The organism is Comamonas piscis (assembly GCF_014109725.1).
In the GTDB taxonomy this organism is placed as follows: domain Bacteria; phylum Pseudomonadota; class Gammaproteobacteria; order Burkholderiales; family Burkholderiaceae_C; genus Comamonas; species Comamonas piscis.
On record NZ_CP058554.1, the window covers coordinates 2,382,671 to 2,613,356 of the forward strand.

203 protein-coding genes, 2 tRNA genes and 2 rRNA genes (1 of these 207 only partly in view) are annotated in these 230,686 nt (G+C 61.8%); 115 read left to right on the forward strand and 92 right to left on the reverse strand.

Annotation, left to right across the window (positions count from 1 at the left end):
- Nucleotides 1–704 carry the 3' portion of an MFS transporter gene (locus HS961_RS10640; RefSeq protein ID WP_182327755.1) on the forward strand. 604 nt of this gene lie to the left of the window's left edge, so only the last 704 of its 1,308 coding nucleotides appear in the window; its start codon lies beyond the left edge, outside the window; its stop codon occupies nt 702–704.
- 198 nt (nt 705–902) lie between these two features.
- On the opposite strand, the gene HS961_RS10645 is transcribed toward HS961_RS10640, so the two are convergent.
- Nucleotides 903–1,901 carry a hypothetical protein gene (locus HS961_RS10645; RefSeq protein ID WP_182327756.1) on the reverse strand — a complete coding sequence of 333 codons (999 nt, stop codon included), beginning with the start codon at nt 1,899–1,901 and terminating at the stop codon, nt 903–905.
- Nucleotides 1,902–2,149: 248 nt separating this feature from the next.
- The gene (gene argC, locus HS961_RS10650; RefSeq protein ID WP_182327758.1) at nt 2,150–3,076 is read right to left on the reverse strand and encodes an N-acetyl-gamma-glutamyl-phosphate reductase; all 927 of its coding nucleotides are present in this window, start codon (nt 3,074–3,076) and stop codon (nt 2,150–2,152) included.
- Nucleotides 3,077–3,370: 294 nt separating this feature from the next.
- On the opposite strand from argC, the gene HS961_RS10655 reads away from it, so the two are divergent.
- The gene (locus tag HS961_RS10655) at nt 3,371–4,255 is read left to right on the forward strand and encodes a LysR family transcriptional regulator (RefSeq protein WP_182327760.1); all 885 of its coding nucleotides are present in this window, start codon (nt 3,371–3,373) and stop codon (nt 4,253–4,255) included.
- A gap of 160 nt (nt 4,256–4,415) precedes the next feature.
- Here the strand turns inward: HS961_RS10655 and HS961_RS10660 are convergent, their stop codons facing one another.
- The gene (locus HS961_RS10660) at nt 4,416–5,339 is read right to left on the reverse strand and encodes a LysR family transcriptional regulator (RefSeq protein WP_182327762.1); all 924 of its coding nucleotides are present in this window, start codon (nt 5,337–5,339) and stop codon (nt 4,416–4,418) included.
- Between the two features lie 416 nt (nt 5,340–5,755).
- On the opposite strand from HS961_RS10660, the gene HS961_RS10665 reads away from it, so the two are divergent.
- The 3 genes from HS961_RS10665 to HS961_RS10675 are packed head-to-tail and all read left to right on the forward strand — an operon-like array spanning nt 5,756 to nt 9,761.
- On the forward strand, nt 5,756–6,577 hold the full coding sequence (locus HS961_RS10665) for a 2Fe-2S iron-sulfur cluster-binding protein (RefSeq protein ID WP_182327763.1): 822 nt from the start codon (nt 5,756–5,758) through the stop codon (nt 6,575–6,577).
- Complete coding sequence (locus HS961_RS10670) at nt 6,564–7,556, forward strand: FAD binding domain-containing protein (RefSeq protein WP_182327764.1); 993 nt, start codon at nt 6,564–6,566, stop codon at nt 7,554–7,556. The genes HS961_RS10665 and HS961_RS10670 overlap by 14 nt, the downstream gene beginning before the upstream one ends.
- Nucleotides 7,557–7,574: 18 nt before the next feature.
- Complete coding sequence (locus HS961_RS10675; protein WP_182327765.1) at nt 7,575–9,761, forward strand: xanthine dehydrogenase family protein molybdopterin-binding subunit; 2,187 nt, start codon at nt 7,575–7,577, stop codon at nt 9,759–9,761.
- A gap of 57 nt (nt 9,762–9,818) precedes the next feature.
- Here the strand turns inward: HS961_RS10675 and HS961_RS10680 are convergent, their stop codons facing one another.
- The 3 genes from HS961_RS10680 to HS961_RS10690 all read right to left on the reverse strand — a co-directional run bounded on the left by HS961_RS10680 (nt 9,819) and on the right by HS961_RS10690 (nt 12,635).
- On the reverse strand, nt 9,819–10,790 hold the full coding sequence (locus HS961_RS10680; protein ID WP_182327766.1) for an XdhC family protein: 972 nt from the start codon (nt 10,788–10,790) through the stop codon (nt 9,819–9,821).
- Nucleotides 10,777–11,379 (reverse strand): nucleotidyltransferase family protein, encoded by a 603-nt coding sequence (locus HS961_RS10685; RefSeq protein ID WP_182327767.1) that lies wholly within the window; start codon nt 11,377–11,379, stop codon nt 10,777–10,779. The genes HS961_RS10680 and HS961_RS10685 overlap by 14 nt, the downstream gene beginning before the upstream one ends.
- Before the next feature lie 314 nt (nt 11,380–11,693).
- Nucleotides 11,694–12,635: a LysR family transcriptional regulator gene (locus HS961_RS10690; protein WP_238347889.1), complete on the reverse strand. Its 942-nt coding sequence runs from the start codon at nt 12,633–12,635 to the stop codon at nt 11,694–11,696.
- A gap of 104 nt (nt 12,636–12,739) precedes the next feature.
- Here HS961_RS10690 and HS961_RS10695 point away from each other — a divergent pair, with 104 nt between their 5' ends.
- The 3 genes from HS961_RS10695 to HS961_RS10705 all read left to right on the forward strand — a co-directional run bounded on the left by HS961_RS10695 (nt 12,740) and on the right by HS961_RS10705 (nt 17,037).
- Nucleotides 12,740–13,876, forward strand: a complete 1,137-nt coding sequence (locus tag HS961_RS10695; protein ID WP_182327768.1) for an iron-containing alcohol dehydrogenase — start codon at nt 12,740–12,742, stop codon at nt 13,874–13,876.
- 112 nt (nt 13,877–13,988) lie between these two features.
- Nucleotides 13,989–15,320 carry an MFS transporter gene (locus tag HS961_RS10700; RefSeq protein WP_182327769.1) on the forward strand — a complete coding sequence of 444 codons (1,332 nt, stop codon included), beginning with the start codon at nt 13,989–13,991 and terminating at the stop codon, nt 15,318–15,320.
- 124 nt (nt 15,321–15,444) lie between these two features.
- Nucleotides 15,445–17,037: an aldehyde dehydrogenase (NADP(+)) gene (locus tag HS961_RS10705; RefSeq protein ID WP_182327771.1), complete on the forward strand. Its 1,593-nt coding sequence runs from the start codon at nt 15,445–15,447 to the stop codon at nt 17,035–17,037.
- Nucleotides 17,038–17,278: 241 nt separating this feature from the next.
- Here HS961_RS10705 and HS961_RS10710 read toward each other — a convergent pair whose 3' ends face one another.
- Nucleotides 17,279–17,785: a hypothetical protein gene (locus HS961_RS10710; protein ID WP_182327773.1), complete on the reverse strand. Its 507-nt coding sequence runs from the start codon at nt 17,783–17,785 to the stop codon at nt 17,279–17,281.
- Between the two features lie 192 nt (nt 17,786–17,977).
- On the opposite strand from HS961_RS10710, the gene HS961_RS10715 reads away from it, so the two are divergent.
- Together HS961_RS10715 and HS961_RS10720 are read left to right on the forward strand one after the other, a co-directional pair.
- The gene (locus HS961_RS10715) at nt 17,978–19,708 is read left to right on the forward strand and encodes an Hsp70 family protein (RefSeq protein WP_182327775.1); all 1,731 of its coding nucleotides are present in this window, start codon (nt 17,978–17,980) and stop codon (nt 19,706–19,708) included.
- On the forward strand, nt 19,705–21,627 hold the full coding sequence (locus HS961_RS10720; protein ID WP_182327777.1) for a hypothetical protein: 1,923 nt from the start codon (nt 19,705–19,707) through the stop codon (nt 21,625–21,627). The genes HS961_RS10715 and HS961_RS10720 overlap by 4 nt, the downstream gene beginning before the upstream one ends.
- 243 nt (nt 21,628–21,870) lie before the next feature.
- Here HS961_RS10720 and HS961_RS10725 read toward each other — a convergent pair whose 3' ends face one another.
- Nucleotides 21,871–22,311: a hypothetical protein gene (locus tag HS961_RS10725; RefSeq protein WP_182327779.1), complete on the reverse strand. Its 441-nt coding sequence runs from the start codon at nt 22,309–22,311 to the stop codon at nt 21,871–21,873.
- Between the two features lie 566 nt (nt 22,312–22,877).
- On the opposite strand from HS961_RS10725, the gene HS961_RS10730 reads away from it, so the two are divergent.
- Nucleotides 22,878–23,363 (forward strand): ASCH domain-containing protein, encoded by a 486-nt coding sequence (locus HS961_RS10730; RefSeq protein WP_202883148.1) that lies wholly within the window; start codon nt 22,878–22,880, stop codon nt 23,361–23,363.
- A 63-nt stretch (nt 23,364–23,426) separates the two neighbouring features.
- Here the strand turns inward: HS961_RS10730 and HS961_RS10735 are convergent, their stop codons facing one another.
- Nucleotides 23,427–23,918 carry a hypothetical protein gene (locus HS961_RS10735; protein ID WP_182327781.1) on the reverse strand — a complete coding sequence of 164 codons (492 nt, stop codon included), beginning with the start codon at nt 23,916–23,918 and terminating at the stop codon, nt 23,427–23,429.
- A 289-nt stretch (nt 23,919–24,207) separates the two neighbouring features.
- Nucleotides 24,208–24,957 (reverse strand): SDR family oxidoreductase, encoded by a 750-nt coding sequence (locus HS961_RS10740; RefSeq protein WP_182327783.1) that lies wholly within the window; start codon nt 24,955–24,957, stop codon nt 24,208–24,210.
- 135 nt (nt 24,958–25,092) lie between these two features.
- On the opposite strand from HS961_RS10740, the gene HS961_RS10745 reads away from it, so the two are divergent.
- On the forward strand, nt 25,093–26,010 hold the full coding sequence (locus HS961_RS10745) for a LysR family transcriptional regulator (protein WP_182327785.1): 918 nt from the start codon (nt 25,093–25,095) through the stop codon (nt 26,008–26,010).
- A gap of 32 nt (nt 26,011–26,042) precedes the next feature.
- On the opposite strand, the gene HS961_RS10750 is transcribed toward HS961_RS10745, so the two are convergent.
- The 4 genes from HS961_RS10750 to HS961_RS10765 form a co-directional block, all read right to left on the reverse strand.
- Nucleotides 26,043–27,242: a PepSY-associated TM helix domain-containing protein gene (locus HS961_RS10750; RefSeq protein ID WP_182327787.1), complete on the reverse strand. Its 1,200-nt coding sequence runs from the start codon at nt 27,240–27,242 to the stop codon at nt 26,043–26,045.
- Nucleotides 27,242–29,698: a TonB-dependent siderophore receptor gene (locus tag HS961_RS10755; RefSeq protein ID WP_202883149.1), complete on the reverse strand. Its 2,457-nt coding sequence runs from the start codon at nt 29,696–29,698 to the stop codon at nt 27,242–27,244. The genes HS961_RS10750 and HS961_RS10755 overlap by 1 nt, the downstream gene beginning before the upstream one ends.
- Nucleotides 29,699–29,835: 137 nt before the next feature.
- Nucleotides 29,836–30,831: a FecR family protein gene (locus HS961_RS10760; protein WP_182327789.1), complete on the reverse strand. Its 996-nt coding sequence runs from the start codon at nt 30,829–30,831 to the stop codon at nt 29,836–29,838.
- Between the two features lie 21 nt (nt 30,832–30,852).
- Nucleotides 30,853–31,329 carry an RNA polymerase sigma factor gene (locus HS961_RS10765; RefSeq protein WP_182327791.1) on the reverse strand — a complete coding sequence of 159 codons (477 nt, stop codon included), beginning with the start codon at nt 31,327–31,329 and terminating at the stop codon, nt 30,853–30,855.
- Between the two features lie 145 nt (nt 31,330–31,474).
- Between HS961_RS10765 and HS961_RS10770 the strand changes: the two genes are divergently transcribed.
- Nucleotides 31,475–31,681 (forward strand): hypothetical protein, encoded by a 207-nt coding sequence (locus HS961_RS10770; protein ID WP_182327793.1) that lies wholly within the window; start codon nt 31,475–31,477, stop codon nt 31,679–31,681.
- Between the two features lie 876 nt (nt 31,682–32,557).
- On the opposite strand, the gene HS961_RS10775 is transcribed toward HS961_RS10770, so the two are convergent.
- The 3 genes from HS961_RS10775 to HS961_RS10785 form a co-directional block, all read right to left on the reverse strand.
- Complete coding sequence (locus HS961_RS10775) at nt 32,558–32,902, reverse strand: hypothetical protein (RefSeq protein ID WP_182327795.1); 345 nt, start codon at nt 32,900–32,902, stop codon at nt 32,558–32,560.
- An 8-nt stretch (nt 32,903–32,910) separates the two neighbouring features.
- Entirely contained in the window at nt 32,911–33,420 is a 510-nt protein-coding gene (locus HS961_RS10780; RefSeq protein WP_182327797.1) for a GNAT family N-acetyltransferase, read from the reverse strand.
- A 115-nt stretch (nt 33,421–33,535) separates the two neighbouring features.
- On the reverse strand, nt 33,536–34,528 hold the full coding sequence (locus tag HS961_RS10785) for a LysR family transcriptional regulator (RefSeq protein ID WP_182327799.1): 993 nt from the start codon (nt 34,526–34,528) through the stop codon (nt 33,536–33,538).
- A gap of 123 nt (nt 34,529–34,651) precedes the next feature.
- Here HS961_RS10785 and HS961_RS10790 point away from each other — a divergent pair, with 123 nt between their 5' ends.
- The 12 genes from HS961_RS10790 to HS961_RS10845 all read left to right on the forward strand — a co-directional run bounded on the left by HS961_RS10790 (nt 34,652) and on the right by HS961_RS10845 (nt 48,579).
- Complete coding sequence (locus tag HS961_RS10790; RefSeq protein WP_182327801.1) at nt 34,652–35,590, forward strand: dihydrodipicolinate synthase family protein; 939 nt, start codon at nt 34,652–34,654, stop codon at nt 35,588–35,590.
- Nucleotides 35,591–35,669: 79 nt separating this feature from the next.
- The gene (locus HS961_RS10795) at nt 35,670–36,644 is read left to right on the forward strand and encodes a Bug family tripartite tricarboxylate transporter substrate binding protein (protein ID WP_182327803.1); all 975 of its coding nucleotides are present in this window, start codon (nt 35,670–35,672) and stop codon (nt 36,642–36,644) included.
- The gene (locus tag HS961_RS10800) at nt 36,634–37,332 is read left to right on the forward strand and encodes an SDR family NAD(P)-dependent oxidoreductase (protein ID WP_182327805.1); all 699 of its coding nucleotides are present in this window, start codon (nt 36,634–36,636) and stop codon (nt 37,330–37,332) included. The genes HS961_RS10795 and HS961_RS10800 overlap by 11 nt, the downstream gene beginning before the upstream one ends.
- 35 nt (nt 37,333–37,367) lie before the next feature.
- Nucleotides 37,368–38,534, forward strand: a complete 1,167-nt coding sequence (locus HS961_RS10805; protein ID WP_182328223.1) for a mandelate racemase/muconate lactonizing enzyme family protein — start codon at nt 37,368–37,370, stop codon at nt 38,532–38,534.
- Nucleotides 38,535–38,983: 449 nt separating this feature from the next.
- Entirely contained in the window at nt 38,984–40,207 is a 1,224-nt protein-coding gene (locus tag HS961_RS10810; protein WP_238347890.1) for an ABC transporter substrate-binding protein, read from the forward strand.
- Nucleotides 40,207–41,037 (forward strand): SDR family NAD(P)-dependent oxidoreductase, encoded by an 831-nt coding sequence (locus HS961_RS10815; RefSeq protein WP_182327807.1) that lies wholly within the window; start codon nt 40,207–40,209, stop codon nt 41,035–41,037. Before HS961_RS10810 ends, HS961_RS10815 begins: the two co-directional genes overlap by 1 nt.
- A 52-nt stretch (nt 41,038–41,089) precedes the next feature.
- A complete protein-coding gene (locus HS961_RS10820; protein ID WP_182327809.1) occupies nt 41,090–42,073 on the forward strand; it encodes a Bug family tripartite tricarboxylate transporter substrate binding protein in 984 nt (327 codons plus the stop codon).
- Between the two features lie 63 nt (nt 42,074–42,136).
- Entirely contained in the window at nt 42,137–43,315 is a 1,179-nt protein-coding gene (locus HS961_RS10825) for an acyl-CoA dehydrogenase family protein (protein ID WP_182327811.1), read from the forward strand.
- 3 nt (nt 43,316–43,318) lie between these two features.
- Nucleotides 43,319–44,470 (forward strand): acyl-CoA dehydrogenase family protein, encoded by a 1,152-nt coding sequence (locus HS961_RS10830; protein WP_182327813.1) that lies wholly within the window; start codon nt 43,319–43,321, stop codon nt 44,468–44,470.
- Nucleotides 44,471–44,481: 11 nt separating this feature from the next.
- Nucleotides 44,482–46,608, forward strand: coding sequence for an acetate--CoA ligase family protein (locus tag HS961_RS10835; protein WP_182327814.1), 2,127 nt, complete (start codon nt 44,482–44,484; stop codon nt 46,606–46,608).
- On the forward strand, nt 46,605–47,180 hold the full coding sequence (locus tag HS961_RS10840; protein WP_182327816.1) for a nuclear transport factor 2 family protein: 576 nt from the start codon (nt 46,605–46,607) through the stop codon (nt 47,178–47,180). The genes HS961_RS10835 and HS961_RS10840 overlap by 4 nt, the downstream gene beginning before the upstream one ends.
- A 205-nt stretch (nt 47,181–47,385) precedes the next feature.
- On the forward strand, nt 47,386–48,579 hold the full coding sequence (locus HS961_RS10845) for a porin (protein WP_182327818.1): 1,194 nt from the start codon (nt 47,386–47,388) through the stop codon (nt 48,577–48,579).
- A 190-nt stretch (nt 48,580–48,769) separates the two neighbouring features.
- Here the strand turns inward: HS961_RS10845 and HS961_RS10850 are convergent, their stop codons facing one another.
- From HS961_RS10850 to HS961_RS10905, 12 genes are all read right to left on the reverse strand, one after another.
- Nucleotides 48,770–49,417 carry a TetR/AcrR family transcriptional regulator gene (locus HS961_RS10850; protein WP_182327820.1) on the reverse strand — a complete coding sequence of 216 codons (648 nt, stop codon included), beginning with the start codon at nt 49,415–49,417 and terminating at the stop codon, nt 48,770–48,772.
- Between the two features lie 355 nt (nt 49,418–49,772).
- On the reverse strand, nt 49,773–50,546 hold the full coding sequence (locus HS961_RS10855) for an enoyl-CoA hydratase/isomerase family protein (RefSeq protein WP_182327822.1): 774 nt from the start codon (nt 50,544–50,546) through the stop codon (nt 49,773–49,775).
- Nucleotides 50,547–51,557: 1,011 nt separating this feature from the next.
- A complete protein-coding gene (locus HS961_RS10860; RefSeq protein WP_182327824.1) occupies nt 51,558–52,544 on the reverse strand; it encodes a restriction endonuclease in 987 nt (328 codons plus the stop codon).
- 327 nt (nt 52,545–52,871) lie between these two features.
- Complete coding sequence (locus HS961_RS10865) at nt 52,872–55,526, reverse strand: ATP-binding protein (protein ID WP_182327825.1); 2,655 nt, start codon at nt 55,524–55,526, stop codon at nt 52,872–52,874.
- Between the two features lie 513 nt (nt 55,527–56,039).
- Nucleotides 56,040–56,864, reverse strand: coding sequence for an SDR family NAD(P)-dependent oxidoreductase (locus HS961_RS10870; RefSeq protein WP_182327826.1), 825 nt, complete (start codon nt 56,862–56,864; stop codon nt 56,040–56,042).
- 2 nt (nt 56,865–56,866) lie between these two features.
- On the reverse strand, nt 56,867–57,880 hold the full coding sequence (locus HS961_RS10875; RefSeq protein WP_182327827.1) for a branched-chain amino acid ABC transporter permease: 1,014 nt from the start codon (nt 57,878–57,880) through the stop codon (nt 56,867–56,869).
- Between the two features lie 64 nt (nt 57,881–57,944).
- Entirely contained in the window at nt 57,945–58,826 is an 882-nt protein-coding gene (locus HS961_RS10880) for a branched-chain amino acid ABC transporter permease (protein WP_021028133.1), read from the reverse strand.
- 17 nt (nt 58,827–58,843) lie between these two features.
- Nucleotides 58,844–59,584: an ABC transporter ATP-binding protein gene (locus HS961_RS10885; protein ID WP_182327828.1), complete on the reverse strand. Its 741-nt coding sequence runs from the start codon at nt 59,582–59,584 to the stop codon at nt 58,844–58,846.
- Nucleotides 59,577–60,350, reverse strand: coding sequence for an ABC transporter ATP-binding protein (locus tag HS961_RS10890; RefSeq protein ID WP_182327829.1), 774 nt, complete (start codon nt 60,348–60,350; stop codon nt 59,577–59,579). The genes HS961_RS10885 and HS961_RS10890 overlap by 8 nt, the downstream gene beginning before the upstream one ends.
- Nucleotides 60,351–60,364: 14 nt before the next feature.
- Nucleotides 60,365–61,117, reverse strand: a complete 753-nt coding sequence (locus HS961_RS10895) for an SDR family NAD(P)-dependent oxidoreductase (RefSeq protein WP_182327830.1) — start codon at nt 61,115–61,117, stop codon at nt 60,365–60,367.
- Between the two features lie 48 nt (nt 61,118–61,165).
- On the reverse strand, nt 61,166–62,086 hold the full coding sequence (locus HS961_RS10900; protein WP_182327831.1) for an SMP-30/gluconolactonase/LRE family protein: 921 nt from the start codon (nt 62,084–62,086) through the stop codon (nt 61,166–61,168).
- Between the two features lie 96 nt (nt 62,087–62,182).
- Nucleotides 62,183–63,835: a long-chain fatty acid--CoA ligase gene (locus HS961_RS10905; protein ID WP_182327833.1), complete on the reverse strand. Its 1,653-nt coding sequence runs from the start codon at nt 63,833–63,835 to the stop codon at nt 62,183–62,185.
- Nucleotides 63,836–64,089: 254 nt separating this feature from the next.
- Between HS961_RS10905 and HS961_RS10910 the strand changes: the two genes are divergently transcribed.
- The 5 genes from HS961_RS10910 to HS961_RS10930 all read left to right on the forward strand — a co-directional run bounded on the left by HS961_RS10910 (nt 64,090) and on the right by HS961_RS10930 (nt 73,236).
- Entirely contained in the window at nt 64,090–65,754 is a 1,665-nt protein-coding gene (locus HS961_RS10910; RefSeq protein WP_182327835.1) for a flavin-containing monooxygenase, read from the forward strand.
- 102 nt (nt 65,755–65,856) lie between these two features.
- The gene (locus HS961_RS10915) at nt 65,857–67,962 is read left to right on the forward strand and encodes a 3-hydroxyacyl-CoA dehydrogenase NAD-binding domain-containing protein (RefSeq protein ID WP_182327837.1); all 2,106 of its coding nucleotides are present in this window, start codon (nt 65,857–65,859) and stop codon (nt 67,960–67,962) included.
- 42 nt (nt 67,963–68,004) lie between these two features.
- Complete coding sequence (locus tag HS961_RS10920; protein WP_182327839.1) at nt 68,005–69,189, forward strand: acetyl-CoA C-acyltransferase; 1,185 nt, start codon at nt 68,005–68,007, stop codon at nt 69,187–69,189.
- Nucleotide 69,190: 1 nt separating this feature from the next.
- Entirely contained in the window at nt 69,191–71,038 is a 1,848-nt protein-coding gene (locus HS961_RS10925; RefSeq protein WP_182327840.1) for an acyl-CoA dehydrogenase, read from the forward strand.
- Between the two features lie 287 nt (nt 71,039–71,325).
- Nucleotides 71,326–73,236: a nuclease-related domain-containing DEAD/DEAH box helicase gene (locus HS961_RS10930; protein WP_182327841.1), complete on the forward strand. Its 1,911-nt coding sequence runs from the start codon at nt 71,326–71,328 to the stop codon at nt 73,234–73,236.
- Between the two features lie 284 nt (nt 73,237–73,520).
- Here HS961_RS10930 and HS961_RS10935 read toward each other — a convergent pair whose 3' ends face one another.
- The 13 genes from HS961_RS10935 to HS961_RS10995 all read right to left on the reverse strand — a co-directional run bounded on the left by HS961_RS10935 (nt 73,521) and on the right by HS961_RS10995 (nt 86,334).
- Entirely contained in the window at nt 73,521–74,210 is a 690-nt protein-coding gene (locus HS961_RS10935) for a hypothetical protein (protein ID WP_182327842.1), read from the reverse strand.
- A 57-nt stretch (nt 74,211–74,267) separates the two neighbouring features.
- Nucleotides 74,268–75,782, reverse strand: coding sequence for a dynamin family protein (locus tag HS961_RS10940; protein ID WP_182327843.1), 1,515 nt, complete (start codon nt 75,780–75,782; stop codon nt 74,268–74,270).
- On the reverse strand, nt 75,779–77,050 hold the full coding sequence (locus HS961_RS10945; RefSeq protein ID WP_182327844.1) for a GTPase: 1,272 nt from the start codon (nt 77,048–77,050) through the stop codon (nt 75,779–75,781). Before HS961_RS10945 ends, HS961_RS10940 begins: the two co-directional genes overlap by 4 nt.
- Nucleotides 77,051–77,087: 37 nt before the next feature.
- On the reverse strand, nt 77,088–78,068 hold the full coding sequence (locus HS961_RS10950) for a tripartite tricarboxylate transporter substrate binding protein (RefSeq protein WP_182327845.1): 981 nt from the start codon (nt 78,066–78,068) through the stop codon (nt 77,088–77,090).
- An 18-nt stretch (nt 78,069–78,086) separates the two neighbouring features.
- Complete coding sequence (catC, locus tag HS961_RS10955; RefSeq protein WP_133856502.1) at nt 78,087–78,365, reverse strand: muconolactone Delta-isomerase; 279 nt, start codon at nt 78,363–78,365, stop codon at nt 78,087–78,089.
- A gap of 20 nt (nt 78,366–78,385) precedes the next feature.
- Complete coding sequence (locus HS961_RS10960) at nt 78,386–79,735, reverse strand: MFS transporter (RefSeq protein WP_182327847.1); 1,350 nt, start codon at nt 79,733–79,735, stop codon at nt 78,386–78,388.
- Between the two features lie 30 nt (nt 79,736–79,765).
- Nucleotides 79,766–80,182 (reverse strand): RidA family protein, encoded by a 417-nt coding sequence (locus tag HS961_RS10965; protein ID WP_182327849.1) that lies wholly within the window; start codon nt 80,180–80,182, stop codon nt 79,766–79,768.
- Between the two features lie 98 nt (nt 80,183–80,280).
- Nucleotides 80,281–81,078 carry a benzoate diol dehydrogenase BenD gene (gene benD / locus HS961_RS10970; RefSeq protein WP_182327851.1) on the reverse strand — a complete coding sequence of 266 codons (798 nt, stop codon included), beginning with the start codon at nt 81,076–81,078 and terminating at the stop codon, nt 80,281–80,283.
- Nucleotides 81,075–82,112 (reverse strand): benzoate 1,2-dioxygenase electron transfer component BenC, encoded by a 1,038-nt coding sequence (gene benC, locus HS961_RS10975; RefSeq protein WP_182327853.1) that lies wholly within the window; start codon nt 82,110–82,112, stop codon nt 81,075–81,077. Before benC ends, benD begins: the two co-directional genes overlap by 4 nt.
- 17 nt (nt 82,113–82,129) lie before the next feature.
- Nucleotides 82,130–82,639, reverse strand: coding sequence for a benzoate 1,2-dioxygenase small subunit (gene benB / locus HS961_RS10980; RefSeq protein WP_182327855.1), 510 nt, complete (start codon nt 82,637–82,639; stop codon nt 82,130–82,132).
- Nucleotides 82,636–84,000 (reverse strand): Rieske 2Fe-2S domain-containing protein, encoded by a 1,365-nt coding sequence (locus HS961_RS10985; RefSeq protein ID WP_182327857.1) that lies wholly within the window; start codon nt 83,998–84,000, stop codon nt 82,636–82,638. The genes benB and HS961_RS10985 overlap by 4 nt, the downstream gene beginning before the upstream one ends.
- Before the next feature lie 132 nt (nt 84,001–84,132).
- A complete protein-coding gene (catA, locus tag HS961_RS10990; protein ID WP_182327859.1) occupies nt 84,133–85,068 on the reverse strand; it encodes a catechol 1,2-dioxygenase in 936 nt (311 codons plus the stop codon).
- 66 nt (nt 85,069–85,134) lie between these two features.
- Entirely contained in the window at nt 85,135–86,334 is a 1,200-nt protein-coding gene (locus HS961_RS10995; protein WP_187703244.1) for a muconate/chloromuconate family cycloisomerase, read from the reverse strand.
- Between the two features lie 143 nt (nt 86,335–86,477).
- Here HS961_RS10995 and HS961_RS11000 point away from each other — a divergent pair, with 143 nt between their 5' ends.
- On the forward strand, nt 86,478–87,431 hold the full coding sequence (locus HS961_RS11000; protein ID WP_182327860.1) for a LysR family transcriptional regulator: 954 nt from the start codon (nt 86,478–86,480) through the stop codon (nt 87,429–87,431).
- Nucleotides 87,432–87,630: 199 nt separating this feature from the next.
- Here HS961_RS11000 and HS961_RS11005 read toward each other — a convergent pair whose 3' ends face one another.
- Together HS961_RS11005 and HS961_RS11010 are read right to left on the reverse strand one after the other, a co-directional pair.
- The gene (locus tag HS961_RS11005) at nt 87,631–88,170 is read right to left on the reverse strand and encodes a GNAT family N-acetyltransferase (protein WP_182327862.1); all 540 of its coding nucleotides are present in this window, start codon (nt 88,168–88,170) and stop codon (nt 87,631–87,633) included.
- Nucleotides 88,171–88,431: 261 nt separating this feature from the next.
- A complete protein-coding gene (locus tag HS961_RS11010) occupies nt 88,432–89,052 on the reverse strand; it encodes a LysE family translocator (RefSeq protein ID WP_182327867.1) in 621 nt (206 codons plus the stop codon).
- Nucleotides 89,053–89,156: 104 nt separating this feature from the next.
- On the opposite strand from HS961_RS11010, the gene HS961_RS11015 reads away from it, so the two are divergent.
- The 4 genes from HS961_RS11015 (at nt 89,157) to HS961_RS11030 (ending at nt 93,907) form a co-directional block, all read left to right on the forward strand.
- On the forward strand, nt 89,157–89,612 hold the full coding sequence (locus tag HS961_RS11015; protein ID WP_182327868.1) for an Lrp/AsnC family transcriptional regulator: 456 nt from the start codon (nt 89,157–89,159) through the stop codon (nt 89,610–89,612).
- 116 nt (nt 89,613–89,728) lie between these two features.
- Nucleotides 89,729–90,247: a sigma-70 family RNA polymerase sigma factor gene (locus HS961_RS11020; RefSeq protein ID WP_182327869.1), complete on the forward strand. Its 519-nt coding sequence runs from the start codon at nt 89,729–89,731 to the stop codon at nt 90,245–90,247.
- Nucleotides 90,240–91,238, forward strand: a complete 999-nt coding sequence (locus HS961_RS11025; protein ID WP_182327871.1) for a FecR domain-containing protein — start codon at nt 90,240–90,242, stop codon at nt 91,236–91,238. The genes HS961_RS11020 and HS961_RS11025 overlap by 8 nt, the downstream gene beginning before the upstream one ends.
- A gap of 116 nt (nt 91,239–91,354) precedes the next feature.
- Nucleotides 91,355–93,907: a TonB-dependent siderophore receptor gene (locus HS961_RS11030; protein ID WP_182327873.1), complete on the forward strand. Its 2,553-nt coding sequence runs from the start codon at nt 91,355–91,357 to the stop codon at nt 93,905–93,907.
- A 44-nt stretch (nt 93,908–93,951) separates the two neighbouring features.
- On the opposite strand, the gene HS961_RS11035 is transcribed toward HS961_RS11030, so the two are convergent.
- Both HS961_RS11035 and HS961_RS11040 read right to left on the reverse strand, forming a co-directional pair.
- Entirely contained in the window at nt 93,952–94,272 is a 321-nt protein-coding gene (locus HS961_RS11035) for an excalibur calcium-binding domain-containing protein (RefSeq protein ID WP_182327875.1), read from the reverse strand.
- Between the two features lie 110 nt (nt 94,273–94,382).
- Nucleotides 94,383–96,413 (reverse strand): hypothetical protein, encoded by a 2,031-nt coding sequence (locus HS961_RS11040; protein WP_182327876.1) that lies wholly within the window; start codon nt 96,411–96,413, stop codon nt 94,383–94,385.
- Between the two features lie 518 nt (nt 96,414–96,931).
- Between HS961_RS11040 and HS961_RS11045 the strand changes: the two genes are divergently transcribed.
- The 3 genes from HS961_RS11045 to HS961_RS11055 all read left to right on the forward strand — a co-directional run bounded on the left by HS961_RS11045 (nt 96,932) and on the right by HS961_RS11055 (nt 101,487).
- Entirely contained in the window at nt 96,932–98,278 is a 1,347-nt protein-coding gene (locus HS961_RS11045; protein WP_182327877.1) for a hypothetical protein, read from the forward strand.
- 362 nt (nt 98,279–98,640) lie between these two features.
- On the forward strand, nt 98,641–99,153 hold the full coding sequence (locus HS961_RS11050; RefSeq protein WP_182327878.1) for a DUF11 domain-containing protein: 513 nt from the start codon (nt 98,641–98,643) through the stop codon (nt 99,151–99,153).
- 54 nt (nt 99,154–99,207) lie between these two features.
- Entirely contained in the window at nt 99,208–101,487 is a 2,280-nt protein-coding gene (locus HS961_RS11055) for a DUF5979 domain-containing protein (protein WP_182327879.1), read from the forward strand.
- A gap of 139 nt (nt 101,488–101,626) precedes the next feature.
- On the opposite strand, the gene HS961_RS11060 is transcribed toward HS961_RS11055, so the two are convergent.
- Nucleotides 101,627–102,655, reverse strand: a complete 1,029-nt coding sequence (locus tag HS961_RS11060) for a DNA topoisomerase IB (RefSeq protein WP_182327880.1) — start codon at nt 102,653–102,655, stop codon at nt 101,627–101,629.
- 840 nt (nt 102,656–103,495) lie between these two features.
- Here HS961_RS11060 and HS961_RS11065 point away from each other — a divergent pair.
- Nucleotides 103,496–104,269, forward strand: a complete 774-nt coding sequence (locus HS961_RS11065; protein WP_182327881.1) for a hypothetical protein — start codon at nt 103,496–103,498, stop codon at nt 104,267–104,269.
- Between the two features lie 950 nt (nt 104,270–105,219).
- Nucleotides 105,220–108,522, forward strand: coding sequence for an IPTL-CTERM sorting domain-containing protein (locus HS961_RS11070; RefSeq protein ID WP_182327883.1), 3,303 nt, complete (start codon nt 105,220–105,222; stop codon nt 108,520–108,522).
- A gap of 187 nt (nt 108,523–108,709) precedes the next feature.
- On the opposite strand, the gene HS961_RS11075 is transcribed toward HS961_RS11070, so the two are convergent.
- Nucleotides 108,710–109,177 (reverse strand): DUF1348 family protein, encoded by a 468-nt coding sequence (locus HS961_RS11075; RefSeq protein WP_182327885.1) that lies wholly within the window; start codon nt 109,175–109,177, stop codon nt 108,710–108,712.
- 88 nt (nt 109,178–109,265) lie between these two features.
- Here HS961_RS11075 and HS961_RS11080 point away from each other — a divergent pair, with 88 nt between their 5' ends.
- Entirely contained in the window at nt 109,266–109,835 is a 570-nt protein-coding gene (locus HS961_RS11080) for a TetR/AcrR family transcriptional regulator (RefSeq protein WP_182327887.1), read from the forward strand.
- 92 nt (nt 109,836–109,927) lie between these two features.
- Here the strand turns inward: HS961_RS11080 and HS961_RS11085 are convergent, their stop codons facing one another.
- The 8 genes from HS961_RS11085 to HS961_RS11120 all read right to left on the reverse strand — a co-directional run bounded on the left by HS961_RS11085 (nt 109,928) and on the right by HS961_RS11120 (nt 120,457).
- Nucleotides 109,928–111,646 carry an ATP-binding protein gene (locus tag HS961_RS11085; protein ID WP_238347891.1) on the reverse strand — a complete coding sequence of 573 codons (1,719 nt, stop codon included), beginning with the start codon at nt 111,644–111,646 and terminating at the stop codon, nt 109,928–109,930.
- Between the two features lie 125 nt (nt 111,647–111,771).
- Nucleotides 111,772–112,464 (reverse strand): response regulator transcription factor, encoded by a 693-nt coding sequence (locus tag HS961_RS11090; protein ID WP_182327889.1) that lies wholly within the window; start codon nt 112,462–112,464, stop codon nt 111,772–111,774.
- Nucleotides 112,465–112,547: 83 nt separating this feature from the next.
- Nucleotides 112,548–113,771, reverse strand: a complete 1,224-nt coding sequence (locus tag HS961_RS11095; protein ID WP_182327891.1) for a Bcr/CflA family efflux MFS transporter — start codon at nt 113,769–113,771, stop codon at nt 112,548–112,550.
- A 61-nt stretch (nt 113,772–113,832) separates the two neighbouring features.
- Complete coding sequence (locus HS961_RS11100) at nt 113,833–114,018, reverse strand: hypothetical protein (protein WP_182327893.1); 186 nt, start codon at nt 114,016–114,018, stop codon at nt 113,833–113,835.
- 333 nt (nt 114,019–114,351) lie between these two features.
- Nucleotides 114,352–116,232: a PepSY-associated TM helix domain-containing protein gene (locus HS961_RS11105; RefSeq protein ID WP_182327895.1), complete on the reverse strand. Its 1,881-nt coding sequence runs from the start codon at nt 116,230–116,232 to the stop codon at nt 114,352–114,354.
- A 16-nt stretch (nt 116,233–116,248) separates the two neighbouring features.
- Nucleotides 116,249–118,723, reverse strand: a complete 2,475-nt coding sequence (locus HS961_RS11110; RefSeq protein ID WP_238347892.1) for a TonB-dependent siderophore receptor — start codon at nt 118,721–118,723, stop codon at nt 116,249–116,251.
- A 157-nt stretch (nt 118,724–118,880) separates the two neighbouring features.
- The gene (locus HS961_RS11115) at nt 118,881–119,894 is read right to left on the reverse strand and encodes a FecR family protein (RefSeq protein ID WP_182327897.1); all 1,014 of its coding nucleotides are present in this window, start codon (nt 119,892–119,894) and stop codon (nt 118,881–118,883) included.
- On the reverse strand, nt 119,891–120,457 hold the full coding sequence (locus HS961_RS11120) for a sigma-70 family RNA polymerase sigma factor (RefSeq protein ID WP_182327899.1): 567 nt from the start codon (nt 120,455–120,457) through the stop codon (nt 119,891–119,893). Before HS961_RS11120 ends, HS961_RS11115 begins: the two co-directional genes overlap by 4 nt.
- A gap of 246 nt (nt 120,458–120,703) precedes the next feature.
- On the opposite strand from HS961_RS11120, the gene HS961_RS11125 reads away from it, so the two are divergent.
- Nucleotides 120,704–120,916 (forward strand): TOBE domain-containing protein, encoded by a 213-nt coding sequence (locus tag HS961_RS11125; RefSeq protein WP_182327900.1) that lies wholly within the window; start codon nt 120,704–120,706, stop codon nt 120,914–120,916.
- Nucleotides 120,917–121,108: 192 nt separating this feature from the next.
- Here the strand turns inward: HS961_RS11125 and HS961_RS11130 are convergent, their stop codons facing one another.
- Entirely contained in the window at nt 121,109–122,095 is a 987-nt protein-coding gene (locus HS961_RS11130) for a hypothetical protein (protein WP_182327902.1), read from the reverse strand.
- A 229-nt stretch (nt 122,096–122,324) separates the two neighbouring features.
- The gene (locus HS961_RS11135) at nt 122,325–122,696 is read right to left on the reverse strand and encodes a DUF6678 family protein (protein WP_182327904.1); all 372 of its coding nucleotides are present in this window, start codon (nt 122,694–122,696) and stop codon (nt 122,325–122,327) included.
- A gap of 455 nt (nt 122,697–123,151) precedes the next feature.
- Between HS961_RS11135 and HS961_RS23775 the strand changes: the two genes are divergently transcribed.
- The 5 genes from HS961_RS23775 (at nt 123,152) to HS961_RS11160 (ending at nt 126,962) form a co-directional block, all read left to right on the forward strand.
- Nucleotides 123,152–123,391 (forward strand): GNAT family N-acetyltransferase, encoded by a 240-nt coding sequence (locus HS961_RS23775; protein ID WP_182327906.1) that lies wholly within the window; start codon nt 123,152–123,154, stop codon nt 123,389–123,391.
- 366 nt (nt 123,392–123,757) lie between these two features.
- Nucleotides 123,758–124,087, forward strand: coding sequence for a hypothetical protein (locus tag HS961_RS11145; protein ID WP_182327908.1), 330 nt, complete (start codon nt 123,758–123,760; stop codon nt 124,085–124,087).
- 382 nt (nt 124,088–124,469) lie between these two features.
- Nucleotides 124,470–125,333, forward strand: a complete 864-nt coding sequence (locus tag HS961_RS11150; RefSeq protein WP_182327910.1) for a hypothetical protein — start codon at nt 124,470–124,472, stop codon at nt 125,331–125,333.
- A 372-nt stretch (nt 125,334–125,705) separates the two neighbouring features.
- Nucleotides 125,706–126,092: a hypothetical protein gene (locus HS961_RS11155; protein WP_182327912.1), complete on the forward strand. Its 387-nt coding sequence runs from the start codon at nt 125,706–125,708 to the stop codon at nt 126,090–126,092.
- A gap of 123 nt (nt 126,093–126,215) precedes the next feature.
- Nucleotides 126,216–126,962, forward strand: coding sequence for a sulfite exporter TauE/SafE family protein (locus tag HS961_RS11160; RefSeq protein WP_182327914.1), 747 nt, complete (start codon nt 126,216–126,218; stop codon nt 126,960–126,962).
- Nucleotides 126,963–126,986: 24 nt separating this feature from the next.
- Here the strand turns inward: HS961_RS11160 and tsaA are convergent, their stop codons facing one another.
- Nucleotides 126,987–127,469 (reverse strand): tRNA (N6-threonylcarbamoyladenosine(37)-N6)-methyltransferase TrmO, encoded by a 483-nt coding sequence (tsaA, locus tag HS961_RS11165; protein WP_182327916.1) that lies wholly within the window; start codon nt 127,467–127,469, stop codon nt 126,987–126,989.
- A 184-nt stretch (nt 127,470–127,653) separates the two neighbouring features.
- Between tsaA and HS961_RS11170 the strand changes: the two genes are divergently transcribed.
- Nucleotides 127,654–128,601, forward strand: a complete 948-nt coding sequence (locus HS961_RS11170; RefSeq protein ID WP_182327918.1) for a hypothetical protein — start codon at nt 127,654–127,656, stop codon at nt 128,599–128,601.
- Nucleotides 128,602–128,822: 221 nt separating this feature from the next.
- On the forward strand, nt 128,823–129,194 hold the full coding sequence (locus HS961_RS11175) for a response regulator (protein ID WP_238347894.1): 372 nt from the start codon (nt 128,823–128,825) through the stop codon (nt 129,192–129,194).
- Between the two features lie 6 nt (nt 129,195–129,200).
- Here the strand turns inward: HS961_RS11175 and HS961_RS11180 are convergent, their stop codons facing one another.
- The 15 genes from HS961_RS11180 to HS961_RS11250 all read right to left on the reverse strand — a co-directional run bounded on the left by HS961_RS11180 (nt 129,201) and on the right by HS961_RS11250 (nt 141,899).
- Nucleotides 129,201–131,189, reverse strand: coding sequence for a response regulator (locus HS961_RS11180; protein ID WP_182327919.1), 1,989 nt, complete (start codon nt 131,187–131,189; stop codon nt 129,201–129,203).
- A 5-nt stretch (nt 131,190–131,194) separates the two neighbouring features.
- Nucleotides 131,195–132,127 (reverse strand): sensor histidine kinase, encoded by a 933-nt coding sequence (locus HS961_RS11185; protein ID WP_182327920.1) that lies wholly within the window; start codon nt 132,125–132,127, stop codon nt 131,195–131,197.
- Between the two features lie 9 nt (nt 132,128–132,136).
- Entirely contained in the window at nt 132,137–133,153 is a 1,017-nt protein-coding gene (locus tag HS961_RS11190; protein ID WP_182327921.1) for an ATP-binding SpoIIE family protein phosphatase, read from the reverse strand.
- On the reverse strand, nt 133,144–133,548 hold the full coding sequence (locus HS961_RS11195; RefSeq protein WP_202883150.1) for an anti-sigma regulatory factor: 405 nt from the start codon (nt 133,546–133,548) through the stop codon (nt 133,144–133,146). Before HS961_RS11195 ends, HS961_RS11190 begins: the two co-directional genes overlap by 10 nt.
- Entirely contained in the window at nt 133,538–133,915 is a 378-nt protein-coding gene (locus tag HS961_RS11200; RefSeq protein WP_182327923.1) for an STAS domain-containing protein, read from the reverse strand. Before HS961_RS11200 ends, HS961_RS11195 begins: the two co-directional genes overlap by 11 nt.
- A 10-nt stretch (nt 133,916–133,925) precedes the next feature.
- Nucleotides 133,926–134,762 (reverse strand): STAS domain-containing protein, encoded by an 837-nt coding sequence (locus tag HS961_RS11205; protein ID WP_182327924.1) that lies wholly within the window; start codon nt 134,760–134,762, stop codon nt 133,926–133,928.
- 403 nt (nt 134,763–135,165) lie between these two features.
- A complete protein-coding gene (locus HS961_RS11210; RefSeq protein ID WP_182327925.1) occupies nt 135,166–135,339 on the reverse strand; it encodes a hypothetical protein in 174 nt (57 codons plus the stop codon).
- A 239-nt stretch (nt 135,340–135,578) separates the two neighbouring features.
- Nucleotides 135,579–135,824, reverse strand: a complete 246-nt coding sequence (locus HS961_RS11215; RefSeq protein ID WP_182327927.1) for a hypothetical protein — start codon at nt 135,822–135,824, stop codon at nt 135,579–135,581.
- Between the two features lie 501 nt (nt 135,825–136,325).
- On the reverse strand, nt 136,326–136,997 hold the full coding sequence (locus tag HS961_RS11220) for a glycosyltransferase (RefSeq protein ID WP_182327929.1): 672 nt from the start codon (nt 136,995–136,997) through the stop codon (nt 136,326–136,328).
- 7 nt (nt 136,998–137,004) lie between these two features.
- Entirely contained in the window at nt 137,005–137,583 is a 579-nt protein-coding gene (locus HS961_RS11225; RefSeq protein WP_182327931.1) for a class I SAM-dependent methyltransferase, read from the reverse strand.
- A complete protein-coding gene (locus tag HS961_RS11230; RefSeq protein WP_182327933.1) occupies nt 137,580–138,338 on the reverse strand; it encodes a PIG-L deacetylase family protein in 759 nt (252 codons plus the stop codon). Before HS961_RS11230 ends, HS961_RS11225 begins: the two co-directional genes overlap by 4 nt.
- Entirely contained in the window at nt 138,326–139,354 is a 1,029-nt protein-coding gene (locus HS961_RS11235) for an acyl-CoA dehydrogenase (RefSeq protein WP_182327935.1), read from the reverse strand. The genes HS961_RS11230 and HS961_RS11235 overlap by 13 nt, the downstream gene beginning before the upstream one ends.
- A 3-nt stretch (nt 139,355–139,357) precedes the next feature.
- Nucleotides 139,358–140,902 carry an alpha,alpha-trehalose-phosphate synthase (UDP-forming) gene (locus tag HS961_RS11240; RefSeq protein WP_182327937.1) on the reverse strand — a complete coding sequence of 515 codons (1,545 nt, stop codon included), beginning with the start codon at nt 140,900–140,902 and terminating at the stop codon, nt 139,358–139,360.
- Entirely contained in the window at nt 140,899–141,678 is a 780-nt protein-coding gene (gene otsB / locus HS961_RS11245) for a trehalose-phosphatase (protein ID WP_182327939.1), read from the reverse strand. The genes HS961_RS11240 and otsB overlap by 4 nt, the downstream gene beginning before the upstream one ends.
- Complete coding sequence (locus HS961_RS11250; protein WP_182327941.1) at nt 141,678–141,899, reverse strand: hypothetical protein; 222 nt, start codon at nt 141,897–141,899, stop codon at nt 141,678–141,680. The genes otsB and HS961_RS11250 overlap by 1 nt, the downstream gene beginning before the upstream one ends.
- Before the next feature lie 251 nt (nt 141,900–142,150).
- Here HS961_RS11250 and HS961_RS11255 point away from each other — a divergent pair, with 251 nt between their 5' ends.
- The 4 genes from HS961_RS11255 (at nt 142,151) to HS961_RS11270 (ending at nt 146,401) form a co-directional block, all read left to right on the forward strand.
- Nucleotides 142,151–143,173 (forward strand): Ku protein, encoded by a 1,023-nt coding sequence (locus HS961_RS11255; RefSeq protein WP_182327943.1) that lies wholly within the window; start codon nt 142,151–142,153, stop codon nt 143,171–143,173.
- Between the two features lie 24 nt (nt 143,174–143,197).
- Entirely contained in the window at nt 143,198–145,702 is a 2,505-nt protein-coding gene (gene ligD / locus HS961_RS11260) for a DNA ligase D (protein ID WP_182327945.1), read from the forward strand.
- Nucleotides 145,703–145,901: 199 nt separating this feature from the next.
- A complete protein-coding gene (locus HS961_RS11265; RefSeq protein ID WP_182327947.1) occupies nt 145,902–146,096 on the forward strand; it encodes a hypothetical protein in 195 nt (64 codons plus the stop codon).
- Nucleotides 146,097–146,230: 134 nt separating this feature from the next.
- On the forward strand, nt 146,231–146,401 hold the full coding sequence (locus HS961_RS11270) for a hypothetical protein (RefSeq protein ID WP_182327949.1): 171 nt from the start codon (nt 146,231–146,233) through the stop codon (nt 146,399–146,401).
- A gap of 89 nt (nt 146,402–146,490) precedes the next feature.
- Here HS961_RS11270 and HS961_RS11275 read toward each other — a convergent pair whose 3' ends face one another.
- Together HS961_RS11275 and HS961_RS11280 are read right to left on the reverse strand one after the other, a co-directional pair.
- Complete coding sequence (locus HS961_RS11275) at nt 146,491–146,640, reverse strand: hypothetical protein (RefSeq protein ID WP_182327951.1); 150 nt, start codon at nt 146,638–146,640, stop codon at nt 146,491–146,493.
- A gap of 176 nt (nt 146,641–146,816) precedes the next feature.
- Nucleotides 146,817–147,710 carry a LysR family transcriptional regulator gene (locus HS961_RS11280; protein ID WP_182327953.1) on the reverse strand — a complete coding sequence of 298 codons (894 nt, stop codon included), beginning with the start codon at nt 147,708–147,710 and terminating at the stop codon, nt 146,817–146,819.
- Between the two features lie 100 nt (nt 147,711–147,810).
- Here HS961_RS11280 and HS961_RS11285 point away from each other — a divergent pair, with 100 nt between their 5' ends.
- Nucleotides 147,811–148,947: an alpha/beta hydrolase gene (locus HS961_RS11285; protein WP_182327955.1), complete on the forward strand. Its 1,137-nt coding sequence runs from the start codon at nt 147,811–147,813 to the stop codon at nt 148,945–148,947.
- A 171-nt stretch (nt 148,948–149,118) separates the two neighbouring features.
- Nucleotides 149,119–150,312, forward strand: a complete 1,194-nt coding sequence (locus tag HS961_RS11290; protein ID WP_182328229.1) for an MFS transporter — start codon at nt 149,119–149,121, stop codon at nt 150,310–150,312.
- A gap of 74 nt (nt 150,313–150,386) precedes the next feature.
- On the opposite strand, the gene HS961_RS11295 is transcribed toward HS961_RS11290, so the two are convergent.
- Nucleotides 150,387–150,992: a TetR/AcrR family transcriptional regulator gene (locus HS961_RS11295; RefSeq protein WP_182327957.1), complete on the reverse strand. Its 606-nt coding sequence runs from the start codon at nt 150,990–150,992 to the stop codon at nt 150,387–150,389.
- 134 nt (nt 150,993–151,126) lie between these two features.
- Here HS961_RS11295 and HS961_RS11300 point away from each other — a divergent pair, with 134 nt between their 5' ends.
- The 4 genes from HS961_RS11300 to HS961_RS11315 all read left to right on the forward strand — a co-directional run bounded on the left by HS961_RS11300 (nt 151,127) and on the right by HS961_RS11315 (nt 155,249).
- Nucleotides 151,127–152,356 (forward strand): MFS transporter, encoded by a 1,230-nt coding sequence (locus tag HS961_RS11300; RefSeq protein WP_182327959.1) that lies wholly within the window; start codon nt 151,127–151,129, stop codon nt 152,354–152,356.
- A gap of 37 nt (nt 152,357–152,393) precedes the next feature.
- Nucleotides 152,394–153,623 carry an MFS transporter gene (locus HS961_RS11305; RefSeq protein ID WP_182327962.1) on the forward strand — a complete coding sequence of 410 codons (1,230 nt, stop codon included), beginning with the start codon at nt 152,394–152,396 and terminating at the stop codon, nt 153,621–153,623.
- Between the two features lie 247 nt (nt 153,624–153,870).
- Complete coding sequence (locus HS961_RS11310; RefSeq protein ID WP_182327964.1) at nt 153,871–154,569, forward strand: response regulator transcription factor; 699 nt, start codon at nt 153,871–153,873, stop codon at nt 154,567–154,569.
- A gap of 8 nt (nt 154,570–154,577) precedes the next feature.
- Complete coding sequence (locus HS961_RS11315; protein WP_182327966.1) at nt 154,578–155,249, forward strand: sensor histidine kinase; 672 nt, start codon at nt 154,578–154,580, stop codon at nt 155,247–155,249.
- Nucleotides 155,250–155,253: 4 nt separating this feature from the next.
- Here the strand turns inward: HS961_RS11315 and HS961_RS11320 are convergent, their stop codons facing one another.
- The 3 genes from HS961_RS11320 to HS961_RS11330 form a co-directional block, all read right to left on the reverse strand.
- Nucleotides 155,254–156,927, reverse strand: coding sequence for a phosphoethanolamine transferase (locus HS961_RS11320; protein ID WP_182327968.1), 1,674 nt, complete (start codon nt 156,925–156,927; stop codon nt 155,254–155,256).
- Between the two features lie 164 nt (nt 156,928–157,091).
- A complete protein-coding gene (locus tag HS961_RS11325) occupies nt 157,092–158,636 on the reverse strand; it encodes an MFS transporter (RefSeq protein WP_272956297.1) in 1,545 nt (514 codons plus the stop codon).
- 2 nt (nt 158,637–158,638) lie between these two features.
- Nucleotides 158,639–159,175, reverse strand: coding sequence for a GNAT family N-acetyltransferase (locus HS961_RS11330; protein ID WP_182327970.1), 537 nt, complete (start codon nt 159,173–159,175; stop codon nt 158,639–158,641).
- An 82-nt stretch (nt 159,176–159,257) separates the two neighbouring features.
- Between HS961_RS11330 and HS961_RS11335 the strand changes: the two genes are divergently transcribed.
- On the forward strand, nt 159,258–160,130 hold the full coding sequence (locus HS961_RS11335) for a LysR family transcriptional regulator (RefSeq protein WP_182327972.1): 873 nt from the start codon (nt 159,258–159,260) through the stop codon (nt 160,128–160,130).
- Between the two features lie 146 nt (nt 160,131–160,276).
- Here the strand turns inward: HS961_RS11335 and HS961_RS11340 are convergent, their stop codons facing one another.
- From HS961_RS11340 to HS961_RS11350, 3 genes are read right to left on the reverse strand one after another with little or no spacing between them, the layout of a single operon-like run.
- Nucleotides 160,277–160,996: a dihydrofolate reductase family protein gene (locus tag HS961_RS11340; RefSeq protein WP_182327973.1), complete on the reverse strand. Its 720-nt coding sequence runs from the start codon at nt 160,994–160,996 to the stop codon at nt 160,277–160,279.
- Between the two features lie 43 nt (nt 160,997–161,039).
- Complete coding sequence (locus HS961_RS11345; RefSeq protein ID WP_182327974.1) at nt 161,040–161,522, reverse strand: DUF6644 family protein; 483 nt, start codon at nt 161,520–161,522, stop codon at nt 161,040–161,042.
- A 5-nt stretch (nt 161,523–161,527) separates the two neighbouring features.
- Entirely contained in the window at nt 161,528–162,058 is a 531-nt protein-coding gene (locus tag HS961_RS11350) for a hypothetical protein (protein ID WP_182327975.1), read from the reverse strand.
- 562 nt (nt 162,059–162,620) lie between these two features.
- On the opposite strand from HS961_RS11350, the gene HS961_RS11355 reads away from it, so the two are divergent.
- The 6 genes from HS961_RS11355 (at nt 162,621) to HS961_RS11380 (ending at nt 167,607) form a co-directional block, all read left to right on the forward strand.
- Entirely contained in the window at nt 162,621–163,088 is a 468-nt protein-coding gene (locus tag HS961_RS11355; protein ID WP_182327976.1) for a cupin domain-containing protein, read from the forward strand.
- A gap of 31 nt (nt 163,089–163,119) precedes the next feature.
- The gene (locus HS961_RS11360; RefSeq protein ID WP_182327977.1) at nt 163,120–163,914 is read left to right on the forward strand and encodes a carboxymuconolactone decarboxylase family protein; all 795 of its coding nucleotides are present in this window, start codon (nt 163,120–163,122) and stop codon (nt 163,912–163,914) included.
- Nucleotides 163,911–164,540 carry a cytochrome P460 family protein gene (locus tag HS961_RS11365; RefSeq protein ID WP_182327978.1) on the forward strand — a complete coding sequence of 210 codons (630 nt, stop codon included), beginning with the start codon at nt 163,911–163,913 and terminating at the stop codon, nt 164,538–164,540. The genes HS961_RS11360 and HS961_RS11365 overlap by 4 nt, the downstream gene beginning before the upstream one ends.
- An 18-nt stretch (nt 164,541–164,558) precedes the next feature.
- Nucleotides 164,559–165,647, forward strand: coding sequence for an alpha/beta hydrolase (locus tag HS961_RS11370; protein ID WP_182327979.1), 1,089 nt, complete (start codon nt 164,559–164,561; stop codon nt 165,645–165,647).
- A gap of 95 nt (nt 165,648–165,742) precedes the next feature.
- Entirely contained in the window at nt 165,743–166,183 is a 441-nt protein-coding gene (locus tag HS961_RS11375; protein ID WP_202883152.1) for a cyclophilin-like fold protein, read from the forward strand.
- A gap of 230 nt (nt 166,184–166,413) precedes the next feature.
- A complete protein-coding gene (locus tag HS961_RS11380; RefSeq protein WP_182327981.1) occupies nt 166,414–167,607 on the forward strand; it encodes an arabinose transporter in 1,194 nt (397 codons plus the stop codon).
- 9 nt (nt 167,608–167,616) lie between these two features.
- Here the strand turns inward: HS961_RS11380 and HS961_RS11385 are convergent, their stop codons facing one another.
- Complete coding sequence (locus HS961_RS11385) at nt 167,617–168,513, reverse strand: LysR family transcriptional regulator (RefSeq protein WP_182327983.1); 897 nt, start codon at nt 168,511–168,513, stop codon at nt 167,617–167,619.
- Nucleotides 168,514–168,675: 162 nt separating this feature from the next.
- Entirely contained in the window at nt 168,676–170,100 is a 1,425-nt protein-coding gene (locus HS961_RS11390) for a short-chain fatty acyl-CoA regulator family protein (protein ID WP_182327984.1), read from the reverse strand.
- A gap of 160 nt (nt 170,101–170,260) precedes the next feature.
- Between HS961_RS11390 and HS961_RS11395 the strand changes: the two genes are divergently transcribed.
- The 12 genes from HS961_RS11395 to HS961_RS11450 all read left to right on the forward strand — a co-directional run bounded on the left by HS961_RS11395 (nt 170,261) and on the right by HS961_RS11450 (nt 185,977).
- Nucleotides 170,261–170,659 carry an acyl-CoA thioesterase gene (locus tag HS961_RS11395; RefSeq protein WP_182327985.1) on the forward strand — a complete coding sequence of 133 codons (399 nt, stop codon included), beginning with the start codon at nt 170,261–170,263 and terminating at the stop codon, nt 170,657–170,659.
- The gene (gene prpC / locus HS961_RS11400) at nt 170,656–171,831 is read left to right on the forward strand and encodes a bifunctional 2-methylcitrate synthase/citrate synthase (protein ID WP_182327986.1); all 1,176 of its coding nucleotides are present in this window, start codon (nt 170,656–170,658) and stop codon (nt 171,829–171,831) included. Before HS961_RS11395 ends, prpC begins: the two co-directional genes overlap by 4 nt.
- An 88-nt stretch (nt 171,832–171,919) precedes the next feature.
- Nucleotides 171,920–174,559, forward strand: coding sequence for a Fe/S-dependent 2-methylisocitrate dehydratase AcnD (acnD, locus tag HS961_RS11405; protein ID WP_182327987.1), 2,640 nt, complete (start codon nt 171,920–171,922; stop codon nt 174,557–174,559).
- Between the two features lie 26 nt (nt 174,560–174,585).
- A complete protein-coding gene (gene prpF, locus HS961_RS11410) occupies nt 174,586–175,782 on the forward strand; it encodes a 2-methylaconitate cis-trans isomerase PrpF (RefSeq protein ID WP_182327988.1) in 1,197 nt (398 codons plus the stop codon).
- Nucleotides 175,783–175,797: 15 nt separating this feature from the next.
- The gene (locus HS961_RS11415) at nt 175,798–176,658 is read left to right on the forward strand and encodes an isocitrate lyase/PEP mutase family protein (protein ID WP_182327990.1); all 861 of its coding nucleotides are present in this window, start codon (nt 175,798–175,800) and stop codon (nt 176,656–176,658) included.
- Nucleotides 176,659–176,785: 127 nt separating this feature from the next.
- Entirely contained in the window at nt 176,786–177,475 is a 690-nt protein-coding gene (locus HS961_RS11420) for a LuxR C-terminal-related transcriptional regulator (protein WP_182327992.1), read from the forward strand.
- 71 nt (nt 177,476–177,546) lie between these two features.
- Complete coding sequence (locus HS961_RS11425) at nt 177,547–178,413, forward strand: hypothetical protein (protein WP_182327994.1); 867 nt, start codon at nt 177,547–177,549, stop codon at nt 178,411–178,413.
- A gap of 8 nt (nt 178,414–178,421) precedes the next feature.
- Nucleotides 178,422–179,486 carry a PAS domain-containing protein gene (locus HS961_RS11430; protein ID WP_182327996.1) on the forward strand — a complete coding sequence of 355 codons (1,065 nt, stop codon included), beginning with the start codon at nt 178,422–178,424 and terminating at the stop codon, nt 179,484–179,486.
- 131 nt (nt 179,487–179,617) lie between these two features.
- Nucleotides 179,618–180,241 (forward strand): GbsR/MarR family transcriptional regulator, encoded by a 624-nt coding sequence (locus tag HS961_RS11435; protein WP_182327998.1) that lies wholly within the window; start codon nt 179,618–179,620, stop codon nt 180,239–180,241.
- Nucleotides 180,242–180,253: 12 nt separating this feature from the next.
- Complete coding sequence (locus HS961_RS11440) at nt 180,254–181,696, forward strand: efflux transporter outer membrane subunit (protein WP_182328000.1); 1,443 nt, start codon at nt 180,254–180,256, stop codon at nt 181,694–181,696.
- A gap of 10 nt (nt 181,697–181,706) precedes the next feature.
- Entirely contained in the window at nt 181,707–182,900 is a 1,194-nt protein-coding gene (locus HS961_RS11445) for an efflux RND transporter periplasmic adaptor subunit (protein WP_182328002.1), read from the forward strand.
- Complete coding sequence (locus tag HS961_RS11450) at nt 182,897–185,977, forward strand: efflux RND transporter permease subunit (protein WP_182328004.1); 3,081 nt, start codon at nt 182,897–182,899, stop codon at nt 185,975–185,977. Before HS961_RS11445 ends, HS961_RS11450 begins: the two co-directional genes overlap by 4 nt.
- A gap of 78 nt (nt 185,978–186,055) precedes the next feature.
- Here HS961_RS11450 and HS961_RS11455 read toward each other — a convergent pair whose 3' ends face one another.
- Both HS961_RS11455 and HS961_RS11460 read right to left on the reverse strand, forming a co-directional pair.
- Entirely contained in the window at nt 186,056–186,250 is a 195-nt protein-coding gene (locus HS961_RS11455; protein WP_182328006.1) for a hypothetical protein, read from the reverse strand.
- Nucleotides 186,251–186,414: 164 nt separating this feature from the next.
- The gene (locus HS961_RS11460; RefSeq protein ID WP_182328007.1) at nt 186,415–186,669 is read right to left on the reverse strand and encodes a hypothetical protein; all 255 of its coding nucleotides are present in this window, start codon (nt 186,667–186,669) and stop codon (nt 186,415–186,417) included.
- Nucleotides 186,670–186,894: 225 nt separating this feature from the next.
- On the opposite strand from HS961_RS11460, the gene HS961_RS11465 reads away from it, so the two are divergent.
- Nucleotides 186,895–187,197 carry a DUF883 family protein gene (locus tag HS961_RS11465; RefSeq protein WP_182328008.1) on the forward strand — a complete coding sequence of 101 codons (303 nt, stop codon included), beginning with the start codon at nt 186,895–186,897 and terminating at the stop codon, nt 187,195–187,197.
- A gap of 279 nt (nt 187,198–187,476) precedes the next feature.
- On the forward strand, nt 187,477–188,598 hold the full coding sequence (locus tag HS961_RS11470; protein WP_182328009.1) for a trypsin-like serine peptidase: 1,122 nt from the start codon (nt 187,477–187,479) through the stop codon (nt 188,596–188,598).
- 19 nt (nt 188,599–188,617) lie between these two features.
- Here HS961_RS11470 and HS961_RS11475 read toward each other — a convergent pair whose 3' ends face one another.
- Nucleotides 188,618–189,040, reverse strand: coding sequence for a hypothetical protein (locus HS961_RS11475; protein WP_182328010.1), 423 nt, complete (start codon nt 189,038–189,040; stop codon nt 188,618–188,620).
- Nucleotides 189,041–189,291: 251 nt separating this feature from the next.
- Here HS961_RS11475 and HS961_RS11480 point away from each other — a divergent pair, with 251 nt between their 5' ends.
- From HS961_RS11480 to HS961_RS11515, 8 genes are all read left to right on the forward strand, one after another.
- Entirely contained in the window at nt 189,292–190,494 is a 1,203-nt protein-coding gene (locus HS961_RS11480; RefSeq protein WP_182328011.1) for a 4-oxalomesaconate tautomerase, read from the forward strand.
- On the forward strand, nt 190,484–191,512 hold the full coding sequence (locus tag HS961_RS11485; RefSeq protein ID WP_182328012.1) for an amidohydrolase family protein: 1,029 nt from the start codon (nt 190,484–190,486) through the stop codon (nt 191,510–191,512). Before HS961_RS11480 ends, HS961_RS11485 begins: the two co-directional genes overlap by 11 nt.
- A 32-nt stretch (nt 191,513–191,544) precedes the next feature.
- The gene (gene ligK / locus HS961_RS11490) at nt 191,545–192,228 is read left to right on the forward strand and encodes a 4-carboxy-4-hydroxy-2-oxoadipate aldolase/oxaloacetate decarboxylase (RefSeq protein WP_182328013.1); all 684 of its coding nucleotides are present in this window, start codon (nt 191,545–191,547) and stop codon (nt 192,226–192,228) included.
- Nucleotides 192,229–192,241: 13 nt separating this feature from the next.
- Nucleotides 192,242–193,159, forward strand: coding sequence for an amidohydrolase family protein (locus tag HS961_RS11495; RefSeq protein ID WP_182328014.1), 918 nt, complete (start codon nt 192,242–192,244; stop codon nt 193,157–193,159).
- A gap of 324 nt (nt 193,160–193,483) precedes the next feature.
- The gene (gene ligA, locus HS961_RS11500; protein WP_182328016.1) at nt 193,484–193,921 is read left to right on the forward strand and encodes a protocatechuate 4,5-dioxygenase subunit alpha; all 438 of its coding nucleotides are present in this window, start codon (nt 193,484–193,486) and stop codon (nt 193,919–193,921) included.
- Nucleotide 193,922: 1 nt separating this feature from the next.
- Nucleotides 193,923–194,792 carry a class III extradiol dioxygenase subunit beta gene (locus HS961_RS11505; protein WP_182328018.1) on the forward strand — a complete coding sequence of 290 codons (870 nt, stop codon included), beginning with the start codon at nt 193,923–193,925 and terminating at the stop codon, nt 194,790–194,792.
- Nucleotides 194,793–194,869: 77 nt separating this feature from the next.
- Nucleotides 194,870–195,826: a Gfo/Idh/MocA family oxidoreductase gene (locus HS961_RS11510; protein WP_182328019.1), complete on the forward strand. Its 957-nt coding sequence runs from the start codon at nt 194,870–194,872 to the stop codon at nt 195,824–195,826.
- A 71-nt stretch (nt 195,827–195,897) separates the two neighbouring features.
- Entirely contained in the window at nt 195,898–196,914 is a 1,017-nt protein-coding gene (locus HS961_RS11515) for an aldo/keto reductase (RefSeq protein ID WP_182328020.1), read from the forward strand.
- 106 nt (nt 196,915–197,020) lie between these two features.
- Here HS961_RS11515 and HS961_RS11520 read toward each other — a convergent pair whose 3' ends face one another.
- Genes HS961_RS11520 through HS961_RS11535 form a run of 4 tightly spaced genes read right to left on the reverse strand, consistent with a single transcriptional unit; the run spans nt 197,021 to nt 200,657 of the window.
- On the reverse strand, nt 197,021–197,737 hold the full coding sequence (locus HS961_RS11520) for an SDR family NAD(P)-dependent oxidoreductase (protein ID WP_182328021.1): 717 nt from the start codon (nt 197,735–197,737) through the stop codon (nt 197,021–197,023).
- Nucleotides 197,734–198,858, reverse strand: a complete 1,125-nt coding sequence (locus HS961_RS11525; RefSeq protein WP_182328232.1) for a 2,3-butanediol dehydrogenase — start codon at nt 198,856–198,858, stop codon at nt 197,734–197,736. Before HS961_RS11525 ends, HS961_RS11520 begins: the two co-directional genes overlap by 4 nt.
- Nucleotides 198,858–200,099, reverse strand: a complete 1,242-nt coding sequence (locus HS961_RS11530; protein WP_182328022.1) for an MFS transporter — start codon at nt 200,097–200,099, stop codon at nt 198,858–198,860. The genes HS961_RS11525 and HS961_RS11530 overlap by 1 nt, the downstream gene beginning before the upstream one ends.
- Nucleotides 200,100–200,123: 24 nt before the next feature.
- The gene (locus HS961_RS11535; protein ID WP_182328023.1) at nt 200,124–200,657 is read right to left on the reverse strand and encodes a 2,4'-dihydroxyacetophenone dioxygenase family protein; all 534 of its coding nucleotides are present in this window, start codon (nt 200,655–200,657) and stop codon (nt 200,124–200,126) included.
- Nucleotides 200,658–201,023: 366 nt separating this feature from the next.
- On the opposite strand from HS961_RS11535, the gene HS961_RS11540 reads away from it, so the two are divergent.
- The 27 genes from HS961_RS11540 to HS961_RS11670 all read left to right on the forward strand — a co-directional run bounded on the left by HS961_RS11540 (nt 201,024) and on the right by HS961_RS11670 (nt 230,446).
- Nucleotides 201,024–201,923, forward strand: coding sequence for a LysR family transcriptional regulator (locus HS961_RS11540; RefSeq protein WP_182328024.1), 900 nt, complete (start codon nt 201,024–201,026; stop codon nt 201,921–201,923).
- Between the two features lie 326 nt (nt 201,924–202,249).
- Nucleotides 202,250–203,029 (forward strand): 5'/3'-nucleotidase SurE, encoded by a 780-nt coding sequence (gene surE / locus HS961_RS11545; protein ID WP_182328026.1) that lies wholly within the window; start codon nt 202,250–202,252, stop codon nt 203,027–203,029.
- The gene (locus HS961_RS11550; RefSeq protein WP_412101645.1) at nt 203,026–203,826 is read left to right on the forward strand and encodes a protein-L-isoaspartate(D-aspartate) O-methyltransferase; all 801 of its coding nucleotides are present in this window, start codon (nt 203,026–203,028) and stop codon (nt 203,824–203,826) included. The genes surE and HS961_RS11550 overlap by 4 nt, the downstream gene beginning before the upstream one ends.
- Before the next feature lie 11 nt (nt 203,827–203,837).
- Entirely contained in the window at nt 203,838–204,683 is an 846-nt protein-coding gene (locus tag HS961_RS11555) for a peptidoglycan DD-metalloendopeptidase family protein (RefSeq protein WP_182328027.1), read from the forward strand.
- A complete protein-coding gene (locus tag HS961_RS11560) occupies nt 204,683–205,750 on the forward strand; it encodes an RluA family pseudouridine synthase (protein WP_182328028.1) in 1,068 nt (355 codons plus the stop codon). The genes HS961_RS11555 and HS961_RS11560 overlap by 1 nt, the downstream gene beginning before the upstream one ends.
- A gap of 196 nt (nt 205,751–205,946) precedes the next feature.
- On the forward strand, nt 205,947–206,801 hold the full coding sequence (gene scpB / locus HS961_RS11565; protein WP_182328029.1) for an SMC-Scp complex subunit ScpB: 855 nt from the start codon (nt 205,947–205,949) through the stop codon (nt 206,799–206,801).
- A 10-nt stretch (nt 206,802–206,811) separates the two neighbouring features.
- Nucleotides 206,812–208,251 carry a pseudouridine synthase gene (locus HS961_RS11570; RefSeq protein ID WP_182328234.1) on the forward strand — a complete coding sequence of 480 codons (1,440 nt, stop codon included), beginning with the start codon at nt 206,812–206,814 and terminating at the stop codon, nt 208,249–208,251.
- Between the two features lie 78 nt (nt 208,252–208,329).
- Nucleotides 208,330–208,755, forward strand: a complete 426-nt coding sequence (gene ndk / locus HS961_RS11575) for a nucleoside-diphosphate kinase (protein ID WP_182328030.1) — start codon at nt 208,330–208,332, stop codon at nt 208,753–208,755.
- 60 nt (nt 208,756–208,815) lie between these two features.
- Nucleotides 208,816–209,937: a 23S rRNA (adenine(2503)-C(2))-methyltransferase RlmN gene (gene rlmN, locus HS961_RS11580; RefSeq protein WP_182328031.1), complete on the forward strand. Its 1,122-nt coding sequence runs from the start codon at nt 208,816–208,818 to the stop codon at nt 209,935–209,937.
- Between the two features lie 31 nt (nt 209,938–209,968).
- Nucleotides 209,969–210,796: a type IV pilus biogenesis/stability protein PilW gene (gene pilW / locus HS961_RS11585; protein WP_182328032.1), complete on the forward strand. Its 828-nt coding sequence runs from the start codon at nt 209,969–209,971 to the stop codon at nt 210,794–210,796.
- The gene (locus HS961_RS11590; RefSeq protein ID WP_182328034.1) at nt 210,793–211,722 is read left to right on the forward strand and encodes a helix-turn-helix domain-containing protein; all 930 of its coding nucleotides are present in this window, start codon (nt 210,793–210,795) and stop codon (nt 211,720–211,722) included. Before pilW ends, HS961_RS11590 begins: the two co-directional genes overlap by 4 nt.
- Nucleotides 211,723–211,737: 15 nt before the next feature.
- A complete protein-coding gene (gene ispG / locus HS961_RS11595) occupies nt 211,738–213,000 on the forward strand; it encodes a flavodoxin-dependent (E)-4-hydroxy-3-methylbut-2-enyl-diphosphate synthase (RefSeq protein ID WP_182328235.1) in 1,263 nt (420 codons plus the stop codon).
- A gap of 60 nt (nt 213,001–213,060) precedes the next feature.
- Nucleotides 213,061–214,365: a histidine--tRNA ligase gene (hisS, locus tag HS961_RS11600; protein ID WP_182328036.1), complete on the forward strand. Its 1,305-nt coding sequence runs from the start codon at nt 213,061–213,063 to the stop codon at nt 214,363–214,365.
- 50 nt (nt 214,366–214,415) lie between these two features.
- Nucleotides 214,416–215,060 (forward strand): YfgM family protein, encoded by a 645-nt coding sequence (locus HS961_RS11605; RefSeq protein ID WP_182328037.1) that lies wholly within the window; start codon nt 214,416–214,418, stop codon nt 215,058–215,060.
- 22 nt (nt 215,061–215,082) lie between these two features.
- Nucleotides 215,083–216,234, forward strand: a complete 1,152-nt coding sequence (gene bamB / locus HS961_RS11610) for an outer membrane protein assembly factor BamB (RefSeq protein ID WP_182328038.1) — start codon at nt 215,083–215,085, stop codon at nt 216,232–216,234.
- 21 nt (nt 216,235–216,255) lie between these two features.
- Nucleotides 216,256–217,596 (forward strand): ribosome biogenesis GTPase Der, encoded by a 1,341-nt coding sequence (der, locus tag HS961_RS11615; RefSeq protein ID WP_182328039.1) that lies wholly within the window; start codon nt 216,256–216,258, stop codon nt 217,594–217,596.
- Nucleotides 217,597–217,725: 129 nt separating this feature from the next.
- On the forward strand, nt 217,726–217,977 hold the full coding sequence (hfq, locus tag HS961_RS11620) for an RNA chaperone Hfq (RefSeq protein ID WP_369460124.1): 252 nt from the start codon (nt 217,726–217,728) through the stop codon (nt 217,975–217,977).
- 98 nt (nt 217,978–218,075) lie between these two features.
- A complete protein-coding gene (hflX, locus tag HS961_RS11625) occupies nt 218,076–219,233 on the forward strand; it encodes a GTPase HflX (RefSeq protein WP_182328237.1) in 1,158 nt (385 codons plus the stop codon).
- A 58-nt stretch (nt 219,234–219,291) separates the two neighbouring features.
- Nucleotides 219,292–220,656, forward strand: coding sequence for an FtsH protease activity modulator HflK (gene hflK, locus HS961_RS11630; RefSeq protein WP_182322119.1), 1,365 nt, complete (start codon nt 219,292–219,294; stop codon nt 220,654–220,656).
- Nucleotides 220,657–220,665: 9 nt separating this feature from the next.
- Nucleotides 220,666–221,550, forward strand: a complete 885-nt coding sequence (gene hflC / locus HS961_RS11635; protein ID WP_182322121.1) for a protease modulator HflC — start codon at nt 220,666–220,668, stop codon at nt 221,548–221,550.
- Between the two features lie 188 nt (nt 221,551–221,738).
- Nucleotides 221,739–222,887 carry an ATP phosphoribosyltransferase regulatory subunit gene (locus tag HS961_RS11640; protein WP_182322123.1) on the forward strand — a complete coding sequence of 383 codons (1,149 nt, stop codon included), beginning with the start codon at nt 221,739–221,741 and terminating at the stop codon, nt 222,885–222,887.
- Nucleotides 222,888–222,916: 29 nt separating this feature from the next.
- The gene (locus HS961_RS11645; protein WP_182322125.1) at nt 222,917–224,290 is read left to right on the forward strand and encodes an adenylosuccinate synthase; all 1,374 of its coding nucleotides are present in this window, start codon (nt 222,917–222,919) and stop codon (nt 224,288–224,290) included.
- 34 nt (nt 224,291–224,324) lie between these two features.
- On the forward strand, nt 224,325–224,849 hold the full coding sequence (locus HS961_RS11650) for a phosphoribosyltransferase (protein WP_182322127.1): 525 nt from the start codon (nt 224,325–224,327) through the stop codon (nt 224,847–224,849).
- Nucleotides 224,850–225,276: 427 nt separating this feature from the next.
- Nucleotides 225,277–226,809 (forward strand): 16S ribosomal RNA (locus HS961_RS11655).
- A gap of 114 nt (nt 226,810–226,923) precedes the next feature.
- Nucleotides 226,924–227,000: transfer RNA gene (locus tag HS961_RS11660), tRNA-Ile, on the forward strand.
- Nucleotides 227,001–227,089: 89 nt separating this feature from the next.
- A tRNA-Ala gene (locus tag HS961_RS11665) sits at nt 227,090–227,165 on the forward strand.
- Between the two features lie 403 nt (nt 227,166–227,568).
- Nucleotides 227,569–230,446, forward strand: a 23S ribosomal RNA gene (locus HS961_RS11670).
- The 16S and 23S rRNA genes sit together here with 2 tRNA genes alongside, the layout of an rRNA operon.
- Nucleotides 230,447–230,686: the final 240 nt, after the last annotated feature.

A 230,686-nucleotide genomic window follows, 5' to 3' on the forward strand; every position in this document is an offset into this window, starting at 1 on the left:
GCATTCCCTTTTTGCTGGCGCTGCCGTTGACCCTGCTGTGCATCTGGGCCCGTACCCGCGTGCGCGAAACCTATGAGGGCAAGCCCGAGAAGAAAGAGCATTCGCCCATTGGCGCCGTCTTCCGCCTGCAGACCAAGGCCTTGCTGCAATCGACCGCCATCAGCGCCGCCACCAATGGCACGGCCTACATCGGCCTGACCTACATGAGCATCCACCTGGTCAAGCAACTGGGCTACCCCGCCGGCAATGTGTACTGGGTCGCCACCTTGGCCATTGGCCTGTCTGCGCTGCTGATGCCGCTGGGCGGCTATATCGGTGACCGCATCGGCCTGCGCCGCCTGATGCTCGTCGGCCTGATCGGCTACATCATCCTGACTTACCCGATGATGGGCCTGATGGAGCGCAGCCTGACGGTTGCCGCCTGGGCCTATGTAGTGCTGATGCTCAACACTGTCGCCACCCAGGTCAGCGCCTACACCTTGCTGCCCTTGCTGTTCCAGCCCCAATACCGCTACACCGGCGTAGCCACGGGTTGGAATTTCGGCGTGATCATCGCCGGTGGCACCGCCCCCTATGTGGCCGTCAAGCTGGTGCAGATGACCGAGAACCGCCAATCGCCCGCGTATTTTGTGATTGCTGCGGCCATCATTGGACTGATTGGTGTGATGTCGATCCGCCGTGATGCGGCGCGTTCTGTGACCTGAGGACGGGCGGGGATATTCGGATGGCCTGGTTTTGGCAGGCGCCTGAATTTGACCAGGTGCGCTGCATGGGTGGGGCGATTTTTGAGGCCAAGCCGATCGCCGCGCAATGACTGACGCCACCCCATCTCGGCCCCCGCAAGCGTTTTAGCAAGCAGCAGCACCTGGCGCAGCGCGGCAGCTGCAAGCTTTAACCCACCATCAATCCGCTTGGGCAGTGGGCGCTGCAGCCGCAGCTGCAGTCGCCGCTGCCGCTTGCAGCTTGGCCAGGTGGCGTTTTCTCAGGCTGTCGCTGGTCTGTTCGCACAGCTGCTGGGTGGCGGCTTGCAAAGTGGGCAACAGCACGCAGGTGCCAGGCGAGCTGCGGAAGGCCGATTCCTGTGTGTGGTGGACATAGTCCAGCTCGCCATCGCCTTTCTTGACGGTGTAGCGGAACTGGAATTGCGTGACGGCAGGCTTGTCCGCCAGCGAGCCGAGCACGGCCCCCAATATCCCGACCGCCAGGTTGACCCCGACGGAATAACTGTGTCCACCCCGAATGGCGCGGTCAATGTAGGCGGCGCTGGCGACGGCGCTGCCAATGGCCGCGCCCGCGTGGGTGCCCGGCGTGGATTCATCCACCCCTTGCACATCAATGATGGTGCCGAACTCTGCGGCTGCGAAGTAGTCGATGCTGTAGTTCGCTTCCAGCAACTGGCGCTCAGGGGCAGCCAGGTCATCCCATACCAGGCGCGACAGTTGCAGGGTAGGGCGCGGTGCCAGCAGGTACTTGTCCGATGAGCCCAGCGAGACATCTTTGGACTGGTAGGCGCTGGGCGCCAATTCGCCATTGAGGTAAGCCCGGTACTCGCCCAGCGCCATCGTGCGCGAGCCACTGTGGATGCGCTCCACGGTCAGGTTGTCCCGGTTGATGGAACAGACCAGCGGATCGCCATCAGAGACCATGGCCACATTCACCGCCCATTGGTCGGACAGATGCTGGTTGCCATCGTTCTTGGCGTCGGTGGCATTCGGAAACTCTGCCAGGCAAATAGCTGCGTATTTCTCAAAATCCCGGGCGGCTTCGCGCCTTGAGGCTTCCACATCTTGGCGGATCTTCAGTTGCTCATCCAGGGACATACGTCCCTGGTAGGCATAAGGCGTGCATCCCCCCAGCATGGCAAGGCTGGCCGCTGCGATCGCAATCTGCTTGGTGTTCATGTGCTATTTGTTATTTGGTGGTGTTCATCCATTCAGGAACTTAAAATTCAGCCATGGCGGTGTCTGTATCCGCACCAGCGCACCAGTGCGGTGATAAATGCCTTTGAATGGGAACGAGTTTGACCCTGAGATGCCTGGGTGTTAGGCCCGATCCTAGCAGTATTTTTATTACATTAACTTACGATGCTGGCAAGGCAATCTTTGTAACCTAGGGTCAGCCAACGCTGGGTAGTCAACCCCCGTGTGCGTCACTGCCCCAGCATCAAATCCAGGTTCTGCACCGCCGCGCCGGATGCGCCCTTGCCGAGGTTGTCGAAAACCGCTGACAGCAGAATTTGGCCGTGCTCCGCATTCTCAAAAACACCCAGCTGCATGTGGTTGGTGCCGTTCAGCACCTGGGGGTCCAGGTGTTGCAGCGCCTGGGTTTCCTGCAACGGCAAGACGCTGACCTGCGATGCCTCCGCATAGTGGCGTGCTAGGCATTTATGCAGCGTTGCGCCGGTTGTACCGGGCGCCAGCAGCCGCGACAGCAGCGGTACGGTCAGCACAATGCCCTGGCGGAAGGCGCCGTAGGCAGGCACAAAAATGGGGCGCTGGCCGAGCCTGGCCTGTTGCTGGATCTCCGGCACATGCTTGTGCGCCAGTGCCAAGCCATACACCTGGTAGGCAGGGGCCTGGCGGGCACCGTCCCCTTCATGTTCCTCCACACCGGCTCGCCCCCGTCCGGAATAGCCGGACACCGCATGGATGCTGATGGGGTAGTCCGCAGGAAGGAGGCCGTCCCGAACCAGCGGATGCAGCAGGCCGATGGCACCCGTCGGGTAGCAACCGGGGTTGCTGACCCGGCTTGCGCTGGCAATGCGCGCTGCCTGGCCGGGTGCCATCTCGGGGAAGCCATAGGTCCAATCCGGATGGCTGCGGTGGGCGGAGCTGGCGTCGATCACCCGGACAGCGGGGTTGACGATGGTGGCCACCGCATCGCGCGCTGCGGCATCTGGCAGGCAGAGGATGGCGATGTCGCAGGCGTTGATGGCCTGCGCGCGGCGCTGGGGATCCTTGCGGTCCGCTGCGGCCAGTGTGTGCAGGCGGATATCGGTCCGGCCGTGCAGGCGCTCGTGGATTTGCAGGCCCGTGGTGCCTTGGTCGCCATCGATAAAAACAACAGGTGCGCGCATACGCTGGGTACTTTCTTCGGTGTGGATCATGTTCCTGGGAACGGGCCTAGGGACCCTCTGCAAAACTCCCTGCCGTGGTCTGAACGCGGGCTCGGGCGATCCGCTGCGTTGTCTTCCTTGTCAATAGCTACGGCTATTGACTGCAAAAGACGCCTTGCGGCTCATCCCGATCCGCGTCCATCCCGCTTGGCGAGGGTTTTGCAGAGCATCCCTAGATGTTCCTGCAATGTCCAAAATAATGAAAGTTGAATTTCACAACGCTAACATTCAGATTTTCTTCATTTGGATGTGGGTATGCGAGAAATCAGCCTGGACCGTTTGCGGACCTTGGTCGCCATTGCCGACCGGGGCTCGTTTGTTGAGGCAGCGCGCGCTTTGAACCTGGCGGCGCCTACCGTCAGCCTCCACATCACGGAACTGGAAGACCGCATTGGAGCGCCGCTGCTGTCACGCAAGCGTGGCCACATCAAACCGACCGTCATTGGGGAGGCGCTGGTAGAGCGCGCACGCCGCTTGCTGGACGATGCCGAACAGGCCTTGGACGATGTTCAGCGCCAGGTGCAGGGCCTTGAAGGGCGTGCTCGGCTGGGTGCGTCGACCGGCGTGATCGCGCATCTGCTGCCGCAAGCGCTTGAGGTGCTGCGCCAGCAACACCCAGGCATCGACACCCAGATTGCGGTGCTTGCGTCGGAAGAGACGCTGTCCCGGTTGGTCGATGGGACCTTGGACATTGGCATCGTCGCATTGCCTCAGCCAGCGGTGGCCGGGCTGGTCATCAAGCCATGGCGGCGCGACCCGGTGATGGCCTTTGTGCCCACGCACTGGAAAAGCCCCGCCCGCATCACGCCGGAATGGCTGGCAGCACAGCCGCTCATCCTCAATGACAGCAGCACGCGGCTTTCGCGCCAGACCACGGAGTGGTTTGCGGCTGGCGGCCAGCATCCGGTGGCGCGGATCCAGCTCAACTACAACGACGCCATCAAAAGCCTTGTCGCCGCTGGCTATGGCGCCGCCTTATTGCCCCATGAGGCCAGTGCGCCATCGCAAGACCAGCGCATCGCCATGCGCCCCTTGCGTCCGGCCTTGTGGCGGCGGCTTGGAATGGCCTACCGCGCAGGGCATGTGGAGCGATCCACGCAGCATGTGCTGGATGTGCTCTGGGCTTTGCGACTGGCGTAAAGGCCCGCCAGCCCGGAGCAGCGTTGTCACGCCCACCCGCAGCCATGGCTTCTGCATAAAAGGCGCCCACTTCATCCCGGCTCTGGGCAGTGATGGCGATGTGCAGAGCCTGCGGCTGCTCCGCTGACTCTGCCAGCCCATGTGCAGTCGTCTGCCTGCCTTATGCGGCTCCCTGGCCGATGGCAAGGGGCAGCGGTGTGGCCCGAAGCGCATTGAGCACCAGCGAAAAAGCGAGGGAGGGCTGCCTGCGGCTGGGGTAGTACAGGTAATAGCCTGGGAAGGGGGGGCACCAGTCGTCCAGCACCCGCACCAAGCGGCCTTGCTCCAGGTGGGGCGCAAACTCGTCTTCGGGCAGGTGCGCGATGCCCATGCCTGCCAGCGCTGCATCAACGATGCTGGGGGAGGTGTTGAAGATGACCTGCCCATCTACCCGAACGCTCAGCTGCTTGCCCCGGCGCTCAAAATCCCAGGTCCACAAGCCTCCAGCGGTCTGCATACGCATGTTGATGCAGTTGTGCTGGATCAGGTCGCCCGGCGTCTTGGGCAGCGGGTGGCGTTGGAAGTAAGCGGGCGATGCGGCAGCCGCCATGCGCAACTTGGGTCCGATGGGGACGGCGATCATGTCCTTGTCGATGGTGTCGCCAAAACGCACCCCGGCATCGAAGCGGTCTGCCACGATGTCCCGCAAAGCGTAGTTGACATCGAACTCGACCTTGATGTCCGGGTACTCCAGCAGCAAGGGCGCGAGCTTGGGCACCAAGATGGCGCGCGCCGCATGCTCGCCACAGGTGATGCGCACCAGGCCGCTGGGCTTGTCGCGCATTTCGGTCAGTTGGTGCAGCTCGGCGTCGATTTCGTCAAAGCGATGGCCGATGGCGCTGAGCAGCCGCTCGCCGGCCGCCGTGGGCGACACGCTGCGCGTGGTGCGCGTGAGCAGCCGAATGTGCAGCCTCGCCTCCAGACCGCTGACGGCCTGGCTGAGTGCCGATTGGGTGACCCCGAGCACCGAGGCCGCGCGTGTGAAGCTTCCCTCACGGGCGACGGTCACAAAGTACAGAAGGTCGTTGAGGTTGCGTTTGACCATCGCGAAAGTGTCGCACAGGCCATTGATTAGCTGAAGTAATAAGGTCTAGAAGAATTCATTAGCTAGTCAACGAAGCCAAGGCATCTCAAGATAGGCCTTTGAGCAAAGCGGGATACATGGGCGCCTGCGTACGACCAAACAGCCGCACAAGCAGGGTTGCTGTCCGACTTAGGCGGGCAGCCTGAAGCACTAGGATGGAGAAGCTTGCGCTGCAATCGGTCCAGGGTTTGGGCGGTGGAACCGCTCTCGCCCTGATCGCCGCGGGCAGTTTGGAAACAGGAGACCGCAGCTACCCCCTCTGACACCCATTTCCCCGCTGCACACCAAACCCGCATGCGTCGCCTAGAACGCAGCCGCTTGGTTCTCCGTATCCCCTCGCATGCGCCTTCCCCCGGCGCGTAAACAAGGAACCCACGATGAAACATCTCAACGACGCCGATCTACCGGTCGAGCTCAGTGCCGACGAAGCGGCCTTGCTCCAGCAAATGCCCCAACTCCAAGGCGTAGGCAAAGCTAGGCGCAGCTTTATGATCAACTCCGCCGCAGGCAGTGTGGGCCTGTTTGCCGCCGACCTGCTGGCGCAAGAAGCCGCGCTGGCGCAGATGCCGCTGGCAGATGGCGCGGCGGTAGCGCCCATCAAGGCGCAGAACGTGGTCAAAGTGGCGTTCCAAGTCAATGGCGCAGCGCAAACGCTGGAGCTTGATTCGCGGGTGGTACTGCTCGATGCGCTGCGCGAGCACCTGGCGTTGACGGGCTCCAAGAAAGGCTGCGACCAAGGGCAATGCGGCGCCTGCACTGTGCTGGTAGATGGCCAACGCGTGCTGTCCTGCCTGACCTTGGCGGCGACCCTGGGAGGGCGCGAGGTGACCACCATCGAGGGCCTGGCTAAGGGCGACCAGCTGCACCCGGTGCAGGCCGCCTTTATCAAGCATGACGGCTTCCAGTGCGGCTACTGCACCCCGGGCCAGATCTGCTCGGCCGTCGGTGTGTTGGCGGAGGCACAGCGTGGCCATGTCAGCCATGTCACTGGCGACGTGCGCAAAACGACAACCCGCCTGACGGATGACGAGATCAAGGAGCGCATGAGCGGCAACATCTGCCGCTGCGGTGCCTACCCGGGCATCGTTGCGGCTGTGCAAGAGGTCCATTCTGGCCGCCAAGCGGCCCAGACCTGGGGCTATGCCACCGATACGCAAACCGCGTCCGCACACAAGGAGGATGGCCATGCGACCGTTTGAATACCTGCGGGTAGCGGATGCTGCCGCTGTCTCGTCCGCCATGGTCGGTGTGCCGGGCGCCAAGTTTCTCGCTGGCGGATCGAACCTCGTCGATCTGATGAAGGAAGATGTGGAGCGGCCCACGCGCCTGGTCGACATTCGCCAACTGCCTTTGCGGCAGATTCAGCGCAGCCGCGCGGGGCTATCTCTGGGTGCGCTGGCCACCAATACCGAGACGGCCAACCACCCACTGGTGCGCGAGAACTACCCGCTGCTGACCCAGGCCATCGTGGCCGGCGCCTCGGGGCAATTGCGCAATATGGCGACCAATGGTGGCAATCTGCTGCAGCGCACGCGCTGCAATTACTTTTACGACACCGCGACGCCTTGCAACAAGCGCGAGCCCGGCAGCGGTTGCGGTGCCCGCGAAGGGCTGAACAAGATCCATGCCGTGCTGGGCTGGAGCGAAGCCTGTGTGGCCACCTATCCGGGCGATATGGCGAACGCGCTGTATGCGCTCGATGCCAGCGTCCGCGTGCGGGCGACGGATGGGCGCGAGCGGCTGATCCCGGTCATCGATTTCCACCGTCTGCCGGGCGATACGCCGCAGCGGGACAACAACCTGGAACACGGCGATCTGATCCTGGCCATTGAGTTGCCGGTTGCGGCAGCGGAGTTTGCCAAACATTCGCACTATCTCAAAGTGCGGGACCGCAGCTCCTACGCTTTCGCGATGGTGTCGGTGGCGGCTGCCCTGCAGCTGGAGGGTGGCACCATCCGCCAGGCGCGTGTGGTGCTGGGCAGCGTTGCCCACAAGCCCTGGCGCAGTGCGGAGGCCGAGGCGGCCTTGGTGGGCCAGCGCCCCAGCGAAGCAATCTTTGCCAAGGCAGCCCAAGTGGCGCTGACCGGTGCCAAGCCGCTGGCGCACAACGGCTACAAGGTGGAGCTGGGTCAACGTTCCGTGGTGCGTGCGCTGATGCGTGCCGCCCAACTGGGTTAAGGGCGAAGGAGAATCACCATGGCACGTTATTTAGGTAAAGAGACGACCCGCGTGGACGGGATCGCCAAAGTCACCGGCAAGGCCAAGTACGCGGCCGAGTTCCAGGTTCCGCATGTCGCCTATGGCTTTGTGGTGCTCAGCACCGTAGCCAAGGGGCGCATCACCGCCATTGACACCCGCGAGGCCGAGCAGGCCGCTGGTGTGGTGCGCGTGTTTACGCACCGCAATGCCGGGCGGCTGGGCAAGGCGCCCGCTGCCGACGCAGCCCCGCAATGGGCCTGGCCGCTGCAATCGGACCGGGTGTTTTTCAACGGCCAGCCGATTGCGCTGGTAGTGGCTGAGAGCTATGAGCAGGCGCGCTATGCGGCGCGGTTGGTGAAGGCCAGCTACCAGGCCGAGCCCCATGCCACCGAATTGGAATCGGTGCTGGACAACGCCAAGCCCGCCTCCGATAACACGCCGCCAAGGGGCGATCCGGCCAAGGCGCTGCAGGTGGCGGCGGTCAAGGTCAATGCCGAGTACCACATCCCCATCAACCACCACAACCCCATCGAGCCCCATGCGGCCATTGCGTTTTGGGAAGGCAACAAGCTGACAGTCTTTGACAAGACCCAGAACGTATACGGCGTGCAAAAGCACCTGGCCGAAGGGCTGGGCGTGCCCGCAGAGGACATCCGCGTGGTGTCGCCCTTTGTGGGCGGCGCCTTTGGCTCATCGCTCAAGCCCAACTACTACCCGTCACTGACGGCGATGGCCGCCCGCGAACTCAAGCGGCCGGTCAAGCTGGTGCTGACCCGCACGCAGATGTTTACCGGCCATGGCTACCGGCCACAAACGATCCAGAAGGTCAGGCTGGGTGCGGACGCCAATGGCAAGCTGCAGGCCATCATCCAGGAGGCCTTCCACAACACCTCGTCGTTCGAAACCTTCTCGGACAACACGACCGGATTCCTCAAACAGGTCTATGCCTGCGAGAACCTGGACATGCCGCTGAAGGTCGCCGCCACCGACCTGGCCACTCCAACCTGGATGCGGGCGCCCGGTGCCGTCAGCGGCATGTTTGCGCTGGAGAGTGCCATGGACGAGCTGGCCTATGCGCTGAAGATGGACCCGATGGAGCTGCGCCTGGTCAACTACGCAGAGGTGGACCCGGTCAGCGGCAAGCCGTTTTCCAGCAAGGCGCTGCGCGAATGCTACCGCCTGGGCGCCGAAAAATTTGGCTGGAAAAACCGCAAGCCGGAACCACGATCGATGCGTGACGGCAAGCTGCTGGTCGGCTGGGGCATGGCATCGAGCGTCTGGGGCGCCATGCAGATGCCTGCGAGCGCCAAGATCACATTCCGCCCCGATGGGACGGCCACTGTCTCCAGCGCAACCAGCGATATCGGCCCGGGCACCTACACGGTGATGACGATGATTGCGGCGGAGTTCTTGGGCCTCAAGCTGGACCAGGTGACCTTTGAGCTGGGCGACACGCGCCAGCCCCAGGCGCCGGCGCAAGGCGGCTCCTGGACGACCTCCAGCGTCGGCTCGGCCGTGCGCGGCGCGGCGCTGACGATCACCGCCAAGCTGCTGGATCTGGCGAATCGGGATGCCGGATCGCCATTGCGGGGCGTTAGCGCGGACGATGTGGAGATGCTCGACGGCCGCTTGCGCCTGAAAAGCGATACCAGCCGCGGGGTCGATATCGCCGAGCTGATGCGCAGCACAGGCACCAGCGAGATCACCGAGGTCTACAAATCCACCCCGTCGCCGGAGCGTGACAAGTACGCATCGCTCGCCCATGGCGCGCAGTTTGTCGAGGTAAAGGTGGATCCGGAACTGGGAACTGTCAAGGTCACCCGAGTGATCGAGATCACTGCCTGCGGCAAGATCCTCAACCCCCTCGCTTCGCACAGCCAGGAAATTGGCGGCGTGGTTTGGGGCATTGGCATGGCACTGGAAGAGGCGACCGAGGTAGACCACCGCACCGGCCGCGTGATGACCGCCAATTTGCAGCACTACCATGTGCCGGTTAATGCGGATATCCATGCCATCGAAACCGTGTTTGTGGAGGAGGACGACACCATCGTCAACCCGCTGGGCGTCAAAGGCATGGGCGAGCTCGGCATGGTCGGCATCCCGGCGGCCATTGCCAATGCCGTCTACCATGCCACCGGCAAGCGCATCCGCAGTCTTCCGATCACCCCGGAAAAACTGCTCTAAGCGCAGCGGGCCGCGCACCGGCCCGCTGCTGCCTACCCAAGGGCCGTTAGGGTTCCATCAAGTGCGGGGCTGCAAGATGCCGTTCTTCGCAGCCAATACCTCGGCCATCGCACTCACCGCGATCTCGGCCGGGGTTTTGCTGCCAATGTGCAAGCCCACGGGAGAATGCAGCCGCTGCAGAGATTGATGCGTCTCGTCAAAGTGCTCGATAAAGCGCTGCTTGCGGCTGTCGGCATTGCGCCGCGATCCTATGGCACCGACATAGAAAGCGGGGCTGTGCAGCGCTTCCAGCAGCGCTAGGTCATCAAGCTTGGGGTCATGGCTCAGCGCCAGGATGCAGCTGCGGGTATCGGGCTTCATGCTGCGCACGGCGTCATCCGGCATCTCGGTGCTGAGCTTGGCACCTGCCACCGACCAGGTCTCGCGGTGCTCAATGCGCGGATCACATACCGTAACCTCAAAGTGGTTAAACAGCGCCATCACCGCCACATATTCGGCCAGCGCACCCGCACCGATTAGCAGCATGCGGTACTGGGGGCCCAGGGTGATCGAAAGAGTCGTGCCATCAAATTGCACTGCCTCTGGCGCTAAGGCATCTGCCAGGCGGACCGCGCCAGAGTCGCAATCCACAGTGCGCTGCACCAGTTGCCCCGCCTCCAGGCGCTGCACCAGGTCGTCCATCACGCCCAGCGCAGGCGAAAACTCCAGCAGCAGTTCCAAGGTGCCGCCGCAGGGCAGGCCAAAGCGATGGGCCTCGTCCGCTGTGATGCCATAACGTACCAGCTCAGTGCCGGACTGCGACATGCTGCTGGCGCCATAGGCGCTGGTGTAGCGGTGCACCAGATCGTCCTCAATGCAACCGCCAGACACCGAGCCGACACAGGGGCCATCTGCGCGCAGGGCCATCATCGAGCCGACCGGCCTGGGCGACGATCCCCATGTTTTGACGACGGTGACGAGCATCACCCGGTGTCCGCTGGCCAGCCAGTCACGGGCAGTGCGCAATACCCGTGCATCAACGTTTTCCATCGCTAGCCTCCTGCGCAAAATATCCGCTGGCCAGCAGCGCTTGTACCCGTGCCAGGTCCTCGCAGGTGTCGATATCAATGGCGATGCCGGGATCATCGAGCTGCAAGCTGTGGGCCGTTCCGGCTTGCCGATGGCCACGCACAATGGCACTGGCCCCTGTGTCGCCCTGCAGCTGCAGCAATGCCTCAAGGCAAGTCCTGTCAAAACCCACCGGGTGCCCCTGCTGATCTCCGCATTGCGGCACCACCACCGCGTGGTTGGTCAGGCTATGCGCCACCGCCATTAGGCTCTGTGGGCGAACCAAAGGCAGATCGCCGGGCAGGATAAGCCAGCCATCGGCGTCTGCCGTGGCTGCCACGCCCCGGGCGATGGAGTGGCCCATGCCATCCATCTCGGGCGACAGGGCTGAGAGCGGGCGCACGACATGGTAGGGCAGCCCCGATGCAACAACGCTACGGAGTACGCGGTCCAGCACTGCCACGTCGCCGAGCAACGCGTCGAGCTTGTGCGTTGTACCACCCGATTGCGCAAAGCGCCGCCCGTAGCCGGCGGCCAGAACAAGGACGGTGGGGTTGAAGGGGTGCAACATCCGGCTAGATCTCGGCATGGTTGCGTTGCACAGGCAGCAGGCTGACCGGCTGCCAGCCGGTCCAGGGCTGGGCGTTTAACTGAGGCTGAGGCACAGGCAACTCTTTCGTGGGGTGGGCGCGATGCAGGCTACGCCCATGGTTCTCTCGCTCGATTCTCAGCGATGTCTTCGCGGGAACTCATTAGTGAAGCTAATAAGTGTATTAAGTGCCCATCCCCCCGCCACCTCCTGAACGCAAGCAATGTCTGTAAGACCAGATGGACACCAGTGTCGTCGCCCGGCGCTATTGCTTTGCCAATACGCTGCTGCGTCCGTCACCCCTCAGCCGTGTCACCGCACAGCGCATCCACTAACAACCCCAGCGCAGCGCTTCGCGGCGCGCCCTTGCGCAGCACCAGCTCATAGGGTTCGCTGCGCGATTGCAGGGTCAGATCGATGATGCCGACCAGGCCATTGCGCGAGAAGTAGTTCGCGATGTCGTCAGAGACCAGGGCCACCAGGTCGCTGTTGCGGCCGAGCATGGTGACGGTGGCCAGGGCAGAGGTGGTTTCGATCAGGTGCGAGGGGAAGTGAAGTCCTGCTTCGTGGAACTCGCGCTCCAGCAAGCGGCGCATAGGCATGCGGGCGCGGTACACCAGCCAGCGGCTGTCCTGCAGGTCCTGCAGCTGCACAGCCTTGGCGCCCATGGCAGGGTGGCGCACGCTGGCAATCACCGACAGCGACTCCTGCTTGATGAACAGCGACTCATAGACCTCGGGCGTGCGGCTGACGGACGAGCGGCAGATGGCCGCATGGATCTGGCCGCGCTCGATCATGCCCAGCAGGGTCTCGCTGGTGTCTTCGATGATCTCCACCGACATATGCGGCTGGCGCGCCAGCACGTTCGACAGCGCATCGGACAGCAGCGGCACCGCGCCCATGATGGTGCCGATGGCCAGGTGGCCGCCCACGCCGCTGGCGATGGCATCGAGCTCAAAGCGCAGCTGGTTGATGTCCGACTGGATCAGGCGGGCAAAACGCAGTGCGCAGTGCCCGGCCTCCGTCGGTATTAACCCTCGGTTTGTGCGCTCGAACAGGTCCACCTGCAAGGTCGTCTCCAGCTCACGCAGCGCCTTGCTGGCGCCCGGCTGCGTGAGGCCGACTTTGTCCGCAGCGCCAAGCAGGGAGCCGCTTTCCTCGATGGCGATGAGCAGGCGCAGCTGCTTGGCATGCAGGCGCGACATGACGGAATTGAGGCTGGGGATGCCGATGGACATGAATAAAAGTTATATCGGTATGGAAAGCCGTCAGTGTACCGAATGGGCCGTGCTGCCTAGACTTCGGGCCTTCTGATAGCAATGGATATAACTGGTAAAACGTTATGGCTCTGATCAACTATGTGACCGAAGTGCGCTTTGGCGCCGGTGTGCTGGCGGAACTGAAGGAAGTGTGCGAGAAGCTGGGTATTACCAATCCTTTGATCGTGACCGACAAGGGAGTGGAGGCGGCCGGCATCATCGACCAGGTCAAGCAGGCGCTGGGTGCTGCCCGGTTTGGCGTGTTCAACGGCACTCCGCCCAACCCGTCAGAGACGGCCGTGCGCGCTGGTGTCGAGGCACTCCATAGCAGCGCCTGCGACGGCATCATCGCCGTGGGCGGTGGCTCGTCGATTGACCTGGCCAAGGCGGTGGCGGTATCGGCCCGCCATGAAGGGCCGCTGCGCCAGTTTGCGCTTATCGAGGGCGGCGCGCTCAAGATCACCGCAGCCACCTTGCCCATCATTGCCGTGCCCACCACGGCGGGCACCGGCAGCGAAGTAGGGCGTGGCGCCATCATCATCCTGGACGATGGCCGCAAGGTCGGCATCCTCTCGCCCCATGTGATTCCCAAGGTCGCCATCTGCGACCCCAACCTGACCCTGGGCCTGCCCGCAGGCCTGACGGCCGCCACCGGCATGGATGCGATTGCACACTGCATCGAAACCTTTCTGGCGTCGTCCTTCAACCCCCCGGCTGATGGCATTGCGCTCGATGGCCTCTGGCGCGCTTGGCGCCATATCGAAGTGGCCTTCCACGATCCCGCCGATGTGGAGGCGCGCACCAACATGATGAGTGCATCGCTGCAAGGCGCGCTGGCCTTCCAGAAGGGCCTGGGCTGCGTGCACAGCCTCAGCCATTCGCTGGGCGGCATCAACCCCAAGCTGCACCACGGCACCCTCAACGCCATCCTGCTGCCAGCGGTGATCCGCTTCAACCGGGGCGCGGAGTCGGTGGTGCGCGAGGACAAGATCGCGCGCCTGGCGCAGGCCATGGGCCTGCCCGACGGTGTGTCGGTGGAAGAGGCCCTGGTCACCAAATCCCGCGCACTGCAGCTGCCCACTGGCCTGGCCGAGCTGGGTGTGACTGAGGACATGTTCGACCGCATCGTGAAGGGCGCGCTGGCCGACCACAGCCACCGCACCAACCCGCGCGAGGCCAGCGCAGACGACTACGTCGAGATGCTGCGCCAGTCGATGTAAACCGGCGCTTCTACAAAACAGACGCAGCCCCGGCCCGCCGCCGCAATGGTCGGCCGGCCGGAGGCTTGCGCACAGGCAGACATTGATAAATCAACAAACAGAAGGTGGAGACATGAGCAGCAGCTCTCTGAATCACTCGGCCACGATGGCCGACAAGGAAACCATGGTGCCCGATGCGGAACGCCGGCGCGCGCTGATAGGCAGCGCGGTGGGCAGCACCATCGAGTGGTACGACTACTTCCTCTACGGAACCATGTCGTCCATCATTTTTGCCAAGCAGTTTTTCCCCAGTGACAACGCGCTGGTCAGCCAGATGCTGTCGCTGGCAACCTTTGCGCTGGCCTTCCTGATCCGCCCGATTGGCGGCGTGATCTTCTCCCACATCGGCGACCGCATTGGCCGCAAGAAGACCTTGGCGATGACCTTGTCGATGATGGGCTTGTCGACCGTGCTGATGGGCCTGCTGCCCAACTATGCGCAGATTGGGATCTTGGCGCCGATCCTGTTGACGGTTTTGCGTTTGATGCAGGGCTTGGCGCTGGGCGGCGAGTGGGGCGGTGGCGTGCTGCTGGCGGTGGAGTACTCACCCCGCAAAAAGCGCGGCTTCTACGGCGCCGTGCCGCAGACCGGCGCAGTGCTGGGCCTGGCGCTGGGCAATATCATCACCTCGCTGCTGAGCGCGAGCATGAGCGAAGAGGCCTTCCTGTCCTGGGGTTGGCGCATTCCGTTTGTGGGCTCCATCGTGCTGGTGATGGTGGGCATGTGGATCCGCAACGCCGTGGGCGAGACACCATCGTTCAAGAAAATCCAGGCCAGCCGCAGCAGCGCGCCCATCCCCATCAAGCAGACCTTGCAGTTCCACTGGCGCCAAGTGCTGATCGCCATCGGCGCCAAGGTGGTGGAGACCTCGACCTTCTTCCTCTATGCCACCTTCACCATCTCGTACATGATGGACCATGGCTTTGCCCGCTCGACCATTCTCAATATCGTGCTGGTCTGCGCGCTGATCGCCTTCCCCTGCATGCTGTTCTTCGGGCACCTGTCGGACAAGATCGGCCGCAAGAAGGTCTTTATCGGCGGCAGCATCGCCTTCATGCTCTGGATCTTCCCGTACTTCTGGCTGCTCGATCAGAAATCCGTGTTGGCTGCGTCGCTGGCCGTCGGTGTGGGCCTGGGCATCATCTGGTCCAGCTATGGCGCGATGATCGGCACCTTGCTGGCCGAGGCCTTCCCGCCAGACATCCGCTACACCGGCATGTCGCTGGGCTACCAGATTGGTGCGGCCCTGGTAGGCGGACCCATGCCGCTGATCGCCACCGCGCTGATCGCCTACTACAGCGGCAGCTATGTGCCGGTGGTCATCTTCCTGGTGCTCTGTGCGCTGGTCTCCATCGTCGCCGTGGGCGTTGCCCGCGACCGCAGCGGCCTGCCGCTGGACGAGTGATGGCCTAAATGCTGGCCAGACCTGCCGCAGCGCTGCTGGCCTGCGGTGGGTCTTGCCATGCTGGGCGCGCTTCGCGCATCCCCTTCATCTTTCCCCCCAAAACAACTTCTTGAGGAAACCCTCCATGCAGATCACTGGAGACATGGTCATTGGCTATCGCACGGTGCACGGCTCCACTGGCAGCCAACGCGCCTTCAACCCCACACTGAACGCCCCCATCGCCGAGCCCGAGTTTGGCCTGGGTGGCAAAAACGAAGTCGAACTGGCGGCCAGCCTGGCCGCTGCCGCATTCGATCCCTACCGCAATCTGCCCTTGGCGCAGCGTGCTGCCTTTTTGGAGGCGATTGCCGAAGAAATCCTGCAGCTGGGCGATGCACTGATCGAGCGCGCCCATGCGGAAAGCGGCCTGCCCATCGCCCGCTTGACGGGTGAGCGCGGCCGCACCGTGGGCCAGCTGCACCTATTTGCCCAGGTGGTGCGTGACGGCCACTTTTTGAGCGCCACCATCGACACCGCCCAGCCCGATCGCCAACCGCTGGCCCGTGCCGATCTGCGCCTGGCCAAGATCCCGCTGGGCCCGGTAGCAGTGTTTGGTGCCAGCAATTTTCCGCTGGCGTTTTCGGTAGCGGGTGGCGATACCGCATCGGCACTGGCCGCTGGCGCACCGGTGATCGTGAAGGCGCATAGCGCGCATCTGGGTACCTCCGAAATGGTGGCGCGGGCGGTGCAAAAGGCCGCGCAGCGCCAGGGCATGCCCGAAGGCGTTTTCTCGCTGCTGGTGGGTGCAGGCCGTGAGCTGGGCGAGGCCCTGGTGGCCCACCCCGAGATCAAAGCCGTTGGCTTTACCGGATCGCGCCAAGGCGGCCTGGCGCTCTTGCGCATCGCCAACAACCGCGCGGAGCCCATCCCCGTCTATGCCGAGATGAGCAGCATCAACCCCGTCTTTCTGCTGCCCCAGGCGCTGGCTGCGCGGCCCGAGGCCCTGGCCCAGGGCTTTGCCGATTCGCTGGCGATGGGGGCCGGGCAGTTCTGCACCAACCCCGGCCTGGTGCTGGCCATCGACAGCCCCGCGCTCACGACCTTTATCAGCGCGGCAGCCACGGCCATCCGCGCCAAAGGCGCACAAACCATGCTGACCGCCGGCATCCACCAGGCCTATGAGGCCGGCCGTGCGCAGGTGCAAGCCGCCGCTGGTGTGGAGCAGCTGGCCGCTGGCGTAACTGCAGACCATGCCAACGCAGCCCAGGCTGCGCTGTATGTGACCAGCGCCCAGACCTTGTTGGCGAACGAAGCCTTGCAGTCAGAGATGTTTGGCCCCGCCTCCATCGTCGTCAAGGCCAGCAGTGTGGACGAGTTGCTGCAGGTCGCCCAGCACCTGGAAGGCCAGCTCACCGCCACCTTGCACCTGGAGCAGGGCGACCATGACAGCGCTCGCGCCCTGCTGCCGGTGCTGGAGCGCAAGTGCGGTCGCATCCTCGTCAATGGCTTCCCCACCGGTGTGGAAGTGAGCCACGCCATGGTCCACGGCGGCCCCTTCCCCGCCACCTCCAACGCGATGTACACCTCCGTCGGCGCCAGCGCAATCGACCGCTTCCTGCGCCCGGTCTGCTACCAGGACCTGCCCGATGCGCTGCGGCCCGAGGCCTTGCAGAATGGGAATGCGCTGGGGCTGTGGCGGTTGGTGGATGGGGCGCCTAGCCAGGGGGCCGTTGGCTGAGGGCTGGGTTTTATAGGGAGCTGTAAGGGCTCTCTTTAGTAGCAAGCCAGGCGTTCCATGTGCATGGGGCGCCTGGCTTTTTTTCTGGTTGGGGAAGCCGCGCTGGCAGCGATACAGTCCTGTGGACGGGCGGGGTCTGGAGCTAAACAGTACGTGGTACTAGAAAGATAAGGCAGTTGAATAATTGCCGTTGATGGTCTTTTTTGACAATCACATTTGCATTTGCATTTGCATTTGAAAGTTATACCGATGAACTATTCAGGAAAATATTTTGCTGAGGGTCAAAAACTATCAAATCAGGCCTGGATTCCAAATATTCGTGCATCCAAATGATGTGACTGGTATACGCTTGCTTGTCATCATTGCCAAACAGAACTCTGACGCGCCTATTGATGGATGAAATTGCCAGCGCATCCTCGGTCTTTGCAAATTTGGAAATTTCTCGGGAATCATCTTGCACCATGCTTCCGGTTTCGAAAAAAACCCGTATCCACCATGAGTCCCAAGTCAGTAAAATATTCTGCTTGGTGGGGTCGAAAGGATGTTCTTCATATGAGAGATCAAATTCGCTGGTTCTGGAGAAATACTCGCGCAGCTCGTTTTCTAGCAAAGATATATTCAGGTTTGATTCTTGGCTGCTGATGAGGCAATGCAGTGAAAATGCCATGTTGTACCAACTATCCTTAAAGACGCCAAAGAAGAGAATTCTTGAAATATACAAGATCCAGTCGCTGGGCGGTTCATTCATCAGTCCTTAGGCCTTCGCATTAAGAGCGCTGAAGTGTCGGCCCGCATGGCAGGCAGTACATTCTTAACCCGCAGATCGTCAAACAGTGGGGCAGGAGGCGTGACTGCAACTGCTGCAATGGTTTGGGTGAAAGTTGTGCTTTCTGTGCCCCTTCTAATCGATAGAATCCAGGCATTCGAGGAGATGGGACAAATGGATACATCTGCACAGCCCGCCGCTTTGGGCCAATCGCGCCGCACCGATGGCAAACATATCCTGGGAATAGACCTGGGTACCACAAACAGCCTGGCAGCGGCCTGGGTGAACGGCGAAACCGTCCTCATCCCAAATGCGATAGGTGATTCGCTGACGCCTTCTGCTGTCAGTGAGCTGCCTGATGGCAGCTTGATGACGGGCTTGGCGGCACGTGAGCGCCTGAGCACACACCCTAGCTATACGGCTACCGCGTTCAAGCGTTGGATGGGAACCGCCAAGACACTGGATATGGGCAGCCACAGCTTCAGGGCAGAAGTGCTGTCGGCTCAGATGCTGAGTGCGCTTCGTGCGGACGCGCAGGTTTATCTGGGGGGCTCTGTGACCCAGGTCGTGGTGACCGTGCCGGCCTATTTCAATGCCGATCAGCGCCATGCCACCAAGGCGGCCGCGCAGATGGCTGGCTTCGAACACGTGCATCTGCTCAACGAGCCCACAGCTGCTGGCTTAGCCTACGGCTTGCAGACTCGGCAGGAATTGAACACTTTCCTGGTATTCGATCTGGGAGGTGGCACCTTCGACGTGTCTATCCTTGAGTACTTTGAAGGTGTGATTCAGGTGCGCGCGAGTGCTGGTGATACTCGGTTGGGTGGCGAAGACTTTGTAAACGCAATGGCAGCGCTAGTGAGCGATAAAGCCGGACTGACATCGGCGGGGGAAGTGTTGCCGGTGCCTGAGCAACTGTGGTATGTATTTGAATCGGCTAAGCGGGCCCTATCGTCGCAGGACAGTGTGGAGGTACCACTTGGCAAAGGCAAGGCAGTTTGTATAACCCGCAGCGAGTTTGAAGCTGCTTGTGAGCCTTTGCTAAAGCGGCTATATGCCCCCATGGAGCGAGCACTGCGCGACGCGCAGATATCGCCCGATGAGCTGGATGAGGTGGTGTTGGTTGGTGGTGCCACGCGCATGCCCATGATCCGTCACCTGCTGGCACGGCTTTTTCAGAAGCTGCCACTGCGCACCATCAACCCTGATGAGACCGTTGCACGAGGGGCAGCTGTCTACGCCGGGCTGCTTGCGAATGACGAGGCGCTGCAGGACGTGGTGCTGACGGATGTGATGCCGTATACCCTGGGCATCGTCACCACAAGAGATCGAGTCGGTGATGTATTTACGCCCATCATCGAGCGCAATACGCCAGTGCCGGTATCAGCACAGAAAAGGTTTCGCGCACAGACCGTAACCCAGACCCAGGTGGAAATCGACATCCGGCAAGGAGAGTCGCCATTTGGTTCGGACAATTTGGCTGTTGGCAAGTTGACAGTGCCATTGGGTATGGCGTACGAAGCAGGGCGTGAATTTGACGTGCGCTTTAGCTACGATATCAATGGTTTGCTGGAGGTGGAGGTAATGGTTGAGGCGACTGGCCGGACGCTCAACCACGTCTTCCAACTGGGGGCTAATCAACTGACCGCTGCTGAGGTGGTGTCCATTCGCGAAAATCTCGCCCGCATCAAGCGCGCGCCGCGCCAGAGTGAAGAGTCGGCCTATTTGTTGGCACGAGGAAAGCGAGTGTTTGAAGAAACCCTGGGCTCGGATCGTGACCTCATCGGCGAAGCCTTGCTGCGCTTGGACCGTGCGGTGACCCAGCTGGACTTGCGTGAAACAGCACGTGCACAAACTATGTTGCGCCAGGTGCTGGATTACCTGGATAAGGGATTCCGCCTATGAGCGACGCCTGGCAGGTATTGAACATTGCGCCTACAGAGGACATCCATGTCATCAAAAAGGCCTACGCCGCCAAGCTCAAGCACACCAAACCTCAGAACGATGCGTTGGGCTACCAACGCCTGCGTGAGGCCTATGACGCCGCGATAGTCCTTGCGCGTAGTGGCTCTTCCAATGTTTCCCTGGGTGTCCAATCCGCACTAACCACGGTGGAGGAGAGTCCTGAGCATCCGCAGGACCAGCAAGCGGCCGTCGAGATCCAGGTTGCAAGGCCTTTAACGGACGATGTGTCCCCGAGTCATGCAGAGCATAAGCCTGACCCATACAAGTTGGCGGAGCCTCGCCATAAACCGCGAGCACCTCTTGCAGCTATTCAGCGCTATGCCGAAGCCGAAGATAACGGCTCCGAGCCTAAAGCTGATCCTTTCAGCCCGGGTCTTGAGTATGCACAAGGCAAAGCACTCACGCTTGAGGCGTTGATAGCAGAGCTCGGTGTCCTGTTGCTCAGTGAAGCCAGTGCCCAACAACACGGTGCCGAGTGGCTGTCGAGGGCCCAGCGCGTGCCTTTGGCTGATCAGGGACGACTGGCTGAATTGACCCTGAAGCACTTGCTCTCACATCGACGCATCATCCCAATGGACTGGATGGACCTGCTGGACCAAAAATTCGGTTGGTCGCGCGACGCACGTTGGATCCTGTCTGTTGACGTGACACAGCAGGAGCGCTTGATGCTGGCATTGGACGAGCTTCGTCGCGCGCGCCAAGCTGAGAGACGCGATGGGCAGCTGCAAACAGCATCGATGACCCGCTTGCCTGATCGGCAAGAGCCGGTAGCCTTGCACGACGGCCGCAAACAGGCACCATGGCCACCTGGCTGGGAGCATCTCGCTGCCTGGATGCGATTGAGCAATTGGCGTGTTTCGCGGGCCATGACAGTACAGATGTGGATGGTATTTGCGCTCGCCCTTCCACAGCTGGCGCGAACCTTGCACAAGCGCAACGAGCGTAGCTTTCGACGCTTGATCTGGCCTGCCTGGATCTTGCATCTGCTGATGTGGTGGGGTGTGATGACGGGGACGGGCATCCTGTTGGGCCTGACTTGGGATGATGCGCTGACCGTGAGTGGCTGCGGCCTGTTATATGCAGGTGCTCTGTGCGGCGTTATCGGTTTGGTCGCGCGGAGGTGGACGCGGCCCGCAGAAACTACCATGCTCGTGAGGTGGTGTTCCGCTCCGTGGCGCGCCTGGGCCCTGACGTTGACACCTCCGGTGCTGGCGATATTGGCTCTGTATGCCGAAAGTCCACTGGCCGCCTTGGCCTTGGTGGTGCTGACCTTTGTCGTGGTCAACTTTGCTCGAGACACCGTGGGGTGGATGGCCCGTCCGGGCCTCAATGGACGCTTCCTCCTATTTGGGGCTGGTCTGCTGCTGGTTGTCTTGATGGACCCGCTGCCAGCGGACACTGGTTCAGGCATATCGCCGGGTTTGATATTGCTGCCCTTTGCCCTCAGCTTGGTGGCGCTGTCGGTAGCTTCGGCAAGGCCTCAAGTTTCACGGGGTTTGCGGAACGTGTATGCCCATTTGGCTGCTTCGGCAGCGCTTGGCCTTGCGATCGTGAATCTGGAAGCGGCCCGGTGGGGTATGGGGTTCCAAGCCGTGTGGCATGTCAACGCTGTAGCGGTGTCTTCAGTGCTGCTGGCATGGCTGCTTTGGCGCAACAGTGCTCGGTACAGCAACGTGTTCTGGCTCATCGGCTTGGTGATGGCGGGCTTGTGGGGACATGCACTAACCTCGGTTCACACCAGCATTCAGCTTCCTTTGGTGACCGTGGTCGTGCTGGCTTTTCTGTTGGTGAGTGGCCTACAAGGCTTGGCAGACCGCGTTGCCTTGGGCATAGTGCGACGAGGTTTGAGCCCGTCTTGATGAGAGGTCACATGAAGCTGGCCTTGCCAACACCACTTTCGTCGATTGCCATCCTGTGTGCTCTTGGGTAGAGGATTGCGACCTGCCGCAATGCGGCCAGGTGCCCACGTTGAATTATGGGTGACCAAAATTCTGCCAACGCGGTGCGGAATCAAGAGGTGCCTCTTTCTTGGCACCATCGCGTCACCTGATGGCACGCTTCGGCCGCTTGAGCCCGCGAGTCGGATTTCTGTGTGGGCGCGTTTATACCTTGGCGAGGAAGGCCGCCGCATCACCCGCTTCACACTTCCAATCTGCGAAGACCCCCACCAGATTGCATTCCACGCAGTGGCAAGCGATGTAGTACCAACGCACATCATGTGTGCCCTTGTACACGGAGACGCCGGACACCAGCTCGAACACCTCGTTCTCGCACACGCAGGCGTGCCCCTCGGGGGTAGCGTCTTCCAGGTAGTCCTCGCTGTCGCCCATCAGGTGTTCCTGCCCGCAGTCGGAGCAGGTGCGGATGGCCACGCCGGCCTCTTCATCGCTCTGCAGCGCAAAGGTCCGGCTCCCGCAATCGCATTTGGACGAGGCAAACCGGGTGGCCTCATGGCCATTCGCAACGCTGTAGCTGCGCAGCTCGGCTTGGGTGTCGCCGGACGTCGTCCCGTACATGAAATCGCCCTTTTTCGTCAGTGCCATTGGTGTTGTTCCATTCTTCAAAGTGGGCTTACCGGCAGACCTGACCCCAGGCTGCCTCGATCGGCTGGATTTTGCCTGAATGCAGGGTGAATCGGAGTGAAGTGGCAGGGGGTAGTGCCAAAGCGGCCCAGCGGAATCTGCGGTCACTCTATCTGGCGAGGGTTTGCAGAGGATCCCGAATCGCAGTCGGAGGCCTGCTGCTGGAGAGCCTGGTATTTCGCTGCTCGCAGGCCATAGGGCTCAGCGTTGAGGACTGCCGAGCTCAGCCTGAATACTTATACTTCGACGTTCACTCCGTCGCCCCTTTCCAAACCTGGCGACTTTCAGGCGTCATCAGCGACCAGAATACGCCCTAGGGCCCCTCTGCAAAACTCCCTGCCGTGGTCTGAACGCGGTCTCGGGCGATCCGCTGCGTTGTCTTCCTTGTCAATAGCTACGGCTATTGACTGCAAAAGACGCCTTGCGGCTCATCCTGATCCGCGTCCATCCCGCTTGGCGAGGGTTTTGCAGAGCATCCCTAGGCTATTGCGGTCTACATAACGCGGCAGCGCTCTACAACCAGCACCATGGCTATCCCATCTCACGTTATGACTATGTGGTCCGCATTCTCTTTGGAGCAAGGCGGGATCCAGGATGAGAGATTCTATGAAGCCTTTGGCTTTGGCGACTCTCCGACATTGGCCGATGAACTAGGGCAGCTCGTGCTGTCCGGCATCAAGCGCGCCACTGCCGGATCCGTCTGGTCCTACGAGTCATCTGGCAAAGGTGTGCCCAAGCCCGGTGACTTGAGCGTCGTAACCGACTCCAATGACATCCCGCTGTGCATCATCGAGACGGTTCAAGTCGATATCGTGCCGTTTAGCGCTGTCACTGAGGAATTTGCAGCAACGGAGGGAGAGGGGGATGGCTCTCTGGCCTACTGGCGTAAAGTGCACTTCGAGTACTTCAGCAGAGAATGCGAAAGCACAGGTCGCTCGTTCGATGAAGACATGCTGCTGGCCTGCGAGCGATTCCGCGTGGTCTATCCTAAAGTGGGGCGCAGCAAGGGCTGATCCTTCCCTCAAAAATAGGTGCTGCCGACCCAAGCATCCGCGCAAGCTGGCGCGGCCTGAAGCTCAGTCCTCGCCGGGACGCGGATAGCCTGCATCGGCCCAACGTTGTGCAGACGCTCGGCTGAGGCTATGGTCCGGCCTGACGCGAACCTTGGCCAACTCACTGCCATCCTCTGTGGTGGCGGTGAGGGTCGCGGAGGGATTGTCCTCGTCGGGCTCAATATCGAGAGAGACGGTCACGCGCGATCCATTCACCAAGATCTGGATGTCCTTGTGCAGCTGGGCCGCCAGGTGCTGCTCATGCCGCCGCATGACTTCGTGGGCAGTCTTGACGAGGGTGTTGAAGGCAGAAACGTCAAGCGGCTTGGGGTTTTTCTTGTCACGGCCCATCGTCCATGGGCCCACCAGGCTTGGCTCGGCCTGGCCGTCCTGGGTCATGGCAACGGCCCAGCCATCGTCGTCTTCATTCTTGATGACGCGGGCTTCCCAGCCGTTGTGGTGCCAAAGGCGGTCCTCGAAGACGGAGGCAGCTTCTTGTTCGAGCTCTTCGGACATTTCTGGACCTTTGTGAAAACTATCAAGGCCGAAATTTTACTGTTTATTCATACAGTTTCGTTTGGATGGGTCTTTTCTGAAGTGTCTCGGCTTCAGAAGAGTGTCCAGCGAGGCCGGTGTTCAGGGTGGCTGGCACCAACGGTCCACGAAGCGCGGTTGTGTCGATCGCTTGCATTCACAGCCAGAAGCTGCCACTCGCAGCAAAGGACTTCAACTGCAGCATCTGGCGCAAGGCAGTAGGTGCAATGCAGCGACTCCAGCCCATGCCGCTAGCACCCGCTGCCCCAACTCACATCTGGCTCATGCCGCCATCCACAATAATTTCCGTTCCCACGATAAACCCAGACTCCTTGGACACCAGGTGCAGCACCGTCGCAGCGATTTCTTCTGGCGTTCCAAAGCGGCCCAGCGGAATTTGCGACTGGATGCCGGCAGCCATGGCCCGCACTTGGTCAGGGGCCAAGCCCAGCTTGCCGTAGAGCGGGGTGCTGACGGGGCCGGGGCTCACGACATTCACGCGCACGCCTTGGGGCAGCAGCTCGGCCGACAAGGTCTTGGCCAGTGAGATCAGCGCGGCCTTGCTGGCGGCGTAGACGCTGGAGTTGGGCATGCCGATGTGGGCGTTGATCGAGCCGTTCAGCACGATCGATCCGCCGCGCGTCATCAGTGCCGCCAGGCGTTGGATCAGGAAGTAGGGGCCTTTGACATTGGTGTCAAAGCTGCTGTCCCACAGCGCTTCGTCGATCTGCGACAGCGGGCCGAACTTGGCCACGCCGGCGTTGATGAACACGCCATCGATCACGCCCATCTGCGCTTGCAACTCGGCCACCAGTGCAGCTTGGGCGGAGACATCACCGGCTTCACTGACCAGGGCCAGCGCGTTGGGGCCCAGCTCGGCCTTGATGCGGGCCAGGCTCTCGGCATCGCGGCCGGTGATCGCTACTCGGGCGCCTTCACGGGCAAAGGCGATGGCGGCTGCGGCGCCAATGCCACTGCTGCCACCGGTGACCAAAATATTCTTACCTTCAAAGCGGTTCATGATGTTTCCTTCAGTTGTTTCGTTGATGTCTTACTTGGTTATCAGCCCAGTTCTAGAGCCGATGAATGAAGTATCTGGCGATTGGCCGCTCTACAGACACCAGAATTTCGATGAACTTGTGCAAAAATATCGAACATGTTGAGTCTTGAAGATTTACAGCTATTAGAAGCGGTGCGTGCCACCGGCAGCCTGTCGCGCGCGGCTGAGCGGTTGGGCAAGGCTGCGTCCACTGTGTCCTACGCGGCGCGCCAGCTGGAGGAGCGGCTGGACGCGCTGCTGTTTGACCGTGCGGGCTACCGCATCGCGCTCACGCCTGCTGGCTTGCTGCTGGTGGAGCAGGGCGCGCAGTTGCATGCCCAGGCGCGGCGGTTGACGGAGCGGGTCAAGCAGGTGGCGCGGGGCTGGGAGTCGGAGCTGCGCATCGTGACCGACGAGTTGGCCAATATCGAGGCGCTGCTGCCGCTGATAGCAGACTTTGATGCGCTGAACAGTGGCGTGCGCCTGCGCATTGCCCATGAGGTACTGGGCGGCACCTGGGAGGCTTTGCTGGACCAGCGTGCCGACTTGGTGGTGGCCGCCACCAACGAGCCGCCGGCGATGGCGCATTTGCAATGGTTTGAGCTGGCGCAGCTGGAATGGGTGTTTGCGGTGTCGCCACGCCACCCCTTGGCGCGTGAGGTACAAGACGGGCAGCCTCTGTCGGTGGAGGCGATTGCTGCGCACCGCTCGGTCGTCGTGGCCGATACATCGCGCCTGGCTGTCGCCCGCAGCTACGGCGTGCAGACGCACCAGGAGCGCTTGGCCATGCCGAGCATGCGCGCCAAGATCGCTGCCCAGGCCGCTGGCCTGGGCGTCGGCTGGCTACCGCTGGAGAAGGTGCGTGATCACCTGGCCGACGGCAGCCTGGTTGCGCTGGCCACACAAGACCCGCGCGAACCCAACCTGCTGTTTGTCGGATGGCATTCGCACCGCGCGGGCCCTGCGCTGCAGTGGTGGGTGGAGAAGCTGCGTGATCCGCGTCTGGTGCCACCACTGCTGCATTCGAATTACTGAAGGCATTCGTTGATCAGCGTTCCAAGCAGAACTCAGGCCTTTTTACGAGCGGCGCGTTTGCGCTGCCAGATCAACACCCCCGTTACGCTGAGCATTGCCACCCCAATTCCCGTCACCGTAATCAACAGCTTGTAGGCCAGGCCGCCCACGCTGGCCTTATGTAGGTTGCTGATCCAGGTGATGACGGTGTCAGCTCCTGCCGTGCCGGTCGGGAACCAGGTGGCGACCAAGGCGCCGCTGTCGCCATCCATAAACAAACGGGTGCTGCCGCCTTCGTCCTTGATGTCCAGGCTGCTGCGCACGTCATAGCGGTACAGACCTAGCCTAGGGTCATAGGCCAAGGAGCTTTCTGCCAGTACCTCGAACTGCTGTTGCAGCGCCAGTTGCTGCATGAGGCTGTTGGCCTGCGCGTGCGCGGCCTGCCAATCCAGCGCAGGTTGCCATAACGGCGTTTTGCGGCGGGGCAGATCGGCGGTGCTGGGCTGTTGCGTGCTGAAGGCCCGCAGCATCGGGTCGTGCCACTGCGGCAGGTTGAGTGCAAAGCTGCTCCAGGCCAGCACGAACAGTAGCGGCCACAGCCACAGGCCGCCCGCGCGGTGCAGGTCAAAGGTGGTACGCCAGCGGCTTTGCATATCCAGCTTCCAGGCGCGTGCCCAGCGTCCCAGCCAGGGGCGCTGTGTGCTCTTGGCGTTCACCGGCAAGGTCAACCAAAAGCCGATGACGCTATCGAGCATCCACAGCAGCGACACCAGACCCAGCACCCAGGTCCCCACCGCACCGAGCGCCAACGAGTAGTGCAGGCGGTACAGAAAAGGCATCAGGTTGCGCCAGGTCTGGGTGATGTCTCCCCAGCGCCGCTCGCCCAGGATCTGTCCGCTGCTGGGATCGACAAAGACCTGGTCGTTCTCCAGCGGCCCTTTGCCTGGCCGCGGGCGCAGCAAAAACACCAGCGCATGGCCGGGCTCCTGTGCCATCGGTACGCGCAGGGCCAGGGCATGGGGGTGCTGCGCCTGCACCATGTCGCGCAGCGCCAGTGCGTCGATGGGTCGGGCGCTGGCATCTGAGGTGGCGGTCCGAAACCAGTGCGGGTTCAGCGCCGCATCCAGCTCGCTGTTCCACACCAGCAGGCTGCCGGTCAGTCCGGCCATGACCAGGAAGGCCGCCAGGCTCAGGCCGGCAATCCGGTGGGCCAGGACCAGCCAGCCTCGTAGCGAGGCTTTGCGCCGAGACATTACCAGCGGTAGGTCAGGTTGGCGCTGGCCTGGCGGTCGTCACCGTAGCGGCAGATGGCGAACTCGCAGTAGGTGAACTTCTTGTCCATGACATTGCTCACGTTGACGCTGAGATCCCAATGGGCGTCAAAACGGTAGCCCAGCATGGCATCAAACACGGTGTAGGCCGGCATGCCGGTGGCAATGCCCGATGCGCGGGTGCTGCCCTTGTAGCGTGCGCCTGCAGCCATGCGCAGCTGTGGCAAGCCCCAGGATGCGAAGTGGTAGTCGGCCCAAAGGGCGGCCTGGTGGTAGGGCGTGTCTTCGCTGCGCTGGCCGATCTCGCTGGCGATGGTGCTGCGCGTGATCTTGGCGTCGGTATAGGCATAGGAGGCGATGACGCTGAGTGCCCGCGATACCTCAGTCTTGGCTTCGAGCTCAAAGCCGCGTGAGCGGACCTGTCCCGTCTGGCGGTAGCTGTTCTGCCCCGCGTCGAACTTCAGCACATTGTCTTGCACCAGCTGGTAGACGGCTGCGCTCAGCAAGGTGCGGCTGCCTTCGGGTTGGTAGCGCAGGCCGGCTTCATACTGCTTGCCTGTGGTGGGCCGGAAGCTCAGACCCGAAACCTCGGACACCGACACCGGGAAGAAGGATTCGCTGTAGCTCAGGTACGGCGCCAGCCCGTTGGGCGCTTTGTAGACGACTCCCAGCCGCCAGGTGTTGGCCTCATCACTCTGCCGGGCATTGCTGCTGTCACGGTGTGCAGTTTGGTCCTGCTGTGCCCAGTCGCGGCGCAGGCCGGCCAGCACGGTCCAGCGGTCTCCCAGGCTGATCTGGTCTTGCAGGTAGAGGCCCGCTTGCGTGGTCTTCAGGCGCGAGCCACGGTCCAGCGCCGGATCGCGGTTGACGTTGACCGGCTGGCCGTAGTTGTAGCTGCCTAGGTTGAGGGACGAGGTATTGGCGCGGAAGTTCTCCGAGTCATAGTCCATGCGGTACAAGTCCAGGCCGACCAGCAGCTTGTGGTCGGCACCCAGCAGTGGGCGGTTGAACTCCATGCGCGTGTCCGAGACCAAGCCTTTGGAATGCTCGCGCCGGTCACTGTACTGGCGGCGCAGCACACCGGTGGAGGCCGCCTCGGCAATGGCCGCCGCACTGGTCTGGGCCTGCAGGTAGTTCCAGGTGACCTTGGATTCGAAGTAGCGCAGGCTGTGGTGCAGGCGGGTGTCCGCGTTCAACGCATGGTTCAGCTCGTAGCCCAAGGTGAACATCTCACCCTTCATCTTGTCGTAGTCGGGTTCACCAATGAAATTGCCCCGGCCAATGAAATGGGGGCCCTTGCCCACGCCCTCCACCAGTTGGTAGGGCAAGGGGGCGGAGAAGCGCGTGTTGGTCTTTTGGTAGAACGACAGCAAGGTCAGCGTGGTGTCCGCGCTCGGCCGCCAGGTGAGGGCGGGCGCAATGTAGAGCTTGTCGTCCGGAATGTAGCGCTCTGCGGTGTTGCTGTCGCGGCCCAGCATGGTCAGCCGGTAGTCCAAGGTGTCACTGCCGGCCACGGGGCCGCTGAAGTCGGCCGTCAACTGGCGGCGGTTGTGGTTGCCCAGCTGCAAGCCCAGCTCCCGGATAGGCTCGGACGTGGGGCGCTTGCTGACGGCGTTGACCACACCCCCGGGTGACAGCTGCCCATAGAGCACCGACGCGGCTCCGCGCAGCACTTCCACCCGTTCCATGCCATAGGGCTCCTGGATGCCGTCGTAGGAGTTGCTTTGCAGCCGCAGGCCATCGCGCATCGAGCCACTGTTGGCGGATTCCACATCGATACCCCGGATGCGGAAGCGGTCGGCCGTACGGTTGAAGCTGGTGGGCTGGCTGGTGAAGCCTGGGGTGTAGTTCAGCGCCTGGGACAAGGTCTCGGCCTGGCGGCTGCGCAGTTCGTCATGGGTGACGACCGACACCGACTGCGGCGTATCGATGATGGCCGTATCCGTCTTGCTGCCTGCCGTGGCGCGCCGCGCTACATAACCCGACACGGGGCCGTTCGCACGTTCCGTATCCATCGCAGCGGTGACGGTCACTGCCGGCAAGGTGACGGAGTCCTGCGCCACCGGCGGTTGGGGGCGGATGGAGATGGTGCCCGGCCCACTGCGCACGGACACCAGGCCGCTGCCCGCCAGTGCGCGGTCAATGGCCTGCTGCAAGCTAAGGCCGCTGGGCACGGCGGGTGCGGTTTTGCCCTGCAGCAGCGCGGCATCGGCACCAATGGCGATGCCCGTTTGCCGAGAGATAGCATTGAGCGTCAGCGCTAAAGCTTGCGCCGGCACAGCGGTCTGCAGGCTTTGCTCGCTACTCTGCGCCTGGGCCCAGGCGGCGGGCGCCATGCCAAACACGGTCAAGCTTGCGGCAGCCGTCAGCGCGGCAAAGGCCAACGGGGAGAGAACAAAGGAACGCGCGCTGCGCGCTGCCAGAGAGGGTCGGGTCATGAGAAGGTGCTTCCAGTGGAGGGTTTCCAGCAGAAGACCAACGAAGGGCTTCAACCCTGACAAAATTTCCAAAAAATATTTGTAACGGTGCCAACCGGCCCCAACCGGCGTTAAACAGGCGCTGCGCGAGGGTGCCGTCAGCGCAGCTCCACGCTCACATCACCAGCGCCATTGCGCAGCACGCGCACCGGCAGCATGTCCGGCAGGCCCGTCAAAAAGGCCTGGGGCTGGCGCAATGGGAAGCTCCCCGACAGCCGCAATTGCCGCAGATGCGGATGGCTGCCCAGCCGCAGCGGGCGTGCCAGGTAGTCGTTCCATTGGTCCAGCACCTGGTCCAGCGGCGTGTTGTGGAACACCAGCCAGCCGCTGCGCCAAGCGCCCACGCTGTCGGCAGGCACCTGCAAGCGCGGCCCCAGGCCGCGCTGGTCGGCGGCAATCGCGTCGCCTGCCGTCAGCGTGACGGGAGGCGCTGCGCTCATGTCAACCGAAGTGCCGGGGTGCTCGGCAGGCCACACCGCAACCCGGCCTTCTGCCACGGCCACGCGCATTTGCTGCTCTCGCACGCTGACGCTGAACACGGTGCCCAGCACGCGCACGGCCCCCCATTCGGTGGTCACGCTGAAGGGGCGGTCGGAGTCCGGTGCCACGCGGAAGCGCATTTCACCGCGCAGCAGCTGTACCTCGCGGCGATCGCGGTAGATGGCGATGCGCGTGTGGGTGTTCGGCGCGAGGCTGAGTTCCGAGCCATCAGGCAGGCTGAGGTCGCGCTGCTGCGCATGCGTGGTCTGCAACTCTTGTTCAAAAACTGGCTGCTGCCAGGCCCAGCGGCCACCGCCCCAAAGCACCGCCGTCAAGCCGCCCAGGCCCAGCAGCCCCAAGGTATTGCGCCGCGCGCGCCGTGGGTCCTGGCGCGAAGGGGGCGGCACATTGGCTTGCAGATGGCTGCCATCAGTGCTGGCCCACAGCCGCTCGGCGGTCTCCAGCGCGGCCTGGCATTCGGGCGAACCTGTGCGCCAGTGCGCCGCCAGTTCCTGCTCGGCCGCCAGCGCTGCATCGCTATTGCCCTTGTGGACGCGGCCCACCAGCAGCAAGGCTGCTTCTACGAGTTTGCGAGGGGGTTCAGAAGATGCCATGGTCTTGCCGTGCTTGCGTGCTCAGGCGCACGACGGCGCATACGCTGCGCAATCCAGAATGCCGCGCATGACATGCCTTTCAATATTGGTTTCGGTCATGCCCAGGTACTCGCCGGCTTCCCGGTAGCTGTAGCCGTAGATGCGTACAAGGATGAACACATCGCGGCGTTTGCGCGGCATGGCTTCGAGCCGCTGCAAAAACAGGTTCAGCTGCTCACGGGCCATGGCCGTGCTTTCTGCCGAGGGCGCGCTGGTCGGTGCGACCAGGCTCAGCGCATCCAGCACGCGCTGTTCGGCCAGCCTGCGCGTTGCACCGCTGGCTGCCAGATTGCGCGCCGACTTGTAGAGCAGGGCGCGCGCATCCAGCACCGTTCCACCAGAACGCTGCATCGCATAGATACGGGTATAGGCGCTTTGCACCAAGTCGGCGGCGACGTCGCGGTCACCTGCGCTGCGTGTGAAATACCGCAGCAGTTCTCTGTAGTAGCGCTCGGGCACGGACACACCTCAGCCGGAAGACAAGAAGAGAACTCCTGGCTTGGCTGAGACCGCCAGGGCGGATCTGTTGCTGGGGAGGAGAGAGCCGCGATTGTAACGGCTTCGTAAACGCTTGCTGTCGGAGCAGACTTTCCACTATGGCTGGATGGACGGCTTTGATCCTGGCGTTTTCGCCAAAAGTGCGGCCAGCGGCCACGCCAACATCACTGACACCCACCCGAGCGGAGAGAACACCAGCGTCCTCCCAAATACGGTGACATCATGTATTCCCAGTGAGCGGCTTATCCAGGCTGGCGCAAAGATGAATGCTGCAGTGGCAATCGATAGCGTGAACAGCAAAAACGCAATTTGAAGCCATATTCCTGATTTGACGCGCCATAACAATGTGGCTCCCACTAGCCACGGTGGTGCCAATATCCAAACAACAATAGTCAAAAACTCGGAGGCTGTCATCAACTTAGTGCTGATCGCTTAGATTGGAAATTTTGTTATTTGCCTAGTGCGCTCAGTTCATGTTCTTTTGATCATGTTTTTGTGGCTTTTCGCTGTAGTTGCATCTCGGGCAGTTTTGAATATTAAGAAGCCAATTCACCCATTTGTTGATTGGCTTATTGGCTACGCCATGCCAGACCAAGCTGAGGCGGCATGCTGGGCATCGAAGCATTAGACATGCTGCTACCAAGAGTGAGAGGCTGGCAACCGCTACCCCGATTTCGAAAACTATTTCACTGATGTTCAGTAGATTGGATAGAACGCTTGGTATCAAGAGGCAAGGGGTCAGCGCAACTATTGCCACATTAAAGAATTTTATTTTTCGTTTGTACGGGGTGACAAGTGGTGGAATGATTTCTTTGCTCAATCAAAAATCCTATCTGATGATTTAATAATGCTTTTGTCAATGCCGATTGATAAATTTTGATTTATTTTCCAAGTATTGAGATGGATAACCCAGGCTAGGTTTTAAGCAAGCATCATACATCATGTTCAAGCTTATTTGATTGGCGTTGCTATGGCTTAAGTCGACTGGCAATGTTGCAAAAATAAATATTATTATTTTAAACATATTTTCTTAATATGCATATTTGATCACTGTCAAAAGCAACGTAGGCATGGCAATCACAACGGAGACAGCAAGAAACTGGCGCAGCGTCGACGGAACCCAAAAGTCAGAAGCCTAATGGTGGGTTGCTGCGCGGTCTACAGTGCTTGCAAGCGCTGGGCTGCAGACCTAACCCATGGGACATCCGGCTTTGTCCCGGGGATAAATAACGAGATAGTCGGAGGCAATTTCTGCATCTTCAGTTGTAGACAGCCCCAGAGTGCTTGCGCCGGCCAAGCAGTTTCCTAAAATTTCCTCATGTTCCAGCACATGGACAACCAGATGAGACGCTGTGGGAAGGCCGCCTGTGCACAGAAAAATGAGCATGGCATCAGTGTCGTCTTCATAGTCATAACCGTCCTCAGTGATGTATCCGTTTGATCGTTCACTAAGTCTGTCGACGAGTTGAGTGCGGAGGTCGAGATCAGGGTTCTTCAGAAGCCTGGGGTCAATGCGAAGGAGAAGCGACGACATCGACATCTCTACCGTGTAGCGGCATACACACAACCATTCTTCAACTGCCCCGACGGGGTGATGCGTTCATTCCTCATCACCCCCTCCAACAGCATCCCCGCGCTGGCGCAGGTCGCACGGCTGCCAGCGTTATCTTCATCGGTGCGCGCAAACACTCTCCGCGCTTTCAATTGCGCAAATGCCAAATGCAGAACGGCCGTAACCGCCTCCTTCGCAAATCCATTTTTGTGCGCACCACTGCGCATCCAAAAGCCAATTTCCATGCTGGGAATGTCCCAGCGGATCGTGTGCAGTCCCACGCTGCCGATTAATCGCTGCTCGTGGTCCCACACCAGAAATGCCAGGCCCGTGCCTTGTTCGCGATCACGCATGCTGGCCAGGCAGAAGTCTTCGGAGGCGGATGCGGACGGCTCATACAGCGCCCAGGGGAGCGAGGTGGGCCAGGCGCGCAGGCTGTCCAGGCTTTCTACCACCGCTGCATAAACGGCTTGGCCATCGCCGGGGCCGGCAAGGCGCAAGCTCAGGCGGGGCGTTTGGATGGGGGTGTCGACAATCTCAGGAAACATATGCGCTCGCTATGAATTGCAAAAAGTTTGGCCAGGCGGTTGCGATGGTCCGCGCACGTAGCCTAGCTCACTGATCTGGCACATTGCCGGCACTTCCCACCTGCTGCCCCTGCACCAGCGCCCACAAAGCTTCCGCCGCCGGCGCCATCTCCGACCGCTGTCGGTACAGGCGGATCTCCACCGGCACGTTCCAGCTGTCGTCGCCAGCGGGTACCAGGCTGCCGCTGCGCAACTCTTCGGTGATGAGGCTGTGGGGCAGCCAGGCGACGCCTCGGCCTTCCAGGGCCATGGTTTTGAGTAAGGCAGCGTGGTGGGCGGTAAATACGACGGCGACGCCATGTTCCATGCCGGGCTGGGGGGCGTGCACGGCGTCGCCACCGTCGGCAAACATGCCGCGCATGCGCGATCGCATGATGCGGCCCAGGCCGGAGGCTTCGCTGTAGGCAAGGACCGGGACAGGGCTGTACTGGCCGATGCGGTGCAGCGGCTGGCCGGGTGCATCGGGTGCGGCGGCGCTGACTGGCCGCAGCAGGTCATCGGACAGGCGCAGCACGGGGTACTGGCCTTCGTCCAGGCGGCCGGGCACGGCGGCGTGGCCGTGGCACAGCACAAACTGCACGCGCCGCTGCAGCATCAGGTCTTCGCAGGCGAGTGAGCTGTCGCTCATCGTCTGGATCGGGCCCATGCGCAGCTGCGCTTCCATGCCCACCAGCCAGCGCGGAAAGAAAGTGAGCGACAGCACATGGGTGGCGGCAAAGCGCAGGCTGGCGGCCGCTGTGTCGTGCGCGGCACGGGCCTTGATGCGGGCGGCCTCCAGGTTGGCCAGCACGTTTTGCAGCAGTGGCAGAAAGCGCTGGCCGGCGGGGGTGAGCGCGGCTGGGTGGGCGCTGCGGTCAAACAGCTCCACGCCGACCCAGTCTTCCAGCGAACGGATATGGCGGCTGAAGGCCGGCTGGGCAATCGCGCGGGCCTCGGCTGCGCGCGAGAAGTTGCCGGTATCGGCCAGTGCCATGAAGTCTTCGAGCCACTCCAGATCGAGCGGGCGGTTGCCGGGTCCCATGGGTCTCCTTGGAGCCTGCCTGGCTCGTAGATAGTTGTATGCGTTTCGGGTATTGGACAGCAGGGACCCGGTAGGAAATGATGAACACCGTTGACCACCAGCACCCCTAACGGAGACAAAAACATGCCTGCCATCGCGAATTATCGTGGAATTATTCCTGCCATCTCTTGCCCTTTCACCCCGGACCACCGCATTGACGAACCCGCACTGCGCAAGCTCGCATCCTGGCTAGCCGGCCACGATGGCGTGGTCGCGATCATGACCAATGGCCATACTGGCGAGGTGTTCTCGCTGACGCCAGCCGAGCGCGTTGAGGTGACGCGCATTGTGGCTGACGAGCTCAAGGGCCGCATGCCGGTGATCTCGTCCATCGTTTGCGAAGGCCTGGCCGATGCGGCCGAACATGCCCGCGCTGCGGTGGAAGCCGGTGCCGTGGCGCTGGATGTCATGCCCCCACACCACTGGCTGCGCTTTGGTTTCACCTCCGGCCATGCGCTGCAGTACTTCGATGCCATCCACCAAGCTGCCCCGAATGCTGACTTGGTCTGCCACGTCTACCCGGCTTGGACGCGTGCTTCCTACTCGTCGCAACTGCTGGCCGATCTGGCCAAGTTGCCTTATCTGCAGGCCTTCAAGGTGGGCCAGCGCGACATGAACAAATACGCCCGCGACATCCAGGCGATCCGCGAGGCCGATGCCTCCAAGGCCATCCTGACCTGCCACGACGAGTACCTGCTGGCCTCGATGGTGCAGGGCGTGGACGGCGCGTTAGTGGGCTTTGCGACGTTTATTCCGCAACTCATCATCGACCTGTGGAACGCCGTGAAGGCCGGCGACCTGAAAAAAGCCATGGAGGTGCAGGCCATCATCACCCCGCTCAAGGATGCCGTGTACGGCGGCGGCGAACCCACCGGCGAGGCCCATGCCCGCATGAAGGGTGGCATGTACCTGGCTGGCGTGATTGACGACGCGACGGTGCGCCCACCGACCGAAGCGCCGAATGCGAAGGAAGTGGAGGCACTGCGCGCTGCCGTCAAGCAAGCAGGGCTGCTCAAGCGCTAGGCAAGCGTTGAACTGGGGCAGCGCACTAACAGTTCTCTGCCCCTGGGGTCCCAAAAAAATCGACAGGAGACAAGACACCATGCAACGCCAACAATTCATCCGCACCGCGCTACGCACCGCCATTGGCGCGGCCGCGTTGGCCCTGGCCACCAGCGGCTTTGCGCAAACCTACCCGAACAAGGCGATCCGTGTAGTGATCCCCTTCCCACCAGGCGGCACCCTGGATGTGGTGGGCCGCATGCTGGGGCAAAAGCTGTCCGAGCAGATGGGCCAGCCGGTAGTGATCGAGAACAAGCCCGGCGCCAGCGGCGTGATCGGCGGCGAGACAGTGGCACGGGCCCCCGCCGACGGCTACACCTTGCTGTTCAGCGCGTCCACCCACGTCACAGCGCCGATGACGCTCAAGTCCGTGCCCTATAACGTCACGCAGGATTTTGCGCCGATTGCGCTGGTGGCCAAGGCCCCGCTGTCGGTGGCCATCAACAAGAACCTGCCGGTGACCGATATCAAGTCGCTCATCGCCTACGGCAAGGCCAACCCCGGCAAGATGACCTTTGCGGTGGGCTCCATTGGCTCGGCCGGCCATCTGTCTACCGAGCTGCTCAAGCGCGCGGGTGGGCTGGATTACCTGATCGTTCCGTACAAGGGCACGGCGCCGGCATTCCAGGATCTGATCGGCGGGCAGATCGACGGCTTTATTGACCCGATCCTTGGCTCGCTCCAGTACCACAAGGGCGGCATGCTGCGTGTGGTGGCCGTTACCTCGGCCCAGCGTGTACCCAATTTGCCGGATGTACCCACCGTGGCCGAGACCATTCCAGGCTATGAGTTCTACAGCTGGTATGGCTTGTGGGCACCGGCCAAGACGCCACCTGCACTGGTGCAGCGCCTGAACGCCGAGGTCAACAAGGCCCTGGCCGAGATGGGCCCCAAGCTCAAGGAGCAGGGCCTGCTGACGACCCCCGGCAGCGTGGACGACTTTGCCAAGTTCCAGCGCAGCGAGATGGACCGCGCGCAGAAGATCGTGACCGAAGGCGGCATCCGTGCGGAATGATGCCGGCCATGTGGTCGTGACCGGTGCCAGCAGTGGCATCGGCTGCGCCATTGCCCAGGCGCTGCTGGCGGCGGGCTGGCGCGTCACGGGGCTCGATGTGGCGCAGGCATCCATCGTGCATGGCAGCTTTGCGCATGTGCCGGTGGATCTGGCCGATGGTGCCGCCATTGCCCGCGCTGCTGCCGACCTGCCTGCGGTGGATGCGCTGGTGCATGCCGCTGGCGTGCTGCGCGTGGGCGCGCTGGGCCAGCTTGACCATGACGGCGGCGCGCTGATGTGGCGCCTGCATGTGGATGCCGCTACGCGCCTGGCCGATGCCATCGTGCCCGGCATGGCGCAGCGCGGCCAGGGCCGGGTGGTGTTTATTGGCAGCCGGGTGGCGCAGGGCATGGCAGGGCGCGGCCAGTACGCGGCCACCAAGGCGGCCTTGATTGCACTGGCGCGCAGCTGGGCGGCCGAGGTGGCTGGGCTGGGCGTGACGGTGAATGTCGTCTCGCCCGCAGCCACGGCGACTGGCATGTTGAACGACCCCGCCCGCGCTGGCAGTGCGCCGCGCCTGCCACCCATTGGCCGCTTGATCGAGCCGGCCGAGATTGCCGCCCTGGTGGGCTTTCTTTTGTCTCCGGCGGCTGCCGCCATTACCGGGCAGGACATCGCCATCTGTGGTGGCTCGTCCCTGGCCCGCTGATATTTCATCCACCATTTTCACAACCGATGACCACCATGAAGATCGTCAACATCCTCGAATCCACCCGTCCCATCAAGTCGGACATCCGCAACGCCTACATCGACTTCTCCAAGATGACCTTGAGCCTGGTGGCCGTGGTTACCGATGTGATCCGCGATGGCAAGCCTGTCATTGGCTACGGCTTCAACTCCAACGGCCGCTACGGGCAGGGCGCGCTGATGCGCGACCGCTTTATCCCCCGCGTGCTGGAGGCCGAGCCTGGCAGCCTGCTGGACGAGACCGGCGAAAACCTGGACCCGCACAAAGTCTGGGCGCGCATGATGATCAATGAAAAGCCCGGCGGCCATGGCGAGCGCTCGGTGGCCGTCGGCACCATCGACATGGCTGTCTGGGATGCTACGGCCAAGATCGCCGGCAAGCCCTTGTTCCAGCTGCTGGCCGAACGCTATGGCAATGGCACGCCCAACCCGCGCGTGTTTGTCTATGCCGCCGGTGGCTACTACTACCCCGGCAAGGGCCTGGATGGTTTGAAGAAGGAAATGGAAAGCTACTTGGCGCGTGGATACTCGGTGGTCAAGATGAAGATTGGCGGCGCCACCCTGGCCGAGGACTGCGAGCGCATTGAATCGGTGCTGAAAATCCTGGGCCCTGGCCAGCAATTGGCGGTGGATGCCAATGGCCGCTTTGACCTGCAGACCGCCATCGACTATGGCAAGGCGCTGTCGCAGTACCCGCTGTTCTGGTACGAAGAGGCCGGTGACCCGCTGGACTATGAACTGCAGGCCAAGCTCGGCGAGGTCTACAAGGGCCCCATGGCCACGGGAGAGAACCTGTTCTCCATGCAGGATGCCCGCAACCTGATCCGCCACGGCGGCATGCACAAGGACCGCGACTGGCTGCAGTTTGACTGCGCGCTGAGCTACGGCCTGGTGGAATACCTGCGCACCTTGGACATGCTCAAGGAATACGGCTGGTCCCCCAGCCGCTGCATTCCCCACGGCGGCCACCAGATGTCGCTGGCCATCGCTGCCGGCCTGGGCCTGGGTGGCAACGAGAGCTACCCGGACCTGTTCCAGCCCTATGGCGGCTTCCCCGATGGCGTAAAGGTCGACAACGGCTATGTCACCCTGCCAGCGCTGCCGGGCATTGGCTTTGAAGGCAAGTCCGATCTGATCGCGGAGATGCGAGCCCTGGCGTCTTGATTGCGTCCTGCCACAAGCGCTAAGTAATGGGGCGCTTGCGGCAATTATTTTGAGAATCGGCAAGCCGTCGCGCCAGGCGATGCTTGCCACTGCCTCCCCCAACGGCGCCTAATAAGCGCGTTTGCGCCTCTGCTTGTCCAAAGCCGAGGCGTTTTCTTTTTGGCCCATGCCTGCTTGGGCATGCGCAATGGACGTCTGGAGCAGGGCGCCTTCTGCAGTTGCTCAGGCCTTTGACGCCAGCCAGCACCGCCTGTGCATCGGCCTCCCAAGCCCCATCCACCAGGGGCAAAAACACACAGCTCCCAGCGACCAAGGGTTAGCACTGAAAGCTATTCAGGCTTTTGTTTGTACTATTTACCTGTCGGCAGGTATGTAATCCAACACCAAGATCTGGACGACCGGCCAAAGACAGGGTTCATCGCAAAAAAAGAGCTGATCAAGGAGACAACGTGAAATCTTTTCGCCCGCATGCATTGCTTTTGTCGTTATTGGCGGCCATGGCCGCACCGTCCGCTTCCTGGGCCCAGGTCAGTGATGACGTGGTCCGCATCGGTGTGATGGGGGACCAGACGGGCCCTTACTCGGGCAACGGCGGTCCCGGCCATGCGCTGGCCGTCAAGATGGCGGTCGAGGACTTTGGTGGCAAGGTGCTGGGCAAGCCCATCGAGGTGGTGGTAGCGGATGACCAGAACAAGCCCGACATCGGCTTGAGCATCACCCGCCGCTGGCTGGATGTGGAGAAGTTCGACACGATCGTCGGCAACTCCGCCTCGTCGATCGCGCTGACGGTGGCCCAGCTGATGAAGGAGCGCAGCAAGCCCTACCTGATCGCAGGCACCACAACGGCCGACCTGACCAACAAGGCCTGCTCGCCGATGAATTTCAACTTTGTCGCCGACTCCTACGCCATGCCCAAGGCAGGGGTGAAGGCGCTGATGAAGCAGGGCGTCAAGAGCTTCTACTTCATCGCGGTGGACTATGCCTTTGGCCAGGCCTACCTGGACGAGGCCACGCGCTTTATCAAAGAGGGCGGCGGCAAGGTGACCGGGGTCACGCGCCATCCGCTGGGTACGGCCGATTTCTCGTCGTACCTGCTGCAGGCGCAGGCCAGCGGTGCCGAGGCGATTGTCATCATCAACGCCGGGCTGGACCTGTCCAACGCCCTCAAGCAAGCGGCCGAGTACCGCATTGCGCGGGGTGGGCAGAAGGTCGCCGTGTTTGGCATGACGATCAACAGCGTCTCCGCCATGGGCCTGGATGTGGCCCAGGGCCTGCAGCTGGCGCTGCCCTTCTACTGGGACCAAAACGACGAGACCCGGGCCTGGTCCAAGCGCTTCATGGCGCGCTACAGCAATGGTGCACCCACTTACCTGATGGCCGGTGCTTACAGCGCCACCATGCACTACCTGCAGGCGGTGCAGGCCGCTGGCACCGACGAGGGCAAGGCCGTGGCGGCCAAGATCCGCGATCTGCCGGTCAACGACTTCTTCTCCAAGCAGGTCAAGGTGCGGGCCGATGGCCAGGTGCTGCGCCCGCTCTATGCGGTGCAGGTCAAGACGCCGGCAGAGTCCAAGGCCAAGTTCGACTACTACAAGATCATTGGCACCATCGCGCCTGAAGACGCCTGGCGCCCGGCCTCCGAAAGCGTCTGCGACCTGCTCAAGGGGCAGTGATGGGCGGCATTCTCGTCACCGGTGCCGCACGCGGCATTGGCCGCGCCATTGCGCTGCGCCTGGCCCAAGACGCCCAGGACCAGGGCGGTAGGGCGCAGCTGACCCTGCTGGACCAGCATGCCGCCGAGCTGGATGTGCTGGCCGCTGAGCTGCAAGACTTGGGCGCCCAGGTCCAGGTGCTGGCGGGTGATCTGTCGGGGCTGGACTTTGCCGCCCAGGCGGTGGCCGCTGCCGTGCAGCACTGGGGCGGGCTCGATGGCCTGGTCAGCAATGCGGGCGCGGCCTTTCCCGGCGCCTTGAGCGATTACCCGGTGGCCGACTGGGACCGGACCTTTGCGCTCAATGCGCGGGCGCCCTTGCTGCTGGCCCAGGCGGCCCTGGCACCGCTGCGCGCCAGTGGCGGCAGCATCGTGGTCATCACCTCGGTATCGGCCAGCCATGCCACGCCGCCGCTGGGCGCCTACAGCGCCAGCAAGGCAGCCGCGCTGATGCTGGTGCGCCAGTTGGCGACCGAGTGGGGGCCGCTGGGTGTGCGCATCAATGCGCTCTCGCCCGGCTTGATCGCCACGCCCGGTACCGCGCTGGCCTATGCCGATCCGGCCGCCAAGGCCCACCGCGAGCAGCGCGTGCCGCTGCGCCGCATTGGTGAGCCGGGTGATATAGCGGGCGCCGTCAGCTTTTTGCTGAGCGATGCGGCCGCCTACATCAACGGCGCTGAGCTGGTGGTGGATGGCGGACTGGCGCACACCATGATGGCCTCGCTGCCCCAACAGGCCTGGCAGGACCAGGCGGCGCAGCGCCGCTTGCCCCAGGCCACTGCCGCAGGCTAGGCCGCAACGGGCCAGCCCCTAGCAACAACGTATTTTGTGATGGAGACCTGCCGTGTCTATCTCTCAAAAATTCAAGCGGGCCGCCAGCTGGGGCGTGCTCATCGGCGCCTGGGCCGGGGCCGTGGTGCAGGCGGCGGAGTTCCCTGACAAGCAGGTCACCATCGTCGTGCCCTATGCGGCCGGCGGTTTTACCGACCAGGTGGCCCGCGCCATTGCACCGGTGCTGGCCGAGAAATGGGGCAAGCCCGTGGTGATCGACAACCGCCCCGGCGGCGGCACCACCATTGGAACCGCCTTGGTTGCCCGGGCCCCCGCCGATGGCCACACCCTGCTGCTGAGCAGCCTGGGCTACTTGACCAACCCGCTGATGATGCCCCGCCTGCCCTATGACCCGCAGGACCTCAAGCCGCTGATGATGGTGTCCGAGTCGCCCAGCGTGCTCTATGTCGGCAAGCAAGTGCCCGCCAACAACCTGGCCGAGTTCGCCAGCTATATGCGCGCCAACGATGGCAAGGTGGCCTTTGCCTCGTCGGGCGTGGGCTCCAGCCCGCATATCTGTGCCGAGATGCTGGCCTCGGCCGTTGGCGCGCACATTATCCACGCGCCGTACCGGGGCAATGCCCCGGCCTTGAATGCCTTGATGGGCGGCGAGGTGGCGGCCTTGCTGGATGCGCCCAGCTCGGTCAGCTATGTACAGGCCGGCCGCATGAAGGTGCTGGGCGTTGCCAGTGACAAACCCGTGCGCAGCGCACTGCCGCTGACCCCGTTCTCCCAGTCTTCCGCGCCCGAGCTCAAGCCCTATAGCTGCAGCAGCTTCTTTGGCTTCTTCATGCCGGCCAAGGTGCCCGCCGCACTGCAGCAGCGCATCTACCGCGATCTGCGCGCGGTGGTGGAAGTGCCCAGCGTGGCCGATGGCGTCACCCGCCCCGGCGGCGAGCTGCATCTGCTGGGCCCCGAAGACTTCACGGCCTACCTGGATGCACAGCGCCCGCGCTGGGCCGCCGTGATCCGAGAAAAGCACATTACCCAGGAATGAGGGCAGAGGGCGACCAGCCCTTGCCCGCCCTTTGTCGTTTGATTTGACCTTGAACCCGGAAACATGACAGCAACCACCGATCCCTATGCCGACTTTCGACAAACCCTGCGCGACTTTGCGCAGCAGCACTGCCCGCCCGCGCTGAAAGCCAAGGTCCGCGCCAACGAGAAGCTGGGCCGCGCCGAGATGAGCGAGTGGGCCAAGATCCTGCAGCGCAAGGGCTGGAGCGCCCCCAACTGGCCGATCGAGTGGGGCGGCACCGGCTGGGACATGCAGCAGCGCTACCTGTTTGAAGAAGTGATGGCGCAGGAAGACTGCCCGCCGCTCTACCACCATGGCATCGGCCATATCGGCCCGGTGATCATGCACTTTGGCACGCCCGCGCAAAAGGAGCGCTACCTGCCGCGCATTGTGGACGGCAGCGAATGGTGGTGCCAGGGCTACTCCGAGCCCGGCGCCGGCTCCGACCTGGCCTCGCTGCGCACGGCAGCGGTGCGCGATGGCGACGACTATGTCATCAACGGCCAGAAGATCTGGACCTCCCATGCGCAGGAGGCGGACATGATGTACACCCTCGTGCGCACCTCCAAAGAGGGCAAGAAGCAGGCCGGCATCTCCCTGCTGTTGGTGCCGATGGATGCGCCCGGCATCGAGGTGCGCCCCATCCCGACGATTGACCACTGGCACCATGTCAACGAGGTGTTCTTGCGCGATGTGCGCGTGCCCGTTGCCAACCTGATTGGCGAGGAGGGTGGCGGCTGGGCCTGCGCCAAGTTCCTGCTTGACCGTGAGCGCCTGTCGCCCGCCACCGTGCCGCGCCTGGTGCGCCTGCTGGAGCAGATCGAGCAGCCGCTGCGCGAGCGCGGCCGTACGCAACAAGGCGCCAGCCAGCACATGCTGCTGGAGCGCTTGTTCCTGGCGCAGGCGGCCGTGGCTGGCGCCAAGGAGATGCTGATCAGCGCCATCGACGAAGAGATGCAGGGCACCCTGGCCTCGTCCAAATCCTCGGCGCTCAAGCTGTTCTGCTCCGACCTGGCCCAGCAGATCATCGGCATCGCCTTTGACATGAGCCCCGACTACGCGGCGCGCCTGATTCCGAGCCTGCCCGAGGACAGCCCCGCCGATGTGGAGCTCAAGCGCGAGCTGATCCACACCTACCTTTTCTACCGCTCACGCACCCTGGCCGGTGGTACCAGCGAAGTACAAAAAAACGTGATTGCACGCGATATCTTTGGAGCCTGACCCATGCCTTTTCAAGCCTCTCCCATGTTTCCGGGCGACCTGTACGACACGACGATGCGGGTGGCAGCCGATGCCGCGGCGGTCAATGCCACGCTGACCGAGGCCCAGCCCTCCGACCAAGCCAGTGACAGCTGGCAGCAGTTTCTGGAGCTCGGCTGGCAAGCCGTGCTGGTGCCCGAGGCCAGTGGCGGCGCGGGCTCCTCCTTTGTCGATGTGGCCTCCATCGCAGAGGCCGCTGGCCGTTATGGCCTGACTACGCCGCTGGTTGCACGCTGCGCCGTGGTGCCCGCGGTGCTGGGCGCCATCCCCGGCCGCGACGATGTGGCCCAGATGCTGGGGCTGCTAGCGGCCGGCGAAGTCTCCATCGCCCCGGTGTTTGCGCATGACGGCAGCTGCAGCCTGACGGCGATGGTGGATGCCGAAGGCGTGCAACTGCAGGGCAGCCTGCGCGGCATCGACCTGAGCGAGCCGGCCAGCCATCTGCTCTTCCTGGCCCGCAGCGCGGCCGGCGAAGCCTTGCTGCTGCTGGCCAGCCGCGATCAGCTGGGCGGCAGCCTGCAAAGCTGGGCTGGCCATGATGGCCGGCTGACCGCCGACCTGGCCCTGAAGGCCACACGCCTGCCCGCCAGTGCCGTGCTGCAACGGGGCCGGGCGGCCGTTGCCGCTGCTGAGCGCGCCAATACCGTGGGCGCGCTGGTTTGCTGCGCGCAGATCGTCGGCGCCATTGGCGCGATGGTGGAGCAGACCATCGAGTACCTGAACACGCGTCAGCAGTTTGGCGTGCAGCTCTCCACCTTCCAGGCGCTGCGCCACCGCACGGTGGACATGTATGTGGCCTATGAAAGCGTGCGCGGCATGGTGCGCGAGCGCGTCGTGGCCTTTGATCTGGGGGATGGCGATGCGCATGCAGTGGCACTGCTCAAGCACTACCTGTCGATCGCGGCCCGCCAGGTGGGCGAGTCGGCCATCCAGCTGCATGGCGGCATTGGCATGTCGCGCGAGCTGCCTGCAGCGCGCCTGGCCATGCATGCGATTGGCTGCAGCCTGCAGTGGGGCGACCGCTACGAGCAGCTCGACAGCCTGGCAGCCGACATGGCCGCCGATATAGCGGCTGAAGTGGCTGCTGAATCGGCACCCACCGCCGCCCGCGCCTGAGAGGACCCGCCATGAGCCACGCATCTTCGTCCCTCGACGCCTTGTTCCACCCCCGTTCGGTGGCGCTGGTGGGCGCCTCGTCCGATCCCGAGCGCATTGGCGGCCGCCCGCTGCGCTTCATGCTCGAAGCCGGCTTTGCCGCGCCCATCTACCCGGTCAACCGCAGCGGTGCGCTGATCCAGGGCCTGCAGTCCTACCAAAAGGTGTCGGATATCCCTTTCCCGGTCGACCAGGCCATCATCTGCGTGCCGGTGGCCGGGGTGGAAGAGGCCGTGCGCGATGCCATTGCCAAGGGCGTCAAGGCCATCCAGGTGATGACGGCCGGCTTTGCCGAAATTGATGCGGCCGGCCGCGCGCTGCAGGACCGCATTGTCGGCCTGTGCCGCGCTGCAGGTGTGCGCATGCTGGGCCCCAACTCGCTGGGCCTGCTCAATGTTCCGGCGCGCTTTTTCTCGACCTTCTCCACCTTTCTCAACGGCGCCCAGCCCCAGCCAGGCTCCATCTCGCTGGCTACGCAGAGCGGGGCCTTTGGCTCGGCCGCCTATGGCCTGGCCACCTTGCGCGGACTGGGTTTCAGCAAGATCATCGCCACCGGCAATGAGGCCGATGTCGATGTGGCCGAAAGCATCGACTACCTGGCCGACGACCCGGACACGCGCATCATCTGCGCGGCGGTCGAATCCTGCCGCGATGGCAACCGGCTGCGCCGCGCCTTGCTCAAGGCGGCCCGCGCCGGCAAGCCGGTGCTGATCATGAAGGTAGGGCGCACCGAGCTGGGTGCCGCTGCTGCCTCCACCCACACCGGCTCGCTGGCCGGCAATGACAAGGTCTACGACACGGTGTTCCGCGAATGCGGCGCCCTGCGGCCCGAGTCCATCGAGGAGATGCTGGACATCGCCTACCTCTACACCGTCAGCGGCGTGCTGCCGGCCAATGACGAGTTGGGTGTCTTCACCGGCTCGGGTGGCATCGGTGTGCTGATGGCCGACGAGGCGGGCGCGCAGGGCATGGAGCTGCCACCCTTGCCCGCCACCGCGCGGGAGGCCACCTTGGCGCTGCTGCCCTTTGCGGTGGCCGCCAACCCGTTGGACATGACGGCCCAGGTCACCTCGGTGGCCAGTGGCACCTCGCGCACGCTGGGTGTGATGCTGGAGCACACGCGCTACGGCGCAGTGTTGGGCTACCTGGCCCATGTGGGCCTGTCGCCCGAGCGCTTTGCCAGCACCCAGCAAGAGATTGCGGAACTGGCCGCGCAGCACCGCGAGCGCCTCACCATTCTGGTGATGCTGGCCTTGCCCCAGGTGCGCAGCGCGCTGGAGAAGCAGGGCGTAGCCGTGTTTGAGGACCCGACCCGCGCCGTGCGCGCCGTTGCGGGCCTGGCCAAGATCCGCCAGCGCTGGCAGGCGCTGTACCAGCTGCCAGGCAGCGCGCAGCCTGCCGCGCCCGCCTTGGCGCTGGACGATGTGCATACCGAAAGCGGCGCCAAGCGTGCGCTGGCGGCCGCCGGCCTGCCGGTGCCGCCCGAGCACCTGTGCAGCAGTGCCGCGCAGGCTGCCGCTGCCGCAGCGCAGGTAGGCTTCCCGGTCGTGGCCAAGATTGTCTCGCCCGACATCGCGCACAAGACCGAGGTCGGCGGCGTCATGCTCAACCTGCAAGATGCCACTGCCGTCGACCGCGCCTTTGGCACCTTGATGGACCGCGCCCGTACCGCGCGGCCCGATGCCCGCCTGGAGGGCGTGTTGATTGCCCCGATGCTGCGTGGCGGCGTGGAGGTGATCCTGGGCCTGCACCGCGACCCGACCTTTGGCCAGATGGTGATGTATGGCAGCGGCGGCACGGCGGTGGAGCTGTTCCAGGATGTGGCGCTGGCATCGGCACCGCTCACAGCAGCCCGCGCCCAGGCGCTGGTCGATGCCGTGCGCTCCAGCCAGCTACTGCGCGGTTGGCGCGGCGGCCCACAGTATGACGAGGCTGCGCTGGTGCAGGCGCTGTGCCGGCTGTCGGAGTTTGCGATGCAGCATGCCGACCGGGTGCAGAGCGTGGACATCAACCCGCTGATGGTGCGCACCCAGGGCGCCATGTGCCTGGATGCGGTGATCGAGCTGCGCGCGCAGACGCAGCAGGAGGCACAGCCATGAGCAGCGAAGCCAGGCTGGCCCAGCTGGAGGCGCGGCTCCAGGCACTGAGCGACCGCGAGGCGATCCGCGAAGCCCTCTATTCGTACTGCCGTGGCATTGACCGGGGCGACGAAGCGGCCCTGCGTGCTGCCTACTGGCCCGATGCCACCGACCGCCATGGCGCCTACCAAGGCAGTGCGGAAGGCTTTATCCAGGCAGCGCTGCCCCAGCTGGCCAAGGGGCGCTACATCCACAACATTGCCAACCTGTCCATCCACCTGAACGGCGATGCCGCCGCAGTGGAGGCGTATTTCTTGGCTTACCAAACCGACACCGATGCCGCTGGCGCGCCGCGCGCCACCTTCTTGTGCGGCCGCTATGTGGATCTGTTCACCTGCCGCGCCACGGCTACGGCTGCGCGCGAATGGCGGGTGGCCAAGCGCGTGGTGGTTTATGACTGGCAGGACATCTGGGCCGCGCCCACGCAGGACGAAGCCACGCGCTTTGGCCGGCGGCTGCCTATTGGCGCCAGGGCGCCTGACGACCCCTGGTACGCGTTGATGCGCGAGGTGGCCATGCCCGCTAGCCCGTAGCCGCGCCGCCAACCGCGCTCCATCTGGCGGATCGCGTCCGCCCCCTCTGCCCCTGCATCTGACTGCAGGGACTCCCTTTCTCACTGCGCCGTTTAGCACGGTGGGGATCTGCTCGGTCTAAAAAAACAGCAAAGCGTTTTCACCGTGGTCGTGCATGGGGCCAGGCCCGACCACGTCTTTCCAAAAGTACTACAGGAGACAAACCATGAAAGCCAACAAGCCCAGACTTCATCCGCTGCTCGCAGCACTCATCGCCACCACGGCGGCCGGGGGGGCGGCGGCGCAAACCGCGCAGACCCAGGAGCTCAAGCAGATCACCTCGCCGGCCGGCGGGCTGGCATCAGGCGGCAGCAGCTCGGTACAGGTCTATGGCCTGATCGACAGCAGCGTGGCCAGCGTATCCATGCAAGGCCAGCGCGCCACCAAGCTGGAGAGCGGCCACATGATGGGCTCGCGCCTGGGCTTCAAGGGCAGCGAGGACCTGGGCGGCGGCCTGCGGGCCAACTTTCAGCTGGAGATGGGCATCAACACCTCCAACGGCGCGCAGCAGCAAAACCAGGGCTTTGGCGCCAAGGCCTTTGGCCGGGGCTCGCTGATCAGCCTGACCGGCAACTTTGGCGAGCTGCGCATGGGCCGTACCCTGGCATCGCTGCCGACCGAAGTGCAGGCCGTGGGGGACCCCTTTGGCCTGGGCGGCGGCGGCAACCTGCAAGGCATCCAACCATCGCCCGGCCGGCAGAACAACAACATCCTCTACCAAAGCCCCTCGTTTGGCGGCTTTATCGGCAAGGCGGCCTACACCATCAGCGAGTACACGCGCCAGAACATCGACATCGAGCACCGGGCCCACCAGTACACCCTGGCGCTGTTCTACAAGAACGATGCCTGGAGCGCAGCCGTATCGGCCACGCGCATGACCAACCCCACCGATGGATCGGCGACGCGCTATTTCAACTCGGCGCTGGCCTATGACTTCAAGGCCTTCAAGCTGTTTGGCTCGTTCGCCACCTTCAAGAACCCCGGCGCGGCCATCACGCCCACCGTGAACACGGGCCTGGACAACAGCGGCCAGCTCGCCGGCTTCCCCTCCGTGGGCTACTACGAAGGCCAGGACGACCGCAGCTTCTCGATCGGCGCCTCGGTCAAGCTCGGCCCCGGCACCTTGCTGCTCAATGCCATCGACCTGAACGACACCGGCCCGCTGAACCGCGATGCGCGCCAGTACGGCGTGGCCTACCTGTACCCCATGTCCAAGCGCACCACCTTGTACACGGACTATGGCTATGTGAAGAACAAGAACGGCGCCGGCTACACCTTGACCGGCGCGGTAACCGCGGCAGGCTTTACTAACAACGGCAACAGCAATGCCTACCGGGTGGGCATCATCCACAGCTTCTAATAGCTGACCAAAGCAACAAGGCCCAGGCGTTTGCAGCGCCTGGGCCTTGTTTAGAGCCGCTAACACAACCCTTGATACGTCGTTGCCCTGCCTTGTCGTACTACTGTACTGCCTGCGGCAGGACGCCTAGTCTCAACCGCAAACCTTCGGTTTGCTGGGCCGTGTTAGCGGCTCTTGATGGGGAGTAGCTTTAGCGTGTTGGATTGCTAGCCAGCAGCCCCTGGAAAATCATGTCAATGTACTGCTGCACCACCTGGCGGGTGCTCAAGCGCCCGGTGGGCGAGTGCCAGCGGGGCAGCTGGTTGAGCACGGCCAGCAGCATGCGGCTGGCAATGGTGGGGTCCACCTTCTGGAACACCTGGCTGTCAATGGCCTGTTTGACCGCGTCGCGCAGCAGTTTTTCATACTCGTCACGCAGGGCCAGGTTCTCGGGGCGGGGCTTGGCGTTGTCGCCAAACCAGAACATGTTGGAGCCGGCAATCCAGGAGTCGCGGTTGCGCTCCATATAGTCGGCCGAGGACAGCATGAACTCGCGCACCTTGCCTTCGGGGCTGGCCACCTTGCCCATGGCTGCAGACACGTAGTTGACGAGGGTGCGCATGCCATCGACCAGGATGCTCTCGTAGAGCGCATCCTTGTTGGGGAAGTGGTAGTAGAGCGCGGCCTTGGTGATCTGGGCCTCTTCGGCAATGTCGCGCAGCGAGGTGCCGTCAAAGCCCTTGGTGGCAAACAGCCGCATCGCTATTTCTATCAGTTGCTCTTTCCGGTCTTCCACACGCATGCGCGTGCTGCTGCCTTCTTCGGGGGCGTCGGAGGGTTTCGTCGTGTTTTTTTGCATAGTCACCAAAATTTATTTGCCCTGATATCGCCCGGGAGACGGTCGATCCGCACCCTGCAGCTTGTGGCTTCTGGGCGGTGGCACCATCATAGTTCAACGAAAATCATCCATCCATCGGGCCCAGCCCGACGCGGTCAGGGGGCCGCAAAGGCTGCGCTGCCCGGGTGTTGTAGCCTTGGGCCAGCGGCAGTGATCGATGATTCTCGGCATGTGGGATTGGGGGCCGCTAACAGGGCCCCAGCAAACCGGAGGTTTGCGGTTGAGGCTCGCCGCCCCGCACAAGACAGGGCGCAGCCAGCGAGGCAACAACGTATCAAGGCCTGTGTCAGCGGCGCTTAGCGGTACCCCGCTGGTCTCAGCGGCCCTTGTAGACCGGCTCGCGCTTTTCCAAAAATGCCTGCTGCGCCTCGCGCGTGTCTTCGGTCTTGGACAGCGCCACGGTGTTGCCTTGCTCATAGCGGTAGGCATCACGCGTGGGCATCAGCAAGGTCATGCGCGCGGCTTCCTTGGCCAGGCGCAAGGCGATGGGGCTCTTGGATGCGATGTCACGCGCCATCTCCATGGCATAGGGCATCAGCTCATCAGCGGGCAGACAGGCCTCGATCAGGCCCAGGCGGTACATCTCTTGCGCCGACACCTTCATGCCGGTAAAGAACATGCGGCGTGCGCGCGATTGGCTGAAATAGCGCTGCAAGAAGGTCACACCCCCCGCCAGGCCCACATTGATTTCAGGCATCGAGAAATAGGCGTCTTCCGAGGCCACCCAGATGTCCGAAGCCATCACCAGCCCAAAGCCAGCCCCCAGCGCTGGGCCGTTGATGGCCGCAATGATGGGCTTGGAGCATTCCATGATCGCGTTGTTCGACTCGCGCACCAGGCGGTTGTGGCGGCCATAGGCACCGGGTTCACCCGCCAGGTTGGGGCGTTCACGAATGTCGGCACCGGCCGAGAACACCTTGCCCGTGCCCGTGAGCACGATGCAGGCCACATCGTCGCGGTCAGACAGCTCGTCAAACAGCTCCATGATCTCGTTGCGGAACTCCTTGTTCTGCGCGTTGACGGGCGGGCGGTTGAGGGTGACAACGGCAATCTTGTCCTTGATATCGACGATGAGCGTGTTGTAGGCCATGCAGGGTCTCCTGGTTGAATACTAGTAATTTACCGGTCGGCAAGTAAATATTAGCGAATAACGGCGGAGGACTCAAGGGGGTTGATGCGGGGGAGGGGGGGTGTCGCTCAGGTGATTGGGGGAAGGGCTGAGCCGGAGTGGCCGATTCGGGGCTCAGCCTGGGTCGTCAAGTGTCAGTGCCTGGAGATAGTTAATTTCATTGCGACAGGGCTTGAATTTTTGGCATGCGCTTTTAGAAGCCTTGAGGAACTCGCATTTCTCCTTTGCACGCTTGTGTAAGCGGCTAGTTTGCGGTGTTCTCAGTACCTTCGCGCCGCCATACGCAGCCTTGTAAGTCGTGGCTGCTGCTGATGCAGTCGGTCAACTCAATGATGTTGATGAATGTTGCAACAACAAACAACCCCTGCACTGAATCTTTCTTTAGATTCGCTCTACACCTAAAAGTACTCACAGGAATTGGCAATCCCCTTGATTGATGCTTGAAAGTCACTTCTAGTCAGCAACGAACTTCCGCCAACATTTCATGCACTCCTCCGCAAGCTGAAAGGCGTCTATGAAACCCTTTGAAGTGACGATCAAGAACTTCCCCCTGAGAACTTCACTTCCACTGAGGCCAGTGCCCCAGGTTGACGCCTCACAGGTCTTAATAGAGACATGAGATTGACTTCCGCTTCTGGCTGCTTTGTCGAGTTTTCAGTGCTTTGATCAATTTCACAGATCTGCCCCGAGTTAAAGACATCGATTCGAGTTTATGAAGCTATCAACATGCTTGACATTACGCTAAATTTATTTTTAAGAATGATCCAGCCTCGTATGTGATAGCAGTGCATAAAGAACGAAAACAAATCTTCCTCATAGATGTCTCGATTATTAAAATGAGCGAAGGTACTTGGATGGACTGCATGAATCTTTGCGAATTTTCTTTCGGTGCATTCCATATGAAATGGCGCCTCGCGTTTGAATTCGGCAGATGTGGAGCCGATCCACAAGGATGATGGATAGGCGTCGTGTTCACGGAGCTAGTCTGAGAAAGAATTCACCCAGCTGTGCGTCTAAAACATCTGTAGGATTCTCGCCATAGGACTTTGCGCGAACAAGATCCTTGAGTTCATCGTCAGAAAGCAGAAGTATGAGTTTGTTACTCTCAACCCATGCGCGCCGCCGCGCTAGGAGCGCCGAATCATTGGGTTGATTCCGGCTGCACAATACTCCAAACATACGCATAGCCTTCGAATAAAGATACTGCTGAATAGATTCTACTTCACGCTGCCCAATGCTTTTCGTATAGTTCTTGAACTCGGCTACCATGAAGCGGGTAAAACAAGTTCTCCGGATTTCTTGCCAAAAGGGATGCTCGCCTGTAATTGGAAAGACGGCATCTCTAATATCTAAGGTATCCTCGGTCCTGCTTTGCACGGATGGAACACCTAAGTGTGGAAAGAATGCATAATTCAGAATCTCCACGCAGAGGTCCTCAAATTCACGAAATGTCTCTTTTCCTGGCGGAAGTGCCTCTAGCTTACCAATCAGTTCTTGTGCACGTGGATCAAGTGGTGAGGGTTCATCCAAACCACGACGTGCGACAGCTTGGGCATCCATGAGCATTAGAAAGTCTTGCTCAATTTCTAGATTATTAGCCAGGAGTTTATTTATATGGCGAGAGTCCCAAATCCTGATGCCCTCACGTGCTTCGATATCGTTTTTGAGGTTCTGCGGTAGCGGCATTGAGATGATCAGCAGACCCTTGGTTGCACCAGTCAACTGCTTTGCAGAATTGAGTTGAACAGCTGCTTGCCTGAGTATGGTAGTCCCTGTTCTAGGTCGAGTGAAGTGTTTCACTTCGACAACCCATGATTCATCCGATGAATCAGTGAACGTGAAGTCGACTCCTATGTCCCGATTGCGTGCCACTTGTCGCTCGAGTGTATATCCTGAAGCCCGTAAAAGCCGGGCGCAGAGCAACTCGAATTCCTGCCAGCTAAATTTCGAATAGTCCATGATTGGCTATCTCCGTCCTTTTTTAATTTTCAACTAGAAAATTGAGAATTAGAGTTTGGATATTATTCTATGAATTTTAGTTTAGTAGGTAAATTTTCTGCTGCAGATTTTACATGATACTGAATTTCTTAATCCCAATTTTTAATAGTAAACACAAAAGATGATTGATAGAGTGGCTGCTTGTTGTAGTTACTTGCAACAGTCTAAGTCGCACTGTAACATGATCATGCAATTTTAGAGTGTCAAACTAAGCAAAAAAATTGGTACCAGAAAGCGACTGGATTAGCAAATTTTACCAAGTAATGAGTATAAATCCGTTTCTGGAATCTAGATATTAGTCGCTTGTTTGTCGGGCTTAGCTGCCTTCTGAAGTGATGTGTCTAGAGTGCTCAAACAGGCAACAATAGTTCTGACGGTCGCGATATCGAAATCATGGGCTCGAGTTGAATCATGGGTTCCAGCATTTAGGTAATACCATTCTATTGACTGTCCACTAATGCCCAGTAGTCCGGATAGACCGATAATCATTTCTTCTGCTGCTGTGTGCGTTGCCGCAAGTTGCTGCTTTTTCAAAGCAGCGACGAGCTTTGTGCATTTGTTGTAAAGCTCGATCGGAGCACCTGGTCTGTTCATTTTTAAATCAATCGAACCATCTCCAGCTTTACCAAGCCATTTCCAAATTCGGTCGGTCAGGCTTTCAAGTGCAGCTCTCGCGTCGCGAAGTGCATCTCGCTTTTGATGATTAACTACAGCGTCCTGCGCAACCAGTAAATAGTTCTTGCTGGGAGGAGTCGTGTCGACTCGAAGCTGATACTCGCCTAAATGAGGAAGGAAGTGATAGCGGCTTATCTCAGAAGCCATTTTTGCACCCAGCTCCTGCTGGATTCGCATCAGGAATTCTTCGGCATGAGAAGTTAGGATTACTTGCTTGCCGTCTAGGCGCCCCTCCCCAAGAAATGTGCGCCAAATCCCATCGCGGTGTTCGTCGTCAATTGCGTTTACTACGTCATCAAATATTACGACCTGACAACCTTGCTCAAGGTTTTTGGCCAACAGTATAGCTAAGCCCAAGCAGCGGATATGCCCTTCGCTGAAGATGTGTAGCGCATCAAACCTTTGGCCTGGAGAGCCTGCGAGTTCAACAAGGATCTTGTCGTTCTCCGTCAGGGGCAGAGTCAATGTCACCAGCTGGTCGTTGGGGTGGTCTCCACGGTTAAATGCGTTGTAGAGCTCCGTCGTCTTTGCTCCTAGCCCCATCACGAGCTGTGCAGGTAGTTCGCCTAAATAATCTTTGAGTTTGGTGAGATACTCGTCATAAGCAGCCTTAACATCCCAGTGGTGCTTAACCTCTAGATTTTCAGTCTCGACCTCTTCGATGAGTTTTTTGTTCTGCTCATCAAAGCTGGATATCACACCTTGGGCTGTTTCGAATTCCTTTTTCAACGCCTCAAAGCTCCACTCTAGTCTGGCGATCGATGTTTCCAAGTCCTGCAAGCGCTCTCTCTCTTGAACTAAAAGTATCCGCTTCGCTTCTTCATCTCTTGCAGCTTGGTTAGAGGTTTCAACGAGCCCAAGCAGCTTAAGAAGTTCATTGAAGGCACGGTTATCATCATCAGTCCAAACTGTCATCCACTTTCCGGTACTTTCGACCGGCAACTCTGGTAGAGCAGCGGCGGCAAAATCCTTAGGTGCCACTTCCTTGGCAGCAATGGCTGCTGAATGCATTGCATGCAATAACCTATGGGCTTGATCAGCAAGCTGTTCTTTTAGCTCTGCCGCTTTATCTTGCAGGTCACTCAGCTCCTTAAGCTGTGCCATGCCGTGCTCGGCACGCTCAAACGGATTGACGGTCACTCGGTCAAGCGGAGTGCGACAAGCTGGACATTCAACGGCACTATTAGCTAGTTCGCTCACGGCTTTGTAGAGATGACTAAACGAGACTTCTCCTGCGCGTTGTTGCAACGTAGTGCGAATCTGACCTAACTGAACTCCTGTGCTTTTGACAGTGCCAAAAAAGGCTTGCAAGGCAGCTGCGGTGATATTAGAAATTTTCACTCTAGGCTTGTCTAAAGCCTTCGTTACCTCAGCAAGCCGACCAGGCAGTTCCACAGTCCCGCGAAGCCAAACACGGAGCTCTGCGAAGGTTTTTGTTTTATCGAAGAGTGCGGCCACTTGAATGGCCTCCTCATTCAGTGCAGCCTTTCTTAACTCGAACTGCTCAATGGCTTGACTCGATGCAGTGAGCGCGAGCTTTTTCTGAGCAAGCTCTTGAGCCTTTGGACCCAAGAGCATTAGATTTCCATCCAGTTCTGTGTTGAAGCCCTTAACAAAGCTTGCGAATTGCTCAACCCCGAACAGCGTGGCGATAAGAAGCTTTTGGTCACCAGGCGTCTTCGCCGCAATTCGAGCAAAGTCATCCAGACGATTTTTCTCGATAAAGCAGAATCGAAAATCAGCTTCGTTGGGCTGAATCCGAAACGTCCCTCCCTCGGGCAACGTACCGGTCAACTGTGGGGGGGCGTGATTTTTGACGTGAGCGTTGTTGCAGTAGGTCTTTTGGTCTATTCTTTTTGCTTTAGCTTCGCCAACGCTGCCCAGCATGGCGAACTCAAGCGCTTCGCAAAAACTGGTCTTACCGCTTCCGTTGGGACCATAGACGAGTGTAATGTCTCGACTAAGATCAAACGTTTCTTGTGCCATGAATCCGCGAAATGGCCCCACTTTAAGTCCCGTGAGCTTAAAAGCCTGCAGGACCGCTTGTCCTATGGGGCGAACTACCGGTTTGACTTGCAGCGGAAGCCGCATGCCGTCAATAACGATCGGAGCGAGTTTGACAGACCTAGCTCTGCGAGCTATGCCAACATCAGCCAATGCATCTAAGTTTTGGTGAACCAACTCGGCAAACCGCTGCACATTAGCTGGTGAGCTAGTTGCAGCAAGATGTTCTATAAAGCGCTGATGCTCTGCTTCTACAGTTGCCATGTAGCCCCTCTTGATCCAGCCATAGAAAAAACTGGATCAAATATAACAGTGTTAGCAACTGTATTTTTTTCTAAAGACTGGCATAGTGAATTACCACCGCAAAAAACTTTCGCATGCTCGGGTATGTCCAAGTGCATTCTGGAGATCCGACTTCCACTCGGCGGAAACCTGCCATACACGGAGCAACAGTCTTGATGTTCGGAATGTCTGCTGTTTCGCCGCAATAAGTAGGTTGTCCTACGGAACCGAGCAGCAGCGATCGTTGCATAGCGGCCCTCTGCCGTCTTGAGTCGGACAACTATTGGGGCTAAAGGCGCCAACTCCCAGTCAGTCCCTAAACTTAGAAAATGGCGACGAAGACTGCACGAAGTGCAGGACTGAGCGACACATGATTTCGAGCCTTAACGACCTAACATCAGCTACGAGCGTGTCTTAACTCATTGCCAAATTCGCCGTCCGTTGCCGATCGCCACCAGCCAAACCCTTTTCCGCCCCCGACTTCCCACTTCCTCCCTAAACCGCCACCGTCCCCCCATCCACCGGCAACGTCACCCCATTCACATAACTAGCCAGCCCCGACACCAAAAACACCGCCGGCCCCGCCAGCTCCTGCGGCACACCAATCCGCCCGGCGGGCGTCCGCTGGATAAAGCCTTGCAGGCGCTGCGGGTTGTTGCGGGTGGCTTCGGTCATGGGGGTGTGGATGACGCCGGGGGCCAGGGCGTTGACGCGGATGCCGTCGCGGCCCAGGTCGAGGGCTAAGGTCTGGGTGGCCATTTTTACGGCGCCTTTGGAGGCGGAGTAGCCCATGGCGTTGCCCTGGGCGATAAAGGCTGCGCCGGAGGCGATGTTGAGGATGCAGCCGCGTGTGGCGCGCAGGGCGAGTAGCCAGGACTGCACCATGTTGTAGAGGCCGAAGACGTTCACATCGATGACCTGGCGCAGGTGGCGCGATGCCTGGGGGTGGTCGATGCCTTCGCGGATCAGCAGGCCGGCGTTGTTGACGAGGGTGTCCACCGGGCCGATGTCGCTGCCGATGCGGGCGGCCAGCGCCTGGCAGGCCTCCAGATCGGTGACGTCGAGTGCAAAGGCCCAGCCGTCTACGCCAGCGGCTTTTACCTGGGCCAGGGTGTCGGCGCAGCGTGCAGTGTCCAGATCCGTCACTATTACTCGGGCGCCGGCCTTGGCAAAGCTGATGGCGATGGCCTGGCCGATGCCGCTGGCCGCGCCGGTGATGAGGGCCAGGCGGCCTTGCAGCAAGCCGGGCGTTTCGGGGAAATGGCTGGGGGCCTGGGCTTGGGCAGGGGCTTGTGCGGGTACGGATGTTGGTTCGCTCATGCTCATGCTCCTTGTCCAGTTTGGCTGCGGCTCTGGCGCTCGGCCTGGTTTTGGGCCTCCAGTTGCGGTGCGGCCTGGCGTGCCTGGCGGGTTTCCAGCCAGGCGTAGAGCTGGCCGATGATGCCCTTGCGGAACAGCATCACGACGACGACAAAGACAAGGCCCTGGATGATCAGCACCCACTCGGCCATGGCGACCAGGTAGTTCTGCATGCTGACAATAATGGCCGCGCCAATGACGGGGCCCAGCAAGGTCTGCAGGCCGCCGACGATGCAGATGAGCAGTGCCTCGCCCGAGGTGGTCCAGTTCACATCGTTGAGCGTAGCGAGCTGGAAGGTGATGACCTTGAGCGCGCCAGCCAGGCCGGCGAGTGCGGCGGACAGCACAAAGATCACCAGCTTGTAGCGCAGCACCTGGTAGCCCAGCGACTGGGCACGTGCCTCGCTGTCGCGGATGGCGCGCAGCACCTGGCCAAAGGGCGAGTAGACGATGCGGTAGATGAGCCAGAAGGCGGCGGCGACCAGGGTGGCGGCAAAGTAGTACAGGGTGGTGTTGTCGGCAAGCGAGATAAAGCCAAACACCTCCGGCCGGGGTACGTTCTGGATGCCGTCCTCACCGCCGGTAAAGGGCAAGCGCAGCGCAAAGAAGTAGATGACCTGGGAGAAGGCCAAGGTGATCATCGAGAAGTAGATGCCATGGCGGCGGATGGCCAGCAGGCCGGTGACCACGGCCACGGCCATGGCGCAGAGCATGGCCAGCAGGATGGCGGCCGAGCCGTCCCAACCCCAGACCTTGATCGCATGCGCGGCGGCATAGCCGGCCGTGCCAAAGAACATGGCATGGCCGAAGGACAGCAGGCCGGCGTAACCCATCAGCAGGTTGACCGATGCGGCCAGCAGTGCGTAGCACATCAGCTTGATCAGAAAGACCGGGTAGGCCACCAGCGGCGCCAGCAGCAGGGCCACCAGCGCCAACACCAGCAAGATGGTGTTGGTGCGTTGTGAGAAGAAATGCATGTTCAATCCTTGGGAAAGACAAGAGCTTGGGTGGAGACCCAGGGGGCAGGGCGGTGCGGGTGCATCAGTGCGCTCTGCCAAACAGGCCGTTGGGGCGCACGGCCAGCACGATGATCATCACGATGAAGATGACCACGCCGGCGCCTTCGGGGTAGATGACGCGGGTCAGGCCCTCGATGGCGCCCAGCGCAAAGCCGGTGATGATCGATCCCATGATCGAGCCCATGCCGCCGATGACGACCACGGCAAAGACGATGATCATCAGGTTCGAGCCCATCAGCGGGCTGACCTGGTAGATGGGCGCGGCCATGACGCCGCTGAAGCCGGCCAGACCCACGCCCAGTGCATAGGTCAGGGTCAGCATGCGCGGCACATTGATGCCGAAGGTGCGCACCAGGGGCGTGTTCTCGTTGGCGGCACGCAGGTAGGCGCCCAGCTTGGTTTTTTCGATGAAGTACCAGGTCACCAGGCAGACAGCCAGGCCCGCTAGGATCACCCAGACACGGTACATCGGCAAAAAGCTCAGGCCCACATCGATGCCGCCTTGCAACGGGTTGGGGTAGGGCTGGCCGCTGACGCCAAACCACAGCCGGAAGGCGCCCTCCATCAAGATGGAGATGCCAAAGGTGAGCAGCAGCGCATAGACATGGTCCACCGCATAGAGGTGGCGCAGCATGGTGCGCTCCAGCAGGATGCCAAAGGCGGCCACCACCAGTGGCGCCAGGATCAGCGCCCACCAGTAGCTCAGCCCCAGGTAGTGCAGCAGGCCCCAGGCCACAAAGGCGCCCAGCATGTACTGCGCGCCGTGGGCAAAGTTCACCACATGCAGCAGGCCGAAGATGATCGACAGGCCCAGGCTCATCAGCGCGTAGAACGAGCCATTGATGAGGCCCACCACGAGCTGGCCGATCAGCGCGGCTGTCGGGATTCCGAAAAGAGTATCCATAGTGTTGTCTCCGACTGTCACAGTCCCAGCAGCGCTTCGATCTCGTCGCGCCGCGTTTCCAGCTCGGCGCGGTGGAAGTGGCTGGCCACGCGCCCTTCCTCGATTACGTAGAAGCGGTCGGCCACCGATGCGGCAAAGCGGAAGTTCTGCTCCACCATCAGCACCGTGTAGCCGCGCGCGCGGATCATCTCCAGCGTCTGCCCGATCTTCTGCACGATGACCGGTGCCAGCCCTTCGGTGGCCTCATCGAGCAGCAGCAGGCGTGCGCCGGTGCGCAGGATGCGCGCAATGGCCAACATTTGCTGCTCACCACCCGACAGGCGGGTGCCCGGGCTTTTGCGGCGCGCCTGCAGGTTGGGGAAGACCTGGTAGATCTCCTCCACCGTCAGCCCGCCGGGGTGCAGCACGGGCGGCAGCATCAGGTTCTCTTCGGTGCTGAGGCTGGCAAAAATGCCGCGCTCCTCCGGGCAATAGGCGACGCCCAGGTGGGCAATGGCCTCGGGCGGCAGGCCTTCGGTGGGCTTGCCCTGGATGCTGATCTGGCCTTCGCGCTTTTTGAGCAGGCCCATGATGGCGCGCAAGGTGGTTGTCTTGCCGGCACCATTGCGGCCGAGCAGGCAGACGACCTCGCCTTCGCCGACATGCAGGTCGATGCCGTCGAGCGCCAGGGTTTCGCCGTACCAGGCGCGCAGGTTCTGCACCTGCAGCATCTGGCGCGGTGCGGTGTTGTTGTTGGCGTTTTGGTTGTTCTCAGGCATGGGCGGCCCCTCCGACATAGGCTTCAATGACCCTCGGGTCGCGCGATACCTCGTCATAGCTGCCTTCGGCCAGCACCTGGCCGGCCTGCAGCACGGTGACGGTCTCGCACAAGTGCGATATCACCTTCATGTTGTGCTCCACCATCAGCACGGTGCGCCCTTGCGCCACCTTGCGGATCAATTCCACCACCGGCCAGATGTCCTCATGGCCCAGGCCCGCCATGGGCTCGTCCAGCAGGATCATCTCGGGCTCCATCGCGATGGTGGTGACCAGCTCCAGCACGCGTTTGCGGCCATAGGGCAGGTCGCAGGCCTTGACGTTTTTCCAGCGCGTCAGGCCCACGCTGTCGAGCAGGTCCATCGCACGCTCGTCCAGCGCGCTCAGCACCTTAACCGAGCGCCAGAAGGTGAAGGTGCCGCCGGTCTTGCGCTGCAGCGCGATGCGCACGTTCTCCAGCACCGTCATGTGGCTGAAGACGGCCGCAATCTGGAACGAGCGCACCAGACCCAGCGCCGACACGCTGGCCGGGTCGCTGCGCGAGATATCACGCCCGTTGAACAGCACCTGGCCCGAGCTGGGGCGCAAAAAGGTGGTCAGCAGGTTGAAGCAGGTGGTCTTGCCGGCGCCATTGGGGCCGATCAGCGCATGCACCGAGTGGCGCTTGACCTTGAGGTTCACGTCCTTGACGGCATAGAAGCCGCTGAACTGGCGGCAGAGCTGGCGCGCTTCCAGAATGGGGGCATCGGCCTCGGGGGGAGCAGTCATCGCGGCGCCTCCGATCAGATGAAGGACTGGGTGGCGCCGCCGTCGACCAGCATCGATTCGCCGGTGACAAAGCGGCTGTCGTCAGACGCGAAAAAGCAGGCGGCGCGGGCAATGTCCTGCACCGTGCCCAGGCGGCCCATCGGCGTCTTGGCGATGCGCAGCCGCACTTTTTCTGCATCGACATTGATGCCCACGCCTTCGGTCGGGATGGAGCCAGGGCAGACCGAGTTGACGCGGATGCCGCGTGGCCCTAGCTCTGCCGCTGCTGCACGCGACAGGCCCAGCGCACCGGCCTTGACGCCGCAGTACACCATGCCCTGGGGCATGCCAATAAAGGCGGCCGCCGAGGCGATGTTGACGATGCTGCCGCCGTCGTCCATGGCCTCCGCTGCCGTCTGGATGCCCCAGACGATGGAGTTGAAGCCGGTGCCCACCATGCGCTGCAAGGCCTCGGGCGTGATGTCGGCAATCGGGCCGTAGCGCACCCAGATGGCGTTGTTGACCATGATGTCGAAGCGGCCGTAGCGCTGCTTCAGATCGGCAATCGCGCTGCTGAAGCTGTCGCGGTCGGCCACATTGCCGCCATAGGCGTGGGCGCGTCCGCCCTGGGCCACGATGGCTGCTGCCACCTCGGCGGCCTTGTCCTCGGCACGGTCCAGAATGCCGACGCTGCCGCCCTCGTCAGCGATGGCCTGGACGATGGCGCGGCCGATGCCCTGTGCGCCGCCGGTCACGAGTGCGACCTTGCCTGCAAAGCGTTGTGTCATGGTGTTTGTCTCCTGGTCTCAATAAAAATGGGGTTCGCCGCGCCGGTCTCAGCGGGGGCTCTGGCTGTCGTCAAAACGCGCTTCTTCCAGCCCCGTCAGGGCCAGGCCGTCGATGACGAAGACGGCCCCCGCATCCGGGTGGCTGGAGCGCAGCAGGTTGCCGCTGTTGCTGATCGAGGTGAGGTAGATGGTCTGCAGCGCCGGGCCACCAAAGGCCGGGCAGGTGATGAAGGCATCGGCGGGAAAATCCACTGTGGCCGCCAGCTCGCCACTGGGCGTAAAGCGGGCCAACTGGCCGTTCAGCACCATGGCCACCCAGAGATAGCCCTGGGCATCGACGGTGGCGCCATCGGGCGCCAGGCCCAGCGCAGCGGTGTCGATAAAGGCCTCGCGGGCACCGCAGGCGCCAGTGGCGGGGTCATAGGCATAGCGCCAGATCTGGCGCGCCGGGCTGTCGGCAAAGTAAAGCCAGCGGCCGTTGGGGCTGAAGCAGGTGGCGTTCGCCACTTGAAAGCCCTGGTCCAGCTCGCGCAGGCGGCCATCACCGCTCAGCTGGTAGAGCTTGCCGGTGGGCGACTGCGGCGTCATGCTCATCGAGCCGACCACAAAGCGGCCACCCCGGTCGCAGCGCCCGTCGTTCAGACGCATGCGCTCAGCGCTGTGCTGCACCTGCACGCCCATTGGCGTGATCTGGCCGCTGTCCGGGTCCAGAAAATGGAAGTCATCCTCCAGCGCCAGCAGCAGGCGCCCGCTGCGGCACAGCGCGATGGAGCCGATATGGGCATGCAGTGCCCACTGCTGCTGCCGGTCATCTGCCGGCCAGTAGCGGTGTACCCACTGGGCGCGGCCATCAATCCAGTACAGCGATTGCGTGGCCACATCCCACAGCGGGCATTCGCCCAGCAGATCGCGCTGGGGCAGCAAAGGATGGATGCGCGCGGCCAACGCCGGCGCGGTGAGGGCGTTCATGTCTTGTCTCCTGGTGCGGGCAGCCAAGGGGGCCTGGCTGCTGCGGCTGCGCCGGCCTTTTCTGCTGGGGCCGTGCGCGTACCGGGCGGGTGTTTTTTAGTTAGCGACGGGTGCCGTCGGCAGTTGGTAGCCTTTGAACTGCTCGCGCAGCCGGATCTTGAGCAGCTTGCCGGTAGCGGTGTGGGGCAATTCTTCGACAAACTCCACCGCATCGGGCAGCCACCAGCGCGCCAGCCGGTCCTTCATAAAGTCCAGCACTTCCTGGCCGCTGACATTGGTGCCGGGCTTGCGCACGATGACCAGCAGCGGGCGCTCTTGCCAGCGCTCGTGGTGCACGCCGATGACGGCGGCTTCCTTGACGGCGGGGTGGGCCAGCGCCAGGTTCTCGATGTCGATCGACGAGATCCATTCGCCGCCGGACTTGATGACATCCTTGGCGCGGTCGGTGATCTGCACAAAGCCCTCTTCATCGATCCTGGCCACATCGCCGGTGTTTAACCAGCCTTGCGCATCCAGTGCCGAGCCGGCCTCTTGCCCGTAATAGGCGGAGATGACCCAGGGCCCGCGCACGCGCAGTTCGCCAGGGGCCGGATCGCCGGGCGGCAGCTGCTGCCCCTCGTCATTGAAGATGGCCACATCCACGCCATACATGGGCCGGCCCTGGCGGGCGCGCACATCGATGCGCTCGTCGCGGGCCAGTGCCTCGTGTTGGGGCAGCAGGGTGCTGACGGTGGCCACCGGGCTGGTCTCGGTCATGCCCCAGGCCTGGTTGGCGGTCACGCCCAGCAGGCTGTCGAACTGGTCAATCATTGCGCGGGGCGCGGCAGAGCCGCCCATCATGATGCGTTCGAGCTTCAGGGCATCCTTGTCGCCGGCGGGCAGGCTTTCCACATACTGCAAAAAGCCCATCCAGACGGTGGGAACGCCGAGCGAGAAGGTACAGCCCTCGTCGCGCATCAGCTGGTACAGCGCCTTGCCACTCAAATCCGGCCCGGGCAGCACCAGCTTGGCGCCGCACATGGCGCTGGCATAGGGCAGGCCCCAGGCGTTGACATGGAACATCGGCACGGTGAGCAGCACGCAATCACGGGCGCGCAAGGCCAGGCCATCAGCCGCGCAGACCACCCAGGAATGCAGCACGGTAGAGCGGTGGCTATAGAGCACGCCCTTGGGGTTGCCCGTGGTGCCCGAGGTGTAGCACAGCGATGAGGCACTGTCTTCGGCCAGCTCGGGCCAGTCAAAATCGCCCGCGTCTTCGGCCACCAGGTCTTCGTAGCACAGCAGTGGGGCGGGCAGGTCCATGGTCGGCATCTGGTCGGGCTTGCACAGCGCCACAAAGGCCTTCACGGTTTTGAGGCTGGGCGCCAGCTCGGCCACCAGGCCGGCAAAGCTCAGGTCAAAGAACACATAATCATCGGCCGCATGGTTGATGATGTAGCGGATCTGGTCGGCAAACAGGCGCGGGTTGACGGTGTGCAGCACCGCGCCTGCGCCCGATACGGCGTAGTACAGCTCCAGATGGCGGTGCGTGTTCCAGGCCAGGGTAGCCACGCGTGTACCGCTGGCCATGCCCTGGCGCAGCAGGGCGGCGGCCAGGCGCCGCGAGCGCCGGGACACGGTCAGCCAGTTCGAACGCGTGAGCTCGCCATCCGGCGTGCGAGAGACGACTTCCACCTGGGGATGAAAGCGTGCTGCATGTTCCAGCAAGCCGGAAATCCGCAGCGCGCGCTGCTGCATTAGCCCTTGCATGTTGCTCCTTGTTTTGTTTTATATACCTGTCGGCAGGTAAAAAGTTTAGCAGCCGCAGCAGCGCTGCAAGCTCGGGATTACCCTGGACTTGTCCCCTCCAAAACGCTTGCGGGGAAACCCTGTTGTTTACCGGTCGGCAAGTAGGCATGATGCAGCGAGAACAAGGTGGAGGCGGCCTGCCATCCCCTATCGAGCCGGTGCCCCGCTGCGGTGTGGCGGGGCGGCCGGCACCAGCCAGCAGGAGACAAAGAGCAATGGACAATCACACAATCCACCAGGTGGATGCGGTCATCGTGGGCGCCGGTTTTGGCGGTCTGTGCGCAGTGCACAAGTTCCGGGAGATGGGGCTGAAGATCCAGGCCTTCGAGGCCGGCGGCGATGTGGGCGGCGTCTGGTACTGGAACCGCTACCCCGGCGCGCGGGTGGACCTGCCCAGCATCGACTACAGCTTCTCCTTCTCGCCCGAGATAGAGCAGGAATGGACCTGGTCCGAGCAGTTTGCCGCACAGCCCGAGCTGATGCGCTACTTCAACTTTGTCGCCGAGCGGCTGGACCTGCGCAAGCACTACCAGTTCAACACCCGCGTGGAGAGCGCCCGCTGGGATGAGGCACGCCAGCTGTGGGTGGTGCGTACCAACCGGGGCGAATGCTATGAGGCGCGTTACTGCATCATGGCGACCGGCCCGCTGTCGGTACCGAAGGAGCCCGAGATTGAAGGTATTGAGCGCTTTGGCGGGCAGATCCTGCGCGCGGCGCGCTGGCCGCATGAGCCGGTGGATTTCAGTGGCAAGCGTGTGGGCGTGATCGGCACCGGATCGACCGGCATCCAGATCGTGCAGGAAGTGGGCAAGCAGGCCTGCGAGCTGTTTGTCTTCCAGCGCACGCCAAGCTTTACGATGCCGATGCGCAATGTGCCGCTGGAGGCGGACTATGTGGCCCAGGTCAAGCGCCACTATGCCGGCATCCGCGAGCTGGCGCGCAATAGCAATGTGGGTGGTGTGCGGCCGCAATCGAGCCGCCCCTTCTTCAGCGTGACGCCGGCGCAGCGCCAGGCGCTGCTGGAAGATGCCTGGCTGCAAGGCGGCCTGGCCATGCTGGGCACCTTTGCCGACCTGATGCAGAACGAGCAGGCCAATGAGGAAGTGGCCGAGTTTGTGCGCGGCAAGATTGGCGAGGCGGTAGATGACCCGGCCACCGCCGAGGCGCTCAAGCCACGTGGCTACCCCATCTTTGCCCGCCGCCCCTGCCTGGACACCGGCTACTACGAAACCTACAACCAGCCCCATGTGCATCTGCGCGACTGCATCAGCGACCCGATCGTGTCCATCACCGAGAAGGGCCTGCGCACGCAGTCGGGCGAGGTGGAGCTGGATGTGCTGATCTTTGCCACCGGCTACGACGGCCTGACCGGCGCGCTGCTGGCCTTTGAGGTGGAAGGGCGCGACGGCCTGACGGTGCAGCAGAAGTGGAAGGAGGGCGCGACCTCCTGCCTGGGCATCATGATGCATGGCTTCCCCAACCTGTTCATGACCACCGGGCCCAATGGCCCATCGGCCCTGGCCAATGTGGTGCGCACCAGCGAGAACGATGTGGACTGGACGGCCGCTGCCATCCGCCACATGCAGGCCCAAGGTTTGGGCAGCATTGAGCCCAGCGCGCAAGAGGAGCAGGCCTGGATGGACATCGTCCATTCGCTGGCGCCGCGCACCTTGCTGTCCAAGGCCAAGACCTGGTATGTGGGCGCCAACGTGCAGGGCAAGGCCCCCGGCCTGACCATGTTTACCGGCGGCTTCCAGAAGTACCGCGAGCACTGCAACGCTGCCATCCAGAAGGGCTTTAGCGGCTACCTCTTTGCGCAGAAGCGCGAACGCGAGCGCGCGGCAGACGCCAGCGCAACAGTGGAAAACGCCACGCACTGATACCCTGGTTTTCCAAGCCCTGGAAGGTCGTTAGGCCTCGGGGCTGTGCCTGCCTGCGCCCTGCAGCTGGGCATTTTTATCTTCCACCAAGAGCTGCCAGCCATGAGCAACGTCACCTTTCACAGCGCAGACGGGATAGGCCGTATCTGCATCTCCCACCCGCCATTGAACCTGTTCTCGCACAGCCTGCTGACGGGGCTGAGCGCCGCGCTGGCGCAGTTTGAGGCCGATGCCTCGTTGCCGCTGCTGCTGATCTACTGCGAGGGCCAGTCCTTTGTCGCGGGGGCGGAGATTGCCGAGTTCAACAACCCGGCCTTTTCTGCCGAGGCCATCAATGTGCTGCTGAACCGCATTGAGGCGCAGACGCGCCCGGTTGTGGTGGCCTTGCATGGCACGGTGCTGGGCGCCGGCATGGAGCTGGCCTTGGCCTGCCACTACCGCGTGGCACAAAAGGGAAGCAAGCTGGGCCTGCCCGAGGTGAAGCTGGGCATTTTGCCCGGCGCCGGTGGCACCCAGCGCCTGCCGCGCCTGGTGGGCGCAAGCTTGGCGCTGGACATGATGCTGAGCGGCCGCCCGGTGCCCGCGCAAGAGGCGCTGGCCAGCGGCATCGTCGATGCGGTGGAAGAGGGCGAACCGCTGGCGTTGGGCCTTGCCTTTGGCCGCCAGCTGCTGGCCAGTGGCGGCCAGCCACGCCGCCTGAGCGCGCAAACTGCCCCGCCCGGCGAGCACAGCCAGGCCATCGCATCAGCGCTGGAGGCTGCGCGCAAGAGCCCGCAGTACCCCGCCAAGGAGGCCATTGTGCACTGCGTGCAGCAGGCGCTGACGGCTGACTTTGCCAGCGGCGCCCGCGCCGAGGCCGAGGCCTTCAACCGCTTGCTGCCATCGGCGCAATCGCGCGCACTGCGCCATTTGTTTTTTGCACAGCGCCGCAGCCGGAAGATTCCGGGCCTGGAGCGGCAGGTGCCGGCCGGCAAGATCGAGCAGGTCGGTATTCTGGGAGCCGGCACCATGGGCAGCGGCATTGCGATGTGCTTTTTGAATGCTGGCATCCGCACCGTGCTGGCGGATGCCGCGCCTGCCGGCCTGGAGCGTGGGCTGCAGTTAATCCGATCGACCTACGAGGCCCAGGTGGCCAAGGGCCGCATGGGCGCCGAGCAGGCCAGCGCGCGTTTGGCCTTGCTGACTACGTCACTGGACGACCAGGCGCTGGCGCCCTGCGACCTGGTGATCGAAGCGGTGTTTGAGGACATGTCCCTGAAGCTGCAGGTCTGCCGCCGCTTGGGCGAGGTCTGCAAACCCGGCGCCATCATCGCCAGCAATACCTCGACCCTGGATGTGGATGCACTGGCCCAGGCCACCGGGCGGCCTGCCGATGTGGTGGGCATGCACTTCTTCAGCCCGGCCAACATCATGCGTTTGCTGGAGGTGGTGCGCGGCGCGCAAACCGCCCCGCAGGTACTCAAGACCGTCATCGACCTGGCCGGCAAGATCGGCAAGACGCCGGTGGTATCGGGCGTCTGCTTTGGCTTTATCGGCAACCGCATGGCCGAGGTCTACCTGCGCGAGGCCGAGTTCTTGCTGATGGAAGGCGCCACCCCCGCACAGATTGATGAGGCCGTGCAGGCGCTGGGTCTGGCCATGGGCCCTTGCCGCATGCTGGATATGGCCGGGCTGGATGTGGGCGCCAAGACCGTTATCGAATGCGAGAAGGCCGGCGGCCTGCCGCCCGATGCCAGCTACCGCGCGGTGGTGCGCAAGATGTTTGAGCTGGGCCGCTTTGGCCAGAAAACCAGCCTGGGCTACTACCGCTACGAGGGCCGCCAGGCGCTGCCTGACCCTGAGGCCGGCCGCATTGCAGCCGAGCTGGCGCAGGCGCATGGCATTGCCCAGCGCAGCGATATTGCGGCGCAGGAGATTGTGGAGCGGCTGTTGTACAGCATGGTCAACGAGGGCTGCAAGATTCTGGACGAGGGCATCGCCTACCGCGCCAGCGATATCGATGTGGTCTGGGCGGCCGGCTATGGCTTTCCGGATTTTCGGGGTGGGCCCATGTTCATGGCTGAGGAGATTGGCCTGGCGCAGATCGTGGAGCGGCTGGAGCACCAGGCCACAACGCGCGGCAACCGCTACGGCTACTGGACGGTATCGCCGCTGCTTCAGCGGCTGGCCGCACAGCGCCAGGGCTTTGACAGCCTGCAAGCCGCCTGAGGGCCAGAAGACCGAAACCCATCAATATTGAAGAGCACCGCCATGAAAGACGCCGTCATTGTTTCCACCGCCCGCACGGGCATTGGCCGGGCCTACAAGGGCTCGCTCAACCACACGCGTTCGCCCCACATGATGGGCCACACCATCCAGCATGCGGTGGCGCGCGCGGGAGTGGACCCGGCCGAGGTGGACGATGTCGTGGTCGGCTGCGTGCTGACGGCCGGCACGGCCGGCATGAACCTGGCACGCAATGCCTTGCTGGCCGCAGGCCTGCCGATGAGCGTGGCCGGGCAGACGATAGACCGGCAATGCGCCTCCGGCCTGATGGCGATTGCCACGGCGGCCAAGCAGGTGCTGGTCGATGGCATGCAGGTGGTGGTGGCGGGCGGCTGCGACAACATCACGGCTGTGCAGACCCCTTATATGGAATGGGCCAGCCGCGAGCGCGATCCAGCCGTCATCGCCCATGCGGCCCATGCCTATATGCCGATGCTGCAAACGGCCGAGCATGTGGCGCGCCAGTACCGCATCAGCCGCGAGGCCCAGGATGCCTATGCGCTGGAGTCGCAGTTGCGCACCGCGCGCGCCCAGGCCGCTGGCCTGTTCGACAGGGAGATCGTGCCCTTCAGCACCCAGATGGCGGTGACCGACAAGCTCACCAAGGAAGTCAGCCTGCAAGACGTGACCCTGGCCCGCGACGAAGGCAACCGCCCCGACACCAGCCTGGAAGGGCTGGCCGCGCTCAAGCCGGTGATCGACGGCGGCGTCATCACCGCCGGCAATGCCAGCCAGCTCTCGGATGGTGCCTCGGCCTGCGTGGTCATGGATTCGGTGCTGGCCGAGCGCCGGGGCCTGGAGGTGCTGGGCATTTACCGGGGCATGGCCGTTGCAGGATGCGCGCCGGAAGAGATGGGCATCGGCCCCATCTATGCGATCCCCAAGCTCCTGGCCCAGCACGGGCTGGGCGTGCAGGACATCGGCCTGTGGGAGCTGAACGAGGCCTTTGCCTGCCAGGCGCTGTACTGCCGCGACCAGCTGGGCATCGATCCCGAGCGCTTCAATGTCAACGGCGGCGGCATCTCCATCGGCCACCCCTATGGCATGACGGGCGCCCGCATCGCCAGCCACGCCTTGCTGGAAGGCCAGCGCCGGGGTGTGCGCTATGTCGTGGCCACCATGTGCGTGGGCGGTGGGATGGGGGCTGCTGCGTTGTTTGAGGTTGCGTAAGATGCAACTCGATTACGCCAGCATCCGCCAGACCCTGGATTTCTTGCTCTACGACTGGCTGGAGGTAGAAGCGCTCAGCCGCCATGCGCGCTATGCCGGCCACGACCGCCAGACCTATGGCGCTGTGCTGGACATGTGCGAGCGCCTGGCCGCCGACAAGTTTGAGCCCTTCAACCGCTTGGTCGACCAGCAGGAGCCGCATTTTGACGGCCAGCAGCTGCACCTGCCCGACTGCACACCGGCGGCATGCGCTGCCTATGCTGAATCGGGCATGCTGGCGGCATCGCATGACTACGAGGTAGGCGGCATGCAGCTGCCCTGCGTGGTCGATATGGCGGCCAACAGCATGGTCTCGGCCGCCAGCATCGCCCTCAAGGCCTATTCGATGCTCACGGCAGCCAATGCCGGCCTGCTGATGGCCCATGGCACACCGGCACAGCAAAAGGCCTTTGCGCTGCCCCAACTGCAAGGCCGCTTTTTTGGCACGATGAACCTCAGCGAACCGCAGGCCGGCTCCAGCCTGTCGGACATCACCACACGTGCCGTGCCCGATGGCGCCGACCATGCCGACGACCCGCTGGGCCCGCGCTACCGGCTGAGGGGCCGCAAGATGTGGATCTCTGGCGGCGAACATGCGATGGGCGAGGACATCGTCCACCTTGTGCTGGCCAAGGTGCCCGACGACAGCGGCCAACTGCCCGCCGGCGTGGGCGGCATCTCGCTGTTCATCGTGCCCAAAATCTTGGTGGATACCGAAGGCCGGGTCACCGGCGAGCGCAACGACATCGCGCTGGCCGGGCTGAACCACAAGCTCGGCTACCGGGGCACCGTCAACACCTTGCTGCACTACGGCGAGCAGGGCGGGGCCATTGGCTACCGCGTGGGCGCGCTGGGTGCGGGCCTGCAGTGCATGTTCCATATGATGAACGAGGCCCGTATCCAGGTGGGGCTGGGCGCCACCATGCTGGGCTACGCCGGCTACCTGCAATCGCGCGACTATGCCCGCCAGCGCCCCCAGGGCCGCCCGGTGGCTGCCGGCCAGAAGGTGGTGAAGAACGCGCAGCAGCCCCAGGTGCCGATTGCCGAGCATGCCGACGTCAAACGCATGCTGCTGGCGCAAAAATGCTATGCCGAAGGCGCGCTGGCGCTGCAGCTGTACTGCGCCAAGCTTGTCGACACCAAGCGTGCCGGTGAGCCGCAGCAGGCCGATGCCGCCCAGTTACTGCTGCAGGTGCTCACCCCCATCGCCAAAAGCTGGCCCAGCCAGTGGTGCCAGGAGGGCAACAGCCTCGCCATCCAGGTGCTGGGTGGCTATGGCTACACCCGCGATTACGCCGTGGAGCAGCACTGGCGCGACAACCGGCTCAACATGATCCACGAAGGCACCCACGGCATCCAGGCCCTCGACCTGCTGGGCCGCAAGCTGCGCATGGACGGCGGCGCGGCCTGGGCCTTGCTGCAGGCCGAGATCGCACAAACCGTCGCCGCTGCCAGAACGGTCTCCGCATGCGCCCCATGGGCCGACCGCCTGGCCACCGCCACCCAAGCCCTACAAGCCGCCACCGACGCCGCCTGGTCCAGCGGCAACGCCCAACTGGCCCTCGCCAACGCCACCGCCTACATGACCGCCTTCGGCCATGTCACGCTGGCCTGGCTGTGGCTGGATGTCGCCGTCAAAGCGCATGCGGGCATGGCGGCAGCCGATGCGGGGCAGCAGGCCTTTTTGCAGGGCAAGCTGGATTGCGCGCGCTATTTTTATGCGTATGAGTTGCCGTTGGTGCAGGCCTGGCTGGCGCCGGTGATGGCGGGGGAGGGGTTGTTTTTGGAGGTGGAGGGGAGGGGGTTTTGAGGGGTGTTGTTGGCAACGATCTGTCTTGGTGCCGGATGTGTTGCGTTGCATTTCAGTGCTTGCAGTAACTGCTGGCGGGTGGGTTAGGCTCCATTCGTATGGTGGAAGTGAGGATTGCTGGTTATAGCGATTTGCGAACACGTGGATTACATTAGCAGCACAACAAATGTTGGCAGTTTAAGTCGTACAACTGAACATGGCGAACAGCTAATGACAACCAAAGCCGTCATTGCGATGAATCGTTTTGGCAGTTATGCTATGTAACAAGAAGTGATGACTCAAAACCAATGGCAAAATTTTTTCCCGATCTTGAAAACATAGACAGGCTCACCGTGCCACCCACTGATGGCGAACGGCACCTACTCATGCTTCTGAGTAGCACACTCGATGAAACGTACGAGGTCTATTTCAATCCATATCTTGACGGAGACCGACCCGATGTAATTGTGATTAAACCTGGTTGCGGAGCTCTGATTATTGAAGTCAAGGATTGGAATCTGGTTCACTACAAAGTTGATAGCAAAAATCAGTGGTGCTACAGGACTAGTCTGATCCGTTCACCTCAGCAACAGGCTTTCCGCTACAAAGAAAATCTCTTCAACCTACACCTTCCTGTTCTTGGGCTTCAACATCTCACGAATCCAAATTTCTACAATCTAATTTCGGTCGGCGTTTACTTTCACTGCGCAAGTCGGCAGCAGTTAAATGCATTCTACAGAAATGCGCTTGACGATGTGCGTGAGCGTGCTCTGTCTCTGAACAGAGATCGACAGCGGATCGGTCTGATCAACTACGAAAAACAAATGGATAGGTGTGATCGCGCTCGTTTCAAGCTGGAGCGGGATCTAGGAATGTCGTGGGGATACGACAATGTTACTAAGAAGCTCCAGCTGTTTGACAAGCGTGGAAAGCATCCACTTTTCACATCGGAAATCTACGAGGATTTCACTCGTAGATTGCGCCCCCCTGTACACACTCAGCAACAAGGGGTCATGGTCGCCTTCGATGCGAAACAGCAGGCCTTAACTGTGAGCAATCCTGGGTTTGCGAAAGTAAAGGGAGTCGCGGGTTGTGGAAAGACAACAATCCTCGCGCAGCGTGCGATCAATGCTCATGCGCGTCACCAGAGCCAAGTATTAATTCTAACTTTCAATATTACTTTGCGGCATTATATCCGCGACACGGTTAGCCGACTACAGGGTGGCAGCGGAGAATATTACGAAGTCATCCACTATCACGCTTTCATCAACTCCCAATTGAACAATTACGGCATTAGTCTGAAATCTAAGTTAGATGAACTCTCTTCAGCCCAACGCCCCAACCTCGACAAAATTTTCGGTATGAAGAGTCTGTTTGAAGGCGTAAACACTGAGAGGTATCAGACGATCCTTATTGACGAAGTCCAAGACTACGATCCCGAGTGGATCAAACTCGTCCGTGACTGTTTCTTGGCCGAAAACGGTGAGATGATTTTGTTCGGGGATCAGTCGCAGAACATCTACGACCGGCCGAGTGATGGCCGCGAATCTGCCGTCGTTTTGGGCTTCGGTAGTTGGGTCCGACTAACGAAGTCGTATAGATCTGCGGCGGACGCTTCACTGCTCGAACTGTTCAGGAACTTCCAAATGAAGCACCTGATCCGAAAGTACGTTGATTCTGAGATCTTTGATTTCAAAGTTACCCAGGCCAGCATGCGCTATGACCTTCTAAACTATGAGGCATACGGGAAAGCTTACGACCCAGTTTTCATTTTCGAAAAAATCCAGAGTTATATCCGAGAATACCAACTGCACCCCAATGACATTGCGATAGTCAGTTCGAAAGTGGAATGGCTGATACCCCTGAATGAGGCATTTAAAAAATTTGAGAAGACAAAGGTTATGTTTGAGGAGGAGGCCGAGATAAAAGCAATTGCTGTCTACATAAACGTAGAATCGGAGCCATTTAAGGAAGAAATTGACAAGATTAGGCGTCGCAAGAAGTGCTTTTTCATGCAGAACTCTGGTTTGATCAAGCTCTCTACAATTCACAGTTTCAAGGGTCTAGAAGCGAAAACCGTATTCTGTATCATCGCGCCAGAGGATGAGGCTGAAATGGTGTATACCGGGGTAACCCGCGCGCAGAAAAATTTAGTGGTATTCGACTCCTCGGAAAGTAGGTTTCGCACCTTTTTTCATGCGCATATGACCGTAGTCTAGAAAGTGCGGGGCTTTTGCTGGTGTCGAGGCGTGGACAGAAATTTACACTATTTTTATACCGTAAGTCCAAGGCACACCCGTTATTCTTAAACGCTGAATGCGCCAGCGAGGACGTGACTCAAGGACCGCTGTCGCTTGAGGATTCAATTGACCAATTCAACACAATTGCCAGATTTCTAGCGGGCAGCAAGTTAATAGTGTCCCTCAATTGATGACAACAAAGATCGAGAGAAATCTACCGATTTTTTAATTGGCCTGCTGCCCGAGGCAAGCATTCAGCAAAATCAATCCGCACTCAGCAAACGAGGCCGCACTGCCGAGGCCCCCTCAACTTTTAAGTACGCGATCCTGATCTTGAAACGCTCTTTCAGCGATTGAAGTGCAGCTTCAAATTCTTCAGTGTCATCGGTCAAAGTTCTTACGACGAAGCGATCACCTGCGGGATCGTAATACCCGCTGTGTAAGGATATGACCAGCCTTGCATCCTTGGCCAGCGTCTCGCCAATGGTCTGGTTGATCTGCTCTGCCTCGGTTTTGTTGAGCTGGCTGTTGACCAGCTTCACTAGTGCATATTGCGGCTGGGAGTCGATGTACTTTTGGTCCTGGGGGCGGAGGTTCTTGACATATACCTTCAGCGATGGATAGCCCGCCCGGGTATTGTCCATCTCGGATTGCAAGTGGCGGTCAGAAAAGTAGTCCACCAGCTCCTTGTTGAGTTGGGCGATAACGGCAGATGCCCGGATGTGCTGGTTGACGGTCCCGGGGCTCAGATCCTTGTTGCCGTTTTGAAGAAGGTTCTCCTTGACGGCTTCATAGAGGGGGCTGCCGGGCGGGAAGGTCGAGACCGTTTGCGCAGTGGCCATGCCGTTGAGAAATACGACCAGAAAACACCGAACCATACAGCTCTTGAGCATCGTCCACACCTTGGAAAAAACATGGGCATGTTGTTGCCCGAAACCCGAATGGGATTCCAAGCGATGACTCTAAGTACCTGGTCAGGAGACATGTGGGAGATTTGAGGTCGTTCGCAGTCAGGCCCGCAATGCCGTGCCTAAATCCTGCAAATCTTGCGCGCACTGCCGCAAGTGTGCCTGCATCTTCTCGGTTTGCACCAGCACCGGCTCCAGCGCATGGCTGCAAGCATCCACCGCAGCAGAAAACGCTGCCTCTATCTGCACGCGCACAGCATTTTGCAAAGCCGCGTAGAGCGCATCAGGACCAGCGATAGCCGCTGGCAGCACCACAGCAGCGGCTTCCGTTGGCAGCTCAGACAACACATAGCCGCCCAAATGCCCTTGCAACTGCTCACTGATCTCAGCTCGCACCAGCGCAGCAACCTCAGCAGACAGCACAGGCAACCGGTCCGCATACCGCTCCAGCACCCCAGGCAGCGCAGGAATGGTCCGGCGCCATGCAGCGCGCAGCATCGCCGCCTTGCTTTGCTGCAGCCGCTCTTGCTCCTGGGCCAAGGCCCGTTGCAGGTCTTGCAGCTCGGGCAGCAACTCTGCCTCGATGGCGCCTTGAACGTTTTCTTCCAGGTGGTGCAGCAGCACCTCGGCCGGTTTGCGCTGTTTATAGGCCTGGGCGGGGGCCAGTACCTCGGTGATGGCGGTGTAGAGGCGCAGCAGGCCGGCGTCGGCCAGCGCGTTGGGGCCTGGCTGGCTGCGTGCGGCGTGGACGGAGATGGAGACGGGGTGCTTCAGCACCGCCGCATCAATGGCCAGCTGGCGCAGCTTGTCCTGGGCGCGTGTCTGCACGTCGGCCTCTTGCAGCGCGCGGTTGGCTGGGGTTTTGTTGCGCAGGCATTTCTGGATCTCGCCGTCCACTTCGTCTTCTTCGATCAGGTCACTGCGGGTGATGACCGGTAGCAAGGGCTTGTTGCGGCGCAGTTCGCGGGCGAGTTCGTCCAGCTCTTGCACCTGGCCGGGGGAGGTGGAGCTGCTGAGCCAGAGCAGGCCGTCGGCGCTTTCGGTAAAGCGCTGGGTGAGTGCGGCGTTCTCGGGGGTGACGGAGTGCAGGCCGGGGGTGTCCAGCAAGACCAGGCCCGTGCCCAGGCACAGGCCTTGCAGCCGTGCTGTGGTCTCGGTGGCGCCTTCGCGCAGGGGCTCGTCGCTTTCCACCACCGCCCCATCTGCCAGGTGAAAAAAGCGCACGGGCTGGCCCTGCGCGGCAAAGCGTTCAGCCAGAAAATTGCAGAGCGAGCTTTTGCCGGCATTGAACTTGCCAAACACCAGCAGGATTACGCGCTGCTCAAAGTCCTGGGCCAGGCTACGTGCGGGTTGCAGCGCAGACCATTGCTGCGCCCAGCGCGCCTGCAGATCCTGGCATTGCTGGTGCAGGGCCTGGGTTTGCTGGGCCAGCGGGTGGCTGGCTTGCAGGCCGGGTGTTGGTGCCAGGGCGCTGCCCAGGCCTTGTTGCAGCTGGGTTTGCCAGGCTTGAAGCTGCTGCAGCTGGGAATGCAGTTGCGCCATCCCTGCTCGGTCCGGCCCGGCTGAGCCACCACCCGCATGGGCCAGAAACTGCTGCTCGCCGGCCATGGCATTCATGCGGTGGTCTCCAGTGCTTCGAGTGCGCTAAAGGCGGCCAGGGCCTGGGCGCTGGCTTGTACCTGGGCTTCTTGGTGGCCAATGCGCTGCACCAAGGCCTGGCGGTCGGCGGACAGCTCAAAGTAGCGGGTAAAGGCCTGCGCCAGTGCGCCGCGCCCGGCGGTTTCGCAAAACAGGCGGCGCAGGTCCTGGCGGTATTTCACCGAGACGCCCATGACGGCGACCATCACGCTGTCCAGGCTCTTGACCTGGGTCTGTTGCTCCAGCGGTAGCTCCACCACGCCATGCTTGGTCAGGATGGCGCTGATGCTGATGCAGGCCTTGGAGTAGGCGACCTGCAGGCGGTTGCGCTCCAGCTTGCCGGGTGTCATCTTGAACTGGTCGGCAAAACTGTCGGGCGTGAGCGAATGGTCCGGCCCCTGCACATCGAGCACGGCCTGGATGTCCTGGCAGGTCTTGTCTTGCACGGCAGCCAGGTCGTGTGCAAAGCGCTGGCCTTGCTCTGCCTGCAGCTGGCGCAGTTGGGCCAGGCCCAGCTGGCGCTCGGCATGCAGGGCCTGGAGCTGGCTGCGAATCTCTTGCAGCAGCAGGGCTTTCTCATGGCTGCGCGCCTGGGGCACCTGGGCGAGCGCGTGCTTGAGGGACTGCTGCAGCGCCGGGATGCCGCTTTTTTCCAGCAGCAGTTTTTTGGCGCCATCCACGCCCTGGCGGTAGCGGGTGGACGAGACGGCCAGCCACATCTGGCCGGCGGCTTGCGCGGCGATGGCGCCGTTCACCTGCTGTTGGGCGGCGTCGTCGTCCAGCTGGTCGATCTGGGTCAGCACGCAGAGCGTTTGGCGCCGGGTGCGCTCGGCATCGGCGTGCAGCGCCTGCAGCAGGCTGCGCTCGCGGGCATCAAGTTCGCCTTCCTTGGCGGCATGCACAAACAGGCGGATATCGGACTCCAGCCAGGTGGCGCGGTGCGCATGGTCGTCATCGGCCTGGTCCACATCGGCGTCCAGCCCCGGCGCGTCGAGCCAGCGCACCTGGTCATGCACATGTCCGGACAGCGCCACGGTTTCGCGCCGGTCGGCCACGGCAAAGGTGGGGCTGCCGATCAGCTCATTGAGCAGGCGGCTCTTGCCATGGTTGTACTTGCCCACCACGGTGACGACGGGCTGCAGGCCGCGCTCGGCCAGCACGCGCAGCCGCGCCAGATCCTGCCTGCGCTGGGGCAGCACGGCGCCAATGGCCTGCTCGGCGTGGCTGCGGGTGTCGTTGAGGTTCATGGGGTTGGCCCTTGTTATCCGTTGCCAGGCTGCAGCATCAATCCAGGCGAATGCCGCGCTCTTTGATCAGCTTGCCCCAGCGCGCCAGCTCCTGCTGCAGGTGCGTGGCCAGTGCCTGGGGCGTGCTGCCAATGGGCTCGGCGCCCACGCTTTCGAGCTTTTTGAGGGTATCGGGCTGCTGCATCGCCCCATTGAGCACCTGGTTGAGCCGGGCCACCACCTGGGGCGGCGTGCCGGCGGGCGCAAACACCGCAAACCAGGGCGATACCTCGTAGCCGGGCAGGCCGGCTTCGGCAATCGTGGGCACATCGGGCAGCGCAGAGGAGCGCTTGGCGGTGGTTACGCCCAGCGCGCGCAGCTTGCCCGACTGGATATGGGGCCGTGCCGAGGTGATGCTGTCAAACATCAGATCGACCTGGCCGCCCAGCATGTCGGTAATGGCTGGGCCGCTGCCTTTGTAGGGCACATGCATCAGCTCCACCCCGGCGGTGGAGGCAAACACCTCGCCGGCCAGGTGGATGGAGGTGCCGTTGCCAGCGGATGCATAGCTGAGCTTGCCGGGGTTGCGGCGTGCATGGGCCAGCACGTCTTGCACCGACTTGTCGGGGCTGCGCGCGGCATTGACCACCAGCACATTGGGCACCACCGCCAGCAGGCTTATGGGCGCAAAGTCCTTGACCGGGTCGTAGGCCAGCTTGGCGTACAGCGCCGGGTTGGTGGCCATGCCGATCGAAGTGATCATGATGGTGTAGCCATCAGCGGGCTGCTTGGCGACATAGTCGGCGCCAATATTGCCGCCGGCGCCGGGCCGGTTCTCGATCACAAAGGGCTGGCCCAGCTCGCGCGCGGCCCTATCCCCCAAGGTGCGGGCAATGACATCCATCGCGCCACCGGGCGGAAAGGGCACCACCCATTTGATGGGCTTGGCCGGCCAGGCGGCATCGGGTTGCGCCATGGCGGCGCCTGGCAGCGCCAGGGCAGCCAGCAGCAGGGCTAGGGTTCGCCGTTGCATCGTCATCTGCGTTTGCCTGTCTGCTTATCGGATGGAGGAGGGGTGCTTGGCCAGTGGCGTCACTGTTATCTGCATGTAGGGGAACAGCGGCAACTGGCTCAGCGTGTTGTGCAGCTCGTCATTGCTGGCCACATCGAAGACGCTGTAGTTGGCGTACTCGCCCACCACACGCCACAGGTGCGGCCATTGTCCGGATTCCTGCAGTTGCTGCGAATAGGCTTTTTCCGCAGCCTTGATGCGCGCGGCCTCTTCGGCGGGCACGCTGGCGGGGATGTTGACGACCATATGGACAAGATAGAGCATGGTTTTTTCCTAAAGCGGGATCAGACGGCGGGACGAACGGCAGCCACGGAGACGCTGGGCGCCTCTTGCTTGCCACGGTAGTAAAGGATGAAGAAGCCAATGGCGAGCGCAGCGACCAGGCCGGGCAAGGCAAACACCAGGAAGTTCATCTGCAGCGGCATGGCCGCAGCCATCAGCCAGCCACCCAGCAGCGGGCCCACAATGGCGCCGGTGCGCCCCACACCTGAGGCCCAGCCCAGCCCGGTGGAGCGGATGGCCTGTGGGTAGAACTGGGCGGTGTTGGCATACAGCAGGATCTGCGTGCCGATGGTGGTGGCGCCGGCAATGGCGATCAGCAGGTAAAGCACCGGCATGGGGCTGTTGAAGCCCAGCAGCGCGATGGCCACGGTGCCCAGCGCAAAGAAGGCCAGCACCACCTTGGGCAGGCTGAAGCGGTCGCCCAGCCAGCCGCCGGCAATGGCGCCGACCACGCCGCCAAAGTTCAGCATCAGCAGGAACGACAGGCTCGACCCCAGGCTGTAGCCGGCCGTGGCCATCAGCTTGGGCAGCCAGGAGCCCAGCGCATACACCATCAGCAGGCAGCAGAAGAAGGACAGCCAGATCATGAAGGTGCCCATGGCGCGGCCTTTCAGGAAAAGATCCAGCATCGGCACGCCGGCGCCCTTGGCCTCGGTCTGCAGCAGCTGCACATCGCTGCCCATGGCCACATCGGGTGCGACCTGCGACAGCATCTGGCGCGCTTTGGCCTGCTGGCCCTGGCGCAGCAAAAAGCCTACCGACTCGGGCAGCTTCCACAAGATCAGCGGCAGCAGCACCAGCGGCAGGGCTGCGGCAAAGAACATGGACTGCCAGCCAAAGCGCGGCAGCATGTAGATGCCCAGGCCCGCGCAGAGCACGCCGCCCAAGGAGTAGCCGCTGAACATCAGCGCCACCAGGGTGCTGCGAGCGCGCTTGGGCGCGTACTCGTTGATGAGGGCCACGGCATTGGGCATCAGGCCGCCGCAGCCCAGGCCGGCAATAAAGCGGAAGATGCCAAACTCGGTGGGCGAGGTGGCAAAGCCGCTCATGAAGGTGGCGATGCTGAACAGCACAAAGCTGATGGCCACGCCCTTTTTGCGGCCGATGCGGTCGGCCAGCGGGCCAAAGATGAAGGCGCCAAACATCATGCCGAACAGCGCATAGCTGCCCAAGGCGCCGGCCTGCACGGGCGAGAGGCTCCACTCCTTCATCAGCACGGGCAGCACGGCGCCGTAGATGAACAGGTCATAGCCATCAAACACCAGCAGCAAGCCGCATAGCAGGGTGACCATCCAGTGGAAGCGCGTAAAGCGGGCGTTGTCTATGACCTGGTTGACGTCCAAGGTTTTCATCTCTGTCTCCTTTTATAAGGGCTGGGTTGTTCAGCCCGGTTTGGCTTCATGGGCCGGTATCACTGCAATGGCCTTGATCTCCACGATGTAGCCGGGCGCGCCGCCCAGCATGTGTGCGCCCACCGCCGTCCAGGCGGGAAGCGGATGGCTGTGCAAAAAGCGGTTGCGCACCTGCATGAACAAGGGCAGGTCGCGCATATCGGTGTGAAAGCTGGTCAGATCAACCACATCGGCCAGGCTGACGCCTGCGGCCTCCAGCACCAGCTGCAGGTTGGCAAAGGCCTGCGTGATCTGGGCTTCGCGGTCCTCGACCAGCTGCAGGTCGGGCTTGCGGCCGATCTGGCCGGATACATAGACGGTGTTACCGACCCGGATGGCCGGGGCGTAGCCGATCTGCTCGTACACCGCCTCCATGCCGGGCGGAACAATCGCTTGGCGATCAGTCATGGTGTCTCCTGGGCCCGCGCATTGCTGCAGCTTTGCAGTGCTGCGCGGGCACGGTTTTTCTTTTTTGAATGAGTAGGGCGGTTGGCGGCGGGCTGCGCTCAGCCGTTGTCGCCACCGGCTACGGGCAGCACCGCACCGGTGATGTAGGCCGCCTCGTCGGAGGCCAGAAACAGGATTGGGCCGACCTGGTCATCGAGGCTGCCGTAGCGCTTGAAGTAGTTGGACTCGGTCACCTGCTGCACGGCTTCGCGCATCCAGGTCTGCTCCTGCGGGCTGTCGCCTGCGGCATTGCGCGGCACCCGCCGGGGCGGCGCATTGGTACCGCCGGGGGCCGAGGCGACGACGCGGATGTTCTGCGGTGCGTATTCCATCGCCAGCGACTGCGTCAAGGCATTGACGCCGCCTTTGGCGGCCGAGTACGGCACCCGGCGAATGCCGCGCGTGGCGTTGGATGACACATTGACGATGGTGCCGCCGCCGCGTGCCAGCAGATGCGGCAGCACGGCATGGCAGGCATAGAGGGTGGGCATCAGCGAGCGGCGGATTTCTGCATCGATCTGCGCGGGCTCGAACTCGGCAAAGGGGCGCATGCGGATCGCGCCGCCCACGCCGTTGACGAGAATGTCGATGCCGCCAAACAGCTGCGCGGCCTGGGTCATGGCGGCCTGCGCGCCTTCGTAGGTTTCCAGGTCGGCCACCAGGCCGGCCGCATTGGCGCTGCCAGCCTCGGCCGCCACCTCGGCAATAAAGTCGGCCCGGTCGACCAGCAGCACCTTGGCGCCTTCAGCCACGGCGCGCAGCGCCACGCCCCGGCCAATGCCCTGGGCCGCGCCGGTGACCACCATCACCTTGCCGGCAAAGCGCTGGTAGCTTGCGGGTTGCAGCGGCGCGTTCATGCCAGGGCCTCCGCCACGGCGGCCACCGGAGGGGTGGGCGTGAACTTTTCGTAATGGAAGTTGGCGGGCACTATGCCTTCGGCCTTAAAGTGCTTTTGCACCGCATCCACCATGGGCGGCGGGCCGCAGAGGTAGACATCCACATTGCCGCCATGCAGTGCCTGGGCAGGCAGGTGGTGGGTGACATAGCCCTGGCGCTCATGCCCGGTTTGCGGATCGGCCACGCAGGTGCTGAAGGTAAAGCCCGGGATCTGCAGCGCATAGGCCTGCAGGCGCTCGACCAGCACCAGGTCCGCATCGCGGGTGACGCCATAAACCATATGGATGGGCTGGGTTGCTCCGTTGCGGGCCAGCACCTCCAGCATCGACAGGAAGGGCGCCAGGCCCGTGCCGCCCGCCAAGAACAGCAGCGGCCGCGTGACTGCGCGCAGGTAAAAGCTGCCCAGTGGCCCGGTCATCTGCAGCGGCTCGCCCTGGCTGGCGCCTTGGAGCCAGCTGCTCATCAGGCCGCCGGGCACCTGCTTGATCAGAAACGTCATACGGCCATCGCCAGGCGCCGAGCTGAACGAGTAGGAGCGGTGCTGGCTGCTGCCCGGCACGCCGATATTGACGTACTGCCCGGGCAAAAATGCCGGTGCGGCCTCTGCCACATCCAGCGCCAGTTCATAGGCGGCATCGCCAAAGGGCTGCACGGCGCTCACTGCGGCGTTGAACTGGCTGGTGCCGGTCTTGCAGGCGGTGGAGGGTACCGGCACGGCGATCACGCAGTCGGACTGCGGCACCATCTGGCAGGTCAGCACCAGGCCCTGGCCGGCCTCGTCCTTGGTCAGTGCGTCGTCGATGTAGTCGTCACCCAGGTCGTAGGTGCCGCTTTCGGCCTTGCACTTGCAGGTCCCGCAGACGCCGTCCGAGCAGTCCATCGGCAGGTTGATGCGGTTGCGGAAGGCGGCATCCAGCACTTTTTCGTGGGCGCCGCAGTCCACAAAGCGGGTGACCCCGTCCTCAAAGTTCAGGGCAATGCGATAGCTGTTCATGGTGGTCTCCTGGCGTGTCAGATGTGGTAGACATCAATGACCTGGCGGATGTAGTCGTTCTTGAGGACGATCTTCTTGCGGGCGATGAGGAAGCTGTCAGCCGCTTTGCGCAGGGTCAGAAAGACCGTGCCAAAGAAGTGATCGGTCTGCTTGTAGCGGTGGCTGAGCGTGTGAAAGTTGTAGCGGACCTCCACCGTATCGGCCTGCTCGGCCAGCACTTCCACATTGGTAATCATGTGGTTGGTGCGCGGCTCGGGCATGGATGCGCTGGAGCGCTCGGTCTTGATGCGGAAGACCCGGTCTTCCAGCCCATTGCGATTGGGGTAGTAGATCAGCGAGATCTGGCTGTGCGGGTCGTCGGTGAGCTGGTCATCGTCGTCCCAGGCGGGCATCCAGTACTCCGCGTCGGGCGCGTAGAGCGCCAGCCAGGGCTCCCATTCGCGGTCGTCCAGGTAGCGGGCCTCGCGGTACAGAAAGGCGCAGATGGCGCGGTGGTCGACTGCGTTGCTGTGGCTGTCGGTGCTCATGGCTGGGCTCCTGCGCGCTCTTGCTGCACGGCCTTGCGCATGGTCTTGGCCCAGTAGTCGTGCTGGCAGACGAACAGGCCTTCGTCCTCGCTGCGCTCACCGCTGAGCAAGGGGCTCATGCCCATCTTCTTCGCGTTCTCGTCGGGGCCCTCGATCCACAGCGGTGCGCCACGGCTCATGTCGTTCCAGCGCACTGCGCTGCCGGCATAGCCTGCCTGGCAGGCGCGGAACTCTTCCAGGTCATCGGCCGTGCCCATGCCTGAGACGTTGAAGAAATCCTCGTACTGGCGGATGCGGGTGGCGCGGTCTTGTGCGCTTTCGCCCTTGGGGCCAAAGCAGAAGATGCTGATCTCCGTCTGGTTCACGTTCAAGGGGCGGGCCACGCGGATCTGGGTGCCGAACTGGTCCATCAGGAACACATTGGGGTAGAGGCAGAGGTTGCGGGTTTGGCGCACGATGAAATCTGCGCGCTCCTGGCCCACGCGCTGGGCCAGCTCTTCACGCTGGTTCCAGATCGGGCGCACCTCGGGGTTCAGGGTGTTGGTCCACAGCAGGATGTGGCCGTTCTCAAAACCATAGACGCCGGCGACCGACTTGCTCCAGTTGTTGGCATCGGTGGCCTTGGTGCCTTCGGCATTGCGGCGGCTCATCGTGGCGGCATAGTTCCAGTGCACGGAGCTGACGTGGTAGCCGTCGCAGCCGTTTTCCATCTGCATCTTCCAGTTGCCGTCATAGATGTAGCTGGAGTTGCCGCGCAGCACTTCCAGGCCCTCGGGCGCCTGGTCCACGATCTGGTCGATGATGACCCGGGTCTCGCCCAGGTAGTCTTCCAGCGGCTGCACATCGGCGTTCAGGCTACCAAACAGAAAGCCCCGGTAGTTCTGGAAGCGCGCGACCTTGGTCAGGTCGTGCGAGCCGTTCTTGTTGAAGGTGATCGGGTACTCGGTGGTTTTCTCATCCTTGACCTTGAGCAGCTTGCCGGCGTTGCTGAAGGTCCAGCCATGGAAGGGGCAGGTGAAGCTGCCCTTGTTGCCATGCTTTTTGCGGCACAGCATGGCGCCCTTGTGCGCGCAGGCATTGATCACTGCATGCAGCTCGCCTTGCTTATCGCGGGTGATGATGATGGGCTGGCGGCCGATCGACGTGGTGTAGTAGTCGTTGTTGTCGGCGATCTGGCTCTCGTGCGCCAGGTAGACCCAGTTCGATTCGAACAGGTACTTCATCTCCAGCTCGAACAGCTCGGGGTTGGTGAAGATGTCGCGGCGGCAGCGGTAGATGCCGGCTTCCTTGTCGTCGTGCAGGGCTGTCTCCAGCAGTTGTTCGACGGCGCCGAAGGTGTCGGTAGAGGCAATCGTGGTCATGGTGAGGTCTCCTGGGGTACAGCTCCGCCTCGCAACGCTGATCGCGGCGCGAATGGCTAGGGGAGGGAGGATGGGTCTGGGGGCGGGGGCACTGCCTGCTAGGCGGCACCCCGGCCGTGGGGCGTCAGGCGATCAGGCCGCCAGGCGTGGGCGTTCCACGATCTGGTTGTCGACACCGCCGACCAGCGCGCTGAGCGTGATGTCGAAAACGATCTCGGCAAAGGGGCCGCTCAGGCCCTGGGCGCGGATGCTGGCCTCGTCGCTGTGCTCGGTCAGCGGGGGCACCAGGCCTTCGCGGGTGGCGTAGGCAAAGTCGTCATACACCAGAGGGTCGCCATCGATGTTGATCTGCGTGGTGAGCTTGCGGTGACCATCGGCCGTGACGAAGAAGTGGATGTGCGCGGGGCGGTTGCCATGGCGGCCCAGCTGGTTGAGCAGGGCCTGGGTGGGGCCATCGGGCGGGCAGCCATAGCCCATGGGCACGATGCTCTGGAATTTGTAGCGGCCTTGCGCATCGGCAATGATAGTGCGGCGCATGTTGAACGGCTTTTGCTCGCCGGTGGGGTCAAAGTGCGAGTAGAAGCCCTTGGTGTTGGCATGCCAGACCTCGACCTGCGCACCAGGCACTGGCTGGCCGTCAGCACCGTAGACGGTGCCGTGCATGATGAGGGTGTGGCCGGCGGTGTCGCTGCCGTCATCAAGGCGGCCATGGCCTTGCACTACGGGGGCGCCTGCCACGTAGAGCGGGCCTTCAATCGTGCGTGGTGTGCCATTGGCCACGCCCAACGCGGCGTCTTCGGCATCCATGCGCATGTCAAAGTAGCGGTCCAGCCCCAGGCCGGGCGACAGCAGGCCGGCCTCGCCGCGCGCACCGAGCTGGTTCAGGTAGGCAACGCCGGCCCAGTATTCGTCGGACGTGATGTCCAGGTCTTCAATGGCCTTGAACAGGTCGGACAGGATGCGGTGGATGATCTGCTTGGTGCGCGGGTTGCCACCGTCCTGGTTGAGGCCGCTGGCCAGACGCAGAAAATCCTGCACGTCGGGGGTGTTGAAGATAGGGGCGCTCATCGTAGTCTCCTTGTCGTAAATTCTTGGGGTCAATCTATCTGTCTATCCGGCGATACGTCTGTCGCATCAGGCGGCCACCGGCACGCTCACACAACTGCGGTCCCTGCGGAAATGCCGCACGCGGTCTTCATCCAGTGTGATGCCCAGGCCCGGTGCCGTGGGCACCGTCAGGTGGAAATCCTTGTACTCCAGCGGCGTGGCCAGAATCTCTTCGGTCAGCAGCAGCGAGCCAAACAGCTCGGTGCCCCATTGCAGCTCGCGGAAGGTAGAGAACGCATGGGCCGAGGCGATGGTGCCCACGCCGCCTTCGAGCATGGTGCCGCCATACAGTTCGATGCCGGCCGCATCGGCAATGGCAGCCACTTGCTGCGCAGCCTGCAGCCCGCCCGATTGCTCGGTCTTGATCGCAAACACATCGGCGCCGGCGACCCGAGCCAGTGCCAGTGCCGAGGCCGGGCCGGTCAGCGATTCATCGGCCATGATGGCAATGGCGTAGCGGCCTTTGAGGCGGGCCAGCACATCGGCGCTGGCCACCGGCTGCTCGGCCAACTCGCAGCCCGCATCCACCAGGCCAGCCAGGCCGTGGTGCGCTTCCAGCTCGCTCCAGGCCATGTTCACATCAACCCGCACCGAGGCCAGATCGCCCAGCGCCTTCTTGATGGCCGCCACGTGGGCCACGTCATCGCGCACGGCCTTGCGGCCGATCTTGAGCTTGAAGATCTGGTGGCGGCGCATTTCCAGCATGCGCTGCGCTTCTTCGATGTCGCGGCCGGTGTCGCCTGAGGCCAGGGTCCAGGCCACAGGCAGTCGGTCACGCAGGCGGCCGCCGAGCAGCTCGGACACGGGCAGGCCGGTGCGCTGGCCCAGCGCATCGAACAGCGCCGTCTCGACCGCGCACTTGGCAAAGCGGTTGTCGCGGATGGCCTGGCTCAGCCGCGCCATCAGCGCGGGCACGCGGTTGGCGTTGGCGCCCAGCATCTGCGGCACAAAATAGGTATCGATGGCCAGCTTCATGCCCTCGGGCGATTCGGCGCCATAGGCCAGGCCGCCAATGGTGGTGCCCTCACCAATGCCCACCGTGCCATCGGAGCAGCGCACGCGCACCAGCATCAGGGTCTGGCCGTTCATCGTGGCCATCGACAGCTTGTGGGGGCGAATGGTGGGCAGATCGACCAGCAAGGTCTCCACCTGTTCGACGACAACGGTGCCTGCTGCCGTATATGCCGCAGGTCGGGCGCTGTCTTGGGGTGGCTGTGTGTTTTGCATGGATGCTATTGAACGACGCAGCGCGCCACTTGATCCAACACCGAATTTGTCTTGTTTTATACCTTGCAGGTATGGTGTGTAGTTTGAATATTAAAAAACAATGACTTAAAATCGCTGCATTCCCATATCTATGGTTTTCCCTGATGGATCTGCGCCATATCCGGTATTTTGTGGCCGTGGCCACTACCCGCAACTTCACCCGCGCGGCTGAGCAAATGCATATTGCGCAGCCACCGTTCAGCCGCCAGATCCAGCAGCTGGAGGACGAGCTGGGTGTGCAACTGATCCAGCGCAACAGCCGCCCGGTGCGCCTGACCGAGGCCGGGCGCCTCTTCTATGAGCAATCGCTGCAGGTGCTGCAGCGGGTGGACCAGATGAAAAGCGCGGCCCGCCAGGTGGGGTTGAACCAGCGGCAGTCGATCTCGATCGCCTATGTGGCCTCCACCCTGTATGGCGGCCTGCCGATGCTGGTGCGCATGTTCCGCAAGCGCTACCCGGATACCGATGTGCACCTGGTGGACATGGGCTCGATCCAGCAGATCCAGGAGCTGCGCTCGGGCCGCATCGACCTGGGTTTTGGCCGCATCCGCACCAATGACACCTCGGTGGCGCGCACCGTGCTGCGCGAAGAAAAGCTGGTGCTGGCCATTGCGCCAGGCACCCCTTTGGCCGCCGACACCGGCCGCATCCGCCTGCCCGAGCTGGCAGGCCAGCGCCTCATCGTCTACCCTAAGGACCCGCGCCCCAGCTTTGCCGACCATGTGCTGGGCCTCCTGCATGACCAGGGCATACAACCCGCCGAGGTGCATGAGGTACGTGAACTGCAAGCCGGCCTGGGCCTGGTCGCCGCCGAGATGGGCGTCTGCATCGTGCCCGCAGCGGCACGCCTGCGCTCGGACCTGGTCTACCGCCTGATCGACGACGAGCGCGCCACCTCACCGATCATCCTGAGCCACCGTGTCAATGATGACTCCTGGTATATCGCTGCGATCAAGGAGCTGACGGCCGAGATGTATGCGCAGAACCCGCCTTGGTTGGATTTTGAGACGAATGCGTTTCCGGCGGGGGAGATGTATGGGCTTGTGGGAAAGAGGTGAGGGGGCTTGCTGCGCTGTGGAGTCTCAGTTGCGGATTGCGTGCGAGTGAGAGCGTTGTCTGTTCTCAGGTTATTGCGATGACCGTAGAGAAGGGCCTTGATGAATTTCATGGCGGTTAACGACTCTCTGCTGCCGCTCAGCTTATTCCGTAGCTGGAATTCGACTTATCCCGAAATAGGATTGTGGAAATGGCATTGATTTAAGGACGCTTGAAAAGAACAGTCATTTCAGCCCGCGGAACTTTGTAGCCGCAAGCTTTAAAAAAGTGTTTCGCCCCACCCATGGCCTTGATGTAAATTGGCACGCCCGGCCATTGCTTTTCGACCACCTCAAGCATCGCGCGCCCCACTCCACGACCCTGAAACTCGTTGTGTACGATCAATTCACCGAGCATGGTGCTAAAAGCTGCGTCGCTGAAAGCAGACAAGTATCCGATGAGCAGTCCTGAAGCGCCACGAGCATGAACAACCAAGGGATATGCAGCATTGGAGGCAACGAACAATTTGCTGTCCTCTTCGCTTCCCCAACCAACAGAGCGAGCGAGTTGCGCATACTCTTCAGCGGTGACGTCTTTATTTGTTGAGACACGAAAATCAAAAGAATCATTCATATCTTGAATGCAAGCTGCGTGGATAGGCAAATACCAACACACCCCGATGAGCATGATCTCCAGCGGAAAACGCTTGCTTCTGATCACTGGTTTGAGGGTTTCTGGCGTGGGCTGTGCGCAGGATTTCATCACATCATCCGACCAGTCGTGGCTTATTGCGATAGAACCATGAGGCCTTCCTAGTTAGAGGTCGTTATTGAGGAAGTAACCACATGATTGAACGGCAGCAACTGGCCGATACCGGACGATCAGTGAGTTGCGTCATTCGATCCAAGATTTCAGAATAACTGCCCTCAGCGGCACCAGAGTTCAATTAGTCGGCTATTTGTTGATCAGGGAGCGCCGCAAACCGAGTGTGGCGTTGCTGCTCATCAGCACCCACAGCCTCCCTCAATGCATCGCCCGTTCAGCCAGCAGCAGCAATGCGATGCCGACCATCAGAGCCCCTGACACACGGGATACCACCAGTGCCGCGCCTGGGCGCGTACCCAGCACGCGCTGCGCTGTGAAGCCCACGGCCAGATACACGCCGCAGCAGCTCAGCGCATGCACGGCACCCAGCACCATGATCTGCAGCGCGACAGGCCATGCACTCTCCGCGTGTACAAACTGCGGCAGCAACGCCAGGAGCAAGAGAATCAGCTTGGGATTGAAGCCGCTGATACCTGCGCCCTTGCATGCCCATTTCCATCCTCCACCCACCAGCTCGGATTGGGCACTGACGGTGGCCGCAGGGCTGCGCAACATGGCCACGCCCATCCACAGAAGATAGGCAGAGCCAGCGACTGTAAGCACCGTCAATACCATGGGGTGGCTGGCAACCAGCGCGCCAACGCCTGCGGCCACAGCCGCAGTGGCCAACAAGGCGCCGCAAGCTAGGCCGACGACTGCAGCGCAAGCCAGGCGGCGCCCCCGCAAGCCTGCAGAAATGACATAGGCCCAATCGGCCCCCGGTGTGATCACCAACGCAAACGACACCGCCCAGAAGGCGGCTACAGCGGTCAAAGGCACAGTACTTCTCTCGTCAAACAAAGGAGAGAAGAATAGGCAGGATGTAGCAGAATGTGCTTCCCATAAATTCCGATAAACATGAGAAAACTGGAAGCTATTAAAGAATGAATGCACTGGATCGGAAAATTCTTGCAGCGCTGGAGCTGGATGGGCGCTTGAGCCTCACCGACCTGGCTGCGCAGGTGGGGCTGAGTTTGTCCTCCTGCCATCGGCGTGTGCGCACCTTGGAGGAGGCGGGTGCCATCCGCGGCTACCGTGCCGATCTGGCACCTGCGGCACTGGGTTTGGAATTTGCCGCCATCGTGTTCGTTACGCTCAACAGCAGCAAGGTCGTGCGCGATTTTGAAAAAGCGGTCGCCGAACTGGACAACGTGATCCAGGCCCAGCGACTCTTTGGTGACCCCGACTATCTGCTGCAGATCGTCGTCAAGGACTTGCCTGCGTTTCAGAAGCTCTACGACGAGAAGCTGACGGCCTTGCCTGGGATGCAGCGCATGACCTCGACCTTGGTTATGAAGGATGTAGTGTTCAACCGCCCGCTGACCTCGGCATTGGGCTGATCGGCACAGGCAAGCGCCGACATCCAAAGCCCGATCAAACTGCAGATTACAAATTCAAATAGAATACGAATCATTTGCAATACACAAGGGAGCACCTGCGCGGGGCTCCCCTTTTTATGTCCCAAGATGCCAGTGCGCACCCTGGCGTGCGACAGGAAGTCAGCACGCTCTACCGCGACCACCACAGCTGGCTGCGTGCCTGGCTGCGCCGCAAACTGGGTGATGCGCACCATGCGGCCGACCTGGCGCATGATATTTTTCTGCGCCTGCTGTTGCGCGATGAGCCGGTGGCGGCGCAGGAGCCGCGAGCATTTTTGACCACCGCTGCCAAGCATGCGCTGCTGAACCACTACCGCCGCCAGCGCCTGGAGCAGGCCTACCTGGAGGCCTTGGCGCAAGCGCCTGCGGTGATGGCAATGTCGCCCGAGGAGCGGGCGCTGTTGCTGGAGGCGCTGGACGAGATCGACCGCATGCTGGACCAATTGCCAGCCCCTGTGCGCCAGGCGTTTTTGATGGCGCAGCTGGAGGGCATGCCCCAGCTGGAGATTGCGGCGGCACTGGGCGTGTCGCTGTCTACCGTGAAGCGCTACATCGTGCAAGCGGGCATGCAGTGCTATTTCGCCGTCCATGGCTGAGGCGACAATCCCTCGGGCTATTGCCCAGCAGGCGGTGGAATGGATGGTGGAGCTGCAATCGCCGGATGCCAGCCCTGATCTGAAACAACAGTGGCAGCAATGGCTTGCGGCAGACCCGGTGCATGAACAGGCCTGGCAGCGCATTGAGGCCGTCAACGGCAGGCTGGGTGCGATGGCCGGGCCCGATACCTTGGACTTTGCCAAAGCCGCCTTGGCGCCGCAGGGCTCGGCGCGGCGCAGGCATATGGTCAAGTCGCTGGTGGTGCTGGTTGTTGCCGGCGGCGCGGCCTGGACGGGTTACCGCCAGACCAGCTGGCGCGAGGTGCTGGCCGACCAGCGCACCGGCGTGGGCGAGCGGCGCACGATCGATCTGGAAGATGGCACGCGGCTGGTGATGAATGCGTCCACCATGCTTGATGTCCGCTTTGGCAGCAGCGAGCGCAGGCTGCGCCTGATTGCCGGTGAGATTCTGGTGCAGAGCGGCAACGCGGGCGGCGGCCGGCCCTTGCTGGTGGAGACGCCCCACGGGCTGGCGACCGCGCTGGGCACCCGTTTTTCGGTAAGGCTGGATGCGGACGGGCCGACCCAGGTGGGCGTTTACGACGGCGCGGTGCGCCTGGCGCCGGTGGACGGCCAGCGCAGCCTGGTGTTGCAGGCCGGCCAAAAGAGCAGCTTTGATAGCCAGCACATCGGCGATGCCCAGCCCGCCCGCGAGGACAGCGATGCGGCCTGGGTCGATGGGGTGCTGGTCGCAAGGGATATGCGGCTGGATCACTTTTTGCAGGAGCTGGGGCGCTACAGCGTCCATCCGCTGTCCTGCGATGACAACGTGGCGGGCCTGCGCCTGTCGGGTGCTTACCCGCTGGGCGATATTGCCAAGGTACTGGACAATGTGGCTGGCCTGCTGTCCTTGCAGGTGCACAGCGTCAGCCGGCTGTGGGGCTTGCGCGCAGCATCGTACCGCTTGGTGCGGGCAGCGCCGAAAAAATAATGGGGATGGGCTGAGCTGTTTGGCGGAGCAGCGTTTCAAGAAGAGGAGATCGCATTGTTGATCCGAGATTCCTCTTGACCGCCGTCGCCTCTTGGCGAACAGAAAGTACTGCATCCATGGCCCATCACCGCACACCCGCGCGCCGCTTTGGCGGCCACTCCTCCGTTCTAATCCATAGCGCATTGGCACTGGCGCTGTCCGCCATCTTGCCGCCTGCCGCCCACGCCCAGACCCCTGTAGCGGGGCAGAGCGCCCAGGCTTATGCCATCCCCGCCGGCCCGCTGGATGCAGCCTTGACGCGCTTTGCCAAGGAGAGCGGCGTGCTGCTGTCCTTCACCCCCGATACCACCGAGGGCCTGCGCAGCCCCGGCTTGCAAGGCAGGCATACGGTGCCAGATGGCTTGGCTGCCTTGGTGGCAGGCACGGGGCTGCAGGCGGTGCAACAGGCCAGCGGCAGCTACCTGGTCGTCAAAAAACCTGCCAGCACCACGCCCGCGCCGGCCGCACCGGTCGCTGCAGTTGCGGCGCTGGCGCCCGAGCGCTCCTTGGCCGAGATCCGCGTGACCGCGCGGCGCTCGGCCAATGGCACGACCGAAGGCACGGGCTCGTACACCAACCAGGTGACCAGCATTGCCTCCAAGACCGACCAGTCCTTCCGCGAGATTCCGCAATCGGTGTCGGTGGTGACGCGACAGCTGATGGATGACAAGCGGGTGGTGGATGTGGAGCAGGCCCTGACCTTGACGCCTGGCGTCATCGTGGCCGACAACTCTGGCCGCTACTTCTCGCGCGGTTTTCAGATCACCAGCATGCAGATCGATGGCGGCGCGCCGATGGCCTTGGGCGCCTACACTTACCAGCCCCAGCAGGACATGGGCTCCTATGACCGGGTGGAGGTGATGCGTGGTGCATCCGGCCTGTTGGGCGGGGTGGGCGACCCGGGCGGCATCATCAACCTGGTGCGCAAAAAGCCTTTGGCGCAGCGGCAGGTGGAGGTGTCGCAATCGCTGGGCAGCTGGGGCAACCAGCGTACCGAGGTCGATGCCACCGGCTCCCTGACGCAGGATGGCCGCATCCGGGGCCGCACGGTGCTGAGCTACCAAAAGGGCGACTCCTACTTTGACTACATCAGCCAGGAAAAGCCCTCGCTCTACGGCGTGCTGGAGGCCGACCTGACGGCCGACACCTTGCTGACCGTTGGTGGCTCCTACGGCAAAGTGCGGCAGAAGGGCGACTATGCCGGCCTGCCACGCTTTGCCGATGGCCGCAGCCTGGGCTTGCCGCGCAGCACGGCCTTCTCCAACCCCTGGGCCTACTTCCACTACCAGAACGAGGAGGTGTTTGCCCAGCTGGAGCACCGCTTTGACAACCACTGGAAGTTCAAGCTCAACGCCACCCATGCGCGCACCGAGCAGCAGCGCCGCTGGAGCACCTTATCCGGCGCGGTCAACCCGCAAACCCTGGCCGGGCCGGTGTGGCGCGGCGGTGTGCTGGACTCGTCCAACACCCAGGACATGGTGGATCTGAACCTGAGTGGCCCCTTCTCGCTGCTGGGCCGCAGCCATGAGCTGCTGATCGGAGCCGATTGGCAGCGGGTGCGCAGCCATTGGCAGAACATGAGCTTTGCCGACAGCGGCACGGTGGGCGGCAATGTGTTTGACATCCAGCCCTGGAACCCGGCGTTTGACCAGTTCAACCTGAACCTCAGCGAGCGCTACGGCCCCTGGGGCCAGGAGCAACTGGGCGCCTATGGCGTTGTACGGCTGCACCCGACCAACAAGCTGCATGTGATTGCTGGCGCCCGCGTGGCGCGTTATGAGTTCACGCAGACCATGTCCGACATCATCGACACCGCTGGCAACACCAGCCCTTGGTCAGCCAAATCGTTCAAGGAGAGCGCCAAGCTCACGCCCTATGGCGGTGTGATCTATGACCTGGACCCGCATTGGTCGGCCTATGTCAGCTACTCGTCGATCTTCAAACCCCAGGCGCTCAACCTGGCGGGCCCGCAGCCGGGCACGCCACTGAACCCCATCAAGGGCAAGAGCTATGAGGCGGGGCTCAAAGGCGAGCTGATGGATGGGCGCATGAACGCGACCTTCAGCGTCTTCAACGTGGAGCGCACCGGCACCGCGGTGCTGGATGAGCGCTATGCGGAGAACTACAGCCTCTGGGGTGCCAGCTGCTGCTACCTGCCCCAGGGCAAGGTCACCAGCCGGGGCTTTGATGTGGAAGTGGGGGGTGAGGTCTCCAGCGGCTGGCAGCTGGCCGCGGGCTATACCTTCAACCAGACGCGGGACAAGACCGAAGGCACGGTCTTCAGCAGCATCACGCCCAAGCATTTGTTCAAGCTGTCCACCGTCTATACCTTGCCGGGTGAGTTGTCTAAATGGCGCGTGGGCGGCAGTGGCCGCATCCAGAGCACGCAGTATGTGAGCGGCTCTGTCACCAGCAGCAGCGGCGAGAGCCAGCCCTACCAGTTCACGCAGGGCGGTTATGCGACCTGGGATTTGATGCTGCAGTACCGCTTTGACCCGACCTGGACCTTGAGCTTGAACCTGAACAATGTCTTCGATAAGAGCTACTACCAGACCGTCAGCTCGGTCTACAACGGCAATATGCAGGCGCTGCCACGCAATGCGATGCTGACCTTGAACGGAAAGTTCTAAGCCATCGCGACGACGAAAAAGAGCCTGCAGCGCAGGCTCTTGGTTCAGGGTCTTTTGTTGACGTTGCAGAGCTGCCGCTCACAGGGGATGCCGTCGTTGTCGCCGTCCATCTTGGTGTCGGGACAGTTCTTCAGAAAGAACTTGGCCTCTTTGCACGAGGTCATCTGAGAGCAGTGGGTGCGGCCATCGCATTTGAAAAGCGGGTTTGGCGCACTCGGCGCGGTTGCCTCGTGGGCTTCGGGTGGCTCTGGCTCGGAGAGAACAGGCTCGGAATCCCGCAGCGATGCGGCCTGCTGCTGCTCATAGCGGCTGTACACCGTCCACGCGGCTAATGCGATCAGCAGATAGATGACGGGCCTGAACACGGTCTCCCTTTCTTTGGTTGTGAGTGAGTGTAACGACTTCAACCAAAGCTGAGTCAAGCCAGGGGAGGGGGAAAGCACTTAGAGACGGTGCTATCCCCGCCACCCAAGCTTTACTGCTTGGCCGCCTGCATGCCGCGCGGGCCGTACTGCTTGGGTGCTGCGCCGGCCTCAAAGGCTCCAATGTCGGGTGCCTTGCCCTGGTAGCCATCGTTGATAGTGGGCAGCAGCTTGCCAGCATCGATCAGCGCCGAGCCGGGGGCAGGGCTGAAGTCATAGTCCTCTGGCTTGTAGAGGCGCTGCACATCTTCACGCACGGGCGACGATGCACGGACCAGGTCCTGATAGTCCACCTGGATGCTACCGCGCTCCTGGCCCACAGCGGCCTGCACCTCCGCCAAGGATTTGAACTTGCGCTTCTCGGTCGGCTTTGTCCAATCCATGCCGATGTCCAGTGCGGGCGTGTCCCACTCATAGGCATGCGGCGCTTCGGGGTTGAAGCGGTAGGCATTGTGCTCCGCCACCGAGTAGTTGCTGTAGCTGTTGATGCGCATCAGCGGGGCCTTGCGGTTGACGCCCAGCACGAGGTTGTTGATGACGGTCTGGTTGGGCGCGTCCATGCGCACTTCGCCAACAAAGGTGTTCTGCAGCACCAGCACATTGGCGGCGGTGCCGACCTTCATCACGCCTTCGGTGGTGGTGTTGTAGACCAGGTTGCGGAAAAAGTAGACCGGGCCGCCCAGCAAAGGCGTGGCGCTCAAAGCGCCGCTGATGCTATTGAAGCAGCGGTTGTCGAACACGCGGATGTTGTGCGCGCCGCCATCGGCCTCGATGCAGTTGTCCCCCATGTTGTAGATGTCGTTGCCGTAGAAGTCGATGGACACGGGCACGCGGTCGCGCTTTTCCAGGCCGTTGGCATCGGCGTCGGGGTCGCCGTAGGTGGCGATATCGATGCCATCGTGCCAATGGGCCACATAGTTGTGCGCCACCACATGGCCCTGGCCATAGAGCTTGATGGCGTATTCAGAGCCGTCGGGGCCGCCGAGCTTTTCCGGGAAGCCGGGCAGCTTTTCCCACTCGGCACCGCGCCAGCCCATCATCTTTTGCTGGTCATGGCGGCCGATGAAGACGTTGTCGGCAATGTAGAAGTTCTTGGAGCCCGACCAGTCATCCTGCACGCCCCGGCCGATGTTCTCCAGCCGCGAATGCTTGAGGGTGAAGCCGCTGGCGCCGGCAATGTTCTTGAGCCCCAGCAGGAACACCAGGTTGGCATTGCGGAAGGTGATGCCCTCAAAGTAGTTGTAGTTGGCGGCCATCAGGTTGAAGAAGGTCTGGGCGCCGGCGCCGTCAAAGATGACCTCACCATCGCCTGCCGCCTTGATGACGATGGGGCGCTCGGCCGTGCCGCTGGCCGTCAGGTAATAGGTACCGTCAAACAAGGTGCTGAGCGCCTTGTAACCGGGCTTGGGCAGGCCGTTCAGGTAGTTCACCCGGTCCGATTCGTATACGCCGGCATGCACCATCAGCACATCGCCGGGTTGGACGCGAGCCGGGTAGGTGCCCTGAAAGTCGGAGCTGGCCGAGCCTTCGTAATAGGCGTCCATCAGGCCGGTAAAGGCGGGCTCTTCCTTGGGGCCGGTCCAGTCGATGGGGTAGACATGGTAGACCTTGCCACCGGCTGCGGGCATGGGCTCGGGGCGGGTGCGCACCTCCACCGTGCGGGTAGCAGTGCCGCGTACGCCATCCGGGTCCGTCAGGCGCAGGCGGACCTGGTAGGCCGTATCCGGTTCCAGATCAAAGATGCTGCCCGCAAACATATTGGGGTTGGTGTAGCGGTTGGGATCGGGGTGGAAGTTGGCGCGCGGCGGCACCAGGTTACCCACGCGCTCGCCCTGCGAGCGCACCAGTGGCAGCGCAGGGCGCCAGCCGCTTTGGCCCTTGGCGCGGTATTGCACCTCAACCTTGGCATTGCGGTTGCTGTCTCCGTCGATGCGCCATTCAACGCCAATCGATTTGAGGGTGGGGGGCTCTACCCACAAATCCCGTGCAGAGACCGCGTTGGCAGAAGTGGTGGGGGCCGCAGACAAAGGAAATGCTGCGGCCATCGCCAGTGCGGCGATGGTGAAACCAAGGTTGTTATGCATTGACAGCTGGCTGGGCCAGACGCTTATGGGATGGGAGGCCGTAGTGTACGAATGGATGGGCGGCCCAGGCAGAAAGCAGGCGACATGGCCTGCCTGAATGAAGGGCGCTGGGGCAGCGGGGGTGGCGATGGGCGGAGGAGTTGGGACGCCAGCGGCCGGTTCAGCGTTGCGACATGCGCAATGCCTTGGGTAATGGAAAAACGGCGCCAGGAATCATGACAGCCATGGCTGCAATTAATTTGCAATGAGACTGTGTTAATGAATATACTTTCGTAATATTTAATATGCAGTGGTTTTCTTGGATGTATTGGGTTGTCAGCGGTTTTGGCTGTCTGTCAATCACGTAAATAAGTGATGAGGTTAACCCGGTCTTTGCTTATTCAGATTTGCTGCAGAATATTTTGGAAATGTTTGAGACTGGGGCACATGCGTGCCAGTCTTTAATATCCAGTGGCGCTCCATTTGACCGCTTTTGCGTTGAGGGCGCGTTGATTTATTCTGTATTTGAGGTTTGCTGAATGAAGATATCTCCCATCCAACAATTGGCCGCATGCACCCTGGTATCGGCGCTCATGGCGGCACCGATGGCCCATGCGGACATCCGTGAGTCGTTCACTGGTACGACAGCCTCCGGCTGGATTTTGGCTGACGACTCCAGTTTGACCGCGCCTAGCGTAGATGCTGACGGGCAACGCTGGCTGCGCTTGAATGGGCTGCAGAATGGCCAGGTGGGGCGGGCGCTGTGGACGGGTATTTCACAGCCCATTGTGGCCAATACTCCGCTGTATTTTGAGTTTGAGTATGTCTCCTGGGGCGGTACGGGTGCCGACGGCCTGGCTGCCTTTTTCTACGATGCCAGCCAAGATATGGCTGGAGCGCTTTCTGGTGGCTCTCTGGGATATTGCGCGGGAGCCGGTGCGTATATCGGCATTGGTTTGGACGAGTATGGTAATTTCTCGGGGCCTGCGAGCCCCGTCAACAGTGCCTGCGATAATGGTGCGAATGGGGTTGGCGCGACGTCGCAAAGTGTGGTCATTCGCGGGCCGGAGGATGCGCAATATCCCATGGTGGCCACGACACAGTACGGCTCAAGAATCGATCAGTTCGCTGGCTCCGAACGTCCGCCTTCGACGATGGTGCAGGTCAAGCTGGAGCCGGCGGGTGTGGGGTACAACGTGACGGTCACGCTGATCCGTTCAGGGGTGTCGACTGTTTTGCACAATGCCGTACCGTTTCCTTATGCGCCTCCCACCGATGTGCGCCTGGGATTCGCATCATCAACCGGCGATCGCGACAACATCCATGAAGTGCGCAACGCCGTATTGGCCATCCTGGCAGAACTGGACCTCAGCAAGACCTTGCTCACCCCCGCCAGTGCGGCACCTAATTCCAGCATCTCTTACACGCTCAGCTATTTCAACCGCTCTGCGTTTGATCTTCCCAGCGGGACGGTGAATTTTGAAGACGCGGTGCCTGCCCAGATCACCAACCCGACCTGGACCTGTGTCGGCACGGCATGCCCCAGCGCAAACGGCAGCGGCAGCATTCAGGCGGTGAATGCAGGCGTCTTCCCTGCCAATGGCCAAGCCGTGTTCACGGTGACGGGCACCTTGTCCAGTGCCGTTGTGAACGGGCAGGTGATTGCGGGCCTGGCCAAGGCGAGCTTTGTAGCCGATTCCATCTATGCCGGCCCTGCCAAGGAAGCCAGTGCGTCGATTACCGTCGTGGGTGCCGTAGCTCCACAAGCGGTTGCGACACCGGTTCCAGTACTGGAGGGAATGGGCCTGGTTCTGCTTTCAGCCGGCGCAGCAGGGCTGGGCATTTATGCGAAGCGCCGCCGCCCATCTGGCAACAAGCGCTCTTGATTGAACGGATCTATCTAAGCCTATGAGGCCTTGCGGTCGCCACAGGGCCCCGCAGGTTTTTTGGGTGGCAAACCATCGCCTTTGCGACGATAGGCAGTAACCACTTGTCAGGCTTTGCCAGAACGGCTCACGTGCAGCGGCCGTATCTGGCTTTGTGCATCGCAGCTTGCCTGCAGGTGGGCTTGTATAGACACACGATAAGCCCGTCGGCTTGTATGCACGGCAAAGCCAGGGTCTTCTTTGGCGCTGATTCATGGCATCGACCGCTTGTACGCGCTCTAAATCCGGTGATTGCCGACGTCTACGCGACCAGATACCGCCAGGGATGCTCTGCAAAACCCTCGCCAAGCGGGATGGGCCGGGTGATCATTGAGATCACCGGCAATTTTCCCAGCTCTGATCCCGCCAGCATCACGAACTCTGCCCGGGTAGATACTCCCGCCGGTGTGACCGATCCGGACATGGCTACTAATATCAGCGTGGTGAGTACCGCCATGTCCTATAAAACCGATTTGGCGGTGACCAAGACACAGAGCAGCAATGTGTTTGCATCGGGGGTTCCGGTGACCTACACGATGACCGTGCAGAACAATGGCCCCGCCAGCGCTGATGGCGCCAATATTCGAGACAACCTGACGAATTTTGCCAATTACATGTCGGGCTCGCCTTATGACTACCTGACCATTACCAATACCTTTGTCAGCTGCACGGCATCGGGTGGAGCCATTTGCCCCGCCAGTTCCAACTTCAATAGCCAATCTGCCACCGGGATTGACTATGCGTTATTCAATACCTCCGTGCCCACCTTGCCGTCGGGAGGTTTGATCATCGTTGTCTACACGATGACGCCGACCATTACCGGTGCACAGCGCTGAAGTACCGGCACCGGGTATTTGCAAAACAGGTTTGAGGCATCGGTACCTGCCGGTATGACCGATTCCGATTACAACAACAATGCGGCGCAGGTCAGCCTCTCCACACCGCCGTCGCCCAACTGCCCGCAGGCAGATCTGGCAGTGACCAAAACGCAGAGTACGGATGTATTTGCCGCTGGTGCTCCGGTGACTTACACGATGACCTTGCTGAACAGCGGCCCCAGTGCCGCCGATGGCACGAATATCCGCGATGCCATTACGAGCTTTGCCAACTACAACGCAGGCGCTCCCTACGATTACATCAGCATCGAAGCCAGCTTTGTTGGCTGCTCCGCTTCTGGCGGCGCGGTGTGCCCGGCGGATGCCAATTTCAACACGGTATCGGCGACCGGTATTGATTACACCTTGTTCGATACGACGGTCCCCAGCCTGCCTGTCGGTGGTGCACTCACGGTTGTCTACACGATGACGCCAACCATTGTGGGCACGCAGCGCTGCAGCACGGGGGCTGGGTACATCCAGAATGAGTTCCGAGCGAACTTGCCCAGCGGCCTGACCGACAGCAACTACAACAACAATGCGTCGCAGGTCACCATCCAAACGCCTCGCGCGCCTGATTGCCCGCAAACCGACCTGGAAGTCACCAAGACGCAAAGCAGCAACGTGTGTGTCGCCGGGCAGCCCATCACCTACACGATGACCTTGCTCAACCATGGTCCCAATGCGGTGGACCAGGTGCAGATCACCGATTCGATCACCAACTTTGCCAATTACACCTACGGCGCGCCTTACCAGTACATCAATACCAGCACGGCCTTTGTCGGCTGTACGGCTGCAGGAGGCGCGGTCTGCCCCGACGCATCGAATTTTGGCAGCCCATCGCAAGCGGGGATTGACGTGATGCTGTTCAGCACCTCGGTCCCCAAGCTGCCGGTGGGCGGAACGGTGACCGTGGTGTATACGATGACGCCGACGGCGCTGCCGGTTCCTTCCTGCGGCAACAGCGCTTCGAGCTATATCCAGAACACCTTCTCTGCCTCCGTGCCCGCTGGCTACACCGATGTGGGCCCGGCCGCTAATTCGGCCAGCGTGTCACTGCCAGTCAGCTGCGCGGATATTTCGGTGAACAAGAAGGTGGACCCGGTGACCACCAGCGTGAGCGGATCTGCCGTGGTGTACACCATCGATGTGGCCAATGCCGCTGGCTCGGCAGCTGCCAGCAATGTAGCTTTCTCGGACCCTCTGCCCAGTGGCTTTGTCTACAGCAACGCCGTCTGTACCGCCCAAACCCCCAATGCCATCTGCGGTGCCGTGGCCTATGACGCCGCCAGCCGCACAGTGAGCAGTACCATTTCGACGCTTCCAGAAGGCGGCATCGTGCGCTTTGTCATCACCGGATCGGCCGGCAACACAGCTGGCACCTTTGCCAATACCGCCTCCGCCGCCGTGGCGCCTGGCTGGCTGGACCCGGTGCCCGCATCCAACAGCAGCACGGTGAACTTCCAGATCTTCAACACCAGCTCGCTAATCACCGTCACCAAGAAAGTCGCAGGCTTGCCAGCTGCAGGCATGCCCGCAGCGATGACGTTTACCGGCACCATCACCTGCGGTGCGCAGGCACCGCAAAAGTGGTCGGCAACCGTGGCCGCTGGCGCGCTGAGCGGCGACAGCGCGGCCTTGACCTTCTACGACAAGGATGCCTGCACCGTGACGGAGGATACGCCGCCCGCAGCGCCCAATGGCTATACCTGGGTGGGCTCGGCAACCATTGCTCCCAACCCAACCAATGTGCTGGGCCCGACCACGCCCTTGTCGGAGGTGGTGACCAATACCTTGTCTGCGCTGCCGCCCTGCAAGCTGACGATCATCAAGATCGCGCTGACCGCGACGGGTAGCCCTGCCACCGGCACTGCCAGCTTCAGCTTTGCTGGCTCCGGCGCCGGTGTGCCAGCAACCACGGTGGTAGTGACCAATGCTGGCGCTGGTAGCCAGGCCATCGACGACCTGGCAGCCGGCCAAACCTACACCTGGACGGAAACGGCTCTCGCCGGCTGGAAGCTTGACAGCATCCAGTGCACCGACCAGAACGGGGCCGCCCCGACAAGCACCATCACCACCGATGTGGCGAAGCGGCAGCTGGGCATTGCCCTGGCGAGTGGCGAAGCCCTGGTCTGCACCTTCACCAACCGCCAGACGGACACCACGGTTCCACCCGATGAACCTAGCGGCAAACTCAAGGCCGTGCCTGTGATGGATGCATGGAAGCTGTTGCTGATGGCCTTGGCCGTAGCGGCTCTGGGCATGGCCGGGCTGCGCCGCGCAGAGCGCCGTTAAACACAGCATTGGCTGCGCAAGCGCCGATACCCTGCGATGGGTATCGGCGTTTTTTTGTGCGCTTATCTGTGGGGCTGCAAGGCAGGGCCGGGCCCGCCCGTATACGGCTTGTGTGCACGGCTGCCGGGTTGGCGCTCTTTCAGATTTTGCGTTTGCGCTTGGCTTGCCCGCTGCTCAAAAACGCCATCAGCGTGCGCTCGGCCGCATGCAGGCCGGAGCTGCCCCGCAGCTTTCCCGCATAGGCATCACATCGCGCCCCGCCTTCGGGGCCTTCGCAGACTTCCATCACCAGTGGGTGGATATAGAACTTGCGGCACACCGCGACGGTATTGCCCAGGTGCTGGGCGACCTGCTTGACGATATCGGGGCCCGTCAGCGGTGTATCGCTACTGCGCGACTGCAGCGCCAGTGACAGGGCCAGCACGCTGCCATGCCAGGTGCGAAAGTCCTTGGCGCTGAAATCCTCACCCGCAATCTCATGCAGATAGGCGTTGACATGTTCTGAGCGAAGTTGCTTGCGCTCGCCCTCGTCATCCAGATACTGGAACAGCCGCTGACCCGGCAGATCCTGGCAGCGCCGCACAATGCGCGCCACGCGCGGGTCTTCCAGCTCGACTTGCTGCTCCACACCGCTCTTGCCTTTGAATGCCAGCTGGATGCGCGAGGCGCGCATCTTCAGATGGCGGTTGCGAAGGGTCGTTAGGCCAAATGATCCGTTCTCGCGCGCATAGCTGTCATTGCCAATGCGTAGCGCCGTGGTGTCGAGCAGGCGCACCACCGCAGCGGCTACCGACGTCTGCGAGGTACCACCCGCCTTCAGGTCGCGCTGGATGCGGCGGCGAATCAAGCCCAGCTTGGCCGCAAAGGCCGCCATGCGGTCGAACTTGGTTTGTTTGCGCTGCTCTTGCCACAGCGGGTGGTAGCGGTACTGCTTGCGTCCTCGGGCATCGCGGCCGGTGGCCTGCAGGTGGCCCTGCGGATCGGGGCATATCCACACATCGGTGTAGGCCGGGGGGATCACCAACAGGCGAATGCGCTCTAGCTCGCGCGGATTTTTGATGGTTTGCCCGCGCTGGTTTTGGTAGACAAAGCCATCGCCGCGTTGGACGCGTTGCCACCCGGGCGAGGCATCTGTGACATAAGCCAGCGGCTTCTGGGGTCTGACCATGTTTGCGGCCTTTGTGCATTGGACGAACGGATGGCCTGATCGTAGGCCTGTGCTTGGCGGCTGGCTGTCAGCGCCCAGCTTGCATGCCGCTGCTGTTTTGGCGCATCCCGGCCTCAGACAGGCGGAGTGGCCTTGGGTTGCTCTATGCAGAAGGCGGACGAGGGGTGTGGAGAGATCTCGCAAAGTTCAACGCGCTTACACGATCTGCTTGTAAGCTCAAATCGCTTCATTTTGTAGTTTCTGTAATCTTGGATAGATTTCATCAAATAAATATGTAAAGTCAATTTTCCAAACAAAATTGCAAAAAACCAAATGCAAAAGCCTGATGGTGACCACCAGGATGTCGTCCAAAGACTGGCGCGCTGAGAGAAGAGGGTGCCGAGCTGCTCGCCCGCAGGCCAGCGCAGGGTACCGGCGACCATAGGCGTTTGTCGTTGATTGGCGGCAAGCTTGACGAGCTGACACAGCGTTTATCGCAGCGGACTGGGCCAACGACCGATGGCATGTTGTCAACTAATGACGATTGCGACTGATGGTCTGATGGTTTTGGGCGCTTCGGAGGCCAAACCTTCCGAAGGCTTCATTGCGTTGCTCGCCACCATGAATGCTTTGCCCGGGTGCCAGGGGCGGCTTTGTCGTGATGACTTACGACCGGGCATCGAGGTGAACTGTGCTGCAATTTCGCAACAAATGTAGTTGAAGGTAAGAAATTCAGGCAAACTGCTGCCGGCTTTTCGACTGCCAGGCCATCTAAGAGGTGTGACCTGTCGGTAAAAATCTTTCCCATAAGTCCGAGTCTTGCCTTTTGCTGCATCGCCTTGAATAGCAGTTAAGTTTTATATGAATCAGAAAAAATTACATCTAACAGTGATTGCCAGTGTTTTGGGGTCAGCACTTCTAAGTGCCTGTGGCGGCGGAGGTGGCGGCGACGAGACGAACCCTTCTGTACCCGCACCCGTGCAAGCTGATTCTGAAGCATGCGTGAACAAGGCTCTCTATACCGCGGGGACCTTCGTCGAGTATGTGAATGTGGGTAGCGCTGGCGAAAGTGAAGAGGTGATCATCACCGTACAGCCCTACACCTCGACGCGCAGTTCAGTGCCTATGGTGCAGTACTGGACAGGTCTGTTGTTCGACCGTAACCCCGCAGTCTTGTACAGCGTAGAGCAAGACTTTGTTGTGGAGCACGGCGCCACCTTCGGAGATGTTGCAACGCAATGGATTACTCCTCCTGTGCGTCGTCCAATCCGAATGCAAACCGGTGACGTCTTCCGCTCAGACACCATTTCCAACATGTATGACAGTATCGCGCCTGATACGCCCTACGGAAAAACTCGCTCCCAGGCTGAAAAAACCTATGTGGGGCGTGAAATAGTGGAGACTGCGCTGGGCCGCTTTGAAGCCTGTCGTTTCCAGATCAATCGAAAATCCACCTTTGGGCTAGACGAGCCGACGCAGACGGTTATTTCAAGCCGCCTAACGCAGTGGGTCGCAGCAACCGCTCCCTACCGTGGCCTCATCCTGAAATATGACCTTACGTCCCAGCGTGAAGGTGAGCCAGAGACCCACACACAACGGGAGATCTCCAAGGTCACTACCTTTGATTTGAAGTAAGCCTGAGTCGGGCGAGCAAGGATGTGCAGACCCGACGACATCTCGGCGCCGTGACCGTCAAGCCTTCCGGATTCAATGCCATCCCCCTGAATTCAGCCATCCGCAGTCGAATCACTAATTTACGGGATGGCAAAACCGGCCGGCCCCTTTAGTCTGCCCTCCATACAAGACCGGGGGTAACTATGGTTAGATTTGGCAACGCTGGTAAGGCCGACCGGCGGGATCGATGCAGCGGGGTCGGGCTGAGGACGGGAAGCGAACACGCTGACCAGCACAGGTCGACTGGCAGTGGCTTGCGTCGGCTGGTCTTGCTGGGTGGCTTGGTCGTGGCTTCGGTACTGCCGTTGGCGGCGCAGGCTAAAACTTATTTAGTTAATTCCTTTGATAGCACGCTCGTCAATGCGTCGGGCTGCGATGTGGGCAATAGCGGCACCTGTACGCTGGGTAATGCCATTTTGGCGCTCAATTTCGACAGAGATACCACTGGAACAGCACGCATAGAGTTCGATACCACCGTGTTTTCGGTACCGCGAACTATTAGCGGCTCGCAGTTGACGCCGTACTACAACGTGGACATTGTCGGCCCAGGCGCGCATCTGCTAAGCATTAGCGCTCCATCTTCGCCAGCTGTTTTTCGCTTCAATGCCAAACAAGGCTCTAGCAGCACAGGCAATCCGCTGGTGATTGGGCTTTCAGGCCTGCGTATCAGTAACTCAACGCTGGGTATCAACAGCGCTGCCACGCTAACTGTTGATAAATCCTGGATCGAAGGCAACAGCAACTCGAGCACAGCCAGCGGCGGCGGCATCCGAAACACAGGGAACCTGACTTTGCGAAGCAGCACGGTGGCCAACAACAGGACCACCAATGCTTCTACTGGTTACGGAGGCGGTATCTTCAACGATTCATCCGCAACGCTGGTTATTCACAACAGCACTATTGCTGCCAACGTGGCTCGTCAAGGTGGCGGCATCTACAACAACTCAGGCGCCTTGGCCATCCACAATTCCACCATCAGCGCAAACCAGGCTACTGACTGGGGCGGGGGTATCTTCAAGACCGGTGCGGCACCCTTAGTAGCCAACTCCATCATTCGCGGCAATAGCGCGCCAACCAACCCGGATGTGGTGGGTGCCATCACCAGTCAGAATAGCTCGGTTTACCTTGCCAACACAGCCGACCCAGGCCAACCTGCGATCAGTCTTTATGCTCTAGGCTCCTACGGCGGCACCATGCCCACGATGCCTCCATTGGCGGGTTCGCCAGCACTGGCCTTGGGCCGCTTTGTGGCAGGCGAGTTGGACCTTGACCAGGTCGGTGCACCGCGCCCATCAACCGTGGGTGCGGTCATTGATGCAGGTGCCGTGCAAGGCCAGGGCTATACCGTGACCATTGCCAGCCCTTCGCCTTTCCCCAGCCCAGTGGCACCAGGCGCAGCATTGCCGGTGACGGTGAGTGTGCAAAGTGGGGAGCAGCCACTGGCGGGTGTCACCCCCGCATTGCGCGCCAGCGTACATGCGGGCCTGGGCTCTACCGCCAGCTGCGCGCCCAGCAATGCCAGCGGTCAGGCGGCTTGCACAGTCACATTTACCTTGACGGGATCAGCACCGGTAGAGGGAGTCAGCTTGAGCGGCTTGCTGGGTGCGGCATCTGCGACTAGCTCGGCTTTTACCGTGGCCGCTCAGCAGTTGGGCAGCTTTGGTATCACGCTGCCAGCACAGGTCGCGGCGGGTCAAGGGTTCAGCTTCACCGTCAATGCACTGGATACCGGTGGGAATCCGATGCCCAGCTACAGCGGTACGCTGAAATTCAGCAGCAGTGATGCTGACGGGCTGTTGCCCGCAGATTCCACGCTGACCGCCGGAGAAGGCAGCTTTAATGCCACGTTGAGCGCGACCGGCAGCCAGCAGATCACCGTGGCGGATAGCGTGGCCAACCCTGCCATTGAAGGTTCGGCCAGCACCCAGGTCCTGCTATTGCAACCCACCGTCACAGGCCTGACGCCCGGGTTTGCCGATGCCGCCGGCGGCACGGTGGTGACGGTGACCGGCAGCAACTTCGATGTGACGGCCCGCGTGCAATTCGCTGGGTTTACCTATATCGATCCTTTCAACGTGACGCCCACCTCGCTCAGTTTTGAGGCGCCCCCCGGTACGGCTGGCAACGATGCAGCGGTGCAGGTCTTTACCCAGGGCTGCTATGTGGCACCGCCGGCGACCAACTGCATGAGCCCCATCACGCCGGCCAGCGTGCTGCACTTCTTTGCCGCCAGCTATGTCGTCAACAACCCCGGCGACAGCGATGGCAGCAACCCGCAGGCCTGCGCCCTAGGCAATGCCCAGACCTGCACCCTGCGCGATGCGGTGCTGCAGGCCAATATGCTGGGCGGCGCGCCAGTGATTCAGTTTGATCCGAGTGTATTCAGCGCTGCTGCGCCGCAGACCATTAACTTGACCAACGGCCAGATCAGCCTGGCCAAAAGCATGACCATTCAGGGGCCGGGCGCGGATGCAGTCACCATCAGTGGTGGCGGCATCAGCCGTGTCTTGCAGATCGAAGCCGCTGCCCAGCCGGTGCGGGTGGCGGGCCTGACCCTGGCGCAAGGCAGCTCCAACGGCGGCAGCGCGGTGCTTAACCATTCCACCGGCTTGGTGCAGCTGCAAAACCTGGTGCTGGCCAACAATGCTGCCACGCCCGCAGGCTACAGCGGTGGCAATGCCGCATTGGTCCAGGCTGGCTCGGGCGGCGCCGTGTACTCGGATGGCACGGGCGTGTTGGAGATTGAAGGATCCACCTTCGACAGCAACAGCACTGCGCAGCTGGGTGGCGGCCTGTTGCTGGCATCGGGCAGCACCGCAACCCTGCGCAGCAGCACCTGGGTGTCCAACCAGGGCGACCTGGGCGGCAGTGCCTTGGCCAACCTGGGCAGCGTGGCACAGATCGAGAACAGCAGCTTCAGCGCCAATGCCAGCCCGAACGCGGCCGGCCAAGGGGGCACCCTGTTCAGCCAGGGCCTGAGCCGTTTGGTGCTGCTGAACAGCACGGTGGCAGGCAATAGCAGCGGGAATGTCGGTGGTATCAGCGGCGCGGCCGACGGCAGCAACACCCCCAGCCTGAGCTTGGTGAACAGCATCGTGGCTGGCAACAGCGGCAGCGCTGGGCAAGCGGCTGACATCCGCAGCGCGGGCCTGACTGTCAGCGATGGCGGTGGCAATGTCTTTACCCAGGACACACCTACGACCATCGACCCTGGCCTGGCACCGCTGGGCAACTACGGCGGCAATACCCAAACCCTGTTGGCGCTGCCGGGCTCGCGCAGCATTTGCGCAGGCGTGGCCAGCGCGGCAGAGGTGACAGTGCCAACGCAGGACCAGCGCGGCGCCGCGCGCCCCTATGTGGCCGACGGCCTGGTGCCCGCATCCTGTGTGGACGCGGGTGCCGTGCAAAGCCATTACGCCATGCAGTTCAGCGTTCAGCCTTCGGCCGTGGCGCTGAACACCCCCATGCTGCCAGCGCCGCAAGTGAGCTTGCAGGAAAATGGCCGCGCCTTTAACAGCAGCAGCTACCCAGCCCTGGCCACACTCGCCTCGCTGGGCAGCGTGCAGCTGGCCCAGGGCCCGGGCACGGGCCGCCTGGCCAAGTTGGTGTTGGCCGAAACGCCGGTATCGGTAGACCTAGCCACTGCGACCGGCACCGCCGTGTTTGACGACCTGGAGTTTGCCCAAGCCGGCAGCCACAGCCTGGTCGCCAGCCTGGCGCTCAACCCCAGCCTGGCCGAGCCGGCCGTGCTGCAAAACAGCAGTGCCAGCTTTGCAGTCGGCCAGTCCGCCGCACAGATCAGCCTGGAGGCCAGCCCGCAGCAAGTGCAGCAGGGCCAAGCGGTGACCTTGACCGCCACGGTCACCGGCAGCGCCCCTGGCGGCACCGTCACCTTCAGCGATGGCGCCAACGTGCTCTGCGGCGGCCCTGTGGCCCTGGTGACCGTGGGCGATACGGCCACTGCCAGTTGCACCACCACCGCGCTGGCCCAGGGCGAGCGTTCCATCACCGTCAGCTACAGCGGCGATACCAACAACGCTGGCGCTGTGAGCTTGACCCCGTCGCAGGTGGTGGTCACCGCGCCTCCGGGCAACGGCGGTACCAACCCGATAGCGGTCCCTGCGCTGTCAGGCTGGGCGCTGGCCTTGTTGGCGGCGCTGATGAGTGGGATGGGTTTGCTGGGGCGCCGCGTGGTGGCGCGCAAGGCGGATTGAGTGCGGTGGGGATTCGGGCCAGCCTCCCGGTCTCCATCAAGCGCTCGACCTATCCGGGCTCAGCTCCGCGACGTTCCACCTTGCGTTGCAAGAGTTGGGCCCCGCATTGGGGAACTGGTTTGCATGTAGGACCAGTGCGAGCTCGGCACCCGCGCTAAGCCTCTACCCGTCTGTCCCTGGTTCTCTCTTACAGCCCTAGCTCCGACAGCCCAGGATGGTCATCCGGCCGACGGCCGAGTGGCCAATGGAACTTGCGCTCGGACTCTTTGATCGGCATGTCGTTGATGCAGGCGTAGCGACGGCGCATCAGGCCGTCGGCTTCGAACTCCCAGTTCTCGTTGCCGTACGAGCGGAACCAATGGCCTGCGTCGTCATGCCACTCATACGCATACCGGACGGCGATGCGGTTGCCTTCATGCAACCACAGCTCTTTGATGAGCCGGTAGTCCAGCTCCTTGTTCCACTTTCTTTCCAGGAAGGCCTGGGCCTCTGCTCTGCTGTGTGCGAATTCGGCGCGGTTGCGCCACTGGGTGTCCAGCGTGTAAGCCATTGCGACTTTGGCGGCATCTCGGGTGTTCCAGCCGTCTTCGGCCAAGCGCACCTTTTGAATGGCGGTTTCGCGGGTGAAGGGGGGCAGGGGTGGGCGCGTTTCCATGGGGAGACCTCTTTCAAAATGAATGTAGAACGATCTGTCTACAAACCTAATGCTAGCGCATGTGGAACGATCTGTCTACAATGCCCACATGCCTTCTGCAAAATCCTCTTCAGACGCCCTGCCTCCACGGGAGCGCATCCTTGTCGCCGCGCACGCGCTTTTCTACCAAGAAGGCATCCGAGCCACCGGCGTAGATAGGATCATTGACCAGGCTTCCGTTAGCAAAGTCACGTTCTACCGCCAATACCCGAGCAAAGACGAGCTGATCCGGGCCTACCTGGACTACCGCCATGGCCTGTGGATGTCCTGGTTCGAGACGAGTTTGACGCAAGCTCTCCATGCAGGAGCGCCTGCCGCGCAAGCGCTCAGCACCAGCTTGCGGGCCTGGTTCAGCCGAGCTGATTTTCGGGGCTGTGCTTTTCTCAATGCAGCGGCAGAGCTGGGCTCGTCGGACCCGGAGATTTTGAAGGTGGTGCGCCAACACAAGCAGGAGATGGCCGCGGTGCTAGACAGCCTGATGGCCAGCGATGGGGTGCCTGTGGGGCCTGCGTTATCGCTGCTGATCGATGGCGCCATCGTCCATGCGCAAATGGGCCAGCCTTTGGATGACGTGATGGACGCGTTCGACGCGACGGCTGCGGCGATTCTTCAGCGCTGAGCGGCGAGGAAGCAGGCTGTGCAAGCTTGCAGTAAGAATGGGGATGGTTGCTTCAGCTGAAGCGCACCCTCAACGGAGGTGCTCGGCGAACCTCAGGCCTTTGGTGTTTCAGCATCTTCTGCATCCTTGGGCAGCGGCACCCGCAGCACCACCGTCGTCAGCCCGCCTTGCGAGCCCACCGACAACTGCGCGCCCAGCCGCTGCGCCCGGGCCTGCATGCTGCGCAGGCCGGTGCCGTGCGTGGGGCTGTTGGCCGCTTTGGCCGCAGGCAGGCCCACGCCGTTGTCTTGTACCTGCAGCAGCAGCTGGCCGGCCTCGCGGGCCAGCACCACGTCCACCCGTTTGGCGTGGCTGTGCTTGAAGGCATTGGTCAGGGCCTCCTGCAGAATCCGCAGGACATCTAGGCTGGCGCTGGTGGGCAGGTGCAGCTGGTCGATATGGCTCAGCTGCCAATGCACCTCGATGTCATGCACCTCGAAGAGCTGGCTCATGCGGTAGCGCATGGGGGCGAGCAGCTCGCCCAGCGACAGCTCGCCATAGTGCTGGGCGGAGGCCAGGTCGATGATCAGCCGCAGGTCATCGCGCATGCCTCGGAGCATGCCCAGTACCTGGTCGGGCGGCAGCGAGCCGCGTGTGCGCTCCAAGGTGGTGATATTGCCGATCAGCATGCCGCCCAGGCCGTCATGCAGGTCGTGGGCAATATTGACGCGCTCGCCCAGGCGGGCCTGCAGCAGCTCCAGCTCATGGCGGCCGGCCAGCGACTCGGTCAGCTCGGCGCGGGCCTCGGCCACATGGTGCTGCATCTCGTCGTTGAAGCTCTCGACGCGCCGGGTGTTCTGCACAAAGGTCCAGGCCAGGGTCAGCGCAATGCCCACGGTGGCCAGCGGCTCGGTGTAGGTGGCCAGGTAGAAGTTGTCGTCCACGATGCGGGTGAAGACCAGCAGGTCATGCGCCATTGCCAGGACGCTGGCCAGCGCCGTGAGCGACAGCAGGCGCTGGGCCTGGTTGCCATTGCGCCAGGCCAGGCCGACAAACACGCCAGCGGTGGTGAACAGCAGGGCCGACGAGGCCCAGGCCATCACGTTGCGCATGGTTCTGAGCTGGTCATCGGGCGCCAGCAAGGTGGCGGCCGACAGCAGGGCAATGACCAGCCACATGGCCGCTTCGCGCCTGGGCCAGCGGCGCCCCATGAAGCGCAGCACAAACATGGCATTGCAGCCGTGGTAGAGCACATAGGCGATCGACACCACGGCCGAGTAGGTGTGGATGTGGCTGAAAGGCCAGGGGGTGGCGCTGACAAAGTTGACGGTGAAGCCCACCCAGGCGGCCTGGCGTGCGGCGTACCAGCCGTAGGCGGACTCTTGGCGGCGCATCAGCCACAGCACCAGGAAGAAGCAGCCCAAGGTCGCCCCCACGCCCAGGTGCAGCCAGTTGAGGTTTTGCCGCACCAGGTAGCTGTCCTGCTGCGCGGTGCGCAGCAGCTCGGGTGGGCCGATCTCGATAGGGCCCAGCGCAGGCTGGTAGGCGTAGTAGCCACTCACGCGGATCAGCAGCTCGTTGCTGCCGCTGTGCAGCAGCGGCGCGGGCAGCACCAGGTAGCGCGGCGTGTTCCAGCTGCGCGTCATGGGTTCAGTCAGATACGGGTCGCGCTGCAGCTCCACGCCGTTGACCGAGATGACGCCGGCATGGATCAGGTAATGGATGTAGAGGCCCTGGGTCTGCGGCTCGCCGCTGATGTCCCAGCGCAGCCGGTACCAGACGACGCCGCTATAGCCGGGCCATTGCTGGTTCCAGTCGTTGGGCACCTTCACTGGAACCCAGCCGGTGTTGGGCGGCTGCTGGGCATCCCAATCCGAACGTACGGCCTCGGCCGTGCCCGGCCAGGGCTGGCCTTGGGCTTGCGCGGTCAGCGCCAGGCACAGCGCTGCCAGGCAGATCAGCGCAGCAAGCCATGCTCGCGTGCACGCCGCAAGGCCTGTGTGCGCGAGCTCACGGCCAATTTGTCGTAGATATGCCGGATATGGGTGTCTATGGTCCATCGGGATAGGTGCAGGCATTCGGCGATTTCGCGGTTGCTCATGCCCTCGGCCACATGGTCGAGGATCTGCCGCTCGCGTTCGGTCAGGGCTTCGCGCAGTGCCGGGTCGGGCGGCTGCACGGGTGTGGGCTGGCGCCCAGGCGTGCGGCCCACCAGGTCCAGAATGCGCCGGGCAATGAAGGGATCGATGGGCGCGCCGCCCTTGAGCACATTGCGCACCGACAGTGCAATCTCCAGGTCGTCGCGCTCCTTGAGCACATAGCCATTGGCGCCGGCGCGCAGTGCACCCAGGATCATCTCCTCGGTGCTCCAGGCCGACACCACCAGGATTGGTAGCACGGGATTGCGCGCGCGCAGCCAGTCAATCAGGTCAATGCCATTGCCATCGGGCAGGCCCAAATCCACCAGCGCCATCACCATGGGCTGCAGGCCGCCTTCGGGCGCGGTCACCAATTGCTGGCACTCGGCCAGCGAGCCGGCCTGGCACAGCTGCTCGGGCGTCACGCCCACCGAGCCCAGCACTTCGCCCAGGCGGGCGAGCATGTCGGGGTCGTCATCAACCAGCAGTACGGGGAGGGGCGCAGGGGTCATCGCTACATTTTGACGCAAACATGGCAGGCTGCCATCCCGCATTTACGGTAAATGCAGCAGCCTTGCCATGCGCCGCCCTTGCTTCAGTGGCCCGCTAACGCATTGAGCGAGGCGGGAGCCTGCTTGGCGCTGAGCCTTGTGAGCAGCAACAGCAGCGCAGAGGCCAGCAGCATAAAGCCGAGCCAGGGCGTGGTGCCTAGTACCACCACCTTGCCGGCCAGCGGTGTGGCGGCTGATGAGATGCTGAGCTGGAAGGCACCCAGCAGCGCGGCGGTGGAGCCCAGCGCGCTGTGCTGCGAGCCCATGGCCATCGACATCAACGTGGCCTCGGCCATGCCCAGCCCCCACATGGCGATGAACATGCCCAGCACGATGCCGGGCAGGCCCAGCTGCGCCGCAGCGGCGGCCAGTGCCAGGCCAGAGCCCGCCAGCATCAGCATGGCGCCGATGACGGCCAGCCGGGCGACCCCTGCGCGCTGCACCAGTTTGACGCTGGTCACTGCGCCCATCAGCACGGCCACGCCCGTGGCGCCAAACACCAGGCCAAAGCGGTCCGGACTGAGCCCAAAGCGCTGCTGGTAGACCAGGGAGGCACCTGCGATGTAGATAAACAGCACAAAGAAAGCGCTGGACAGGGCCAGTGCGGGCAGCAAGAACGAGCGGTCGCTGGCAATGCGGGCGTAGGTGCTGGCAACCGCCCGCAGCCGCAGCGGCAAGCGGGCTGCGCGTGGCAGGGTTTCAGGCAGCGCGACGGCGCTGTTCAGCAGCACCAGCAGGCCCATGGCAGCCAGCACGAGCATGACGCCGCGCCAGCCGTAGTGCACATCGACATAGCCGCCCACGGCAGGCGCCAGCACGGGCGCCAGGCCCTCAATGGTCATCAGCAAGGCAAACAGCTGGGCGGCGCGCGCACCCTTGGCCACATCGCGCACCGAGCTCATCACCACCACCAGGGTGAGCGCGCCTGCCAGCCCTTGCACAAAGCGGCTGGTGAGCAGGATGCCGATGGAGGGCGCCTGGCTGGCCCAGAGCGAGGCCAGCGCAAAGGCCAGCAGCCCTGCCAGCAGTGGGCGCCGGCGGCCAAAGGCATCGACGATGGGGCCTAACAGCAGCTGGCCCAGGCCCATGGCGAGCAGGAAAACGGTCAAGGTCAGCTGCACCTGGGCATAGGGCACCGCCAGCTCGGCGGCGATCTCGGGCATCGAGGCCAGGTACATGTCGGTGGCCGAGGGGCCGAGCACGGCAATCAGCGCAAGGGAGGCAGCAAAGCGCAGGCCGCTGCCGGGTGGGTTGGAATCTTGAGTCATGGAAGGGTGTGCTGTAGCAGCATGGAAATGGGGAGGATGCGGTGGAGTGCAGCGGCGGGCATCAGGGCTCGGCACTAGCAGACACGAGCGCGATCAGCGCCAGCGCTGCCGCGCTGAGGCCGGCGATACCCGCCACGGTGAGCAGCGCCCGGTAATCCCGGCGCTCGATGCGCCCGGCGCGGCCTTGCCAGGCGGCTATCAGCAGCGATGCGGTCCACAGCGCAAGGGCGATGGAGGCGTGCTTCATGGCGCGGCCCTCGGGTTGGGGCGCGGAAAAGCGCGCAGGCCCAACGCTCTGCGAGAGAGGGCAGAAGCGGCGGCTGAAAAATAGGGAGAGGGAGGAGACACCACAGGGACCTTTCTGGGAAAAATGCCGCAGGAAGGCCCTTGAAAATACAAATGCCGCCCGTGCGGCGGCATCGTTTCAAATGGGAATAGGAAATCGTGCCGCGCTTAGGAAGCGAGGCGGTACAGCACTGCGAAGGCGTACGAGATGATGACCATAGGGGGCGGATTATAGCGAGGGTTCTGCGAGATGCAAGCCGTTGTGCGCATGCGCCTGGCGGTGCCGGCCAAGCCGCTACAGCAGCACCAGCGCTGAGCCCAAGGCCACGGCCGCCAGGCCCAGCCAGGCATGGCTGGCGCTGCGCAGGCTGAACACCCATAGCGCCGCGACGGCATAGAACACAAAGCCCAGCAAGCTGGCGGCCAGCACCCCTTCTGCCGCCGACAGACCACTGATGCGGGGCAAGAGCACCGCTACGGCGGCAGCAAGCAAGCTGGCGACGCCATAGCCGCCCAGGCAGGCGGCCAGCACGCGGCTGCTGACTTGCAGGCGGTAGCGCAGGCCAACCGTGGGTGCCTTGGCACCCTTTGCCGGCTTTGTGGTGGTGGCTTGGGCTTGCCAGGCCCGCTGCAGCTTCCAGGCCATGCCGACCAGCACCAGCCCGAACGCGATGGCGACCAGCTCCACACTGGCGCTTTGCCAGTCGCCCACCCGAGCATACTGCCAAACGCTCAGGCCCGTGCTGGCCAGGTTCAGCAGCGGCAGCAGCAGGCACAGCGCGCCTGCCAGTGCCAGCTGCTCCACCCAGGCACGCGCCGGGGGCCGGCAGGCGGCATACAGCCCGCTGGCCGCCCAGATCAGCAGAAAGCCGCGAATCTCCCACAGCTCGCGCCCCGGCATGGCGGCCGGCAGCAGGCGGTTGAGCCAGAAGTAGCCAATGCTGGCCAGCGCGATGCCGGCCAAGGCGGCCACGTTCAGGCTCTCGACCACGCGGTAGATGCTGGCCGTGGCGGCGCCAAACTCCATCGCTGACTTTTTGCGGCGCTTGACCATGAAGAGCACGGTGCCAGTGGCCATCATCGCGGTGCCCATCAGTCCGAAGACAAAGTACATCCAGCGCAGGGTCCAGCCGCCAAAGCTGGCCACATGCAGCGCTTCCAGCACCGGGTGGATCTGGCCGCTGTGGGTGGGGGCCTGGGGATCGGGGTTGCGCAGCTGCAGCACGGCGCCCGTCACGCCGTCAAAGCTGACCTGACCGGCCTGGTTGAGGATGGTCTGGCTGTCCTCCGGCGCCTGGTTGAAGACGCGCACGGTCATCGAGGCATCGCCAGGCCGCTCGATAAACAGCATGCGCGGGCTGCGTCCGGTCAGCTGGCGCGCTTGGTCCAGCAGCTGTGCCAGATCCTGCATCGCTGCGGGCTGGCCCTGCAGGCTGCGGCGTGGCGCTGCGGCCTCGGACGAGAGCTCCCCCTGGTAGCGCGCCTGGGCCTGGGGGCTGTCGCCATACACCGCGCGCAGCGGCCAGGGTATGTAGCTGCTGTAGAAGTAGGCCAGGCCGGTGTAGGCAATCATGAACAAAAAGGGCAGCGCCAGCACGCCGGTCGCGTTGTGCGCATCCAGCCAGGAGCGCTGGCCCTTGCCCAGGCGCAGGGTAAAAAAGTCGGCAAAGATGCGGCGGTGCACGACCACGCCGGAAACCAGTGCGACCAGCATGCACATGGCCATAAAGCCCACCACCCAAAAGCCGATGGTGCCCGCATGCAGGCTGTAGTGAAAGCTCATGAAATGGCGGCCGCCCTCCGTCTTGCGGCCCCAGGGCTGGGGCAGCAGGGCGCCGGTGGCCGGGTCCATCGCGGCGGTTTGCAGGCCGCCGCGCTGGGCGCCTGCCGGTTGCCAGGCGAGCAGCAAGGCATCGCCCGCTTGCTGGGGCAGCTCGATACGCCAGAAGCGCGCGCCTGCGGCCTTGCTGGCCAGGTAAGTGGCCGCAGCATCCAGCGCCAGCTGGCTCTGGGCTGCGGCGGCCTGCACCGGCGGCTGGGCCTGCATCCAGCGCGTGATGGGCGCGCGGAACACGCTCAAGGTGCCGGTCAGAAAGATCGCGCACAGCAGCCAGCCGCTGACCAGGCCGCACCAGGTGTGCAGCCAGGCCATGCGCTTGCGAAACTCGCCTTCCATGTGCAGCGCTGGGCGCTTAGAAGGAGCCGCGCAGGGTCAGCATCGCATTGCGCGGTTCGCCATAGTGGCTGCTGTTGACCAGGTTGCCGATGGATGAGTAGTAGCGCTTGTTGAACATGTTGTTGAAGTTCAGGCTCAGCTGCCAATGCGGGTCGATCTGGTAGCGCACATAGCTGCTCCAGACGGCGCGACCCGGCGCATTGAGGCTGATCGCACCGATCTTGCGGTAGGAGGCGCTTTGGGTGTTGACGCCGCCGCCAATGGTGAGCGCGTTCCAGTCGCCGGGCAGGCGGTAGGTGGTCCACAGGCGCAGCAGGTGCTTGGGCGTGTAGCTGTTGAAGTCCAGCCCTTCGTTGTTCACGTCGCGCTTGTAGGCATTGCGGTTGAAGGTGTAGCCGGCAAACAGGTTCCAGCCCCGGGTCAGCTCGCCGCTGATCTCGGCATCAAAGCCTTGGCTGCGTACGCGGCCTTGGTCGGTGTAGCAGTAGTAGCCGTCGCGGCAATCGGGGCCGGAGGCAATGTCTTCGGTGGCTCGGTTCTTCTGGTCGACGCGGTACAGCGCGAACGAGGTATTGGCCCGGCCGCCCAGGATTTCTCCTTTGAGGCCCAGCTCATAGGTTGCACCCTGGATGGGTTTGAGGTTCTCGCCCGCTGCATTTAGCGACCACTGAGGGTTGAAGATATCGGCATAGCTGGCGTAGGCCGACCATTGCGGGTTGAGGGCATAGATCAGGCCGGCAAACGGCATAAATTTGGTGTTGGCCTGGTGCGTGGATGAGGCGACCACGTCGCCGGCAGTGCTGGTGATCGTGTCGAAATCCGTCTTGTAATTGCCCAGGCGGCCACCCAGCACCAGCTTGAGCGGGTCGGTCACTTGCAGGCGCAGGGCACCGTAGGCGCCAATCTGGCGCGTCTTGCCCAAGGTGCGCTCGGTGTTCGCGTAGCGCAATGTGTCATTGCTCGGCTCGGGGCGGAACGGGTCTGGGTCAAACACGTTGATCGGTGTGGGCGGGTTCATCGAGCTGTAGTCGCTGGTGACCCGGCCCTGGCTGTAGCTGCTGCCCAGCACCAGTTGGTGCTCCCGCCCGAACGCGTTGAAGTCGCCGACCAGGCTGGCATCCAGGCCCGACGCACGCTGGTTGGCCTGGGTCAGGTTGGCAACGGTGCCGCCCAGGCCCGTGGCCGCAGCCACCGCGCGCTGGGACGAGGCGTACTTCATGTCCAGCGCTTCCTTCACATGCAGAGCCGATACCTTGGCGCGCCATTGGCTGTTGAACTCGTGGTTCAGGTCGGCGTACAGCGTTTGGGTGTTGTTGTCCTGGTGGTTCCAGCTGGCGCCCAGGAAGGTGGAGCGGGGCAGCGCGATATCGCGGCCATCGCTGTAGTGCGGCAGGCCCGAGATAAAGGGCCGGCCTTTGAAGGATTCGTAGCTGGCACCTACGCTGACCTGGGTCTGGGGCGAGATGTCGTATTCCAGGGTGCCGTACAAGGTGCCATTGCGCTGGTTGGTGTAGTCGATGAAGGAGTGCTGGTCTTCCACATCGATCACCGCGCGTCCGCGCAAGGTCCCTTCGGCATTCAGCGCGCCGCTGCCATCGATTTGCGCGCCATAGCGGTCCCAGGAACCGGCCTTGGCGGTGACGGTGACACCGCCTTCCTTGAGCGGGCGCTTGCGCACCAGGTTGACGGCGCCGCTCGGGTCGCCCCCGCCTTGCAGCAGGCCGGCCGAGCCGCGCAGTACTTCGGCGCGGTCATAAATGGCCGTGCCGCCCTGGTAGTTGCTGGCGCGGCCGTAGAGGCGTTGCACATTGACCCCGTCGTACTGGATGGTGGCCATGCTGAAGCCGCGCGAGTAGATGTACTTGCCGCCCTGCGGGCTTTGCAGCAGGGTGATGCCGGTGGTGCTGCCCAGCGCCTCGTAGACCGAGGTGGCGTTTTGCTCATCCATCAGCTGGCGGGTGACTACGCTGATGGACTGGGGGATGTCCTTGAGGGCCTGCTCACCTTTGCCGATGGTGACGGCACGCGGCGTGTAGGCACCGGTCTGCTCGGTGGTGGCGCTGCGGATGGCCGGCGCGGTCACGCGGATCTCGTTGAGGGTCAGGCCAGCGGCGGCGGCTTCGCTGCTGACCGGCGTGGCGCCGGCCTTGGGCGCGGCGCGCAGTGCCCAGGTGCTGCCGTCGATCTTGACCAACTCCAGCCCGCTGCCAGCCAGCGCGGCGCGCGCGGCGTCTTCAGGGGCATAGCTGCCGCGCAGTGCAGGCGCCGTGAGGCCTTGCACCAGGCTGGCATCCATGCTGATCTGCTGGCCGCTTTGCGAGGCAATGCGGGCCAGCGTGCTGCCCAGCGGCTGGGCGGGCAGGTCATAACTTTGGACGGCGGCCGGGTTGCTGGTTTGGGCCTGGGCAGGCAAGCTGCAGGCGATGGCGGCGGCTAGTGCGAGTGCGCCCATATGCGCAGTGGGCAGGGCGGGCGAGCGGCGGAGTGGCATAGGATCCTTGGAAGGGCAGATAGAAAAATCGAGGTTTCCAAGGTATGTAGAGCGAGCACCAAAAAGTGTTCATTTATTTTTGCGAGGCGGGGGCTAATGTGGGGCCGATGCGCTGCTGCGCGGTGCCAGAAGGGCTGCCGGGACGAGGCCGGGCGTCTCAGGCGGCTTCGATCACGACCAGCCAGCCGCGCTGGTAAACGCGCACTGTGATGGGCAAGGTTGCCGCCAGCGCATCAAAGGCGCGGTCGCTGTCGTCCAGCGCATAGTTGCCATACACCCGCAGCGCAGCGGCCTGGGGGCTGATGCGGATAAAACCCCGGCGGTAGGCGCGCAGCGCCTGCACCACCTCGCCCAGCGGCTGGTTGTGCACCTCCAGCATGCCGCGCTGCCAGGCGGCCTCTGCCTGGGGTTGGATGTCTTCGGCTTCGATGGACAAGGTATCAAAGCGCGCGCTGCGGCCTTCTTCCAGCACCTGGCTGGCACCGGCCACGGTGGTCAGGCGTGTGGCGTGCTCCAGCATGCCGACGCGGGTGTAGCGGGTGGTAGCGTCTTCCAGCCGCACAGAAAAGCGGGTGCCCAGCGCCTGGATGCTGCCATGCGGGCTCAGCACCTCAAACGGCGGCAGGCCGTTGCTGGCGGTCTTGGCCTGCACCAGCAGCGCACCCTGGCGCAGCTTGACCCGGCGGCGGTCTGGGCCAAAGTCCAGGTCCACGGCCGATCGGGCATCCAACAGCAACTCACTGCCATCGGGCAGGGTAAAGCTCTGGCGCTCCCCAGTGCCGGTGCGCAGGTCGGCCGTCATCTGGCGCCAGGGCATCTGGCGGTCGGCCAGCAGCAGGGCACCGGTGGCGACACCTCCCACAGCCAATGCGCCGCCCAGCAAGCGCCGCCGGTCATGGCCCCGGCGCTGGGCATGCGCGAGCGCCTGGCCCATCACATCGCCCATCGGGGCAGTGGGCTTGGGTGTAACCACGGCGCGGGCAGCACCAAACTGCGCATGCAGGCTGCCGCTCAGCCGCTGCCAAACTGCCTGGTGCTGGGGATGCGCGGCAAGCCAGGCCCGGTGGCGGGCCTGGTCGGCCTCAGTCATCTCGCCAGAGTGGAACTGCACCAGCCAGTCTACGGCGGCTTCGCTGATGGGATCCAGCGCGGGTTCGGGGCGGGCGCTCATCCTGCGTTTAGGCTTTCCGCCAAGGCGGGTGCTGCGCTGCGCACCGGGGCAGCAATGCCGGCATCCTGCCGGGCCAAGGCCAGTGCAATGCGCCGAAAGCCTTCGGCCATATGGCGGCGCACGGTGCTGTGCGAGATGCCCAGGCGTTCTGCAATCGCTTCATAGCCCAGGCCATCGAGCTGGCTCAGCAAAAAGGCCTGCTGGGCCGGTAGCGGCAGGCCGTCGAGCGCATTGGCCACATGGGCCAGGGTTTCCTGCAATACCGCCAGCTCTTCGGGCGATGGCATCAGCGGCTCGGGCTGGGCGCCCAGCGCTTCGAGGTAGCTGCGCTCCAGATCACGGCGGCGCCAGTGGTTGATCAGCAGCCGCTTGGCAATTGTCGTCAAAAACGCCCGGGGCTCACGGATCGCATCGGGCGGTGTCGCACTGCTCAGCACGCAGACAAAGGTATCGGCCGCCATGTCCTGCGCATCGGCTGCATTGCCAAGCCGGTGCTGCAAGCGCTGCTGCAGCCATTGGTGGTGGCCGGTATAGAGAAGCTGAACGTCGGGAATGGCAGGCATGGGAGGCGAAACAAAACGGGCGGCAGGCCGATGCATTTGAGAATTATTCGCATTTTATGACTGTTTCCAGATGTTTAAAGCGCCGCCCTTGCAACTGTGGCGTTATTGCGCCATGGCCTGGTTTTGCCGATCACCGTAGCGGCTTTGATCTGCTTGTTGGGTGGTGCGCTAAAAGCAGCCAGAATAGAGCACTTGTTTCTCTCGCGGCTCCCGAGCCGAGTTCCCCACCCTTATCCAGGATCCCCCATGAAAATCAGCGCACGCAATGTCTTGAGCGGCACCGTCATCTCCCTCACCCGTGGCCCCGTCTCGACCGAAGTCGTTTTGGAAATCGCACCCGGCGTGCAGATCGCCTCCAGCATCACCACCAACTCGGCCGATTCGCTCAATTTAAAAGAGGGCGCCAAGGCCTATGGCGTTATCAAAGCTTCGTCGGTGATGATTGGCGTGGATGAGTGATAGGTTTTTGACTGGGGTCCAAGGACGCTGTGCGTTGGCGCTTTCTACAGCCTGCTGGCCATAGCGAACGGGACTCTCTTGGCGATGCCCCGAAGAAATCGGTGCAGCCGTGGCCGACTGGGTACGCCAACTAAAGCAGTCCTTGGGTGCGATATGAGCGCAGTTTTGTCCACTGGACTGCTTGGCTCGGGATTACTCGTTGAACGTCCGCGAGCTGCCGTCTTGGTAGAGGATGCTGTTGACGCGAAACTTCAGCTTCATGTTGTCCTTGTCCGTGTTTCTCGCCCATTGGTGGGATTCAATAAATTGGTTGAATCGGAATCCGTATCCCTTCTCGACGTGCTCGGTTCCTGGAATGACGGGTTTTTCAATCGTCCAGTTGACCGCGAATTTCTGCTCGCCAAATAGATCGGTCAAGATCAGAACACCTTTGATGGCTCTCGCAGGCTTATCAAGGCCGTTCGGGTTGAACACAACATCGAAAAACACGTAATCCTGGTAGTCCTGCTTGGCGTATTTCTTCTGCAGAAGCTTGGCTTCCAGGATTTGCTCAGACAAGTCCTTATCGGCGAGGATGGGTGCTGTTTCGGGCAATCCAGCTCTGGACGCTGTTTCTGAGCTTGGGCTGCTGACGTTGGTGCTTGATGCCGCTGGCTGTGGCGATGCCAGCCCATATTTAGCCACCAGGTATTGTTGGCGCAGCAGCGCAAGGCTGTTGCGCTCTGTAGCCGCACCTATGACGGCCATGGTTCCTGCAAGGCCACCCGAGTTGAGCCTTGCTTTGGCCTCCGCCTCTGACACCTTGAGATCCTGCTTGGTCATCTCCTCTTGCAGCATTTTTGCGCGATCGGGATCCGCCTTGGTAGCAAAGGTCTCAACGGTCACCTTAGCTCCCGATTCAATCGCGTGGATACGTTGCTGAAGCAGGGCTTCGTTGGTTTTGAGCGTTTCCAGGCGCAGTGCCATCTGTGCCTTTACCAGCCCACCGCTGTACTTGGCATTTTGCAATTCTGTCGCCGAGACTTCCTTCTGGGTTGTATCAAGCTCAGTACGCAGCGCCAGTACCTGAGCCTGCTCTTCCGAACTGAGACTTTTCTTGCAGCCCACCAATGCCAGACAGATGCAAAGCACGCACACGGATAGCCTAGATTTCATGTCACCCCTCACTTTTAACTTCATTGACTAATAACCTGCCGGTGCGCCTTAAGCGTTTACCTGGCGTCAGATGACAAACAACAAGCGGTTGTCGATCCTATAAAAATGAATCTATCTGTAAAAATGTAAGTAAACAATCGCAAGGCTATTTTTGGACTTTTAAAGATTTCAGCAATTCAGTCTGCATTGACCTCATAAGGCGATGATTGAATGGCCGCTGCTGGCTGATCCGGTGCTGGATTCTCGTCGCTAGTTAGACCCATTGAGGTTGCAGTCCTGGGCGCGTATAGCCCCAGACCCGCACAATGCCTTCTTCCACCGAGAAAGGGATGCTATTGCGCCGCAATGCCTCATGCAGCCAGGCAGGAGATGCGGTTTTCAGCTCCAGCCACTCCAGTTCTTCCACCGGATGGATGTGGTAATAAAACTCGCTGTCCCAGTCGCTGCAAAAGCCAGGCGGTGCAAACACGCTGCGCGCCCGAAAGCGGGGGTGCTCCACCCTCGGAGCTGCGAGCATCTCGCTGCGCAGCTCTGCCCATTTGCTGTGGTTGAGCACTGGGTGCAGATCTCCGCGTTTGACCATGGCCGCTAGGCGCTTTTTGTCTGCCTCATCGAGGCGGGGCATGTTTTTGGGCCCCCATCCATATATATGTTCAACGGTCACGGCAGCTCCTTGTTTTCAACGTTGATGACGGGCTATTTGCCGCTTTGCTTGGGGAATGTAGCTTCAATAACGGCATGGGGGTGGAAGTCATGGGCGGGGGGGATGATGCCAAGCCAGATCTCGCTCAGCGCAGCGCTGGTGCAAGATGCAGGGAGCAGGCATCATCGCTTGGATATTTGCAAAGTCTTCAACCGCACATGCTAGCCGCCCCCGACATCCTGTTTCGCACCGCTTTAGTAGCCGATCTGCCGCAACTCTATGCCTGTGACCCCTACGCACAGGCGCATGAGAGCCGCAGGGTGGAGCTGCAACGCATGGTCCAGCAAGCTGTGTGCAGGGGGGCGGTGGCGGATGGCCATGTGCTTGGGTTTGCCGTGTTGGACTAGCACTTCTTTGGCCACGGCTTTGTATCTCTGGTGTGCGTTGCGGCAGCCCACCGTGGCCAAGGCCTGGCCCTGTCTTTGCTCATGGAGCTTGCGCAGCGATGCACGACGCAGAAGTTGTTCAGCAGTACCAATGTCTCCAATGCCCCAGCGCAGCGCCTCTTTGCACGCGCTGGCTTTGTGCCAAGCGGCATCGTGGAAAACCTCGATCCGGGCGACCCGGAACTTATCTTCTTCAAAGCATTGCAAAAAGACGAGCCGCAGCATCGGTAGGTCTCATTGATCTTGCAAATTTTCTCACTACATGCAAATTGAGAACCGACACTCACCCTGCCTAGGAGTGCGAGCTGGCTGTCGGTTCTCCGTGAGTTTTAAATTTTTCTCATTGAAGTTTGAACTCGGGGCGCATTGAGCTCAGCCCGAGGGGGTGCCGGGGCGGCTTCCAGCCTGTCGCCGACCAGTGAGGCTGCTGTTGCGCCTGGTCAATTCGAAGTTAGGATGGCGGCCATCGGCTGTGGATTCAACTGATCGTTAGGCTACGACCCACATTGACGGCTTTGGGCTTGAGACTTTTGGGTTGGCCTAAAAAATTATCTTTAATAAGGTATCAGAGAGAGAGCGTCTATGCCAGGATTTATGATGAAAGAAGGACGTCACTATGTGTCCTATATAACAGGGCCTTCCCATGTCCTGCTAGGAATCAAGTTCACTTCGGCCCCAACAGAGCCGTTAATTATAAAAACTGCCAACACGAGCGGCTGTTCTCATGGTCACTTAGACGAGGCTAGAATTAAGGCTGCCGTCACTAATGGATTATCCAGCTTCAGAGAAGAGTTTGGAATCGATCTACATGCAGAAGAGATTGTGTATGTTGAAAATGACTCGCCTAGATATAATTTATTCACAGGCGTGGCATATCTACTTGCAAAACATTTGTCTGATGGTGGCGATTTTGATTCCATCAGTTAACACGCCGACTATGCCGGCCCGATAACGCGGATGCTTAACGTCAGCCATGCGCAGCTGGTGGAAGTGTGTAAAGCGTACTGGTGACGGTTCATCGTGAGATTTTAATCTCCGTACTAAAGTTTGAAGTCGGAGAAGTTTTGGAGGCTGCAAGAGGTAATGAAGCGAATGTTAGCTTGACGCCCGTCCGCGTAGCTGTAGATATGACCTTTGCAGCCCTGATCATTTCGAAGTTAGGATGACGAGTCAGGGCCACTACCGGTAGTTGAGCTCCAAAAATTTGGAGCCTCCACTTTGACTGCTAAATATCACCTCCTGAACATGTTGCAGGCCACCTATACTACTCCAGCGACCCAACGAAAACTAAGTGAATTGAGGAGTCAAAATGAAATTTGCGTTCCACGCTTTGATTGCCACGGTTATTGCAAACTCAGCCATGCCAGCCTTCGCGGCTTTGCCTGAACAAGGCTACTGGTCATTTGACAGTGAGCTCAACGGAAAACCAGGGCGCGGTCTCCAGATCGAACGCCAAGGCGGAGAGACCATCATTTTGTCGTACTACGGATATCGCCAAGATGGGTCGGCAACGTTTTACCAAGCCTCGGGGCAGCTTGCTAAGCAAGCGACATTCACTGCGGATCTTTACGAATACAAGAATGGGCCTGCTCTGGGTGGCCCTGTACAGAGTGGAGAAATATCTCAAAAGGTTGGCGTAGTTAATATAAAGTTTGACACAAGCCAATCGGGAACTATCCAGTTACCAGGTGAGTCAGAGTTATCCATTTCACGCTTCGTTTATGCAGATACGGAACGTCGGCTAAGCAATCAATTCTCTGTCTCATTTTTCGGGAAAGACAACTACTGGGGGCACCCCTTCAGTGCGAAATTGACCTTAAGGAGTACAGGGAAGAGGTTGGATGCGGCTTTAGCTTCTCCAGGCGGAGTTTTCTGTGAGTACAGCGGAAGTCTAGAGCGAGAGGGTTCCGCGTTTAATTCTGTGGGGCAAATCACCCCGTGCAACGAGTTTTTCGGAACGCCTGATCCCCTTACATATGGTCGATTTATGAACTTGAAAGTAAGCGATGACGGCATGCTTTCTGGAGTCTATCGATCTGGTCCTGATCAAAATGGTCCTTTTCGTGACTATCATGTATTGGGACTGTGCTACGGGCTTGAAGGAGCTGTAATAACGGGATCGCGTCCCCGCCCATGCACTTCTAAGTTCCTTGACCTTCAAGCTAGTGAATAAATTTTTCAATGAGCCTGGCCTTGTAGTGAACCGTCTGAGAGAGTTTCTGAACTCAGTTGAATCCGCAGTCGCAAGCCGCCATCGGAACGATCCCGGCCAACTGGCCAGGTGCGTAGGATCTTTGCAAGAGTGTGAGAATGGCTGCATCAACCGTTCTCACTGATTCTGCAAATGTCCTTGATCTACAAAGGCACGAATTTGCAAGATCAATGAAAACCTAGAGCATCCACCGACCCAATAGGCTGAATAGCCGGGCTTGAATGGCTGGCCCGCAAGGGCTGCAGCAGCAATGCAAAGTGACTGCATCGGTCTGCTGTGGCGGTGGCTTGGCTTACACTCATCCGCACCTTTTCCCTGCGAACTGCGACCCCCGTGACCACCCCACAACAGATTTCTGAAGCCGAACTGCGGACAACGGCGGCTAAGGCTGCCCATCACCCGCGTTGCGCGGATTGCGCCCCGTTGTGGCGACCGGGTTGGGAGTCCATTTCTGGCGCGGTGAGCATCGACCATCTTGAGCTGCTCGGCGCCTTGGGCACCGAGGAGTCGTGGGAGCGCTTGGACGAGTTCCATCCTGATGGAACCAATCTGTGGTCCCCGGATGCACCCATCGCTCTGGGTTGGCACCCCTATACGCGCAGCAGCTTGTGGCGATGCGCGCAGTGCTCTGGGGCGTTTCTGCGCTACACAGAGTACGGCGGCTATTACGTGGAAGAGCGCATACGGCCCTTGTTGGCGGATTTGATTGTGAATCCCTGAGTATCTTGGAAAGGTAGCAGGGCTGAATTAGCCATCCTCAGGTTTTGCCAGAGGATCGACTAAAAATTCCGAATTGTGCATCTGCAGCGAAATCATTCCAATAGAGCCCTCTAAAGGCGCTCTATGAATGATTCGATTTTCTTCTACGCATTGCTCACCGCCACCTTCCTCTTTGCAGGGATGGTCAAGGGCGTCACGGGAATGGGGCTGCCTACGGTCGCGATGGGGTTGCTGGGCATGGTGATGCCGCCGTCCATAGCGGCATCGATATTGCTGGTGCCATCGTTTGTGACCAATGTCTGGCAGCTCTTTTCTGGCGGCGCCATTGGCGGGCTGGTCCGCCGCCTCTGGCCCATGCTGGTCGTCATTGTGCTGGGGACGGTGGGAGGGTCGACACTCTTGGTGCGCATTGACCCGACCTGGTCAGGCTTTGCACTGGGCTCCGCGTTGATCGTCTACGCACTCTATGCGCTGTTTGCGCCGGCGCTGTCCATTCCGCGTTCGCTCGAAAAATGGCTGTCACCTGTGGTGGGGCTCATCACCGGCGTGGTGACGGGGGCGACCGGTGTTTTTGTGATGCCAGCCGTTCCTTATCTGGGGGCCTTGGGGCTGGAGAAGGATGAGCTGGTGCAGGCATTGGGGCTGTCTTTTACGGTCTCGACCATCGCGCTCGCCCTGGGTTTGCTGGCGAATGGTGCGTTTCGCTTGAACCAGTTGGGCCTATCTTCGCTGAGCGTACTACCTGCCTTGCTTGGCATGTGGCTCGGCTCCTTGATCAGGGCGCATATCAGCCCCAAGCGTTTTCGGCAGTGCTTCTTGATTTTCCTGGTGGTGCTGGGGGTGGAGCTGGCTTCGCGGCCTTTCCTGTAAATCGCCGAGACACGGCCCTAACTTTCATTTCATCCGGTCATCCGACACCGTCTCCGGCAGCCGCTGCAAGCCTTGCTGGAACCAGCCAATCCGCTCGGTCTGCCGCACATCCAGCGCAGGCACATAGGGCTTGATGTCCAGCACTGGCGTGCCATCGAGCATGTCGTTGCCGCTGAAGTGCAGCGCGCATCCCTCCACCCGCAGCAGGCGCACAATCGACAGCCCCAGCCGGTTGGGCCGGGCGGGGGAGCGGGTGGCGAAAACGCCATGGCTTTGGGTGTCCATGAAGGGCACGACTTCCAGCTTTTCGCTGGCCTGGTGCAGGTGGGTCAGCAAGATCAGGTAGTCGAAATGTTCGATATCGCGCAGCCCAGGCGCAAAGGCTTCGAACACCTCCACATGGCCGGTCACGTCGGCAGCGGCCACCGTCTGGATCGGCATGCCGGTGGTGAATGTGAAGGGGCTGTGGATGCGGCCGATGGGCTGCAAGCTGATGGTGTCTGGCATCTAGGGGCCTTGTAGGCAAGTAGAGGGTGGGATACGCTGCGCTGCCCATGCATGAACCAAGCAGCGGTGGCTAAGCCAGAATTTTGAATGGTCCTGCGGCTGCCGACTCCGACGCTAACCCTAAATTGGCATAGCGCTATTCCAAAATATAATAGCGGTTTATACACATAACGAGGAGAGGCCCATGCCAGCGATCACCACCTTCTTGCGCCGCCCGTCACGGGGATTTGGTATGCGCCGCATGCTGCTGGTCGGCCTGGCAGGCGCTGCAGTCACCTTGTCGGCTTGCGGAGGCGGTGGTAGCGATGCCGATCGGGGGCCGACCACCTTGTCGGTATCGGCTGATTTGAATGGCCTGTATTGGGACAAGAGCGAGAGCCGCCTGTTTGTGAGCGATGAGAAAGCCAACACCATCCGGGTATGGGAAGGTGGCACCCAGTTTGCGCAGTACGCAGCCTTGCCCACGGCACCGGCCAGCGGCTCGACCCTGGGCCAGGTCACGCGCGGCAAGGATGGCACCGTCTATGTGACGCGCTTTGGCTTTGGCACGGATGGCGCTGTGGCCGCCGTGCCCAAGAGCGGCACGGCCTACAACCTGACTGGTACTGACAGCCTGCGCCGCCGCATCGGCATCACGCCGACGCCCGATGGCTCGCTGCTGGATGGCTGGTTCATCAAGGGCGGCGCCGGTGCCGTGAGCGAGCTCAAGATCAGCGGCACCGCTGCCACCGAGACCGAGTTGATCACCGGCTTTGGCAAGCCGGTAGGGCTGGCGGTAGTGGGCGATGCGGTGTATGTGAGTGACCAGACCAGCGGCCAGGTGCTGTCCTTCTCGCTGGCCAAGCTGCGCGTTGCGCCTGCAACTGTTGCAGATGGCAAGCTGATTGCCACGTTCACGGCGGCAGACGGTATCGATTTGATGACTGCCGCCTCCGATGGAAACCTGTTCTTTGGTGGCTCGGGTGGCAAGCTGTTCCGCGTCAGCCCCAAGGGCGAGACCAGCGTTTTAGCCAGCGGCTGGCCCAAGATCCGCGGCGTCGCCTATGACGAGAAGAACCGCCGCCTGTTTGTGGGCGTGGTGGCCGCCGATGCAGCCAGCCAGTCGAGCGTGCGCATCGTGCCTATCGACTAAACATGTAGGAGGAGAAGGGAAGGCCAGGCTGGGGAAGCCTGGCCTTTTTTGTTGGGGCGCGCTGGATCGTTTGCTTCTATGTTGAACCAGGTATCGCCCCCGTCCCACACAGCAAACAGAAGCGTCTGGCAACGCCGCTGATGAGGCTTGGCAACAATATCTCAGCATGCCTGTGGGCATGCAGAGATTTGTATGAGAACCATCTTGTTGCAGCCGAAAAAATGATCACTTATCTGTACGTGGAGGATGACGAGGACATCCGTGAGGGTTTTATGGCCGTCATGGAGGCCCCGCACCGCCGAATCGTGGGGGTAGAGAGCGCAGAGGCAGCGCTGGCTATCAGCGACCCGCAAGGCTTTGATGTGCTGGTGACCGATGTGAGCCTGCCCGGACTATCCGGCACCGATTTGGCGCGGCAATGGCTTGCCGATGACAGCCAGCGCCATGTGCTGCTGATCTCAGGCTATGAGTTCAAGCAGGGGCTGGACAGCATCGGGCCCAACGTTCGGGCGCTGCTTAAAAGCTGCGAGCCCGAAGAGTTAGAAGAGATGCTGGAACGCATCGAAGGCATGCTGCCACCTCAGCCCATCTGAGCAGTGTTACCGGCCCCTGCCATCGCTGGGGCGACCGGGCACCAATGACTTGATCTGTGCCAGCAATTTTTGAGGCTGCAGCGGCTTGGCCAGGTGGATGTTGAAGCCAGCGGCCAGCGCGGCCTCGCGATCGGCCTCCCGGCCAAAGGCGGTCAAGGCAATGGCGGGTACCTGGGAAAAATGGGCTTGGGCTTGGCGGATATAGCGCATCAGCGCATAGCCATCCTTGCCGGGCAGGCCGATGTCGCTGACGAGGATGTCCGGTGCTTGCGCCTGCAGCGACGCCACGGCTGAGTCAAAATCCTCTGCCCTGGACACCGTAGCTCCCCGTTCCTGAAGAATCAGCACCAGCAGGTTGGCGACTTCTTCATCGTCTTCCACCACCAAAATCTTTGTTCCGCGCAGTTCTTCTGCGCCGCCATCCAGGGTTGGCGCCACCGCATCGGCGGGCGGATGTCCGTCTTCTGCATCGGGCCCCAAAGGCAAGCTGACGCGCACCAAGGTACCTGTGCCCAAGCCTTCGCTGGCGACTTGCACATTACCGCCATGCAAATCGACCAAGTGCTTGACGATCGACATGCCCAATCCCAAACCGCCTGAAGAGCGGCTGCCCGGGCTGGCCGCCTGGGTGAATTTTTCAAAAATGCGTTCCAGAAAGCCCGCTTCAATACCCTTGCCATGGTCGCGCACGCTGAGCATCAAATGGCTGTCTTCGACGACCAGCGTCACTTCCAGCAGGCCCGCTTCTGGGGAGAATTTCACGGCATTGCTCAGAATGTTCCAGAAGATCTGCTGGAACCGCGCCGGATCGACCAGCGCTTTGCGGCCTTGGGTGTCCAGCGCCACCTGCAGCACCAGCTTCTTGGCATCCATGGCGGCCTTCAGGGAATCCAGCGACGAGGTGATCAAGGTGGCGGGCTCGACCCATTCGCGCTCCAAGGTCAGCTTGCCGGAGTTGATGCGCGAGACATCCAGGATGTCGCTGATGATGCGGGCCTGGGTGCTGGCATTGCGCTTGATGGCATCGAGGTTCTTGGCAAACTCAGGCGGTGGCGATTTGCGCAGCACCTGGTGCACATTCATCATGATGGCGCTCAAAGGATTGCGCAGCTCATGCGATAGCACGGCAACAAAGTCATCTTTGGAGCGGCTGTAGCGCTCGGCCGTGGCACGCGCGGCCTGCTCGCGCTCCAGCAGCTGTTTACGCTCCAGCTCCAGCTGGATGCGGTTGGAGACATTGGCCACAGCTGCCACGCGCAGCTCGCCTTTGACCTTGGCGGCCATGCTCCATTCCACATGCAGCAGTTGGCCTTCCGCGCCCAGCAAGCTCACTTCTTCCCGCCACACTGCGTTTTTGCTTTGGGGCTGGCAGATCCCTTGGATGCGCTCTTCATGGCCGGGTGCCGCAAACACAGCTACCGTCTGGCCCAGTACCTGGGACGCGGGGCGGCCCAGCATCTCCAGCATGGCGGGGTTGGCATCCACAAAGCGTCCGTCGTCGTCAATCAGCGCGATGCCGCTTTGGGCTTGCTCGTAGATGGAGCGGAACTTGGCTTCGCTCTGGTGTACGCGCACCTCGGCCAGGCGTGCACGCACCAGTGCCTGGATGGTGGCGACCAGCATGGCCGGCTCGGCGGGGTGGGTCAGGTAGGCGTCGGCACCGGCATCCAGCCCGGCCACCTTGTCGGTATCGGCCACAAAGGCCGCCGACAGATGCACGATGGGCAAGGAGGTGGTTGGCGCGCGCTCACGGATCATGCGGCAGACCTCAAAGCCGCCAATATCGGGCAAATGCACATCCAGCACCACGGCGGAGATGTCGCCCATCGACATGTCCAACGCCTCCTGCCCGGTGCCCGCCTCCAGCGTTTTAAAGCCAGCCGCGCGCAGCGCGCGGGCTGTCGCATAGCAGGTGGCGGGGTTGTCATCGACCACCAGCACCGTGTGCTGGGAGCGGTCGATGCTGACATTGAGCCGGGCAGTGACTGTGGGCATGGCGTTCAGGATGATGGGCTCTCGGCAGAAACGGCAGATGCGGCTGCAGCCACGCTGATCGGGATGGTGACGTAAAAGATCGACCCCTTTTGTGCTTCGCTTTCCACGGCCACATCGCCGCCCAGTAGCTCCGCCAGGCGCTTGCTCAGCGACAAGCCCAGGCCGGTGCCGCGCAAACGCTTCTGGATGGGGGAATCGATCTGCGAGTAATCGCGAAAGATCGCGTGGTGGAACTCCGGCGCAATGCCGATGCCGGTGTCGGCCACGGCAAACTGTACGGATGTCTCCGAGATGCGCTTGGCGCTGACCCGGATCTCGCCATGCAGCGTGAATTTCAAGGCATTGCTGATGAAATTACGCAGAATCTGTGCGAGCTTGCGGTCGTCTGAGAACAGCTTGGGCACATCTTGTGGCTCTTCAAAGATCAGCACGACATCGGGGTTGGTGATGACCGGCTTGAACATGCCACGCAGCGCAGAGAACACATCGACCATCTCAAACCAGGCGGGCGACACATCGATGCGGCCGGCCTCCACCTTGGCCAGGTCCAGCAAGTCATTGACCATGTCGGCAAACTCTGCCGAGGTGGTCTGGATAAAGCGGACCTGCTTTTCCTGTTCCTCGGTCAGCGGGCCGTCCACGCGGTCTTGCAGAATGCGGGCGATGCTCTGAATGGCGCCGATCGGCGTGCGGAACTCATGGCTCATATAGGCCAGGAAGCGGCTCTTGAGCTCCGTGGCCTGGCGCAGGTCGTCAGCCTGCGCATCCAGCTCTGCGTAAAGCGCAAGCACACCCCGGTTGGTTTCCTCCAACTCGGCGCGCAAGGCCTCCACCTCGGCCTGGGTGGTGGCAAGAGCCTCGGCCAGTGCTTCTGCCGGCAGAGCAGGGTGGCCTGCATTGTCCGTTGCAGCAAGCTCGTGTTCTTTTATGTCATTCATCGGCGTCCTTCAGTCTGCCCGGCGCACGATGAGCACGGTCACGTCGTCCCGTCCTCGGCCATAGTCTCTCACCAGCACGGCGGCTGCCAGACCCGGGTCCCGTCCAATCAAGGCCGTTACCGCTTCGGGCGGCCAGCGCGATTGCAGGCCATCGCTGTGGCAGACCACTAGTGCGTGCTCTGGCCAGTCCATGCGGGTTTCTTGCACATGGCGCATTTGTACGCCGACGGTGCCGTTCTGCACCAGAATCGATCGGTTGTACACGCCACTCACCAGCCGGATCGCCACGTTGCCGGCGCCTGCTGCCACGACGGCGCTGGCCTCTGCATCCAGCTGCATGCAGGTCACCGCTGCGCCGCGCGTGGCCCGCAAAGCGGTGTGGGCGTCTTCCAGGCCGCTTTTTATCTCACCAAAGGGCTGTTTGACAAACACATCGACCGCTGCCTGCGATGCCTCGGCCGCATGCACGCCATGCCCCAAACCATCGGCCACCAAAAGCGCAGCACGGTGCCCATCCACGGCCAGCGCCCAGGCGTCGCCACACACGGTTTCTCCCGGAGCGGGAAGTGCGACGACCGCCGCTCTAAAGGCGGGCGGTTGGGGGGCAGACGTTGCAGCAGGCCGAAAGCGCGCCAGCACCACCGTGCCTTTGCCGGGCTCGGAATGGATGTCGAAATCGCTGGCCAGCCGCTGCACCGCACCCAGTCCGGTACCCGGGGTGCTGCCGGTCGAGAACCCATCGCGCATCGCCAAGGACAGGTCAGCAATGCCGGGGCCTTCGTCCACCGACAAAATCTCCAGTTCGGGCGTATCGCCAGCGCGGGTTGCAATCCACAGCTGCCCGCGCTGCGCATGTTGGCAGAGGTTGTTGCCCAGCTCATTGACCGCAATCGCAGCCTGGCCTGCCAGCACGTCGTCAAACCCCAGCTCGCGGCACAGGGCGGCGACATGGCGCCGGGCCTCACCCACACGGCTGGGCTCGTCTACCGGGAATACGCTGTGGCAGCTGCCTTGAATTATTTCCATCGGGTCACGCTGACGCAGGTGCCAACGCCCACGGTCGATTCCAAGTCAAAGTCATGCACTAGGCGCTTGCTGCCCGACAGGCCCAGCCCCATGCCCTTGCCCGAGGTCCAGCCATCTTTCAAGGCCAGATCCAGGTCCGGAATGCCCGGGCCCTGGTCTTTGAAGCGCAGACAAAGCCCTTGCTTGATGCCATCGACCACCAGCTCCCACTCCATATCGCCGCCGCCGCCGTACACCACCGTGTTGCGCGATAGCTCGCTGGCAGCGGTGATCATCTTGGTTTGGTCAACGAGGGAGAACTTCAGCTGGACGCAGAGCTTTCGCACAACCTGGCGGCTGGCCACAATGTCGGCTTCACTGCGCAGGGGAACAGAGCCTTGGGTGTCATTCGACAAAGTCGTCTCCATCGGCGGCCGCTGCCTCCAGCATCGCCATGCCACGGCCCACATTGAGGGCCGTCTTGACGCCGTCCAGTGACAGGCCGAGCTCCACCAAGGTAATGGCGACCGCTGGCTGCATGCCCACCACCACCGTGGTCGCATCCAGAATGCGACCGATCCCGGAGATGGCGGCCAGCATCCGGCCGACAAAAGAGTCGACAATTTCCAGCGCAGAAATATCGATCAGCACGCCATGGGCGCCCGTTTTCGATATTTGCTCAGCCAGGTCTTCTTGCAGCGCCATGGCGGTCTGGTCTTCCATGTCCATCTGGATGGTGACCAGGAGAGACCTTCCCATGCGCAGAATAGGAATCCGATACATCGTCGCCCGCCTATTTGGTCTTGGTAAAGATATAGCCGTTGCGCTTCATGGCCAGGGCCAGCGCGTCTGCTAAGGTGGCCTTGGTGGTTACCGAATTCAGATCGATACCCAAGTGCACGATGGTCTGGGCGATTTGTGGGCGGATGCCGCAAATGATGCAGTCGGCGCCCATCAAGCGAATAGCAGTCACCGTTTTGAGCAGGTGCTGCGCGACCAGTGTGTCCACCGTGGGAACGCCGGTGATGTCGATGATGGCCAACGAGGATTCAGTCTCCACAATGCGCTGCAACAGCGATTCCATCACCAGCTGGGTACGGCTGGAATCCAAGGTGCCAATCATCGGCACCGCCAGCACACCATCCCAAAGCTTGATAACCGGGGTCGATAGCTCCAGTAATTCTTCCTGTTGACGCTTGATCAGCTGCTCGCGGGTGCGTTGGTAGGCATCCATCGTCCATTGCGCGAGAGCATCGACATAGAGTGACACGCGGGCGATGGCGTCTATCAGCGCTTGGGTGTCTGACGCCAGCTCACGCTGCAGCGCCTCGAAAATGGGTTGTTTGAGCGCCAGCACAAAGGCGCTGGTGCTGCCTGCCGTGCTCCCTTGGGCCGCACGCGAGGCAGACAGGCGCTCCAGCGCGGCCTTCACTGGCTGCCATGCGGCCGAGCCAGAGTTTTGTGCATCAGCGGATTGGATGGCGGGCAAAAACGCGCCGAAGATTTCGTCCGCTTCCGCACGCATCTTCGCTGGGGCATTAGGGCCCGCGGCAGCCTGTAGCCAGCCGTCTACCACCATGGATTTCTCGCGCTCCAACAATTCCACCAAAGCCTGCTGATGTGTGCTCACGGTATCCCCTTGTATGCGTGACTTATGTATATACCTGTAAGAATTATCGTGCAGGGTTCCTGTGCTCGCCGCTTTGGCGACGCAGCATGGTCTATCTCGGCGCTTCGGCCTACATGTCCCTAAGGCTGAATGGGGAAAAAAGATGTGTGCGCAGCTAATTCAGCGCGTTCAGCGGCGGAATAACGCCGGATGGGCCTGGTTGGGACCGGAAAAAGAGGGCTTCTGGCATGTGCACGCCTCTGTGTGCGCCAAGATTGGCTCAGTAACAGAGGCGTGGGTGAGGGCGCATTCGCTGATGCAGGCACGCGCTGCGCTTTATAAGAAGGCCGATGCTCTTTGCGAGCCGTTCATGCGAGCTTGAACCGGATGGAGGGGATATGCATGAACTCGGCAAGAAACTGGGTTAAGTCGCCAACTGCTTCGCGTTTTGCAGCGCGGCCAGGCGGCGGTACTTTTCGAAGGTCTTGCTGATGTCCGTGGACACGGCGGGAACATAGCGATTTTGCTTTTCACCACGCTGCGCGACTAGGGGTCGGGTTGGCATGGTCAGCATCGGAAAAGATGGCTGGTATTGCATGACGAACTCCTTTCTTCGATGCCTTCATGATGGTGCCTACGGGCAGGGTTGCGGTGTAGGTTTTGTCTGAGGAATGTCAAAAGGATTTAGCTGACAGGCTGTAGTGCTTTTGCTGATGGCCCGCGCCGCCAAGCACCACAAGTCTGGCGGAATATCCGTCGCAACACCGGTCTGACGGCGTGCCAGGCCATTGCAGCCGTCGCGAATCAACACCAGCGGACGCAGGCACTGGCGCCGTTTCAGCGCCCAATCACGATCAGCTGGCCATTGGCTTCAATGGCGTTATGCGCCAGTGATTTCTGCAGCGGTAGGCCAAGCACTCGCTGGTCCCAGAAATCTGGAATGCTGGGGGTCCAGGATGCACCGAGGGTCGGGTCATTGATCAATTGCCGAAGGCCCTCTTCGGTGAGGTAAAGCCGCGAGGGGGTCTGGCCCGTCTTCAGGACTTGGAGGAATGCCGATTCGATCATTTCGTACAAGCTCATGGGGATGGTTAGGGACCCTCTGCAAAACTCCCTGCCGTGGTCTGAACGCTGACTCGGGCGATCCGCTGCGTTGTCTTCCTTGTCAATAGCTACGGCTATTGACTGCAAAAGACGCCTTGCGGCTCATCCCGATCCGCGTCCATCCCGCTTGGCGAGGGTTTTGCAGAGCATCCCTAGATGGATAAGGTGGTTAGATCCAGTCAGAAGTGCGGGGTAAATGTTAGCGCAGCGGCGCAGGCCAGGAAACGAGGGTGTGATTAGGGAAAACCCTTGCGCAAATGCGCGCTTTTGTGAAGGGCGCACGCGGGACGCCGTAAAGCCTTGCAGCTTTCCAACATCAATCAGGATGCGTGTTAATGGCTGCGCCAAGAAGCGGCGCAGCACCTGGGCGAGGGGGGGCAGCGCCCATGAGGGGCTGGATTTATCGCGCAGTAGGAGGTGACAGTGGCTACCGGTCCGGCCAAGCCCACGATCAGAGCGACGTTCGGATGGCTATGCCCATCAACAGCTCTCGGAGGCCGCAGACATGCGGATGGCACCGGCAAACCCATGCGCCACCCGAGAGTAAGGCCGGCCGCTGGTCAGTACACGTGGCAAGGCGCTCCAGGCGATCTGCACGCCCAGCGCAGCGAGGCGGTCCACCAGCGCTTGGTCTTCGCCGCACTCGATGGCATCAAAGCCGCCTGCCCGTTGGTAGCAGTGCGCAGACAGGCCCAGATTGGCGCCATGCACATGGCGGTGGCCGTCGCGGTCCTGGTAGGTGGTTTCAAAATGCTGGCGCGCCGCTTGCGCTTGTTGGCCGTGGGCATCCCAGCTGTCCACGCCAACGGTTCCGCACACCACATCGGCCCCCAATGACAGCTGCGCTGCCAGCCAGTTGGGGGATACGCAGGTATCGGCATCGGTAAAGGCCAGCCAGCGTGCCTGCTGTTGCAGCAGATGGCGGCTCCCTACAGCCCGCGCACGGCCAACATTGTGGGCCTCCACCTCCAGGGTCGTAAAAGGCCATTGCCGGGCAATGGCCGCAGTGCCGTCGCTGCAGCTATCGAGCACGACAACCACTTCGACCTCTTCACCGCCCAGATCCGGGTGCAGGCTGGCAATGGCCACGCTTTCCAGGCAGGACTCGATCAGTGCCTCTTCGTTATGCGCGGGTATGCAGATGCCAATCATGGGGTACTCACAGTCTTTCCCAAACCTCTAACAAGAAATCGGTCTCGCGGTGGTCCACCACGGTTTGCAGCGCTGCGCTGGCACCTATTTGCGCATGCACGGTCTCGGCGTTCTGCAGCAGATCGGGTGCTTTGTGCCGCCAGTGGCACATCAGCCAATGCCCGCCGGGGGCCAGCGATGTCAGGCATCGCTCGCTGAAAACTGCCAGATCTTCATCGTCCAGGTAGTAGGCCAACTCGGAGACAACCACCAGGTCAAAACCGCCGGGCGGCACATCAGGCCATTCCTGGGGCAGCTGCAGCTTTTGCAGATGCAGTTGGCGGCGGTCCTCGCGCTGGATGCGGGCATTGCACAGCAACACGGCCGATTCGGCAAAATCCGCGGCAACCAGCTGGTCGCAGCGCTCCAGCAGTGCCATCGTGGTCTCGCCATTGCCACAGCCGGGCTCAAAGCCGTAGCGGTACTGCTCGCGTGGCAAAGACCCCAGCAACACCTGGCGCTTGCGCCTTTCGTACCAAGCGGTCTGTACGGCCCAGGGGTCGGGCGAGCTTTGGTAGAGCTGTTCAAAGTGTTGGCGTTGGTTCATCGCAGGATCACCTCAAAGTTGCGCAGCAGGCGAGCAGTCGCCCAGCGGGGCAGGATCGCGGCCCGGCCGGTAGAGGGGTCGGGCAGCAGCTGGCTGCGAAAGCAGGACAGCGCCAGGCACTTGCGGTCCAGCTGGTCGGCGCTCAGCGGCATGCGTACTGCCTGCTGCCAGGGCACGCGCTGGTCACCCGGAATGGCCCAGTGCCAGGTCCAGATGGGCACCTCAAACAGGCGGCTGCCGATATCTGCCGTGGCGGCGGCACAGGCCTCGCCCGTGGCCTCATGGTCGGGGTGGCCGTCATAGCGCCAGGGGCAGAAGACCGCGTCCGTGGGGCGCAGCAGCTGCTGCAAGCGGGATTCGAGCTGGGGTTGGTGGTCCTGCACCTGCCCATCGGGGATGCGCAGGTGGATGATCTGGCTGCCCGGGCAGAGCAGGGCCAAGGCCTGCGCGCTTTCGCGCTCGCGGGCCTGGGCCAGCTGGTCGGGCGTCCACAGGCGCGAGCCGGGGTGGCTGGCCTCGCCAGAGGTCACCGCTATCACTGTGCAGGGCAGGCCGCTGGCCTCGCAGTGCTGCATGATGCCGGCGGTGGCGAGGATTTCATCATCGGGGTGGGGCGAGACAATCACCACCCGCTCGCAACCTTGCAACAGCTCCGCGGCAGGTATGGTGCCCATGGGCGCTTGGGCCAGCCAGTGCTGCCATTGCAATTCGGACGTGCCTTCGCCCTCGATGTGGCGGGATTTCAGAGCTTCCATGGTGCGTTGTTCTCCTGTTCTGCGATGGCCTGCCCGAGAGCAGCCAGATCGCGTTCTGCGTGGCATTGGCGGATAAAGATAGGCAGATCGGCCAGCAGCAAGGCCAGCGACCGGTCTTTGCAAAAGGGGCCGGGGCCGAGCGCGCGCGGCACATGCTGCAGCACTTGCTGGGCTGCGGCCTCGGCGGCCAGGCGGCAGCGGTTAACGTCCATAGTCCAGGGCAGCGCGGGCTGGGCATCGATCTGGGCTGCCGTGACGCGCAACAGTGCGGCGGTGGTTGACAGCGCAATATCGACCGCACCCAGGTGTGCCAGCGCATGGGGCTCCGCCTTGCTCCGGCAAGCCTGCCGCAGATGGCCGGCCATGCGGGCGCTGGCGCCATACCAGCAAGCCGCGATACCGGCGCCGCCGTGTTGAAAGCCGGGGCGGCTCAGGTAAGCACCCGGCGTGCCGACCAAGGTGGCGCTGGCGTTTTCAAAGCGCACATCCACACTCGCACTGGCGGCCATGCCTACGGCCTCCCAGCCGCTTTTGCAGACCTGCACTTCCGGCTGGTGCAGGTTGACTGCCACCAGACAGCGCTCGGTATCGGACAACCAGGCGGTCACCAGCGCTTGGTCCACGCTTCTCGCGCCTGAGCACCAGGCCTTGGTGCCGCTCAGCAGCACCTCGCTGCCAGATGCGAGGCCTTCATTGAGCCTGGCCAGGGTGGCCTGCACCCGGTTGGCCGGCGGTTCGGCACCCCAGACCGCCCAGGTCCGCGCGGCCGCAGGCGCCTGAGCGCCCAATTCAGCCAGAATCGCCAACGCATCAGTGTGGCCCTCAAACAGTTTGACCAGGCTTAGGTTGTGGGCGGCGACCGCCGCCAAAGCCCGCCAGCGTGCCAGCGTGTGCCCCTGGCCGGGCAGCGGTAACTGGTCCAGGCCTTGGGCGACCAAGGCGCGTAAGATTTCTCCGGGCTCCTGCGTCTCGGAGAAGGTCAAAAAATCTTCCAGTGGGCGAGAAGCATCAGTCATCGTTCAACGGCCTATGCGTACAGCGGCGGCGCTGGCTTGCTGGGCCGGGCCGCTGCCCGCCACCACACGCAGATAGGGAAAGCTGCCATCCCGCGTGGGGCGGGTCATCGGCAAGTCGGTATCGGCAGCGGCGACCAGGCGGTGCGCAGGCACAGTGATACGGGGTTTGCGCTGCAGTGCGGGCTGGCACTGGTCCAGCGCATGCAAAAAGCGCTGGCACCACCAGTGCACATCCTCGGCCTGGATGCGGGCCAGCAGTTTTTGGTGCCGGTCGATGCGCTCGGCCAGTGGCATCTGCAGCGCCTGGTCCATGCTGTTGGCGGTGCAGTGGGCGTCATAGGGGTTCACCAGCAAGGCCTCTTGCAGTTGCTCGGCCGCGCCGGCAAAGCGCGACAGCACCAGCACACCAGGGTCAGCTGGGTCCTGCGCGGCAATAAATTCCTTGGCGACCAGGTTCATGCCATCGCGCAAGGGCGTGACCAGGCCCACGGCTGCAGAGCGGCACAGCCCCGCCAGCTGGGCGCGGGTCAGCACTTGGTGGATGTAGCGGACGGGCATCCAGTCCAGCTCGCCAAAGTCCCCATTGATGGCACCGCACAGCGATTCGAACTGGTGGCGAAGATCGGCATAGGCCTGCAGGTGCTCGCGGGTGGGCGAGCCGATCTGCACCAAGGTGGCACTGCGCCGGTGTTCGGGGTGGCGCTCCAACAGATCACGGAAAGCGTGGATACGCTCGGGCAGACCCTTGGAGTAGTCGAGCCGGTCTATGCCGACCACCAAGCGGCGCTGGCCGTGCTCCTGCGCCATCATGGCTTGCACTTGCTGGGCTGGGGGTGTGTCCGTCAGCGCCGCAAAGGCCTGGGCATCAATGCCAATCGGGAACACCTCACAACGGGTTTGCTGCCCATGGGCACGGTAATGGTGGCGGTGGCTGCTGCGGCCATCGGCCTGGGCCAGCACATAGCTCTCAAAATGCGCCAGGTCTTGTCGGCTTTGCAGGCCCACCAGGTCAAAGGCCATCAAAGCCTGCATGAGCGTTTGGTGCTGCGGCACGGCGCTGAGCGCCACCAAGGGCGGAAAGGGGATGTGCAGAAAAAAGCCGATGCGTTGTCTGCAGCCCAGCGCGCGCAGCTCTGCGGCTAAGTGCAGCAAGTGGTAGTCATGCACCCAGATGACGTCGTCGTCTTGCAGCAGGGGGAGCAGCTGCTGGGCAAACTGCCGGTTGACGCGTTGGTAGCCCTCGTAGAACGCGGGGTCGAACTCCGCAAGATCCAGCCGGTTGTGGAAAACGGGCCACAGCACCTTGTTGCAAAAGCCGCTGTAGTAGCTGTCATGGTCGCAGGCTTGCAGGTGTGTGGTGGCAACGGTGACGGCGCCCCATTGGCGCAGCGACAGTGGGGGATTGGGCTGCTCAGTCACCTGGCCGCCCCAACCAAACCACAGGCCGCCTTGGCGCTGCAGGGCTTCCTCCAACGCAATGGCCAGGCCACCGGGGGCGGCATCTCGCGGATCGGCGACCCGGTTGGAGACGACGACGAGGCGGCTCATGGATGCACCTCGGCTGAGCGGCTCAGGTTTTTAAACATCTGTTGCTGGGTGCATGCCGCCTGTAGCCAGTGGTAGACCGCGTCCACCCCCGCCAGCCGGTGGCTGGCCCGGCTGGCGCCGGGGCCCACTTTGATGGCGACGCCGCGCTCGGCCAGCACAGCAGCAAAGCCGCTCTCGTCACTCAGGTCATCGCCCAGAAAAAACGGCGTGCGGCCGGTAAAGGGTGGGGCCTGCATAAAGGCCTGGATGGCGCCACCCTTGCTAGCACCTACGGGCAGTATCTCCAGCACGCACTTGCCCCGCAACAGCGTCCACTGCGGCATGTGAGCCAGCATCTCCTCCAGGCTGTGCAGGCACAAGGGCTCCAACGCGGGATCCCGGCGGTAGTGCAGGGCGACACCGCTTTGCTTGGGCTCTACATACAGCGCGGGATGGGCCAGGGTTAGCTGTTGGCAGGCGGCGATCACCGCAGAGATATCGCCAGGACTCAGTTCCCATTGGCGGCCCGATGCATCGCGGCGCTGCGCGCCGTGTGCTCCGGCGCAGGCCAGCCGCAGGGGCTGCAGGTAGGCGTCCAACACGGCAATCTCCCTGCCAGAAATGATCGCCAAGGCCCCTCCCAGCAGACCCTGAAGCTCGCGCAGCAAAGGCAGCAACTGGGGCGGCAACACAATGCCGTCCGGTGTTGCTGCAATCGGCACCAAGCTGCCGTCAAAGTCCAGGAAAAGCGCCGCATCCGATGGCAGATGCGGCGGCAGGGGCCAGGGGGTGGTCATCAGGGATCCAAAGGTTCGGGGCTGACGACACGCTCGGACTCCGGGTCCTGCGGAATGTCTGGCTCGGAGCTGGGCGAGAAAGGGGGGTGCGGTGGGTCATCACCCGGTTCAGGCGCGACGGGCTCCTGCTCGGGATAGGGCTCACCCACCGGGTCCATGCTTTCGTCTTCCGGGTAGTTGGGCTGGGTGTCGAGCCGGGTGTCAGGCTTGGTGGTGCTCATGGCATGCTCCTCAGTGGTATGCCTTCTAGGTTGGCGGCTGCGCTGCCCCAGGTCTGTAGGATTTCTGCGCCCGCGTTTGGAGTCATCCGAGCGAGTTGGCATTCAGCACGGGCCCACTTGCAGGACCGCACATGTTTTTGTCAGACCGCTCTGGCATGCCGGTAGTCGCTTGTTCCCATGCGGCGCCGTCATTTCCTCTCACCAGCCTCCCCGCCAGCAGCGCACACTGCCAACATGCAAAGGAGACCGGCATGACAGCGCAGCAAGGCAATGCACCGACATCGACCCGAACCATCTGGAAAGGCGCCATCAGCTTTGGGCTGGTGCATGTGCCCATAGGGCTGTACACGGCCACCCGCGATTCGGGCATTGACTTTGACTGGCTCGACAAGCGCTCGATGGAGCCGGTGGGCTACAAGCGCATCAACAAGCGCACTGGCAAGGAGATTGCCAGCAGCGACATCGTCAAAGGCGTGGAGTACGAAGATGGCCGCTATGTCATCCTGAGCCAGGACGAGATCAGCGCCGCCTTTCCCAAAACCACGCAAACCATCGAGATCGAGGCCTTTGTCGATGCCGATGACATTCCGCTGATCTACCTGGAGCGGCCTTACTACACGGCGCCACTGAAGCGCGGCGAGAAGGTGTATGCGTTGCTGCGCGAGGCGCTGCGCAAGACCAACAAGGTGGGCGTTGCCAAGGTCGTCATCCAGACCAAGCAGCATCTGGCCGTGCTGGTGCCCTGCGGCCGGGCGCTGGTGCTGAATCTGCTGCGCTGGGGTGGCGATATCCGCTCGTTTGAGCAGCTGGATCTCCCCCCGCTGGCCGCCAAGGCCGCCGGTATCAGCAGCGCCGAGATGGACATGGCGGTGGCCTTGATAGAGGACAAGGCCCAGGCCTGGAATGCCGATGATTTTCGCAATTCTTTCTCGGACGAAATCCACAAGCTGATCGATGCCAAGGTCAAATCGGGCGAGGTGGAAGAAGTCGTGCAGGCGCCGAAGGAGTCTGCCGTCTCGGGCGGAGCAGAGATTCTGGATCTGACGGCCTTGCTCAAGCGCAGCCTAGCCGGTGGTGCCAAAGCGGCAGACGCCAAGCCTGCTGCCCGTAAAACCAAGGCAGCGCCGGCCAAAACCAAAGCCAAGGCCAGTGCCCCCGCCAAAGCAGCCGCTGCAGAGCCTAAATCCAAGGCCAAACCCAAGCCCAAACCCAAGCCCACTGCTACATCAGCCAAGGCCCGCAAAACGGCGCCCGCCAGCCGCCGCGCGGCTTAGTGCGTTGGCGCAAAGAGGCCCTGCATGCCCAGCTCCCTCGACAAATACCAAGCCAAGCGCAACTTCGCCGAGACACCCGAGCCGGCTGAAGGCGGCGAATCGGTGGCAGGGCAGCTGCAGTTTGTCATCCAAAAACACTGGGCCAGCCATTTGCACTATGACCTGCGGCTGGAGCTGGATGGGGTGATGAAAAGCTGGGCGGTGCCCAAGGGGCCGAGCCTGGACCCGAGCCACAAGCGCATGGCCGTGCAGGTGGAAGACCACCCGATCTCGTACAACAGCTTTGAAGGACAGATCCCCGCTGGCCACTATGGCGCGGGCAAAGTGATTGTTTGGGACAAGGGCCTGTGGCTGCCGCTGGCCGACCCCGAGGAGGGCTACCGCAAGGGCAAGCTGCAGTTTGCGCTGCAAGGCCACAAGCTGGGCGGCCAATGGACTTTGGTGCGCATGAAGGGCAAGGAAGGCGAGCGCCAACCGCCCTGGCTGCTGATCAAGGAGGCCGATGACTTTGCGCGCAAGGCGGAGGAGCTGGATATCGTCACCGCGCAGCCCGACAGCGTGGCCAGTGCGCAGCGAGCGGTAGGCACCAAGACCCGCGCTGCGCCTGCAGCCCAACCTATCAAGTCCATCAAACCCAGCAGGGCCAAAACCACTGCCTTGCCCACCAGCATGGCGCCGCAGCTGGCAACGCTGTACGACGCACCACCGCAAAATGCCGAGGACTGGGCCTGGGAGCTGAAGTTTGACGGCTACCGCATGGCAGCGCGCAAAAAGGGCCGCCAGCTGCAGCTGTGGACCCGCAATGGCAAGGACTGGACGGCGAAGATGCCCGCGCTGGCAGCGGCCCTGCAGCATCTGCAGTTGGACAATGCCTGGCTGGATGGCGAGGTGGTGGCCTTGAACGACCAAGGCTTGCCCGATTTTCAGCGGCTGCAAAACGCGTTTGATGGAGAGGGCACGACCGACCTGGTCTACTACCTTTTCGACCTGCCCTTTGCCAATGGCCAGGATCTGCGCGGCCAACCTTGGCAAGCGCGGCGCGATGCCCTGCAGGCGGCGCTGGATGCCAGCCCCGGCCTGGGCGATAAGGTGCGTATCAGCGAAGGGTTTGCCGGCGATCCGGTGCAGCTGCTGGCTTCGGCCTGCGCGTTGGGCATGGAAGGCATTGTCGGCAAGCGCAAAGATGCCAGCTACCGGGCGGGCCGCAGCGCAGATTGGATCAAGCTCAAATGTGGTCAGCGGCAGGAGTTTGTCATTGGCGGCTACACGCGCCCCAAGGGCACACGCAGCGGCCTGGGATCCTTGCTGCTGGGGGTGCATGGCAGTCAAGGCCAATTGGTCTATGCCGGCAATGTGGGCACCGGCTTTAACGAGAGCAGCCTGCGCGCACTGACGGTGCAGTTGCAAAAAATCCAGACCAAGACATGCCCTTTTTCCGATCCAGAGCGCATCGAGTACGAAGCCTTGTGGGTCAAGCCGCAGTTGGTGGCTGAAGTCGCTTTTGCCGGCTGGACCGGCCAGGGACGCTTGCGCCACGCGGTCTTCCATGGCTTGCGCGAGGACAAGCCCGCAAGCCACATCACCCGGGAGAAAGCAGCCACCATGCCAGCCCGCAAGAAAGCCCAACCGGCAGCCAGCGGCATCGAGGTCAGCCACGGCGACCGCATCATCGATGCCAGCACGGGCGTGACCAAGCTGGACGTGGTGCGCTACTACGAGCAGGTGGCGCCGCTGATGATGGAGCACCTGCAAGACCGGCCCACCTCGCTGATGCGCACACCCGATGGGGTGGCGGGCGAGCATTTCTTCCAGAAGCATTGGCAGGTACGCGCGATGGCCGGCATTGTGCAACTGCCCCAGTCGCTGGACCCGGAACACCCGCCGCTGCTGGCCATTGCCGGCGCCAAAGGCCTGGCCCAGGCGGCACAGTTCAATGTGGTGGAGTTCCACACCTGGAACGCCAAGCGCGACAAGATCCTGCGGCCCGACCGCATGACTTTTGACCTGGACCCGGGCGAGGGCGTCGCCTGGTCGGCGGTGCGGGAGGCCGCTGAATTGGTGCGGGTACTGCTGCTGGAGCTGGGATTGGAGCCTTTTCTCAAAACCAGCGGTGGCAAGGGCCTGCACCTGGTGGTGCCGATCCAGCGCCGGCACGATTGGGACACCGTCAAAGGCTTCTCCAAAGCCATCGTGCAGCACCTGGCTGCCACGGTGCCCCAGCGCTTTGTGGCCAAGAGTGGGCCGCAAAACCGCAAGGGCAAGATCTTTGTCGACTACCTGCGCAATGGCTGGGGCGCCACCACCGTCAGCGCCTGGTCGGTACGGGCGCGGCCGGGCACGGGCGTGTCCGTACCCATCGCTTGGTCCGAGCTGGACCAGGTCAGTGGCGGCGCGCATTGGGGCATCCAATCGGTCCAAACGCGTTTCAGCAAGGGCAATTCACCCTGGAAGGGCTATGCAAAGGCTGCAGTCTCGATGGGCCCGGCGATGCAGCGTTTGGGTTATTCGGCCTCGGCCACGAAGGCCTGAACGCAGCATTTGGGAATAGGCTTTATAAGTTCAGTGCATATAAGCTGAGTTAGTCTTACAAGATACAAATAACCAATCCCGGGTACGTGGATGGGCTGCTGTAGGACGTAGTCGGCTTATTTCGTAATTTTGCGATAGCTTGCTGGCGTTTTGAAGTGGTTTTGTTACAGTTTAACGACCAATGCATAGGAGGCTAGGAATGTCTACGCAATTCGGAAATGACAAGGAGAAAGACGCCTACTTGGATGCGCTGAAAGCCCAGGGGGCCGAGTTGCTGGCGGACCACCCCGCTGAAGGAACCATTGAGCACGCGCGTTTGTCGCTGATTGACGCCAAGATTGAACAGCTGACACGTCCCATCACGGCAGACAGCTGGAAGACGCCGGAATACTGAGCACGGCGCGGGTTGTACCAAACGTTGGTTCTTGTAAAAGAACTTTGCAGAATGCGCTGCAGGCCTTAAGGTTGCACAACCTGAATCAATAAGCCAATTCTTTCGGCTTATGCACCGGGTGGAAAGGGGGTCTCATGCGCAAAGCTGAGGACCTGCTTGTGGTGACGCAAGCGCAATACGAGCGTCTGGAACTGGAAGTGGTTGGTTTGCGGGATCTGGAGGCCTTGTTTGGCTCACCCCAACACGATCGCCTGCAGGATGTAGAGTTGGCACTGATACATTACCAACCGCAATTTCGCCCCTGAGCGAAATAACCGAAAACCCGCATTGGCGGGTTTTTTCTTGGGCGGGTGCTTGCCTGACGGGTGGTGGGACCCGCCGGGCAATCAGGCTTTTACTGCTGCTGCGATTGCTGCTGCTGATGGGCATTCTGCTCGCGGCCCTGTTGCTGCTGTTGGCCTGGGCGCTGCTGGTTGCTCTGGTCTTGCTGCTTGTCAGCAGGTTGTTGGCCATTGGGGTTTTGGTTGGGTTGCTGGTTGTTCATGCTTGTCTCCTGAAGGGGTGGTATACAGCGTGGAACTTGCTGCCTAGTCAGCTTAAGGCTGCGCCTCTGCGCTGGCTGTAGTCTCGCCGCTTGCCAGGCCGTAGTGGGCGGCGGTGCCCGCACGTCACCCAACGGCCCAGCGCGCTGCATGCGCTTGCTGACAGCGGTCGAACGGCTCAGCCCGGGTACTTGATGGCGTCTACAAAGGCGGTGAAAGCGGGCGAGGGCTGGCGGCGGTTGGGGTAGTACAGGTGGTAGCCCTCAAACGTGGGGCACCAGTCCGTCAGAATTTCCTGCAGGCGGCCATCTGCCAGGTAGGGCGCGAGCAAGGGTTCAGGCACATAGGCCAGCCCGATGCCGTCCACGGCGGCATTGAGCACATGCATGATGCTGTTGAAGACCAGCTGTCCTTCGGCCTTTACAGTAAACGCCTGGCCGTCTTTCTCGAATTCCCAGGCGTAGATGGGGCCGCTCGATCGGTGCCGGATATTGATGCAAGCATGCTGCGTCAGCGCATGCGGCGTGGAAGGCGGCGCATGCTGCGCGAAGTAGGCCGGCGAGCCGACCACCGCCAGGCGCCAGTCTGGCCCGATGCGTACCGCAATCATGTCCTGGCTGATGGACTCCCCCATGCGTATGCCGGCATCAAAGCGCTGCTCGATCACATTGGTAAAGCCGTAGTCGACATAGAACTCCAGCGTGATGTCCGGATAGTCACGCACAAATGGGGCCAGCATCGGGCGCAGTATCAAAGCAATCTGGTCGTCGGTACAGCTGATGCGCAGGGTGCCCCGTGGGCGGTCTTGCGCGCTGCTGAGCGCCTCGACTTCAGCGCTGATCTGCTCAAACAGTGGCGCAATGGACCGCAGCAGGCGCTCGCCCGCTTCGGTGGGCGCCACATTGCGCGTGGTGCGGGCCACCAGCCGCACGCCCAGCCGCTCTTCCAATCCACGCATGGCATGGCTGAGGGCAGAAGGGGTGACGCGCAGCCGGGCAGCGGCCTTGGTAAAGCTCTGCGCTTGGGCAACTGCCACAAAAGCTTGCAGGTCATGGATTTTGGAAGTGGCCATTGCTGAAAGTTTCTCACAAGCGCATAGACATTGCGCTATCTAATCAAAGTTCTCGGCTTCCCGCAAGATGCGGTCACTGATCTTTTCACGGACCTTGACCATGACAACGCAAACCCCTTTCCTTCGCCAGCCACCAGCCGAACAAGCCCTCGAAGCAGCGGACCGCCGTAGCTTTATCAAAACAGCGGGAGCCAGTGCTGCAGCGCTGGGCTTGCTCTCGGTCGCCGGCACATCGGCCTACGCCTCGGCAGCAGCGCCCACGCTCCCTGCACTCCCGGTAGGCGCGGACAACTTCTACCGCAGCGACAAGGTAAGCCTGCAAAAAGTGGCCTTCCAGAACCAGTACGGCATGCAGATCGTCGGCAATCTGTACCTGCCTAAGTCCAGCAACGCGGCCCAACTGCCCGCGCTGGTGGTGGGCCATCCGATGGGCGCGGTCAAGGAACAAAGCGCCAATCTGTATGCGACCAAGATGGCCGAGCAAGGCTTTGCGGCGCTGTCCATCGATCTGCCGTTTTGGGGGGAGAGCGAGGGCAAGGCCCGCAACGCAGTGGCGCCCGACCTGTATGCCGAAGCGTTCAGCGCGGCGGTGGATTTTCTGGCAGCGCAAGACCGGGTGGCAGCAGGGCGCATCGGCGGCATCGGCATTTGCGGCAGCGGCGGCTTCATCATCAGCGCCGCCAAGATTGACCCACGCTTGCGCGCCATTGCCACCGTGAGCATGTATGACATGGGTGCGGTCACCCGCAATGGCTACGGCAAATCGCAGACGCTGGTGCAGCGCAAAGCCAAGCTGGCCCAGGCCGCTGAGTTGCGCAATCAGGAGTACCGCAGCGGCCAGCCGATTTTTCAGAACTACCTGCCAGTCGTCTTGCCCAAGGATGCCGACCCGGTGACCGCCATGTACCACAGCTTTTACCGCACGCCCCGAGGCATTGCGATTCCAGCGGGCTACACCTTGGAGCAGACGCAGAACCGCACCCTGGCCAGCGCGGTGAAGTTCATGAACTTCTACCCCTTCAACGACATCGAGACGATCTCGCCGCGCCCGCTGCTGTTTATTGCTGGTGACCAGGCGCACTCCAGGGAATTCAGCGAAGACGCCTACCAGCGCGCCGCGGAGCCCAAGGAGCTGCATTGGGTGCGCGGCGCCAACCATGTGGACCTCTACGACCGGGCGAACCTGATCCCCTGGGCCAAGCTCAGCGCATTTTTCAACCAGCACCTGGCCGCCTAACGATGGATGGCGCAGCCTGCTTGGCGTGTAAAGCGCAGGCAGGCGCATTGGCCAGTATTTCCGATGTCTTTTGATTCCATGAATTCCCCTGTTTCTTCTTCCGCCGCAGACGGCGACCCCCGCACGCCGGTGCTGCATGACAAGCCTGCCTACTGGAGCGGCGTGTTGGCGATGACGCTCTGCGTCTTTGTGCTGATTGCCTCCGAGTTCATGCCCGTCAGTCTGTTGACGCCGATGGCGGCAGATATGCGGGTCAGCGAAGGCTGGATCGGCTACGGCATTGCCATCTCTGGCGCCTTTGCGGTGCTGACCAGCCTGTCGATACCGGCGCTGGCCGGTGCCATCAACCGCAAGACCTTGCTGCTGGGCTTGACCGCGCTGATGGGCGTGTCCGGCTTGGTCGTGGGCATGGCGCACAGCTATGCCGTCTACATGGTCGGGCGCGCGCTGATCGGGGTGGTGGTCGGCGGTTTTTGGGCCATGTCTGCGGCAGTGGCCATGCGGCTGGTGCCTGCCAACAAAGTGGCCAAGGCCTTGGCGATTTTCAACAGCGGCAATGCGCTGGCCACCGTCGTCGCGGCGCCGCTGGGCAGCTATCTGGGCGGCATCATCGGTTGGAGGGGTGCATTCCTCTGCCTGGTGCCGCTGGCCTTGGTGGCGCTGGTCTGGCAATGGGTGGCGCTGCCATCGATGCGGGTGGAGCTGCGTCAGGCCGGGCCGCGATCGGCCGGGCCGCACTCGGCGCAGCGTTTCAGCCTGTTCCGCATTCTTCAGCGGCCCGTGGTCAGGCTGGGAATGCTGGCGGCAGGTGCCTTCTTCATGGGTCAGTTCATGCTGTTTACCTATGTGCGCCCGTTTCTGGAAACAGCGGCACAGGCGGATGCCGTCCACCTATCGCTGGTTCTGCTGCTGATGGGCGGTGCTGGTTTTATCGGCACCAGCCTGGTGGGCATGGTCCTGAAAAAAGGCCTGTACCGCACGCTGTGCAGCATGGCGCTGCTGATGGCGGGCATTGCGCTGGCTTTGGCCATCTGGGGCAAGGGCTTGAACACGGCCAGTGTGTTGCTGGCGCTATGGGGCTTGCTCGCAACTGCTGCGCCGGTAGGCTGGTGGCTGTGGCTGGCCCAAACGCTGCCCGACGATGCAGAGGCCGGCGGTGGGCTGATGGTCGCCGTGATCCAGCTGTCCATCGCGCTGGGCTCCACCAGCGGTGGCCTGCTGTTTGACAGCCAGGGCTACCAGGGGACCTTTGTCGCCAGCGCGGGCGTGCTGCTGCTGGCCGCCGGCCTGATTGCCGCCACAGCGATGGCCAAGCGTGCAGTACAGGTGCAAGCGGGCGGGTCCAGGCGGGCAGCAACCGCGTAGTGCTCAGCGCGCTGTTTTACCGGGGCTCGTCAGATAGCTGCGCCTGCGAAAGGCGCAGCGGGCGATCCAGGCGTTCAACAGTCCTGGTCATCGTGGGGCTGCACCCGCAGCCCGCGCAGCAATAAATCCAGTCCCACCGCTGCCTGCTCCATGCGTGCAGCGGCATCCTCCCCCTCGGCAATCCAGAAGGCCGCCTCGGCCAAGCTCCCGTAGATCAGCGCTGCCAGCGCCCGCGCATCAGCCGGTGCGACGATGCCTTGCGCAATCAGTGCGCTGATCAAGGTCTGCATCGAATGCAGGCAATGGCGCTGCGAATCGGGTGAGGCACCGCCCAGCACGGCGCGGGCATCACGCAGTACGATGCGCTGAATCTCCGGCTCCAAGGCCATCTCCAGGTAGGCGCGGCAGCGGCTGCGAAAGCCTTGCCAGGGATCGTCGGCCTGGTCCGAGATGGCTTGCAGGCGGGCATCCATCTCGTCGTCAATCTGCGCCACGACGGCCGCGAGCAGGCCTTTTTTGTCACCAAAGTGGTGGTAGAGCGCGCCCCGGGTCAGGCCAGCCTGGGCGGTCAGGTCGTCCATCGAGGTATCGGCATAGCCGTGCTTGGCCAGCTCTTGGCGGGCAGTGGCCAGCAGGCTGGCGCGGGTGGCTTCCATCTCGGCGCGGGTGCGGCGAACCATGCGCAATCTCCTTACATACAGTGCGTATGATTATTTACAAGCATGGCGTATGTCTATAGGATTTCTATTCATACGCCTTGTATGTATTGTCGCCATCCCGGCCCGCGTTGGCAAGCCGGGCGCAGAAAGAAGCCATGCTCCAGACCTACCGCACACTTTTTGCCGCGCCCGGCAGCACGGGCTTTTGCCTGGCCGGGCTGCTGGCCCGGATTCCGCTGCCGATGATGGGCATCGGCATCATCACCATGCTGGCGCAGTTGCGCGGCAGCTATGCGCTGGCCGGGGCCGTGTCTGCCGCCTTTGTGCTGAGCTATGCGCTGCTCTCGCCCCAGACATCGCGCCTGGTGGACCGCCATGGCCAGCGCCGGGTGCTGCCGCTGGCCACCGGCATCAGCGTGGTCGGCTTGCTGCTGTTGCTCGCCGCTACCCAGTGGCCGTTGCCGGACTGGATCTTGTTCGCAGGCGCGGTGCTGGCTGGTGGCATGCCCAGCATGCCGGCCATGCTGCGTGCGCGCTGGGCGGCGCTGTACCGGGGATCGCCGCAGTTGCAGACCGCCTATTCGCTGGAGGCGGTGCTTGATGAGCTGAGCTTTATCGCCGGGCCACCGCTGTCGGTGGGGCTGTGTGTGGCAGCGTTTCCGCAGGCGGGGCCGCTGGCTGCCGGGCTGCTGCTAGTGTTGGGCGTCACCGCGCTGGTGGCACAGCGCGAGACCGAGCCAGCGGTGCAGCCGCAGAGCATGCAGGCCGCAGCGGTGTCGGTGATTCGCCTGCCCCATGTGGGCTTGCTGGCGCTGTTGATGGCCGCGATGGGGGCCATCGTCGGCACGGTCGATATCGCCAGCGTGGCCTTTGCACGTGACCTCGGCCAGCCGGCCTGGGCCAGCGGCGTGCTGGCGGCCTATGCGCTGGGCTCATGTGTGGCTGGCCTGCTGTTTGGCGCCCTCCAGCTGCAGAGGCCTTTGCCGCAGCAGCTGGCGCTGGGTGCGTTGGCCACGGCGCTGACCACCTTGCCGCTGCTGCTGGTGGACAGCATACCGGCGCTGGCCGGTGCGGTGCTGCTGGCTGGCCTGTGCTTTGCGCCCACCATGGTCATCGCGATGTCGCTGGTCGAGCGCCTGGTGCCTGCGTCGCGTTTGACCGAGGGCATGACCTGGCTGTTGGCGGGCCTGAATGGGGGCGTGGCACTGGGGGCTGCGGCATCGGGCCAACTGGTGGATGCCTTTGGCGCCCGGTCGGCATTTGCCGTGGCCTTGGTGGCGGGGGCATTCGTGCTGCTGCTGGCGCTGTGGGCTGCGCGGCGCCTGCGGCCGGCCCTGCCTGGCGTGGTTGATGGTGTTTCTGCCACTGCATCCCATTCTGTTTGATCCGGCGCTGCCTTTTGCCAAGACCAGGAACCACAACATGTCTCCCTCCACATCCACCCATCCACAAGACCCCGCCCGAAACCCTTGGCCCGCCGTGATGGCTGCTGGCCTGGCCACCTTTTCTGTAGTGACGACCGAGATGCTGCCGGTCGGCCTGCTGACGGCGATTGCGCCGTCGCTGGGCATTTCTACCGGACAGGCCGGGCTGATGCTGTCGCTACCCGCCTTGCTGGCGGTGGTGTTTGCGCCGCTGGTGGTGCTGATGGCTGGGAATATGGACCGGCGCCGCATTCTGGCGGGGCTGCTGGCGCTGTTGGTTCTGGCCAATGCCGCATCGGCGCTGGCACCGAGCTGGGGCTGGATGCTGGCCGCCCGCGTGCTGCTAGGCCTGTGCATTGGCGGCATCTGGGCCGTGGCGGGGGGATTGGCGGCGCGGCTGGTGCCAGCAGCGGCGATGGGCCTGGCCACCTCCATCATCTTTGGTGGGGTGGCAGCGGCATCGGTGCTGGGTGTGCCAATGGGTGCGCTGATCGGGGAGGGTGCAGGCTGGCGCTGGGCCTTTGGCGTGATGGCGGTGTTCAGTGCGCTGGTGCTGGGCCTGCATCTGTGGGTGATGCCGACCTTGCCGGTCCGCAGCGCGGTGGGGCTGCGGCAGTTTCTGACACTGCGCAGCAACCGCGCACTGCAAGCGGGGCTGTGGTTGAGCTTGCTGCTGGTCGCAGGGCACTTTATGGCGTTTACCTTTGTGCGACCGCTGCTGCTGGCGGTGTCGGGTTTTGATGCGCAGTGGATCGCGGCCTTGCTGCTGGCCTATGGGCTGGCCGGCATTGCGGGCAATTTCATCGCGGGCCTGGCGGCGGCGCGCAGAACTACGCTGACGGTGGCCGCCATTGCATTGGGGCTGCTGCTGGTGCCGTTGCTGTGGCTGGCGTTTGGTGGCTCCCCCACCGGCGGATTCGTGCTGCTGTTGTTCTGGGGCCTGGCCTATGGCGGGGTGTCGGTCGCATTGATGACCTGGATGATGAAGGCCGCGCCCCAGGCGATGGAGATCGCCGCTGCACTGTATGTGGGGGTGTTCAACACCGGCATTGCGCTAGGGGCTTGGGCGGGTGGCCAGGTGGTGGACGGTTGGGGCCTGCAGGCCAATTTGTGGCTGGCGGCTGCCTGGGCGGCCATGGCGCTGCTGCTGAGCCTGGGCCTGGCAGTGACGCGCCACCATAGTGGGTCAGCCGCCAAGTCCGCCAGTCCAGACCAGATAGCGCCGTAAGATCTGCTTTCACTTATTTCATTAAATTTATTAATAATGATTCGGTGATAGAAATAAACGATAAATACTGGCTAAAGTCATGTCTTCATGCAGCGCTTTAGCGATCGTTTCGGGATGATCTATCACTTCAGATTCTTATCGAACTGTCATCGAAACAAGCTGTGCTGCTATCCAATAAATAGCTTGAATCGGCTCTCCCAGCCTGGCGGCAGCAGACGATTCAGCCACTCAAAAATCCCTGTTGACGATGACGCGTTTGTTGATTGTGGAGGACAACCCCGAGTTGGTGGGCTGCCTGTATGCGTTTCTGGAGCCCCTGGGCTATGTGCTGGACGATGCGCGGGATGGGTTGACGGGGCTGCGAATGGCGACCGAAAACAGCTACGACGCCATCTTGCTGGATCTGCGCTTGCCACAACTCGATGGCATGGCAGTGTGCCGCAAGCTGCGCCAGGAGTTTCAAAACCCCGTTCCTGTGCTGATGCTCACGGCGCGCGCTGCCGTCGACGACCGGGTACGCGGCCTGGCGCAGGGTGCCGATGACTACCTGGTCAAACCTTTTTCCTTGCAGGAGCTGCACGCACGCATCCACGCCATGGTGCGCCGCGCCCAATGCCAGTTGGTGCAAGGCACCCTGGTCTGGGAGGATTTGACCGTTGACACCCGGTTGCCGCAAGCCTGGCGCCAGGGCCAGCGCATCAGCCTGACACCGACGACCCACAAAATGCTGCTGTGCCTGATGCGCACGGCCCCTGCGGTCGTCCGAAAGCAGGAGATGACCTACCTGCTCTGGGGCGACTCGCCGCCGCCCAGCGATGCCTTGCGCACCCATATCCATGACCTGCGCCAGCAGATCGACAAGAACTTCCGATCCAGGCTGATCAAGACCATGCACGGCATCGGTTGGAGCCTGGGCGATGGCCAGAAAGCGCGATCGTCTTCCTAGGGAATCGGATGTCCAAGCGATCCACCATTCCCCGCAGCGATCTGGCCGATGCCTTGCAGCGCGAGCAATGGTTTGTCGGCGATGCCTGCCATGAATTGCGCACCTCATTGGCCATCCTCGCCTGCACTGCAGAAACCATTTGCTACCAGCTGCCAGCCGACAGCAGGTTGTTAGCGAGCGCCGAGCGCATGCTGCGCAGCACGCAGGAGATGGAGCAGCAGCTGGCGAGCCTGCTGCTGCTGGCGCGGGAGCCGCACAAGCTGGCGCGCACTGCCGTGCCGCTTCGCCCCTTGGTGCAGGACTGTATGGACCGCTGCCAGCCCTGGTTGGCTGATAAACCGGTGGTGCTGGTGCTGGAGGTAGGTGCCGAGGTACAGGTTTGTGCCAATGCGGAGCTGCTGCGCAGCCTGGTCGGCAACCTGCTGCGCAACGCCTGCCAACACACCCGCGAGGGTGAGGTGCACATCACGCTGTCGGCGCGCAGCCTGGTCATTGCCGATACCGGGCCGGGTCTGCCTGCTGGTATCGACCCGTTGCATTTTGAGCGCTTTGTGCCCAGCGCCAGTTTCGGTGGGCAGGGCTTGGGCCTGTCGATTGTGCAGCGCATGGTGGCGCACCTGGGCTGGCGCATGGTGGTGGACAGCTCAGCCCAGGGCTGTCGCTTTGGCTTGCAGTGGTAGCAACTTAGCCATGGAGCGCTGCCGCATTGCCCCCCAGACGGCAGGGTGAAAACAGGTCCAGCTCGGCCGTATAGACGCTGGTCTCGACATTGAAAAGTCCGAGCATGGAGTGGTAGAAGTGGTCGTGGCTGTAGGCCTGGCTGTCCGCATGCTGGCGCAGGCAGCCAAGATCAAGACGGGCATTTTGGGCAAAGCCGGGCGAGAACCACATCAACATCGGCACCTGGATCTGCTCCTTGGGGGCGATCAGATAAGGCGTGCCATGCAGGTACAGCCCTTTCTCTCCGAGGGATTCGCCATGGTCGGAGACATAGACCATGGCCACATCGCGCTCTGCCGCATGGCGCTGGAGCAGGGCGATGGTCTTGCGCAGTTTGCGATCGGTGTAGACGAGGGTGTTGTCATAGGTGTTGGTCAGTGCCTCGTTGCTGCACTTCTGGATCTGGTTGCTGTCGCAAGTCGGGCCAAATACCGCATCTGCCGCCGGGTAGCGCTCAAAATACGTGGGTCCATGGCTGCCCAGCTGGTGCAGCACCACCAAGCCATCCCCCTGCATGGCCTGGATGCGAGCGTCTAGCGCGTGCAGCAGTACATCGTCATAGCAGGTGCCATCCTTGTTGACGCAGAGCTCGGCCACCTTGAGCTTTGGCATGTCATCGGTGGGCACGCGTGCACAGACGCCTTTGCAACCCCCGTTGTTATTGTTGCGCCACAGTACGTCGATCCCGGTGCGCTGCAGCACATCGAGCAGGTTCTCTTCGGTCGCTGCACGCACGTGGTCGAACTGCGGGCGAGTCATGCGCGAGAACATGCAAGGCAGGGACACGGCCGTGGACGTGCCGCAGGAGGACATGTTTTTGAAGCTGATGATGTCGTCCCTTTGTGAGAGCTCGGGGTTGGTCGCGCGGGGATAGCCATTGAGCTGAAAATTCTGCGCCCGGGCCGTCTCGCCGATGACGGCAATGACGAGCTTGGGCCGCTTGCTGCCGACATCCAACGTGCGCCTGGCGTCTTCAGCCACGGCCCGCAGGGGCTGCACGCGCGCTTGGTGCTTGCGTTTCAGGTAGCTCCGGGTGTTGTGCACAAAGTTGAAGAACAGCACCTGGTTTCTGATCTCCCGGTGGTTGCGCAGCAAGGAAGCGTAGTCCTTGTAGAACAGCATCGCCACGGCCGCCAGCACCAGTGATGTCACGGTGATATTGCAGAGCCACCAGGTGGCGGTGGTCCAAGGGCTGCGCAGCTTTTTGCTGGGCAGGAACACCATCAGCGCAGCGGGCAAGACCCCCAGCACCAGGATGGTCAGCAGCAGCGGAACCGAAAAATAAGAGCTGAACTCGGCCTGGTTGGTCTCGAAGAAATTCTGCACCATGTTCCGGTCGATCAGGACCTGGTAGTGGTGCATGAAGTAGCTGCAACTGGCGCTGATGATGACCAGCAAGGCCAGCACCGGCTTGCGCAGATACGGCAGGGCCAACAAGGGGCTGAGCAGCAGGTTGAAAAAGCAGAACAGAAAGACGGGCAGGCTGAGAAAGAACAGCAGGCTGTGCAGGCTGTTGACTTCGACCTCGGCCCGCAAGGTCTTCCACAGAACCAGGTTGCCAATAGTGGTAAAGAACAGCGCCACCACCCAGGTGAGCTGTACGGGGTTCAGTCGCAGGGATGTCAGAAGTCTCAGCACGCGCTAGTTCCGTCGAAACAAAGGTGCGTGCAGTGTCAAAAAACAGGCGTCAGGAATTCGTTAACTACAAGGTTACAAGGTCGGTCTTGCCTGAGGGGCTTGGCGCGGCAGAAGCGCGCGCAGCGGCGCCCCTGGGCAAGCAGGCAAGGGCGAATGGCTGTTAATCAATGCCCGTTGCTGGCCACCGCGCCGCTGCTATGTTCCTCTGCCGGTCTGTGTTGGCTCCTGCTGCGCAGCAGCACCACCGCCAGCGCGGAGGCCAGCACCAGCCCCACGGCGGTGGCCATCACCGCCATAAAGCCTTGGTCAAAGGCCGCATGGGCCAGGCCCAGCAGCTGGCTGGCAGCCTCGGGCGGCAGCTTTTCTGCGGCCAGCAATGCGGCATCGATGCCATCGCTGGCGCCGGTGGCCTGCAGGTTGGCCGGCAGCACCAGGCTGCTGGTATAGCGCCAAGACAGAACGCTGCCCAGGAGCGCGACGCCCAGCACGCCGCCAAACTCGTAGGACACCTCTTCGACCGAGGCGGCCATGCCGGCATGCTCAGGTGGCGCACTGTTCATCACCGCATTGGATGCGGCGGTGATGGTGGCACCCACACCCAGGCCCAGGACGGCCAGCACGGCGATTTTTTGCAGGCTGTGGGCGCCTGTGTTGAGGCTCATCGTCAAGGCACAGAGCGCCACTGCGCTGACCACCAGGCCCGCCAGAATCAGCCGCTGCGTGCCAAAGCGCGACAGCGCCCAGCCGGCAATGGGGCCGGCCACAAAGGCCGCCACCGGGATCGGCAAGATCGCCAGCCCCGCTTGCAGCGGGCTCAGCCCCAGCACCAGTTGCAGGCGCTGGCTGAACACCAGCTCCACACCCACCAAGGCGACGGCGGCCACCACGGCGGCAATCACACCGCCCGAGAACGTAGGAATGCGGAACAGACGCAGCTCGATCAGCGGTTGGGGCCGGCTGAGCTGGCGGCGGATAAAGACCGCCAGCACCACGGCGCTGAGGATGCCCATCAGCGCGGCAAAGCCCAGTGACGGCGCAGGCTTGGCCAGCTCCTTGATGCTCAGCACCAGGCTGACCATGGCCACCATGGCCTGCAGTGAGCTGGTGTAGTCCCAGCCAGCGAGGCTGGCCTGGTGTTTGAGGCGGTCTGCGGGAATCAGCCACACGGTCAGCACCAGGGCCAGCGCCACGATGGGCACATTGACCAGGAACACCGAGCCCCACCAGAAGTACTCCAGCAGCACGCCGCCGACGACAGGGCCCAGCGCCGCGCCGCCCGAAGCGACCGAGGCCCAGATGCCGATGGCCACCGAGCGCTCGCGCTGGTCGGGAAAGCTCATGCGGATGATGGCCAGGGTGGCGGGCATCATGATGGCCGCGCCCACGCCCAGCAGCGCGCGGGCGGCGATCAACATGCCTGCGTTGGGCGAATAGGCGGCCGCCAGCGAGGCGATGCCAAAGATCACCAGGCCGAGCATGAACATGCGCCGGTAGCCCAGGCGGTCGCCCAAAGCGCCGGTGCTCAGCAACAGGCCGGCCACCACCAGCGCATAGGCGTTGACGATCCACAGCTTCATGGAGGTGGAGGCGGCCAGGTCATGGGTGAGTGTGGGCAGGGCGGTGTAGAGCACCGTCATGTCGACGACGATCAGCAGCAGGGCCATGGATACGATGGCCAGCACCAGCCATCTTCTGGAATGCAGTTCCATGATCAGACCCCCAGTTCTTTCATCATCGTGACGGACAGGGGCTGGCAGCCCAGGCGCTCGAACAGCCGGTGCGCGCCATGGTTGCCGATGCCGCTTTCCAGAAACAGGCGTTGCACCCCTTCGGCCTGCAGCTGCGTGCAGACCCAGGCAAACAGCGCCTGGCCCAGGCCCTGGCCGCGTGCGGCGGGGCTGACGACCAGGTCATCCAAGGTGGCAAACGGGGTGGGCGCGCGCTGCTCCTCGTCGAGGGAGATAAAGGCGATGCCGACCAGCGCATCGCCCTGGTGGGCGGTGGCGATGCGCTGCATTGCGTTGGCTTCGGGCGCGGCCAGGGTGGCCTCAATCTGCCGTGCCATGTGGTCGGCCAGGTCGGGGCTCCATTGCCCCGGTGCGATGGCGCGTGGCGATTGCAGCTCGCCGTGGGAGATGTAGTGGGCGCTGAGCTGGCCCATGAACAGCGCCAGGATCGCTGGCGACTGCGCGGGGTCATGGCACCAGGCCATCGTTGGGGCTGGTGTTTGTTGGTTGATCGATTGCATGGTCCGATATTGCGCCATAAAAATAGATTGATAAAGTTGGAATCCATCAATAAAGCAGATGGATGCGTTACAGTGCCAGGCTATGGAATGGACCGTTGAACAATTGCGGCAGTTTGTGGCCACGGCCGACAGTGGCTCTTTCTCTGCCGCTGCACGCAGCTTGGGCAAGGCGCAGTCCGCTGTCAGCACTGCCGTGGGCATGCTGGAGGTGGACCTGGGTGTCGTGCTGTTTGACCGCTCGCACCGCAATGCCCAGCTCACCGATGCGGGACGGGTGCTGCTGCTGGAGGCACGCGAGCTGCTGCGCCAGGCCGAGCAGCTGGACCAGCGCGCGCAAGCGCTCAGCGGCGGGGCGGATGCCGAGCTGTCGATGGCGATTGACGAGGCGCTGCCGTATACGGCGGTGGCCAGCTTGTTGCGGGAGATTGCGCAACGCTACCCAGCCCTGGAGTTGCTGCTGCTGAACGGCACCGCCACTGAGGTGGCCGACTATGTGGCGCAGGGCCGGGCAGGGATGGCCTTGCAGATCGACCGGGGCCCCGTGCAGCAGCATTTTGAGCAGCGCCATGTAGGAACTGTGCCCCAGGGCGTGTTTGTGGCGGTGGACCACCCCCTGGCCGATGGCCAGGCCGTGAGCCTGCAGGCGCTGGCCCAGCACCGCCAGTTGCTTATGCACACCGAGGACGTGCATGAGCGCGCCTACAGCCCGCGCGTCTGGCGCTCGGACAGCTTCTACAACATTGCAGACATGGTGGCTGACAAGCTGGGCTGGGCGGTGCTGCCCGTCAATATTGCCCACTACGAAGGCAACCGCCAGGCGCTGCGCGAAGTGCCTTGCCCGGCACTGGCACTGCCCCGGCTGTCGGTGCGCATGCTCTGGCGCCAGGGCGCGCAGCGCAGCCAGACGGCGCAGTATGTGGAGACGCGCTTTGGCCAGCTGTTGGCGGCTATTTGATATTCCGCCGCTGTATCTGTGGTCTGGCCTGGTATTAATAAATGGATTGCTGACTTTTACGCCAATTTCAGGATGCGGCGTTTTTAGGGTCGACTAAAACCTCACTGTCATGATGTTAAGCAAGTGAATAGATATCACTTGGGTTATCACTGCTGTCTTTCAACGCGATAACGCATCCAAACCACTTCTGCTTCCAGCGTTTCGACTGACATGAGTCGCAGTCTTCGTCCGGAAGCGGGCCGCTCGTTGGCATCTTGGCCTTGGTAATCAAATATGCTGGGGATGCCCGCCAAGCCATCTATGCCTGGATAAACCAATAGGCTGATTTCATCAATGAGGTCCGCTTTGAGAAATGCACCATTGATGGTTCCTCCGCCCTCCAAAAGCAAGCATTCGGTTTGAAAATCAGCACCGATGCAGTCCATGGCGGTGGCAAGGTCATGGCCATCATCTCCGGCAAATAGATAAGAAACCCCGTCGGCACGTAGCTCAGCGAGATAGTCCTCCGAGACTCGGCTGCCCAGTACAGTGACGAGGTGCTCTTTGCCGATATGGTCCACGCCATAGTGGAGCTTTCCCGAAGGATCAATCGTAATGGCCAAATTGCGCTGTTGGCGATTACCCATGTGGCTGGTTCTTGCAGTCGCTTGGGATGAGGTTTTGGCAGCATGTTCTGCGCCCCGCACCATATCGGCCATGGTTTTTCGCCCCACGATCCAGCCCTGTGCCCCCAACTTTGCTGCAGATTCTTCGTATATCTCCAAGACCTTGTTTTTACCCGCACTGTCGGGTAATGGCGTCCAGCGGTTGGAAATAAGACGGCCGTCGATCGAGCCTATCATGTGGCAGATTATTTTGGGTCGCATATTTATATTTTCTGAAATGGTGGGGTAAATGAATGGGTATATATCAGTAAGCCAGGAAGCGTCCTGCAAAAACAGTACCCGTCCAACACAGCATTGAAATCAAGGCTGCGATTTTTGCCGATGTTGGTGGAGTCTGCTCTTCGTCCCAGGTCATGACGGTTTTATATATTCCCTGGTGAAAGATGAGAATATTAAAGCCCGCAATAACGATCAGGCCAAACTTCCAAACGGCAGCAGGACTTTCGCCCACCGCCAGCGCAATGGCGCTGAACATGGGCAGTCCGGTGCACAGGACGATGCCAAATCCCAGATGCGACAACGGCAGCAGATGGCGCATGGTGACGGTGACGGGAACTTGTCTACGCGCCATTCCGAGCAACCGCAGGTCAACGATGAACGCCGGCCCGATCAGCAGTGCAATGCCCAATACATGCAGGCTCATCAGCACAGGGTAGAGGAAGGGGGTAGTGCGTACGACTTCTCCAGCCCCTGAGCGTTCAATAGCTCCCAAGATGTCCCAGAACATTCGTTTTATTTCGACGGTGCGGCGGGCGCTGATTCTGGCTGTTGTGGCAGTGAGGTCAGTTGCTGCCATACGCCCTGACCGTTTGCTAGCCAGAACATCATCGGACGCAATTCACGGTCCTGGCTGGCACTGAGAAATCCAACCACTTCCATTTTCTCGCCTACTTTCAACGCGCGGTCCAGGCCCCAGCGTTCCATCCACTCGGGGCCTGCAAGCACCAGGCGCAGTTCCTTTTGTTCGCCACCGTAGGGCCGGGCTGAATTCATGGTCGCGAGTGCGCTGGCTGGGTCTGCGCCGGGAGGGGCGGCACGGCTTTTCCAATTGGCCGGCAGCTTCGTGGTCTCCACTTTGAGGCGCACTTCGCTGTGCGGATTTCCCCAGCGTACATAGGTCACTGTGCCTGCGGCGAAATAAGCATGGCGGGTGTTGAAGGAACTCCAACCGTGGTGTGCGGACGCGTATGGCATCCATGCATATCCGAGAGCGACTGCGAAAAGCAGCTTGAGAAATGCGTTGGTGACGCTGGAAATCTTCATCTGATGTCCTGAGTGATGGGGCAATGAAAGCCAGGCGGACGAGCGACCGCCCAAGAGGTGTGCCCACTCTAGGTGCAAAAGCCGCAGGCCGGTACCTGCGGCAATCGATGGCACTTATGTAGGAATTTCATGAGTCCACCTTCTGCACAAGATGCATGCGGCCTTGCGATGGAGTTGCGGTCCCTAAAAAGGCGTATCCAGCTTGGTGACGACGACGTGCCAAACGAGGCGGTGGCTGCAAGGGCGCTGTCTGCCCCTTGGATCGCAGCTCGTCATCACCCATGTCGACGCGTCTTTTTAATGAAAATTTCTCATATTTGCAATCGAATTCCGGTTCTTAACAAAAGGAATTGTGGTGGTCAGAATCACTACTTCATTGCCCCGATGCCTTCTTTGTTCAGCCTTCGTTGAACTGGATTTCATCTGCTCGTCAGAGGCAGAGCCAGCCACTTGAGTCCGGATGAAGTGAGGCGATCGAGGGTGTTTCGGAACCTCAGCGTCAACAGAATTTTCATAACGCAAGCGCTGCTGATGTCATGACCCTGTCCATAAAGGAATTGAGATGAAGAAAATTTTGGCTACCGCCGGCGTACTGGCTTCTGTCGCTGCTAGCACCGTGTATGCCCAAGGCATTGAGATCACGCACGGTGGGCAACATCCCACTCGCCCCGGTGACCCGTCGCAGTTTTCTGGGAACGTCTCGATCGATGCCTTGACGACCAAGGGCAGCGCGGCATTCGCCGGCTCCGGCTTGGTGGCCTTTGCACCCGGGGCTCGCACCGCGTGGCATTCACATCCCGCAGGCCAGTGGCTGTATGTGACGGTGGGGAATGGCTGGGTTCAGCAAGAAGGACAGGCTGTGCAAGCCCTGAAAGCCGGGGATGCTGTCTGGATTCCGGCAGGTGTCAAACATTGGCATGGGGCTACCGAAAAAAACGCGATGAGCCATGTGGCAGTCACTCCCCATCTGGACGGCAAGAACGTTGCCTGGATGGAGCAAGTCAGTGATGCGGATTACGGCAAGCGTTGAGCGCGTGTGGGCACTCTTTAGAAAGAACGATATGAAAACACACCTCTTGCTTGTCGCATCGGCAGCGTTCCTGCTCACGGCCTGTGCCAGCAAACAGCCAGCCCCAGCCGGCAAGCCAGCATCCCGAAGCACAGGCCCGTCGGCAGAGCAGATTGCAGCCGTTTCACCAGGTCTGGCCCGATTCACGGCGCAAACGATTGACGCTGGCCTCTGGAATCGCCCAGGCCTGTCTCGCCGCGATCGCAGCCTCATCACCCTGTCCGCGCAAATCGCGCGAAACCAATCGACTGAGCTTGGCAACCAGATCGCGTTTGCCCTGGACAACGGCGTGACGCCCGCTGAGGTGTCCGAGCTCATTACGCATCTGGCTTTCTATGCAAGCATTGGCAATGCCATGAGTGCTGTGACAGCTGCCCGGTCGGTGTTTGTGAACCGCAACATTGGCATAGAGGCACTGCCTGCGGCGCAGGGCGGGCTGCTTGCACTGGATGAGAAGTCAGAGGCAAGCCGTGCTGAACGCGTAGAAGCAAACTTCGGCGCAGTGGCGCCGGGCGTAGTTCAAGCCACTACGGATGTGCTGTTTCGCGATCTTTGGTTGCGGCCGGGTCTGAGCCCCCGAGATCGAAGCTTGGTGACCGTCAGCGCATTGATTGCCGTTGGTCAGGTGGCTCAGGTTCCGGTTCATCTGAATAAAGCCATGGACAACGGATTGACCGAGGGCGAGGTGTCTGAAGCGCTGACCCAGGTGGCGTATTACGCCGGATGGCCCAACGTCTTTTCAGCAATGCCTGTGGTCAAGGATGTCTTTTCCAAGCGACCCGCATGATGAAGCCCACGAACAGACGACCTGGCCTTCAGGCCAGCCTCGTGTCTTTGACCCTGCTCATGGCTTTAACAGCAGTGGCCAATGATGCCTGGTCACAAGGCAACACGCGGGTGGCGTTTCCAGAGGGCTACCAGCGCGGCGTTCACTACGCCACGGTGGAGCGCGGAAACATCCGAGAAGAGATTTTTACCAGCCGCGAAGCCATTGACGCTGCCAAGAAGAACCAAGCGCTCCCCAGCGGCACCGTTATCACGATGGAGGACTACCGCGATGGCCGCCTTTTCCGCTACGTGGTGATGGAGAAACGCCAAGACTGGGGAGAAAGGCATGACCCGCAAGTGCGCAACGGCGACTGGGAGTTCCAGTCCTTCGCACCGGATCGATCTGTCAATCGCTCTGAGAACGTAGCACGCTGCATGGGCTGCCACCAACCACAGGGGAAGAACGATTTTGTCTTCACATTCGACCGAATGCGGAATGCAAACGTCAGCGGATTGGAGAGGACTTTGCACCTGGTATCTGCGGCACCTGATGGCGTCAAACCGCCCCTGAATACCCATGCACTTGCCATCCTTCAGCAAGACCCTGGACGGATGCCGACTCCTCTTGCATCCAACCACCAATAACGACCTAAGGAACAACCTATGTCCCATACACACCATTCCCAGTTGAAGACTGATCCCATCTCTACCGAGCGCCGAAAAATTCTGGCGGGGGGCGCTGTGCTCACCGCAGCGGCCTTTGCCAGCGGCACCAGTTTTGCGAATGCGCCAGGTCCTGATATGTCGCGAGGGGCGGACAACTTCTACGTCAGCAAGGACGTCAACAGCCAGGAAGTACGTTTTAAAAATGCTCTGGGCATGGAGGTCGTCGGCACCTTGTTTACACCCAGGGCGTTGGAGCCCAACAAGAAAGCACCGGCATTGGTGGTCGGTCATCCCTACGGTGCTGTGCGCCAACAGGCCGCCAACCTGTATGCCACCAAGATGGCAGAGCAGGGCTATGTCACGCTCACTTTCGACCAGTCATTTTGGGGTCAAAGTGCAGGAGAGCCCCGGGGCGCCGTGCTGCCCGACATCTATGTGGAGAACTTCAGCGCTGCGGTTGACTTTCTGGGGACGCGAGACTTTGTGGCGCGTGAGCAAATCGGTGTCATCGGCGTCTGTGCCAGCGGTGGGTTCTCCCTTGCAGCAGCAAAGATAGATCCACGCATCAAGGCGGTTGCGACCGTCAGCATGTATGACATGGGCGAGTACTACCGCACTGGAATCAAAGCTGAACGCACGGTTGCGACGCGCAGTAAGGATCTGCAGATTGCCTCTGCGAATCGCTGGAAGGAGTTCGAGACGGGCCAGCCCATCCACGGCCCAGGCCAGAACGACCCGGTGTTCCTGGAAGCCGCAGAGTCTCGTGATTTTTACGAAACCGTGCGTGGCAAGGTCGCATCCAACAATCGCAGAACGACGCCGGCTACTTACGCCAAGTTCATGAACTACTACCCGTTCAACGGTATCGAGGCCATCTCGCCGCGTCCTATTCTCTTCGTGGTGGGCGCCATCGCTCCATCGCGTGGTTACACGGAAACGGCTTTCAAATTGGCGGCTGAGCCTAAGGAGCTGGTGGTCATCGATGGCGCTAACCGCATTGATCTTTACGACCGCACCGAGATCATCCCTTGGGCCAAGCTGACTTCATTCTTTCACCAACATCTGCGCAACGCCGCTTCTTCCTAAGAAAGCTGGCCCTGCAAGCATCGGAGGGGCGCGGCAAGTGTGCTGTGCTCTGAGGAAGCTGACTTCCGCTCAGACGCATACCCAGGAGCATTGACATGCCGACAACAAAGATATGGACCATGGCATTGGCCGCCATCCTGCCCATGACGGTGATGGCCGCCGATGCCAAGGCCAGCAGTGGCATCAAAGTCAAAATCACCGCCGGTGGCAAGGTGCTCACCGCGACCTTTCAGGACAATGCAACCAGCAGAGCGCTGACTGCGTTGTTCCCTCTGACTGTGCCAATGATGGATTTGTACTCCCGTGAGCTCGTCTACCGTTTTACGCAGCCGCTACCGGCTGAGCAAAAGACGACGAGTGGCTACGACATCGGCGACATCGTTTATTGGGCGCCCCGCCACAGCTTTGTGATCATGTATGCGCAGAACGGTGAGCGCATCAGTGATCTGCAGAAGGTGGGCCGCATTGACTCCGGCGTGGAGAAGTTAGCGAATGTGGGCAACATCCCCGTGCTGTTTGAACTGATGCCCCCATAACGGTGGCGCATCTACAAAAGTGCAACGACATGCTTGCGGCTTGACCAGCTTGCTGCAGCGGGTCAATTTTTTCTCCTCGACATTCTTTCCCTTCGCACAAGTGTGTGCCGCACAGGTGGCGTGCCAATTAGGTGGGCTTTGCGCGTGTTCCCATTTTTATCGGGAGATTCTTCAGTGCCGGCCGCAAAGTAACGCGGGGGCGCCGCGCGAATGGGTCACAGGGCTTTCTCATGAACAACAACACAACCAATGCCTCCACCCGTTCTAGCCTGGTGGTTCTCCTGCCCATCATGGCTGCAGTGCTTGCAGGGTTTCTGATCATCGGATTGGCTCTCCCTGTTCTTCCCCTTCATGTCAGAAGTGATCTGGGCTATGGCACCTTCGTTGTCGGGCTGGTCGCAGGCGCGCAGTTCGCCGCTTCATTGGTGTCACGGGTCTGGGCCGGATCGTTTTCTGACAAATACGGCCCCAAGCGAGGGGTGGTGGTAGGTCTCATTGCTGCCGCCGTATCCGGCCTGCTTTATCTGCTGTCTTTGGTCTTTGTCAGCCAACCCATGCTGTCCGTCTCGATTCTTCTGCTGGGCCGAGCATTGCTCGGTGGTGCAGAAAGTTTCATCATCACAGGCGGCGTCAGCTGGGGACTGGGTCTGGTTGACAAATCACAGGCGGGCAAGGTCATCGCGTGGGTGGGCACTGCGATGTTTGCTGCGATGGCACTCGGCGGACCTGTGGGCACGCAAATCTTCTCGGCCTATGGTTTTATCGCGATCGCCTTGGTGACGACACTGTTGCCGCTTCTGGTGCTTGTGGCCTTGTGGCGCCTGCCAGCTTTGCCGCCGCATCCGCCCAAAGCGCAATCTGCGCTGAGATCGGTGCTTCGGTCGGTCTGGTTGCCCGGACTGGGCGCAGCGACGGCCAGCATCGGCTACTGCGCGATTCTGGCGTTCAGCTCCTTGTTCTACGCTGAGCAGCAATGGCAGCCCATCTGGCTGGCCTTCAGCGCATTCGGTGCGGCACTTATTTTTGCGCGCATCGTCGCGGGGCATCTACCCGACAGAATAGGTGGCGCAAAGGTTGCGCTGGTCTTCGTGCTGGTGCAGGCGGGTGGTTTGCTGCTCATGTGGCTGGCGCGCAGTCCTGTCGCCGCATCCGCAGGCGCGGCCATTGCGGGATTTGGCTATTCGCTGGTTTATCCGGGTCTTGGGGTTGAGGCTGTGCGCGGAACTTCGCCGGAGAACCGGGGGCTGGCCATGGGCATCTACACGGCATTCCTGGATGTGGCCATGGCCATTGGCAGTCCCGCACTGGGCTGGGTAGCGGGTCAAGCTGGGCTTGCTGCGGTTTACCTTGCCAGCGCGCTGGTGGTGCTGGTCACGGCTGCTATCGCCGCTCGGCTGTGGCGGCGGACTGTGCTTGCTACCTAAATTCTGCCGCTATGGCTGGTACCTCAACTCATCGATCAGCAGTTTCATGGCCTGGGAGGGTTGTCTTCTGCTGGGATAGTACAAATGGTAGCCAGACCACAGCGGGCACCAGTCCTCCAGAATGCGGATCAGCCGTCCCTTGGCCAGATAGGACTCGACCATGGGTTCAGGCACATAGGCGAGTCCGAACCCGGCCAACGCGCCTTCCAGCACCTCGTAGATACTGCTGACGATCAGTTGCCCATCAACGCGCACGCTGAACTCTCGGCCTTCCGGGTTCTTGAACTCCCAGGCATACAGGCCTCCATGTGTAGGCAGGCGCAAATTCACGCATTGGTGCTGCACCAGGTCGTGGGGGGTGCTGGGCGCTGGTTTTTTGCTGAAATAGGCCTTGGTCGCTACCAGCGCAAAGCGCATGTCTGGGCCAATCCGCACAGCGATCATGTCTTGCGCCAGGGACTCTCCAAAACGAACACCGGCGTCGTAGCGGTCGGCGGCGATATCACTCATGGCGTAGTCGCTCACCAGCTCAATCTTGATATCCGGGTACTGGAGCAGAAACTGGCCTAGCTTGGGCCAGAGGATGGAGCGGATGGCGTAATCCGTGGCCGTTATGCGAATGGTGCCGCTGGGCTTGTCCCTGAAGTCACTCAAGGCCTGTACCTGCGTATCGATTTCCGCCAACTGCGGTGAGATGTTCAGGTACAGCCTCTCGCCAGCCTCTGTGGGAGACACATTGCGGGTGGTCCGTGTCAGCAGGCGAATGCCAAGATTGGTTTCCAGTGTCCGGATGCTGTGACTCAGCGCGGATTGGGATACGCCCAAGCGGGCTGCAGCGCGGGTGAAATTGCCTTCACGTACGACAGCGACAAAGGCAAGCAATCCGCTGTAATGGTCACGGGCCATTCATGCATTTCCTTCATGAAAATATATAAAGCTCAGCGATTGTTGCATAAATCAGCTGTGAATAGAGAGGCAATCCCCAGACTCATTCCTCAAGGGGATGACTGCAGCGGATCTCTTGGGCATGCGGCCTTTGGCCAGGCGTTTACAAGCGGATCTATAGTGTCAAAGTGCTGAGCCATACGGCGTTGAGCGGCTCGTGTTTTCATCGACCGCCAGCTTGGTGCCCACATACGGAAAAGCCCGCTGCGGGCATTGCGTGCGCTCGCAGACCTTGCAGCCCATGCCGATGGGGGTGGCTAGCGCTGGGTCCTGCAGATCGATGCCCTTGGCGTAGACCAGCCGGTCGGCATGGCGCAAGTCGCAGCCCAGGCCAATGGAGAAGGTTTTGCGGGGGGCGCCATAGCCGCGCTGGCCGCCGCTGACCGAGCGTGCAATCCACAGATAGCGGCGGCCATCGGGCATGCTGGCCACCTGGGCGAGTACCTGGCCCGGTTGGCCAAACGCTTCGTAGACATTCCACAGCGGGCAGGTGCCGCCGGTGCGGCTGAAATGGAAATGCGTGGCCGATTGGCGCTTGGAGATATTGCCGGCCCGGTCCACGCGCACAAAGAAAAAGGGCACGCCCGGGTTGCCGGGCCGCTGCAAGGTGCTGAGCCGGTGGCAGACGGTTTCAAAACCGACGGCGAAGCGCTGGCTGAGCAGGTCGATGTCGTAGCGCAGCGCCTCGGCTGCCTGCAAAAACGTTCCGTAGGGCAGCAGCAAGGCGCCGGCAAAGTAGTTGGCCAGGCCCAGGCGGGCGAGGCCTTGGGCGGCAGGGTCGCGGGCCAGGCTGGGGTCTTGGCTGAGGCGCTCCAGCAGGTGGGCGATCTCCAGCAGCCCCAGCTGGGTGCCAAGCTGGAAGGCTTGCTGAGCCGGATCCAGCGCGGATGACAGCTGCAGCAGCCGCGTGGCGGGATCGAACTGGCGCTTGCTGGCCCCTGCATCTGCCAGCCATTGCACGCGCACCTGGTGTACATGCGCCAGGCGCTGCAGCAGCCAATCGGCCAGCTGGCCGCCGTGCTGCTGCCGATGCGCCTGAGCTTCGGTGGCCAGGTCTTCGGCAGCGCGGTCCACCGCGTCAAAGTAGTTCTGGTGCGCGAAGAAGAAATCGCGCACCACCTCAAACGGCATGGCTGCTGGCTGGCTGCTGCCGGCGCGGTCGTCACCCAGCTGCAGCGACAGCGCTTCGAGCCGCTCCATCGTGTCCAGATGGCGGCGGTACAGCGCCACCACCGCCGCGCCCAGCGCCGGCATTTGCGCGGCCACCTCTTGCAGCTCGGGCAGGGCGATGGCTTCGGGGGCGTCGGCCAGGGCTTCGCGCAGGCCGGCCACCAGGCGTGCCTCCTCGTCTTCGGAAAACTGCTGGATGTCCACCCCCAGGCTGCGGTGCAGCTTGAGCAGCACCGACACCGTCAAGGGCCGCTGGTTTTGCTCCAACTGGTTCAGGTAGCTGGGCGACAGGCCCAGCGTATGGGCCAGCGCAATTTGGGACAGGTTGCGTTCGGCACGCAGCTTGCGCAGCTTGACGCCCATAAAGGTTTTTTTCATAGCCAGGTCTCTTGTTTTAGCGGGGGCTTTTGCATCCCAGATGCATGAGTTTTTCTGGATTCTACATATTCGCAAAATTTGCAAAATACGAATTTTCCTTCGCAGAAATTCGCCATTTCAGTGCTATTCACGCCATCGTATTTTGCGTAAATTGCGAAGCATGACAACACCTACCGGATTCATCGAGTCGCAAGAGCTGGTGCTGCCGGCACTGGCCAACCACCACGGCACGCTGTTTGCGGGCCAGGGTTTGCAGCTGATGGCCAAGGCCGCCTTCTTGGCGGCCCGCAGCTTGGCGCAACGCGAGGTGGTGATGGCCGCAGTCAGCCGTGTGGACTTTGTTGCACCGGCACCGGTAGGCCATGGGCTGACCCTGCGTGCCTGGGTCAGCCGCGTAGGGCGCAGCTCGATGACCGTCTGCGTCACCGGCTTGGCCGATCTGCCCGGTACGCCGCCCGAAGAGGTGCTTAAAGGTCTATTTGAAATGGTCGCCGTCGATGCCAAAGGCCGGCCAGTCTCCCTTGATTGCGCATATTTGAACCAGGAAACCCCGCTATGACCACGACCACCCTGACTGCTGAGGCGGCAGTGCCTCCCACCTTCAAGCCCAAGAAATCGGTAGCGCTCTCGGGCGTGACGGCGGGCAACACCGCCTTGTGCACGGTGGGCCGCAGCGGCAACGACCTGCACTACCGGGGCTATGACATTCTGGACATGGCCCAGGTCTGTGAGTTTGAGGAAATTGCCCACCTGCTGGTACATGGCAAGCTGCCCAACCGGGCAGAACTGCGCGCCTATAAGGACAAGCTCAAGGCGCTGCGCGGTCTGCCCGCCAGCGTCAAGCAGGCGCTGGAGCAACTGCCTGCGGCCAGCCACCCGATGGATGTGATGCGCACGGGGGTGTCGGTGCTGGGCTGCACCTTGCCGGAGAAGGACGACCACAACCTGCCCGGCGCCCGCGATATTGCCGACCGGCTGATGGCATCGCTGGGCTCGATGCTGCTGTACTGGTACCACTTCAGCACCTCGGGCAAATGCATCGATGTGGAGACCGATGACGACTCCATCGGTGCGCATTTTCTGCACCTGCTGCATGGCAAAAAGCCCAGCGCGCTGTGGGAGCGGGCCATGCACACCTCGCTCAACCTGTATGCCGAGCATGAGTTCAATGCCTCGACCTTCACCGCCCGGGTGGTGGCCGGTACCGGCAGCGATATGTATTCGGCCATCACCGGCGCGATTGGCGCGCTGCGTGGCCCCAAGCATGGGGGGGCCAACGAGGTGGCCTTTGAGATCCAGAAGCGCTACGACAGCGCCGATGCCGCCGAGGCCGATATCCGCCGCCGGGTGGAGAACAAGGAGGTGGTGATTGGCTTTGGCCACCCGGTCTATACCGTCAGCGACCCGCGCAATGTGGTCATCAAGGGAGTTGCCAAGGCGCTGTCGTTGGAGGCTGGTTCCACGAAGATGTACGACATTGCCGAGCGGCTGGAGTCGGTGATGTGGGAGGTCAAGAAGATGTTCCCCAACCTCGACTGGTTCAGTGCTGTGAGCTACCACATGGTGGGCGTGCCCACTGCCATGTTCACGCCGCTGTTTGTGATGGCGCGCACCAGCGGCTGGGCTGCGCATGTGATCGAGCAGCGGGTGGACAACAAGATCATCCGACCCAGCGCGCACTACACGGGGCCGGAAGACCAGGTGTTCCAGCCCATCGACCAGCGCAGCTGAGCGGCTGCCTGCCGACCCGACCTTCTACCGATCCAAACAGAAATAGCGACACCGTGCGGGTGGCCTGCCCGCCGGTTTGCACTGCCCCATGAACACCGATTACAGACAAGCACTGGCCGGCACCGGCCTGGATTATTTTGATGCGCAGGCGGCGGTCGATGCGCTGGCGCCCGGCGCCTGGGCCCGGCTGCCATATACGGCGCGGGTGCATGCCGAAAACCTTGTGCGCCGCGCCGACCCGGCCCAGTTGCCAGACTACCTGCGCCAGCTGATCGAGCGCAGGCGCGATATCGACTTTCCCTGGTTTCCCGTGCGCGTGGTCTGCCATGACATCCTGGGCCAGACGGCGTTGGTGGACCTGGCGGGCCTGCGCGATGCCATTGCCCAGGCAGGGGGAGACCCGGCCGCTGTCAACCCTGTTGTGCCGGTGCAGCTGATCGTGGACCATTCGCTGGCCGTGGAATGCGGCGGGTTTGACCCCCAGGCCTTTGAGAAGAACCGCGCCATTGAGGACCGCCGCAACGAGGACCGCTTCCATTTCATCGAATGGAGCAAGAAGGCCTTTGCGAATGTGGACGTGATCCCAGCGGGCAACGGCATCATGCACCAGATCAATCTGGAGAAGATGTCGCCCGTCGTCTATGTGCAAGACGGTGTCGCCTTTCCGGATACCTGTGTGGGCACGGACAGCCATACCCCGCATGTGGATGCGCTGGGCGTGATTGCAGTGGGCGTGGGCGGCCTGGAGGCAGAGAACGTGATGCTGGGCCGGGCCTCGTGGATGCGGCTGCCTGACATTGTCGGCGTGGCCTTGAGCGGCCGGCCCCAGGCTGGCATTACTGCTACCGACATCGTCCTGGCGCTGACGGAGTTTTTGCGCCAGCAAAAAGTTGTCGGTGCCTATTTGGAGTTCTATGGCGAGGGCGCTGCCAGCCTGTCGATTGGCGACCGCGCCACCATTGCCAATATGTGCCCGGAGTACGGCGCCACTGCGGCGCTGTTTGCGATCGATGCGCAGACACTGGCCTACCTGCGGCTGACCGGGCGTGATGAAAAGCAGGTGCAGCTGGTAGAGACCTATGCCAGGACCGCCGGCTTCTGGGCCGACAGCCTGGCCCAAGTGAGCTATGAGCGGGTGCTGCAGTTTGACCTGTCGACCGTGGTGCGCAATATGGCCGGCCCCTCCAACCCGCACCGCCGCCTGCCGACCTCGCAGCTGGCCGAGCGCGGCATTGCCGGTGCCGAGCCTTTGGCGCTGGCGCGCGCACAGGAGGCGCGAGGCCTGCTGCCCGATGGCGCCGTCATCATCGCCGCCATCACCAGTTGCACCAACACCAGCAATCCGCGCAATGTGATGGCCGCGGCGCTGCTGGCGCGCAATGCCCGGCGCCTGGGCCTCGTGCGCAAGCCCTGGGTCAAGACCTCGCTCGCGCCTGGCTCCAAGGCGGTGGAGCTGTATCTGCAAGAGGCTGGGCTGCTGGAGGATCTGGAGGCGCTGGGTTTTGGCATCGTCGCCTTTGCCTGCACCACCTGCAATGGCATGAGCGGCGCGCTCGATCCCCGCATCCAGCAGGAGATCATTGACCGGGACCTGTACACCACCGCCGTGCTGTCAGGCAACCGCAATTTTGACGGCCGCATCCACCCCTATGCCAAGCAGGCGTTTCTGGCGTCGCCTCCGCTGGTAGTCGCCTATGCGATGGCGGGCACGATGCGTTTTGATATCGAGAAGGATGTGCTGGGCATCGTTGATGGACGCGAAATCCGGCTGCAAGACCTCTGGCCCAGCGATGCTGAGATCGATGCTGTTGTGGCCCAGGCTGTGAAGCCAGCGCACTACCGCGCGGTCTACGAGCCCATGTTTGCGCTGCGCGTGGACGATGGCGAGCAGGCCGAGGCGCAGTATGCCTGGCGCCCCGAGTCCACCTATATCCGCCGGCCGCCGTATTGGGACACCGAAGGTGTGGGCGCGCTGGCCGCACACCCGCGTAGCCTGCAGGGCATGCGGCCGCTGGCGCTGCTGCCGGACAACATCACCACCGACCACCTGTCGCCCTCCAACGCCATTCTGGCCAGCTCGGCCGCCGGGGAGTACCTGGCCAAGATGGGCCTGCCCGAGGAGGACTTCAACTCCTACGCCACCCACCGGGGCGACCACCTGACGGCGATGCGCGCCACCTTTGCCAACCCCCAGCTCGTCAACGAGATGGCCGTGGTCGATGGCCAGGTGCAAAAGGGCTCGCTGGCCCGCATGGAGCCTGAGGGCCGGGTGGTGCGCATGTGGGAGGCGATGGAGACCTATCTGGCGCGCCGCCAGCCGCTGATCATCATTGCCGGCGCCGACTACGGCCAGGGCTCCAGCCGCGACTGGGCCGCCAAGGGCGTGCGGCTGGCTGGGGTAGAGACGGTGGTGGCCGAAGGCTTTGAACGCATCCACCGCAGCAATCTGATCGGCATGGGTGTGCTGCCTTTGGAGTTCAAGCCCGGCACCACGCGCAAGACGCTGCAACTGGACGGCACGGAGACCTATGATATCGAAGGTGAACGCGCTCCGCTGGCTGAACTCAGCCTGGTGGTCCGGCGCCGCAATGGCCAGATCGACTGCGTGCCGGTGACCTGCCGCCTGGATACCGGCGAGGAGCTGTCGGTCTATGAAGCCGGTGGTGTGCTGCAGCGCTTTGCGCAGGATTTTTTGGCAACCCGCTCTGCGCAGCCTGCCACCGCCTGATGGATCCGCCTTTTTATGAACCCGCTATGACGACCCAGAACCATCCCCCCCAGATCAAGATTCGCGCCATCTATATGCGCGGCGGCACCAGCAAGGGCGTGTTCTTCCATGTGCCGGATATGCCGCTGCCCGCGCAGCAGCCCGGCGCCGCGCGCGATGCCATCTTGCTGCGCACCCTGGGCAGCCCCGACCCCTATGGCAAGCAGATCGATGGCATGGGCAATGCGTCGTCCAGCACCAGCAAGGCGGTGCTGCTGGCCAGAAGCACGCAGCCCGACCATGATGTGGACTACCTCTTTGGCCAGGTCGCTATCGACAGGCCCTTTGTGGACTGGACTGGCAACTGCGGCAACCTGTCGGCAGCGGTGGGCCCTTGCGCGATCGCGATGGGCCTGATCGACCCGGCCCGCATCCCGCAGGACGGCCTGTGCACCGTGCGCATCTGGCAGGCCAATATCGGCAAGACCATCATTGCCCAGGTACCTATCAGTAACGGACAGGTGCAGGAAACTGGCGATTTTGAGCTGGACGGCGTGAGCTTTCCTGCCGCCGAGGTGCAGCTGGCCTTTATGGACCCTGCCGACGAGGGCGAGGATGGCGGCGCGATGTTCCCCACCGGCCAAGTGGTGGACCAGCTCGATGTGCCAGGGGTTGGCAGCTTTGCCGCAACCTTGATCAATGCGGGCATCCCGACGATCTTTCTGAACGCGCAAGACCTGGGCTACAGCGGCCGCGAACTGCAGGGCGACATCAATGGCGATGCCCAGGCCTTGGCGCGGCTGGAGACCATTCGTGCCCATGGCGCGCTGAAGATGGGCCTGATCCAGGACCTGAGAGAGGCCGCCAGCCGCCAGCACACCCCCAAGCTTGCCTTTGTGGCGCCTTCCGCCAGCTACACCGCATCCAGCGGCAAGGCGGTGGAGGCGCAGGATGTGGACTTGCTGGTGCGGGCGCTGTCGATGGGCCAGCTGCACCACGCGATGATGGGCACGGCAGCGGTGGCGATTGGCACGGCTGCAGCAGTGCCCGGCACCCTGGTCAACCTGGCCGCCGGCGGGGGCGAGCGCAGCGCCGTGCGTTTTGGCCACCCCTCGGGCACCTTAAGGGTGGGGGCCGAGGCACGTTTGCAAGATGGCCGGTGGGTAGTGGCCAAGGCGCTGATGAGCCGCAGCGCACGCATTCTGATGGAAGGCACTGTGCGGGTGCCGGGCGATTGTTTTTGAACAGGGGACTGTGGAATGGATACCAAGAAACTGCTGAAGGACATGGTGGCGGCGCGCCGGGGCGTGCTGGTGCCGGGGGCCTTCAATGCGCTGTCGGCCAAGGTGATCGAGGACCTGGGCTTTGAGGCCATCTATGTGACGGGGGCGGGCGTGACCAATATGTGGTTTGGCATGCCAGACCAGGGCTTTATGGGGCTGGCCGAGATTGCCGACCACACGGCGCGCATCCGCGACACGGTCAGCGTGCCCCTGCTGGTGGATGCCGATACCGGTTTTGGCAATGCGCTCAATGTCTACCACACGGTGCGCACCTTGGAGCGCGCAGGCGCTGACTGCATTCAGCTGGAGGACCAGGTCGCCCCCAAGCGCTGCGGGCATTTCAGCGGCAAGGAGGTGATCTCTACCGAAGAGGCGGTGAGCAAGATCAAGGCCGCCGTCGATGCGCGGCGTGACCCGAACCTGCTGATCATGGCGCGCACCGATGCGGCGGCGACCCATGGCTTTGAAGCGGCGGTGGAACGCGCGCAGCGCTTTGCCGAGGCGGGTGCAGACATTCTGTTTGTCGAGGCTGTCACCAGCGCTGAAGAAATCCGCGCGCTGCCCACCCGCTTGGCCACCCCGCAGCTGATGAACATGGTGATTGGCGGCAAGACCCCCATTTTTGATGCCGAGCAGCTGGGCGCGCTGGGCTACGGCATCGTGCTGTATGCCAATGCGGCGCTGCAGGGGGCGGTGGCCGGCATGCAGAAAACCTTGACGGTGCTGCGTGACGAGAAGGCGGTGCAGGAGGCCAGCGGTTTGGTGGCGACCTTTGCCGAGCGCCAGCGGCTGGTGGGCAAGCCCGGCTGGGATGCGCTGGAGAAGCGCTTTAGCTGATTGCCCCCTGGCCGCGACGATGCGGTGGTCATCCAACTGTCATCGCGCTGAAATTCACCAGTTTCAGTGAGGGGCAAGGGCCTGGGCTTGCGGAATAATCGTGGAACTTGGAACAGAACAGGATCCCATGCCCACTCACATGCTCACCGCAGACCTTGCACTGCCCGCACCGGTACTGGTGGTGGAGGACAACCCATTGGTACGCAACCGCCTGCAGGGCTTACTGCTGCAACTGGGCTACAGCAATGATGCGCTGGTGATGACCGGCTCGCTCGCCGAGGCGCGGGCCTACCTGGCGAACGAGGACCATATGGTGTCGCTGGCGCTGGTGGACCTGGGCTTGCCCGATGGCAGCGGTATTGAACTGATTGCCGAGTTGCACGCCCGTCTGCCCAGCTTGCCGATCATGGTGGTGTCGGCCTGGAGCACGCAGGAGATGATCTGGGCGTCCTTGCGGGCCGGCGCGGTGGGCTATGTGCTCAAGGAGCGCGACGACCTGGAGATGGCCATGGCCCTGCGCAGCGTGCTGCGTGGCGGTGCGCCTATCGATCCCTTTATTGCACGGCGCATCATTGAGGAGCTGCCGCTGCAAGCGCCACCTGCCGCCCAGGTCGTGGATGACCCGGGCCTCAGTGCGCGCGAGAACACCATCCTGCACCTGGTCGTTGATGGCCTGAGCAACCGGGAGATTGCCGAGCGGCTGTTTCTGTCACGCTATACGGTCGAGTCGCATATCAAGAATGTGTACCGCAAGCTGTCGGTGTCCTCGCGCACGCAGGCAGCGCAGGAAGCCCGCCTGCGCCGGCTGGTGGACTGAGCCGCGCAGCGCTGATCCTTTCTTTCTCGTCCCCCGTAATCGCTTACCCATCCGATCTGGAGTGATTGACCGTGTCCCACACTTTTTTTGACCCGCCTTTGCTGATTCGGGATGGCATCGGCACATGGGTCGATACGCAGACAAAGCCTTATGTCTGCAATATCGATGGCATGCCCCAATTTAAGGAGCAGCTTCCCGCTGGGGTGAAAGAGCTGCAGCCGGTGGCCGGCACTCCGGTGGCCGGCACTCCGGTGGCCGGCAGCCCGGTGGCCGGCAGACCGGCGGCCTGCACTCTGGAGCCTTCTTGGGGCCGTGGCTACCAGGTCAAAGGGACGCATACGCTGCCGCCAACCCCTTATGGCGAAGAGACACAGATGGTGTTTGACGCCAGCGAGGTGGTCTATGAGCCGCTGTGGGCCACGCGCGAGGCGGCTGCCGCATTTGGCATCACCTTGATCGAGCCCGGCCAGGGACTGCGCATGCAAAGCCCGATCCGCCATCTGGAGAACACGCCGTTCGAGTACGGCATGTTTGCCGGCCAGCAGTGCCCCTATCTGGACGATGCGCAGCGCAACCAGCTGCAGCCCACGGTCTGCACCGACCTGGAGCACCATGATTTTCCGCATGTGTTCTCCTCGGTAGATCCCCAGCTTCCACTGGTGATTTCGGTGGCACGTTATTGGCCGCAGCGGGCTAAAATCTTTCTCGCCGATCTTTGGGTGCCCCGGGGCATGGCTTTGTACATGCCGCCCAGGCCCAAAATCCCCGATGCGGCCTATATGGATCTGCACGGCAATCGCAATTCAGCCCTGGCCTGCTGGCGGGGTGGCACGCAAAGAAGCGTGCATACCCTGACCTTGCTGCCCAAAGACAGCGGGTATTTTTTCTGGTTCTGGAACGCACTGCCGACGGTTCACCCTTTGTTGACGCAACCCTGACACCTTCTATGCTCGATACCCAGCCTCGTTTACGCACTCTGGAGCCAGACACCGACAACGGTCTCTACCAGACGCTGCTGGAATCCACCTTGGCGATTCCGTTTCGTATCGACTGGGCGAGCAAGAAATACACCTATGTGGGGCCACAGATCGAGGCGCTGCTGGGCTGGAGCCAGGACAGCTGGGAGACGGTGAATGACTGGGCCGAGCGTATCCATCCGGATGAGCGGGATACGACGGTCAACCGCTGCGTGGGGCTGTGCCTGGCCGGCGTGGACCACGAAGCCGAATACCGCGCACTGACCAGCGACGGCAGCTTTGTCTGGGTGCGCGAGGTGGTGCATGTGCTTTGCGACGCGCAGGGCGAGACCACGGGGCTGATTGGCTTTACCTTTGACATCACTGAGCAGAAGAAGGCCGATCAGCTGCGTGCTGAGCTGGATGCGCAGAAGGTGTCGTACGCGCGCCTGCAAGAGCGCCTGAACCTGACCCATGACCTGCATGACGGGCTGGGTGGTTCGCTGGTGCACATGATTGCCGCCGTGGAGCAGGGCGGCGATGGCGGGCTGACCCGCCCGCAGGTGCTGTCCATGCTCAAGCTCATCCGGGATGACCTGCGCCAGACGATTGACAGTAACTCCTCCGCCCAGGTGCGCGTGCCTGCATCCCCGCAGGAATGGCTGGCCCCCTTGCGCCACCGCTTTACCAATTTGCTCGATGCCCTCGACATCCGCTGCGACTGGCAGTTTGCGCCTGCTTGGCGCACGCCGCCCGATGCGCTGCAGTACCTGGCGATGACGCGCCTGGTCGAAGAGGCCCTCACCAATGTGATCAAGCACAGCCAGGCGCGCCATGTACGGCTGTCCTTTGTGCAGCCCGAGGCCGATGACCTGGTGCTGGAGATCGAGGATGATGGCGTCGGCTTTGATGTGGCTGCTGTGGATGCCTCAGGCCTGGGCATTGGCATGCGCTCGATGGCCGTGCGCATTGGCCGTGTGGGCGGTGTGCTGGAGATCGACTCCGAGCCGGGGCGCACCCTGCTGACCGCGCGGCTGGCCTTGCGGCAGTCCTAAGAACCTGTTCAAAGCACCACAACCCAAGGGCCGTACACCACGGCCCTTTTTCTTTTCTAACCACGTTACTTCTAATAACTAGGGTCAACCCGAATTCGTCTATATTGTTCAGCCGTGACCGAACAATATGAATGGCGGTGAATGTGACCCAGCAGGACAAGGCGAAAGCGGCATTGGAGGCGCGCGAGCTGTTTATCGAGCGCAATGCGATCCAGGCGGAGACCAGCGGTCTGCCGCGTATTGCAGGGCGCCTGATCGGTATTTTTTTGCTCGATGGCGGGCCCATCAGCTTTGCGGAACTGGCCGAGCGCATGCAGGCCAGCCGGGCCAGCGTCAGCACCAATACCCGCCTGCTGGAGCGCCTGGGCATCATTGAGCGGGTAGCAATGCGGGGCGAGCGGCAAGATTTTTTCAGCCTGCGGGCCAACCCCTTTTTGATTGTGCTGGAGCAGAGCATTGCGGACTGCCGGCGCTTTACCAGCTATGTGGATGAGCTGCTGGCTGCCAGCCCGCTGCCGGCAGAGGCCAGTGCGCGGCTGCTGCAGGCCCAGGATTTTCACCAGGTGACGGCGCAGACTTTGCAAGAGCTGTTGGCCAAGCTGGCCCAGCGCCCCAAGCAGGCGGTGCATGTGGTGCAGGCGCCGCAGCCCGCCGCTGCGGCCACCAGCCGGTCCAAGGCCACCAATCCCAAAGCCCAACCCAAGGCCAAAGCCAGCAAGCCCCGCGCTGCGTCCGGCCGCAAGGCGCAACCCTGAGTCGACCCCGCCATGAAGCAGATTTTTTGGGCGGCAGCGCCCCTGTGTTTGGCAGCCCTGTCGGGTTGCTCGTCGGTGCCCGATGCCCCCGCGCCGGCGCCAGTGGTGGCGTCGCAGTTTTCGGTGCCCGGTTCCACGCCGGCCAAGGATGCGGCCTTGCCCGCCCTGGATACCTGGTGGACGTTGTTTGAGCAGCCGCTGCTGAACCGCCTGATGGACCAGGCACTGGCCAGCAGCACCGAAGCGCGCATGGCACTGGCACGGATACGCGAGGCCCGGGCGCTGCGCGAGGCCGCGCTGACCCAGTACCAACCGCAGGGAGGACTGCGCGCCAGCGGCGACCGCCGCAATGTGCAGCGCTTGGGCGGTGCATCAACGGGCGGCGTCGGCCTAGGCCGGCAAAGCAGCGCCGGGTTGGATCTGCAGGTCTCCTGGGAGCTGGATGTGCTGGGCCGGGGCGATGCGCTTTCGCGCCAGTCGGACGGCAACTATGGCGCGGCACTGTATGGCGCCTATGCCGAGCGGGCCACTTTGGTGGCTGAAGTGGCACGCAGCCTGTTTGAGGCCCAGCGCCTGACCGCTGCGTTGGCCGATGCGCAGGCGACGATCACCATCCAAACCCGCTTGCAGCAGGTGCTGGCGCGCAAGCTGGAGCGCGGTCTGGTGGCGCTGGCCGATGTGGCGCGGGTCGATGCCAGCTTGCTGGCGGCCCAGGCCAATGCGCTGGTGCTGCAGTCGCAACTGGATGCCGCGCGCCGCGCCTTGCTGGTGCTGGTGGGGCAGGGCGACCAGCCTTTGTCCGCCTTGGTGCTGGACGACAGCCAGACCCGGGCGCCAGCGCTGCCGCAGGCCTTGCCGGCAGATTTGCTGGCGCGGCGCCCCGATGTGCTGCAGGCCCAGGCCCAGATGGATGCAGCCGCTGGCGGGCTGGAACTGTCGCGCCTGGCGCTGCTGCCCAGCATCACCCTGACCCCCGGGCTGGGGCTGAACTGGCAAAAGCAGGGCGCGTCGCTCAGCACCGGGCTGTGGTCGCTAGCAGGCAACCTGGCCATGCCGGTGCTGGACCGCCCGCGTTTGCTGGCCAATGCCCGCGCCCAGGGCGCCCGCGCTGAGCAGGCGGTGATCGCCTATGAGCAGGTGGTGCAGCGCGCTTTCTCCGAAACCGACCAGGCGCTGTTACGCATGGCGCCGGATGCACAACGGCTGCAGGTGCTGGCGCAGGCAGAGGCGCGTGCGCAGACCGCTTATGAAGCCGCACGCAAAGGCTATGACGCCGGTTTTTTTGACCTGGTGGTCGTGCTGGATGCCGAGCAGGTCTACCGCGATTCGCGCGGAGGCCTGACCCAGGCGCGTGCCGAGGCGCTGGCGCATGCCGTGCAGGTGTTCCAGGCGCTGGGGGGCGGTTGGCCCCGCGACGCGCTGGCGCTGGGCGCCGACACACAGAAGACGAATTGAGAGGGATGCAATGCTGAAAACAATAGCAAGTGGATGGCGTGTGGGCTTGGGCTGGGGTTTGGGATCGGTGGCCTTGCTGGGGCTGGTGGCCTGCTCGGAAGGCGGTGCGGATAAGACCTCCAAGCCGGTGGCAGAGCTGGTGCGCACGGTCAGCGTGGCCCAAGTGGAGCTGCGGCCCATGGGCGGGGTGCAGCAGGCATCGGGCCTGCTGGTGGCGCGCGAAGAGATTGCGGTTGGCTCGGAACTGGGGGGTTACCGGGTGGCGACACTGCTGGCCGATGAGGGCGACACGGTGCGTGCCGGCCAACCGCTGGCGCGGCTGGATGATGGCTTGCTGCAGGCCAAGATCGCCCAGGCCCAGGCCAGCCTGGTGCAGGCCCGGGCCCAGGCCAAACAGTCCCAGGCCGAGGCGGCGCGGGTCGAAGGGCTGGACGGCCAGGGCGTGCTGTCTGACGAGCAGATCCAACAGCGCCGCACGGCCGCAGCCAGCGCCAACGCAAATGCCGATGTGGCCGCCGCCAACCTGGCCGGGCTGCGCGTGGAGGCCGAGCGAATGGTGCTGCGCGCCCCCGTGGCCGGCGTGGTGCTGCAGCGCAATGTGCGCCGGGGCGATGTGGCCAGCGCCGGGGGCGAGGCGATGTTCCGCCTGGCGCGGGACGGCATGGTGGAGCTGGCCGCCGAGGTGCCCGAGGACCAGGTGGACCGGATCCAGCCAGGCAGCAAGGTGGCTGTGACTCTGGCATCGGGGGTCGAGCTGGAGGGCCAGGTGCGCCTGCTGTCGCGACGGGTGGACGACAAGACCAAGCTGGCCCAGGTGCGGGTGGTGCTGCCAGTGCGGGCTGATCTGCGCCCGGGCGGTTTTGCGCAGGCGCGGTTTGCCCAGGCTGAGGCGCCGGTGGCCGCAGTGCCAGAGAAAGCCATTCACTTTGAAGCCGGTGGCCCGCAGCTGGCCACTGTGGATGCGGACAGCCGCATTCGCAAACTGCCCGTTACCCTGGGTGCCCGTGCCCAAGGCTGGGTGGCCTTGCGCGATGGCCCGCCGGTGGGCACCCGCCTGGCCTTGGGGGGCGGTGCCTTTGTGCTGGAGGGGGACCGGGTGCAGATCAATGCCGCAGCTGCGGAGCCGATACCGGAACCAGTACCAGTGCCTGCGCCAGCCAGCAAAGCCGCTGAGGCGGCGCCCAAGACAGGGAGCCCGCGATGAAGTTCCGGATTTCCGCCTGGTCCATCCAGAACCCAATCCCGGTGGTGGTGCTGTTTATCGCCATCCTGGTCGCGGGGCTGATGGCCTACCGGGCTATGCCGATCAAGCTTTACCCGGATGTGTCCTTCCCCATCGTGCAGGTGGCAGTGGCCCTGCCCAGCGCGGCAGCGACCGAGGTGGAAACCCAGGTCACCCGGGTGGTGGAAGACGGCGTGGCCAATGTGGCGCGGGTCAAGCATGTGATCTCGACGGTGACCCAGGGCATGTCTCTGACCTTGGTGGAGTTTGAGATTGGCCTGGACCCGCAGCGCGCGGTGGATGAGGTGCGTGCAGCAGTGGACCGGGTGCGCGCCAATTTGCCGGCCAGCATTGAGCCGCCGATTGTGGAGCGCCTGGACTTTGATTCCATGCCCTTGCTGACCTATGCGGTATCGGCGCCGGGCATGGACGATGTGGAATTGAACTGGTTCATCGAGGATGTGGTGGCGCGCAAGCTGGTGGCGCTGACGGGGGTGGGCCAGGTGACCCAGGTGGGAGGGGTGGCCCGCGACATTACCGTGACCCTGGACCCCGCCAAGCTGCAGGCGCTGGGGCTGACGGCGGTGGCTGTGAACGAAGCGCTGCGCGCCCACAACCTGGATGCATCGGGTGGCCGCACGCAGATTGGCGCGCAGGAGCAGCAGGTGCGTATCCTCGCTGCCGCTCCATCGGTGCAAGATCTGGAGCAGCTGGTGATTGCTACGCGTGACGGCCGCCATCTGCGCCTGGGCGATGTGGCCACAGTGGCCAGCGGCGCGAGCGACCGGCGCGGTTTTGCCGCACTGAATGGCGAGGCGGTGGTGGGTTTTCAGGTGATGAAGACCAAGGCCGCATCGGATGTGAATGTGGAGACGGCGGTGGCCAAGGCGGTGGCCGCGCTGGCCAAGGAGCAGCCGGGCGTGACCTACCAATTGGTGTCGTCCGGCGCCAAAAACACCCGCGAGAGCTTTGATGCCACGGTAGCGACCTTGCTCGAAGGCATGCTGCTGGCGGCGGTGGTGGTGTTCATGTTCTTGCGCGACTGGCGCGCCACCTTGATTGCGGCGGTGGCCATGCCGATCTCGCTGATCCCCACGTTTGCGGTGATCCATTGGCTGGGCTATTCGCTCAATATGCTCTCCCTGCTGGCATTGACCTTGGTGATCGGCGTGCTGGTCGATGATGCCATCGTCGAGGTGGAGAACATCCAAAAGCGGGTGCAGGCGGGGGCATCGCCCTGGCGTGCATCGATGGAGGGGGCGGACGCGATTGGCCTGGCGGTGGTAGCGACCACCTTGGCCATTGCCGTGGTGTTTTTGCCCGTCGCCTTTATGGGCGGCTATGCCGGGCCGTACTTCCGCGAGTTCGGGGTGACGGTGGCCGTGTCGGTGATGTTCTCGCTGCTGGTGGCGCGCCTCTTGTCGCCGCTGATGTGTGCCTATTTGCTCAAGCCATCTGCCCAGCCGCATCCGCACAAGCCTTTTGTGGGCCGCTACCGCCGGCTGGTGGAGTGGACCTTGGCGCACCGCTGGCTGTCGATTGGCGGCGGGGTGCTGATTTTTGTCGGCTCGCTGGTGCTGGCCTCGTTGCTGCCCACCGGCTTTGCGCCCAAGGGCGATGGCGGCACGGTACAGATCAGCCTGCAAGGGGCGCCGGGTGCCACGACCGAAGACATGCGCGCATCCGCAGCCAGCCTGACGCGTTTGTTGCGCCAGCAGGGCGATGTGCAGGATGTGTTTGTCAGCGTGGGCAGCAGCCAGCGCGATGGCGATCCGCGCAAGGGCTCGGTGATTGTGCAGCTCAAATCGCCAAGGTCAATGACAACCAAGGCCTTCCAGGAGCATATGCGGCCCCTGCTGCTGCAGGTGCCCGATGTGCGGCTGAGCTACAGCGAAAGCGAAGGGGGCGGCACGCAGAACCTGCAGGTGATCTTGGGCGGCCATGATGGCGACTTGTTGCGCCGCACCGCCGCAGACGCCGAGCGCGAGCTGCGCAGCCTGCCGATGCTGGCCAATGTGCACCAGGTGGCGCCCAACCCGGGCCCCGAGCTGGTGATACGGCTCAAGCCCGATGCGGCCGCGCGCCTGGGCGTAACCCCCGATGTGGTGGCCGAGGTGGCGCGCATGGCCAGCCTGGGCGACCTGGATGCGACGGCCTCCAAGTTCAACACCGGGCGCCAGCGCCTGGCTGTGCGGGTGCGGCTGCCCCAGGATGCCCTGCGGGATCTGGATGGTATTGGCGCGCTGCGGGTGCCCACGGGGCAGGGCGGCACGGTGCCCTTGTCTGCCGTGGCGGACATGCATTTCCAGGTCGGCGAATCGCACATCGACCGCTTTGACCGCGAGCGCCGCATCACCCTGGAGGCGGAGGTGAATGGCGTGTCGCTGGGCCAGGCCAATGCGGCCGTGGATGCGCTGCCGTTCTTGAAGCACCTGCCCGAGGGCGTATCGCGCCCGCTCTATGGCGATGCCGAAGGCATGCAGGAGCTGTTTGCCAGCTTTGGCCTGGCGATCATGGCGGGGGTGGGGCTGATCTTTGGGGTGCTGATCTTGCTGTTCCGCAGCTTTGTCAAACCGGTTGTCATCCTGGCGGCGCTCCCGCTGTCCTTGGCGGGCGCCTTTCTGGCTTTGCTGGCGACGGGTGGGGAGCTGAACCTGCCGGTGCTGATTGGCTTGCTGATGCTGATGGGCCTGGCGGCCAAGAACTCGATCCTGCTGGTGGAGCATGCGGTGGAGGCCGAGCGCATGGGCAAGAGCCAGACCGAAGCGCTATTGGATGCCGCGCATGAGCGGACCCGGCCCATCATCATGACGACGATTGCGATGGCCATGGGCATGCTGCCCACCGCGCTGGGCGTGAGCAGCGGCTCGGAGTTCCGCCAGCCGCTGGCCGTCGCCGTGATTGGTGGCTTGGTGTCGTCCACGGCGCTGTCGCTGGTACTGGTGCCGGTGGTCTATGCGGTGATGGACGATTTTGAAAACTGGCTGCGGCCCAAGCTGGCCCGCTGGGTGACTTTGCCCAGCGTCCAGGAGCAGCAGGCGCTGGAAGCGCAGAAATAAGCGCGGCTTGCCTGCCGCCCCCGGCGCAGCCTCTGCGCCGGGAAACAAAAAGCCCGCTGATTCAAAGCGGGCTGTGTTTCACAAGCTGGAGTCCTTCCAATTGGGGACCGTAATGGGGCTGGTGAGTTGGTCAATCTTGGCGTCGATCAGCATCATCTTGGCGTGCTCGGGCGTACCTTCCTGTGGGTTCTGCATCAAGAGACTGGCACCTTCGGTTTTAAGCCGGTCCAGATAATCGTCTTGCGCAGCAACCTCCTGCTTTCGTTGCGACACGGCATACCTTCCTGTCAGGGCCACATCAACGGGCTCCAACAGCAACAGCTTAGTACGAAAGTAAGATTTATCCTATAGATGCATTTGAATAGTCGATACTGTTACAAGTAGAGACGGCAGCAACAGCAAGGGTCAGCAAGCCATTAAATCCACCTCCCTACCGCTCAGCTCGCTGGCTGCTTGCTGCCCTTAGGACGGCCATCGGGCGCTCTCGCATCAGTATCAACCAGGCCTCGCTTCAGATCGGTATGCGCTTGCTCCATCTCGGGCGATGGCTGTGGGCTGGTTTCCCCCACGGACTGGTCTTTTTCGTGGGGCATCTTGGCCTGCGTACCAGGGTCATGGGGCTGCTGTTTGCGGGTGGTATTGATCTTGGTTTCTTCGCTGTCGGGCGGGGTGTGGGGGTCTTTGTCGGGCATATATCCTCCAGGGGTTTGGATGCATGGTGGCCCAGGCGACACGGCTTGTGTGTAGGAAAACCGGGGGCACATGCTGTGCGTCAAAGCAGGGTTTGGCGCTACCGCTGCGGATACCAAGAGCCTTGCACGCAGATCCGGGCCGCTTTCCTACATGGCGTTAGTTTGTCTTTCTATAAGGTAATACCCAGAGCACATTTTGGGCTTCCGTACAAGAAAGGAACAAACATGTTTTTCAAGAAGCGACAAGTCAGCCTCGCCGATGTGAAGGGCGATGTCGACCAACTGGTGGGCGATGTGCGTGCACTGCTGTCCGTCAAGGAACTCGATGCGATCCCTGAGATCAAGCGCATTCGCGAACGCATGGATGAAGGCATGGGCATGGCCCGTGATTCCGCATCCCGTGCCATTGCGCAGACCAAGCACACGGCCGCGTGTACCGATAAGTACGCCCATGACGAGCCTTGGCACATCGCAGGTGCAGCCTTGGCCATCGGTGTGGTGCTGGGCTACACTGCCTGCCGCCGCTGATCGCTGATCTTTGGAGCCGGGTTTGCCGGCTCCTTGCGCTGTTTCGCACGCCATGTCCCTGCTGCACCTCTATTGGGCGGCAGGGATTTTTTGTGCCTTAAGGCCATATAGTCCGCACCGCCAAGGCCCCACGATATAGGCCATGCTTAGGTGCCGGCTTTAGCGCCCGGCGATGGTTCAGACATGCCAAGGCCGTATAGCTGTTAGACCACTTTTCTCATGGCACATGGTGGTCGCTGCCTCCAGGATGCGTGTTCTATAACACGAAAGGATGCTGCTATGCCATGGATTGATCATTGCCTATCTATCAGAGGTGGCGCGCTCAGCGGGGCTGCTTCTTCTCTCAGATGCCATCCTGTCCAACGGGCTGTTGCAGAGGGAAAATACCGTACGCCCTTCCTGCAGGGCTTTATCAGCCTTTCCAAGTTTAAGCAGATGTGCCGCGTGGTCAGCCTCTCGGGGATCTGTTGCTACGTTCCGGGCGTGTTGGCCGCCGCCCTTTCAGAGCACTTTTATGAAGAGGCGCCCGAGGCAGTGCTTGCGTATTGGACCGATGAAAAGCTGCGAGCCGTCAATGACAAAGGCGATGTGCCCATCAAGCCACCGGTGGCAGATCCGCTTGATTCAGATGGCGACGCCTGGGAGCGAATCGGCGCTTCACCTCCAGGCTTAGGTCGGTTGTTCTTTGTGCGACCCAATGGCCAAGACGCCTCCTGCACCGCGACCGTTGTCGAGGCTGCCTCCAGCGACGTGATAGTTACAGCGATGCACTGTCTGCACACTCGCAGCGAGCAAGGCGATGATGCATGGAGCGACCGCCTTCTGTTCTTGCCGGCCTTCCGCGATGGGGCCGGTCCGCAGGGGCGCTACACGATTCGTCGCCTGGTGGCGCCGGAGGGCGCTTTGGAGTCGGAGCAAGATGGCGCATTCCTGCAGGCGCGAGCCAGCAGCGAAGGAGCGAAGGTGGGCGATGTCGCCGGACAGCAAGCCATTCGTTTCGATGCACCGCTGACTGCAGGCCCACGCATTACCTTTGGCTACCCGGTCTGGGCCAATGCTTATGGCATCCTGCCGCCTCCGCCGCCCTACGACCTGGGCAACCCGGAGTACTCCGGTCAGCGACTCGCATACTGTGCGACGCAGCGCCCAGTTATCAACGGCTGCAAGGCGTTTGGCAGTGACATCGATCGAGAGTGGGGCATGCCCTGCGTGCAAGGGCCAGGATCCAGCGGTGGCCCCGCGATGATCGATTTCGACTTCGATACCGGGCTTGGCACCGTGGTGGGTACGAACAATATGGGAGTGGTGGTGGACGAGCGCGCCAACCTCTGCGCCAACCCACTGGATGAAGCCGGGCGCGAGGCGTTTGAATACATCAACCGCACCAGCCCTCGAGGCTAGCCCACACCTCTGACGCTGGCTAACGGCGAGGCATCGTTTCGTCCGTCGATGTAGCAGGAGGCGCCTCCACCCGTTTGACCTGGGCATCTTGTTGGGCTTTCAGGTATGCGGCCTGGGCATCTATTTTGCAGATGCCCACGGCATCACCGCGCATCTCGTTGCAGCGTTCTTTGGCCACGCGGTAGTCCGCATCGGCTCTGGCAATGCGCACTTGGTAGTTGTGGTCGGCATCGCCCAGTAGCTTGGCATCGCGCTCGGCCTGTGCCACACGCTGGCTGCCCTTGGCATCTTCAACACAAACCTGTTTGTCGTTGCCCTGCAGCGTTTGGCAATGCGCCATGGCCGTGCTGTACTGGGCGGCGATCCGATTCGTCTCCGCACGGATTTCCTCATCGCTCATGGCCAAGACGGTGGCCGCAGCGCAGAGGCTGGCGAGTGCCATGCCGACTTTTGACAAAGCCAAAGAAGTGGGTTGGGGTCTCTTGGTCTGCATGGCTACATGCTAGGAGGACGCGGCGCCTAGCCCTGACGGCAGCCGATGGCATCTGGCGTAGGACGGGCCGCTTTCCCCGCCACTCCCCATGCGTTCGAGCTATGCCTGCGGGTTATAGCTGCTAGGTCGCTGCACCCGTGGCTCTTTGCGGTGTCTATCCCCAGAATGGATACCTACAGAACAACAGGGGGAGCACAACCATGCCAACAGCGATTCCTTGCCTGCTGATGCGGGGCGGTACCTCCAAGGGGGCCTTCTTCAACGCTGCCGATCTGCCCCAGGATGCGCCCACGCGGGACCGGGTGCTGCTCGCGGCGATGGGCTCGCCCGACCGCCGGCAGATCGACGGCGTCGGCGGAGGGCATTCGCTGACCAGCAAGATTGGCATTGTCAGCCTGTCTGCGCAGGCAGGGGTTGACCTCGAGTTTCTATTTGCCCAGGTGCAGCCCGACCAGCAAATGGTTGATACCCGCCCCAACTGCGGCAATATGCTCGCCGCTGCGGTCCCTTTTGCACTGGCCAGCGGCATGCTCCAGGCCCAAGGCGAGCGTGCCACTTTTCGTGTGTTGGCCCGCAACACCGGCATGTTGGCTGATATCAGCGTGCCGCTGTCTGCCGGCCAGCTGGCAGATGGCGGAGACGCCCGGATTGATGGGGTACCAGGCAGCGCTGCCCCGATTGACATCTGCTTTCTAGAGACAGCGGGTTCGATCTGCAAGCAGTTGCTGCCCACCGGCCACCCACGAGAGCGCATGTCCGTGGCGGGCGAGGGCTTTGCGCCATTCAGCCTGGAGGTCACCTGTATCGACAACGGCATGCCCTTGGTGATCTTCAAGGCGGCCGACATGGGCGTCAGCGGCCATGAGACAGTGGCCGAGCTGGAGGCCAACACGGACCTGCGGCGCCGGATGGAGGCGCTGCGTCTCCATGCCGCGCAGGCCATGGGCCTGGGCGATGTCGCCGCCAGCAACTACCCCAAGATGACCATGGTGGCGCCGCCCCGGCAAGGCGGGGCGATCAGCACGCGCAGCTTCATCCCCCATGTCTGCCACGAGAGCATTGGCGTTCTGGCGGCCGTTACCGTCGGCACGGCGATCAGCCTGCCCGGCTCCATCTGCGAAGGGCTGGCCCAGCGGCCAGCAGACGCAGAAGTCGAAACGGTTGCCATCGAGCATCCCTCGGGGGTGCTGAGCGTGCGGCTGGGCCGTGCTGCCGCACAGGCGGATGCACCACCCCAGGTGGCCTTGCTGCGCACAGCACGGCTGCTGATGCGAGGCGAAGTGATGGTGCCCAGCGCTGTCTGGGCGGGGCGCGCATGCCGCGACACCGCAGGACGCCCAACTGTGGCACCCGTCCCCCAGCTACCCGAAAAAACAAATGGAGGAGCAACCCATGATCATTGACGTACACGGACACTACACGACCGCACCAGCGGCCTTGGGCCAGTGGCGCGACCTGCAGATGGCCGGTCTCCAGGACCCGCGCAGAACGCCGGGTGCCGCTGATCTGCGCATCAGCGATGACGAGATTCGCGAGACGATCGAAAACAACCAGCTCCGACTGATGCGCGAGCGCGGCCTGGACCTGACGGTGTTCAGCCCGCGTGCCAGCTTCATGGCCCATCACATCGGTGATTTTGAGACATCGAGTGCCTGGGCCGAGGTCTGCAATGAGCTGTGCTTTCGGGTCAGCGAGCTATATCCCGCGCACTTTGTACCTGCCGCGATGCTGCCGCAGTCGCCCGGTGTGGACCCCCGCAGCTGCATCACCGAGTTAGTCCGTTGTGTAGAGCAGTACGGCAATGTGGCGATCAACCTCAACCCCGATCCCTCGGGCGGGCACTGGTCCGCACCGCCGCTGTCCGACCGCTCCTGGTACCCCATCTACGAGAAGATGGTGGAGTACGACATTCCCGCGATGGTGCATGTCTCCACCAGCTGCAATGCCTGTTTTCACACCACCGGCGCGCACTACCTGAATGCCGATACGACGGCCTTCATGCAGTGCCTGGACAGCGCACTGTTCCAGGACTTTCCCAGCTTGCGCTTTCTGATCCCCCATGGCGGTGGGGCCGTGCCTTACCACTGGGGGCGCTTTCGGGGGCTGGCGCAGGCGCTGAACAAGCCTTTGCTGGAAGCGCATCTGCTGAACAACGTATTTTTTGATACCTGCGTCTACCACCAAGCGGGCATTGATCTGCTCAGCCGGGTGATCCCGGTGAAGAACATTCTGTTTGCCAGCGAAATGGTGGGCGCGGTGCGCGGTATCGATCCGCAAACGGGCCACTACTTCGACGACACCAAACGCTATATCGAAGCGACGCCACACCTCAGCCACGAGGACCGCAGCCAGGTCTATGAGCACAATGCGCGCCGCGTGTTTCCGCGCCTGGATGCCATTCTTCAACGGCAGGGTCGCTGAGGTCCCATTCATCTATCGACAAGGAAACTCTTATGTATGAACTCGGCGTTGTTTACCGCCATATCCAGCGGCCCGATCGCGCAGCGGCCGATGGCTTGGCTACCCTCGGCTCCGCCACGGTGCATGAAGCCATGGGCCGTGTGGGGCTGCTGGATCCGGGGCTGCGCCCGGTGCTTCCCGGCCAGCAGATTTCCGGCACAGCCGTCACCGTGCTGCTGCAGCCGGGCGACAACTGGATGCTGCATGTGGCTGCCGAGCAGATCCTGCCCGGCGACATGGTGGTGGCGGCGGTCACCTCCCCCTGCAGCGACGGCTATTTTGGCGATCTGCTGGCGACCAGTTTCCAGGCGCGCGGCGCGCGTGGTCTGGTCATTGATGCTGGTGTGCGCGACACCTATGCCTTGCAGGAGATGGGCTTTCCGGTCTGGAGCCGGGCCGTGTCGTCCCGGGGCACGATCAAGGCCACCTTGGGTTCGGTCAATATTCCCTTGGTCTGCGCTGGCATGTGGGTGAACCCGGGCGATGTCATCGTCGCCGATGACGATGGGGTGGTGTGTGTGCCGTCGGCCATGGTGGCTTGCACACTGGAGGAAGCACTGGAGCGCGAGCGAATGGAAGATGCCAAGCGGGCCCAGCTGGCGGCAGGCGTGCTGGGCCTGGACCTGTACCGGATGCGGGACCCGCTGGCCAAAGCCGGTTTGCGCTACATCGACTGAGGAGGGTGGCAGCATGTCATTGAATGACAAGACCCCGGGCTGGTTGGATTGGCACCCCACGCCCACCAAGCCCTTTCTGGCCCTGCCTCCCGGGGCGGTGGACGCGCACTGCCATGTGTTTGGCCCTGCTGAGACCTTCCCTTTTGCCCCGGAGCGCAAATACACCCCTTGTGACGCGAGCAAGGAGCAGCTTTTTGCCTTGCGGGACCACCTCGGCTTTTCGCGCAATGTTATTGTGCAAGCCACTTGCCATGGCGCGGACAACCGGGCCCTGGTCGATGCCTGCCGGGCCTCTGGCGGCAAAGCCCGGGGTGTGGCCACGGTACGGCGCCATGTCAGCGACCAGGAGCTGCAGGAGCTGCACCATGCCGGTGTGCGGGGTGTGCGCTTCAATTTCGTCAAGCGGCTCGTCGATGTCACCCCCCAGGATGAATTGCAGGAGATTGCCGAGCGCATCGCGGAGCTGGGCTGGCATGTGGTGGTCTATTTCGAAGCGCAAGACCTGCCGGGCTTGTGGCCGTTCCTCAGCCGCCTGCCCACCCCCGTGGTGGTAGACCACATGGGGCGCCCCGATGTGCGCAAGCCGGCGCATGGGCCGGAGTTCGGTTTGTTTTTGCGGCTGATGGAGGCGCATGACCACATCTGGTGCAAGGTCAGCTGCCCCGAGCGCCTGTCGCTGACGGGCCCACAGGCGCTGCATGGCGAGCGACGCGCCTACCAGGATGTCGTGCCTTTTGCGCGCCGGGTGGTGGAGGCTTTCCCCCACCGGGTGCTCTGGGGCACGGACTGGCCCCATCCCAACCTGAAGGAGCACATGCCCGATGACGGGCTGTTGGTGGATTTTATCCAGCAGATAGCCCCCACGCGCAGCTTGCAGCGCCAGTTGCTGGTGGACAACCCTTTGCGCCTGTACTGGCCCGAGGATGCCTGAATGCCGGGAATCTTCTGCAGCACCCTCGCGCGAGGGATCGGATATGTATCACCCAAGCCCGCGCTCCCACCTCGCCGGCGCGTATTGCTGAGGGCAGCTTCTGCCAAATCTGTGCCCGCCCTAGGGATGCTCTGCAAAACCCTCGCCAAGCGGGATGGACGCGGATCGGGATGAGCCGCAAGGCGTCTTTTGCAGTCAATAGCAAGCTATTGACAAGGAAGACAACGCAGCGGATCGCCCGAGACCGCGTTCAGACCACGGCAGGGAGTTTTGCAGAGGGTCCCTAGGGGCAAGCAATCCATAACAACGAAGGAAAGAAAAAGCATGGCTTTGGAAAAACCCTATCTCGACATACCCGGCACCGTCGTGTTCGATGCCGAGCAATCCCGCAAGGGCTACTGGCTCAACCAGTTTTGCATGTCCTTGATGAAGTCGGAAAACCGTGAGCGCTTCAAGGCCGATGAGCGCGCCTATCTCGATGAATGGGATATGTCGGAAGAGCAAAAGCAGGCCGTGATGGCCCGCGACCTGAACTGGTGCATTCGGACGGGCGGCAATATCTATTTTCTGGCCAAGATCGGCGCCACCGATGGCAAGAGCTTCCAGCAGATGGCGGGCTCGATGACCGGTATGAGCGAGGACGCCTACCGCGCAATGATGGTCGCTGGCGGCCGCTCGGTCGAAGGAAACCGCTTTATGCATGAGTCCGCGGGCACGCCCGGACAGCCGGCAGGTAATGCCACCGGCCAGGGAGGGATCTGATATGGCCTACATCAGCGCATCGGTTTACACCTCGCATGTGCCCGCAATCGGGGTGGCCATTGACCAAGGCAAGACCCAGGAGGCGTATTGGCAACCCCTCTTCAATGGCTATGGCTATTCGCGCCAATGGATGCGTGAGAACCCACCCGATGTCATCTTTCTGGTCTACAACGACCATGCGTCGGCCTTCAGCCTGGACTTGATTCCCACCTTTGCGATTGGTACCGCAGCGGCCTACCAGCCCGCCGATGAAGGCTGGGGACCGCGCCCGGTGCCTCCGGTGCTTGGCCATCCTGAGCTGGCCTCGCATATCGCGCAGTCGGTGATCCAGCAGGACTTTGACCTCACCATCGTCAACAAGATGGATGTGGACCATGGGCTTACGGTGCCGCTGTCACTGATGTGCGGCGAGCCTTCAGCGCAGCTGGGTGCCTGGCCCTGTCCGGTGATTCCCTTGGCGGTCAATGTGGTGCAGTACCCGGTGCCTTCGGGCCAGCGTTGCTTCAACCTGGGCCGCGCGATCCGCAAGGCGGTAGAGAGCTTTGACGCCGACCTGAACGTGCAGATCTGGGGAACGGGCGGCATGAGCCACCAGCTGCAAGGCGCGCGGGCGGGGCTGATCAACCAGGAATGGGACAACTGTTTTCTGGACCAGCTCATCCACCACCCGGCCACCTTGGCCAAGGTCCCCCATATCGACTACGTGCGGGAGGCGGGCTCTGAAGGCATTGAGCTGGTGATGTGGCTGATTGCCCGTGGCGCGATGGCCGATGTGGACGACCCTGCGAGGCCGCCCACCGTCAAGCACCGCTTCTACCATGTGCCGGCCTCCAATACTGCGGTAGGCCACCTGATTCTTGAGAACGGTTGAAAGCTAAGCATGTTTCTGATTTCTTGTACCCCATGTGCTGGCGCAGGCCTGGGCATCCAAAACTCCAGGAGGCCCTCATGACGCTGCGCACCCTCAAAGTGGCACTCGCCGGCGCTGGCGCTTTTGGCCTCAAACACCTGGACGGTATCCGCCAGATCCCCGGCGTGGAGGTCATCTCCCTGGTCGATCCAGATATGGAAAAGGCCCGCCAGGTCGCCGCGCAGTATGCCATCGGGCATGTGGCCACCCATCTGCAGGATAGCCTGGCGCTGCCCGAGGTCGATGCGGTGATTCTCTGCACGCCCACGCAGTTGCATGCGGACCAGGCGCGCCAATGCCTGCATGCCGGCAAGCACGTGCAGGTGGAGATTCCGATGGCGGACCGCCTGGACGATGCACTGGCGCTGGCGGCGCTGCAGCAATCCACTGGCTTGGTCGCGATGTGCGGCCATACACGCCGCTTCAACCCCAGCCACCAATGGATTCAGCAAAGGGTGCAGGCGGGCAGCTTCAAGCTCCAGCAAATGGATGTGCAGACCTATTTCTTCCGCCGCAGCAATATGAACGCGCTGGGACAGCCGCGCAGCTGGACCGACCATCTGCTCTGGCACCATGCAGCGCATACGGTCGACCTGTTTGCCCACCAGGCGGGCAGCCCCATCGTGCAAGCCCATGCGGTGCAAGGGCCGCTACACCCCGAGCTGGGTATTGCGATGGACATGGGCATCGTGCTGAAGGCCGCCAATGGCGCCATCTGCACCTTGAGCCTGTCTTTCAACAACGATGGCCCGCTGGGCACCTTCTTCCGCTATATCGGTGATACGGGCACCTATATGGCCCGCTATGACGAGCTGGTTAACGGCAAGGAAGAGGCCATCGATGTCTCCGGCGTGGACGTGTCGATGAATGGCATCGAGCTGCAGGACCGCGAGTTCTTTGCGGCCATCCGCGAAGGGCGCCAGCCCCGCTCCAGCCTGGCGCAGGTACTGCCCTGCTACCAGGTTCTGCATGCACTGGAGCAGCAGCTGCAGTAATATCAAGCCCAGCAGTTTCCAACCGCCCGCACAGGTTTTCGCGGGCGGTTTTTGGTTTTTGAGGAGAGACGATGAACGAGCGCCATATTGGCCCTTTCCAGGTCGGCCCCGTCGCCCTGGGTTGCATGAACTTGAGCCATGCCTATGGCCACCCAGCCACCGAAGCACAGGCCCAGGCGCTGCTGCATGCAGCGCTGGATGCGGGAGTTAGCTTGTTTGACACCGCAGCGCTTTACGGCTTCGGTGCCAATGAATCGCTGGTGGGGCCCGTGCTCAAGCCCCATCGCAACGGCATCACCCTGGCCAGCAAAGGCGGCATGGCAGGCGTCCGGGGCGAGGATGGCGTGCTGCGCCGAGCGATTGATGGCCACCCGAAAACATTGCGGCGCAACTGTGAGGACAGCTTGCAGCGCCTGGGCACCGACGTCATTGACCTGTACTACCTGCACCGCTGGGACCCACGGGTGCCGATTGAAGAGTCGGTCGGCGAGATGTCGCGGCTGGTGGAAGAGGGCAAGGTACGGGCTTTGGGCCTGTCCGAAGTCGGGGTTGAAACGCTGCGGCGTGCCCATGCCACCTACCCGATTGCCGCCTTGCAAAGCGAGTATTCGCTCTGGTCGCGCAATGCAGAACTGGGTACCCTGCAGGCCAGCCGGGAGTTGGGCATTGCCTATGTGGCCTTCAGTCCGATGGGCCGGGCCTTTCTGTCGGGTAAATTGCCTGCGGGCACCTCCTGGGTGCCGGGCGATATCCGAGCCGGCATGCCCCGTTTCCAAAACGAGGCCTATGCCAAAAACCTGCGGCTGCTGGCGCCCATGCAGGCGATTGCCGAGCGCGCAGACTGCAGCCTGGCCGAGCTGGCGATTGCCTGGGTGTTGCACCAGGGCGAGCATGTCATTGCGCTGCCGGGCACCACCCAGATAGACCACCTGCAGGAAAACCTGCGCGGTGCTGAGATTGCCCTGGATGCCGCCTTGCTGGCTGAGCTGGATGCGATCTTTGCGCCGGAAGCCATAGCCGGTGACCGCTATGCGCTGGCCTCGCAGCGCGAGGTAGATACCGAGAAGTACGCGTTCGAACAGCGCTGATGCCCGGTATGCATGCTGCCTATCGGGTGGCACAAGGCCTGGGAGCGGTTGAATGGCTCCCAGGCTTTGTCACCGGAGGGGCGCCGCTGCCCGCTGCCCGCTGCGGCTAAACCGTCAGATAGCCGCCATCGACCGGAATCACCGCACCGTTGACAAAGGATGCAGCAGGCGAGCACAGAAAAGCAATCACCGCAGCCACTTCGTCTGCCTGGCCCCAGCGTTGCATGGGGGTGCGGGCGAGGATGGCTTTAGAGGCCTCGGAGTCTGCCATAAGGCCTTCGCTGAGTGGTGTGGCGATCCAACCCGGAGCAACGGCGTTGACCCGCACGCCCGCCTCTGCCCAGGTTTGGGCGAGCGACCGCGTGAGCTGCACGATGCCGCCTTTGCTGGCGCTGTAGGCGGGGCGATCCTTGCTGCCGAAGTAGCTGTACATCGAGGCCACATTGACAATACAGCCCCGGCTTTTTTGCAGATGCGGCGCTGCCGCCATACAGGCTTGCATGGTGGCCACCAGGTTGATCTGCAGCACTTGCGCAAAGGCCTCGGGCTGGTACTCGTCGCCATGCCGGCTAATGCCTGCCGCATTGACCAGTGCGTCGAGCCGGGGCAGCGCTGCCATGGTCTGGTTCAGCAGGTCGCTGTCGGTGATATCAAGCTCATGGCAGGCAATACGCGGGTGGCGAGGCGCATGGGGGCCCTGCGCATCCAGCCCGATGGCCAGCACCGATGCGCCGGCATGCGCAAAGTGCAGGGCCGTGCTGGCTCCGATCCCCGAAGTGCCTCCTGTGACGAGAATGCGTTGGTCATGGATGGGCACAGTCATGGCTGGCTCCTTGGCTGGGTGACGCCGGTATCACTGGTATCACTGGCTCCACAGGACGAGGCATCCACGGGGGTGACCAGGATTTTGATCTGGGACCGGTCTGCCAGCAGGGCCGCAAAGCCTTCGCTGATGGCCTGCGCCAGTGGCACGGTCTTGGTGACGATGGAGATGGGATCGAACTGGCCGGTCTCGATGAGACCCATCAGCTCCTCGTACACATGGCGATAGCCCACGCTGGCCACCAGGCTCAGCTCGCGGTTGACGGCCTCAAACACCTCCAGACGCGCTTCGGGCATCAGCCCCACCATGACCATGTTTCCGCCTTTGCGCAGTGCGCGCAGCGCGCCTTCAAAGGTGGCTTGCAAACCAGCCGCTTCAAAGCTGACGTCCACGCCCAGCCCTTCAGTGGCCGATGCGATGGTCTGGCGCAGCGCATCGGCGGACTGGCTGTTGGCATCGATGATGTGGCTGGCACCGGCCTGCCGCGCCATCTCCAGCCGTTCGGTCGAGACATCCACGGCAACAATGGTGCTGGCCCCCTGCAGTTTGGCGAGCATGACCAACAAGAGCCCGATAGGCCCGAGCCCAAAGATGGCGCAACTGCCGCCCGTCGGTAGCGCACTGCGACGCAGCGCATGCAAGGCCACGGCGGCGGGTTCCAGGACGGCGGCCTGCTCCAGGCTGACACCATCTGGCAGGCGGTGGAGCATATAGCTGGGCACGACTGCGAACTCGGCCATACCGCCGTCGCCCATCAGCCCCGCAAACCCCATGCCTGTGCAGAGGTTGTAGGAACCTCCTCGGCAGTAGGCACACTGGCTGCAGCGGTACTCGGGCTCGACGGCAACCCGGTCGCCGATGTGCAGATGGCTGACCCCCGTGCCCACTTCCACCACGGTGCCGCAAAACTCATGTCCCAGCGTCAGCGGCGCCGTGCGGCCGGACAGGGTATGCGGCAGGTCGATAGGAATGGCATGGGGTCCTGATTCGTATTCGTGCAGATCACTGCCGCAGATGCCGCAGTAGGCGACGGCGATACGGACTTCCTGCGGGCCGGGGCGAGGGATGGCGATCTCCTCCAGGCGCAGGTCTTTGGCGCCATGCCAGCGAAGTGCGCGCATCATGGTCGGCCTCCTGCAACGGCAGGTTTTGGCGCCACCAAGGGTGCAGTTTCTTTCAATCCAATGGCGAGCAGACCTGCGACCAGGGCGCCGCCTGCCGATATCCACATCGCGACAGGAAAACCGTAGTGGTCAGCGGCCAGGCCCGCAATCGTCGGGGCCAGGAAGCCGCCGACGAGTTCGCCTGCACCCATGATGAGGCCCAGCGCCCCAGTCAATACCTGAGGTGGCACGGTTTCCGCCGGTATGGTGGCCATGAACAGCGTAAAACACCCGAGGCCGGTATAGGTGAAGAAGACCACGACACCCAGTGCAATGGCGGAGTCGCCATAGACCAGCGCGATAGGGCAGAGCGCTGCGATGGGTGCAAAGATGACCAAGGCCGACTTGCGCCCGATCCGGTCTGAGATGCCAGGGACGGCGAAGCCCCAGAACACCCAGGCGGCGCCCAGGCAGCTCATCACCAGGCCCATGTCGGCGGCCGAAAAGCCGCGGTGCTTGATGAGAAAAGTGGGTGCAAACGAGATGATGGTGATGAACCAGGTGAGGAAAAAGCAGCTGATCAGCATGCACAGCAGCACATTGCGCTCGCGCAGCAGGGCCCAGCGGCTGATGGGCACGGGCTTGGCCTGCGCGGTGGGGGCGCCGCCCGGGTGCTCATGCACCCAGCGCCATATGCACAGCGCGATCAGCATGCCGGGGATGACGGTGACATAAAAGGCCACACGCCAGCCAAAGTGCGTTGCCAGGCCAATGACCACCGGTGGGCCGATCATGGCGCCAATCAAGCCGGCTGAAGAGCCTTGGAGCAAGCCCATATTCAAGCCGCGCCGCGAGGGCGTGGAGCTTTGGATCATCAGCGATTGCGCAATGGGCAGCACCGGCCCTTCGGCCAGACCCATCAAGGCGCGAAACACCAGCAGGCTGATGAAACCTCCCACCAGCCCGGACAGGGCCGAACAGATGGAAAAACCCAGCACGGATGCCACCAGCAGGGCCTTGCGTTTGGCACGCGAGTCTGACCAGGCGCCGGCGATGGCCCCGGAGATGGCCCAGGTGAGAGCCAGCGCCGAGGAGATCATGCCCAACTGGGTTGGGCTCAGATCGAGCTCGTCCTGCATGAACGGAAAGAGGAAGGAGAGGGCCAGGCGGTCAAAGAAGACAAAGCCGAAAGCCAGAAACAGAATCAACAGCAGCCGATTCTCGTAGGTCCAGAAGGAGCGGAACAAGGGTGCGCGCATGGGCGTTCTCCGGTTGCTTGTTGATCAGCGGAAGAGCTTTTCCACCGCCTCGGCGCCCAGGCCCACTTTTTCGTAGTGGGCCTTGCACATGGCGATATAGCTGTGCACATCGAAGTAGCCGTCGTGTTTGCCCTGCTCGTCCAGCCAGATCAACGGACCTGTGACTATGAAGAAGGCCCGCATGGGTTCCGGATGGTCAAAGGCCACCAGGGTGTGGCCTTCGCCCGGGGTTTCGTAGACAAAGTCCCCCTTGGTGGCCGTCCAGTCATGTTCGAGGTAGCCCCATTTGCCGGAGATCGTGTAGGCAAAGACTTCATGGGGGTGGTAGTGGCGGTTGACCAGGCCGGCCTTCTTGGCCATGAGGATGTCGCACCATTTGTTTTGCGACGGCGAAATCCATAGTGGGCGGGAGAACACGGTGTCAGTGAATGGCACATAAAGGCGCTCGTCCTCGCTGGCTGCATCGGGGATATAGACCTCAGGCAGCGCATCGGGCATGAAGGGGTTGGCAATGGGTTGCAGGGTTTGCCAGAACTCGGTGTTGGCTTTATCGACCATGGGGAATGCTCCTTGAAGTGGGGATGTAAGGCTTGTGTGGAAGTGCTGACGGGTGGCTGTGCAGCCCGGGCAATGGATGGCATCTCGAGGCTAGGAGTGCCGGGGTTTGATGCCAAGGCAGAAGGGCTTGGCTGGTAGGCCGCTAGGAGGCGTCAAACCTTATGGGCTTGGCAGCGCAAGGCGGATGGGCGCAATGGTCTGCAGGTGGGACATGCGGGCGCTCCTGGTTGCTTGTTCGATGGGCAGAACTGCATTCTGTGGAAGTTGGCCCTACACATCTAGTTGCCCACGCCGCTAGCAGCTATAGCAAAATGGCATATGAATAGCTAAAGATGATCAATAAACCATAAATTCAAGGAGTTGGCTATGAATCTGCAGCAGATCGAAACCTTTGTCTCGGTGGCGGAAACCGGCAGCTTCAGCAAGGCGGCCATGCTGGCGGATATGGCGCAGCCAGCGCTCAGCCGCCAGGTGCGGGCGCTGGAGGTCGAGTTGCGCGAGACCTTGCTGATCCGCACCGGCCGCGGCGTGACCTTGACGGAAGCTGGACGGCGCTTGCTGGAGCACAGCCATGCCATCCTGCAGCACGTAGCCCAAGCCAAAGCAGACCTGGGTTGCGAGCGCGATCAACCAGTGGGCCGCATCGTGGTGGGCTTGCCGCCCAGTCTGGCCAGGCGCTTGACCCTGCCGCTGATCCATGCGTTCGCCAGCAAAATGCCCAAGGCCCGGGTGGCCATCGTCGAAGGGTTCTCGGTACAGATGGCCGAGTGGCTGGCTTCGGGGCGCATGGATCTGGGCCTGGTCTATTCGCCCGATCCGCATCCGCATATCGAAATCAACCCGGTGCTGCAAGAATGCCTGTGTCTGGTGGGCCCCGCGTCTGCGCTGGAAGGCCGCGACAGCATGCGTTTCCAGGATCTCTCGGCGTTCCCGCTGATCATGCCGCAGTACGGCCAGATCTTTCGCAAACTGATGGAGGCCCAGGCCAGGCTCTCGCAGGTCAAGCTCAATGTGGTCTGTGAGGTGTCCAGCGTGCCCGCCATTTTGGATCTGGTGCGCGGTGGCTATGGCTACGCGGCCTTGACGCGCAGCGCACTGGACGGGCATGGGGTAGGAGAGCCGCTGGTGGTGGCACCCATCCAGTCGCCAGCAGTGATGATCAACCTCTGCCTGGCGCAATCTGCAAAACGAAAAACCACGCCCCTGGTGCGCTGCACGGCCGCCGTCCTGTATGCGTTGACCACCCAGGTCTGTGAGCAGGGCTAGTCCCTTCTGCGCAACTCTCGCGGGATGGACGCGGATCGCACCTGAGGCTGCGTTCAGGCCACGGCAGGGCTTTTTGACGAGGCTCTCAAGTGGATGCCTCCTGATTTGCTCGGCCAGCCAAGCGTGGTTTCATCGTAATTTTGTGTAGCAATTGCCCAGGCGCGCCGGGGCAGGGCAGCAGGCCTTACTACAATGCGGGAGCCTTGCGCATCGCCACCTATATACGAGACCCGTGTCCGCAGGGCGGCCGGGGGTCGCTTTGCTGCCACACTCCGCTCGGGTTCTGGGTTGGCACCTCTACAATGCAGTGCAACTGGTTCAATGACATGAAGATACTGCTTTGTAACGACGATGGATATCAAGCGCCCGGCATCGTGGCGCTGCATGGTGCATTGCAAGCGGTGGCCGATGTCGAAGTCGTGGCGCCAGAACACAACAACAGTGCCAAATCGAATGCGCTGACCTTGCATTCCCCCCTGTATGTGCAGCGCGCTGCCAATGGCTTCCGCTATGTCAACGGCACACCCGCAGACTGCGTGCACATCGCTTTGACGGGCCTGTTGGGTTACAGGCCCGATTTGGTCATTTCCGGTATCAATAACGGCGCCAATATGGGCGATGACACCATCTATTCAGGCACCGTGGGTGCTGCGATGGAGGGCTACCTGTTCGGGGTGCCCGCGATGGCCTTCTCGCAAATCGACAAAGGGTGGGGCGAGATCGAATCCGCAGCGCAAAAAGCCTGCGAATTGGTGCAGCAATTTGAAGCCGCCAAGCTCGTGACCCTCAAGCCCTGGCTGCTCAATATCAATATTCCCAATCTGCCGTTCGCGCAGATCAAGCCGCTTAAGCTCTGCCGCCTTGGCCGCAGGCACGCGGCTGAAAAAGTCATAACCCAGACCAGCCCCCGGGGCGAAACCATGTACTGGATCGGCAATGCCGGCTCGGTGCTCGACGATGCCGAGGGTACGGATTTCCATGCCACGGCCGCAGGCCATATGACGGTCACTCCGCTTAAGGTGGATTTGACCGACCATGAGAGCCTGGCTTACTGGGCGCAGACGGCGTCCACCCTTCGCAGCAAGGATGTGGAGGTGCCAGGGTGACCTTGCGCAAGCCCGGCTTTCCTGCCCGCGGTGCCATGCCTGTCAGCACCAAGCCTCAGGCCAGTGTGGCGCACCGGCAATGGGCTAAGTTGCCCGCCGAGCTGTCGCCCGTGCCCATGGCTGTGCGAGAGTCTTTGGGGCCGGAAAGCGTGGACTTTACCTCCGCCCGGTTGCGCATGGTGCAGCGCCTGGCGGCATCGGGCGTGGAGCACACCCGGGTGCTCAAAGTCATGAATTCGGTTTTGCGCCACCAGTTTGTTGACAGTGCATTGGCGGTTCAGGCCTATGAAGACACCAGTTTGCCTATAGGATTGGGGCAGACCATCTCCAAACCCAGCGTGGTGGCGCGGATGTGCGAATTGCTGCTGCAATCACCGGCTGGGAAAATGGGCCTGGGCCGTATTTTGGAGATTGGCACCGGCTGCGGTTACCAGGCAGCAGTTCTGAGCCTGATGGCCAAAGAGGTGTATACCATTGAGCGGCTGCGTGCGTTGCATGAAAAGGCCCGCGTCAATCTTCGTCCGTTGCGACTGGCGAATGTGCACCTGATCCTAGGTGATGGCATGCTGGGTTTTGAAAAAGGTGCGCCTTACGCTGGAATCATCGCAGCGGCCGGAGGGGATTCCGTCCCCCAGGCTTGGTGTGATCAATTGGCCGAAGGCGGCCGGCTCGTGGCACCCGTGATGGGGCCGGGGCAACAACAGGTTTTGCTCGTCGTGGACCGCAGCGCTGATGGGTTTCAGCGCACGGTTCTGGAGCATGTTCATTTCGTGCCCCTAAAATCGGGGCTTGGTTAAGAAGGATAGGTATGTTGGATTCACGTGGTGTTTTGACGTGGGGTGCCAGTGTGGTGGCAGCCATGGTGCTGGCAGGATGCGGTAGTACATCGCTGAACCAGGCGCCCGTGGAAGACCGGGGTTCGTCGGCCGGCCGTACGCCGTCGTCGACATCGGCCACGCCGCCGCGCATTGATCCGGCAACCCTGCCTGGCGCCGAGAACGCTGGCAAGCCCGGTTACTACACCGTCAAGCCGGGTGAGACGCTGATGCGCATTGCATCGGACAATGGCCAGAACTGGCGTGACATTGCCCGCTGGAGCAATCTGGACAACCCGAACGTGATCGAAGTCGGCCAGGTGCTGCGTGTGGTGCCACCGGTGACGACCACCGCCAGCGCCGCCACAGCAACCAGCGCGCCCGCCATGACGGGCGCCAACACACCAGCGGCCACGCCGGTGCCCGCCCCCGCACCTGCCGCAGCGGCTTCTGCACCCGCTGCAGCCGATGGCAATCTGGGCTTCATCTGGCCTGCATCTGGTGCGGTCATTCAAGGCTTTGACGATGCGCGCAACAAGGGCGTGGATATTGGCGGCAAGGCCGGCGATCCGGTCGTTGCAGCCGCCGATGGCCGCGTGATCTACTCGGGTGCCGGCCTGCGCGGCTACGGTAACCTGATTTTGGTCAAGCACAACAACACCTACTTGACGGCCTACGCCCACAACCAGACCTTGCTGGTCAAAGACGACCAGGTAGTCAAGAAAGGCCAGAAGATTGCCGAGATGGGCAGCTCGGACGCTGACCGCGTGAAGCTGCACTTTGAGGTGCGCCGCCAGGGCAAGCCAGTCGATCCCTCGCGCTACCTGCCTTCCCGCTGATGCCGGGCACTTCCTCGAAGTCGACATCGCCGCCCGCCGACGATGTCGGCTTTTCCCATTTGGAGGATGCCGCGCTGGCGTCGCCAGAAGGGGATGAAGAGTCGGCGGAGGTCGAGTCACAGACCTGGGAGAGTCGCAGCGTCGTTGCCGGCATCGGCGAGCACGGCCTGCGCCTGGACAAGGCGCTGGCGCTGTGGGTGCCGGAGTTCTCGCGCAGCTACCTGCAGGCGCTGCTGTTGCAAGGCGCGGTGCTGGTCAATGGCAAAGCCGGGCTCAAGCCCAGTGCCAAGGTCAAAGCGGGGGACCAGGCGGTGGTCGAGCTGCGCCCCACGCAGCAAAGCCAGGCGTTTTTGCCGCAAGATATTCCGCTGGATGTGGTCTACCAGGACGAGCACCTGCTGATCATCAACAAGCCCGCCGGCATGGTGGTACACCCGGCGCCGGGCAATTGGAGTGGCACCTTGCTGAATGCGCTGCTGGCCTTGGACCCGAAGGCGGCTCTGTTGCCGCGCGCGGGCATTGTGCACCGGCTGGACAAGGACACCAGCGGCTTGATGGTGGTGGCGCGCGAGCGCCAGACCATGGATGCGCTGGTCAAGCTGATTGCCGCGCGTGATGTGCGCCGCAACTATCTGGCGCTGGGCCACAAGCCCTGGCAGGGCGCGGCGCAGACTTCGGTCAACCTGCCGATTGGCCGTGATCCGCGCAACCGCCTGCGCATGGCAGCGGTTGATCTGGCCCAGCACCCGGGTAAAGCGGCGCGCACGGATATCCGCCTTTTGGTCAATGGTCAACAGGGCTGCGCAGTGTTCTGCAGTCTGCATACCGGGCGCACGCACCAGATTCGGGTGCATATGGCGTCGCTGCAGCATCCACTGCTGGCTGATACGCTCTACGGTGGCGCAGCCGCTGCCGGTATGGAGCGCCAGGCCTTGCATGCGCTGCGCCTGGCCTTTGTCCATCCTGTCACTGGGCAGAGCATGTCTTGGTTCGCTTTACCGCCTGCCGATATCACCTCGGCGATGGAAAATTGGGATCTTCGGTATAATTTGGCCGAATTGGCTTAAGTGCTGCCAATGCAGGCCGGTTTTTGACTGGTGCAAACATCGGGTTTGCGAACTGCATCGGTGGCGCCCAGTGCCGACGGTTATGGGTGCTTATGCCTTCGCCGTGATCTTGGCCATGCAAACGCGGCCCTCTTGATACGCATTCCTTTGTCTCAACACGCAGCCTCGCGCTGGCGTGCTAACAGGGATTTATCGCATGCATACTTTGGAAGCAAAACGGGTACTGGAGACTGCGCTGATCTGCGCGCCCCAGCCCATCACCGTGCGTGAGCTACGGGGATTGTTTGCGGATGATTTGGGAACGGATACGCTCAAGGTCTTGCTGCAGGAGTTGCAGCTCGACTGGACACACCGGGGTGTGGAGTTGGTGCAAGTGGCTTCGGGTTGGCGCTTTCAGAGCCGGCCCGAAATGCGCGAGTACCTCGACCGCCTCCACCCCGAGAAGCCGCCCAAGTACTCGCGTGCGACCTTGGAGACCTTGGCCATCATTGCCTACCGGCAGCCGGTGACGCGGGGGGATATCGAAGATATCCGTGGCGTCACCGTCAACAGCTTGATCATCAAGCAGTTGGAGGACCGGGGTTGGGTGGAGGTGATTGGCTATCGCGAGACGATCGGGCGCCCGGCTTTGCTGGCAACCACCCGGCAGTTTCTCGATGACCTGGGTTTGCAGTCGCTGGACCAGTTGCCCGAGTTGGACAGCAGCAAGCAGCCGCAGAGCATGTTTGACAGCCTGCCGCTGGAGGCGTCGCAGGACGCAGCCCTGCAGCAAGAGGCAGCAACGCCGGACGCCGACGCTTTTGAGCTGGTGGGCGAGTCCATGGCGATGGCTGCACCCCTTGCCCCTGTTGCTCCTGCTGATGCAGAGGCGCAGGCCTTGGGTGATGGCGATGCTCCCGCTGATGTGGTGGCCGAAGCCGATGTGCCAGGTAGCGAGGCGGATGCCCCTGCTGCGTTGGCTGCAGAAAATGATGCGGACCTCTTGGTTCGCGATGACGATGCACATAATTCCGCACATGGCGGGGTAGAAAAGCAAAAAGATGATGAGTGATACCAGCGATATGAATTCGCCCCAGGACGGAGATAACACCTTGCCAGAAGGTGCTGCTCCCGCCGAGAAGCGCCGCGCCCCGCGCAAGCGCGCCGTGCCTGCAGCTGCAGCGACCGACGAAGCCCAAGCGGCAGATGCCAGCGAAGGCGATGCTCAGCCTGCAGAAGGCGAGCCCCGTGCGCGCCGCGATGGCGAACAGCGTGTGAGCCGTTACCCCGCACGGGCACGCCGCTTCCGCGATCGTGACGGACAGCCGCGCGATGCGCAGAGCGATGAGGCGGAAGCAGCCCCCGCCCATGGACGCGGTCCGGCCGGCCGTCCTCAGCGCGCTACAGAATCGGAAGGTTATGCCTTTGAAGACGTGGTCGCTGGTGCGCTGGAAGATGCAGAGGATTCGGATGCGCCAGCGCCGGTCAAGCGCGTGCTGCAACCCCACGTCGAAGCGCCCAAGCTGCACAAGCTGCTGGCCCAGGCGGGCATGGGCTCGCGCCTGGAGATGGAACGCCTGATTCTGGAAGGCCGTATCTCCGTCAACAACGAGCCTGCGCACGTGGGCCAGCGCATCTTGCACAGCGACAAGATCCGTGTGAACGGCAAGCTCATCACCTTCCGCATCGAGCAACCGCCAGCGCGCGTGCTGGCCTACCACAAGCCGGTGGGCGAGGTGGTGACCCATGACGACCCGCAGAACCGCCCGACCGTGTTCCGCAAGCTGCCCCGCGTCTCGCATGGCAAGTGGCAGTCGATTGGCCGTCTGGATCTGAACACGGAAGGCCTGCTGCTGTTTACCAATTCTGGTGAGCTGGCCAACAACCTGATGCATCCCCGCTTCGGCCTGGAGCGCGAGTACGCCGTCCGCGTTCTGGGTGCCCTGACGAACGAAGAGAAAGCGCTGCTGCTGGCGGGTGTGAAGCTGGAAGATGGCATGGCCAGCTTTGGCTCCATCGATGACGGCGGAGGCGAGGGTGCCAACTGCTGGTACCGGGTCACCATCTCCGAAGGCCGCAACCGTGAAGTGCGCCGCATGTTCGAGTCGGTGGGCCACGCGGTCAGTCGCCTGATCCGTATCCGCTACGGCGCCATGGTGCTGCCGCGCGGTCTGCGCCGTGGCTCCTGGGTCGAGCTGGATCAGCACGATATCCAGGCGCTGACCATTGCTGCCGGTGGCGCTGCCGAGCGCAAGCCGCGCGATCAAAACTCCGCCGGACGCGGTGGCCGCAGTGACAACCGTCCGCAGCACAATGGCCCGCGTCCGTCAATTGGGCCGGCCAAAAACACCCGGGGTGGCGGCCTGCGCAAGGCACCTGAGAAGCGCAGCAGCCAGCCCGATCCGATGAAAACCTCGCAGGGCTACATCGGCCACGACAGTCTGACACGCCAGCGCCAAGGCCAACGCAAGGGCGGTGGTGGTGGCAGCGGTGGTGGATTTAACCGTGGCGGAAGGTCGTAGTCACGCCGCTGACTTTCAGGACGCCGTACAATCAAAGGTTGCTTTTACGGCAAAAAAACCATCAACAGGAAATTTATTATGGCAATCGAACGCACTCTCTCGATCATCAAGCCCGACGCAGTGGCTAAGAATGTTATCGGTCAAATCTACGCCCGCTTTGAAGCTGCTGGCCTGAAGATCGTCGCCGCCAAGCTGGTGCAACTGTCGCGTCAAGACGCTGAGCAGTTCTACGCTGTGCACGCTGCCCGTCCTTTCTTCAAGGATCTGGTGGACTTCATGATCTCCGGTCCTGTGATGATCCAGGCACTGGAAGGCGAAAACGCCATCCTGAAGAACCGTGAACTGATGGGCGCTACCGACCCTAAGAAGGCCGACAAGGGCACCATCCGCGCTGACTTCGCTGACAGCATCGATGCCAACGCTGTGCACGGCTCGGACGCTGCTGAAACCGCTGCGGTGGAAGTGTCGTTCTTCTTCCCCGGCATGAACGTCTACACCCGTTAATTGACATGTGCGCGGCCTCTGGCCGCGTGGCATAGGTAAGTGGCCCCAAGCGTATACCCCATGACCACCAATTTGCTTGATTTTGATTTGGCTGGTTTGACCGCCTTTTGCGAAGGGCTGGGCGAAAAGCGCTTCCGGGCCACACAGCTTTTTCGCTGGATCCACCAGCGCGGTGCAGCCGATTTTGACCAGATGACCGATCTGGCCAAATCCCTGCGCGAAAAACTCAAGGGCAAGGCCCATGTCACGGCGCTGCCCGTGATCACTGAGCACGTGTCCTCCGACGGAACAGTCAAGTGGCTGTTTGACGTGGGTGATGGCAATGCCGTCGAATCCGTATTTATTCCTGAAGACGACCGTGGCACCTTGTGCGTGTCGTCGCAAGCCGGTTGTGCGGTGGGATGCCGCTTTTGCTCGACAGGGCACCAGGGCTTCAGCCGCAACCTGACCACCGGCGAAATCATGGCGCAGCTGTGGTTTGCTGAACATGCTTTGCGCAAGCGCCTGGGGCGCGAGGAGCGCATCATCTCCAACGTGGTGATGATGGGCATGGGCGAACCCTTGCAAAACTACACGGCCTTGGTGCCTGCGTTGCGCACCATGCTTGATGACCATGGTTATGGTCTGTCGCGACGCCGCGTCACGGTGTCTACCTCGGGCGTCGTGCCGATGATGGATCGCCTGGCGCAGGATTGCGCAGTGGCGCTGGCCGTGTCGCTACATGCCCCCAATGATCCGCTGCGCAATGGCTTGGTGCCGCTGAACAAGAAATACCCGCTCGACGAGCTGATGCAGTCCTGCCGCCGCTACCTGGAATTTGCGCCGCGTGACTTCATCACCTTCGAGTACTGCATGCTCGATGGCGTCAACGACCAGCCCGAGCATGCCCAGCAATTGATAGCACTGGTGCGAGAGTATGCGGGCAACGGCGGCGCATGGTGCAAGTTCAATTTGATTCCATTCAACCCTTTTCCGGCGTCGGGTCTGTTACGATCACCTGCCAACCGGGTGACCGAATTTGCCAAGATGCTTTTGGATGCGGGCATCGTTACCACCGTGCGCAAGACCCGGGGTGATGACATCGATGCAGCCTGCGGCCAACTCGCCGGTGATGTGAAAGACCGCACCAAAGCGGCAGAACGCATGGCCAAGAACCGGGTCATTCCGCTGGCACAAGTCTAGAAATAGTCCAATCAGTTTGAGGAGGGTGTGCATGCAAGAGGCTGTGACAAAAGGGCAACCGAGGGTACATCGCCTCACGGCTGCCATCTTTTTGGGCTTGGCCCTGGTGGGCGGCTTGTCGGGCTGCGGTACAGCCAGCAATGCGGCTCGCGAGGATTCCGCTTATGTCACCCAATCCGATGAGACCGACATCCATCGGCGCGCACGCATCCGTCTCGAACTGGCTGCAAACTACTTCCAATCCGGCAAGACCACCATTGCGCTTGATGAGATCAAGCAGGTGCTGGCGCTGGATCCCAATAGCGGTGATGCCTACAACATGCGTGGCCTCATCTACATGCAACTGGGTGAGCCTGAGATTGCCGATGAAAGCTTTACCAAGGCGCAGGCGCTCAAGCCCGCCGATGGTGACATCATGCATAACCATGGCTGGTTGCTCTGCCAAGAGAAGAAGTACGACGCAGCCGATCGCTATTTCAACCAGGCGCTGGGCCAGCGCCAGTACTTTCAGCAAGCCAAGACTTTGATGGCCCAGGGCCTGTGCCAGGAAGCGGCCGGCAAGCCGGCTGACGCCGAGGCCAGCTTGCTCAAAGCCTATGAGTACGACGCAGGCAATCCGATCGTTAGCTTCAACCTGGCCAAGCTGATGAACCAACGCGGCGATCCACGCCGCGCCCAGTTCTATATTCGCCGCCTCAACAACGGTGAGCTGGCCAATGCCGGCTCCTTGTTTCTCGGCATCCAGATAGAAAAAGCCCTGGGTGATGGCCAAAGCGCACGTTCGCTGGCCGCACAGTTGCAAAGGCGTTTTCCCGATTCCAAAGAGGCGGCACGTATCGCTGGTGGAGGCGTGCTGTGACCGATTCTGATATTCAAGAAACAACGCATACCTCTGACGCCGCTTCGGGTGGCGCGCTCAGCGCTGGCGACATGCTGCGCCTGGCCCGCGAAGAGCGGGGCTACCATTTGCCGGCCTTGGCGGCGCACTTGAAGGTCTCCGTGCACAAGCTCGAAGCGCTGGAAGCCGGCGAATGGAGTGTGTTTCCCGATGTCGTCTTCGTGCGTGCGCTGGCTTCCGCAGTCTGCCGCGTGCTGAAGATAGATCCCGCTCCGGTGTTGGCGCAGTTGCCCAAACCTCCGGGCAAGGATCTCACGCCCGGCGTTGAAAGCGTCAAGACGCGCGTGGCCGTGGGTCCGGCGCAGAGCAAGAAAAATGATTTCCCCAGCAGCAAGTCCTTTCCCTGGATGGGTGTGGTGGTGTTGCTGGTGGTGGCGACTGTCGGGGTGCTGTTTTATCCGCAGCTGTTGGGCTACTGGAAGAGTTCGACTGCTGCGTCTGCGCCTGTGCCCGTCCGTTCCAACAACATAGCCGGCGTGGCTGACCAATCCGAGCCGGTAGCGCTGGGTGGCAGCTCCACCGATCCGGTGCCCGAGGCTCCAGCCAATGGTGCGGCCGATGCTGGTGCTGGTGCTGGCCCAGCGGTGGCAGGCCAGACCCAGTCTGCCGCAGCCACCGCTGTGGCCGCAGCAGCTGTCCCAGCGGCAAACGCGCCTTTGCTGCACTTCAAGACCAGCCAAGACAGCTGGGTGCAGATCAAGGAGGCCAGTGGCAAGGTGGTGTTTGAGAAGACCATCCGCGCTGGCGCTAGCGAGGACATTGCGGCCACGCCGCCGCTCAAGCTCATCGTGGGCAATGTTGCGGGGGTGGAGATGCAGCTGCGCGGGTCGGTTTTTGATCTGAAAAAAGTGACCAAGGGCAGCACCGCCCGTTTTGAGGTGAACTAAGTGCAAGAAGAGAATATGCTGTCGCCCGTGCCCATGGTGGCGCCGGCCGCCCGCAAAAGCCGCCAGGCCCGTGTGGTCTGGGGTGACCGTGTCGTCACGGTCGGCGGGGATGCGCCAGTGCGCATCCAGTCGATGACGAATACCGACACGGTGGATGTGATCGAGACGGCGATCCAGGTCAAGGAGCTGGCGCAGGCAGGCTCCGAGATGGTGCGCATCACCGTCAACACGCCCGAGGCCGCTGCAGCGGTGCCCTATGTGCGCGAGCAACTTGACCGCATGGGCGAGAACGTGCCGCTGGTTGGCGACTTCCACTACAACGGCCACCGTCTGCTGACCGAATACCCCGAGTGCGCCAAGGCGCTGTCCAAGTACCGGATCAACCCGGGCAACGTGGGCAAGGGCGACAAGAAGGACAAGCAGTTTGGCCAGATGATTGAGGCGGCCATGCAGTACGACAAGGCCGTGCGCATTGGCGTGAACTGGGGCAGTCTGGACCAAGAGTTGCTCGCCGATCTGATGGACGAGAACAACCGCCGCGCGGTGCCCTGGGATGGGCGCCAGGTGATGTACGAGGCGCTGATCACCTCGGCCATCTCATCGGCACAGCGCGCTGAAGAGATGGGTCTGAGCGGCGACCAGATCATTCTGTCCTGCAAGGTCAGTGGTGTGCAGGATTTGGTAGCGGTTTACCGCGGCCTGTCGGCGCGCTGCGACTATGCCTTGCACCTCGGGCTGACCGAGGCGGGCATGGGCACCAAGGGCACGGTGGCCTCAGCCGCTGCGCTCTCGATCCTGCTGCAAGACGGCATTGGCGACACCATCCGCGTGTCGCTGACCCCCCAGCCCGGCGAAGCCCGCACCCAAGAGGTGGTAGTGGCCAGCGAGATTTTGCAGGCCATGGGCATGCGCAGTTTTGTGCCCAGCGTCACCGCTTGCCCAGGCTGCGGACGCACCACCAGCACCACGTTCCAGGAGCTGGCGCATGACATTGACAAGCACCTGCGTTCGCAGATGCCGGTGTGGCGGGTGAAGTACCCCGGCGTTGAGAAGATGAAGGTGGCGGTGATGGGGTGCATCGTCAACGGCCCCGGCGAGAGCAAGCATGCCGATATCGGCATCAGCCTGCCTGGCAGTGGTGAGTCCCCAGCCGCCCCCGTCTTTATTGACGGCGAAAAGGCCCTGACCCTGCGCGGCGACCGCATTGCGCAGGAGTTTCATGAGATCGTGCAGGCCTATGTGGAGCGCCGCTACGGTGCTGCCAAGGTGGATAATTGATAGCTGCAGGCGCTTGGCTTGCAAGCGTTTGCAAGGTTTTGAACAGAGAGATTGAAGCCCATGGGCATGAATGAAAAGCTGGCCGCCATCAAAGGCATGAACGATATCCTGCCGCCAGATTCGGCGATGTGGGAGTGGTTTGAGGGCAAGGTGCGCGACTTGATGGGACGCTTCGCCTACCGCAACATCCGCACGCCCCTGGCCGAGCACACGGCGCTGTTTGTGCGTGGTCTGGGCGAGGTGACCGATATTGTCGAGAAGGAAATGTATTCCTTCGAAGACCGGGCCGACAAGCATGGCCAGGCCGAGCACCTGACCTTGCGGCCTGAGGGCACGGCCGGCGTGGTGCGTGCGGTGGTCGAGAACAACATGCTGTATGACGGCGGCAAGCGCCTGTTCTACATCGGCGCCATGTTCCGCCGTGAGAAGCCGCAGCGCGGCCGCTACCGCCAGTTCCACCAGGTAGGCGTCGAGGCCATGGGCTTTGGCGGCGCCGAGCTGGATGCGGAAGTGATTTTGCTGGCCGCGCAGCTCTGGAAGGACCTGGGCATTGAAGGCGTGCGCCTGGAGCTCAACAGCCTGGGGCAACCCGATGAGCGCCGTGCCCACCGCGATGCCTTGGTGGCCTATTTTGAGCAGCACACCGAGGTGATGGACGAAGAGGGTAAGCGCCGCATGTACAGCAACCCGCTGCGCGTGCTCGATACCAAGAACCCGGCCATGCAGGCGATGGTGAATGCTGCGCCCCAGCTGCTGGATTTTCTGGGCGATGACTCCAAGGCCCACCTGAAGGCGGTGCAGGATATTCTGGACGCCAATGGCGTAGCCTGGACCGTCAACCCGCGCCTGGTGCGTGGCATGGACTACTACAACCTGACGGTGTTCGAGTTCATCACCGACAAGCTGGGCTCGCAGGGCACAATTTGTGGCGGTGGGCGCTATGACTACCTCATCGAGCAAATCGGCGGCAAGCCCGCGCCGGCGGTGGGCTGGGGCATGGGTATCGAGCGCGTCCTGGAGCTGATCAAGGAGCTGAATATCCAGTGGGATCGCCCGTCTATTGACGCCTACGCTATCCTGCCGGACGCGGCACTGCTGCCGCAAGCCATGCAAGTGATGCAGGCGCTGCGGCAAGCCGGCGTTCGCGTGCAGATGCATGGCTCGGCCACGGCAGGCAATCTGGGCAGCATGAAATCGCAGTTCAAGAAGGCCGATGCCAGTGGCGCAAGCCATGCACTGATTTTTGGCACCGACGAGATGCAACGCGGCATGGTCACAGTCAAGCAGCTGCGCGATGGTACAGGTGCACAGGCCGAGCAACCGCTGAACGCGGTGGCTGATTGGGCAGCGCAACTGCGCGCTTGAGTGCAGCTTCGGCTGCAGATATTTTTTTGACTCAACTCCATTAGAACAATATGGCAACGCATTTAGATCTGGAAGAACAGGAACAGATAGACCAGCTCAAGCACTTCTGGAACAAGTGGGGCACCTTGATCACCACCGTTTTGGTGGTGGTAATGGGTGGCTTTGCAGCATGGAACGGCTACCAGTACTGGCAGAACCGCCAGGCCTCGCAAGCCAGCGCGTTATCGTCTGCGGTCGAGGCGGCCGTCAATTCGGGCGACAAGACCCGCATCGATCAGGCCTTTGGTGATCTGCGCAGCAACTACGGCGGCACCATCCAGGCGGCGCATGCCGGCCTGCTGGTGGCCAAGGCTGCGGGTGACAAGGGCCAGATGGACGATGCCAAGGCAGCGCTCACCTGGGTGGCGGACAATGCCTCGGACGAAGGCCTGAAGGCCACGGCGCGTGTGCGTTTGGCAGCCGTGCTGCTCAACAGCCAGGCCTATGACGAGGCGCTCAAGGTGCTCAATACCAAGATGCCGACGGAATTTGATGCAGTCGTGGCAGACCACAAGGGTGATGTCTACCTGGCCAAGGGCGACAAGGCGCAAGCCATTGAGTCCTACAAGTCGGCCTTGCAAAAGACCGAACCGGGCGTGGAATACCGCAACGTGATCTCCGTCAAGCTCAATGCGCTGGGCGAAGATCTGAAGTGATGGATGGCAAAAGGCAGTGCGCATGAAACAACAACAGGCATATTCCGCAGCGGCTGCTGCGGCTAAAGTTTTGACGGTATCGGCAGTGGCCCTGGCCATTGCAGGCTGCTCTCTGTTCTCGTCGGACAAGCGCAAGCCTGTCGAGCTGGAGCCCAATGTGGCGCTGATCTCCGTCCAGCAAGCCTGGACCCAGCGCATTGGCAAGAGCAACCCGACCTTGGTGATGAATGTCAGCGGCAAGGTCGTGACCTTGGCGTCTGCCGATGGCCAGGTGGCTGCCATCAATGCCGATACCGGTGCTGATCTGTGGCGCCTCAATGTCGGCCAGAAGCTCTCTGCCGGCGTGGGCAGCGATGGCCAATGGGCCGCCGTGGTGACGGAAGACGGCAACCTGGTGGCCATCAACCAGGGCAAGGAAATGTGGCGCAAGCGCCTGCCAGCGCGCGTCTATACCGCGCCGTTGGTGGCCGGTCAGCGCATCTTTGTGCAAAGTGCAGACCGTTCGGTGCAAGCCTTTGATGCAGCATCCGGTCAGTCGCTCTGGGCCCAGGCCAAGACGACGGAAGCGCTGGTTTTGCGCCAAAGTGGCGTACTCACTGCCTACCAGGACACCCTGGTGGCTGGCGTATCCGGCCGCTTTGTCGGTATCGACCCCAACACCGGCGCGCTGCGCTGGGAAGTGCCGATTGCCAGCCCACGCGGCACCAATGATGTGGAGCGCCTGGTCGAACTCGTCGGCGGTGTCTCGCGCGAAGGTTCAGTGCTGTGCACCCGTGCCTACCAGATGGCGGTGGGCTGCATCGATGCAGCCACAGCGCAACTGAGCTGGACCGTGCGTGCGGAAGGCATCAATGGGATTTCGGGTGATGCCGAAGTCGTGGCCGGTGCCGATGGCAACGGTGTCATCACGGCTTGGGCGCATGAGGGTGGCAGCGTGGTGTGGACGAGCAATCGCCTGCGTTACCGCAAGCTGAGCCAGCCGTTGGTGCTGGGCCGCTCTGTGATTTTTGGTGATAGTTCGGGCACCGTACACATGTTGTCCAAGAAAGACGGCTCACCGCTGAACCGTTTCTCTACCAACAGCTCCGGTATCAGCGTCGCGCCCGTGTTGGCAGGCAACACCATGGTGGTGCAGACGAATGACGGCGCGGTGTATGGCTTTAGGCCCGAGTAATAAAAGAAAAAGTAGTCAGGAATGAAGCCAGTTATTGCTTTGGTGGGTCGCCCCAATGTGGGCAAATCCACCTTGTTCAACCGGATGACCAAGTCGCGCGATGCCATCGTGGCCGACTATGCCGGTTTGACACGTGATCGCCATTACGGCCAAGGCCGTCAGGGCAAGCACGAGTACATCGTGATTGATACCGGCGGTTTCGAGCCCGATGCCACCAGCGGTATTTTTAAAGAAATGGCCAAGCAGACCCGCCAGGCGGTTGCCGAGGCCGATGTGGTGCTGTTTGTCGTCGATGTGCGTCTGGGCCTCTCCGCCCAGGACCATGAGATTGCTGGTTTTCTGCGCCGCTTGGGCAAGCCAGCGATGCTGGTGGGCAACAAGGCCGAAGGCATGAAGGACGGCGGCCAGCTGTCCGAGTTCTACGAGCTGGGTCTGGGCGAGGTATTCCCCGTCTCGGCCGCGCACGGCCAGGGCATCCGTACCATGATCGACATGGCCCTGGAAAAGCTGCCTTGGCTCAACCAGGATGAGGACGCCGAACCCGAGGAGGATGACAGCGTCATCAAGCTTGCGGTGGCAGGGCGCCCGAACGTGGGTAAATCCACCTTGATCAACACTTGGTTGGGCGAGGAGCGTCTGGTGGCCTTTGACATGGCGGGCACAACCCGTGATGCGATTGCCGTGCCGTTCGAGAAGAATGGCCAGAAATTTCAGCTGATCGATACCGCAGGTTTGCGCCGCAAGGGTCGGGTGTTTGAGGCGATCGAGAAGTTCTCGGTGGTCAAGACCCTGCAGGCCATTGAAGGCGCCAACGTGGTGCTGCTGCTGCTCGATGCCACCCAGGGTGTGACCGACCAGGATGCTCACATTGCGGGCTTTATTCTGGAGAGCGGCCGCGCGGTGGTGCTGGCCGTGAACAAATGGGATGCGCTGGATGATTACGGTCGCCAGATGCTGGAGCGCTCGATCGAGCTGCGCCTGTCCTTTCTGAAGTTTGCGCCGCTGCATTTCATCTCGGCCAAAAAGCGCCAGGGCCTGGGCCCTGTCTGGACCTCGATGATCCAGGCGCACAAATCGTCCACCTGCAAGATGCCTACGCCGGTGCTCACGCGCCTGCTGCTGGAGTCGGTGCAGTTCCAGACACCCAAGAAGATCGGCCCGTACCGCCCCAAGCTGCGCTATGCCCACCAGGGTGGCATGAACCCACCGGTGATCGTGATCCATGGCAATTCGCTGGAGCACATCACCGATGCCTACCGCCGCTTTTTGGAAGGCCGATTCCGCAAGGAATTTAATTTAATCGGCACCCCCTTGCGGATTGAATTCAAGACCTCACTTAACCCTTACGCTGACAAAGATTGATAGCGTACAAGTGAGGTGAGGTCTGCACCACAGACCCATTGCATGGAATAAACCATTTATCGTTCAGTTTAGTTGCCACTGTGGTAAGGTGGCGTTTTACAACAACACTGTCTGAACACGGAGAATATCGTGAGCAACAAAGGCCAACTTCTGCAAGATCCATTCCTCAACGCTCTGCGCCGCGAGCACGTGCCAGTGTCCATTTATTTGGTCAACGGCATCAAGCTGCAAGGCCAGATCGAATCCTTTGATCAGTACGTTGTGCTGCTGCGCAACACCGTCACCCAGATGGTGTACAAGCATGCGATCTCGACCATTGTCCCCGGTCGTGCTGTGAATTTTGCAGCACCTGACTCGCAAGACAACGAAGCTGCAGCCTAACGCTTTTGACAGCCCTATACCCGTGAAATACACGGGTGAACAGCTCTACATCATTGAGTAATCAACAAAATTTCAACGACAAGAAATCCACCCCGGTCATGTTGGTCGGGGTGGATTTTGGTTTTCCGCACTTCGATTCCGAACTGGAAGAGTTGGGTCTGCTGGCACAAACCGCTGGCCTGAACCCGGTTGCGCGCCTGGTTTGCAAGCGCAAGGTGCCCGATGCAGCGCTGTTTGTCGGTAGCGGCAAGGCCGACGAGATCCGCCTGGTGGCGCAGACCCATGGCGCGACCGAGATCCTGTTTGACCAGGCGTTGAGCCCGGCCCAGCAGCGCAACCTCGAGCGCCATCTGCAGATGCCGGTGAACGACCGCACCTTGCTGATTCTGGAGATCTTCGCGCAGCGCGCGCGCAGCCATGAGGGCAAGCTCCAGGTCGAACTGGCCAAGCTGCAGTACCTCAGCACGCGCCTGGTGCGTCGCTGGTCGCACTTGGAGCGGCAGCGTGGCGGTATCGGCACACGCGGTGGTCCGGGTGAGACCCAGATCGAGCTGGACAAGCGCATGATCAATGATGCGATCAAGCGCACCAAGGACCGTCTCATCAAGGTCAAGAAGCAGCGCGCGACGCAGCGCCGCCAGCGAGAGCGCAATGACACCTTCAATGTGTCGCTGGTGGGCTACACAAACGCGGGCAAATCCACCTTCTTCAATGCGGTGGTGAAGGCGCGCGCCTATGCGGCCGACCAGTTGTTTGCGACCTTGGACACCACCACGCGCCAGATGTACCTGGAGGCGGCGCAGCGTTCATTGTCGCTGTCGGATACGGTGGGTTTTATCCGTGATCTGCCCCACGGGCTGGTCAATGCTTTTGAGGCAACCCTGCAAGAAGCAGTCGATGCAGATCTGCTGCTGCATGTGGTGGATGCCTCCAACCCTGCCCACCCGGAACAAATACAACAAGTTCAAAAGGTTCTTCGGGAAATTGGGGCAGAAAACGTGCCGCAGGTTCTGGTATTCAATAAACTGGATGCCGTTGAGCCAGACCGACGGCCACCAGCACTTGCAGACAGCTATGAGCTCGACGGTGTGCAGGTTCCTCGATTCTTTGTCAGTGCGGCCAAGGGCCAGGGCTTGGAAGCCGTGCGCGAGCACCTGGCCCAGGCCTTGCTGGCGCGGCAGGCATCGCTCAACCCGGGCGATGCTTTGGAGATAGCCCCAGACGCCGACGACGAATTGCTGGGAAATGCCCACTAGGCCTGCCACAATGGCTGCTTGCATGCGCTTGTAACGCTGATTCATAGAGACATCGCTAATGAAACTTCATTCACGTTTTCCGCGCCTGGCCTTGCTCCCGCAAGGCCTGCGCGGAATGTTTAACCTGAACGATCCCCGCTGGGGGCGGGGCGACGACGGCAAGGACGACAGCAGCAATGCCGGTCAAGAGCCTTCGCGTCCTCCCTACACCCCTCCCGAGCAGAACAACCGCCCCAATCCGCAGCGCCCCGCCTCTGGTGGTGCGCCCGATCTGGATGAGTTGTGGCAAGACCTGAACAAGAAGCTTGGCGGCTTGTTTGGTGGCGGCAAAGGCGGTGGCACGGGCCGCGGTGGCGCAGGCCAGCCCCCCGAATTCAAGGGTGCAGGCGTTGGCCTGGGGCTGATCGTCGGCGTTGCCGCACTGATCTGGCTGGGTACCGGCTTTTTCATCGTGCAAGAAGGCCAGCAGGCCGTCATCACGCAGTTCGGCAAGTACAACAAAACGGTGAACGCCGGTATCAACTGGCGCCTGCCTTACCCGATTCAGCGCCATGAGCTGGTGTATGTTTCGCAGATCCGCTCTGCCGATGTGGGTCGCGACAGCATCATCAAGACCACGGGTCTGCGTGAATCGGCGATGCTGACCGAAGACGAGAACATCGTCGAGATCAAGTTTGCGGTGCAGTACCGCCTGAGCGATGCGCGTGCCTGGTTGTTTGAAAGCAAGGCGCCGGCAGATACCGTCATCCAAGTAGCAGAGACCGCCGTGCGCGAAGTGGTCGGCAAGATGAAGATGGACGCCACACTGGCCGAAGAGCGTGACCAGATTGCCCCGCGCGTGCGCGAGCTGATGCAGGTCATCCTGGACCGCTACAAGATCGGTGTCGAGGTAGTCGGTGTCAATCTGCAGCAAGGTGGCGTGCGTCCGCCCGAGCAGGTGCAGGCTGCGTTTGATGATGTGCTCAAGGCCGGTCAGGAGCGCGAGCGCACCAAGAACCAGGCAGAAGCCTATGCCAATGATGTGGTGCCGCGTGCCACGGGTACGGCATCGCGTCTGATGGAAGAGGCCGCTGCGTACAAAGAACGTATCGTTGCGCAGGCCCAGGGTGATGCGCAGCGCTTCTCGTCGATCTATACCGAATACCAAAAGGCGCCCGTGGTCACCCGTGACCGTCTGTACCTGGAAACCATGCAGCAGGTCTACAGCAATGTGACCAAGGTGGTGGTGGATTCCAAGCAGGGCTCGAACCTGATGTATTTGCCGCTGGACAAGCTCATGCAGCAGGGTCAGGTCGGCGCTGGCGCAGGCGATGCCTCGGCCAGCTCTACTGCGCCCACGACCAGTGCACCCGCGCCAGCACCTTCGGTGCCTGATGCCCGTGCCCGTGATACCAGCCGTACCCGTGACCGCGAGTCGCGCTAGGAGTGATTTGTGAATCGAATGGGATTTTTAGCTTCAACCGTGCTGGTGGTGCTGGCCTTGCTCAGCTCCACGGTATTTGTGGTGGACCAACGCCAGTTCGGCATCAAGTATGCGCTGGGGCAGATCAAGGAAGTGATCACTGAGCCTGGTCTGAACTTCAAACTGCCGCCTCCGCTGCAGAACGTCACCTACTTGGACAAGCGTCTGCTCACGCTCGACAGCACCGATACCGAATCGATGCTGACGGCTGAAAAGCAGCGTGTGGTGATCGACTGGTATGTGCGCTGGCGCATTACCGATCCTTCGGCCTATATCCGCAATGTGGGCACGACCGAAGGGCAGGGCGCTGTGCAGCTGAACCGTGTGGTGCGCAATGCCTTCCAGGAGGAAGTCAACCGCCGTACAGTGCAGGACATGATCTCTGGCAAGCGCGAGCAGACCATGGCCGATGTCAAGCGCGAAGTGCTGGAAGCCGTCAAGGGCGGCAAGCCATGGGGCATCGACATTGTTGACGTGCGGATCACGCGCGTTGACTATGTCGAGGCCATCACGGAATCGGTATACAGCCGTATGGAAGCCGAGCGCAAGCGCGTTGCCAACGAGCTGCGCTCGACCGGTGGTGCTGTGGGCGAAAAGATCCGCGCTGATGCGGACCGCCAGCGCGAAGTGACGGTGGCCAATGCTTACCGCGATGCACAGGCCCTCAAGGGTCTAGGCGATGCAGAGGCGGCCCGGATCTATGCCGATGCCTTTGGCAAAGACCCGCAGTTTGCACAGTTCTACCGCAGCCTGGAAGCTTACAAGTCGAGCTTCAACAAGAAGTCTGATGTGATCGTGGTGGACCCTTCAACCACCGATTTCTTCAAGGGGTATCGCTCGTCGGGCAGCAAGTAACACCCGCGAGGCAAACCCTAAAAGCCACTTTGCATCTGCAAAGTGGCTTTTTTCATTCGGGTTTCTTATAGCATCGCTAGGCGCCAGGCTCTGTAATGGCCGCAAAGGCGCAGTGCCGAGAGCAGGAATGCCGTTCATCGGCTGTCATCCCTGTAGAATCACGTTTTTAACAGCCTACCCAATTCCCCATGTCTGCTTGGATCCTCCCGGATCACATTGCCGATGTGCTGCCCTCCGAGGCGCGCCACATCGAAGAGCTTCGGCGTGGCCTGCTCGATACGGCTTGTGCTTACGGCTACGAACTGGTGATGCCCCCGCTGCTGGAGCATTTGGATTCGCTGCTCTCCGGCTCCGGTGAAGCACTGGACCTGCTGACCTTCAAGCTGGTGGACCAGCTCTCTGGTCGCACCTTGGGCATTCGCCCTGACACCACCCAACAAGTTGCCCGCATTGATGCGCATTTGCTCAACCGCAAGGGTGTCACGCGTCTGTGCTACTGCGGCCCGGTACTGCATGCCAAGCCCGACCGCCCGCACGCCACCCGTGAGCCTCTGCAGTTTGGTGCCGAAATCTATGGCCATGCAGGTGTGGAGGCCGATGTCGAGGTGATCGCGTTGGCGACGCAATCGCTGCGCGTGGCGCAGCTGCATGATTTCTCGGTCGATCTGGCCGATGTGCGCATCGTTCAGCGTCTGCTCGCAGGCTTGTTGGTGGATCTGCCGACCCTGCGCCGCGTGCATGCTGCGCTGGCGGTCAAGGATGCTTCTGAATTGGCCGTGCTGACACGCGATTTTCCGCAGGCGCAGCGCGATGGTTTGCGTGCGCTGCTCAACTTGTATGGCGATGTGGCGGTGCTAGCCGAGGCTGAAAAGGCCTTGGTGGGCATCCCGGGCGTGGCCCCCATTCTGGCGGATCTGCGCCAGTTGGCCAGCCGCATTGACAGCCCTGCCGTGACGTTTGACTTGGCCGATCTGCGTGGCTACTCGTACTACAGCGGCATGCGCTTTGCAATCTATGCGCAAGGCGTGACCGATGCGCTGGTGCGTGGCGGCCGTTACGACGAGGTTGGCGCTGCCTTTGGCCGCAGCCGCCCTGCCGTGGGCTTCAGCCTGGATATCAAACAGCTGGTGCCGGTGGTGGAGCCGCGTCCGCTGAAGGCCGCCATTCGCGCGCCCTGGGTCGACCGCCACGATATGCGCGAGGTCATCGCCCGCCTGCGCCAGACCGGTGAAACCGTAGTCTGCGCCTTGCCTGGGCATGATGATGAAGTCGACGAATTCAATTGTGACCGCGAACTGGCTGAAGTAGATGGCCAGTGGATCGTGCGCAGCATTTAACCGTATTTTGTTCTTGGATGGGAAAAGACATGGCTATCTCCAAAGGTCGCAACGTTGTTGTGGTTGGCACTCAATGGGGTGACGAAGGCAAGGGTAAGTTGGTCGACTGGTTGACCGAGAGCGCGCAAGGTGTGGTGCGCTTCCAAGGCGGCCACAATGCAGGCCATACCCTGGTCATCAATGGCGTGAAGACGGCTTTGCACCTGATTCCCAGCGGCATCATGCGCCCGGGTGTCAAGTGCTTCATCGGCAACGGTGTCGTGCTGTCGGTCGGTAAGCTGTTTGAAGAAATTGAAGGCCTGGAAAAGGCCGGCGTTCAGGTGCGTGATCGCCTGCGCGTCTCTGAAGCCTGCCCGCTGATCCTGCCTTTCCACCAAGCACTGGATGTGGCCCGTGAAGCAGCCCGCGAACAAGGCGGCGTGCAAAAGATCGGTACCACCGGCAAGGGTATCGGCCCGGCCTACGAGGACAAGATCGCCCGCCGTGCGCTGCGCGTGCAAGACCTCAAGCACCCAGAGCGTTTTGCCACCAAGCTGCGCGAGCTGCTGAACCTGCACAACCACATCCTGGTCAGCGTGCTCGGTTCCGAGAAGTTTGACTTTGGCCCGCAATTGGCTCCGTACATGAAGAACGGCGAGATCCAGTTCGACGCTGTTTACAACGAAGCCATGCAGCACGCCGAGTTGATCAAGCCCATGATTGCCGATGTGTCTTCCGAGCTGAACCAGCTCCATGCCGAAGGCAGCAACCTGCTGTTCGAAGGCGCGCAAGGCTCGCTGCTGGATGTGGACCACGGTACCTACCCATACGTTACCTCGTCCAACTGTGTGGCCGGCAACGCCTCCGCTGGCGCAGGTGTCGGCCCAGGCATGCTGCACTATGTGCTGGGTATCACCAAGGCCTATTGCACCCGTGTTGGTGGCGGTCCGTTCCCGACCGAGCTGGAATGGCAAAAAGAAGGCACCCCTGGCTGGGTGATGAGCACCGTCGGTGCTGAAAAGGGCGTGACCACTGGTCGCTACCGCCGTTGCGGATGGTTTGATGCTGCCTTGCTCAAGCGCTCTGCCCAGATCAATGGCCTGTCCGGTCTGTGCATCACCAAGTTGGATGTGCTCGACGGCATCGAAGAGCTGCAACTCTGCGTAGGCTACGAGCTGGACGGCGAACGCATCGACCTGCTGCCTCTCGGCGCAGACGACATCGAGCGCTGCAAGCCTATCTATGAGTCGATCCCCGGTTGGACCGATACCACGGTGGGCGTGACCGAATACGACAAGCTGCCGATCAATGCGCGCCGCTACCTGGATCGCATCGCGGAAGTGACCGGTGTGCCGATCGCCGTCGTGTCGACCAGCCCTGATCGCGACCACACCATCCTGATGCACAACCCGTACCAGGCTTAAGCGCTGGTAGCTATATTTTTGATTGAGGAATCCCATGCTTACTGAAGACGGCAAGCACCTGTATGTCAGCTACGACGAATACCATGGTCTGATTGAAAAACTGGCCATCAAGATTCACCAGTCCGGCTGGGAGTTCGACACCATCCTGTGTCTGGCTCGCGGCGGTATGCGTCCTGGCGACATTCTGAGCCGTATTTTTGACAAGCCTTTGGCCATCATGTCCACCAGCTCGTACCGCGCAGAAGCCGGTACGCAGCAAGGACACCTGGATATCGCGCGCTTCATCACCACCCCCAAGGGTGAGATTGCTGGGCGCGTGCTGCTGGTCGATGACCTGGCCGACTCTGGTCACACGCTCAATGCGGTGATCAACATGCTCAAGAATAACTACGCGCCCATCACCGAGCTGCGCAGCGCGGTGATCTGGACCAAGGGTGTATCCACCTTCACGCCCGACTATTCGGTGGACTTTTTGACGACCAATCCATGGATTCACCAGCCTTTCGAAGGCTATGACTCCATGTCTCCGGCAAAGCTGCTAGAGAAGTGGAAGGTCTGACTTTTCGCTGCAGTTGAAAAAAATTGCAAATTTGTGAAATGCGTCGATAAACGCCTATACAATAGCGTCTATCGACAGCACGATGCCTTGCAAAGCTGCCAGACTCGAAAGAGGGCGGTTCGCAAGGTTTGTTTTTTTGGGTGCTGACAAGGTGGCAAGCGAAGACGCTGAAAACTTTGTCAAACAGTTCAAAAAGCTGTGCTACAATACAAGGCTTCGCTGATTGCAGCGGGGTGGATCTGGAAGCTAAGGCTTGCAGGTTAGGTCTTTAAAAATTAACAGCCGATAAGCGTGGGCGTTTGGTGGCGATTGCCATATGTTCTTCGGAGCAAAACAAGCGCTCACAAAAACAGTAATGAGTAAGATCTTAGGATCTTTTTTATTCCGTCAAGTGAGTGAGTAGTCGAGAGACTTTAAATTCAAGATCGAACTATAGAGTTTGATCCTGGCTCAGATTGAACGCTGGCGGCATGCTTTACACATGCAAGTCGAACGGTAACAGGTCTTCGGATGCTGACGAGTGGCGAACGGGTGAGTAATACATCGGAACGTGCCTAGTAGTGGGGGATAACTACTCGAAAGAGTAGCTAATACCGCATGAGATCTAAGGATGAAAGCAGGGGATCGCAAGACCTTGTGCTACTAGAGCGGCTGATGGCAGATTAGGTAGTTGGTGGGATAAAAGCTTACCAAGCCGACGATCTGTAGCTGGTCTGAGAGGACGACCAGCCACACTGGAACTGAGACACGGTCCAGACTCCTACGGGAGGCAGCAGTGGGGAATTTTGGACAATGGGCGAAAGCCTGATCCAGCAATGCCGCGTGTAGGATGAAGGCCCTCGGGTTGTAAACTACTTTTGTACGGAACGAAAAGACTCTTTCTAATAAAGAGGGTCCATGACGGTACCGTAAGAATAAGCACCGGCTAACTACGTGCCAGCAGCCGCGGTAATACGTAGGGTGCAAGCGTTAATCGGAATTACTGGGCGTAAAGCGTGCGCAGGCGGTTATGTAAGACAGAGGTGAAATCCCCGGGCTCAACCTGGGAACTGCCTTTGTGACTGCATAGCTAGAGTACGGTAGAGGGGGATGGAATTCCGCGTGTAGCAGTGAAATGCGTAGATATGCGGAGGAACACCGATGGCGAAGGCAATCCCCTGGACCTGTACTGACGCTCATGCACGAAAGCGTGGGGAGCAAACAGGATTAGATACCCTGGTAGTCCACGCCCTAAACGATGTCAACTGGTTGTTGGGAATTAACTTTCTCAGTAACGAAGCTAACGCGTGAAGTTGACCGCCTGGGGAGTACGGCCGCAAGGTTGAAACTCAAAGGAATTGACGGGGACCCGCACAAGCGGTGGATGATGTGGTTTAATTCGATGCAACGCGAAAAACCTTACCCACCTTTGACATGTACGGAAGTGACCAGAGATGGACATGTGCTCGAAAGAGAACCGTAACACAGGTGCTGCATGGCTGTCGTCAGCTCGTGTCGTGAGATGTTGGGTTAAGTCCCGCAACGAGCGCAACCCTTGCCATTAGTTGCTACATTTAGTTGGGCACTCTAATGGGACTGCCGGTGACAAACCGGAGGAAGGTGGGGATGACGTCAAGTCCTCATGGCCCTTATAGGTGGGGCTACACACGTCATACAATGGCTGGTACAAAGGGTTGCCAACCCGCGAGGGGGAGCTAATCCCATAAAGCCAGTCGTAGTCCGGATCGCAGTCTGCAACTCGACTGCGTGAAGTCGGAATCGCTAGTAATCGTGGATCAGAATGTCACGGTGAATACGTTCCCGGGTCTTGTACACACCGCCCGTCACACCATGGGAGCGGGTCTCGCCAGAAGTAGGTAGCCTAACCGCAAGGAGGGCGCTTACCACGGCGGGGTTCGTGACTGGGGTGAAGTCGTAACAAGGTAGCCGTATCGGAAGGTGCGGCTGGATCACCTCCTTTCTGGAAACTTAGCAATCAAAATTGAACGCCCACACTTATCGGTTGTTGGAACACAAGCCAAGGCTTTGTAGAGACTGTGTCTGTTAGGACGCAGCAGCTGCAAGGCGTTGGAATGGGTCTGTAGCTCAGCTGGTTAGAGCACTGTGTTGATAACGCAGGGGTCGTTGGTTCGAGCCCAACTAGACCCACCATTACGGTTCCGACGGATTAGAAGTTGAGCTTATGCCGCTTTGGTTGATTAGCTAGATGCTGATTGACTAGAGCAAGCTATAGGCAATCAGGGGGATTAGCTCAGCTGGGAGAGCACCTGCTTTGCAAGCAGGGGGTCGTCGGTTCGATCCCGTCATCCTCCACCAACACTTGTAATAGATAACTTATCAGATTGACCTTTAGGGTCATCAACACCAAAGCAGTTTGGAGACAGACTGCTTTGTTGTTGAGCGATATAGATCGCACAACACGGCTGTTCTTTAAAAATTCATAGAGTCGAAAATCAGCGTTGCTGGTGGAAACTGCACATTCGTAAAGGTTTAGTGCAGACCGTGCCACCAGCAACAATTTGATTGCGTCAAAACGAATGAAACTTTGCGTGAGCAATTTTTATTCAGTAATGACGAATATTCTACAAGCCTGCTGACTTAGCAATAGGTTGGCAAGATAGATATTCAATTTACGGCATAACGCGCGAGGTGAGAGACCTCGCAAAGCAGTTGCTTGGGTTCTTTGCTTGAGATCTAGAGATAGATGTCAAAGTTATAGGGTCAAGTGACTAAGAGCATGTGGTGGATGCCTTGGCGATGATAGGCGACGAAAGACGTGATAGCCTGCGATAAGCTTCGGGGAGTTGGCAAATAAACTTTGATCCGGAGATTTCTGAATGGGGGAACCCACCTAGCAATAGGTATCGGCAACTGAATACATAGGTTGTCGAAGCGAACCTGGAGAACTGAAACATCTAAGTACCCAGAGGAAAAGACATCAACTGAGATTCCGATAGTAGTGGCGAGCGAATTCGGAAGAGCCGTCTAGAGATAGTCATTGTGTTAACAAAACGGAATGGAAAGTCCGGCCATAGTGGGTGATAGCCCCGTATGTGAAAACGCAGTGGTGGTACTAAGCTAGAGACAAGTAGGGCGGGGCACGAGAAACCCTGTCTGAATATGGGGGGACCATCCTCCAAGGCTAAATACTCATCATCGACCGATAGTGAACAAGTACCGTGAGGGAAAGGCGAAAAGAACCCCGGGAGGGGAGTGAAATAGATCCTGAAACCGCATGCTTACAAAAAGTAGGAGCCCCCAGGGGTGACTGCGTACCTTTTGTATAATGGGTCAGCGACTTACATTCAGTGGCAAGCTTAACCGAATAGGGAAGGCGTAGAGAAATCGAGTCCGAATAGGGCGACAAGTCGCTGGGTGTAGACCCGAAACCAAGTGATCTATCCATGGCCAGGATGAAGGTGCCGTAACAGGTACTGGAGGTCCGAACCCACTAGTGTTGCAAAACTAGGGGATGAGCTGTGGATAGGGGTGAAAGGCTAAACAAACTTGGAAATAGCTGGTTCTCTCCGAAAACTATTTAGGTAGTGCCTCAAGTATTACCTGCGGGGGTAGAGCACTGTTTAGGCTAGGGGGTCATGGCGACTTACCAAACCTATGCAAACTCCGAATACCGCAGAGTACAGCTTGGGAGACAGAGCACCGGGTGCTAACGTCCGGACTCAAGAGGGAAACAACCCAGACCGCCAGCTAAGGTCCCTAAAACGGGCTAAGTGGGAAACGAAGTGGGAAGGCTAAAACAGTCAGGATGTTGGCTTAGAAGCAGCCATCATTTAAAGAAAGCGTAATAGCTCACTGATCGAGTCGTCCTGCGCGGAAGATGTAACGGGGCTAAGCCAGTTACCGAAGCTGCGGATGCACAGTTTACTGTGCGTGGTAGGAGAGCGTTCTGTAAGCCTGTGAAGGTGTCTGGAGACGGATGCTGGAGGTATCAGAAGTGCGAATGCTGACATGAGTAGCGTTAAAGGGGGTGAAAAGCCCCCTCGCCGTAAGCGCAAGGTTTTCTACGCAACGTTCATCGGCGTAGAGTAAGTCGGCCCCTAAGGTGAGGCAGAGATGCGTAACTGATGGGAAACGGGTCAATATTCCCGTACCGATGTGTAGTGCGATGTGGGGACGAAGAAGGTTAGCTCAGCCAACTGTTGGATATGTTGGTTCAAGCCTGTAGTCATGCCTGGTAGGCAAATCCGCCGGGCTAAGATGAGGGGTGATAACGGGTCTGCTTGCAGACGAAGTGAGTGATACCCAGCTTCCAGGAAAAGCCACTAAGCTTCAGCTACACACGACCGTACCGCAAACCGACACTGGTGCGCGAGATGAGTATTCTAAGGCGCTTGAGAGAACTCAGGAGAAGGAACTCGGCAAATTGACACCGTAACTTCGGGAGAAGGTGTGCCCTCAGTAAGTGAAGTTGAACAAATGGAGCTAAACGGGGTTGCAAAGAATAGGTGGCTGCGACTGTTTAATAAAAACACAGCACTCTGCAAACACGAAAGTGGACGTATAGGGTGTGACGCCTGCCCGGTGCTGGAAGATTAAATGATGGGGTGCAAGCTCTTGATTGAAGTCCCAGTAAACGGCGGCCGTAACTATAACGGTCCTAAGGTAGCGAAATTCCTTGTCGGGTAAGTTCCGACCTGCACGAATGGCGTAACGATGGCCACACTGTCTCCTCCTGAGACTCAGCGAAGTTGAAATGTTTGTGATGATGCAATCTCCCCGCGGAAAGACGGAAAGACCCCATGAACCTTTACTGTAGCTTTGTATTGGACTTTGAACAGATCTGTGTAGGATAGGTGGGAGGCTTTGAAGTGAGGATGCTAGTTCTCATGGAGCCAACGTTGAAATACCACCCTGGTGTGTTTGAGGTTCTAACCTTGGTCCATTATCTGGATCGGGGACAGTGCATGGTAGGCAGTTTGACTGGGGCGGTCTCCTCCCAAAGCGTAACGGAGGAGTTCGAAGGTACGCTAGTTACGGTCGGACATCGTGACGATAGTGCAATGGCATAAGCGTGCTTAACTGCGAGACTGACAAGTCGAGCAGATGCGAAAGCAGGACATAGTGATCCGGTGGTTCTGTATGGAAGGGCCATCGCTCAACGGATAAAAGGTACTCTGGGGATAACAGGCTGATACCGCCCAAGAGTTCATATCGACGGCGGTGTTTGGCACCTCGATGTCGGCTCATCTCATCCTGGGGCTGTAGTCGGTCCCAAGGGTATGGCTGTTCGCCATTTAAAGAGGTACGTGAGCTGGGTTTAAAACGTCGTGAGACAGTTTGGTCCCTATCTTCCGTGGGCGCTGCAGATTTGAGGAAGCCTGCTCCTAGTACGAGAGGACCGGAGTGGACACACCTCTGGTGTATCGGTTGTCACGCCAGTGGCATTGCCGAGTAGCTATGTGTGGAAGAGATAACCGCTGAAAGCATCTAAGCGGGAAACTCGTTCCAAGATGAGATCTGCCGGGGGCTTGACCCCCCTGAAGAGTCGTTCTAGACCAGGACGTTGATAGGTTGGGTGTGGAAGCGCAGCAATGCGTTAAGCTAACCAATACTAATTGCTCGTGAGGCTTGACCCTATAACTTTGATTGGCCCCGCCTTAGATGGGGCCCATGCAAAGAAACACTGCAACTGCAGTTATGCCAAAGGCTTGAAGTGAGAAAAAGATGGACACGAGAGTGTTACAATCCCATCCTTCAAGTCGGCGCAATCAAATAAAACGCTGATAGCAACCCGCCCCAAAAGCAGGTTGCCGACTCTATGAATTCGCTTCGAAAGCAGCAATGCCCTGATCGACCGATCAGCGCAAAGCCGCCAA

Bases quoted from the DNA above. Each gene is read 5' to 3' on its own strand.
- HS961_RS10645 (WP_182327756.1), bottom strand. From the start codon at position 1,901: ATGAACACCAAGCAGATTGCGATCGCAGCGGCCAGCCTTGCCATGCTG.
- argC (WP_182327758.1), bottom strand. From the start codon at position 3,076: ATGCGCGCACCTGTTGTTTTTATCGATGGCGACCAAGGCACCACGGGC.
- HS961_RS10655 (WP_182327760.1), top strand. From the start codon at position 3,371: ATGCGAGAAATCAGCCTGGACCGTTTGCGGACCTTGGTCGCCATTGCC.
- HS961_RS10660 (WP_182327762.1), bottom strand. From the start codon at position 5,339: ATGGTCAAACGCAACCTCAACGACCTTCTGTACTTTGTGACCGTCGCC.
- HS961_RS10665 (WP_182327763.1), top strand. From the start codon at position 5,756: ATGAAACATCTCAACGACGCCGATCTACCGGTCGAGCTCAGTGCCGAC.
- HS961_RS10670 (WP_182327764.1), top strand. From the start codon at position 6,564: ATGCGACCGTTTGAATACCTGCGGGTAGCGGATGCTGCCGCTGTCTCG.
- HS961_RS10675 (WP_182327765.1), top strand. From the start codon at position 7,575: ATGGCACGTTATTTAGGTAAAGAGACGACCCGCGTGGACGGGATCGCC.
- HS961_RS10680 (WP_182327766.1), bottom strand. From the start codon at position 10,790: ATGGAAAACGTTGATGCACGGGTATTGCGCACTGCCCGTGACTGGCTG.
- HS961_RS10685 (WP_182327767.1), bottom strand. From the start codon at position 11,379: ATGTTGCACCCCTTCAACCCCACCGTCCTTGTTCTGGCCGCCGGCTAC.
- HS961_RS10690 (WP_238347889.1), bottom strand. From the start codon at position 12,635: ATGTCCATCGGCATCCCCAGCCTCAATTCCGTCATGTCGCGCCTGCAT.
- HS961_RS10695 (WP_182327768.1), top strand. From the start codon at position 12,740: ATGGCTCTGATCAACTATGTGACCGAAGTGCGCTTTGGCGCCGGTGTG.
- HS961_RS10700 (WP_182327769.1), top strand. From the start codon at position 13,989: ATGAGCAGCAGCTCTCTGAATCACTCGGCCACGATGGCCGACAAGGAA.
- HS961_RS10705 (WP_182327771.1), top strand. From the start codon at position 15,445: ATGCAGATCACTGGAGACATGGTCATTGGCTATCGCACGGTGCACGGC.
- HS961_RS10710 (WP_182327773.1), bottom strand. From the start codon at position 17,785: ATGAATGAACCGCCCAGCGACTGGATCTTGTATATTTCAAGAATTCTC.
- HS961_RS10715 (WP_182327775.1), top strand. From the start codon at position 17,978: ATGGATACATCTGCACAGCCCGCCGCTTTGGGCCAATCGCGCCGCACC.
- HS961_RS10720 (WP_182327777.1), top strand. From the start codon at position 19,705: ATGAGCGACGCCTGGCAGGTATTGAACATTGCGCCTACAGAGGACATC.
- HS961_RS10725 (WP_182327779.1), bottom strand. From the start codon at position 22,311: ATGGCACTGACGAAAAAGGGCGATTTCATGTACGGGACGACGTCCGGC.
- HS961_RS10730 (WP_202883148.1), top strand. From the start codon at position 22,878: ATGGCTATCCCATCTCACGTTATGACTATGTGGTCCGCATTCTCTTTG.
- HS961_RS10735 (WP_182327781.1), bottom strand. From the start codon at position 23,918: ATGTCCGAAGAGCTCGAACAAGAAGCTGCCTCCGTCTTCGAGGACCGC.
- HS961_RS10740 (WP_182327783.1), bottom strand. From the start codon at position 24,957: ATGAACCGCTTTGAAGGTAAGAATATTTTGGTCACCGGTGGCAGCAGT.
- HS961_RS10745 (WP_182327785.1), top strand. From the start codon at position 25,093: ATGTTGAGTCTTGAAGATTTACAGCTATTAGAAGCGGTGCGTGCCACC.
- HS961_RS10750 (WP_182327787.1), bottom strand. From the start codon at position 27,242: ATGTCTCGGCGCAAAGCCTCGCTACGAGGCTGGCTGGTCCTGGCCCAC.
- HS961_RS10755 (WP_202883149.1), bottom strand. From the start codon at position 29,698: ATGACCCGACCCTCTCTGGCAGCGCGCAGCGCGCGTTCCTTTGTTCTC.
- HS961_RS10760 (WP_182327789.1), bottom strand. From the start codon at position 30,831: ATGGCATCTTCTGAACCCCCTCGCAAACTCGTAGAAGCAGCCTTGCTG.
- HS961_RS10770 (WP_182327793.1), top strand. From the start codon at position 31,475: ATGGACGGCTTTGATCCTGGCGTTTTCGCCAAAAGTGCGGCCAGCGGC.
- HS961_RS10775 (WP_182327795.1), bottom strand. From the start codon at position 32,902: ATGTCGTCGCTTCTCCTTCGCATTGACCCCAGGCTTCTGAAGAACCCT.
- HS961_RS10785 (WP_182327799.1), bottom strand. From the start codon at position 34,528: ATGGGACCCGGCAACCGCCCGCTCGATCTGGAGTGGCTCGAAGACTTC.
- HS961_RS10790 (WP_182327801.1), top strand. From the start codon at position 34,652: ATGCCTGCCATCGCGAATTATCGTGGAATTATTCCTGCCATCTCTTGC.
- HS961_RS10795 (WP_182327803.1), top strand. From the start codon at position 35,670: ATGCAACGCCAACAATTCATCCGCACCGCGCTACGCACCGCCATTGGC.
- HS961_RS10805 (WP_182328223.1), top strand. From the start codon at position 37,368: ATGAAGATCGTCAACATCCTCGAATCCACCCGTCCCATCAAGTCGGAC.
- HS961_RS10815 (WP_182327807.1), top strand. From the start codon at position 40,207: ATGGGCGGCATTCTCGTCACCGGTGCCGCACGCGGCATTGGCCGCGCC.
- HS961_RS10825 (WP_182327811.1), top strand. From the start codon at position 42,137: ATGACAGCAACCACCGATCCCTATGCCGACTTTCGACAAACCCTGCGC.
- HS961_RS10830 (WP_182327813.1), top strand. From the start codon at position 43,319: ATGCCTTTTCAAGCCTCTCCCATGTTTCCGGGCGACCTGTACGACACG.
- HS961_RS10835 (WP_182327814.1), top strand. From the start codon at position 44,482: ATGAGCCACGCATCTTCGTCCCTCGACGCCTTGTTCCACCCCCGTTCG.
- HS961_RS10840 (WP_182327816.1), top strand. From the start codon at position 46,605: ATGAGCAGCGAAGCCAGGCTGGCCCAGCTGGAGGCGCGGCTCCAGGCA.
- HS961_RS10845 (WP_182327818.1), top strand. From the start codon at position 47,386: ATGAAAGCCAACAAGCCCAGACTTCATCCGCTGCTCGCAGCACTCATC.
- HS961_RS10850 (WP_182327820.1), bottom strand. From the start codon at position 49,417: ATGCAAAAAAACACGACGAAACCCTCCGACGCCCCCGAAGAAGGCAGC.
- HS961_RS10855 (WP_182327822.1), bottom strand. From the start codon at position 50,546: ATGGCCTACAACACGCTCATCGTCGATATCAAGGACAAGATTGCCGTT.
- HS961_RS10860 (WP_182327824.1), bottom strand. From the start codon at position 52,544: ATGGACTATTCGAAATTTAGCTGGCAGGAATTCGAGTTGCTCTGCGCC.
- HS961_RS10865 (WP_182327825.1), bottom strand. From the start codon at position 55,526: ATGGCAACTGTAGAAGCAGAGCATCAGCGCTTTATAGAACATCTTGCT.
- HS961_RS10870 (WP_182327826.1), bottom strand. From the start codon at position 56,864: ATGAGCGAACCAACATCCGTACCCGCACAAGCCCCTGCCCAAGCCCAG.
- HS961_RS10875 (WP_182327827.1), bottom strand. From the start codon at position 57,880: ATGCATTTCTTCTCACAACGCACCAACACCATCTTGCTGGTGTTGGCG.
- HS961_RS10880 (WP_021028133.1), bottom strand. From the start codon at position 58,826: ATGGATACTCTTTTCGGAATCCCGACAGCCGCGCTGATCGGCCAGCTC.
- HS961_RS10885 (WP_182327828.1), bottom strand. From the start codon at position 59,584: ATGCCTGAGAACAACCAAAACGCCAACAACAACACCGCACCGCGCCAG.
- HS961_RS10890 (WP_182327829.1), bottom strand. From the start codon at position 60,350: ATGACTGCTCCCCCCGAGGCCGATGCCCCCATTCTGGAAGCGCGCCAG.
- HS961_RS10895 (WP_182327830.1), bottom strand. From the start codon at position 61,117: ATGACACAACGCTTTGCAGGCAAGGTCGCACTCGTGACCGGCGGCGCA.
- HS961_RS10900 (WP_182327831.1), bottom strand. From the start codon at position 62,086: ATGAACGCCCTCACCGCGCCGGCGTTGGCCGCGCGCATCCATCCTTTG.
- HS961_RS10905 (WP_182327833.1), bottom strand. From the start codon at position 63,835: ATGCAAGGGCTAATGCAGCAGCGCGCGCTGCGGATTTCCGGCTTGCTG.
- HS961_RS10910 (WP_182327835.1), top strand. From the start codon at position 64,090: ATGGACAATCACACAATCCACCAGGTGGATGCGGTCATCGTGGGCGCC.
- HS961_RS10915 (WP_182327837.1), top strand. From the start codon at position 65,857: ATGAGCAACGTCACCTTTCACAGCGCAGACGGGATAGGCCGTATCTGC.
- HS961_RS10920 (WP_182327839.1), top strand. From the start codon at position 68,005: ATGAAAGACGCCGTCATTGTTTCCACCGCCCGCACGGGCATTGGCCGG.
- HS961_RS10925 (WP_182327840.1), top strand. From the start codon at position 69,191: ATGCAACTCGATTACGCCAGCATCCGCCAGACCCTGGATTTCTTGCTC.
- HS961_RS10930 (WP_182327841.1), top strand. From the start codon at position 71,326: ATGGCAAAATTTTTTCCCGATCTTGAAAACATAGACAGGCTCACCGTG.
- HS961_RS10940 (WP_182327843.1), bottom strand. From the start codon at position 75,782: ATGAATGCCATGGCCGGCGAGCAGCAGTTTCTGGCCCATGCGGGTGGT.
- HS961_RS10945 (WP_182327844.1), bottom strand. From the start codon at position 77,050: ATGAACCTCAACGACACCCGCAGCCACGCCGAGCAGGCCATTGGCGCC.
- HS961_RS10950 (WP_182327845.1), bottom strand. From the start codon at position 78,068: ATGACGATGCAACGGCGAACCCTAGCCCTGCTGCTGGCTGCCCTGGCG.
- catC (WP_133856502.1), bottom strand. From the start codon at position 78,365: ATGCTCTATCTTGTCCATATGGTCGTCAACATCCCCGCCAGCGTGCCC.
- HS961_RS10960 (WP_182327847.1), bottom strand. From the start codon at position 79,735: ATGAAAACCTTGGACGTCAACCAGGTCATAGACAACGCCCGCTTTACG.
- HS961_RS10965 (WP_182327849.1), bottom strand. From the start codon at position 80,182: ATGACTGATCGCCAAGCGATTGTTCCGCCCGGCATGGAGGCGGTGTAC.
- benD (WP_182327851.1), bottom strand. From the start codon at position 81,078: ATGAACGCGCCGCTGCAACCCGCAAGCTACCAGCGCTTTGCCGGCAAG.
- benC (WP_182327853.1), bottom strand. From the start codon at position 82,112: ATGAACAGCTATCGCATTGCCCTGAACTTTGAGGACGGGGTCACCCGC.
- benB (WP_182327855.1), bottom strand. From the start codon at position 82,639: ATGAGCACCGACAGCCACAGCAACGCAGTCGACCACCGCGCCATCTGC.
- HS961_RS10985 (WP_182327857.1), bottom strand. From the start codon at position 84,000: ATGACCACGATTGCCTCTACCGACACCTTCGGCGCCGTCGAACAACTG.
- catA (WP_182327859.1), bottom strand. From the start codon at position 85,068: ATGAGCGCCCCTATCTTCAACACCCCCGACGTGCAGGATTTTCTGCGT.
- HS961_RS10995 (WP_187703244.1), bottom strand. From the start codon at position 86,334: ATGCAAAACACACAGCCACCCCAAGACAGCGCCCGACCTGCGGCATAT.
- HS961_RS11000 (WP_182327860.1), top strand. From the start codon at position 86,478: ATGGATCTGCGCCATATCCGGTATTTTGTGGCCGTGGCCACTACCCGC.
- HS961_RS11005 (WP_182327862.1), bottom strand. From the start codon at position 88,170: ATGAAATCCTGCGCACAGCCCACGCCAGAAACCCTCAAACCAGTGATC.
- HS961_RS11015 (WP_182327868.1), top strand. From the start codon at position 89,157: ATGAATGCACTGGATCGGAAAATTCTTGCAGCGCTGGAGCTGGATGGG.
- HS961_RS11020 (WP_182327869.1), top strand. From the start codon at position 89,729: ATGTCCCAAGATGCCAGTGCGCACCCTGGCGTGCGACAGGAAGTCAGC.
- HS961_RS11025 (WP_182327871.1), top strand. From the start codon at position 90,240: ATGGCTGAGGCGACAATCCCTCGGGCTATTGCCCAGCAGGCGGTGGAA.
- HS961_RS11030 (WP_182327873.1), top strand. From the start codon at position 91,355: ATGGCCCATCACCGCACACCCGCGCGCCGCTTTGGCGGCCACTCCTCC.
- HS961_RS11040 (WP_182327876.1), bottom strand. From the start codon at position 96,413: ATGCATAACAACCTTGGTTTCACCATCGCCGCACTGGCGATGGCCGCA.
- HS961_RS11045 (WP_182327877.1), top strand. From the start codon at position 96,932: ATGAAGATATCTCCCATCCAACAATTGGCCGCATGCACCCTGGTATCG.
- HS961_RS11055 (WP_182327879.1), top strand. From the start codon at position 99,208: ATGACCGATTCCGATTACAACAACAATGCGGCGCAGGTCAGCCTCTCC.
- HS961_RS11060 (WP_182327880.1), bottom strand. From the start codon at position 102,655: ATGGTCAGACCCCAGAAGCCGCTGGCTTATGTCACAGATGCCTCGCCC.
- HS961_RS11065 (WP_182327881.1), top strand. From the start codon at position 103,496: ATGAATCAGAAAAAATTACATCTAACAGTGATTGCCAGTGTTTTGGGG.
- HS961_RS11075 (WP_182327885.1), bottom strand. From the start codon at position 109,177: ATGGAAACGCGCCCACCCCTGCCCCCCTTCACCCGCGAAACCGCCATT.
- HS961_RS11080 (WP_182327887.1), top strand. From the start codon at position 109,266: ATGCCTTCTGCAAAATCCTCTTCAGACGCCCTGCCTCCACGGGAGCGC.
- HS961_RS11090 (WP_182327889.1), bottom strand. From the start codon at position 112,464: ATGACCCCTGCGCCCCTCCCCGTACTGCTGGTTGATGACGACCCCGAC.
- HS961_RS11095 (WP_182327891.1), bottom strand. From the start codon at position 113,771: ATGACTCAAGATTCCAACCCACCCGGCAGCGGCCTGCGCTTTGCTGCC.
- HS961_RS11100 (WP_182327893.1), bottom strand. From the start codon at position 114,018: ATGAAGCACGCCTCCATCGCCCTTGCGCTGTGGACCGCATCGCTGCTG.
- HS961_RS11105 (WP_182327895.1), bottom strand. From the start codon at position 116,232: ATGGAAGGCGAGTTTCGCAAGCGCATGGCCTGGCTGCACACCTGGTGC.
- HS961_RS11110 (WP_238347892.1), bottom strand. From the start codon at position 118,723: ATGCCACTCCGCCGCTCGCCCGCCCTGCCCACTGCGCATATGGGCGCA.
- HS961_RS11115 (WP_182327897.1), bottom strand. From the start codon at position 119,894: ATGAGCGCCCGCCCCGAACCCGCGCTGGATCCCATCAGCGAAGCCGCC.
- HS961_RS11120 (WP_182327899.1), bottom strand. From the start codon at position 120,457: ATGCCTGCCATTCCCGACGTTCAGCTTCTCTATACCGGCCACCACCAA.
- HS961_RS11125 (WP_182327900.1), top strand. From the start codon at position 120,704: ATGAAAATCAGCGCACGCAATGTCTTGAGCGGCACCGTCATCTCCCTC.
- HS961_RS11130 (WP_182327902.1), bottom strand. From the start codon at position 122,095: ATGAAGTTAAAAGTGAGGGGTGACATGAAATCTAGGCTATCCGTGTGC.
- HS961_RS11135 (WP_182327904.1), bottom strand. From the start codon at position 122,696: ATGCCCCGCCTCGATGAGGCAGACAAAAAGCGCCTAGCGGCCATGGTC.
- HS961_RS11145 (WP_182327908.1), top strand. From the start codon at position 123,758: ATGAAAGAAGGACGTCACTATGTGTCCTATATAACAGGGCCTTCCCAT.
- HS961_RS11150 (WP_182327910.1), top strand. From the start codon at position 124,470: ATGAAATTTGCGTTCCACGCTTTGATTGCCACGGTTATTGCAAACTCA.
- HS961_RS11160 (WP_182327914.1), top strand. From the start codon at position 126,216: ATGAATGATTCGATTTTCTTCTACGCATTGCTCACCGCCACCTTCCTC.
- tsaA (WP_182327916.1), bottom strand. From the start codon at position 127,469: ATGCCAGACACCATCAGCTTGCAGCCCATCGGCCGCATCCACAGCCCC.
- HS961_RS11170 (WP_182327918.1), top strand. From the start codon at position 127,654: ATGCCAGCGATCACCACCTTCTTGCGCCGCCCGTCACGGGGATTTGGT.
- HS961_RS11175 (WP_238347894.1), top strand. From the start codon at position 128,823: ATGATCACTTATCTGTACGTGGAGGATGACGAGGACATCCGTGAGGGT.
- HS961_RS11180 (WP_182327919.1), bottom strand. From the start codon at position 131,189: ATGCCCACAGTCACTGCCCGGCTCAATGTCAGCATCGACCGCTCCCAG.
- HS961_RS11185 (WP_182327920.1), bottom strand. From the start codon at position 132,127: ATGAATGACATAAAAGAACACGAGCTTGCTGCAACGGACAATGCAGGC.
- HS961_RS11190 (WP_182327921.1), bottom strand. From the start codon at position 133,153: ATGGAAATAATTCAAGGCAGCTGCCACAGCGTATTCCCGGTAGACGAG.
- HS961_RS11200 (WP_182327923.1), bottom strand. From the start codon at position 133,915: ATGTATCGGATTCCTATTCTGCGCATGGGAAGGTCTCTCCTGGTCACC.
- HS961_RS11210 (WP_182327925.1), bottom strand. From the start codon at position 135,339: ATGCAATACCAGCCATCTTTTCCGATGCTGACCATGCCAACCCGACCC.
- HS961_RS11215 (WP_182327927.1), bottom strand. From the start codon at position 135,824: ATGAGCTTGTACGAAATGATCGAATCGGCATTCCTCCAAGTCCTGAAG.
- HS961_RS11220 (WP_182327929.1), bottom strand. From the start codon at position 136,997: ATGATTGGCATCTGCATACCCGCGCATAACGAAGAGGCACTGATCGAG.
- HS961_RS11225 (WP_182327931.1), bottom strand. From the start codon at position 137,583: ATGAACCAACGCCAACACTTTGAACAGCTCTACCAAAGCTCGCCCGAC.
- HS961_RS11230 (WP_182327933.1), bottom strand. From the start codon at position 138,338: ATGGAAGCTCTGAAATCCCGCCACATCGAGGGCGAAGGCACGTCCGAA.
- HS961_RS11235 (WP_182327935.1), bottom strand. From the start codon at position 139,354: ATGACTGATGCTTCTCGCCCACTGGAAGATTTTTTGACCTTCTCCGAG.
- HS961_RS11240 (WP_182327937.1), bottom strand. From the start codon at position 140,902: ATGAGCCGCCTCGTCGTCGTCTCCAACCGGGTCGCCGATCCGCGAGAT.
- otsB (WP_182327939.1), bottom strand. From the start codon at position 141,678: ATGACCACCCCCTGGCCCCTGCCGCCGCATCTGCCATCGGATGCGGCG.
- HS961_RS11250 (WP_182327941.1), bottom strand. From the start codon at position 141,899: ATGAGCACCACCAAGCCTGACACCCGGCTCGACACCCAGCCCAACTAC.
- HS961_RS11255 (WP_182327943.1), top strand. From the start codon at position 142,151: ATGACAGCGCAGCAAGGCAATGCACCGACATCGACCCGAACCATCTGG.
- ligD (WP_182327945.1), top strand. From the start codon at position 143,198: ATGCCCAGCTCCCTCGACAAATACCAAGCCAAGCGCAACTTCGCCGAG.
- HS961_RS11265 (WP_182327947.1), top strand. From the start codon at position 145,902: ATGTCTACGCAATTCGGAAATGACAAGGAGAAAGACGCCTACTTGGAT.
- HS961_RS11270 (WP_182327949.1), top strand. From the start codon at position 146,231: ATGCGCAAAGCTGAGGACCTGCTTGTGGTGACGCAAGCGCAATACGAG.
- HS961_RS11275 (WP_182327951.1), bottom strand. From the start codon at position 146,640: ATGAACAACCAGCAACCCAACCAAAACCCCAATGGCCAACAACCTGCT.
- HS961_RS11280 (WP_182327953.1), bottom strand. From the start codon at position 147,710: ATGGCCACTTCCAAAATCCATGACCTGCAAGCTTTTGTGGCAGTTGCC.
- HS961_RS11285 (WP_182327955.1), top strand. From the start codon at position 147,811: ATGACAACGCAAACCCCTTTCCTTCGCCAGCCACCAGCCGAACAAGCC.
- HS961_RS11290 (WP_182328229.1), top strand. From the start codon at position 149,119: ATGACGCTCTGCGTCTTTGTGCTGATTGCCTCCGAGTTCATGCCCGTC.
- HS961_RS11295 (WP_182327957.1), bottom strand. From the start codon at position 150,992: ATGGTTCGCCGCACCCGCGCCGAGATGGAAGCCACCCGCGCCAGCCTG.
- HS961_RS11300 (WP_182327959.1), top strand. From the start codon at position 151,127: ATGCTCCAGACCTACCGCACACTTTTTGCCGCGCCCGGCAGCACGGGC.
- HS961_RS11305 (WP_182327962.1), top strand. From the start codon at position 152,394: ATGTCTCCCTCCACATCCACCCATCCACAAGACCCCGCCCGAAACCCT.
- HS961_RS11310 (WP_182327964.1), top strand. From the start codon at position 153,871: ATGACGCGTTTGTTGATTGTGGAGGACAACCCCGAGTTGGTGGGCTGC.
- HS961_RS11315 (WP_182327966.1), top strand. From the start codon at position 154,578: ATGTCCAAGCGATCCACCATTCCCCGCAGCGATCTGGCCGATGCCTTG.
- HS961_RS11325 (WP_272956297.1), bottom strand. From the start codon at position 158,636: ATGGAACTGCATTCCAGAAGATGGCTGGTGCTGGCCATCGTATCCATG.
- HS961_RS11330 (WP_182327970.1), bottom strand. From the start codon at position 159,175: ATGCAATCGATCAACCAACAAACACCAGCCCCAACGATGGCCTGGTGC.
- HS961_RS11335 (WP_182327972.1), top strand. From the start codon at position 159,258: ATGGAATGGACCGTTGAACAATTGCGGCAGTTTGTGGCCACGGCCGAC.
- HS961_RS11340 (WP_182327973.1), bottom strand. From the start codon at position 160,996: ATGCGACCCAAAATAATCTGCCACATGATAGGCTCGATCGACGGCCGT.
- HS961_RS11345 (WP_182327974.1), bottom strand. From the start codon at position 161,522: ATGTTCTGGGACATCTTGGGAGCTATTGAACGCTCAGGGGCTGGAGAA.
- HS961_RS11350 (WP_182327975.1), bottom strand. From the start codon at position 162,058: ATGAAGATTTCCAGCGTCACCAACGCATTTCTCAAGCTGCTTTTCGCA.
- HS961_RS11355 (WP_182327976.1), top strand. From the start codon at position 162,621: ATGAAGAAAATTTTGGCTACCGCCGGCGTACTGGCTTCTGTCGCTGCT.
- HS961_RS11360 (WP_182327977.1), top strand. From the start codon at position 163,120: ATGAAAACACACCTCTTGCTTGTCGCATCGGCAGCGTTCCTGCTCACG.
- HS961_RS11365 (WP_182327978.1), top strand. From the start codon at position 163,911: ATGATGAAGCCCACGAACAGACGACCTGGCCTTCAGGCCAGCCTCGTG.
- HS961_RS11370 (WP_182327979.1), top strand. From the start codon at position 164,559: ATGTCCCATACACACCATTCCCAGTTGAAGACTGATCCCATCTCTACC.
- HS961_RS11375 (WP_202883152.1), top strand. From the start codon at position 165,743: ATGCCGACAACAAAGATATGGACCATGGCATTGGCCGCCATCCTGCCC.
- HS961_RS11380 (WP_182327981.1), top strand. From the start codon at position 166,414: ATGAACAACAACACAACCAATGCCTCCACCCGTTCTAGCCTGGTGGTT.
- HS961_RS11385 (WP_182327983.1), bottom strand. From the start codon at position 168,513: ATGGCCCGTGACCATTACAGCGGATTGCTTGCCTTTGTCGCTGTCGTA.
- HS961_RS11390 (WP_182327984.1), bottom strand. From the start codon at position 170,100: ATGAAAAAAACCTTTATGGGCGTCAAGCTGCGCAAGCTGCGTGCCGAA.
- HS961_RS11395 (WP_182327985.1), top strand. From the start codon at position 170,261: ATGACAACACCTACCGGATTCATCGAGTCGCAAGAGCTGGTGCTGCCG.
- prpC (WP_182327986.1), top strand. From the start codon at position 170,656: ATGACCACGACCACCCTGACTGCTGAGGCGGCAGTGCCTCCCACCTTC.
- acnD (WP_182327987.1), top strand. From the start codon at position 171,920: ATGAACACCGATTACAGACAAGCACTGGCCGGCACCGGCCTGGATTAT.
- prpF (WP_182327988.1), top strand. From the start codon at position 174,586: ATGACGACCCAGAACCATCCCCCCCAGATCAAGATTCGCGCCATCTAT.
- HS961_RS11415 (WP_182327990.1), top strand. From the start codon at position 175,798: ATGGATACCAAGAAACTGCTGAAGGACATGGTGGCGGCGCGCCGGGGC.
- HS961_RS11420 (WP_182327992.1), top strand. From the start codon at position 176,786: ATGCCCACTCACATGCTCACCGCAGACCTTGCACTGCCCGCACCGGTA.
- HS961_RS11430 (WP_182327996.1), top strand. From the start codon at position 178,422: ATGCTCGATACCCAGCCTCGTTTACGCACTCTGGAGCCAGACACCGAC.
- HS961_RS11435 (WP_182327998.1), top strand. From the start codon at position 179,618: ATGGCGGTGAATGTGACCCAGCAGGACAAGGCGAAAGCGGCATTGGAG.
- HS961_RS11440 (WP_182328000.1), top strand. From the start codon at position 180,254: ATGAAGCAGATTTTTTGGGCGGCAGCGCCCCTGTGTTTGGCAGCCCTG.
- HS961_RS11445 (WP_182328002.1), top strand. From the start codon at position 181,707: ATGCTGAAAACAATAGCAAGTGGATGGCGTGTGGGCTTGGGCTGGGGT.
- HS961_RS11450 (WP_182328004.1), top strand. From the start codon at position 182,897: ATGAAGTTCCGGATTTCCGCCTGGTCCATCCAGAACCCAATCCCGGTG.
- HS961_RS11460 (WP_182328007.1), bottom strand. From the start codon at position 186,669: ATGCCCGACAAAGACCCCCACACCCCGCCCGACAGCGAAGAAACCAAG.
- HS961_RS11465 (WP_182328008.1), top strand. From the start codon at position 186,895: ATGTTTTTCAAGAAGCGACAAGTCAGCCTCGCCGATGTGAAGGGCGAT.
- HS961_RS11470 (WP_182328009.1), top strand. From the start codon at position 187,477: ATGCCATGGATTGATCATTGCCTATCTATCAGAGGTGGCGCGCTCAGC.
- HS961_RS11475 (WP_182328010.1), bottom strand. From the start codon at position 189,040: ATGGCACTCGCCAGCCTCTGCGCTGCGGCCACCGTCTTGGCCATGAGC.
- HS961_RS11480 (WP_182328011.1), top strand. From the start codon at position 189,292: ATGCCAACAGCGATTCCTTGCCTGCTGATGCGGGGCGGTACCTCCAAG.
- HS961_RS11485 (WP_182328012.1), top strand. From the start codon at position 190,484: ATGATCATTGACGTACACGGACACTACACGACCGCACCAGCGGCCTTG.
- ligK (WP_182328013.1), top strand. From the start codon at position 191,545: ATGTATGAACTCGGCGTTGTTTACCGCCATATCCAGCGGCCCGATCGC.
- HS961_RS11495 (WP_182328014.1), top strand. From the start codon at position 192,242: ATGTCATTGAATGACAAGACCCCGGGCTGGTTGGATTGGCACCCCACG.
- ligA (WP_182328016.1), top strand. From the start codon at position 193,484: ATGGCTTTGGAAAAACCCTATCTCGACATACCCGGCACCGTCGTGTTC.
- HS961_RS11505 (WP_182328018.1), top strand. From the start codon at position 193,923: ATGGCCTACATCAGCGCATCGGTTTACACCTCGCATGTGCCCGCAATC.
- HS961_RS11510 (WP_182328019.1), top strand. From the start codon at position 194,870: ATGACGCTGCGCACCCTCAAAGTGGCACTCGCCGGCGCTGGCGCTTTT.
- HS961_RS11515 (WP_182328020.1), top strand. From the start codon at position 195,898: ATGAACGAGCGCCATATTGGCCCTTTCCAGGTCGGCCCCGTCGCCCTG.
- HS961_RS11520 (WP_182328021.1), bottom strand. From the start codon at position 197,737: ATGACTGTGCCCATCCATGACCAACGCATTCTCGTCACAGGAGGCACT.
- HS961_RS11525 (WP_182328232.1), bottom strand. From the start codon at position 198,858: ATGCGCGCACTTCGCTGGCATGGCGCCAAAGACCTGCGCCTGGAGGAG.
- HS961_RS11530 (WP_182328022.1), bottom strand. From the start codon at position 200,099: ATGCGCGCACCCTTGTTCCGCTCCTTCTGGACCTACGAGAATCGGCTG.
- HS961_RS11535 (WP_182328023.1), bottom strand. From the start codon at position 200,657: ATGGTCGATAAAGCCAACACCGAGTTCTGGCAAACCCTGCAACCCATT.
- HS961_RS11540 (WP_182328024.1), top strand. From the start codon at position 201,024: ATGAATCTGCAGCAGATCGAAACCTTTGTCTCGGTGGCGGAAACCGGC.
- surE (WP_182328026.1), top strand. From the start codon at position 202,250: ATGAAGATACTGCTTTGTAACGACGATGGATATCAAGCGCCCGGCATC.
- HS961_RS11555 (WP_182328027.1), top strand. From the start codon at position 203,838: ATGTTGGATTCACGTGGTGTTTTGACGTGGGGTGCCAGTGTGGTGGCA.
- HS961_RS11560 (WP_182328028.1), top strand. From the start codon at position 204,683: ATGCCGGGCACTTCCTCGAAGTCGACATCGCCGCCCGCCGACGATGTC.
- scpB (WP_182328029.1), top strand. From the start codon at position 205,947: ATGCATACTTTGGAAGCAAAACGGGTACTGGAGACTGCGCTGATCTGC.
- HS961_RS11570 (WP_182328234.1), top strand. From the start codon at position 206,812: ATGAATTCGCCCCAGGACGGAGATAACACCTTGCCAGAAGGTGCTGCT.
- ndk (WP_182328030.1), top strand. From the start codon at position 208,330: ATGGCAATCGAACGCACTCTCTCGATCATCAAGCCCGACGCAGTGGCT.
- rlmN (WP_182328031.1), top strand. From the start codon at position 208,816: ATGACCACCAATTTGCTTGATTTTGATTTGGCTGGTTTGACCGCCTTT.
- pilW (WP_182328032.1), top strand. From the start codon at position 209,969: ATGCAAGAGGCTGTGACAAAAGGGCAACCGAGGGTACATCGCCTCACG.
- ispG (WP_182328235.1), top strand. From the start codon at position 211,738: ATGCTGTCGCCCGTGCCCATGGTGGCGCCGGCCGCCCGCAAAAGCCGC.
- hisS (WP_182328036.1), top strand. From the start codon at position 213,061: ATGGGCATGAATGAAAAGCTGGCCGCCATCAAAGGCATGAACGATATC.
- HS961_RS11605 (WP_182328037.1), top strand. From the start codon at position 214,416: ATGGCAACGCATTTAGATCTGGAAGAACAGGAACAGATAGACCAGCTC.
- bamB (WP_182328038.1), top strand. From the start codon at position 215,083: ATGAAACAACAACAGGCATATTCCGCAGCGGCTGCTGCGGCTAAAGTT.
- der (WP_182328039.1), top strand. From the start codon at position 216,256: ATGAAGCCAGTTATTGCTTTGGTGGGTCGCCCCAATGTGGGCAAATCC.
- hflX (WP_182328237.1), top strand. From the start codon at position 218,076: ATGTTGGTCGGGGTGGATTTTGGTTTTCCGCACTTCGATTCCGAACTG.
- hflK (WP_182322119.1), top strand. From the start codon at position 219,292: ATGAAACTTCATTCACGTTTTCCGCGCCTGGCCTTGCTCCCGCAAGGC.
- HS961_RS11640 (WP_182322123.1), top strand. From the start codon at position 221,739: ATGTCTGCTTGGATCCTCCCGGATCACATTGCCGATGTGCTGCCCTCC.
- HS961_RS11645 (WP_182322125.1), top strand. From the start codon at position 222,917: ATGGCTATCTCCAAAGGTCGCAACGTTGTTGTGGTTGGCACTCAATGG.
- HS961_RS11650 (WP_182322127.1), top strand. From the start codon at position 224,325: ATGCTTACTGAAGACGGCAAGCACCTGTATGTCAGCTACGACGAATAC.